Below are 164940 nucleotides of genomic sequence, written 5' to 3' on the forward strand. Positions count from 1 at the left end.
GCTGGTTATGGACTTACAATCACGACCGGCCCAACACGGGCATCGGCGGCATCACCCCGAAACAGAAACTCGCACTTGCCGCATAGCCTCTACTCATAGCTCGCGCTAAAAATGGGGGGATTACCGGGTTATCCTGTATTGCGTCAGAAAATTCCAAAGATCCAGGTGCATTCAACCGGTGTGTTGACGATCAGTTGCGCGATGCCAGTGTAGACAAATCGGCGGTAGATTTAGCGTTTTTGACTGAATCACAAAAGCATAAAGTAGAAAACGACTGCGTCAAAGATGCTGCCAGAGCGGGCCTTGTTGCTTACCGATCCTGCCTGCAACAAGCGGTTAATAAAATGGTGGTAGAGCTACAAAAATTTAGCCTTGTGAATAGTATTTCCAAAAGCTGAGATCGAAGAAGTTACGGTTTACGAGTTGTAGTAAATACGACCGATGCGCTCTGATTTGATGTCGTCTTAAGGTATTCGCAGCAAATCGCAGTCATCTACTATTTACCATCTATCACCTGCCTCGCGCCAGAGGCAAGCTATCAAATGATGGTTTTAAAGACGCACTGACTGTTGACGGTATCACTAATCTTCTTTAGTTTGCCCGTTCTTCATTCTTCTTATCTCGTCCTCGTTCTGGTGACTCAGGTCTATTCTCTTTGCCATGCTCGGTTGAGGGCGCTCTGACATCGCGTTCTGCAGCGCGCTGTTCGAGTTGCGGGTGTTGAGCCTGCGTGTTTTGTGGCGTTTGTCCGGGACCTGGTTGAGGCATTGCTCTTGGCTGCCCGGGAACTTGTCTTGGCATTTCCGGCAGTGCCGTATTCGGACTAGGTCTTTGTTGTTCAGGAATGTGAATTTGCTGGCCAGGCATGGCTTTGGGTTGACCAGGAATTTGTTTAGGTAATTCGGGATGCGAATTATTATTGTCTATTCTTTGCTGATTCTGGTGCTGTCCCTGCGTATTACGGGCAGGCATCACTGGTTCCTGATAGCGATTTTTATCGCTATTTTTATCATCATTATTATTTGTACGAATGATTTGTTTACTGATGGTTTCCGTTGGGCGGTGTCGATAATTTTCTGACTGAATCTGTTTTTGCTGATCGATCGTGCCCGGATAGCGATTTCCAGAATATTGTTGCTGATAACTTGGCAATGGAGCCGCTTTAGGATGGGATTGATGATTCCATTTATCCCATCCTCTGCGTTGTGTAAGCCAATTATTTCCCCAATGCTCTCCCCAACGTGGTGGTGCCTCGGGTTGCCAACCCAGAAAATAGCGTGGTGGCTGACGGTAATAACGAACTGGTACGCGTAGCATATAGAGTGGGACGTTGCCTGGAGAGACCAATTGCCATGGGCCGTCGTACCAGCTACTTGTGTACCAGTCGTTACCTTGAAGTACCCAATACAGCCCGTCATAAAAGAAGTAATTTGCATTGGCCTGCGGTGCGTAATAGACAGGATACCCGGGTATCTGCACCAGATCTGGGTAAGACTGCATATTGATGCCGATAGAGATACCAGGCATGCCAAGGCCTATATTGATCTGCGCTTGTGGGCTGGCTATGGCTGCGAGCAATAGCACCGTTGCCGCGATTGGATAGCGTAGTTTCATTTTTCATCTTTCATCATGAGATGAACTCAAGTGTGCGCGCAGTTCACCGTGCTTACGGTACGGTAGCGCACGCTATAAAGACAAATACGGATTGCTTATTGAATCTGCTTACTGAACCTGCTTATTGAACTTGTTTATGGAATCTGTTTCTTGAGTTGATTGCTGGCATGACGTCAGCACGATCCCGTTGTGACAGAGGGATCGTGATCAGTGATAATGCTGATCTCGCTACAAAAGGCTTTTTACCGGTATGTTTTTATGAACGATCCTATCCATTTACTCGGCTTCAGTACGACGCTCCTGGAGCTGATTTCTTTTATCCTCGCAGTACTGACCGTTGCACTAAATATCCGGCAAATCCACTGGGCATGGCTCTTTTCCATTGTCTCCTCAGCTTTGTACGGCATTATATTTTTTGATGCCAAGCTGTATGGCGATATGAGCTTGCAACTGGTATTTGTTCTGGTGTCGGTCTGGGGATGGGCGCAATGGTTGCAGAAAGGCGATGCAGACAGCAGCGTGCTGCAGGTTTCGCGATTGACAACAGCACAGCGAACTGTATCTGTCACCGGCTGGCTGGCAGGATTTGTCGTGTTGTCGGTATTTTTAAAAAATTATACGGACACGGATGTAGCGTATGCCGATGGTTTTTTGACGGCGGGTAGTTTGCTGGGACAGCTTTTACTCTCTCGTAAAAAATGGGAGAACTGGCATGTTTGGATTATTGTTGATGTTTTATACGTCGGCCTGTATGTCTATAAAGGATTGATGCTGACGGCTATTTTGTATGTCATTTTTGTTCTGATGGCGATCATAGGCCTGCGTGCCTGGAGTAAAAGCGATGTCTGAATCAACTGGAACCGTGCACCGTATGGCGATTCTTGGAGCAGAGTCTTCAGGTAAATCTTTGTTGGCAGACGCGCTAGCAAGACGCTATCAAAGTGTTTGGGTACCCGAATACCTGCGTGAGTTTGTCGATACCCATCAGCGCGTGCCGACAGAGGCAGAGCAAATCCTGATTGCGCGTACTCAGGTTGAGCGTGAGCTGGCGTTATTCGCAGAGGCAAAAGACTGGTTGTTTTGCGATACGTCTCCGCTCATGACGGCGCTGTATAGTCGTCATTATTTCGGCAGGGTAGATGCAGAATTGGATATCCTCGAAAAGCAGCATGATTATGATTTTATCGTGGTCACGGCGCCTGATTTTCCATGGACACCAGATGGCTTGCAACGCGAGTCACCTGCTGTGCGTCAGCAGATACACGAGCAATTGCTGGATTTGCTGGATGAGCGGGAAATTCCCTTTTTGATGGTCACCGGTAGCTTGCCGGATAGAGTAGAGCAGGTAGATTTTGCCCTGTCTTTTTTATTGAGCTAGTCGGTTGAGATGGATGGTCTCATACAGCAGCGATCAACTCAGCAAGTTTGGTCAGGTCTTTAGTAGAGAAGGACAGTAATCTTCTGATCATCAGGGAGTACATATTGATGAACGTGATGAACAGAGCTGCTAACACAAAATACTTATCGCGATTTCGTCAGGTGTTTGATTACATTGATCAGCATCTGGATGAAGATTTGTCCGTCGAAATATTGAGTGCGGTTGCTGTATTTTCTCAATATCATTTTCACAGACAATTTTCAGAAATATTTGGCATCAGCGTACATAAATATGTGCAGCTGGTTCGTCTGAAACGCGCTACTCATACGCTGGCTTTCCGGGATCACGGACGTATTATCGATCTGGCTCTGGCGTGTGGATATGAGGGGCCGGAGGCTTTTTCTCGCGCTTTTAGAAAGATGCTGGGGCAATCGCCCTCTGCATTTAAAAACGATCCGCTGTGGACTTCCTGGTACTTAAGCTATCAAGCAGTTCACACTATAAGGATCAAGCATATGCAACCCGAACATATTATAGAGCGCGTCCAGATTCTCGATGTAGCGCCAATCAAAATCGCGGTACTGGAACATCATGGCGCACCAGATCGTATTAGCCATTCTATACGGCAGTTTATAGACTGGCGCAGGCTGCATCGCTTACCACCTGGCGTGAGTGCGACATTCAATATTTTTTATTCAGATCCACACCAGACGCATCCCGCCGATTACCGACTCGATCTGTGTGCCGCAGTGAAATATGAGATTGCCGAAGATAATGAGTTTGGTATTGTGAACAAGACGATACCGGGCGGTCGCTGCGCTGTATTACGGCATGTTGGTTCTGATGATAATCTTGAGCAGACGATCCGGTTCATTTATGCAGAATGGCTACCTCAGAGCGGAGAGGAGTTAAGAGATTTTCCCCTTTATGTTCAACGCGTCAAATTTTTCCCTGATGTGCCCGAACATGAAGCGATCATTGATGTTTTCCTCCCCATTCAATAGAGCATGAGCGCATTGAACGGGGAGGTGACATTGATCAGAAATCAAATTGAGCAGATACTTTGACTACTCTAGGCGCACCCGGGAACAGATAGCCACCCAATGATTGGGTGACATCGCGCCAGTAGAATTTATCAGTCACGTTATCAACGTTAAAGCGTAAGGTCGTGATAACACCGGCTACTCGGGTGTTGTAGCGTACCCCCAGATTGAATACGCTATATCCTGGCACCATCACGCTGTTATCCGGCTGAAATGCTTTATTTCCTGCGTAATTCCAGCTTCCGTTCACACTCAGTCCGGGTAAATCAGCGACCATATAATCGAGGTATACAACAGACTTTAGTGCGGGGACATTGGTGACACGTTGATCGTCAAGACCGCTGATGCCAGTACCGGATTGACGCGCATCGAGCGCCGTGAGGCTGACGCCGGATGATAATGCCGGTATCAGACGAGCCTGGAGAGTTAATTCCAGTCCCTTGTGTAAGGCGGTGCCATTGCTCACATAAACATTGCCGGTGTTAGTGTATTCGAGTGGTTTCTTGATGCGGAAGGCTGCTGCGCTGATGCTGAAATCACGGGTCAGATCGGCTTTGATACCGACTTCGACTTGTTTAGATGTAGCCGGATTCAACATCTGGTTTTCATTGACTGTGCCAAATGGAGCGATGCCGCCATGTTCCAAACCCTCGCTAAAGGATCCGTAGATACTAATCGTGGATTGCGGTTTAAATACCAATGCCAGACTCGGTAACTCATAGCTGCGATCATAGCCGGGATTGTCAGCCTGGTGACGCTGGATTGCGACGTGACGCAGGCCTGCATGGAGCTTCCACGCATCGTTGATATCAATAATGTCTTGCGCAAATAAGGACCATTCTTTATCCGTTCTGCGCACCGATACCGGCCCGGTCACATGGCTAGACGGCGGTACGACGACGGAATGAAATACATTGCTGGCACCTGCATAGTCATAGACGTAATCACCAAAGCGATCGCGTCTCTGGAAGCTTGAAAAACCCAGGGCAAGATGATGCAGTACAGCGCCGGTCGTCAATTTACCGTTCAGTATCGCTTGTGTGGCAACCGGTGATTTTGATTCATTCACGCTCTGGTAGTCGTACACATCATAGTCACCGTTTGCGCAATAGCCAGGGTAGAGGTTGGCAGCCGAGCAGCCATACGGAAATGCGGTGTAGTCATCACGTTTGAAATCATGACGGTTCGCAGAAAAGCTCGCACGCCAGTCGTCATTGAACTGATACTCAAAACGCAAGCCGATATTGCTGCTCCGTGAAAATACGGGTTTTGCCCAGGGCTGGTCGTTGAGCATCGTATCGGGATTAATCCCGCGCGGTAGGTCGGTGCCGTTAAACAGCTGATAGCCAGGAACTGTGAGTTGCGATTTGCGCTGGTAGTCGAGATCGAGTTGAAGCAGCGCTTTAGATGTGATGTGCCAGTCAAATGCACCTGAGATGAATTGACGATCACCATCTGCACCTTTGACGTAAGAGCGGATTTTTTCTGCAGCGGCATTGATGCGGTAACCAAATTGTCCGTCGTCCGACTGACCACCCAGATCCACTGTGCCATATAAGGTACCGCGTTCACTAGCCTCGACGGTGACTGAATGTAATGGCGTCATAGTAGGGCGCTTTATGACGTAATTAATAATGCCACCTGGCGTAGCGAAGCCTGCCTGGAAACCCGCTAAACCTTTAAGAATTTCGATGCGCTCTTTATTTTCTAGCGGAATCGAGGCATCACCCGGGATCGCCAGCCCGTCTTTACGGTAGCTGCTGGTGTTATCAAGAGCAAAGCCTCGGATCGAAAATTGCTCTGCATAACCAACAGCGTTATACGCATCATTGACACTCGCATCAAACTTCATTGCATCTGTGCTGCTGCGGATGCGTAAGTCTTGGATTTGCTGCTGAGAGAATACGGTAACGGAGACTGGTGTGTCCTGCAGCGGTGCATCGACAAATCCTGCAACCGTGTTGGTAAGCGGTTTTTCTTTCAACTGTTTATTGGCGCTGATAACGACCTCAGGCAGTACTTTGTCGTTGCTTTGCGCATAGGCTGAGGGTATAGCGATACAGGTCTGCGCTATTGCTGATGCAATTAGTGTCAGGCGCAGGGAAGGTGATGTTAATTTTTGCATAGTTTGCTCTTTTTTGCGAAGTCAGCGCAGGAGCAAACAAAGAGACGGAAGGAGACTTTGCGCTTCCCTACGCTGGCATTATCCAGATCAGGTTCAAGGGTATTTCTCACCTGCAAGAGACGATCTGAGCATGTCATTGTCGTCAAGCAGGACCCCTAGCGAGGTCACCATTTTACTACGAATCCAGATAGTCGCCGGATTCAGGCACCGGCCAGTATGCTGATTCCAGTTTTTTGCGCACTTTGAGACGTGCAATCCAGATAGCAGGCGGCTGTCAGGCGGGTTGTCGTTTGAAGGTATGACGTAATCCTTCGATGGAATACACGACCAAGGCAGTCCAGATCGCAATAAAGCCAATTAATCTGTCGCCGCTGAACGGTTCATGATAAAGATAGACGCCGAGCACCAATTGAATTGACGGCGCGATGTACTGTAATAAACCCAGAGTTGCCATCGGTATGCGGCGTGCACCAGCAGCAAACATCAGGAGAGGAATCGCCGTAATTGGTCCTGCGGCTAGTAATAAGGATTGAGTGCTTGTTGTACCACTGATAAAAGCGTTATGCCCTTGCAGGGTCAGGTAGCTAAGGTAAGCAAATGCAAACGGAAATAGAATAAAAGTTTCCAGAGATAATCCCTCTAGCGCACCTAGCGCAGCGGTCTTGCGCAATAAGCCATAAATACCAAAACTGATTGCCAGAGACAAACCGATAACCGGTGGATGTCCTGCCTGCACCGTCAGCCAGATGACGCCGCAGGCAGCGAGTGCAACGGCGGCCCATTGACCTATACGAAGCCGCTCACGCAGCAGTACAAAGCCGAGTAAGACATTCACTAAAGGTGTCATGAAATACCCGAGGCTGGCATCGACGACTCTGTCGTTATTGATTGCCCATATGTAGATAAGCCAGTTCACGGAGAGCAGCAATGCACTTGCCGCAAATCCTGCAATCAGTTTTGGCTGGCTCAATAAATTGTTGAGCCATGACCATTGTTTGCGAATTGCCAGTACCGTGACGAGAAATACTAAAGACCATAGCATCCGGTGCAACAGGATTTCCATTGCTGGAACGCCATGTAACGATTTGAAATAAACCGGAAATAAGCCCCAGACGATATAAGCGGATGCTGCTAAGAGTATGCCTTTGCGCATGAATGTACGATCAAAAGAAGAGATTGCAGTGTCGAAAACCAGAAGGCAGAGCGCTGCAGTATCCAATTCTTTGGACAATTGCGATGACGCCGAAGAGTTGACATTATCGCAGCAATTCGGGGAGTGTGTCCTGAACTCAGCCAATTCAGCGGTCTACCCTTGCGTTTACTCGCTTTGTCCCAAATTGGAAGGTAGTTAGAAATCACTATGTTGGTGAATCGCTGCTGCCGCATCCTTTATGGCACTGCGCTATCAGGAGTCCCGTTATGAATGCCTTACCTTTAATCCTTTTCCTGGCGTTGTTGGCTATTGCCATATTAGCCGCAGTATATTTGCCTGCGTATTTGTTAAAGCGTGCAATACAGCAGCCATTTCCATCCCATTACGCGAAGATTTTACGTAAAAATATCCCGGTGTATTCGCGCATGCCGGCTGATATCCAATTGCAATTGAAGCGACTGATTAAGCAATTTTTGTATCAGAAAAAATTTATTGCCTGTGATGGCTTGCAAATATCGGACGAGATTAAAGTTACGATAGCGGGCAGGGCGTGCATGCTGCTTCTTAATCGCACTACCGCAGTCTATCCGGCGTTAAAAACAGTGCTGGTCTACCCGAGTCCGTTTGTAGTCCCCCGACTCGAGACGGGTATGGGTGGAGTAGTCACCCATGCTCACCAAAGCTTATCGGGAGAGTCGTGGAGCGACGGACGCGTGATTGTGGCGTGGGATCATGTGCAGCGTCGCGGAGGTGAGCAGGCCGAAGGTCACGATGTCGTACTGCATGAATTTGCACATCAGCTCGATAGCGAGACAGGGGTAACGAATGGGGCTCCTGCTCTGGGCAGCAAGGCTAAATATCAGCGATGGTCAAGAATTTTGTCTGAAGAATTTGCTGCTTTACAGCAGGCTCTTGCGTTGGGTGAGGATACGGTGATAGATCCCTATGGTGCAACTAATCCAGCCGAATTTTTTGCGGTCGTTACGGAAACATTTTTTGAAAAGCCTTGGGCCATGGCACGTCGGCATACGGCTTTATTTGAACAGTTCAGGGCGTATTATCAGGTTGATCCGCGGGACTGGAGTTAAGTAATTGTGATGGAGATAGTGTGGCTGCATATCTCCGCTTTGCACGCTGTTCACTTAAAAGGAGTGCTGGTGAGCAGAGAGCTTGCAGCAGAAATTTATTTTGCTCGGGCCGTCGCCAGATGTTTGCAGAGCATTTCGGTGCCATCCAGAATGCGCGGACCTGAGCGATTCAGCCAGTCGCCTTCGACTGTAAATAAATGATCCTTCTTGATGGCGGTCATATTGCTAAATTGACGCCAGTCTGCAAACACATCCTGCTTGTCGCCACTGCCGGTAATGATGACATCTGGATTCGCAACCAGTACAGCCTCAGCGGTAACGGTGGGACTGATTTCTTTGAGTGAGCCAAAAATATTTTGTCCGCCGCATAAGCGAATTGCTGCCGATACCATGTGCTGATCATTGAGTGTCATTAGTGGCTTTCGGGCGATCTGGTAAAACACACTGACGGGTTTTTGTTTGTCCGTGAGCAGATAAGTTTGACGTAGTTTTTCCAGCCTATTCCTAAATTTTTCTGCTGCGATTTTTCCGGTTTCTGCATTACCTGTCAGGATTGCCAGGCGTTCTATCGAGCTGGCGATATCTTCATATTGGTGTGGTTCGCTTTCAAATACCGGTATGGCAGTGTCACGTAGTTTATTTGCTAGCGTCTTTGCGTTGCCAGTGCCCCATATCACGATCAGGTCAGGCTTTAAGGCAATGATACGTTCCAGATCGAGTGCAAATACATTGCCGATAGGCGCGATTTTTTTTGCTGCCTCCGGATAGTCGCTGTAGTCACTGACGCCGACTATTAATGCGCCTGCACCTGCCTCAAATAGTAATTCTGTTGTGTGTGGTGCCAGACTGATGATGCGCTGAGCTGGTTTGTTCAGCGTAACTTTGCGTTGAGCATCATCCGTTACACTTACTGCGGCATGGCTGAGCTGTGCGGTCAGCAATACTGTAAATGCAGCGATTTTGCAGAGGCTCCAGTTTGCTCCGGACATCAGACTTCCAGATTATCAATTAAGCGCGTGTTGCCCAGTTTAGCGGCGGCTACGACGACTAATTCGACTTTTTGTGCAATGTCACCTGCAGATGGGGGTTGTAAGTCGGCACGTTTACGCACAGAGATGTAATCAGGTTTCCAGTGGCGATTCGCCAGTTTTGCCATCGCTTGTTTTTCTAGTTCAAAAATATCCAGGTGACCCGCGCGGATTTCCTGAGCAACCTCGTTTAGCGTTTGATACAAAATCGGTGCTTCGGCACGTTCTGATTCTGATAGGTAACCATTGCGTGAAGATAGTGCGAGGCCATCTTCGGCACGCCAGGTTTCGGCGGCGATGATTTCTGTCGGCAATGCAAATTGCTTCGCCATATTGCGGATGATCATCAATTGCTGATAATCTTTTTTACCGAAAACGGCAACACGCGGCTGTACACAAGAAAATAGTTTCAGAACGACCGTGGTGACACCGGTAAAAAAGCCCGGACGGAATTCGCCCTCAAGAATATTGCCCAAGTCGTCTGGCGGACGCACGCGATATTCTTGCGGCTCTGGATACAAATCTCTTTCAGTAGGCGCGAATAAAACATAGGCACCTTCTTTTTCCAGCTTTTCTACGTCAGCTTGAAATGTTCTAGGATATTTATCAAAATCTTCGTTTGGACCAAATTGCAAACGATTTACAAAAATGGATGCAACAACCGGATCACCATGTTTCTTCGCCAGGCGCATCAGTGACAAATGACCTTCGTGCAAATTGCCCATCGTAGGAACGAAAGCAGTACGTAATTGGCCGCGCAACTGGTCGCGCAATTCTTCAATGGAGGAGATAATTTTCATTGGATGAAGATGTGTATGAGGTGTGAGATGTCTGGATTCTTACCCGTGCTGATTAGGCGGGAGAATACGATAGACGGACATAAATTGGCGCAAATGCTTCAGCTTGCGTGATTTCGATCAGGGTTTCTTTCGCCAATTCGAGAAGCGCAACAAAGTTGACAACCAATACCGGTGCACCTTTTGCAGGATCAAATAATTCTGAAAACTCAACAAATTTGGCTGACTGGAGTTTACGTAAAATTCCCGTCATGTGCTCGCGCACGGATAGTTCTTCACGGCTGATTTTATGATGGGCAACCAGCGTCGCCCGTTTGAGTACGTCAGCCCAGGCAGCTTGCAGATCGGCGACTTCCACATGCGGCCAGTGCAGCACGGTATTTTGCTCAATAAATACTTGCGCATGCAAAAAGTCACGACCTAGCTGAGGCACCGCATTCAGATCATAGGCGGCTAGTTTCATTTGTTCGTATTCAAGCAGGCGCCTTACCAACTCTGCACGCGGATCTTCGGCCTCTTCACCTTGCTGACTCTTGGTACTTGGCAGCAGCATGCGGGATTTGATCTCGATCAGCATTGCCGCCATCAACAGATATTCTGCTGCCAGTTCCAGATTATGTTTGCGGATTTGTTCTACGTATTCCAGATATTGCAGTGTGACTTGCGCCATCGGAATATCGAGAATGTTGAAATTTTGTTTGCGTATTAAATACAGCAATAAATCCAGCGGCCCTTCGAAGGCCTCTAAAAAAATCTCAAGCGCATCGGGCGGGATATACAGATCGTTGGGCAGCTTAAACAGTGGTTCGCCATACAATTTAGCAAACGCGAGGCCGTCAACGACATTGGGCGTGCTGTCATTGTTGCCTACGAGAGGTAAATCGGTTGCAGGTAATGTGGCGCTTGCTGTCACAGCATGTCGGGCTTTTTAGCCCTTGTTTTGGTAGACGTAAGCTTGTTGCTCTACGCGCGATTCTTTGCTGCGTTGCTGCGTATCCAGGTCTGTCGGTGCTTTATCCCATAGCAGGGCGCGGCCATCACGCTGGCTCTGCTCTAAAGCAGGATTCGCTTGCTTCAAGCTTTTGATGAATTGCGTAGCTTCGGATTCGTAGAGCGAAAATTGTTTGGAAAACTTCATGATGTCGCGATCAGCAGGTAAATGAATAATCAAAACCGCATTTTACCCTGTAATCAGGGCGAATTTTGTTTGTGGCGTTGGAATAAGCGGTGATTCTTACTGATGCATTAAAGATCGTCTTGTTTGATCCATTTTGTTAAATGCGGAGGGCGTGCTTGCTGGAGTGCGTCCAGCAATGTCAACGGATCAGCCTCATTGTGCAGCAGAGCGAGATGTTCTTGCTTTAAAAAGCCGGCATGTACGGTGTGCTGCAAAAAATCGACTAAGCTGTCGTAGAACCCATGGATATTTAGCAGGCCTAGCGGTTTTTCATGGAAGCCCAACTGTGACCAGGTGAACATTTCAAAAAGCTCTTCGAGAGTTCCGATGCCACCGGGCATGGCGATAAAACCATCGGACAGTTCCGCCATCATCGCTTTGCGCTCATGCATATTTCTGACAATATGCAATTGGCTCAACCCGGTATGCCCGACTTCCTTGTCCATCAGGGCTTGCGGAATCACTCCAGTAACGATGCCGCCCAGACGTAGCACTTCATCTGCAATGATACCCATTAAACCGACATTGCCGCCACCATAGACCAGTGCAATGTTACGAGCCACCATCGCCGCGGCTAATTGCTTTGCCCCTTTTGCATACTCATCCGCCATCCCGGCAGATGAGCCGCAATAAATGCATAAAGACTGGATCGATCTAGGCATTAATTTTTTTCAGATATTCTTGCGAAAGTTTTTCAAAAACGCTTTTGGTTTCACCGCGCAGATAGGGGCTGATCAGTACGATGACTTGATAGCATCCACGTGCCAGTGACTCAGACATGGTCTGTAATTCCGTATATTTGCGGGGATTGCGTACGTATTCGTAAGATAGCCAATAGGTCGCAACTACCACCATATTCGTAGCGAGAGCATCAATTTCTATGTCGCCAGCTTCAAACTCACCGTCCGCACGTAAACCGTAACAAAGTTCAGTCGCCACCTTGATTTTATGCGTCAGAATTTGTTTGAAATTTAACTCTAATTTTCGATTTCTTGATAGCAGATCATTCAGATCACGATAGAAAAAACGGTAGCGCCAGACGAGTTCAAACGTCAGGTGCAAATAGGTCCAGATATCCTGAATATTGGCTTTGCGTCCTTCGGGGAAGGCGAGTTTCTTATTAATTTCTTCTTCAAACTGGACGAAAATCGAGTTGACAATGTCGTCTTTATTGCGGAAGTGATAATATAAATTTCCCGGAGAGATATTCATCTCTTCAGCAATGACTGTCGTGGTGATATTGGGCTCGCCAAATTCATTGAATAAGCGCAGCGATAAATCCAGGATGCGTTCCCGGGTGCGACGAGGAGCTTTGTGTTGCATGCCGACTCTCTAAAATTATTTTTTAATAGAATAACATTGAACCAGCAAAGCACAAAAAAATGCGTCAGATTTCTCTATGGGGAATTAATTAGCCTGTCGGGTGTCGGTGCTCAATTTGACTTCTACATGAACCAGGCGTGTTTTTGCAAGCTTGTCATGCAGAAATTGCCCGTCTTTATCGAGTCTGGTTGTTAGCGACCATAGAATCACGTTGATTGTGACTGCAGTAACAGCGTACCAGGCTTTCAGTTCAAGTTGATAGGCAATAGCTAAACCAGGTAAAAACCACATCCATGCCAAGCAATAGCGCACGATTGCTTTTGTCACCGGTAACTTAGGCCTTGTATCGTCAATGACTTTGATGCTCCAGGTTTTCATGGCCAGAGTCTGGCCGCTTCTTGACCAGAAAAACACAAAATACACACCCAGAACAAAAAACAGCCAAGTTTCCCGAGCATGTCGCAGTGTCAGTGCATGTCTGCTTTGAGTCCAGACGTCAAAGATCATCCCCGCTACAAACACTACGCCAAACAGCAGCATCGCCTCATATACCATGCAGATGAGGCGACGACGCAGTGCTGGGGCTGCGGTGGCAGCGGTAAAATTTTGCTGAACCACTTTTATTTAATCGCAGCTTGAGATGCAGGAGCGCTTGTTACCGGAGCTGGCGCAGCCTGACTGATGGCTTGTGCGGCCGGCGGCGCTATGACTGCTGGCTGTGGCAATACCATTGGTGCTTGCTTCTGAGCAGCCTTGATCGGTGCCAGGGTAGGTGCTTTTCTTTGTGCTTCAGGAGGCAGATTGGTGACACTCTTTTTCTTGTTTGCTTCGGCAGCCAATTGTTTTTTCTGATCTTCGCTGAGTTGCTGATATTGCTGCCATTGAGCGGATTTTTGCTCTGGCTTCAATTGTGTTGTACGGGCAAAGTTCTCCCGCGCTTCCATCCGCTGTTCAGGGGATAATTTAACCCAGGCGCGCATGCGTTCTTGTACGCGAACCTGTTCATCCGGCTTCATGAGGGCATACTTATTCGCGATTTCCAGCCATTTCTTTTTGCCTGCTTCGCTCATCTTCGCCCACTCAGGTGATAGTGGCGCCAGAGCTGTTTTTTGTGCCGCAGTGAGTTCTTGCCATACGGGTTTGCTACTCGCTACCGCTGTCGGTGCTGTAACTTTATTCGCGGTGGAGGGTGGGGTACTTGTAATGGAAGCACCGCCAGCCACGGCCAGCGGTGAAAATATTGCTAATACAAAGGTAACTAGCGACAATTTTTTTGAAACAACTACAGGGGAAAAAGACACTACTACTCCTCTGCTTTGTTTAAATAGGCGCTGAAGCCGGTGTCTAGGTAGGCATCGGGAGGCAGCTCATCTGCCAGAACGGCAACATCGATGTCGGCGAGATCGCTGATGCGACGTTGTTGCTCATATTCATAGATGCCCATTAAACCTGCAATCAGTACCAGCATCGGTAAAGCAACACCGAGTTTGCCTAGCCAGGAGCTAGGACCGCCGAATGAAAATCCGTGAGCGCCTGATAAAACGCCGCCAAACGCCAATACGGCACTTGGAGAAGATTGCTTTTTACGTGACATAGCAATTTTTCGCGCATTAGCCAGCCGGTCTAAGGTCGGTGCCGGGAGTCGTTCCGCGGATTCGTTTAATACATGCCTTACTTTGTAGGCAAAATCCAGATCCTGGGCTTCTCTAGAGTAGTTCATAGTGTTATTCCTTTTGCCTTGAGCGATGCTGCCAGTGCGTGTGTTGCACGCGAACAGTGCGTTTTTACACTGCCTTCCGAGCAACCCATTGCGGCGGCTGTTTCTGCTACATCCATATCTTCCCAATAACGCATGAGGAAGGCTTCTCGTTGACGTGCTGGAAGTTTTTGTATTTCACCATCGATTAAGTTGAGAACTTGCTCACGTTCTATTTTATCAGCACTTGACTCAGATGCCTCTGTTCCTTCTTCGGACGCGTAGCTTTCTAGCAAGTCAAAATTATCATCATCCTGATTATTATTTGGTGTAATGCTCGAAAACAGGCTGACCCAAGTGTTTCGTACTTTTTCTCTGCGGAAAAAATCGAGTATGGTATTTTGCAAAATACGCTGGAATAAAAGGGGAAGTTCGGCGGCAGGTTTGTCGCCGTATTTTTCGGCAAGCTTGATCATCGACTCTTGTACGATGTCTAGTGCAGATTCTTCGTTACGCACTGTATACACTGCGTGTTTGTAAGCGCGACGTTCTACGCCTTCAAGAAAACTCGATAATTCTTTGTCTGTGGCCATTTCTTGGCAGTAATGATAGGTAACTTTGATAAGGTGATGCTATGACAAAGGAAATTCCTGTGGCAATCTGTTCTTAATTTGGGAAAATGCCGTGAAATAGTGCGGTTTTTCTCTTTAAAAGTGCGCCCATGCTAGCAAAAAACCTTTTCCATGTCCTGCTATTTTATAGGGAGCCTCTGATTTGCAAGCATTTTATGCTCAAAAACATGGAATTTGTCTTGACCAAAATGGTGCGACGCAGTACCGTATCAGTCCGCCTCACGATCTCGAGGCAATCAATACCTGTTCGAACCGGCTCACAATGCCGTCCTCAACAGGTGCTCTAATGAAGCTGTTTGTTCTGACCCATGCCACAAGCGTGAGAAGTTGTCGTAGTAAAGCCTAAACACTGACTGAACGAGTGCCATAAGCCTCATCTGGAAATATGTCCAACGGATGTACCAAGGATGGTGTGACAGCACAAAAAGGAATGCCAGCTTAAAGCCTAGCCTCGCAAGTTCGACAGGAAAGAACATCCGATCAATCTCCTATGGACCTTGAAAGGAAACGAAAATGAGTTCAGAAACAAATGCAGAAATAACTGGTGCAGAGATATTAGTTAAATGTCTGGCCGAAGAGGGTGTTGAGCATGTGTTCGGATACCCGGGCGGTGCCGTACTCTATATTTACGACGCAATTTTTAATCAGGACAAGTTTCAACACATTCTTGTTCGCCATGAGCAGGCCGCGATACACGCAGCTGATGCTTATTCCAGATCCTCACAAAAAGTCGGTGTCGCGCTAGTGACATCCGGCCCTGGCGTTACCAATGCGGTAACTGGCCTGGCGACGGCTTACATGGATTCGATCCCGATGGTGATTATTTCCGGCCAAGTCCCAAGTCACGCAATTGGTCAGGATGCTTTCCAGGAATGCGATACCGTTGGTATTACACGTCCTTGCGTCAAGCACAATTTTTTGGTGAAAGATGTCAGAGATTTAGCGACGACTATTAAAAAGGCGTTTTTTATCGCCACAACGGGTCGTCCCGGTCCTGTGTTGGTCGATATCCCTAAAGACATCAGCATGCACAAGACCACCTACTTCTATCCAAAAGAAGTTGAAATGCGCTCCTACAAGCCTGTAGACAAAGGCCACTCTGGCCAGATCCGTAAGGCGGTACAGCTATTGCTGCAAGCAGAGCGGCCGATGATTTATACCGGCGGTGGCGTAATTCTGGCCAACGCTGCGCCAGAACTAAACAAACTGGTGAATCATCTCGGCTTCCCTTGCACGAATACGCTGATGGGCTTGGGCGCTTTCCCTGCTTCGGATGAAAAATTTGTCGGTATGCCGGGTATGCACGGCACTTACGAAGCTAATATGGCCATGCAGCACTGCGACGTGCTGATTGCGATCGGCGCACGCTTTGATGATCGTGTGATCGGTAACCCAAAGCATTTTGCGTCAAATCCACGCAAGATCATCCATATAGATATTGACCCCTCGTCGATTTCCAAGCGTGTCAAAGTTGATATTCCCATCGTCGGTAATGTCAAAGACGTATTGCAAGAGTTTTTGTCGCAACTTAGCACGGTTGAAACCAAGTCGAACCCGAAAGCGCTGGCAGACTGGTGGAGGCAAGTTAATGAGTGGCGCAAACGTGATTGTCTGAAGTTCCCGACATCAACTGAAGTGATTAAACCTCAATCAGTTGTGCAAAAAGTTTGGGAAATCACTAAGGGCGATGCGTTCATTACGTCAGATGTTGGTCAGCATCAAATGTGGGCTGCACAGTATTACGGATTTGATAAACCGCGTCGCTGGATCAATTCTGGTGGTCTGGGCACTATGGGTGTTGGTTTGCCTTATGCAATGGGGGTGCAAATGGCGAACCCTGATGCGACTGTTGCCTGTATTACCGGTGAGGCGTCGATACAAATGTGTATCCAGGAGCTCGCAACTTGTAAGCAATATCATTTGACACCAAAAATTATTTTGCTGAATAACCGCTTCCTTGGCATGGTCAGGCAGTGGCAGCAAATTGATTATGGTTCACGTTACTCCGAGTCTTACATGGATTCCTTACCTGATTTTACCAAGCTGGTTGAATCGTATGGCCATGTCGGCATGAAGATAGAAAATCCGGCAGATATCGATGGCGCATTGAAAGACGCGTTCGCCATGAAAGATCGCTTGGTGTTTATGAACTTCATTACGGATCAGACCGAAAACGTCTGGCCTATGGTCAAGGCGGGCGCTGGTCTGACTGAAATGTTGCTCGGTTCGGAGGACCTCTAACATGAGACATATCATTTCTGTTTTGCTGGAAAATGAGGCCGGTGCTTTGTCACGTGTCGTTGGTTTATTTTCTGCCCGTGGTTACAACATCGAAACCTTAACGGTAGCACCGACCGAAGATGCCACCTTATCGCGCATGACAATTGTGACCTCTGGTTCCGATGACATCATCGAGCAAATTACCAAGCATTTGAATCGCTTGATCGAAGTCGTCAAGGTCGTCGATCTGACGGAGGGTGCGCACATCGAACGCGAACTGATGCTGATCAAAGTCAGGGCAGTGGGTAAAGAACGTGAAGAGATGAAGCGCACGGCAGATATTTTCCGTGGACGCATCATTGATGTCACTGAAAAAACCTACACCATCGAACTGACCGGCAACAAAGGCAAGCTGGATGCTTTTATCGACTCCATCGACCGTACGGCAATCTTGGAAACGGTACGTACCGGTGGTTCAGGTATCGGTCGTGGGGAACGAATTTTAAAAGTCTAAAGCATTAAAAAATAAATTAATACGCAATATCCACGGGATTTTCCGGGCGAAAACGTGCCAAAAGGCGCATGAATAGTGCGGATGCTGTTTCAAATAACTGAATTAAATTAAATAATTAAGGATACAAAATGAAAGTTTTCTACGATAAAGACTGTGATCTGTCCCTTATCAAAGGCAAAAACGTAGCAATCATCGGTTACGGTTCACAAGGCCACGCGCATGCGCAAAATTTGAATGATTCAGGCTGTAAAGTAACTGTCGCCCTGCGTAAAGGCGGCGCTTCATGGGATAAGGCAAAAAATGCCGGTCTGAACGTGGCTGAAGTGAATGACGCAGTAAAAGCTGCTGACGTCATTATGATCTTGCTGCCGGATGAAAACATCGCTCAGGTTTACGCTGAAAATGTAGCGCCGCATGCCAAGCAAGGTGCTGTGCTGGCATTCGCACATGGCTTCAACGTTCACTACGGTCAAGTCGTACCACGCGCTGATCTGGACGTCATCATGATCGCTCCGAAAGCGCCAGGTCACACGGTACGCGGCACATATTCTCAAGGTGGTGGCGTTCCTCACCTGATCGCTGTGTATCAAGATAAATCCGGCTCTGCCCGTGACATCGCTTTGTCCTACGCAATGGCAAACGGTGGCGGCCGTGCCGGCATCATTGAAACCAACTTCCGCGAAGAAACTGAAACGGATCTGTTCGGCGAGCAAGCGGTATTGTGTGGCGGTGCAGTTGAGCTGATCAAAGCAGGTTTCGAGACCTTGGTTGAAGCTGGTTATGCACCAGAAATGGCCTACTTTGAATGTCTGCATGAACTGAAACTGATTGTTGATCTGATCTATGAAGGTGGTATCGCCAACATGAATTACTCGATCTCCAACAACGCAGAATACGGCGAATATGTGACTGGTCCTAAGGTCGTAACTTCCGCAACCAAAGATGCAATGCGCCAATGCCTGAAAGATATCCAAACAGGTGAATACGCAAAGAGCTTCATCCTAGAAAACAAAGCGGGTGCACCTACTTTGATTTCCCGTCGTCGTTTGACAGCAGAGCATCAGATCGAAGAAGTCGGCGCTAAATTGCGTGCCATGATGCCTTGGATTGCTAAAAACAAACTGGTTGATCAATCCAAGAACTAATCTTTAGGATTTGCGGGCATCATACTCCGTGCTCTTTCAAGCACACGCAGCTCGAAAGCAAAAAATCGCCCGAATGGGCGATTTTTTTATTTCTTCAAATTTATCTGAATCGAGAAAATTTACGAGAGTGATTTTTTTTGGATCGTGTTGACATCCTGGATGTTACTCAGCAGGCTTGCGTTGGGGTGCAATTTGAGAATTATCCGGTAACTCGATTCGGACGACTTTCTGCTGCCTGACGCCGATGAATTTTTAACCAATAGTGAGATTCTCTTCGTAATGGCTGACCTGAAATTGGGATGGTTTCAGAGGAAGGCCGGATTTTAGCAGTATGAAATGGATTTAATTGAGGTCTAATCGCGGTTATACTTTCAGCTTACTTTCATTTTATCGATTAACGCATGTCCTCTTTTAAACGACGTAAGCCCAAAGGTAGTTTTAAGCTTTTTCCACGTGGCGCACGCAAAAATCAACAAACAGAGTCGGGCGAGGCAGAGCAGTCCTATCCTGTTAAAAGAAGGCGTGGCATCTATCTCCTGCCCAATGCTTTTACGACGGCGGCTTTATTCTGCGGTTTTTATGCCATTGTGATGGCGATGAATTTACGCTTTGATCAATCTGCCTTCGCTATTTTTGCTGCCATGGTGCTGGATAGTCTTGACGGTCGTGTAGCGAGGATGACGAATACACAAAGTGAATTCGGTGCTCAGTACGATAGTTTGTCCGACATGATTTCCTTCGGAGCAGCCCCTGCGCTGGTAGCGTATGAATGGTCACTCAGGGGTATGGGGAAACTTGGCTGGCTTGCCGCTTTTGTTTATTGTGCCGGTGCTGCTTTGCGACTTGCTCGCTTTAACACCAATATAGCCGTTGTGGACAAGCGCTATTTTCAGGGTTTGCCAAGCCCTGCTGCCGCAGCATTGGTAGCAGGATTTGTATTGCTGATGACGGACTTGAATTTCAAAGGAAGTGATTTGAGCTGGAGTGCCTGGTGCATTACTTTGTTTGCCGGATTGACGATGGTGACGAATGTACCTTTTTACAGTTTTAAGGATGTAAATTTACGCCGCTCAGTGCCATTCATTGCGCCATTTCTGATCGTTCTGGCGTATGTTGCTGTTGTCAGTGATCCGCCTAAAGTGTTGTTTGGTTTGTTTGTTCTGTATGGTTTGTCTGGTTATGTGGTCTTGTTATGGCGCTGGCGTAAAGGACGTCCTGTGAGTTTGATGCAGACCACCGTTGAGACTCACGAAGAAAAATAAATCAGTATGTAAATAGGTAAGAAATAGGTGAGCTGCGCAGTAAGAATACTGCGCAGCTTTTTCATTTTTATGGAGAGAAACGCCAGGAATTTTTTAAAGAATAAGAGCCATAAAATCTTGCGCTTTGAGGTAATCGCGCTTATAGTCGTTCGCAGGTATTTACTGCTCAAATTTTTAGCAATGCGGTCTCTTGCGGATCTATCAGATTTGCCAGCTTCATGACTGGTGCGCTAACACCATAGTGCACTCATAACTCAATTTCACAATTTGCGTAGCTCTCACCCATGTGTATGGCAAGGGTGAACGAAAAGCATTGGCAGTATTGAAATCAGATAATCACATTTAAAAATCAGGAGCAGATCATGAGCGATAAGCTGATCATATTTGACACGACTTTGCGTGATGGCGAACAGTCACCTGGCGCGTCAATGACCAAGGATGAAAAAATTCGTATTGCACGGCAATTGGAACGTTTAAGAGTTGATGTGATTGAGGCTGGTTTTGCAGCAGCATCACAGGGTGATTTTGAGGCGATTCAGGCAATTTCTGCCGCGGTCAGGGAGCCGATCATCTGTTCTCTGTCGCGTGCTAATGATAGAGATATTTCTCGTGCAGCAGAGGCGCTAAAAGATGCGCAAAGAAAACGCATTCACACCTTCATTGCGACCTCACCTTTGCACATGGAAAAGAAGCTGCGCATGACCCCGGATCAGGTGTTTGAACAAGCGAAACAGGCCGTGCGTTTTGCGCGTCAATTTACTGATGACGTTGAATTTAGTCCGGAAGATGGTAGTCGTTCGGATATGGATTTTTTGTGTCGCGTGATTGAGGCGGTGATCAATGAGGGGGCGACGACGATTAATTTTGCTGACACGGTTGGCTATGGTGTTCCGGGCTTGTACGGCAATATGCTGAAGTCTCTGCGTGAGCGTATTCCTAATTCCGATAAAGCGATCTGGTCGGTACATTGTCATAACGACCTTGGCATGGCAGTGGCGAATTCGCTGGCCGGCGTGATGATTGGTGGTGCTCGACAGGTGGAATGTACGATCAATGGTCTGGGTGAGCGCGCTGGCAATACGGCGCTTGAAGAAATCGTCATGGCGGTGAAAACTCGTCGTGACCATTTCAATCTGGATTTTGGCATCGATACGACACAGATCGTGGCAACCTCTAAGCTGGTATCGCAAATCACCGGATTTGCTGTGCAGCCGAACAAGGCTGTCGTCGGCGCAAACGCATTTGCGCATGCCTCCGGCATTCATCAGGACGGTATCTTAAAAGCCCGTGATACTTACGAAATCATGCGTGCGGAAGATGTAGGCTGGAGCGCGAATAAGATCGTTCTGGGTAAATTGTCTGGTCGTAATGCATTTAAGCAGCGTCTCGAGGAGCTCGGTATCAAACTCGATTCTGAGGCGGATATTAATGCCGCATTTGCGCGCTTCAAGGAATTGGCTGATCGTAAATCTGAAATTTTTGACGAAGACATCATGTCGCTCGTATCGGACGAAGAGCATTCTCACGATAATGAGTACTATCGTTTCGTTTCTCTGGCGCAGCATTCTGAGACAGGGGAGAGACCAGCGGCAAAAATCGTATTTGCGATTGATTCCAAGGAGGTTACTTGCGACGGACATGGCAATGGCCCGGTTGATGCCATCGTTAATGCAATCGAGTCGAAAACCCAGAGCGGTTCCGAATTGTTACTGTTTTCGGTCAATGCAATTACGACCGGAACGCAGTCGCAAGGCGAGGTCACCATGCGCCTCTCCAAGGCCGGACGTATTGTGAATGGCGTAGGGGCGGACCCGGATATCGTTGTGGCGTCGGCAAAGGCATATTTATCTGCCTTGAATAAACTGCATTCCAAAGTGGAAAAACTGAATCCTCAGATTTAAGTCACGGTTTTGTCTGGTTTTGTCTGGTTTTATCCGGTTTTGCCATTAAGCGCGGCTTTGATTGTCGGATAAATCTGTGCTATAGTCACGCGTCTTACCATTCTGGTGAGGTTATTGTTATCACGATGCTAAGGGTTTGCTCTCTTTGCATCGCATGTTAAGGAAAATCATGTCTTTCGAAAAAAGTACTAAAGCCGCTATCGTTGCGGATAATGCCCGTGGCGCAAATGACACTGGATCCCCTGAAGTGCAAGTCGCTTTGTTGACTGCACGTATCAATGACTTGAACGGTCACTTCAAGGCACACGCTAAAGATCACCACTCACGTCGTGGTTTGATCATGATGGTTAACCGTCGTAAAAGCCTGCTGTCCTATCTGAAGGGTAAAGACTTGAACCGTTATCGTTCACTGATCGAAAAACTCGGCTTGCGTAAGTAATTCATTGCTATATATTTATTACATAGCAAAAGTGTTGTAGCAGAAAGCCTGCCTCAGTTCGCTGTCGCAGGCTTTTTGTTGTTTGTAGCGGTTGTTTTGAAAATTTTTAGTAGTTTTAACTTGTAGTAAAGCGAATGAATTATTCGCTCGCGGTGAGGTGAACGACAGCGCCTGAAAATCTGTCGGCAAAATAGAAAGGACACATTGTGTTTAATAAAGTTACGAAAACCTTCCAGTATGGTCAACATCAAGTGATACTGGAAACAGGCGAGATCGCTCGTCAAGCTTCTGGTGCGGTCATGGTATCGATTGAAGATACTGTCGTGCTGGCAACCGTTGTTGCAAAAAAAGACGCGAAACCCGGTCAGGATTTCTTTCCATTGACTGTTGACTACCTCGAAAAAACCTATGCTGCCGGCCGTATTCCTGGGGGTTTTTTTAAACGTGAAGGTCGTCCATCTGAAAAAGAAACACTGACTTCCCGTTTGATCGACAGGCCTATCCGTCCTTTGTTTCCAGAAGGTTATCTGAACGAAGTGCAGGTCATTGTGCATGTTTTGTCCGTTAATCCTGAAATTGATCCAGATATCGCTGCCATGATCGGTGCATCGGCTGCGATCTGTGTCTCGGGTATTCCATTCAGCGGCCCTGTCGGTGCGGCGCGCGTTGGTTACATCAACGGTCAATACGTACTGAATCCAACGGCAACTCAGTTAAAAACATCGGCAATGGATCTGGTTGTTGCTGGTACTGAGCAAGCTGTTTTGATGGTCGAATCTGAAGCGCAGCAATTGTCTGAAGAAGTCATGTTGGGTGCCGTAGTGTACGGTCACGAGCAAATGAAGGCTGTGATTGACGCAATTCACGAATTGGTTCGTGATGGCGGCAAGCCTGAAGTTGAGTGGGCGCCAGCCGCTAAGAATGAACCTCTGATTGCTGCTGTCAGCGCAGTCGCAGAACCATTATTGCGTGCCGCCTATCAGACAAAAGAAAAACAAGCACGTACCCAATTGCTGAAAGATGCGACAACTGCAGTGAATGCTTCTTTGGCTGAGCAAGCCGCTGCTAAAGGTGAGTCAGCCCCCGATTCATCTGAGGTTGGTAATATTCTGTTCGATCTGGAAGCGAAAATCGTTCGCTCCCAGATCCTCGAAGGCGAACCTCGTATCGACGGACGTGATACGCGCACAGTGCGCCCAATCACGATTCGTACTGGTGTATTGCCACGTACGCATGGTACAGCTTTGTTCACACGCGGTGAAACCCAGGCTTTGGTGATTGCGACTCTGGGTACTTCCCGTGACGAGCAAAAAATTGATGCTTTGATGGGTGAATACTCTGATCGCTTCATGCTGCATTACAACATGCCTCCGTTCGCCACTGGCGAAACAGGCCGCGTTGGCACACCTAAGCGTCGTGAAATTGGTCACGGTCGTTTGGCGAAGCGCGCATTGCAAGCAGCATTGCCCTCACCAGAAGATTTCAGCTACTCAGTGCGTCTGGTTTCTGAGATTACAGAATCCAATGGTTCATCCTCCATGGCATCGGTTTGCGGTGGTTGCCTGGCATTGATGGACGCGGGTGTGCCGATGAAGGCGCATGTAGCCGGTATCGCGATGGGTTTGATTAAAGACGGCAATAAATTTGCAGTGCTGACCGATATTCTGGGTGATGAAGATCACCTCGGCGATATGGACTTCAAAGTGGCTGGTACTGCTGAAGGTATTACTGCCTTGCAAATGGACATCAAAATCCAGGGTATTACAAAAGAAATCATGCAGGTCGCTTTGGCGCAAGCGAAAGAAGGCCGCGATCATATCTTGGGCGAAATGCAAAAAGCAGTTCCAGTCGGTAAAGCAGAGTTGTCCGACTTCGCACCACGTTTGATTACAGTCAAAATCAACCCTGAAAAAATCCGTGATGTCATCGGTAAAGGTGGTGCGGTAATTCGTGCCTTGACTGAAGAGACAGGTACGCAAATCGATATCAGTGATGAAGGCGTTGTTACTATCGCTTCCGTAGATGCAGCAGCTGGCCAAGAGGCCAAGCGTCGCATCGAAGAATTGACTGCAGAAGTTGAAGTTGGCAAGGTCTATGACGGCACAGTGTTGAAACTGTTGGATTTCGGCGCGATCGTTCAGATCATGCCAGGTAAAGACGGTTTGCTGCACATCAGTCAGATCGCCAATGAGCGTGTGAATGCAGTTGCTGATTATCTTAAAGAAGGTCAGCAAGTACGCGTTAAAGTGCTGGAGACGGATGATCGTGGTCGCTTCAAGTTGTCCATGAAAGCTGCTGTTGCTGAGGGTGAGCAGCCGCAACAACAACAGCAATAAACTAGTTAAACTCGGTTGACCTGCAAAAAGCCTGTGTGAAAACGCAGGCTTTTTTTATCGGCTTACAATCATGCATCATGCAATTGCACGAATTTTAGGTCGGTCAAATTTCACGCGAATGGAGTAATTATGCGAGCAATTCAAATTACACAATACGGTAAGCCAGAAGTGTTGCAGTTATGCGAGAGGCCTGTTCCGGAGCCGAAGGCCGGTGAAGTGTTGATCCGCGTAAATGCGGCGGGTATTAACCGTCCTGATGTGTTGCAACGCCTCGGTCACTATCCGGTCCCGGCAGGAGCTTCTGATTTGCCGGGACTGGAAGTTGCCGGTGAGATCATAGGTGGGGATTTGCAGGGCTCAGATTTTGTTATTGGAGATAGCGTGTGTGCGCTGGTGCAGGGCGGCGGTTACGCAGAATACTGCGTTGCGCCAGCCTTGCAGTGTTTGCCCGTGCCGGTCGGGTTAAGTCTGGTTGAGGCCGCATCATTGCCTGAAACTTATTTTACGGTCTGGAGCAATGTATTTGATCGCGCTAGATTAAGTGCGGATGAGAGTTTGTTGGTTCAGGGAGGTACGTCGGGCATCGGTGTGACGGCGATACAGATGGCCGTCGCCCTGGGGCATCGGGTATTCGCTACGGCTGGCTCGGATGATAAATGCAGGGCCACGGAGCAGTTGGGTGCCGAGAGGGGGATTAATTATCGTAGCGAAGACTTTGTAGAGATACTTAAATCTTTGACTGCTGGTCGCGGTGTGGACGTCATCCTAGATATGGTGGCGGGAGATTATGTCCCGCGCGAGATTAATTGCCTTGCTGATGATGGTCGCCTGGCAATCATCGCCTTGCTTGGTGGTGCCAAAGCTGAAGTGGATCTGGCTCAGGTGCTGCGGCGTCGGTTGACTATGACGGGATCTACGCTGCGTCCGCGTTCTGTGGCATTTAAGGGGGCAATTGCTGCTAGTTTGCGGGAAAAAATCTGGCCTTTGCTGGAGTCTGGTCAAATAAAGCCTGTAATTCATCAGATTTTCCCTCTCTCTGATGCTGCTGCGGCACATGCCTTAATGGAGACCAGCTCGCATGTGGGGAAAATTATGCTGCGAGTTTCAGATTCCTAATATTTCTGATATGGAGAAGCAAGATACTCTCGGTATTTTTAATAAAAACCTGGCTGAACACGCTTAAGAGTCGGGTGAGTTGGAAAAATACTGATGGGTAGTATCTATTTAGTGGGTGACTTAAAGGGGTGTTGATGGCGTTACTTTGTGGCTCCTCGAGAAATTTAATGTGGTAGTCCTGATTTGTCTTGGTATGGGTTTGCCCCTTGTGCATAGAAGGGCTACAATAGACGGTTTATTAAATTTTTGGGCTGCTATGCGACGTAAATTGATTGCTGGTAACTGGAAAATGAATGGCAGTTTTGCTTCAAATGAAGCGCTGTTGTCTGAATTGCGTTCTGGTTTAAGTGCTGGCGTGGCTTGCGATGTTTTGGTTTGCGCGCCGTCACCATATTTGATGCAATGTGCGAATTTGTTGTCTGGTAGCGATATTGGCTGGGGTGCGCAGGATGTTTCTGTGCATCTTTCCGGAGCTTATACTGGTGAGGTTTCTGCGTCGATGCTGTCAGACTGCTCTTGTACTTATGCAATCGTTGGTCACTCTGAGCGTCGTGCTTATCATGGCGAAACGGATGAGCTGGTGGCGCAAAAAACCTTGCGGTTGCTTGCGTCCGGCTTGAAGCCGATTGTTTGTGTGGGTGAAACGCTGGAGCAGCGGGAATTGGGACAAACCAATTCCGTCGTTTCTGCACAATTACGGGCGGTGTTGGATGTCATTGATGTGGATGCGCTGACAAATCTGGTGGTTGCCTATGAGCCAGTCTGGGCAATTGGTACCGGTAAGACGGCGACGCCGCAAATGGCGCAGGATGTTCATGCGGTCTTGCGTCAGCAATTGGCGTTGAAAAATCCTACGGCAGCGGAAATAGTGCAGATTCTGTATGGCGGCAGTATGAAGCCCGAAAATGCGCAAGAGTTGCTGGCGATGCCGGATATTGATGGCGGCTTGATTGGTGGTGCTGCTTTAAAGGCGGCAGATTTCCTGGCAATTATTCAAGCAGGTTAATTCTTTTGCGGCTTGTCATGGTAGGTTCGTTGGTTGATGTGATTAATGATGGGCCGGCATTTTTACTGGCTTATATTTAGTTTTAAAATTAATTAATTTAGGTGTTTTGAATGCATACTTTGTTTACGGTAGTTGTGGTTATCCAGGTTTTGTCCGCGCTGGCAATTATTGGTCTGGTGCTTTTGCAGCACGGCAAGGGCGCTGATATGGGCGCTTCATTTGGCTCAGGTGCTTCCGGTAGTTTATTTGGCGCGACGGGCTCGTCTAACTTTTTATCTAAATCGACAGGCATCGCCGCCGCAGTATTTTTTGGCGCGACCCTCGCTCTGGCATTCATAGGTGGCAATCGCACTAGCACTGGTGGTGTGCTGGATAATTTGCCTACGGCGGCAAAAGTAGTACCGGCGCCGACAGCTGCTTCGGCCAGTTCGGTTGCTGCTCCTGCTAGCGCAGCGGGTCAAGCTAATCAAATCCCGAAATAAAACGGTTTTACTCTGCAAAAAACGTTGAATGTCTGCAATTGTGCGTTGAACAATTGCGTCAGACATAGTAGAATGCAGGGCTTAAGCCGACGTGGTGAAATTGGTAGACACGCTATCTTGAGGGGGTAGTGGCGAAAGCTGTACGAGTTCGAGTCTCGTCGTCGGCACCAAAAAATACGACCAGTTTTCTTTGCTGGTCTGGTCGGAGGGGTGGTAGCAATGCTCCTCTTGCTTTTAGAGTGAATCACTTCAATGTGGCGTTCAAATACAGGTAGCCTAACGTGAACCTCGAAAATTATTTCCCTGTTCTTCTCTTCATTCTGGTTGGTATTGCGGTTGGTATAGTTCCGCAAATTCTTGGTCGCATTCTTGCTCCATTTAAACCGGATAGTCAAAAAACATCTCCATACGAATGTGGCTTTGAAGCCTTCGAAGACGCACGTATGAAATTTGATGTGCGTTATTACCTGGTTGCGATTCTGTTTATCCTGTTTGATCTTGAGACGGCTTTCTTTTTTCCTTGGGGCCTAGCAATGCGTGACCTGGGTTGGTCCGGTTTCTTGATTATGCTGGGTTTTGTCCTGGAATTCGCAGTTGGTTTTTGGTATATCTGGAAAAAGGGCGCCCTGGATTGGGAGTGATCGATTATGGCAATTGAAGGTGTATTGAGCGAAGGCTTCGTCACGACGACGGCTGATAAGCTAATTAATTGGACACGCACAGGTTCGATGTGGCCAATGACTTTTGGTCTCGCTTGTTGTGCGGTCGAAATGATGCATGCAGGTGCGTCACGATACGATCTGGATCGTTTTGGCGTGGTGTTTCGTCCATCGCCACGCCAGTCGGATGTGATGATTGTTGCTGGAACGCTGTGTAATAAAATGGCGCCCGCTTTGCGTAAAGTGTACGACCAGATGGCTGAGCCTCGTTGGGTTATTTCCATGGGATCGTGCGCCAATGGTGGTGGTTATTATCACTACTCTTACTCCGTGGTGCGTGGTTGCGATCGTATTGTGCCAGTTGATATTTATGTGCCAGGTTGTCCGCCAACTGCAGAGGCTCTGTTGTACGGCATTATTCAGTTGCAAAACAAGATCAAACGTACCAATACTATTGCGCGCTAATCTGTTCAGTTCAAGCGAATTTAGGGCAGCACTTACACTATGACTACAAAATTAGAAATCCTCGAGGCAGCGGTAAAAGAGGTCTTGGGCGATCGTTTGCTGCAATCTACTCTGGCTCTGGGTGAGCTGACGGTTGTGGTCGCGCCTCAGGTCTACTTGCAGGTCATGCAGGATCTGCGTGATCACACTTCAACTTCTTTCGAAGAATTGATTGATTTGTGTGGCGTTGATTATTCGGCGTACGGCGATGGTGCTTGGACTGGCGCACGTTTTGCTGCTGTGTCTCACTTGCTGTCGATTAAGCACAACTGGCGTTTGCGCGTCCGGGTGTTTGCTGCTGACGATGAGATGCCAGTTTTGCCATCCGTAATCGATGTCTGGAATGCCGCAAATTGGTATGAGCGCGAAGCATTTGATTTCTTTGGTATTTTGTTCGACGGTCATAATGATTTGCGTCGCATTTTGACTGATTATGGTTTTATTGGTCATCCTTTTCGTAAAGATTTTCCTGTATCTGGTTATGTCGAAATGCGTTATGACTCTGAGCAAAAGCGCGTTGTTTATCAGCCCGTTACGATAGATCCGCGTGAAAATGTGCCGCGCATCATTCGCGAAGAGCACTACGGAGTGAAATAATGGCTGAGATTAAAAATTACACACTGAACTTTGGTCCTCAACATCCTGCTGCCCACGGTGTTTTACGTTTGGTGCTGGAGTTGGATGGTGAAGTGATTCAGCGTGCCGATCCGCATATTGGTCTGTTGCATCGTGCAACCGAGAAGTTGGCTGAGCAAAAAACTTTCCTGCAATCGGTTCCGTACATGGATCGTCTCGACTATGTGTCGATGATGGCCAATGAGCACGCCTACGTTATGGCAATCGAAAAAATGCTCGGCTTGGAAGTGCCTTTGCGCGCGCAATACATCCGCGTAATGTTCGACGAAATTACGCGTTTGCTGAATCATTTGCTGTGGATAGGTGCGCATGCATTGGATGTCGGTGCGATGGCAGTATTTTTATACGCATTTCGCGAGCGTGAAGATTTGATGGACTGTTATGAGGCCGTGTCTGGTGCGCGTTTGCATGCTGCTTACTATCGTCCAGGTGGTGTATATCGCGATTTGCCAGAGCAAATGCCGAAGTTCACAACATCGCAATTAAAGAACGACAAAGCAATGCGTGCCCTGAACGAAAATCGTCAGGGTTCTCTGCTTGATTTTATCGAAGATTTTACAAACCGCTTTCCGACCTATGTTGATGAGTACGAGACTTTGCTGACGGATAATCGTATCTGGAAGCAGCGACTGGTTGGTATCGGTGTCGTTTCTCCCGAACGTGCTAAAGCAATGGGCTTTACTGGTCCGATGTTGCGTGGTTCTGGTATTGAGTGGGATCTGCGCAAAAAACAGCCGTATGAAGTTTATGATTTATTGGATTTCGATATTCCTGTTGGTGTTAACGGCGATAGTTATGATCGTTATCTGGTGCGCGTAGAAGAGATGCGTCAGTCAAACCGTATCATAAAACAATGTGTTGAATGGCTACGCAATAATGCTGGTCCGGTGATTACAACAAATCACAAAGTCGCACCGCCTTCACGTGTGAATATGAAGTCCAATATGGAAGAGTTGATCCATCACTTCAAGTTATTTACTGAAGGCTTCCATGTTCCGGCTGGCGAAGCTTATGCTGCGGTAGAGCATCCAAAAGGCGAGTTTGGTATCTACCTCATGTCTGACGGTGCGAACAAGCCGTATCGCCTGAAAATCCGCGCTCCTGGATTCGCACACTTGCAGGGACTGGATGAGATGGCAAAGGGTCATATGATTGCCGATGCGGTAACGATTATCGGTACGCAAGATATTGTGTTTGGTGAGATTGACCGCTAGATTGCTTAATCAAGGCGTGTCAACAATAGAGGCAAAAGCTATGGTGTTATCAGAGCAGGCATTTAAAAAAATTGACCGGGAATTGGCAAAATTTCCAGGTGACCAACGTCAGTCTGCTGTCATGGCGGCTTTGGCGATTGCACAGGATGAAACTGGTTGGATCTCGCCGGAAGTGATGCAAACTTTGGCTGATTACATCGGTATGCCAGCAGTTGCAGTGCAAGAAGTTGCAACCTTTTACAATATGTACAATACCAAGCCAGTTGGTAAATTCAAAATTTCAGTTTGCACGAATTTGCCATGTGCTTTGTCTGGCGGTGAGCGCGCAGCGCATCATCTAAAGGCAAAATTAGGTCTTGATTATAAAGATACCAGTCCTGATGGTTTGTTCACGCTTGTTGAGGGGGAATGCATGGGGGCATGCGGTGATGCTCCTGTCATGCTAGTCAATAACAAGCGTATGTGCAGCTTCATGTCGAATGACAAAATCGACTCGCTGGTAACAGAACTCACAGGGGCGGGCAAATAATGACGAGTCTGCATAATCGCCATATTAATCCTTTAATTCTTGCCGGCTTGGACGGCAAAAACTGGCACCTGCAAGACTATGTGGCACGCGGTGGCTACCAGTCCTTAAAACGCATTCTTGATGAAAAAATTCCGCCAGAGCAGGTAATCGCTGAGCTGAAGGCTTCTTCTTTGCGCGGACGCGGTGGTGCAGGTTTTCCCACGGGTTTGAAGTGGAGCTTCATGCCACGTCAATATCCCGGACAAAAATATTTGGTCTGCAATACCGATGAAGGCGAGCCCGGTACCTTTAAAGATCGCGACATTATCCGCTACAACCCACATGCGTTGATTGAGGGTATGGCAATCGGTGCCTACGCAATGGGTATTACGGTCGGTTATAACTACATCCACGGTGAAATTTTCGCTGACTATGATCGCTTTGAAGAAGCGATTGAAGAGGCACGCGCCGCCGGTATGCTCGGTGACAAGATTCACGGTTCTGAATTTTCTTTCCAGTTGCACGCATTCCATGGTTATGGTGCGTATATCTGTGGCGAAGAGACGGCCTTGCTGGAATCTTTGGAGGGTAAAAAAGGTCAGCCACGCTTTAAGCCGCCTTTTCCAGCGAGCTTTGGCCTGTATGGCAAACCAACCACCATCAATAATACCGAAACGTTTGCAGCAGTCCCGTTTGTCTTTGCCATGGGCGGTGAAAAATACGCAGCTCTAGGTAAACCAAACAATGGCGGCACTAAGATTTTCTCTATGTCTGGCGATGTGGCTAAACCGGGTAACTACGAAGTTCCCCTGGGTACACCGTTTGCGACTTTGCTGGAGCTCGCGGGTGGCATGCGTGATGGCAAGAAAATTAAAGCAGTTATTCCAGGTGGTTCATCAATGCCAGTATTGACCGGCGACGTGATGATGGCAACAGATATGGACTATGACTCGATCGCTAAAGCAGGTTCGATGCTGGGTTCCGGTGCTGTTATCGTGATGGACGAAACCCGTTGCATGGTCAAGTCGTTACTGCGTTTGTCTTACTTCTATTTTGAAGAGTCTTGCGGTCAGTGCACACCTTGTCGTGAGGGTACGGGCTGGCTCTATCGTATGGTGCATCGCATCGAACACGGACAGGGCAGGGCAGATGATCTCGACATGCTGAATTCGATTGCGGACAATATTCAGGGACGTACTATTTGTGCCTTGGGTGATGCTGCTGCGATGCCAGTACGTGCCTTCATCAAGAATTTCCGCGAAGAATTTGAATATCACATCGAGCATAAACATTGCTTGGTTCCCGCTTACATTTAAGCCAGCTCAGGTAGCGTACTTCAGAGTAAACCATGGTTGAAATCGAAATAGACGGCAAAAAAGTTGAAGTGCAAGAAGGCAGTATGGTAATGGATGCTGCCAACAAGCTTGGCACATATATTCCGCATTTTTGCTATCACAAAAAATTATCCATTGCGGCAAACTGCCGTATGTGTCTGGTCGAAGTGGAGAAGGCGCCCAAGCCATTGCCGGCCTGTGCGACTCCTGTGACTGCCGGTATGATCGTGCGCTCTAACAGCGATAAGGCAGTTAAAGCGCAAAAAGGCGTGATGGAATTCCTGTTGATTAATCACCCTCTGGATTGTCCGATTTGCGATCAGGGTGGCGAATGTCAATTGCAGGATCTGGCAGTAGGATATGGTTCCACCAGCTCACGTTACGAAGAGGAAAAACGGGTAGTTTTCCATAAGAATGTCGGCCCATTGATTTCTATGGAAGAAATGAGCCGTTGCATTCACTGCACCCGCTGTGTCCGTTTTGGTCAGGAGATCGCTGGTGTGATGGAGCTGGGAATGTTGGGTCGCGGTGAGCATTCTGAGATCACTTCTTTCGTTGGCAAGACCGTTGATTCCGAGCTGTCCGGCAATATGATTGATCTCTGTCCGGTTGGAGCATTGACATCTAAGCCTTTCCGTTATTCAGCACGCACCTGGGAATTATCCCGTCGTAAGTCGATTAGCGCACATGATGGCCTAGGGGCCAATTTGATTGTTCAGGTGAAGAACAACAAAGTGATGCGTGTCGTACCTTTGGAAAACGAAGCGGTCAATGAATGCTGGATTTCCGATAAGGATCGCTTTGCTTACGAAGGTTTGAATAGCGAAGAACGCCTAACTAAGCCAATGATTAAACAAGGTGGCCAGTGGCAGGAAACTGACTGGCAAACAGCCTTGGAATATGTGGCACATGGCTTGCGTAATATCAAACATGAGCACGGCGCTGCGGCTATTGCGGCGGCAGCCACGCCAAGTTCAACCCTGGAAGAGCTCAGTTTGCTACAAAAGGTCGTTCGTGGTCTGGGTTCTGATAATGTGGACTTCCGCTTGCGCCAATCTGATTTCTCGTTAGAGAGCAAGGTAGTGCCTTGGCTGGGTATGTCAATTGTTGATTTTGCGCAATTGAAGAATATTTTTGTCATTGGTTCCTTCTTGCGTAAGGACCATCCGTTGCTGGCGGCGCGTTTGCGTCAGTCGGTCAAAATGGGCGCTAAGTTGAGTGTCCTGCATGCGACAGACGATGAGTTGCTGATTAAACTGGCAAACAATGCCGTGCTCCCGCCGTCTGCCTGGTTGAATTTCCTCGCTGAGATTGCAGTTGCTGTCGCTGTTAAAAAGGAAATCGCAAAACCGACTGGCTTTGAGCAAGTCCAAGCTTCTGAAAAAGCAGCATTGATTGCTGATGGTATCTTGAAAGCTAATGCGGGCGTATTTTTGGGTAACGCCGCTGCTCAACATCCTGATGCGGCAAAACTACACGCTTTGTCACAATGGATCGCACAGAACGCTGGTGCAAGTTTCGGTTATCTGACGGAAGCCGCGAATACGGTTGGTGGATATCTTGCCGGAGCTGTGCCAAATAATGAGGCGAATGCGCAAAACTTATTTGCACAAGCAAAAAAAGCATATGTACTTTTGCATGCAGAACCTGAATTAGATTGTGCTAATCCTCAGCAAGCAAGGTCTGCCTTGGATCAGGCTGAAATGGTTGTTTCTTTGTCTGCCTACAAACACGGTTTAGATTACGCTGATGTATTGCTGCCAGTATCGCCTTTTACGGAAACTGCCGGTACATTCATTAATTGTGAAGGTCGCGTACAAAGTTTCCATGGCGTTGTGAAGCCGTTGGGTGATACTCGTCCGGCTTGGAAAGTATTGCGCGTTCTCGGTAATCTGCTTGAGTTGCCTGAGTTTGAGTTCGAAACTTCCGAGGCAATTCGCGATGCTTTACTGGGCAAGGATGTCGCGACAGTAGTGACAAGTCTCAATAATATGGGCGCTGCCGGCGTTCCTTTGCTGGCGAGTGCTGCTATCTCTCAGGGCCTGGAACGGATTGCCGACGTGTCGATTTACAGTACGGACGCCATTGTCAGAAGATCTGAGTCCTTGCAAAAAACCAGAGATGCAAAGACGCCTGAAGTTCATCTGAGTGCGGCGCAGTTTGCTAAGTTAAGTTTAAAAGACGGCGATTACGTCAAGATCACTCAAGGTCAGGGGTCAGCAGTATTGCCAGTGGTTCTGGGTAAAAACTTACCTGATAATGTCGTCCGCCTTGCTGCAGGTCATATCTTGACTAAGTCATTAGGTCCAATGTTTGGTGCAGTTACTGTGGAGCGTGCGTAATGAACTTATTACTCACTATTCAGACATACGGACAGCAATATCTGGGTGCCTTATGGCCTCTGGTATGGACTCTCGTGAAGATTGTCTGCATCACTTTACCTGTAATGGGCTGTGTTGCTTATCTGACCCTATGGGAACGTAAGTTGATAGGCTGGATGCATATCCGTCTTGGCCCGAATCGTGTGGGTCCCGCTGGTTTGCTGCAACCGATTGCGGACGCTTTAAAGTTACTGCTTAAAGAAATTATTATCCCTGCAAAAGCTAATAAAGTTTTGTTTGTGATTGCACCAATTATGACGATCATGCCAGCCTTGGCTGCTTGGTCAGTGATTCCTTTTGGACCTGAAGTGGTGCTGGCAAATGTCAATGCTGGTTTGTTGTTGATCATGGCAATTACGTCGATGGAAGTGTACGGCATCATCATCGCGGGTTGGGCATCTAATTCTAAGTACGCATTCTTGGGCGCGATGCGCGCCTCAGCGCAGATGGTTTCTTATGAGATCGCCATGGGTTTTGTGTTGGTGATTGTATTAATGGTCTCGGGTAGTTTGAATTTGTCAGATGTCGTCAATGGTCAGATGAAGGGCTCCTTCGCCGATCATGGCTGGAATTTCTTGTCTTGGAACTGGCTGCCTTTGCTGCCTATGTTCGTGATTTATGTGATTTCCGGTATCGCGGAGACTAACCGTCATCCATTCGACGTGGTTGAAGGTGAATCTGAGATCGTTGCGGGCCATATGGTTGAGTATTCAGGTATGTCCTTCGCGATGTTCTTCTTGGCAGAGTACGCCAATATGATTTTGATTTCTGCATTAGCTTCGTTGATGTTTTTGGGCGGGTGGAATTCACCGATAGGTCACGCAGTTCCAGTGCTGGGTCTGCTGGCTTATTTGCCGGGCTGGATTTGGTTGGGCTTGAAAACTTTTGTAGTGGTGTCGATGTTCATTTGGGCTCGCGCATCTTTCCCACGCTATCGCTATGACCAGATCATGCGTCTGGGCTGGAAAGTATTTATCCCGCTTACCCTGGTGTATCTGGTGATCGTCGCAGCATGGATGCAAACTCCATGGAATATTTGGAAGTAAGAGGCTAAAAAAATGGAAGCAATCAAGGATTTTTTTGGCAGCCTAATGCTGCGCGAACTGATCAAGGGCCTCGCCCTGACAGGTCGCTATATGTTCGCCCGCAAGATCACGGTGCAATTTCCTGAGGAAAAAACACCACAGTCTCCACGTTTCCGTGGCCTGCATGCCTTACGTCGTTATCCGAACGGAGAAGAGCGTTGTATTGCCTGTAAGTTGTGTGAGGCAGTTTGTCCGGCAATGGCAATTACGATTGAATCTGACCAACGGGAAGATGGTTCACGTCGTACGACGCGTTACGATATCGATTTAACTAAATGCATTTTTTGCGGATTTTGCGAAGAATCATGTCCGGTAGATTCGATTGTAGAAACTCACGTATTGGAATATCACGGTGAAAAGCGTGGTGATTTATATTTCACCAAAGAGATGCTGTTGGCTGTAGGTGATCGCTATGAAACAGAAATCGCTGCCGCTCGCGCCGCTGATGCGGCTTACCGTTAATTCGGTATAACTAGGATTTAGCTCGCTATGGAATTTACCACTGCTTTATTTTATGTGTTTGCTGCGATTCTGATTTTCGCATCGATTCAAGTTATTACCGCACGAAGCCCGGTACATGCTGCATTGTTTTTAGTTCTCGCTTTTTTTACTGCTGCAGGTATCTGGTTGTTGTTGAAAGCTGAATTTTTGGCGATTGTCCTGGTGCTGGTATACGTTGGCGCTGTGATGGTTTTGTTCCTGTTTGTCGTGATGATGCTTGACATAAATATGGATAAGTTACGTCAGGGCTTCTGGAGTCATTTTCCTCTTGCTGCCTTTGTCGGTGTGGCCATTGTTCTGGAAATGTCAGCAGTATTATGGCGCGGATTTTTGCGCCCTGATAATCATATTCCTGCTGCATCAGAAAACATTGGCAATACCAAGTCATTAGGTATAGAAATCTTTACTCACTATATGTTCGCTTTTGAGGTTGCCGCTGCGATCCTTTTGCTGGCGATCGTAGCCGCAGTCGCGCTGACTTTGCGTCGTCGTAAAGACAGTAAATATTTCGATCCTGCCGAAGCAGTCAAAGTTAAGCGCAATGACCGTGTTCGCATGGTCAGTATGGTTGCCGATTCTGACCGTGCCCGCGACAGAGCTGGTTTGGGCGGAACAACAGAAAAGACAGAGGCGTAAATGACTTTAACATTGACACATTACCTGATATTAGGTGCGATTTTATTCGCGATCTCTATCGTCGGTATTTTTCTGAATCGCAAAAATATTATCGTTCTATTGATGGCAATCGAGTTGATGCTGCTTGCTGTCAACATGAATTTCATCGCATTTTCGCATTATCTTGGTGATGCAGCAGGACAGATTTTTGTATTCTTTATTCTGACCGTGGCTGCTGCAGAGTCTGCGATTGGTCTGGCTATCCTCGTGGTGATGTTCCGCAATATGGATACCATTGATGTAGAAGATCTGGATGCGCTCAAAGGATAACGAGTTTTGCCGGTTGTCTTGTTGTGATCTTTGGATACAACGACAACCAGATTAAACTCACTGGCGATTTAAAAAAGTAATAAGCTAACAAAGGGTCATCATGGCGGGGCAACTAAACCCACATTTACTACTGGCTGTACCATTGGCACCTCTTGCGGGTTCTGCCATTGCGGGTCTGTTAGGCACTAAATTTTTCGGCAATCTCGTCGGTCGTAAGGTATCTCATACAGCGACTATTCTTGGCGTACTGATTGCATTTATTCTCTCTTGTATGACCTTGTCACAAGTACTCGATGGCGCAAAATACAACGCCACTCTGTACCACTGGATGACGGTTGGCAGCCTGAAGCTGGAAGTCGGTTTTTTGGTCGATAGCTTGACTGCAATGATGATGTGTGTGGTGACCTTCGTGTCATTGATGGTGCATATCTACACCGTTGGCTATATGGCTGAAGACGAAGGCTACAACCGCTTCTTTGCTTATATTTCTTTGTTTACTTTCTCGATGTTGATGCTCGTGATGAGCAATAACTTCTTGCAATTATTCTTTGGCTGGGAAGCAGTGGGTTTGGTCTCTTACTTGTTGATTGGCTTCTGGTACACCAAGCCAACTGCTATTTACGCAAACATGAAAGCCTTCTTGGTGAATCGTGTTGGTGACTTTGGTTTTATCTTGGGCATTGGTTTGTTAGTGGCCTACACAGGCTCTATGGACTATGCAGAAGTCTTTGCGAAAAAAGCAGAGTTAGCTCCGTTGATGTTGCCTGGTACTGACTGGATGCTGATCACGGTTGCCTGTATCTGTTTGTTTATCGGTGCTATGGGTAAGTCGGCGCAATTCCCATTGCACGTGTGGTTGCCTGATTCTATGGAAGGTCCAACCCCGATTTCTGCTTTGATTCACGCTGCGACGATGGTTACCGCGGGTATTTTCATGGTGGCACGTATGTCACCATTGTTTGAGATGTCTGATACAGCGTTGAATTTCATTATGGTCATAGGCTCCATAACAGCCTTGTTCATGGGTTTTCTTGGCATCATCCAAAACGATATTAAACGCGTGGTCGCATACTCAACCTTGTCTCAATTAGGCTATATGACTGTGGCTTTAGGTGCATCTGCTTATTCAGTCGCTGTATTCCATTTGATGACGCATGCCTTCTTTAAAGCTTTGCTGTTCTTAGCGGCTGGTTCAGTGATTATTGGTATGCATCATGATCAAGACATTCGCAACATGGGTGGCCTGCGTAAGTACATGAAAGTAACTTGGATCACTTCATTATTAGGTTCTCTGGCATTGATCGGTACGCCATTCTTTTCAGGCTTCTACTCAAAAGATTCTATTATCGAAGCTGTTATGTTGTCGCATTTGCCAGCCGCTGGGTTCGCTAAATTTGCGGTATTGGCGGGTGTCTTCGTGACCGCTTTCTATTCCTTCCGTATGTATTTCTTGGTCTTCCACGGTAAAGAAAACTTTGGGCATGCCCACGATGCGCACGGTCACGACGATCATCATGATGATCACCATCACGGTCTCGCACCAGGACAAAAACCGCATGAATCTCCAGCGGTGGTTTGGGTTCCCTTGGCTTTGTTGGCAATTCCATCGGTCTTCATCGGTTTGTATGCGATCGAACCTATGTTATATGGTGACTTCTTCAAAGATGTGATTTTCATTGATCACCATGCCCACCATGCGATGAGTGAGTTGAAGGAAGAATTCCATAGCTGGCAAGCGATGGGCGTCCATGCGCTGATGACGCCACCATTCTGGTTAGCCTTGGCTGGCGTGGCATTGTCTTACTTCTTCTACATGGTCAAGCCTGCAATCCCAACAATGATCAAGCAGAAGTTCAGTGCCGTCTACACGTTGCTCGACAACAAATACTACATGGATAAATTCAATGAAATCGTGTTTGCCGGTGGTGCACGTTTGTTGGGTGGCGGGTTGTGGAATGTCGGCGATAAAAGCTTGATTGATGGTCTCATCGTTAACGGCAGTGCCAAACTGGTTGGATGGTTGTCTAAGGGAGTGCGTTTGTTGCAGACTGGTTATCTGTATCATTATGCGTTTGTGATGATTCTTGGAGTGTTAGGCTTTTTGTCTTACTTCATGTTTCCCTTCATGTTCCCGTTAGCTAAATAAGTAATTCATAAAAAAGAACTCATGATGCAGTCAACTTCTTACCTACTCAGCCTCGCAATCTGGTGTCCCATTATTTTTGGACTCTTTGTGCTGGCATTTGGTCGCGATAGCAATCCTGGCCTGACGCGGAGTGTCTCGTTAATCGGCTCGCTAGCCAGTTTGCTGGTGACGATTCCTCTAATTGAACGCTTTGATAACGCAGCGCATGGTATGCAGTTTGTGGAAAAGAGTGCCTGGATAGAGCGCTTGAACGTCTTTTATGCGTTAGGCATCGACGGTATTTCATTATGGCTGGTGCCATTGACTGCCTTCATTACGGTAATTGTTGTGATTGCTGCCTGGGAAGTTATTGAAAAACAAGTTGCGCAATATATGGGGGCTTTCCTGATATTGTCGGGCTTGATGATTGGTGTTTTCTGCGCCACTGACGGGTTGCTGTTTTATGTATTCTTTGAGGCGACTCTGATACCGATGTTCATTATCGTTGGTGTCTGGGGTGGTCCAAATCGCGTGTATGCCGCATTCAAGTTTTTCCTCTATACATTGATGGGTTCTCTGCTGACTTTGGTCGCGATTATTTACCTCTACTTTAAGGCAGGAAATAGCTTTGATATCTTGGCCTGGCACCAATTGCCATTGCCATTGTCAACACAGATTATGATTTTTCTGGCTTTCCTGATGGCGTTTGCGGTCAAAGTGCCAATGTGGCCAGTGCATACGTGGTTGCCTGATGCTCACGTAGAAGCACCAACTGGTGGTTCAGTTGTTCTGGCCGCTATCATGTTGAAATTGGGCGCCTACGGTTTCTTACGTTTTTCTCTGCCGATTGCACCGGATGCGAGTCATTATTTATCTGGCTTTATTATTACCTTGTCTCTGATCGCAGTTATCTACATTGGTCTGGTAGCACTGGTGCAGGCAGATATGAAAAAACTGGTTGCGTATTCTTCCATCGCTCATATGGGTTTTGTCACACTAGGATTCTTCATGTTTAACGACATGTCGGTACAAGGTGCGATTGTTCAGATGATTTCACACGGCTTTATTTCCGGCGCAATGTTCTTGTGTATCGGTGTCTTGTACGATCGCGTGCATTCTCGTCAGATTGTTGATTACGGTGGCGTTGTGAATACGATGCCGAAGTTTGCTGCTTTATTCGTTCTTTTCTCAATGGCAAACTGCGGCTTGCCTGCGACATCGGGATTTGTTGGCGAATTCATGGTGATCCTTGGTGCGGTCCAGTTCAATTTTTGGATTGGAATGCTAGCGGCGACCGCGCTGATCTTCGGCGCTGCTTACTCTCTCTGGATGGTGAAGCGTGTTGTGTTCGGTGCGATTGTGCATGAGCATGTCGCACAGTTGACAGATCTTAATAAACGCGAATTTTTCATGTTGGGTGTTTTAGCGATCGCGGTCATTGCAATGGGTTTGTACCCAGCGCCATTCACTGATGCAATGCAGGTTTCTGTTGCAGACTTATTAAAGCATGTCGCAGCGACAAAGATCACACCCTGAGTACGTTGAATAATTGGGTGGACAATTAATTGAGCGGCGAAATGAGCAGTAAACCGGACGATACGCTTAGAAATAATAAAAGACTGAATTGTGAACGAGCATACAAAATGCTCGCGCAACTACAGATCGATGCTAGCACTTAGTACAAACGAAACTATATGAACCTGATACCACTTTATCCTGAAATTTTTTTGCTCCTTGCGATCTGCGTAATTTTGTTGATCGACATGTTTTTAGCAGATGATAAACGTAACGTGACATATGCACTGAGTATCCTTACTCTGGCGATATGTGGCGTGTTGACGGTGACGAATCCTAGCGGAGAGATTTCGGTTTACCTAAGTAATAAAATGTTCGTGTCTGACCCGATGTCGAATTTGCTTAAACTATTTTCCTACATCGCAGTCGGTTTGACATTGATTTATGGTCGCCAATATGCGACTGATCGTGGCATGACAAATGACAAACTAGGTGGCGAGTTCTATGTACTTGCCCTGTTTTCTTTGCTTGGTCAGATGGTAATGATTTCGGGGAACAATTTCCTGGTAATTTATCTTGGTCTGGAATTGATGTCTCTGTCTCTTTATGCACTGGTTGCATTGCGCAGAGATCATACTGTTTCAACAGAAGCGGCGATGAAGTATTTCATTCTTGGCGCTCTGGCATCCGGTTTCTTGTTATATGGTATATCCATGTTGTACGGTGCAACTGGATCGCTGGATCTGGCGGAAGTAGCTAAGGCCGCTGCTTCGCCTGCTGCAAACAAGCAGATTTTAGTATTTGGTATTGTCTTCTTGGTCGCTGGTCTAGCATTTAAACTCGGTGTTGTACCGTTCCATATGTGGGTGCCTGACGTTTATCAGGGTTCTCCTACCGCAGTAACGCTTCTGCTAGGTGGTGCGCCGAAGCTCGCTGCTTTTGCTATTTGTTTCCGCTTGCTTGTTGAGGGACTTTTTCCACAAGCGATAGACTGGCAGCAAATGTTGGTCGTATTAGCTGTGATGTCCATGGCCATTGGTAATATTACAGCGATCGCTCAGACAAATCTGAAGCGCATGCTTGCTTACTCAACGATCTCCCAGATGGGATTTATGCTATTGGGCTTGTTGTCAGGCGTTGTGGGTCACAATACAAGTTTTGCTGCCGAAGCTTACAGTGCCTCTATGTTCTACAGCATCACTTACGTGCTGACGACGCTGGGTACTTTTGGCGTGATCATGTTGTTGGCACGTTCAGGTTTTGAAGCTGAAAATCTCGATGATTTGAAAGGCCTCAATAAACGTAGCCCATGGTTTGCGCTGGTGATGTTGTTATTGATGTTCTCGCTGGCTGGCATCCCGCCAATGATGGGTTTTTACGCAAAATTGTCTGTATTGAAAGCTGTGTTGTCAACTGGTCAGGTATGGCTCGCTGTTGCAGCGGTTCTGTTCTCATTGATCGGTGCTTTTTACTATATTCGCGTAGTGAAATTGATGTACTTTGATCAGCCGGCAGATCAGCATGCGATCGTCGCTAGTACAGATATGCGTATTGTCCTTAGTATCAACGGTATTGCTGTTCTGGTGATGGGCTTGATGCCGGGTTCTTTGATGTCAGCTTGCACTAATGCAATCATCAAGACCTTAGCGTCCTGATGTATTTTCCGGATACTCTTTAGTGGAAGTTTCTGCATCTGCCTGGCTGGTTATTATCCTGGCGATAATCGCGGCCAATTTGCCGTTTTTCAATGATCGCCTGTTCGCAATCATTCCAGTGTCAAGCTGGCTCGCAAAGCCCTTTTGGTTCTGTTTGCTTGAGCTAACTGTCTTTTATTTCTCGCTTGGGTTCATCGCCAGCCTGCTCGAATCTAAAGCAGGTAACCGCTTTACCCAGACATGGGAATTTTATGCGATTACTTCATGCCTGTTCATCGTTCTTGCGTTTCCAGGTTTTGTATACCGTTACCTGAGAAAACAGCATGGATAAGCTGATATTGAGCCCGGATGCGAATCCTCATCTTGCTGAGATAAAAGTGAGTGGAGAGCTTGCTTACTCAGGTAGTTTTCTCAAAGTCGAAAAAGATATAGTTCGTTTGCCTGATGCTAATCAAGTTACCCGTGAATATATAAAACATCCTGGTGCGGTCGTCATTTTGCCATTGCTTGATGACGGTACTGTGCTGATGGAACGTCAGTTTCGCTATCCACTCAATCAGGTGTTTATCGAATTCCCGGCCGGTAAAATTGATCCTGACGAAGATGCCTTAGTTTGCGCTAAACGCGAATTGCTCGAAGAGACTGGATACACCGCAACCGATTGGCGTTATCTTTGTACGATTCATAACGCAATTGCGTACTCAGATGAGCATCTGGATATTTTTCTCGCCAAAGGACTGGTTGCCGGAAAAGCGCAGTTAGATGAAGAAGAATTTCTCGAAACGTTTACTGCGACTATTCCTGAACTTTTAGACTGGGTGAGGACGGGAAAAATCACGGACGTAAAAACTGTTATCGGCAGTTTTTGGCTAGAGAGAGTGATTGTTGAAAAATGGTGAACAGTCATTCCAAGCTTGATGCAGTTTAAAAAAATGCCGCGATTAACGCGGCATTTTTTATAGTGTTACATACTTGGATAGTTAGGTCCACCGCCACCTTCGGGAGTAACCCATACAATATTTTGTGTCGGATCTTTGATGTCGCAAGTTTTACAATGGACACAGTTTTGCGCATTGATTTGCAGGCGGTCTGCGCCTTCTTCCGTCTTCACAAACTCATACACGCCAGCAGGGCAATAACGGGATTCTGGCCCGGCATAGGTCGCCAGATTGATGCCGACCGGGACGCTTGCATCTTTTAAGGTTAAATGAATCGGCTGATCTTCGGCGTGGTTCGTATTGGAAATAAATACCGACGACAGGCGGTCAAACGTCAGTTTGCCATCCGGTTTCGGATACACAATCGGCTGGAATTCGGACGCAGGGCGCAAACATTCATGATCGGCTTTTGAGTGATGCAAGGTCCATGGAGCCTTGCCTCGCAAGACAACCTGATCCAGCCAGACTAGTGGAGAACCATAGGTTCCCTTTTTCAGTAAAGGCTTTACATTGCGCGCGGTATGCAATTCCTCATGTAGCCAAGACTGTTCAAATGCTGTTGAGTAGGCTGTCAGTTCATCGTGCTGACGTTGTGCACCCAATGCATCAAAAGCGGCGGTCGCCGCCAGCATGCCTGTTTTAATCGCTGCATGGCTACCCTTGATACGGCTCATATTCAAGAAGCCAGCATCACAACCAATCAAAGCGCCACCTGGGAATGTCAGTTTAGGCAGCGATTGCAAGCCGCCAGCAGTAATCGCACGTGCGCCATAAGAAATACGCTTGCCACCTTCAAAGAAGCTGCAAATTGCCGGATGCGTTTTAAAGCGCTGAAACTCCTCATACGGTGACAGGTAAGGGTTTTCATAGGCTAGACCAACGACATAGCCGACTGCAACCTGATTGTTTTCCAGGTGATACAGGAAAGATCCGCTGTATTGATCCATTAACGGCCATCCTGTTGTGTGAACCACCAGACCTGGCTTATGTTGTGTGGGATCGATTTCCCATAATTCTTTGATGCCGATACCGTATGACTGTGGATCTTTACCTTTGCTCAGATCGTATTTTGAGATCACTTGTTTGCCCAGGTGACCACGCGCACCTTCGGCGAATAAAGTGTATTTTGCATGCAGTTCCATACCCAGCTGAAAGGCCGGAGAGGCCGCGCCATGACGGTCTACGCCCATATTGCCTGTCGCTACGCCCTTAACCGATCCATCGCCGTTGTACAGCACTTCAGCGGCGGCAAAGCCAGGAAATACCTCGACACCCAGCGCCTCGGCTTGCTGGCCTAGCCAGCGAGTGACATTTGCCAGTGAGACGATATAGTTGCCATGATTCTCAAAGCAGGCTGGCAACATCCAGTTTGGTGTTTTGTATGCTTTTTTTTCGGTCAGAACGAGGACACGATCTTCGGTGACTGCGGTATTTAACGGCGCGCCCATTTCCTTCCAGTTCGGAAATAACTCGCTCAGCGCTTTGGGATCCATGACGGCACCGGACAGTATGTGCGCGCCAGGTTCGCCGCCTTTTTCCAGAACGCAGACCGACACTTCATTGCCTTTTTCGGCAGCGAGTTGTTTGAGCTTGATCGCAGCGGACAGGCCGGCAGGGCCGCCACCGACGATGACGACGTCATATTCCATCGCATCGCGCGGACCGTATTGCTCTACTAGGCTTTGTGTCATGGTGATTATCGCTTTCAGAAAATTTACGAACGAACGTGCTTATTTGTTGTCGGTATGTTATATGCTGTGACTTTATTCTGCAAGCTGAGCATCTGTTCTAAAAATTGTGTGATGCCTGCTTTTATTGTGGGTGAATTATCGCAGAGCACTTGGCAAGATGCAGCATTTTCATGCTTTTTCTCTCTTCAGTCTGAGAAAAATAGTCGTGAAACCGGGAATTTATAAAACACAAACATGGTGGCTATGTCATCATAGCGGCACATTTAGAGTGGTACGCTTACTCAAGCTTTTTGCAGGATTTCGATTACAGTTTTTAGCCGATATTTTGTCAGCATTTTCATCCGGAGAATCAAATGGGTATTGAAGTTAATTTTGAGGGAAAAATTGCATTAGTCACAGGAGCATCCAGCGGCCTAGGTGCCCGGTTTGCCAAAATTCTTGCGCAGGCTGGTGCTCAGGTGGTGCTGGCATCGCGTCGTATCGACCGCTTAAAAGAATTGCGTGCAGAGATTGAGGCAGAGGGCGGTGCTGCCCATGTTGTTGCGCTTGATGTGACAGATTACGCGAGCATCAAATCGGCGATTGCTCATGCAGAAACCGAAGCGGGCCCGATTGATATTCTCATTAATAACTCCGGCGTTTCAACGACACAGCGTCTGATTGACGTGACGCCGGAAGACTATGCCTATGTGATGGATACCAATCAACGCGGTGCTTTTTTCGTTGCCCAGGAAGCAGCTAAGCGGATGATTGCACGCTATAAGGGTGATCCCAAAAAACAACATCGCATCATTAATATTGCCTCGGTTGCTGGCTTACGTGTCTTGCCGCAAATTGGCATTTACTGCGTCAGTAAAGCCGCAGTCGTGCATATGACGAAATCAATGGCCGTCGAATGGGGCAAGTTTGGTATCAACGTCAATGCAATTTGCCCGGGCTATATTTCTACGGAAATCAATCAAGATCATTTCAGCAGCGAGCAAGGCCAGAAACTGATCGACATGTTGCCGAGAAAACGCGTTGGCGTGCCGGAAGATCTTGATGGTCTATTGTTGCTGCTGGCGGCAGAAGAGTCACGTTTCCTGAACGGAGCGATAGTGACGGCAGACGATGGAATGAGTGCGCAATGATAGATCAGAAAGTGCCTGATAAAAAATTGGTTTATACCGTGACCATTCCTATTCGCTGGGGCGATATGGATGCGATGGGACATGTCAATAATACGGTGTACTTTCGCTACATGGAGCAGGCGCGCATCGAGTGGCTGACGATGCTAGGCTGTTTGCCTGACGACAAAGGTAATGGGCCAGTGATTGTGAATGCGCATTGCACGTTCAAGCGTCCGCTGAAATATCCTGACCAGGTCGAGGTCTGTACTTATATCGGCGATGCAGGTCGTAGCAGCTTTGAAACAATTCAAGAAATGCGCAGTGTCGGTGATGGTTATGCTTTGTACGCCGAGGGCGGCGCCAAAGTTGTCTGGGTGGACGCGCAAACGCAAAAATCGACGGCATTACCTGAGGCGATCAAGCAAAAACTGACGGAGTTAAAATCGGCTGCCAAGCCACAGCGTCGCGCGAGAACTGCGTAACTGTGTTGAGGTAGTAATGGCTGTCTTATTTGCTGCGGTATTAGCTGACGATACGTAATAATTTGTGTACCAGCTCACTCGAGGTAGATGCTGTAAATTTGCGCATCAGCTTAGCCCGGTGCATTTCCACGGTTCTGGGACTGAGTCCGATTTGACGAGCGATTAACTTACTGGTTTTACCCTCAACCAGTAAGGCGGCAATCTCTCTTTCGCGTGGTGTCAGTTCGGCGGTCACAGAACGTTTTGAGCTCAGATCTTCAAAGGTCCATATGCCAGCGGCATGTGCGTCTTCTTTGTGTAGTCCACGTCCTGATACGTGGCACCAGAAGAGTTCTTGATTGGCGCGCTTCATGATGCGTTCGTCGGAATAGTAGCCTTTGCTGCTCATGATCGGTGTGATGCGGGCACCTGTCCGTTCGAACTCATCTGGAGTCGGGTAAAGTACAAGAAATGATTGGCCGAGCAACTCTTCTTTTTGATAACCAAACATGTTGGCTAGATCATCGTTGCAGGCGCGGATGATGCGGTTTTGAGAGACGCACATACCGACGGGAGCCTGCTGAAAAATAGTTTCAAAATTGATGGCCTGCGCTACATTCATAGTGAGTAATCTGGTCTCGAATGGGGTTGGGAATTTCGTTTTCACATCATGAACGCTGTCATAGCCTTCGTCTGCACAGCCATGATTGATCAATGAAATAAAGGTCGAAAAAATTAAATAAAAATCAGGTATTTTTACGGTATTGCGCGGCATAGAGTAGCATCTTATGCTGTGTGTATCATAAGAGATGCGCGTTAAAAAATGCATAAAAAATTTCCGTCTGGACGGAATGCGTGTGACGAGACGTTTTCATCATTAAAAAGGGAAAAAATGAATAAGGTTTATCCTGACGCTGCCTCGGCTCTGGCAGATATCGTCAAAGATGGTCAAACCATTGCGGTCGGCGGTTTTGGACTCTGCGGTATTCCCGAGGCGCTGATTGCTGCCTTGCGCGATTCTGGCGTTCAGAACCTGACAGCGATTTCGAATAATGCTGGTGTGGATGGCTTTGGTCTGGGGCAGTTGTTGACTACCCGCCAGATCAAAAAAATGATCGCTTCTTACGTTGGCGAAAATAAAGAGTTTGAACGTCAGTATCTGGCTGGCGAACTGGCACTTGAATTTACACCACAGGGCACTCTCGCTGAAAAATTACGTGCCGGCGGCGCGGGTATTCCCGCATTTTTCACGAAAACCGGCGTCGGCACGATTGTGGCGGACGGTAAAGAGATCCGCGAATTTGACGGACAGCGTTATGTGATGGAGCGTTCTCTGGTTGCCGATGTCTCGCTGGTCAAAGCCTATAAGGCCGATAAGTCAGGCAATCTGGTCTATCGCAAAACAGCACGCAACTTCAATCCGAATGTCGCTATGGCAGGTAAAATCACCGTGGTTGAAGTAGAGCAACTTGTAGAAACAGGTGAGATTGATCCTGATGATGTTCATACGCCAGGCATTTTTGTTCACCGCATCGTTGTGAATGCAACGCCTGAAAAACGCATAGAACAGCGCACTGTTCGCCCAGCAGAATAAGGAGAACAAGATGGCTTGGAATCGTGATGAAATGGCTGCACGTGCGGCAAAGGAATTGCAGGACGGATATTATGTCAATTTGGGCATTGGCTTGCCAACCCTGGTTGCGAATCATGTGCCGCAAGGAATGGAAGTCTGGTTGCAATCTGAAAATGGTTTATTGGGAATAGGCCCGTTTCCGACAGAAGCAGAAGTAGATCCCGACATGATTAATGCCGGTAAGCAGACCGTGACGACATTACCCGGATCATCGATATTCAGCTCGGCAGATTCTTTTGCGATGATACGCGGTGGCAAGATCAATCTTGCTATTTTGGGTGCAATGCAGGTCAGCGAGCATGGTGATCTGGCGAACTGGATGATCCCCGGCAAGATGGTCAAAGGCATGGGCGGTGCGATGGATCTGGTTGCTGGCGTCGGTCATGTTGTGGTCTTGATGGAGCACGTCGCAAAAGGTGATACGCACAAAATCCTGAAATCCTGCAATCTGCCTTTAACCGGTGTAGGTGTTGTGAATCGCATCATCACCGATCTTGGCGTGATCGACGTGACACCGGCAGGATTGAGATTGATCGAACTCGCGCCCGGTGTCAGCATCGAAGAAATCACTGCGAAAACAGAAGCCGCATTGGATATTAGCGCATTTGCCTGATGAGATTTCGCTAATCCGGTCGTGTCAATGTAAAACGCCAGCACATATTGCTGGCTTTTTTTTGCAGAAGTAATCTCGGTCTAATAGAAAACTCGTATTGAATATACTGGGTGCTGTATAGGGATTAATTCCTCATTTCCCTATGATTGACGAGCGGACTTGGACGTCTGAGAGTGATACTCCCTGTTTTTTAAAAAATTGAAGCATCTTACTGTTTTTTCTTTGCCATCTCGCCGGCTGGTTTGACATCGCCACAATCAGCTGACAACCACTTGCCCTTGGTTTCCACATGTTGACTGATGGGTTTTCCATGAGCAACCCCTTTAAAGTCATAGGTCGATTGCATTGCGCTATCTCCGCTATACATGCCTTTGACCGTTCCTGTGCCCTTCATGTCGGGACTGTCGCAGATCAGATCCATCGACCATGTACCTCCGCTGTTTTGGATGTTTTTGGGCTTGCAGGCAGCGTCTTCTTTTTGCCCCGTGGCGGGGTGATCACGCTCCGCCATTTCCTTCGTAATACAGACCTGATGTGTCATGCCACCATTTTGCATCATGGGTATTTTGATGCCCATCTGCTTCATTTTCTCTAGCTGTTCTGGAGGAATCGCCGGCATATTTTTCATCGCATCCGACTGCATGGTCATCTCCCACAAGCCAGGCTTCATTTTGCCTGCGGCAAAAACAGCAGGAGTTGTTGTAGCGATGAATAAGCCTAGTAAAGAGGTCAGGATGACAGATGTCGGTTGCGTGTGCATAGCTAGCCTCATAGACAGAAAGTAGAGTAAAGGAGCATCAATAGGACTAACGAAAAAACCAAGACCTCTTACCAAAGTGACACAGAGGCGCTGTGACACAGAGACACAAATACAAGGCAGGGGTAAGCAGTTCCATAGGATGTCGGTTGAAGATTTTTGAAGTTCCTCAAATGAATCCGTAAGCCTGATGCGCCTGTTGGCGCAAAATGTCTCTGGAAGCCTCACCCAGCCTGCGGATTCAATATGACTAGTGGTAAGCAAATGTCGTTTTGCGAAAGTCCCGATCAGCTAAATAGATGATGAATTACTAATATAGTTCGCTAAGGGCGAAATTCAAAGTTATTTCACCCCAGATCCGTTCAAACTCCCGCCTTTTTTGCTATAAGCCGTTATTGGGCGACCCAGCCACCATCCATATTCCACGCTACGCCGCGTACCTGATTGGCAGCGTCGCTACAGAAAAATACAGCGAGAGCACCTAATTGTTCGGGCGTAACGAATTCACCTGAGGGTTGTTTTTCAGCGAGCAGGGCTTTCTTGGCGTCATCATTACTCAGGTTGTCAGCGGCTGCGCGCGCATCGACTTGCTTCTGGACCAGCGGTGTCAATACCCAGCCCGGGCAAATTGCGTTACAGGTGATACCTGTATGGGCAGTTTCTAATGCCGTGGTTTTTGTGAAGCCAATCAGGCCATGTTTGGCGGCGACGTAGGCAGATTTTTGCGCTGACGCGACCAGACCATGGACTGAGGCGATATTAATGATGCGACCCCAGTTTTTGGTTTTCATGCCAGGCAAGGCCAGGCGTGTCGTATGGAACGCTGAACTCAGATTAATCGCAATGATGGCATCCCATTTTTCGACCGGAAAATCCTCAATGTTCGCCACATGCTGGATGCCAGCGTTATTCACCAGGATATCGACGCCGCCAAATTGACTCGTCGCATAATCCATCATTGCCGTGATCTCGGCGGCTTTACTCATATCGGCATTGTGATAGGCCGTTTTTACCGAAAATTCTTGAGCCACAGCAGCCTGCATGGCCGCGATTTCCTGCGCATCTCCGAAACCATTAAAAATAATATTGGCACCGGCTCCGGCAAACGATCTGGCAATACCCAAGCCAATACCGGAGGTTGAGCCGGTAACCAGTGCTGTTTTACCTTTGAGTGAATGATTTTGCATCGCGACCCCTTGTATATGTTTAAAATGATGGTTGTAGAACTTACCTATGCTATCCGGCATGCCCCCGCTATGAGGCCGGTAGATGACGTGAACCCTAAGCATTCAAATGACGTCAATGATTTTAAGCGCTAGCCTAGTGAAATAGTGCGACGACTTGATGACATAGTAATACTACTAGAACTCTGCTATTGATATTCTTCGTATCCTCTTCGCTGCGCTCATTCTTGAAAGGTGTTCCTCATGTCAGTCCAACGCAAGTCAGTTCAATGTTTGTCTCCTGCTGGATTGCATCGGGTCTCGTATAAGGAGTGGGGCGATCCCCGTAATTCTCGCGTGCTGTTATGTGTGCATGGTGTAACGCGGGTAGCAGACGATTTCGATGCGCTGGCCGAGGCAATGTCTGACACTTACCGCGTGGTCTGTCCTGACATTGTCGGGCGCGGGCAATCAGACTGGTTGCGTAATCCACAGTTTTATCAGATACCGCAATATGTCAGCGATATGGTGACACTGCTGGCGCGGCTGGATGCGGATGTGATTGACTGGTTTGGTACTTCAATGGGCGGTTTGATCGGCATGGGGATGGCGGCGCTGCCAGATAATCCAATCCGGAAATTGCTGCTCAATGATGTCGGCCCCGTACTCAATCCCGCAGCGATTGCACGGATTGCTGATTACATCGGACAAGATATGCGTTTTGCCAGCTTTGATGAAGGCGCTGCTTATATTCGCCTGGTATCTGCGTCATTTGGTCCGCATACGGAAGCACAGTGGCATAAGTTGGCCACTGATGTTTTACGCCAGAATAAAGAAGGGCAGTGGATACGCCATTATGATTTAAATTTATCCATACCGATTAAGGCGACCACACCGGAAATGGCACTGGCCGGTCAGGCCATGTTGTGGGTGACCTATGATGCGATTCAGTGCCAGACACTGGTCGTCAGGGGCGCTGAGTCCGATTTGCTGAGCGCAGAAACAGCGGCAGAAATGCAGCAACGTGGACCACGAGCAAAGGTGGTTGAACTGGCAGGAGTAGGGCATGCACCGACCTTTGTCCAGCCGGAGCAAATCGCTATCGCCAGAGAATTTTTATTAACGTAAACTGTTTGGGCGAGTGCCCACAGTCATGTTGTTATCAACTAGTTTTGCTGTCATCAGGAATGCAATGAGCTTACAACGTTTTCATGTCGGACAGCGTCTGTCCGAGATCGCTATTTTTAATAAAGTGATTTATCTTGCCGGACAAATTCCTGAAGATACGAGCAAGGATATTATCTGCCAGACCGCTGAAGTATTAGGGCATGTTGATCGCTTATTGGCCGAAGCCGGCAGCGATAAATCGCGCATTTTAATGTGTCATATTTTCTTATCCGATATCCAGCAAATTGGCGGTATGAATCAGGCATGGGATGCCTGGGTTGCGTCAGGTAATGCGCCGCCGCGTGCGACAGTTCAGGCTGCGCTGGCAAATCCTGTATGGTTAATTGAGGTTGTCGTCACAGCCGCACAGAATTAAGTATATGGTTTCCATTTCGGCGACAGGGTCGCAATCTCAACTACTTGAGGGTTTGTCTGAAAACGAGTGTGATCGCGTCATGGCGGCACTGGAATTCATCACACCTTTGTATGCACATCGTCAGGTTGTTACTGAACAAAATGCATTGCAGTTTGTTCAGGGTGTCGTCGCTACTCTGGCGATGTTGCGTACGGATGTCGATACCCGGATCGCAGGTCTGTTATTTGAATTGCCTGAGCTGAGTCCCGTCGCCGCCGAACAGATTGAATCAAGGTTTGGTAAGGAAATTGCTGATCTGGTCAGCGGTATCCGTCGCCTGATGCGTCTGCGCGAAGCCGCATTGACGCAGCATGATGTCGGACGCGGTAAAGATGCCGCTGAAAAAGCAGCAACGCAAATGGAGACGCTGCGCAAGATGGTTCTGGCGATGGCGACCGATATGCGCGTAGTGCTGGTAAGGCTGGCTTCGCGTGTCACGACCTTGCGTTATTTTGCTGATTGCAAGCGTGACGACGGGGCTGCGCAGCAATACGCGAGTGAGACCATGGATTTGTACGCACCTCTGGCGAACAGGCTAGGGGTGTGGCAATTAAAATGGGAGCTGGAGGATTTGTCATTCCGTTTTCTGGAACCGGAGCAATACAAGCGTATTGCAAAAATGCTCGAAGAGAAGCGACTCGAGCGCGAAAGTTTTGTGGTCTCCGCTATCGCTCGCCTGAACACGGAATTGAAGGCGGCTGGTGTCAAGGCAGAAGTGTCTGGTCGCCCTAAACACATTTACAGCATTTGGAAAAAAATGCGTGGCAAGGATGTCGATTTTGACGAGTTGTATGACGTGCGTGCTTTCCGCGTCGTCGTTGATGATATTCGCGACTGCTATACCGTATTGGGAATCGTCCATAACGCTTGGACGCCGATTCCCAAAGAGTTTGATGATTATATTTCCCGGCCTAAGCCGAATGGTTATAAGTCACTGCATACAGTGGTGATCGTCGAAGATGGTCGTCCGCTTGAAGTGCAGATCCGCACACGCGAAATGCATCAGTTCGCCGAATACGGTGTCGCGGCGCACTGGCGTTATAAGGAGTCTGGCGGATCGAATTTTTCTGCGCAGGAATATGACGAAAAAATCGCCTGGTTGCGGCAACTGCTGGCATGGAAAACCGAGGTCGCCGACGTCGTTGTCGGGCAAGAAGAATTGCAGCGTGAATGGGTTGAAAAAATCAAGGCAGCAAGCCTGGACGACCGAATTTATGTGCTGACACCGCAGGCGCGCGTGATTGAATTACCGAGTAATTCAACCCCGGTCGATTTTGCATATCACTTACATACGGATGTCGGACATCGTTGTCGTGGTGCGCGTGTCGATAACGTGATGGTGCCTCTGAATACGCCGCTGAAAAACGGCCAGACGATAGAGATCATTACACTCAAGGTCGGCTCTCCGCAAGCCGGACCGTCACGTGACTGGCTCAATGCAGAATACTCGGCAAGTACCAGAACGCGCAGCAAGATCCGCGCGTGGTTCAATGCCATTGATCAGCAAGAAACCTTATCAAACGGTCGTGCCTTGGTTGAAAAAACCTTGCAGCGAGAAGGAAAGACCGCAGTTAATCTGGAAGACCTCGCACACAAGTTGGGCTTTGCCAGTGTCGATGAATTATTTTTATCCGTTGGTAAAGACGAATTCAGCTTGCGCCAGATTGAAAATGTCTTGCGCGAGAACGTAGAGGTTGTCGATCCGGACGAAGTCAATATCACCAATAAAAGCCGGGCATCGAGTGTGACGCAAGGTGCTAAGTCAGGTGTGCTGGTAGTGGGCACCGAGGGGCTGATGACGCAACTTGCGCGCTGTTGCAAGCCCGCGCCGCCTGATGAAATCGTCGGTTTTGTGACGCGAGGCAAAGGCGTTTCCATTCATCGGCTGAACTGCAAAAATTTTGCAGAGATGCGTCATAAAGCACCGGAGCGCGTCATTCAGACGACATGGGGCGAGCACGGCAAAGAAACGGTTTATCCGGTCGATATTTTCGTCTTGGCGCAAGACAGGCAAGGCCTGCTGCGGGATATTTCTGAAGTATTTTCTCGTGAAAAAATCAATGTGATTGGCGTGAATACCCAAAGTGCAAAATCGCAGGCAAGGATGTCATTTACTGCCGAGATCGGTGGCACAGCACAATTGCAAAAAGCATTGGCCGTGATTCGCGAAGTCAGTGGCGTACTTGAGGTTCGCAGGCAGTGAATTTTGTTTGCAAGCGGATTTACTCTCTTATTGATTCCGCAATGTGAACGCGCCTTCTGGCAGTATTTGGTGCTAGGAGGCGCATGAATGCTAGGGAATGTCTGTTGCGCTTTGAAACAAACCTTGAGCGTATTGCGTCAAGGCAGAGCAACTCTTTTTGGCCCGATATCTCAATTTACTTTTTCCAGACTCTGTCTGGCGACAGTTCAACTGTAATCGCCCACACCTTCATCTTCTGCCATGCCTGGCGCTTCTGCCTGTAAGGTGATGTGATCAATTTTATGTTTTTCCAAGAGCATATTTTTGACGCTTTCAAGGATGCGCGGCCATGCACTCAGATCGTCAATTTCTAAATGTCCGATCAGTGCGGGGTAGCCAGGCGACATTTCCCAGACATGTAAATCATGTACGGAAAGCACGCCGGAGATAGATTCCAGGTCATCGCCAATCTGCACATAGTCGATATGGTGCGGCACGCCTTCCATCAAAAAATGATATGACTCACCCAAGACACCAAAGGTCGATTTCAAGATCAGAAGAGAAACAAAGATCGATAAAATAGGATCGATCTGCATCCAGCCAACATAGTAAATAACGGCGCCGGAGACAATCGCTGCAACAGAACCAAGCAAATCCCCCATGACATGCACCAGTGCAGCTTTCGTATTCACGCTTTCTTTGTCGTGGGACAGTACCCATGCCACTACGATATTGATTGCAAGTCCAATACTGGCCACCAGCATGACCGCGCCACCTTGAACCGATTCCGGATGTGACAGCCTTTGTACTGCCTCAAATACGATCCACCCCACGACGGCAAGCATCACCAGGCCATTAACGAACGCTGCCAGCGCTTCAGCCCGGCCGAAACCGAAGGAGTTTTTAGCGGTAGGTGGACGTTTGGCAATCATTTGGGCGAGTAGCGCCAAGCCCAATGCAGAGGCATCCGTTACCATATGTCCTGCATCTGAGATCAGCGCCAGAGAATTTGACCAAAAGCCAAAGCCGACTTCAACACCCGCAAAACTTAAAGTGAGACCAAGCGCCCAGGCGAGGATTTTTTGACTGCGGTTTTCAAAAAAGTGCTGATGCTCTGCATCGCCGCGGCGATGGGCATGAAGATGTTCGCTTTTCTGTGTAGATGTTTTTTGATGCATGAGTGTAAGAGTGATATATACGATGACTTTGATCAGTGTAACCGTGATACGTGACAATGTGGTGAAAGCCCTTAATAGATTGAGAGAGGCCGATTACCGGCTGATGGTCTTCTCTTGGTGAAATTTCCCTGAGATTTTAGGAAATCAATAAAAACACAGAAAAGGTGTTTACGTTTTCGCCTTGGTTTGCTATAGTCTTGGCTCCTCGGGCGGTTAGTTCAGCTGGTTAGAATACTTGGTCGACATCCAAGGGGTCGCAGATTCGAATTCTGCACCGCCCACCAGAATTTTTATCATGCAACGCATACATTGCTACATAGGTAAGAGCGAGAAAGGCATCATGGTTATGACACCGCGAACTACGATCACAGCAATTTGTGAGCGACGTTAGTCGAGGGTCTTTTTCGTTTGTAATTTTTGAAAAAAACGCGGCTAGCCCGCGTTTTTTTTCGTCCGCGTTTTCTGCTATTTCTTTTTGAACGTTGTAGGTATTCGGCAAATATTGCCGGCATGGAGACTTAAAATGGTTTCAGTTCGACTTCCCGATGGTTCGCAGCGTCAGTTTGATGCCCCAGTCACTGTTGCTCAGGTGGCGGCAAGCATTGGTGTGGGTCTTGCCAAGGCGGCATTGGCTGGCAAGGTTGATGGTAAATTGGTAGATACCTCACATTTGATTTCTTTCGATGTGGATCTGGCGATCGTCACAGACAAAGATGCGGATGGTCTTGAAGTCATTCGTCACTCGACAGCCCATTTGCTGGCATATGCAGTGAAAGAGCTGTTTCCTGAAGCGCAAGTCACTATTGGTCCAGTCATCGAAAACGGTTTTTACTACGACTTTTCATACAAGCGTCCGTTTACTCCGGATGATCTGGCTGCGATTGAAAAGAAAATGCAGGAATTGGCTAAGAAGGATGAGCTGGTTACTCGTAAGGTCTTGCCGCGTGATGAGGCTGTTGCTTACTTTAAATCGATTGGTGAAGCCTACAAGGCGGAAATTATTGAATCGATTCCGGCGGATCAAGATGTGTCGCTGTATTCAGAGGGTAGTTTTACTGATTTGTGTCGTGGCCCGCATGTGCCTTCAACCGGTAAGTTGAAAGTATTTAAGCTGATGAAGCTGGCGGGCGCGTACTGGCGGGGCGACTCTAAGAATGAAATGCTGCAACGGATTTACGGTACAGCATTCGCCAAGAAGGAGGATCAGGAGCAATACCTGCATATGCTGGAAGAAGCTGAAAAGCGCGACCACCGTAAGCTGGGTAAGGCACTTGATTTGTTTCATTTTCAGGATGAGGCACCGGGCCTGGTGTTTTGGCACGCTAAAGGCTGGACGATCTGGCAGCAAGTAGAGCAATACATGCGCAAGGTGTATCAGGAATGCGGTTACCAGGAGGTGAAGGGGCCGCAGATTCTTGATAGTAGCTTGTGGGGTAAGACTGGTCATTGGGATAATTACAAAGACAATATGTTTATCACTGAGTCGGAAAACCGCTCGTATGCGTTAAAGCCGATGAATTGTCCTGGTCATGTGCAGATTTTTAATTCTGGCATGAAGAGTTACCGCGACCTGCCGTTGCGTTTTGGCGAATTTGGACAGTGTCATCGTAATGAACCTTCCGGTGCTTTGCACGGCATCATGCGTGTACGAGGCTTCACTCAGGATGATGGGCATATCTTCTGCAGTGAAGAACAGATTCAATCGGAAGTGATCGCATTTCATCCGCAAGCAATGAAAGTGTATAAAGACTTCGGTTTCGAGCACATTCAAGTCAAGCTCGCTTTGCGTCCTGATAATCGTATTGGTAGTGATGAAGTCTGGGATACTGCGGAAGAAACGCTGCGTGCTGGCTTGCGTGCCTGTGGTCTGACCGAGTGGGAGGAGTTGCCAGGTGAGGGCGCATTCTACGGACCGAAAATCGAATATCACCTGAAGGATAGCCTCGGACGTCCTTGGCAGGTAGGTACTATGCAGGTTGATTTCTTTATGCCCGGTCGCCTCGGAGCTGAATATGTGGCGGATGATAATAGCCGTAAAGTGCCGGTAATGTTGCATCGTGCTATTGTCGGTTCGCTCGAGCGTTTTATCGGAATGTTGATAGAAAACCACGCTGGTGCGATGCCGGTATGGCTGGCACCAGTACAAATTGCGGTCTTGAATATCTCTGAATCACAGGCCGAATACGCTAAATCAGTTGCGGAAAACCTGAAGAAACAAGGGTTTAGAGTGCACACAGATTTGCGTAATGAGAAAATAACCTATAAAATACGCGAGCATTCGATGCAGAAATTACCTTACATCATCGTGATCGGTGATAAGGAGCGGGATGCAAACACAGTGGCTGTGCGTACACGTGGCAATCTGGATCTGGGTGTAATGACCCAAGATGCCTTCTTGGAGCGTCTGAAAAATGACATCGACACCAAGGCTTAACCGGAACTGTTGCGTAAAGAAGCACAGCCAAATTATTTAATTTTTGAAGGAAACTGCAATAGCTACTGACAAGTCACATCGCATCAACGGTGAAATTACAGCGCCAGAAGTGCGCTTATCCGGCGTTGAAAACGAGCCGTTAGGCATCGTTAAACTAGTTGAGGCCTTTCGCTTAGCGGAAGAGGCCAATGTTGATTTGGTGGAGATTGCGCCTACTGCGCAACCCCCGGTTTGCCGCTTGATGGATTACGGCAAATTCAAGTACCAGGAACAGAAGAAGGCGCACGAAGCCAAGCTGAAACAAAAAGTCATTTTGGTTAAGGAAGTTAAATTCCGTCCTGGTACAGATGATGGTGACTACAACATTAAGTTGCGTAACCTGACCAAGTTCCTGGATGATGGTGATAAAACCAAAATTACTCTGCGTTTCCGTGGTCGTGAAATGGCGCATCAGGAAATTGGTATGCGTATGCTGGAGCGTCTGAAGCTGGATCTGGAGCCGTATGGCCAGGTTGAACAGTTTCCTAAGATGGAAGGTCGTCAGATGATCATGATTCTGGCACCGAAGAAAAAGAAATAAGATTTGCGAGAACCATTGATGCAAGTCAGTGGTTGTTGCGATGAGTATGGACTCGATTTCATGCTCCAACAAGTGAGAGTAGGCATCCAAGTGCATCGTAATCGTTGCCACCTACAATCATGTTAAAAAGGAACTGTCCTAAACAGACAGGTGTTTTATGCCTAAAATGAAAACAAAAAGCTCTGCCAAGAAGCGCTTTCGCGTTCGCCCAGGTGGAACTGTTAAATGTGGTCACGCTTTCAAACGTCATATCTTGACTAAGAAAACAACCAAGAACAAACGCCAATTGCGCGGTATCACGAACGTTAATGCAGCAGACGTAACATCAGTCATGCGCATGATGCCAACAGCTTAACCTCTACTCACTATTTAAGGAGTTACTATGCCTAGAGTAAAACGTGGGGTTACAGCTCGTGCCCGTCATAAGAAAGTTCTCGATTTAGCCAAAGGCTATCGTGGTCGCCGCAGCAAGGTATACCGTATTGCCAAGCAAGCAGTTATGCGCGCTGGCCAATATGCCTACCGTGATCGTCGTAACAAAAAACGTGTATTCCGCGCTTTGTGGATCACGCGTATCAATGCAGCTAGTCGTCAACACGGCCTGACATACAGCGTGTTCATGAATGGCCTGAAAAAAGCCTCTATCGAACTGGATCGTAAAGTCCTGGCCGATATGGCAGTGACTGACAAACCAGCGTTTGCTGCGATTGTTAATCAAGTTAAGGCTAACCTGGCAGCATAATTGTTAAGTGCGGTTTGCCTGGCAGATATAGGTCGGGCAATATCGCAAGATGAGCGGGGCAGAGGTTGAATCCTGTGCCCCGTTTTATTTTTAGTAATCAAATTCAGCTTCCCTGTCGGGAATAATCGCATGAACCCCTTAAATCATCTTGTAATTCAAGCGCGTGCAGACTTCTCTGCCGCACAAGACGCTGCTGCACTGGAAAACGCCAAGGCACTATATCTTGGAAAAACTGGACAGATAACAGAGCAAATGAAAAGTCTTGGCAAGTTGGCGCCAGACGAGCGCAAAGCGCAAGGCGCGATTATCAATGCTGTAAAAGAACAGATAGAAAACTTATTGATAGAGCGTCGTGACGCTTTGTCGAATGCACAAATGCAATCCCGCTTAAATGCTGAGGCGATTGATGTGAGCTTGCCTGGGCGCGGTCGTGGCATGGGGGGTATTCATCCAGTCATGCGCACCTGGCATAGAGTCGAGGAGATTTTTCGCTCAATTGGTTTTGATGTGGCCGATGGTCCTGAAATCGAAAATGACTGGACTAATTTCACTGCATTGAACAGTCCTGAGAATCATCCTGCGCGCTCAATGCAGGACACTTTTTATGTCGAAGGTAACGATAGCGCCGGTAAGCCACTACTGCTGCGCACACATACCAGCCCTATGCAAGTACGCTACGCACGCATGAATCAGCCGCCGATCAAGGTGATAGCGCCCGGTCGTACTTATCGCGTAGATAGCGATGCAACACATTCTCCTATGTTTCATCAGGTCGAAGGTTTATGGATTGATGAGAACATCAGTTTTGCCGACTTAAAAGGTGTGTATCTGAATTTCGTCAAAGCTTTTTTTGAGACTGATGATTTGCAAGTGCGCTTCCGTCCTTCTTATTTCCCGTTTACAGAACCTTCTGCAGAGATCGATATTGCTTTTGGCAGCGGTCCGTTGAAAGGGCGCTGGTTGGAAGTGTCCGGCTCTGGTCAAGTGCATCCAGCGGTGATCCGGAATATGGGATTGGATCCCGAAAAATACATAGGTTTCGCCTTCGGTTCAGGCCTGGAGCGCCTGGCGATGCTGCGTTATGGAATTAACGATCTGCGTTTGTTTTACGAAGGTGATCTGCGATTCCTGAAGCAATTTAACTAATCCCGGTTGACTGTGGTGCCGCACGCGCTGCACCTGAATGATCAAATTTATTGTACGTAAATCGTACTCATCGTCGAATTTCTACACGGCTAAATTATGCAATTTTCTGAAAACTGGCTACGCACTATGGTTGATCCGAAGATGTCTTCGGATGAATTGTCTCACCTACTGACGATGTCAGGATTGGAAGTTGAGGAAGTGGAGGCGGTTGCGCCACCTTTTAGTCATGTGGTTGTCGCCGAAGTTCGCGAGATTGCCAAGCATCCGGATGCTGATCGCCTTAATGTGTGCCAGGTCGATGTCGGTACCGGGACTTTGCTCAATATTGTATGTGGGGCGCCAAACGTTCGCGTTGGCATGAAGGTGCCTTGTGCGATGGCAGGTGCTATTTTGCCACCGGGTGCAGATGGCAAACCTTTTGAAATCAAAGTTGGTAAATTGCGTGGTGTGGAATCGCAAGGCATGCTGTGCTCTGCACGTGAATTGAAATTATCTGAGGATCATGGTGGTCTGCTTGATTTGCCTGCCGATGCGCCGGTCGGTCAGAATTTCCGTGATTATTACCAGCTGAATGATCTGAAATTCACCATTAAACTGACACCTAACAAAGCAGATTGTTTATCTGTTCTGGGTGTAGCACGCGAAGTGTCCGCACTGACCGGCACTACTTTAGTGACGCCGGAAATTAATCCTGTCGCTGTAACTTTGCAAGAAACGCTTAAGGTAAAAATCTCAGCACCTGATTTATGTGGTCGGTTCAGTGGTCGCGTTATCCGTGGTGTGAATGCAAAAGCGTCGACGCCTGATTGGATGAAACAACGTCTGGAGCGAAGCGGTCAGCGCCCGATTTCGGCATTGGTCGATATTTCTAATTATGTGATGCTGGAGCTAGGGCGTCCAACCCATGTGTTTGACCTTGATAAGATTCATGGTGACCTGGACGTTCGGTGGGGCAAAGCCGGTGAATCTCTTAAACTATTGAATGGTAATACCGTCAGTGTTGATGAGTGGGTTGGCGTCATTTCTGACGATAAAGAGATCGAATCGTTGGCCGGTATCATGGGTGGCGACTTAACCGCTGTGAGTCTGGATACGCAAAATATTTATCTCGAAGCGGCGTTCTGGTGGCCTCAGTCAATACAAGGCCGGGCCCGTAAATATAATTTCTCTACCGATGCGGCACATCGCTTTGAGCGAGGTGTCGATTATGCGACGACCGTCGAGCATATCGAACGCATTACCGCTTTGATCGTCGAAATCTGCGGTGGATCTTCCCAGGTGAAAGTGGGGCCAGTGGATGACCAGATCGTCAATTTACCTCAGCGTCCTGCTGTGCGTTTACGTACTGCGCGTGCCGTAAAGATCATTGGCGTAGCACTGGATGACGCACAAATTGCCGATATTTTTACTCGCCTTGGATTAGTCTTTACCCAGACATCGGGAGAGTTTTTGGTGACGCCACCTAGCTATCGTTTCGATATCGAGATTGAAGAAGATCTGATTGAAGAGGTCGCGCGCGTTTATGGCTTTGAGAATATTCCGACCCGGCCACCAGTTGCCGCTAATGCGATGTTGATTGCGCCGGAAAATCATCGTTCCTTATTTACTTTACGCCGTCAAATTGCGGATCTCGATTATCAGGAAGTAGTCAATTACAGTTTTGTTGAGGCCGCATGGGAAAAGGATTTTGCCGGCAACGATGCTCCGGTTAAATTACTGAATCCAATTGCAAGTCAGATGAGCGTCATGCGATCGAGCTTGATCGGTAGTCTGGTTGCGAACGCTCGTTACAATCTGAATCGCAAACTCAACCGTATTCGTATTTTTGAAATTGGTGCGGTGTATCTGCGCGATGCGTCGATCCCTGATGGTCCCTTGACCGTTGCTGGTTATGATCAGCCTAAGCGTATCGCTGCCTTAGCATATGGCCCTGTCGCAGATGAGCAATGGGGGCAGGCAACTCGTAATGTTGATTTCTTTGATGTTAAGGCTGATTTGGAAGCGCTGTTTGCGCCTAAAGTTTTGCGTTTTTCTAAAACCGAACATGTCGCTTTGCATCCCGGACGCTCAGCGAGTATTGAATGTGAAGGCCAATTCGTCGGCATGATCGGTGAGTTGCATCCGCGTCTGCAGCAGAAATACGACTTGCCTCTAGCACCTGTCGTTTTTGAAATCAGTACCAACGCTTTGCAAACGATTCAGTTACCTGTTTATAAGGAAATTTCAAAATTCCAGATGGTGACACGCGATATGGCATTGCAGGTAAAACATTCAGTATCAGTGCAAGATTTGATGGATGTATTTCATCATGAGGCGGCAAATAACGAAACATGTAAAATCTTGCAAGCCGTTGTTTTATTTGATGAATATCGTGGTAAGGGATTGGAGTCTGACGAAAAAAGTCTTGCTTTCCGCTTTAGCTTGCAAGATACTCAAAGTACGTTACAAGACGATAAAGTTGAGGCAGCAATGGCCGCTTTGCTTGCTGTTGTAGCTGCTAAATTCTTCGCTAAATTACGTTAACAATTTGGTGTAGTTCAGTTAAATAAATAAAAATTATCATGATCATATTTTGCATAGAAGCTTAAAATGATTGGGTATGTTTTCAGTAAGTAGGATACAAATATAATGAATGACCTGACTTCCGCAGAACTGCAATCGGTTCTTGATGCAGATTTGAATCGGGCGATGCGAGAAGCCAAAGCGCGCTCACAAGCGGAAAAAGAGCTGCCAACTCTGACTAAGGCTGAGCTGGCAGAGCTTTTGTTTGAACAAGTCGGCTTGAACAAGCGCGAAGCCAAAGATATGGTGGAAACCTTCTTTGACGAAATTCGTGATGCGCTGGAGCGAGGTGAGGCGGTCAAGTTATCTGGCTTTGGTAATTTTCAGTTGCGTGATAAGCCTCAGCGCCCCGGTCGTAATCCTAAAACTGGCGAAGAAATTCCTATTACCGCACGTCGTGTAGTGACTTTCCATGCGAGCCAAAAACTCAAAGGTATGGTCGATTCTGTTGGTAATCAACCTCTTGCACATGCAGCCTGAATTCCCTTATGAGTGAAATCAAGTTAGACGCGTTTGTGTTGCCTCCCATCCCTGCGAAACGTTACTTCACGATTGGTGAGGTGAGTGAGTTGTGTGGCGTCAAGCCGCACGTACTGCGCTATTGGGAGCAAGAATTCACTCAACTAAAACCTGTGAAGCGACGTGGTAACCGTCGTTATTATCAACATCACGAAGTGTTATTGATACGTCGCATTCGGGAGCTTTTATATGAGCAAGGTTTTACGATTAATGGCGCACGTAATAAGTTAAATATGCATGCAGCAGTCATCGACGAAGTTTCTGATATCGAAGTAGCGCCGATTAATTTTTTGCGGATTCGTAATGAATTGAACGCTGTATTGAACTTGCTGAAGCGCTAATGTACCCAGCATCTTATTGATATCATGCGGGATAATCTTCAGCGCAAAAAAGCGACGATTGTTGACTCAATCATCGCTTTTTTATTTTTACCCGCTAAGTTCCGTCGATATGCCCATTGAACGATATATTCACGTTAAGGGCATTGGAGGAGCTACTTTGAGAATGACTATTCGCTTGTTGAACTGAACGGCATATAGCCTTTTCCAGTTGCTTGCTGTAATGGCGTTGCCATACATCGTGCTTTTTACCCCACCCATTCAGCCTCATCCGCCTTCATGGTTGCAGGTGCACAGATGTGAATTCCTGATCTGTCGTATGATGTATTTCGTTGCTATTCACTTTCTGGAATTGCAATAATTAATTGAACAAACGCGCATCGACACAGTCTATAAAGATTTGGAGCGAATCAATGAATACAATGAAATCTCAATCAATACAAAAATTACGTCGTTTGATCATTTTGGGTTCGGTCATGTTCGCCACATTCCATCATTCAAGCGTGTTGGCGGCTGAGGCAGATAGTTTAGATAAAGTGATTAACGGCAATTGGCGTTCGGATGAGAATCGTGCCCGCGATCCATTTCGTCATCCAAAACAAACGCTGGAATTTTTCGGTGTTAAAGCAGATGCGCGGGTCATAGAAATCACGCCCGGTGGCGCTGCCTGGTATGGTGAAATTCTTGCGCCATATCTGAAAGATCGAGGCCAGTACATTGCAGCTAACGCGGCTAGTGAAAAAGCGCCGGCTAGTACGATGACGTATTACAACCGTGTTAAAGCGACTCAGGAGAAGAAGTTTTCAGCAGATCCAGAGCGTTATAGCAAAGTTCAAACTATTAGCTTTGATCCATCTGCGCCGCGGTTTGGGGCTGTAAACTCGGCAGACTTTGTATTGACTTTCCGTAACGTACACAATTGGGTCGCTGATCACAATGAGGCGATCATCTTTAAAGCTATGTTCGATGTGTTGAAGCCGGGCGGTGTGCTTGGCGTTGTTGACCATCGTGCTAAAGCCGGTAAAGTACTCGATGCTAAACTCATCGATTCGGGCTATCTGCCTGAGGATTATGTCATTACGCTGGCTCAGCAAGCTGGATTTAAATTGCTGGCAAAAAGTGACATCAATGCGAATCCTAAAGATGGTAGCGATTATCCGAAAGGTGTCTGGACTTTACCTCCAACTTATGCCGAAGGTTTGAAGGATAAAGAGAAATATGCGGCAATAGGGGAGAGTGATCGCTTCACCCTGAGGTTCGTTAAGCCAAATTAATAATGTTTGTATGATTTTGCCTTATCGGTAAAAAGAGTGACGCCCGCAATTGACACTCTTTTTATTTTGAACATGACGCTGGCATTGACTAATGTTGTCGCCGTAAAGAAAAAGGTCTGACTAAGAAATTAGTCAGACCTTTATATTTTGGCTCCCCGACCTGGACTCGAACCAGGGACCTGCGGATTAACAGTCCGTCGCTCTACCAACTGAGCTATCAGGGAATAGAAGAAATGATGATCTTCGTTAAACTATTTTTGCAGCTGATGCTGCGTACTTCAAATTCTGTGGCTCCCCGACCTGGACTCGAACCAGGGACCTGCGGATTAACAGTCCGTCGCTCTACCAACTGAGCTATCAGGGAACAGAGACAAAGATTATATGCGCTTTTGCCCGAGCTGTCAAAATTTTTCTATTGGCAAATGCCTAAGCTCGCGATATCCGGCATGAAAGCGACCTCTTACTTCACTCTCATACCGGTTACTGATGACTACTTAAAGCACTTTGGCAATCGCGCCAATGACCGCGTCAATATTGCGGTTGTTGAGTGCGGCAACACAGATGCGGCCGGTGTCTACAGCGTAGATGGAGTTGTTGTCGCGCAGTTTTTCTACTTGTTCCTTCGTCAGGCCTGAGTAGGAGAACATGCCGCGCTGTTGCGTGACAAAATCAAAATTGTGAGCAGGTGCTTGGGCTTTCAGTTTTGCAACAAATGCCGTTCGCATTTCGCGGATGCGCACGCGCATCCCTGCCAGTTCCTCTTCCCACATCTGACGCAGTTCGGGTGTTGCTAACACCGTTGCGACGACTTGCCCGCCGTGGGTTGGCGGATTCGAGTAGTTGGTGCGAATGACGCGTTTGAGTTGCGACATGATGCGTGCTGCTTCTTCAGCACTGGAGGCGGCGATGCTCAAAGCACCGACGCGCTCGCCATACAGGGAGAAAGATTTAGAGAATGAGTTGGAGACGAATAGCGCACCACCTGCTTCAGCGAAGCGGCGTACGACTTTGCCATCGGACTCGATGCCGTCGCCAAAGCCTTGATAGGCCATATCCAGAAACGGCACCAGCTTGCGCTCAGTGACTACCTGGATCACTTTTGTCCATTGATCGTCGTTCAGGTCGGCACCGGTCGGGTTATGGCAGCAAGCGTGCAATAACACGATAGAGCCTTCCACCATAGTTTTGAGTGCGCCCAGCATGCCGTCAAAATTAACGCCTTTGGTGACTGCATCGTAGTACGGATAAGCATTCACTACGAAACCTGCAGACTCAAACAAAGCGCGATGATTTTCCCAACTTGGGTCGCTGATCCAGACCTGCGCATCAGGTGCGAAGCGTTTTAAAAAATCTGCACCGAGTTTCAATGCGCCTGTGCCGCCAATTGCCTGCGCCGTGATCGCGCGTTTTTCTGTAACAACGGCGCTATCAGCACCGAATACCAGTTCTTGTACGGCTTTATCGTATGCGGCCAGACCTTCGATCGGCAAATAAGTGCGTGGTGCATATTTTTCCATCAGAATAGCTTCTGCTTTTTTGACACATTCCAGCAGTGGTACTTTGCCGTTGTCATCGTAGTAGACGCCGACGCCGAGATTAACTTTTGCAGGATTTTTATCTGCGTTAAAGCCTTCGGTGATGCCTAATATCGGGTCGCGTGGCGCCATTTCGATGGCAGAGAACAGGGAGGAAGAAACAGGAGCGTTCATCGTGATAATATGAAAAATTAGCCGTCAATTTTCTGACAGTGAGGTTGGAATAATGCCAATTGGTAACAATCTGGTAATGCCTTAAATTTCAACTATCCATTCTAACAAAGGTAAGCGCCTCATGGCTGTAGCATCGACAATTTCTGCTGAAAATAATAGCAACGCCACTATGCTGGACGAAGCGAAGTTTGTGAGCTTCCCCGACTCGCCGTTTCAGTTATATCAACCATTCCCGCCTGCGGGGGATCAACCGACTGCTATCGCGAAGCTGGTTGAGGGCGTTAATGACGGTTTGTTTTTTCAGACCTTACTTGGTGTAACCGGGTCTGGGAAGACCTACACGATGGCCAATGTTATTGCGCGCAGCGGTCGTCCGGCGATTATCTTTGCGCCGAACAAAACATTGGCCGCTCAGCTATACAGTGAGTTCCGCGAATTTTTCCCGCGTAATGCGGTGGAATATTTTGTTAGCTACTACGACTATTACCAGCCGGAAGCCTATGTACCGCAGCGCGATTTATTTATCGAAAAAGATTCGGCGATCAATGAACACATTGAGCAGATGCGTTTGTCCTGCACCAAATCGCTGATGGAGCGACGCGACGTGATTATCGTTGCGACTGTTTCAGCCATTTACGGTATCGGTAATCCTAACGAGTACCACAAGATGATCCTGACCTTACGTGCCAAGGACAAGGTCAGTCAACGTGAAGTGATTGCCCGCCTGATCCAGATGCAATACACCCGTAACGAAATCGATTTTGGACGCGGCACGTTCCGGGTTCGTGGCGATACCATCGACATCTTTCCCGCGGAGCATGCCGAGCTTGCCGTGCGCGTTGAGATGTTTGACGATGAGATTGAAAATCTACAATTGTTTGATCCGCTGACAGGCCGCGTGAAACAAAAAATTCCTCGCTTTACCGTCTATCCCGGATCACACTACGTGACGCCGCGTGAGACCGTATTGCGTGCGGTAGAAACGATTAAAGAAGAGCTGCGCGAGCGCCTCGAATTTTTCCGCAAAGAGAATAAACTCATTGAAGAACAACGTATCGAACAACGTACCCGCTTCGATCTGGAGATGATGGCGGAGATTGGTTTCACTAAAGGGATTGAAAATTATTCGCGCCATCTTAGCGGCGCCAAACCCGGTGATCCGCCGCCGACGCTGGTTGATTATTTACCTGCTGACGCACTGATGTTTCTGGACGAATCGCATGTGCTGACAGGACAGCTTAACGGTATGTACAACGGCGACAGAGCGCGTAAAACTAATCTGGTTGATTATGGTTTTCGCCTGCCGTCCGCACTCGACAACCGGCCGCTGAAGTTTGCCGAGTTCGAGAGCAAGATGCGCCAGACTGTGTTCGTCTCGGCGACGCCGGCTGAATATGAAAAGCAACATGCGGATCAGGTGGTTGAACAGGTCGTGCGGCCAACCGGGCTGGTAGATCCACTGATCGAGGTACGTCCCGCCTTGACACAGGTAGATGATCTGATGAACGAGATCACGCTGCGAGTCAGTAAGAATGAACGCGTTCTGGTCACGACATTGACCAAACGTATGTCGGAACAACTTACGGATTTTTTGAGTGATAACGGTGTCAAGGTTCGTTACCTACATAGTGATATCGATACGGTGGAGCGGGTTGAAATTATCCGTGATCTGCGTCTAGGAACATTTGATGTGCTGGTCGGTATTAACTTGCTGCGTGAGGGTTTGGATATTCCTGAAGTTTCGCTGGTCGCTATCCTCGACGCAGATAAGGAAGGTTTTCTGCGTTCAGAGCGCAGCCTGATTCAGACCATCGGTCGCGCTGCGCGTAACCTGAACGGTATGGCAATATTGTATGGCGATAAGATCACCGATTCCATGCGCAGGGCGATGGATGAAACAGAACGTCGCCGCACCAAGCAGGTTGCCTTTAACCTGGCAAATAACATCACTCCAGTCGGTATCAAAAAGCAGATCAAAGAGTTGATTGATGGGGTCTACAATCCGCAAGAAGCCAAGCAGGAACTTGAGGTCGCTCAGGAGCATGCGCGCTACGAAGTTATGAGCGAAAAACAAATCAGCCGTGAAATTAAACGTCTCGAAAAACTTATGCTCGACCACGCCAGAAATCTCGAATTCGAAAAAGCCGCTCAAGTCCGCGATCAGTTATCGCATGTGAAAGAATTGGTATTTGGTGCCGGTGGCAGTGACAATGTGTTGACGCTGAATCCAAAATAATCAATTCAGTCGAACTTGCGCTACATCAGAGAATTGGCTCTCTGCAGACAGGGTTTTTAGAAATTTTTCATAGAGAGCTTCTGAAAACTCTGAGGGCGATACTCGATGGAATGGCATACTCCTGTCTATTCTCTGCGCCTCAGTGCCTCAGTGCTTCAGTGTCTCTTTGGTGAGAGCTCTTTGTTTTTGCGTAGGCCCAATGGGTGTAATTTTTAATGGGAGTTTTTTAGAAATTTCCGAAAAGACTACGCAATATTTATGCGCCTCTTAGGCCAAAAAAGACTCTGAAAGCCGCACAGACATTGCGGGGTGCTGTTTGAATATGTAAATATTTCAATATGTGAAGATACAGAAATTACCTATTTCTTCGACTTTTCAATATCGCAATGCTTGTCTAGAAAGCGCAGCGCACCGCTGAAGGTGTTGTCCCAATCGTCGAGCAGATAAGTGTCGGCTTCTTGTACGAAATCAGCCCATTCTTCTAGCAGACTCTCTTGCTTTTCATGCGGTGCTGCATTGTTGATGAAGTCGATGGCGAGGTCGGGATGGAAGCCATCTTTGCGAACTTTTTTGACCAGCGTTCTGGCGTTGGCTTCCGTGATGACGGTCTTTGGTGTGCCACCTGCAGCGATGCAAAAAAACAGGGTGAGCAGGGCGTAGACATCAGTCTTGCCTTTAGTGAGCTTTGTCCATTCTTTCGACACCAGCGCATCATATTCGGACGTATCTTCCATCTCGTAATCGCGGATGAAATAACGGTCCTTGAGTTCAAACACGACCATATCCAGAGGCAGGGCGGTATTTAGGATTTTGGGTAAGTCGTGAGTTTGAATTTCTTGCGAAATCCGCTCGGCGATGGCTTGATAGTCGTCTGGTATGGTGTCGAGAGAGTCTTTGCTTCGTTTGCTGATTTTTCCTTTTTTACGCACCGCATCAACCAACTTGGCAAACTCGACCTGATTGACTAAGGTTTCGTCAGATTTACCCAGAATGCGTAGCAGCATGGCGGTCCGGATTACCGAGCCGGCATCCGCATCTTGCTCTTGCAATGAGGAGCGTGAGACATCTAACTGATCGCCAAACCAGTACGCCGCAGCGATCTCAACCGCATTCGCCTGACGTTGTGCGAGTACATTCAGGTAGTCGGCATCACCGTCTTTGCGTGACCAGATATCCAGAAAATCTTCAACACGACCTTTTTCTTCTCTGCCGAGCAGCGCATATTCCGGCATTGCGAACAGCGCTTTGAGTAAGCCTGAGCCGCCGCGTGACAGGGTCAAAAAGGTATTGCCAGCGATCATCTTAGCCGCCAGAGCAAGGTCACTTTGCGTGGTTTGCTTCAGGTACAGGCTGACCAGATTGACGATACGTTTTTGCGCCATGTCGATTTCTGGCCGTAGATATTTACTGCCAAAGGCTTCAGCGATTTGTACCATGCCTTTGGGGGCTTCATTTTCGATTGCAGTGATTTTTTCGGTTGTGATGTGGCCTTGCTGCACGCCGTAGCGCAACGCGCTTTCAAAAAAAGGGCGATTGTCTACGGTGGCGACTTGAAATGAATTGTCTGACATAGATTTCGATTAAATTGAGAGAATGAACATGCCTGAATCGTGCGCAGCTACCGGTTAAAGCGCAGACTCTTCGTCATCATCCTTGTCATCGCCGTCATCATTGTTTGGCTTGTCCTGTTCGTCATCTTCATCCTCCTCGGCCAGTTCGGCCGCAGCGAATTGCAGGCTGGCTTTGTAGCGGGCGCGCAGCTTCATCATCACTTCGCGGAAAATTTCTGGCAATTCATAGCGCAGCAGATAGGTGACTTCCATCCAGTCGTGATCGACCAGATTTGCCATGTCTGATGAGGCGCCGCGTGGTTCTTCATCGCGGCTAAGATTCATCAGATCGTCGTCAATCGCCTGGACCTTGGCATCGTCACCGTAATGGAATAGGTCGAATGTCGCATAGCGATAAAAATGCTCGACCATTTCCACCCGATCATAGAGGTAATCAACCAGCGCATCGTAGCCGCCGTCGACTTCGGCAATCTCGTACAAAAATTCTGCCGGATCGCCACCTTCGCGAAAGATCACGGAGTTGACCATGCTGCGCAATTGTTCATGCGTCTGGTCGCCATAACGACGTTCCAGCACGACGGCCTGGGCGAACTGTTCTGGTGTCACCAACAGATTTACCAGCGATTCTTTCGATGCATCGTATTCGCGAATAATCGCCAGCAAATCTTTGGCCGGAAATTCATCCAGTGCAGCAACCAGGGCTTTGTCGCCTTCGGTTTCTGCGAGTGTCGCCAGTGCTGATTCTGCACCGACGATATCGCCGACTTTGACCAGATTTTGTGCTTCTATCAGTGCCGGGTAATGCATTTTTGTATTGTCCATCTTCATTAGTCCTTACGGTCAAAGCCTTGTTCTGCCAAAAAGTCTGCACCTGCTTCTTCTAGGTCGTAGCCGTCTTCGCTGTCGCCGTCATCCATGTCATTGCGTACACCGTGTACGTCATGCACGCCATCGTCTTCATGCTCGGACTCTTCATCCTGATCATCATCTGCTACGGACGGGCTGCTTGCACGTGATAATTTGCTCTTGTTCAGGTACTCAAGCGCGGCAGCAATCACCATAAATTGTTCGCCATCGGCATGTTGCAGTACAGTTTTGCTCAAGCTCTCTGCCCATGCCTCTAAGCGCAAATGCTTGGATAGCTCAGCCCAGGGCATCAGTTGTTGCAGGGGCTTGGAAAGCAATAATTCGATTTTTAAAGGATTGAGATATTTAAATGCATCGTGAAAGGCGACCGCGACCATCTCGGGATTGCTCTTCATCATCGGTAATAAAAACGGTACTTGTTCGCGTTTTTCTTTCAGCCGGTGCCGCAAAATATCCTTACCTTCGGAATCACTGGTTAAATCTTCCAGCTCGGCGTCATACACTGACTGAAGTTCTTGAAAATACTGGGAAAGCTTCACTGCAATACTCCTGATAAATAATTTTTCCAGATTTCGCTGGCAGTTTCCAGCGGATCATCGAGCAAATTACGACGACGGTTTTCATCATAAGCAGTGCGTGCTGCTTCATCGGATAAGACGTCGTAGGCTTCTTTGCATTCGTGGAATTTTTGTGGCGCCAGGGCTGAGCTGTTGCGGTCCGGATGGAACTCAGCGGCCTTTTGACGGAAAGCTTTTTTTACCTCGGCTAGTGTCGCGGTAGTCGCGATCCCAAGAACAAAATAGTAATCTTTCATGCAATCTCGTGTTGGGTGGGGTGGGTGCCAGTATGTCCCGCAGGACACAATGAATCACCTCTGGTAAATAACCCTACATCATACCATTTTTGCCGGGTAACTCTGTTTTAGTGGGTTTTAGCTGCCTCTTGCGGGATTTGTACCTTGACTAGGTTCATTATCCGGCAGTTAGTGGAGCTGGCCACCTGTTTCAACAAGGTCGGTTTTGATGTCGAGTGTGGTCTGGATGGCTGTCTGTATGCCTTTGATCATCGCGTCCAGGGACATGCTGGGCATGCTAGCTATACCCAGTGTAGTCGTGCTGGCCGTAATTTGCGTCGATAAGTAGGGAAGGTGGATGAAGCCACCGCGTACCGGAGCTCGTTTTTTTGCTGCTCTGGATGGGCGGTTTTTCTGCCCAATGATATGCATCAGTCCGAAGAAGACATGGTTGCAGACAAACGTGCCTGCGGTGTTGGAGACCGAGGCGGCAATACCAGCATCATTCATCTGGCGCACGATTGCTTTGATCGGCAGGGTAGAAAAATAGGCATCCGGTGCCCCGGCAATGATGACGTGATCAATCGGTTGTTGGCCTGCATTGTCAGGGATCCGGGCGTCATCAACATTGATTGCGACCCGCTCAGGTGAGATGTCCGGCCTGCCGCCTGCCTGTCCAAGACAGATAACGATTGTGGGGGCAATATCGTCTATCGCCTGTTGCAGATCGCTGATTGCCTCATGAAATACGCAGGGGAGCTGGCGCGCTATGACAGTCAAACCGTTACATTGCCAGCCATCCAAGGCACGTGCAACTTCCCACGAGGGATTAATCGTCTGATGCTCAAAGGGCTCAAACCCGGTCACCAGGATGTGTGCAGGAGATGCTTTGGCTTTGGTCATGATGACTTTCTCAGAATAAATCTGGGACTGATACAAAAACAAAAACGAAAACGAAAACAAAAACGACAACCTCTCACCACGGAGATACTTAGGCACAGAGAAAGACAATCAGAAAAGCAGGAGCACTGTCTTTCAGCGAGTATCGATACAAAATGAATTCGTAAGCAGAATGCACCTGTTGGCACAAAAAGCCTTTGGGGGCCGCATCCAATCTGCGGATCCAATATCTAAGGTGACAAGCAATTTGTATTTTTTGTGTAAGTCCTGATATAGATAAAACCGGAGTCAATAATCCGCCATCAGAAAAAAAGAGCTTAAACGCGGTAGACGTTTAAGCTCTTTTTTAGTTTACGCTTTTTTTATTCCGATCATACAAAGAATCCAGTGAATCTCTGTTTGACGACTGGATCGTGATATCTGTTTTAAGCCGGTTTCTTTTCACGTGCCACGTAGTAGAGCAGCAAGACGATTAAGGCATACGGGATCATCGATAGCGCGTTGGCGTTGATGCCTTCGAAGAATGGATTGTTCACTGTTGCCCAGTCATTCAGTGACTTGTCGAAATTCGTCAGAATACCGGCGCTGAAAGCGATGACAATGCCCGCCAGTGCGCCACCGGCAATATAGCCGGATGACAGCAATACGCCGGAGCTGCTGTCGCCAGCGGCTTGTTTTTCTTCTTCCGTCAGGTTCTTGTTATGTTCGAGTTTGTTATTGCGGCGGTCGACTAGCCAGCGGATCATACCGCCGACAAACAATGGTGCTGAAGAGGACAGCGGCAGATAGACACCGACGGCGAATGCCAGTGAAGGAATGCCGGCCATTTCCAGGATGATGGCAATCATCACGCCGAAGATGACCAGTGTCCAAGGCAATTGCTGATCCAGAATCCCTTTGATGATATAGGACATCAAGACCGCTTTCGGTGCGTCAAATTTTTTGACCTTGGTTCCATCTGGCAAATCTGTGTAAGTGCCGTTGATGCCCGGATCCACCATGTAGACGACTTTGCCAGTCTGATCGACCAGATATTTCCCTGCAGGACCGCCGACGGTATCGCTCTTTTGCCAGACTTTATAGGTGGCTTTGTCGCTATCGGCTTGCGGACCGCTGAGTTGCATGGTGCTGCTGAGTTTGTTGGCGTCTGTGGTCAGGTCAGGTGCAACCTGCGCGGCAGGTACGAACGTCGTTGCGCTCTCGTTCAGCTTCAACAGGATCGGGCCGAGAATCAGGGCCGATGTGAGCGCGCCAGCCAGAATCGCGAACTGTTGCAGACGTGGTGTGGCACCGACCAGATAACCGGTTTTCAAATCTTGGGAGGTAGAGCCAGCGTTACTGGAAGCGATACAGACAATCGCACCGACCGATAAGGCGGTTACGTAGTACTGACCGCCAGTCCAGCCCATGATCAGGAAAATCAGACAGGTGAATAGCAGAGTGGCGACAGTCATGCCAGAAATAGGATTGGAGGATGAGCCGATTTCTCCAGTGAGGCGGGAGGACACAGTCGCGAACAGAAAGCCAAATACCAGAATCAGGATCGCACCGAGGAAATTCATGTGCAATGGCGTTGCTGCCGTGATGATGGCGATAATTGCCAGCGCACCGATAACGACCCACTTCATCGGAATGTCTTTATCTGTACGCAAAGTAGATTGCACTGTATTGGCGGTATTACGCATGCCAGACAAGCCTGCGGTCAGGCTGCGCCAGATCGTTGGCATCGCACGCAATAGGCTGATCAGGCCGCCAGCAGCCACAGCACCAGCGCCGATGTAAAGAATGTAGGCACTGCGGATATTACCAGGGCTCATCTCGCTGATGAGTTTGGTGCCTGGACTGACCGGCACACTCAGCGCATCGCCGAAAAATTTGATCATCGGGATTAGTAACAGATAAGACATCACACCGCCGGCAGCCATCGTGGCCGCGATGCGTGGTCCAATGACGTAGCCTACACCCAGCAACTCAGGAGAGATTTCAGCGCCGATGGAACCGGCTTTGAGAGGTGCACCAAACGTCGCTTCTGGCGTATCTTTCCAGCCGCGCAGGGCGACGTTGGCGATTTTGTAGATCAGGCCAACGGCAAAACCACCGAAAATGATTTTGGCGCGTTTTGCTGCTTCTGCATGGGCGTTAGGGTTATTTGCTTCACCGGCGGCTTCGCGTGAACTCTGGTCTGCGGCGGCTTTTAAGACTTCGGCGCAGGCAGTGCCTTCCGGGTATTTCAATATGCCGTGCTGTTCCACAATCAGGGCGCGACGCATAGGGATCATCAACAAGATGCCGAGTAAACCACCGAGTACACCTACCAGCATGACGCGCCAGATTTCCAAATCAAAACCCAGAATCAGGATCGCTGGCATGGTCACGCCAAGACCAAACGCAATCGACTCACCAGCAGAGCCAGCGGTCTGTGTAATATTGTTTTCAAGAATCGTGGAGTCTTTACCCCCGAGTTTTTGTGTCAGGCGGAACAGCGTAATCGCGATCACCGCAACCGGAATAGATGCACTGACTGTCAAGCCGACTTTCAATACCAGATACAGCGACGATGCACCGAAGATCATGCCGAGTATGACGCCCATTAACAGAGCACGGATGCTCAGTTCCGGGAGATTGGCCGAAGCGGGAATATAGGGCTTGAATGCGGGCTTCGAAGCGGTTGATGACAATTCTTTTGGCATTTGTTGTACCTTGTGTTTAGTCAAAAGTAAGCTGGCAGCATTGTGTGCCGCTGGCCGTGATGAGGTCGTAGTCAGCAATAGTCATTGCTTGTGAGCGTAGATTGTTTGCTAATCGGGCATTATGCGGTGAATTCCTCACGCGGCGCAATGGGCGCAGCGGAGAACGAGGCGCAGACAGGGGTTTAGGCGCCTTGCCTGTTTAAATTTGGCAACACCGTGATGCCACGGATGATGGGATTGCGCCATGCCAGGACTGTCAGGATCAATGCACTGATCCCTGCAAATCCCAGTGAATATCGCAATCCTAGGTGCTCGCCCATCCAGCCGCCGATCAGTGCACCAGGACCAGCAGGCAGTAAAATCAGCCAGCGCATCGTCGATGTCATGCGCCCCAGCATCGGTTCCGGTGTCACCGCCTGACGCAGAGCCAGAAAATTAATAAAAATCAGGACGCCGCCGATCGAGAAACAAATCAGCATAAAACCAAATGCGGCGATGCCCCAATGATTCAGTGGCGCAATGGCGAGCAAAGACCAGCCCACGCCGCAGATCGCGATTCCTATTACCATGCAGGGGCCGGGACCCATGCTGCGGCTAATCCGGTTGCCATAAATACTGGCGATCACTGTGCCTATGCCCATGCCCATATAACTCAGACCCACCGCTTGTTCGGATAATCCCAATAGCCGTGTGGCGAACAGAATTTGCACCACCAGCGCTGCGTTGTAGCAAAGCTGCCAGCCGCCAACTGTCAGTGCCAGTGCAATCAGGAGTCGTTTGTTGGAAACAAAACTGACGCCGGCTTTCAGATCGCGCCAAAAATGTGCGTCTGCTCTGACCGGACGGATTTCGTTCACGTTAATGCCACGCAAAATACCGGCTGAACTCAATAATAAAAGGGCGTCAGTTAATAAAGCCAATGGCGCACCCATTAGATTGATCAGTCCGCCAGCGGCGGCAGGGCCCGCGACCTCCGCTCCTGAGGTCGCTAGCGCATTTTTTGCATACGCCTCGATCAGGCGTTCTCTAGGGACGATCTGTGTCAGTACAATCTGCGCCGCTGTGCCCGCAGTCGTATTGACTGCTCCGATGACGAAGCCGACCATATACAACCAGACCATTGTCAGCGAGCCTAGCCACCAGACCAGAGGAACGCTGGCAACGGCAATCGCCAGCAAGGTTTCGCCGACAAAGTACACTGGCAACTTGCGTACCCGATCCAGCCAGACACCCGATGGCAGTGACAGGATGACGAAGGGCAGTGTTTCCATGAAAGTCAGGATGCCCATTTGTGTAGGGCTTGCATGCATCAGCACGGCGGCTGTCAACGGCAGTGCGAGCATGGTGACTTGTGCCCCAAATGAGTTGATCAGAATCGATGTCCAGAGGCGACGATAGACAAGGTCGCGCAGCAGATCTTTAGGGTGTAGCGTGAATTTGTCGAGCAAGTTTTCTATCATTTTTTTCGTTGCATCGCATCTTGTGGACGTACTGCACATGCTGATCAGGCGATTGCCTGACGCCTGATGGATTATTTTTTTAGGTATATTGTGCAGCATGTTTGCACTGGCGATTGAGTGTGATTTGTGGTGTCGCCAACGATTATTCACCGATTGCTTACCGACTGTCCCAGCACAATCAGAATCACGCGAATCATGACGCGGTTTACAATGAGCGAATCAGCTCATGCATCTTACACAGATTTTTATCTTAAAAGATGGAGTCCAGAGCAAAAAATTAGTTCCCGAAAACAGGTAAAAAATGTTTGAAAAACCGATCGTCATGCTGGATTTTGAAACCTCCGGCATGAGTCCCGAACAAGGCGGGCGAGTCACTGAAGTCGCTGCATTACGTATCATGGGCGACCAGATCGTTGACCGTTACGTCTCGCTCGTCAATTGCAATATCCGTATCTCCCCGTTTATTACAGAATTAACCGGCATCACACAATCGATGGTCAACAGAGCGCCGCCTGCATCGGAGGTCATTCCAGAGCTGGTCGAGTTCATCGGATGCGATACCCTGGCAGCGCACAACGCCAGCTTCGATGAAAAATTTTTACAGGCGGAAAGTGATCGTCTGGGATTGTGGCCAAGTTATGACGGCGTTGTTTGCTCGGTTAAATTATCGCGCCGGGTATTTCCTGGATTGAGTAGTTATTCGCTGGGGCGACTGGCATCGGATTTAGGTATCCGCTTCCATGGTGCAGCGCACAGAGCAGAGGCGGACGCCGAAGTATCTGCGTATCTGCTACTGCGTATCGCGGAAAAATTGCGTCAGGAGTATGGCATCCATCACGTTGATCCGCGCTTGCTGCAAGAAATTAACAAACTGACTGCTGCCAAGGTACCGGCATATCTGAAAAAACTCGCGGCAAATCCCGTATTGAAATCTCCCGGAATAACTGAATCTGCCAACCAGTCAAACGCGAATCCTGCTGTCAAGCGCTATCGGCACTACAAGGGCGGTGTGTATGAGTTCATCTGCGAGGCAACTCATGAGGCGGATTTGACACCTGTCGTAGTGTATCGCTCTCAAAATGGCAGTGTCTGGACGCGTAACCGAGAGGTGTTCTTTGAAGAGGTCAATCTGGATGGCGTGATGACGCCGAGATTTGCCCTGATCGACGAGGGTAGTTGCTGACATAGCGGGTGTTACATGCTGGCCAGCATCAGTATTTGTCAGCATTCGTCACATGGCGTTTTTCCGTATGCTTATCAGAACCCGGCATCACAGACAGGCACGCTGTTTTTCCGCAGAATAGATGAAGATTTTTCGCTAGATGAGTTGCTATACTCCTGTCAGACTCTTACATAAATTTACGTTTTTTTTTGCGCACAGTCAGACAAAGGCAAAACGTGCGAGAATAAAAAATCTTACGGGTCTTCTTCTTTACTTTTTATCAGAAAATTCTATGTTGAAAAATGCGTCTTGGGCTGTTCTCATCGGATGCGAAGGCATGTTCTTTCAAGGCAATAGTAACGATGCTGACTGAATAGATAAGGGTAGCTGAAGGGCAAAAGAAATTCGCGGAAACGGAAGTTAGCGGGCCGCTTTATGCTCTCCGGCCTATATGAGATAAGTAGTTTCAGTAAAAATCCAGTTTGCGTTGTAGATAGTTGTAAAAGCGTAAATCAATCGTAGCGGTGCCGTGCTAAAAACGGGTCAAATTGACACAAAATACAATCAGGGAGACAAAGATGAGTATCGGTTTTAATATCAATGGCAAGTCAGTATCGTCAAATTCTGAGGTGGACACGCCGCTGCTCTGGGTGATTCGTGATGAACTTGGTCTGACCGGAACCAAATTCGGTTGCGGTGCCGCATTGTGCGGTGCATGTACTGTACATCTTGACGGAGTACCGATTCGCTCATGCCAGACACCTGTTTCCGCGGTTGCGGGTAAAAAAATCGCTACGGTCGAATCGCTGTCTGCCGACAATTCGCACGTATTGCAAAAAGCCTGGATCGCGCATGATGTGCCGCAATGCGGCTACTGTCAGTCAGGTCAACTGATGAGTGCCGCAGCCTTGCTCGCTGCGAACATAAATCCTAGCGATACTGATATCGATAACGCCATGAGTGGCAATATCTGCCGCTGTGGTACCTACAACCGTATTCGTGCCGCGATTAAGTCTGCCGCTGCCGAAATGCGCAAATCAGCTTAAGGAGCGCGCCATGACAACGACAAGACGCGATTTCCTTAAAACTTCGGTGCTGGCTGGTGGTGGACTGATGATGGGAATCAGCTTACCTGCCGCAGTGGGCGTGAGTGAAGCTCAGGCCGCCGGTACGGTGTACACGCCAAATGCCTGGGTACATATTGCTGACGACAATACGATTACGTTGATCTCTGCGCGATCTGAAATGGGGCAGGGTGTCTATACATCCATGCCAATGCTGATCGCAGAAGAGTTGGACGTTGACCTGAAAAAAATCAAGGTCGATATTGCTCCGCCAGAAGCGGTGTATGTGAATGCATTGCTAGGCGCACAGATCACCGGCGGCTCGACTTCCGTTCGTGATGCTTGGGAAAAACTGCGTATTGGTGGTGCTCAGGTCCGCATGATGCTGGTATCTGCGGCAGCCCAAAAATGGGGTGTCGATGCCAGTAAATTGACGACCGCCAACGGGATCGTCAAGGGGCCGGATGGCAAGCAAGCCAGCTACGGTGAATTAGCCGCTGCCGCCTCTAAATTACCGGTGCCTAAGGATGTCGTTCTGAGAGATCCTAAAGACTTTAAGATCATCGGCAAAGCGACCAAACGTCTTGATACACCGAACAAAGTCAATGGCAAAACCCAATACGGTATTGATGTGACCTTGCCAGGAATGGTGTATGCGTCACTAGAGCAATGTCCGGTGATTGGCGGCACGGTAAAAAGTGTTGATGCGACCAAGGCACGCAGTATGCCTGGCGTGATCGATGTTGTACAAATTCCCGATGGTGTCGCGGTGGTTGCAAACAGCTACTGGCGAGCCAAAAAAGCACGTGAAACTTTAGTCGTGCAATGGGATGAAGGTAGCGTCGCTAAAATCAATAATGCCAATATGATGGACGGCATTCGTGCGGCAGCGGCGACCGGTAAAAAAATCAATATCAAGAAGACCGGTGGTGATGTTGATGCTGCGATCAAAGGTGCGGCAAAAATGGTACAGGCTGAATACGGCTCACCGTTGCTCGCACATGCCACGCTGGAGCCGATGAACTTTACGGCGGATTTTAAAGATGGTAAATGTTTGCTGATCGGGCCGACACAATTCCAGCAAGGTGCGCAAGGCGCCGTGGCTGCTGCACTGGCGATCAAGCCTGAGGACATCACGCTAAAAACTACTTTCCTTGGCGGCGGCTTTGGTCGTCGTCTGGAGCTGGATTTTATCGTGCAGGCAGCGCAAATTTCGAAAGCCGTCGGCAAGCCGGTCAAATTATTGTGGACTCGCGAAGATGATACGACCCATGATTTTTATCGTCCTATGGCTTTAAACCGTTTATCAGCTGGTCTGGACGCGAGTGGTAAGCCGGTTGGACTGAAGTTTGAACTGACGTCGCAATCAGTAACGCAGCGCGCTTTTGGTTTGCCGAAAGATACGCTGGACCCTTTCATGGCGGAAGCCTCTGTCGTACCGTATGACATCCCGAACATGACGCAAGATATGTTTATCCATGATGCGGGTTTGCGTGTTGGCTACTGGCGCTCGGTAAGTCATGCATTGAATGCTTTCCCGAACGAGAGTTTTGTCGATGAGATGGCCAAGGCTGCCGGTAAGGATCCATACAGCTATCGCATGTCCTTGCTCGATAAGCAGCCACGTTTCGCGAATGTGCTGAAGCAGGCTGCTACCAAGGCAGGTTGGGGCAAACCTTTGCCTGCCGGACACAAGCATGGCATCGCGCTGATGGAAGGCTACGATACCTATATGGCACAAATTGCTGAGATCTCAGTCAATAAAGCGAACGAGATCAAAGTGCATAAAGTCACTGTTGTTGCCGATCTTGGCCATATGGTTAATCCGGATACGGTCGAGGCACAGATTCAATCAAGTATTGCGTTTGGTCTCACTGCGGCTTTGTATGGTGATATTACGCTGATTGATGGCCGGGTTCAGCAAACTAATTTTCACAACTATCCGGTCTTGCGCATGAATGAAATGCCAAAGATCAATGTCACGCTGGTTCAGAGTACCGAAAAACCTGGCGGCATCGGTGAGCCGGCAACGGCACTCATCGGACCTGCCGTAGCAAACGCTTTATTCGCCGCGACCGGCAAGCGTTTGCGCAGTTTGCCTCTGACCCCGGAGAAAATCGCTAAGGCATGATGATGTCGTAAAAACGCTCTCTGTAAAACTCCAGGGAGCGTTTTTTCTGACCACTTCGTATTTGGAATTTTTAGAAGTTTCCAACTTTAACCACGTAGTATTGATGCGGCTTACAGCGCCTTTTTGGTCTGAAAGCCGCATCAATACTGCGGTATCTGCTTGAGTAATTATGGATAGCATCGATTTAGAAGTCCTCAAAGCATGCGATCGCTGGACACAAGCAGGGCTGAAATGCCAGCTGGTGACAGTGATTAAAACCTGGGGCTCCAGCCCGCGCCCTGAAGGCGCAATGCTTGCCATCTGCGAAGACGGACAGGTAGTCGGATCAGTCTCGGGCGGTTGTATTGAGGACGATTTGATCGAGCGGGTCAGAAACGAAGGCATACAAAGAACCTTGCCTGACATAGTCACTTATGGCATCACCGCTGATGAGGCACACCGTTTTGGTCTGCCTTGTGGTGGAACCATCCAGCTCGCTTTAGAGCCTTTATCCCCACAAAGCCGGATTACGGAGTTATTGGAGCGCCTGAGTGCGCATCAGCTCGTTGCGCGCCGGCTCGATTTGCAAACAGGAGAAGTCCGGCTTGATCAGGCCAGTTCTGGTATGAGCTTGCAGGTTTCCGCCACTGCACTTACGACCATACATGGTCCGCGCTGGCGCCTGCTCATCATTGGCGCAGGACAATTGTCGCGCTTTCTGGCCAGCATCGCCGTAGGGATGGATTACCACGTGACGGTTTGTGATCCTCGCGAGGAATACCGGACAGGTTGGCAAGTCGATGGCGTGCAAGTTGTTCATGCGATGCCGGATGATCTGGTCATCGAAATGCAATTAGATAGCCGCAGCGCGGTCGTTGCGCTGACCCATGATCCCAAACTGGACGACCTCGCCTTAATGGAAGCACTGAAGTCAGACGCGTTTTATGTCGGTGCCATCGGATCCAGATCCAATAACGCTAAACGCCGCGAACGGCTGAAAGAATTTGACGTAACAGACGCAGAGCTGGCAAAACTACACGGACCGATCGGTCTATATATAGGCAGCAAAACCCCCGCGGAAATAGCAATCTCTATCCTTGCCGAGCTGACTGCGGTAAAAAATAATATTCATCTGCCAGTTGAGGTTCAGGTGGAACATGCGAAAGAAGTTGCATCTCAGATGACAACGGCGCCTGCTTGTGGAGTGTAATTACCTTAGCTTCACGGCTTGTTGACATCCACGGTACTGTTAAAAATCGAATTTTCATAACAAATTCGCGTAAAATCTCACCCAAAATCAAACAAAGGCTCTTCTGCTGATTCAGCAAAGAAGAAACCTTTCACTAAGGTAGAGAATATGAGTATCAAATCAGATAAATGGATACGCCGCATGGCGAAAGAGCACGCCATGATCGAGCCTTTCGAGCCGGGTCAGGTTCGTACTCGAGGTGAAGAGAAAATCGTCAGCTATGGCACCTCTTCATATGGTTACGATATTCGGTGTGCGGATGAGTTTAAGATTTTTACAAATATCAACAGCACAATTGTTGACCCTAAGAATTTTGACGAAAAATCCTTTGTGGATTTTAAAGGGGATGTTTGCATCATTCCGCCAAATTCATTTGCGCTGGCCAGAACCATGGAGTACTTCCGTATTCCTCGCAGTGTGCTGACGATTTGTTTGGGTAAGTCGACTTATGCCCGTTGCGGCATCATTGTGAACGTGACGCCGTTTGAGCCTGAATGGGAAGGCTACGTGACGCTGGAATTCTCTAATACGACGCCCTTGCCAGCAAAGATTTACGCAGGCGAAGGTTGTGCTCAGGTCTTGTTCTTTGAGAGTGATGAGATTTGCGAAACATCCTATAAGGATCGCGGCGGTAAATATCAGGGGCAGCACGGCGTTACCTTGCCTAAGGCCTGATCTAAATAAACATGCCAGTAGTCAGCAATTGTGCTGGCATGTTTTTCGGTTTTTATACTTTGTTTTTCAGTGATAGTGCTGAATTAAATCTGTCAATTTGCCATTCTTGAGAATGGTGTCTATTGCTTTATTTACCTCGTCTGCCTTCACATTGCCATTCTTTGAAATGGCACATTGTGTTTTGAATTCTTTGATGGTTAACGGTGCATGCAATGGCAGCGAAAAATCCTTTTGCATGGTCTGTGAATGCAGACCCGCTGCCGTAGTGGCTACGTGGTCGAAGCGACCTGTCGCTAATTTACGCATAGAGGATTCTATCGATGGTGCATCATCACGTATAAAGTTTTCACCCAAAGCTTTTTCCAGATCAGGATAAACAAAGCCGATTAAGGTGCCAATTCTTTGCCCTTTGAGTTCAAGTATGCTCGCGGGTTTCTTTGCCCGTTTTGCCGTGACCACAATTTCTGTTACTGGCAGGAAGGGTTTGCTCCAGTCAAAGGCGCCTGGCAGCCAATCTGGTAAATAGCCGCATAGAATATCGCCTTCGCCTACCTCTAGCGCCTCAGCAAAACGTTTGCGTGGCAAATCGAGATATCTGACCTTACGATTCATTTGTTCTGCCAGGGCTTGACCTAGCGCGGCTTGAAAGCGCAAAGGCGATGGTGCAGAGGAAGATTTTTGCTGGAGTTCCTCCTTTTGCATGACGATCAGTTCCGCTGCGTCCGCGTTGAGCAAACGTGCAAACAAGATCGTTATGATGAGCATGAATCGCAGACCGGTGAATTGTCGACACTGTCTCATCAGGAACAGACCTACTGAAGCGATCGCTGTGAGGAGTCACAGCCTAATGATTTTAATTCGTTCTCGGTATTGCGACGCTGTTGGCTGAGAGTATCCATGGTGCCAGCGTTACCGCCGGATTTTTGATCGAGTCGGGCAGTTGCTAACTGGTTTTTGAGAAGATCACATTGCATGCGTTTGCGTGCCACAGCATTCGTTGTATTTGTTGTGTCGTTTGCATTGCTAATTGGCTTGTCCTGCTCTGTGTTTGTGGTTGCCCGCTGGGTGGCAGCGCGTGCCTGACCTGGTATATCTTCATCAATTCTGGTGCCAAATTGCTGTGCCCGCACTTTTTCAGCCATGCAGTCATTTTCAATGGCGCTTCTGACGTCGCCGGAATTGCCACGGATGGCATACACATCTGCGATCAGTTTGCGGCGCTCACTGGTACTGGCTTTTGCCATTAATTCATCTTGTAGTGCGCCACCCTCACGCATCCAGATGATTTTTTTTGCCTCTTCACCGCGACGGGTGCAGCTCAGGTCCAATGCCGGTTTGTCTGATGGACCGGACGTTTTAATGGTACCAATGACTTTTTGCTGTCCGCTTTCACAAGGCTTGTCCTGAAAGACGCTGCCGCACCGGTACATTGTCTGCGCCTGCACCGATATCAGTGAGCCTGACGTAAGTGCCGCAAATAAGGCCCATGCTAGTGAGGAACGATGGAGTGACGGACTGTAGTTCATTGGAGGTAAGTCGATACGCTAATGCTTTACTTTACCATTTAGAGAAACGCTTGTGATGCGCATTCTTGCATTGCCCGCCTTCTTTATTTCTTAGGCTGTCAGAACTGTGGCAATTGGTTCACGAACTGAGTGATTCTTAACAGGCTCTTGCTCCTATGCTAATCTGTGTGCCCGTTCCAGATTTGAGAAGCTATGCCCGTCATTCATTCACCTGATTATCAAGATATTCTGAGCACGATTTATCACGAAGTGCAGCCACTGTTATCGCAAGGCAAAGTTGCGAGTTATATTCCGCAATTATCCAAAGTCTCACCTCAGCAGTTCGGAATGGCGGTGTATTGTCTTGACGGGCGTCAGTTTTCGATTGGTACTGCTGGAGTGAAATTTTCATTGCAGAGTGTGACGAAGTTATTTGCGCTGGCGCTGGCTTTCTCTCGAGAGGGCGATACGATCTGGACTCGTGTTGGCCGTGAACCATCCGGTAGTCCGTTTAATTCTCTGGTGCAGCTCGAATACGAGCGTGGCAAGCCGCGCAACCCCTTTATCAACGCTGGTGCGTTGGTGATCAACGATATTTTATCCAGTCGTTTTGTTCAGTCAGATATTGCGATTTTGCAGTTTGCACGTTTGATTGCAGATCAGCTGGAAATCGATTTTGATGTGACGGTCGCTCAGTCAGAGCGCGAGACTGCGCATAGAAATTATGCGATTGCGCATCTGATGAAAGACTTTGGTAATCTGCATAATCCGGTGAAGACGGTGATCGATAGTTATTGCCGTCAATGTTCCATCACGATGACATGTACGGAGTTGGCTAAAGCAGGAAGTTTTTTGGCGCAGCATGGAACGATTCCCTGGAGCGGTCAGCAGATCCTTGATGCGAGTTCGGCGAAACGTCTGAATGCCTTGATGCTGACTTGCGGTACTTATGACGCCGCTGGTGATTTTGCATACCGGGTTGGCTTACCGGCCAAGAGTGGTGTTGGCGGTGGCATTCTGGCGCTGGTACCGGGAGAACTCGCTGTCGCAGTCTGGTCCCCCGGCTTAGATCCGACCGGTAATTCGCTGGCTGGTACCTATGCATTGGAACGTTTTACGACCCTGACAGCACGTTCAATTTTTTAGTAAAAATTCATACCTGTACTTAAGATTTTGCTGACGAATTTTGGCTTATGAATTTCAGGCCATGAATCCTAGATTACGATTGGTGAAGTTTGTAATATTGGGGAATACATCGTTGATTTGTGTTGTGCTAAGACCAAACCAATTTGCCAGCGTCGCACCATATTGATCTACTGAGAATTGGGGTAACAAACTACCGGAACCTACGTCCTGGTCATGTTTGAGGCCGGTGACAGGGAAGGTGCCATAGATGTTTTTACCTTTTACAGCCCCACCGACAATAAAATGGTGAGAGCCCCATCCATGATCGGTACCGTCGCCGTTACTCGTGAAGGTACGACCAAAGTCGGATGCGGTAAACAGGGTGACTGAGTTACGTACGTCAGCACCTTGCAGGTTCCCCATAACACCATCGAAATAGGCAATTGCATGCGACACTTTTGCTAGCAAATCCGCTTGTGAGGTCCGCTGGAAATCGTGTGTATCGAAGCCGCCCATACTGACAAAAAACACTTGGCGTTTCGCGCCTAATGCACTGCGTCCCGCAATAATCCGCGCGACAGTTTGCAATTGAACTGCTAATGAGTTGGTCGCGAGTGCACCAGTGTTGGGGTTCGTGTACTGAGTTGGATTGGGAACGCCGGTACCACCAGCTGCTGCCATCGATGGGCTAAGCAAACTTTGTGCATTAATGGAGCGACTGGTGACAACTGCGTGTTCTTTGTGAAGTAAATGAGGCGCATCTGCGGTGATGATTGCTTTTAAAGGATTGGCACCGGCACTGGACCCGAATAAGGCACCGCTGAGGCCCCCGATTGGCACTGCTCCGGAAGCGTTGACCTGATATTGATTGACGGTTCTGCCTGCCAGAAATACTGCATTACCCGAAGCAGAAATCGATGTAAAAATCGGATTGCTGTTGTTGGCAGCCATCAAATCACCCATGCGGCCACCCCAGCCATAAGCGGCGCCTTCGGGTGCATAGGCTTGCCAGAGTGATTGCTGATCGTTGTGAGAGAATAGTTTAGGTGGAAGCGGCACACTGGCAGCTTTGTATTGGGCGAGTGTCGTTGGGACGACCAGAGGTCCGACGTTACTGATAACCGCCGCACGACCGTTGTCGAACAAGCTTTTTAACTCAGTCATGCTTGGATGCAAAGCAAACGTACGTCCCGCCTGCGTCGAATTTGGCGTAATAGGAAGAACACCGCCAGCTGTACCGACGGCGGGCAAAGCAATTGAACCAGCTTCGTTCGTCGTGCGTACCGACAAATATTGTGACCAGGATGTACTGTCGGTTGCTAACACGGTATTCGCATGATCATTCGCACCAAACATAAACAGGCAGACCAATGCCTTGTAGTCGTTCGGTACAGTTTGTGCGGCTGCTGACGCCATGGTTGCCAGATTCAGCGCAAAAGGCGCACCAGCGGCACCCACGACTGACAGAGCTGAGGACATACGCAGAAACTCGCGGCGTGACGCATTAATTTTAGAAGTCATCTTATTCTCCGGATTATTTTTGCGTCAGGTATTCTGGTGATGCCATCGTCAGGAAGATACTGAGATAGACACGATTTTTTCTGGCTGCATCGGCATTAGTCGTGCTGTTGGTCGGTATTGCAACCGAATTTACTGCAGTCAGTATCTGATTACGTAGCGTAGCGCTCATCTGATTTGCAGTGAGTAGCAGGCTGATTTGATCCAGTAATTTGTCAGGCGTGTCTGCCAGGGCGACCAGGTTTGTGTAATCAGCCTTGACGTCGCGGGAGCTTCCCGTGCCATTTGGGATAACGTCACGCATAAAATTCAGGTAACCGACAACTGATGTTTCACCCGTGATTTGAAACTCTGGTGCGACCAGACTCAACGCGGCGATGCTGGTATTTGGCGGAACGTAGCCTGGACGATAGAAATTAAACACGGAAGGGGAGCGCATCGGAGTTTGCCCTAATGCGCTAAGCGGATCATCGAGGTTGCTCATCAAAAATCTGGTAGATGCTGATTTAGCTCCAAATGAGCGCATCCAATTTGCAAGACGAACGACAGGCTCGCGCAATTTTCCAGCAATAATATTGTTGCCGTCAAGGTCGGTTCGCGCCTCTGTATCTAACAAAACGGCTTTAATGACGGCTTTCATATCGCCACGCACACCTTGTCCATTATTGGCAAAAGCTGCTGCGACACGGCTGACGTAAGCCGGGCTTGGATTACTGGTTACTAGCCGCTGTATTAGTTGTTTTCCGATAAATGGGCCGGTATTTTCGTGGTTATACAGTCTATCCAAAGCGATTTTCAGGCTTGCTTCCGGGTTTGCTGCAGTTTGTGCCGGAATAGTCACACCTAAAAAATTTTTGTCTGATGTTGAGTGAAATTTCGGATAGCTCTGCATTGGCTTCCAATCACGGTCTGGATCAGGAGTGCCGCCGAAGAATCTGGTATCCGTTTTATCGGCACCTGCCCAACTCCAGCCCGTAAATACTTTCGCCATTCCCGTTATGTCGGCGCTGGTATAGGATTCTATCGCTTTGCCATTGCTAATTTTGGGTGAGCCGTCCTGATTAAGTTGTACTAAGCCGATCGTCAGTAATTGCATGACTTCACGTGCATAGTTTTCATCGGGCACTCGTGTACCGGATTCTTTTTGATTTCGCAAAGAAGTCAGGTAGATACCCATCATTGGATGGAGCGAAACAGCTTCAAGCAGGTTGCGGAAGTTTCCAAATGCGTTACTAGCTAAGGTATCGTAGTAGGATGCGACTCCTCGGGGGAAATTACTGACAGTACTATCTTGAAACGATACAACATAAATTTGCGATAAAGCATAGGTGACTCGTTGGCGTAACTGGTCATCACCTGTTACCGCCTGTTGCCAAAAGGATTCGAAAAACTGATTTTGATTGAGTGTCGTATTTGCTGGTAGGGTAGCGCTGATGCTATCCATATAATTACGATGCAGTTTTTGAGGAACTGCGAATTGGGCGTCAATCCAACCACTATAACCATTAGCTACGACATTGTTAATATCCGGCGTGGTCACACCGAATGTTGCCTGTCCAAGGAAGCGCGCTGCCTGCGTTGCCGTAGGCGGTGCTGCTGGAACTGGCGTAGGCGTCGGATTACTCCCTCCCGATGTGCCACTCCCGATACTCCCACTAGAGCTTCCTCCACCACAAGAACACAACATGGCTGTCAAGACGCTAGTTGTAATTAATTTGGTTAAACCTTTTTGCATCTTACTTCTCCGTATTTTATTTTGAGGATGCAACTGCAATAGCAGACAGTTATCGTTCCGGAGAGGAGCCGGAGTGACTATCTTTTTGAATTCGACAAAGTACCACGACACGCTCAGCTAGCTTCTCTAAATGGTGTGAGATTGTGTAATCAAACTTGCGAAATGTAACAAAGGGTAAGCGATGTAGCGTGTAGCTGATAAGGAAACTAGTGCGTGGCTTACTCGGACTCCGCAAGCGTCTGATGAACAAATGCCGACAGGATTAATTTCGCCTGAGTCGGTACGTCAATGAACTCAAATCCATGGCGGTACTCATCGCCTGTTTCAGTTGGGCTGACAGAGCGTAATATGACTTTTAGCACCAAGAACTCGTCGTTGCCGGCTGCGTTAACTTTAAACTTTATTATGCCGAGATCGTTCTTTTTTCCAAGTGGTTTCTTAATAACGCCAGAGGTGCCGCCCATGCTCAGATCACCTAGCGTAGCTGCGGCTGTTTGCTCTGGGTCACCAATGGACACTGCCGCGATGATTTTTACGGTGGCCCTCGAATTCTGGCGAATTGTAGTGGAGCGTACTTGTTTGGGATACGTTAAGTGTAAGTAGGCATGCGGACTAAAAACAGATTTGATAGCCGATGCAGTAAAGGCGTACGCTCTTTTACCGGGGAATGCTCGGACGATAAATGTTTGACCGTCTCTGATGAGAGCGCCTTTTCCGTCGATCATAGGGGCGGTGACCAGAACCGATTTGTTTTTGACGAAGCCAACAAGGCGAACGGTATAGCGTAAATTGGCATTGTCATGCACTTGAAGATAAAAAATTTCGCCTACATGCCAACGTACACTGTCGAGCTCGATCATTGCTTCTTTATTGAGTTCGGATACGGTTTTTTCAGGTGCTGTTCCGGATTTGCTATTTACCGAAGTCGTCACCGAAGCAGCGGTTTTTTTTTCAACGTCAGTCCAAATGGTATCTGAACAATATCCGTTTTCTAACAAATCATTGAGTTGTGCCTCGTTTGATACGGTGGTGCCGGATTCCAGCAATAAGTTTCCCCAGGCATCGTAAACTGTCCACGGGACTGCCTGACCAATTTTGATTTCAGCTTGATTGATGGGAGTTAGCGAGGACAATTCGTTCATGTATCAACTTTGACGCTTATATAGAATCGGATTTCATTGTATCCTGAAATTAGTAGTCTAATGACAGCATAGGCGTGACAGGCATGTATAAAAAAAGCACTTGTACACACAAGTGCTTTCTTGTTTTCATTCTTGCCATGTACTGTCAATCACAGAAATAATCGCACAAGTTTAATCTCCCGTTATATTGCCAGCTCCGCACCGAGTTGCACACAGTCGACAAAGTAACCTCGTTTACCATTTACTTCCGCTTTGACCAGGCCGTGACAGTCCGTCTCGAAGCCAGGGAATTTTTCGTTGAAATCACGTACAAAGCGCAGGTAATCAACGATGGTTTTATTGAAGCGCTCACCTGGAATCAGCAACGGAATACCTGGCGGATAAGGTGTCAGAAGGATTGCTGTTACACGGCCTTCCAACTCTTCAATCGCTACCCGTTCAATCTCTTTATGCGCCATTTTCGCGAATGCATCCGATGGCTTCATTGCGGGTTGCATGTCTGACAGATACATTTCTGTCGTCAATCGCGCTACGTCATGGGATTTGTAGGCCTCATGGATGCTTTGGCATAAATCACGCAGTCCCAGTCCTTCGTAGATCGGATTGGCCGTTGCAAATTCAGGGAGGATGCGCCACATTGGCTGATTCTTGTCGTAGTCGTCCTTGAACTGTTGCAGCGCAGTCAGCAGCGTGTTCCAACGACCTTTAGTAATGCCGATCGTAAACATGATGAAGAAAGAATACAGGCCACATTTCTCAACGATAACTCCGTGTTCTGCCAGATATTTCGTGACGATTGATGCGGGAATCCCGGATTCCCCGAATTTGCCTTCTAGCGAAAGCCCCGGGGTGACAATGGTTGCTTTAATCGGATCCAGCATGTTGAAGCCAGGAGCGAGCTTGCCAAAGCCATGCCAGTCATCTTCTGCATGGATCATCCAGTCGTCACGTGAGCCTATGCCATCTTCTGAAAGCGCGTCTGGCCCCCACACCTGGAACCACCAGTCTTGCCCCCATTCCTGATCGACCTTGCGCATAGCACGGCGGAAATCAAGCGCTTCCAGGATAGATTCTTCAACCAATGCGGTACCGCCCGGTGCTTCCATCATCGCTGCAGCGATATCGCAGGATGCAATAATCGAATATTGCGGGGAAGTCGAGGTATGCATCAGATAAGCCTCATTGAAGCTATCTCTGTCCAGTTTGACGGTCTCTGATTCGCGTACAAGAATTTGTGAGGCTTGTGAAATGCCAGCCAGCAATTTGTGTGTCGATTGAGTGGAAAAAATCATCGACTTTTTGGCACGAGGCCGTTCTTTGCCAATCGCATGCATATCTTTGTAGAAATCATGGAAAGTCGCATGCGGCAGCCACGCTTCATCGAAATGCAGGGTGTCGATTTCACCATCCAGCAGTTCTTTTAGGGTCTCGACGTTATATAGCACGCCGTCATAGGTCGATTGTGTGATCGTCAGAATACGCGGTTTTTTATTCTTGGCTTCACGTGCAAACGGATTAGCTTCGATCTTTTTACGGATACTTTCCATGGAAAATTCTTCCAGCGGAATTGGTCCGATGATGCCCAGATGATTGCGGGTTGGCATCAGGAAAACCGGGATTGCACCGCACATGATGATGGAATGCAAAATCGATTTGTGGCAATTTCGGTCAACTACGACGATGTCGCCTGGCGCCACCGTGGAGTGCCACACCATTTTGTTTGAAGTGGACGTGCCATTTGTCACGAAGTAGCAGTGATCGGCATTAAAAATACGTGCAGCGTTGCGCTCTGAGGCAGCCACCGGCCCGGTGTGGTCAAGTAACTGGCCGAGCTCTTCTACCGCATTGCAAACGTCGGCACGCAACATGTTTTCGCCAAAAAACTGGTGAAACATTTGTCCGATAGGTGACTTCAGGAAGGCGACGCCGCCTGAATGACCCGGGCAATGCCATGAGTAAGAGCCGTCATTGGCATAATGCACCAGCGCGCGGAAAAACGGTGGCGCCAAGCCATCCAGATAAGACTTTGCCTCGCGGATGATGTGGCGGGCGACGAATTCTGGCGTGTCTTCAAACATATGAATGAAGCCATGCAATTCGCGCAGGATGTCATTTGGGATGTGGCGCGAGGTGCGTGTTTCACCGTACAGATAAATAGGGATGTCGGCGTTTTTGTAACGGATTTCTTCGACGAAGGCGCGCAGAGATTTTAGTGCGTAATCGGTTTCTTCTGTCGAGCCGCCACCAAACTCTTCATCGTCGATGGACAAGATAAATGCGGAGGCGCGCGATTGTTGCTGGGCGAACTGTGATAGGTCGCCGTAGCTGGTGACGCCCAGCACTTCCATGCCTTCTTTTTCCATCGCATCAGCAAGTGCGCGGATGCCGAGGCCAGAGGTGTTTTCAGAACGGAAATCTTCGTCAATGATGACGATGGGGAAGCGGAATTTCATGAGGTCTCCAGAGAGCTTGTTACGAGGGAGACGCCTGGGCAAGTGAAGCCGGAGATAAAACAAATTGCCGACTTAGATCAACCGCTTGCGCGCCGAAAAATTCAAAGAGCGAATTTTCTCAGATATGGGGGCGAAGATGTGAAAAAAAATCCCCAATTGTAGACGTTGGAAGAAAAATTCATCCACGCGTCATATTGAGGACTCGTATGGTCAGCTTGGAACCACGTCAGAAGCGGTAACTTGCTGCTGAAAAAATGGTAACGGGTGTTTTTTGAAACACAAATGGGCTCTTGGCAGCATCACCGGTCAGGTATTTAACCGAAGCGCCTGTGGTCAGTGACCAGTTTGAATCGATACTCCAGTTCCAGCTTGCGCCGACCTTGACGTCTGTCAGACCTGCTGTTGGCGTGTATTGATTGTATCCACTCGCCGCCGATTGTGTTGCATTCACGCCAAAATAGGATTGTGCAAAGGAGGTGTTCGCCCAGTTTGCACCAAAGCTCGCAGATAAACGATGTTGCGTATTCAAAGACGTCGTTGCTCTCCCGCCAAGACTAAGTTGTAGCCCGTTGTGGTCGATACCGGAGCCGTAACGGATAGACGAGGTGAGTGAATAGTTCTGATTAACGATGTAGTTCAGGAAGGCACCTGGCTCAATCGCAGTTGCTACATCCCCAAGTCCATGCAGGCGGTCTGAGCGGGATTCATCGCGCGCCGCTTCGACTGTCATTCTGAGGCCGTATTGCAGGCTGGGATCTTTTGAGAAATTGTAGCCAATACCAGAAATCGTACTGGCAAAAGCACCGTTTCTCCATTGTGCATCGAGTAAAGGATAAGCAGCAAGCCGGCGCTCATCCGAGCCGGTATAGCGGGCGGCAGAAAAAGCAGCCGCACCTAGCGAAAAATTCACATCTTTCGGCAAATAAGGACTAGGAACCAGTTGTGCGTACTCTGAGGTCTGTGCATGAGCCGCAAAGCTGGCACAGATGAGTAGCAAGGGTAGGAGTTTTTTCATGTTATGCCCTGAATCAATCGCTTAGATATGTAACCAGGCCAGCACTGCCAATACTACACCTACTCCAGCAACGCCATATGAGGCAAATTGTAACCATTTCTTTTTGGTCAGCAAGGTAATTGCTGCCAGTGAAATGGCAATTTGTACGCCGGTCATTGCTTGCGCCCAACGATGATGCTGATGCAAGGCACCCTCAGATTTGTGATCCCATTCCTGAGATTCTGCCTCTAATTTTTCTGCATTGACCTTGATGGTTTCTTTTTCGGTCTCGTATCTCGCGACCTTTGCCTTGTATTTTTCTACATCAGCACCGGGCAAGATCATCGCTAATTCGGCTAAGTTTTGCTTACTCGATTTAGCCTGGTAAAAATTCCATTGATTAGCTGCCTCAGTCTTCTTGATGGCCGCTTCGTTTTTGAACATCGCCGCATCGTTTTGCGTGGCGCCGCCTTGGTAGCCAAACAAGGCACCGACAGTTGCCATAATGGCGGTCATAACCGCGATTTTGCTGGCGAAATCATCGTTACCGTGGGCTGCATGCTCAAGCTCATGATCATGGGGGCCGTGTACGTGAAAACCTTCACTAGACATAATGGTGATTCCTGTTTGTAATTGTTATTGACGTTGTTTATTGCTGTTGCTTATGGATATGAATTGCTTAAGTTAATTAACAGGACGAACTACTGGCGCTGATAAGTAACAAAAGCATAAGCTAACTGATTCTTTTCTGACACGAATTCTTCTCTCGCCACTTCTTTCCATTCTGCGCGATTGATTGCCGGAAAAAAAGCATCGCAATCAAAAATTTGTTGTATTTCCGTCACGATCAGGCAACTTGCCAGGGGGAGCGCCTGTTGGTAAATTTCCGCTCCACCGATAATAAATGCAGATTGTCCCGCCACCAATGCCTGTGCCGCTGCCAATGATGCTACGGATTCGACGCCGTCATGCTGCCAGTCAGGATTGCGGGTAATCACAATATTGCGCCGGTTTGGTAAAGGTCTGCCGATCGATTCAAAGGTCTTGCGCCCCATTACGATAGGGTGACCACTGGTGGTACGTTTGAAATGGGCAAGATCTTCAGGCAAATGCCAGGGTAGGGCGTTATTGATGCCGATGCCATTCTGGCGATCCGTCGCTACGATAATGGTGAACGATGACATAGTGATGAAATGAACTGAGTTTGACTGCAGGCGGCGCGAATCTAGACTGCAACCGGCGCTTTGATATGCGGATGAAACTGATAATCGATGAACTCAAAATCATCAAACTGGTAGTCAAAAATAGACTCTGGCTGACGTTTGATCTTGAGTTTTGGCAATGGCAAGGTGTTGCGTGACAATTGCTCGGCTACCTGATCCATATGATTCGAATACAGATGGCAATCACCCCCTGTCCAGATAAAATCTCCCACATCCAGCCCTGTTTGTTGAGCAACCATGTGCGTCAGCAGCGCATACGAGGCAATATTAAACGGTACACCAAGGAAAATATCGGCACTGCGCTGATACAGCTGGCAGGATAATTTGCCATCAGCAACATAAAACTGAAACAAGGCGTGGCAAGGTGGTAACTTCATCTGAGGGATGTCCGCGACATTCCACGCAGAGACTATCAGACGGCGAGAGTCGGGATTGCTTTTGATCTGAGCGATTAAGTGACTGATTTGATCGATATGCTGACCATCCGGCGCAGGCCAGTTGCGCCATTGCGAGCCATAGACCGGACCCAGATTGCCGTTCTCATCTGCCCATTCGTCCCAGATTGAGACACCGTTTTCTTTCAAATATTTTGTATTTGTCGAGCCTGCCAGAAACCAGATCAGCTCGTGAATGATAGACTTCAGATGAAGTTTTTTTGTCGTTAGCAGGGGAAATCCTTCCTGCAGGTTAAAACGCATTTGATAGCCAAAAACGGAGACGGTACCAGTGCCGGTGCGGTCTGTTTTGGTGGCGCCATGTTGTTGTACATGGCGCATAAAGTCGAGATATTGGCGCATGATCAGTTTTGAAAAATTTGTGAGATTGTAACGGGTATTCGTGTGCTTGGTGCTGTGCCGAGGGTGGCTGGCCATTAGTCGGCGATGAATTTACAGTGAATTTGCGATCAATTAGAGATGAGTTGGTTGTGACCAAGCCGTGACTAAGCGGTGATTAAGCGATGGATTTCAAATACTCCCCTGAATATTAAGAGAAATACCCATTTATCCGCCTATTTTATATAGGGATTGAAAATATACTCGGTGGGAGTATGTTTAGTTGTTGAGTAAAGGATCTTGCGACTCTATCTGCCCCGGAGCTGTCAGCGGAATGCTGATTTCAAAGCGTGCACCCTGACCAGCGGTGCTGGTCACACGGATTTCTCCGCCCAGTACATTGGTGATGATGTTAAAGGTGATGGAGAGACCGAGACCGCTACCGCCTTGGCCGAATTTTGTCGTGAAGAACGGTTCAAAAATACGTTTGATAATCTCTGGCGGAATACCTTTGCCGTTATCTTCAAACACGATCAGTACATGATCGCCCTGGCGCTGTGCCATACAGCGCATGTGACCTTCTGTACATCCATCCAGGCCGTGTGATACGGCGTTATTGACCAGGTTTGTAAATACCTGACCGAGCGGGCCGGGGTAGCTGTCGAGTTCAATATCCGCTGGGATATCCAGCTCCAGTGTAAATGGTGTTTTACGTAAGCTCGAGTTCAGCAGCGCGGCAAGCTCTTGCAGCATGATCAGTAGGCCAAACTGGCGCCGTTGGGCACTCGACTGATCAACCGCGACCTGTTTAAAATCACCAACCAGACGCGCTGCATGTTGCAGACCGCGTAACAGTAACTTAGTCGATTCACTCGCCATCGCCGCATAGCGGGTCAAATCTGATTTGCGCATGCCGCCTTCGTCCATCATGCGGTTAAGATGCCGGGTTTCTTCTTCCAGTGTACTAGCGACCAGCAGGCAATTGCCCAGCGGTGTATTCAGTTCATGCGCAACACCCGCCACCATCGATCCCAGTGCCGCCATGCGCTCAATGCGTGCCAGTTCGTTTTGGGCGCTGTTGACGTTGGTCAAAGCTGTTTCCAGTGTCATATTCACGGTTTCAAGCTCTTGCGTGCGCTGTCTGACCTTAGATTCCAGCGTGCCGGAATACTCAAGCAACTGCTGATTCTTCACTTCTAGCTCGGAGAAAGAGCGTTGCAAGGCCTGCCTGGTTGCTTCCAGGCTCAAGGCTAGGTGACCTAATTCATCTTCCCGTTTGAGCGAGATTGGCTCATTGAGCTGACCGTTGGCGAGCCGGTCCGACTCGCCCATCAAGAGTTTGATCGGTTCAACCAGGCGCCACTGCAATACCATCAAAATAAACACGACCGCAACGACCAGAGACACCAACGCGGAACTGGCATAGCGCTTAAATTCCGAGGCAAGATTCTCACGCAGAATATCCTCTGCGAGGGTCAGCTCGACTTCGCCGATGACCTGTTCGCCATGCTTGATCTCGCGTTTTTCGACTTTGAACGGACCTTCCTGCGTCTTTCTGCGAATATTGTTTTGGATAAATTCTTTATGATCGGGCAGGGTAACAACGCGAATTTCTGCGACCCGTGGATCTGAATACACCACTTCGCTGGAGACATTTGCAATTTCTGGTGTGATTTGCCACAGCGGCTCGCTTAAGATGACGGCAAGAATATCAGCCAGCCGCTTGTGATCTGCATCGGTACGTTCGCGTGCGACGTGTTCAATACTGGTTTGGTAATACGGAATCAGTACGACAAAGGGGGCAAGAAGGCCGAAGACGACAGCAAGGATGATGGCGAGCCTGAGCGTGAGCTGGCTGCGGATTGCAGATAGTAGATGTCGAAACTGCATTGCAAGATCCTTGTACATCACTTCTTGTTAGCGAGTGCTGGAGGCGTTTCTCGTAGCGCGGATGACGTGTCAGCATCAACCAGGGGCGCGCGTGACTGGCGTGCGTCTACCCCCATACCAAGCAATGCAAATGCCGCTTTGCAGCAGATATACCGAAGGCTTACTGATATTAAAATATTTTTTGCGCTTAGGCAAGACGCGAGTTCTATCTCCGCGGTGTTTTGCGGCTTTTCACAACTGACAGAGAATTATCTGGCCTCTTCTATCCATGCCATTTGTATGGCTTCCAGGATTTTTTCACCAGAATGATTCGGATCATCGTCAAATTCATCAAGCTCGCAGACCCAGCGATGCAGGTCGGTGAAGCGTATCTTCAGTGGATCGATATCAGGAAACTTGTCGTACAAGGCTTCCGCGATTTGAAAAGTGTCTATCCATTTCATACTCGTCTCCTGATGCTGCTATCTGCGAATCATTGCGTTCTAGTGATTCTCGCGGGCGTGATTGATCGTGTATTTAGGGATTTCGATCGTTATGTCTTCTTTGCCTAATTTTACCTGGCAAGACAGGCGTGAGGTCGCTTCTAAACCCCAGGCGGCATCGAGTAAATCTTCTTCATCATCTGTAGATTCGTTCAGTGATTTGAAACCTTCACGAATGACCACATGGCAGGTAGTGCAGGCGCATGACATTTCGCAGGCATGTTCGATTTCAACATCGCTTTCGACCAGTGCTTCGCACAAGGATTTACCTTCGGCAGCGTCGATCACGGTTCCTTCAGGACATAAAACCGGGTGAGGTAATACAATAATTTGTGGCATGGTTATCTCAATTCTTTCTATATTCAATCTGCATCATCCTCTGATGCGCCATTACTTAATACCTCGACAGAGAGATGATTCGTATCAGACCTCATTCGTTCCTGGCGTTCCTTGCCTCAGGTATGAATCAGCGACACTTAAATATCATCCAGTTTTTTACCTGCCAGAGCAGTACGCACGCTTTGATCCATTCTGCGGGCGGCGAATTCTTCCGTGCCATCAGCCAGCGCACTGATTGCTGCTTTCAAGCGGTTGTGGTCATGGCCTTGAGTCTGCTCGCGCACGGCTTGCATCAGGCTAGTAATACTCGCGTGCTCTGCATTACTGAGTAATACAGAGTCACCATCTAATGCCGATTGTGTTGCTAACAAAATTCGTTCGGCTTCCACTTGTTCTTCTTTTAGGGCGCGTTGTTGCATATCCTCAGACGCTGACGCAAAAGAGTCTTGCAGCATACGTGCAACCTCATCATCACCCAGCCCATACGACGGTTTGACGCTGATTGATGCTTCAACGCCGGAGCGCAATTCACGAGCCGATACCGATAACAGTCCATCCGCGTCAACCTGATAGGTAATTCTGATACGGGCGGCACCTGCTGCCATCGGCGGAATGCCGCGCAGTTCAAATCGCGCAAGTGATCTACAGTCGCTGACCAGTTCGCGCTCACCCTGAACAATATGAATCGCCAGCGCTGTCTGACCGTCTTTGAATGTCGTAAATTCCTGAGCGCGAGCGCAGGGAATAGTCGAATTACGGGGGATAACTTTTTCTGCCAGGCCGCCCATGGTTTCTACGCCCAAAGACAGCGGGATCACGTCTAACAACAGCCAGTCATCGCCAGCGGCACGATTGCCTGCCAGCAGATTCGCTTGTATCGCGGCTCCAAGAGCGACTACCTTATCCGGATCAATATTGGCCAGCGGCGTAGTCTGGAAAAAATCGCCAACCGCCTTGCGCACATGTGGCATGCGGGTTGCGCCGCCGACCAGTACTACACCGTCGATATCATCGGCAGACAATTCCGCATCGCGCAGCGCTTTGCGGCAAGGTGTGATCGTTTTCACGACCAGATTCTGCGTCATCTCAGAGAATGCGGCGGCGCTTATTTGCAGATGAACGCTTTCGCCTGAGCTTAATTTGGCATCGATGAAGGTTGACGGTTTGCTAGATAAAGTCTCTTTGGCTTCACGCGCCTTGACCATCAGCAGGCTGGTATCTTCATCAGATAGCGGCGCTAATCCGGCTTCCTGCAAGATCCAGCAAAACAAGCGATGATCAAAATCGTCACCGCCAAGTGCAGAATCACCACCTGTCGACAAGACTTCAAAAACACCTTTGCTCATTTTCAGGATCGAGATGTCAAAGGTACCGCCGCCGAGATCATAGACTGCATAAGTGCCTTCCGATGCATTATCTAGACCGTATGCAATTGCTGCCGCCGTCGGTTCGTTGAGCAAGCGCAAGACATTGAGTCCTGCCAGTTTGGCAGCATCTTTGGTTGCCTGTCGCTGCGCATCGTCAAAATAGGCGGGGACAGTAATGACAGCGCCAACTAGGTCATCGCCAAGCGCATCTTCCGCTTGCTGGCGCAACGTTGCCAGAATCTGAGCAGAAATTTCGACCGGACTTTTAAGACCCGCAATTGTCTTGATCTGTAGCATGCCAGGTTCATCATGAAAATCGTAAGGCAGATTTTCTGCGTAGGCGATGTCTTTCAAGCCGCGCCCCATAAACCGCTTTACGGAGACGACGGTGTTTTTAGGATCATTGCTTTGTTCCGCCTGCGCCTTGAAGCCGATATGCGCATGACCATTGGGCAGATAGCGCACAATCGATGGCAAAAGCGGACGACCTTCTTCATCGTTCAGGACTTCGGGAATGCTATTGCGGACGGTCGCTACGAGGGAGTTGGTCGTGCCCAGGTCGATGCCTACTGCCAGTCGATGTTGGTGCGGGGCGGTGGACATGCCCGGTTCAGAAATCTGCAGTAATGCCATGATGGTATGGATATGATGGCGAGCCATCGAAATAGGGTAATAAAATTGCCGGGTTATTCGAAATTACTTACTTGGATTATTTGTGTTGATTGCTTTAGGTCGCATTCGACCGCATTAGTTACGTGCAGACACGGCAGAGTTGACAGAGACCAGGCAGCGAATCAGCCAGTTAATTTTCTAAGGCAGCAATATCAGCGATATCGGCGATGAATTTTTCCAGAAACATGCAGGCGCGAATCTGTTGCGCCGCCAGATTAAAATCATGCGCATCCAGTGTGACGCCAACCAGAACAAATTGCTGTTTCAGCGCTGTGCGTAGTTCGTCTTCCAGTTTGTCCATTGCTTGTACATCATTTGCCTGCCTCGCATCATCGAACGCTTCCCGCCATTCCATTTGCTGCATCAGGAAGGCTGCGGGCATGCTGGTATTCGATTCCGTCTGTAAATCAACGCCTTGTAGTTCACACAAATAGGTCGCACGCTTTAACGGTTTTTTTAACGTTTGGTACGCTTCATTTGCGCGTGTTGCCCATTGCATGGCAACACGTTTTTCTGCATCGCTTGCCTGCACGAATTTATCGGGATGTACTTTATTCTGTACCTCGCGGTAAGCGGCATTCAGCTTGTCCTGATCTATGGCAAATTGTTGTGGCAACTGGAACAGCTCGAAATGATTCTGCATCCGCTATGAACTTTCTATTGCATTAGCCTAAAACCAGATTAAATACGGAAGCTCTCGCCGCAACCGCATTCGTCTTTGACATTGGGGTTGTAGAACTTGAAGCCTTCGTTCAAACCCTCGCGTGCAAAATCCAGCTCGGTACCGTCGATGTAAGGCAGACTTTTAGGATCGACAAATACTTTTACGCCATGCGATTCAAATATTTGATCATCGCTGCCGATTTCATCGACGTATTCAAGTTTATACGCCATGCCGGAACAGCCGGTCGTACGCACGCCAAAGCGAAGGCCTATCCCTTTGCCACGTCTTTCCATATAGCGGCTAACGTGTTTAGCCGCTTTTTCTGTCAATGTAATTGCCATGATGGCTCCTGTACTTGATGCAAAAAATCAGGCGCTTTGTTCTGTGCCGTGCTTGGTTTTGTAATCGAGTACAGCGGCTTTGATTGCGTCTTCTGCCAAAATCGAGCAATGAATTTTGACTGGCGGTAATGCCAGTTCTTCAGCGATCTGAGTGTTCTTGATATCCAACGCCTGATCCAGCGTTTTGCCTTTGACCCATTCTGTTACCAGAGAAGAGGAAGCAATGGCGGAGCCGCAACCGTAGGTTTTAAACTTGGCATCTTCGATGATGCCGTTTGCACCGACTTTGATCTGTAATTTCATGACATCGCCGCAGGCTGGCGCACCGACCATGCCAGTACCGATAGTGTCATCACCTTTGTCGAACGCGCCGACATTACGTGGATTTTCGTAGTGATCCAATACTTTTTCTGAGTAAGCCATTTTGATGCTCCTGACAAATCTGTTGATGCAAATATAAATACAAATAAGTGCAAATGAAGCAGACTACATCGCCTGCATGAAATCAATTGCGTAAATTAATGTGCTGCCCACTGGATAGTGCTGATGTCTATCCCGTCTTTGTACATATCCCACAGCGGCGACAGTTCGCGCAATTTTGCGACTTTGGTTTTCAGCAGATTAATCGTGAAATCAATATCTTCTTCTGTCGTGAAGCGACCAATTGTGAAACGGATCGAGCTGTGCGCAAGTTCATCGCTGCGGCCAAGTGCACGCAATACATAGGATGGTTCCAGACTCGCTGATGTACAGGCGGACCCTGAGGACACAGCAATATCTTTAATTGCCATGATCAGGGATTCGCCTTCAACATAATTAAAGCTGACATTCAGGTTGTGTGGGACGCGATGTTCCATGTCGCCATTGACATAGGTTTCTTCAATGTCGCTTAAGCCTTTTGCCAGACGGTCGCGCATGTTTCTGACGTGAGCCAGTTCACTGTCCATCTCTTCTTTCGCGAGGCGGAATGCTTCGCCCATACCGGCGCATTGATGTGGTGCCAATGTGCCGGAGCGGAAGCCGCGTTCGTGTCCGCCGCCATGCATTTGTGCCTCAAGGCGTACCCGTGGTTTGCGGCGGATATACAAGGCGCCGATACCTTTAGGGCCATAAGATTTATGGGCGGAGAAAGATACTAGATCGACTTTGGTATTTTCGAGGTCGATCACCACTTTACCTGTTGCCTGCGCTGCGTCCGAGTGAAACACAATACCTTTTTCGCGGCACAATTCACCGATTTCGGCGATAGGCTGGATGACGCCGATTTCATTATTAACCCACATCACGGAAACCAGAATCGTATCCGGACGGATTGCTGCTTTGAGTTGTTCCAGTGTAATCAGACCATTATCCTGGGGTTGCAGGTAAGTCGCCTCAAAACCTTGGCGCTCCAGCTCACGGACTGTATCCAGCACGGCTTTGTGCTCGGTTTTTACCGTGATGATGTGTTTGCCTTTGGATTTGTAAAACTGAGCGGCACCTTTGAGCGCGAGGTTATTGCTCTCTGTCGCGCCTGAGGTCCAGATGATTTCGCGTGGATCAGCTTTGACGAGCGCTGCGACGTGGGCGCGTGCTTCTTCTACGGCTGCTTCTGCATCCCAGCCGTACATATGGCTGCGAGATGCAGGATTGCCGAATTGCGCACGCAAGAACGGAATCATTTTGTCCGCAACGCGAGGATCTACTGGCGTGGTCGCCGAGTAGTCCATGTAGATAGGGAAGTGCGGTGACCTGATTGTGTCAATCAAGCTTTTTTCCAACGGGGCATTCATGCGTTACTCCAAAATGGCAACATGGTTAAGACGAATAATTTAAGAAGCTATGTGCAGGTTCGGTACAGTTTTATGCTGTACTAGCACGACATTTTTTTCTGCGTTTCTCTGTTGCTGCTGATTCACTAAATCTTGTAAGGACACAGAATCCAGATAGTCGACCATCTTCACATTCAGGGTTGCCCATAATTCATGTGTCATGCAATGAATTCCGTTGCTGTGATCGCTGCCGTGACAAGAGCCTTTGCCGCCGCATTGCGTGGCGTCCAGTGGTTCGTCAACGGCGATAATGATGTCTGCTACGGTAATTTTTTGGGCTTTGCGTGCCAGGGTATAACCGCCGCCAGGGCCGCGCACTGATTCGACGATCTCGTGGCGACGTAATTTGCCAAACAGCTGCTCAAGATACGATAAGGAAATATCCTGCCTCTGGCTGATGCCTGCCAGCGTGACAGGTCCTTTGTCTTGGCGTAATGCCAGATCAATCATTGCTGTTACAGCGAAACGGCCTTTGGTAGTCAGGCGCATGAGTGGTTTGCTCCAAGCGAAAATTCACAATACCCTGAGTGGTTGAGTATTTTATTCAAGTATAGCAAACTTGAGTGATTCTGTCAGGTATAAGCCAAAAGCGAAATTTGCGGTAGCGAGGCTCGGAGGCTTGACGTTGTAAGGAAGGAACTTTTTAGAGGTTTCTGAAGAGTAAGACGCATATTGTATGCGCCTCACGGAGTCATTATAGTCTGAGAGCCTTATGGATGCTGCGGTAAGAGATGTTTGTGAGCAAACTGAGGCGTGCTCAATTTGCCGACATAACTACCTCAGCGCTCGCCCAAGTGCAGATACATCTGCTCCACTTTTTCTCTGGCCCACGGTGTTTTGCGTAAAAATTTCAGGCTGGATTTGATACTGGGATCAGAGGTGAAGCAGCGAATGTTGACCTGCTTGGCCATTTCTTCCCAGCCATATAGTGCGACCAGATGAGTCAGGATCGCTTCGAGGGTGGCGCCTTCAAGTGTCGGCTTTTGTTTAGCTTGGTTCATGATTGCTGATCAAATACCTGCATGCTGAGATAACCGGTTTGCTGTTCTACCCTCTGTAACCAAGCCCTGATTGCCGGATACGCATTCAGATCAAAGCCTCCCTCATGCGCGACGTGCGTGTAGGCATACAGACCGATATCTGCAATGGTGTAGCGCTCTGCGACAAAGAACTGATGTTGTTTCAGATGTTGCTGCATGACGTCCAGAGCGTGATAGCCCGGCGTCATTTTTTGTTGCAGGCGTTCTTCATGTTCTGCAGGACGTCCAAGATAGCGCACGATGTAGCGGGCGGTCGCGATATAGGGTTCATGACTGTATTGTTCGAAGAAAAGCCATTGCAAGACTTGCGCGTGATATAGGCGTTCTTTTGGCAACAAAGATGAGCCTTCGGCCAGATAATGCAAAATCGCGTTCGACTCAGAGAGGCAGGTACCGTCGGTGAGTTCGAGCAAGGGGACTTTGCCATTCGGATTCTTTTGTAAAAAACTGCCTGTATGCGTTTCATTATTCAGAATATTGATGCTGACCCAGTCGTGCAGAATTTGAAGTTGCGTCGCCGCTAGCTTAATTTTGTAGCAATTGCCTGAATAAATGTCGCCGTAAATTTTAATCGTCATGATGAGAGTGTGAGTAAATGAGCTTTGCGCTCATTAGTGTAATCCCACCATGGCAAGGCAGGAGCGCCTTCCATGAATCTGACTGCTGAAATAAAAGTATCGATTACGCAGGGATCGTGTCTGACGTTGGTCAGAATACAGAGATCTTCATACATCGCGTAGGGATCGCGACCTTTGAGTTGCGCTGGCTGATGGATGCCTAGCAAGCGTAAATCTGCTGTGGAGGCTTTACCGATGTTGGGAATCTGCTCGAGCTGATGGGCGTCTTGATGTCTTAGCGCTTTTTTCATTTTGAGGAGTGTATGTAACAATACTGAGGTTTTTACTTGGTGTCAGGGTGATACCAGAGTTCAGGACGGTTGAACGGTGCTTTATCTGTTTTCAGTAAAGGGTTCTGGAGTTCAATGATGGTTCTTTGTTTGATATTTGCAGCTCTAATAGTTGCGCTTAAATGTTTTTGAAAGGTTTTTTCGAATGCACCATTCTTAGTTATTTCTTCAAGCCCTACCTGAATCGCTTCTGCTACTTTAGGTTCTCTCGGAGTAACAAAAAAATACAGCGCAGAGGGGTAATGCAATACTAGATATTTGTCGATGGTGAGGTTTAATTTGGGGTGTGAGTTCAACTCATTGTTAATTTCAAAAACTGAACGTGGGAAGTAATTAAACCGTCCTCCCTTTAGCATTGTGAAAAGTGGCTCATATGACGTCGATATCTGAACGGCTAACCCATTATTTCGCAAAATTGAAACATCTGGCCAATCTAGTTCCTGGCCAGCTGAAAACCGACTTAAATCCTGCAGCGATGTTACCTCGCGAAAAAGTTCCGCATTGTTTGCCGACAATAAAGAAATGCGCCATCCTATCAAACCTTTATCTATCGGAATCCGGATTGGTAAAAGCTGAGTTTCACGTTCATCCGTTGTCATCGTCCATATCACGTCGATAGTTCCAGATTTCGACGACATTTCGTAAATTGCTCGCGCCTGTTGCATAGGGTCAGCATTGGGCACAAGTTGGAAGGTTTGACCGCTATGTTTGATTGCCAGTGTTAATAACTCGATTACATAGTCAACATGCGGATCTGCAGTGGCAGACACACGAGGGTAGCGGATGATTTTTGCCGTTTCAGCAACGGTTTGCATTGGTGCTGCGAGACAAAGTATCAGGCTGACCAATGGCATAAGTTTCTCTAATCGCATGAGAGTCATTATGTTCCCATCTATGACGATCCAGACATTCGGAGTCTTATTTTAATATAAAAAAGTTAAATTTTAATTAACTCAGTATTTATTCTGTCCTTATTTGACCTGAAAAATAAGAAAACCGCCTACAAAGTGGCGGTTTTCTTAGTACTATTTGCTAATAATGCAATTTAAATATCAAAACTAATGCCCTGTGCAAGCGGTAATGCATTGCTGTAGTTGACTGTATTGGTTGATCTGCGCATGTAGGCTTTCCATGAATCGGAACCCGATTCGCGACCGCCGCCGGTCTCTTTTTCGCCGCCGAAAGCGCCACCGATTTCAGCACCGGAAGGACCGATGTTGACATTGGCAATACCGCAATCACTGCCGCTGTCGGACATGAAGCGTTCTGCTTCACGCATGTCGGTGGTGAAGATGGACGATGACAAGCCTTGCGGTACTTCATTGTTCCAGTCGATTGCCTGTTGCAAATCGGTGTAGCGAACAATGTACATGATCGGTGCAAAAGTTTCGTGGTGCATGCTCTGGGTTTGCGTTGGCATTTCTACCAGCGCTGGCTTGACGTAAAAACCGTTTTCACAACCCTCGACGATCACGCGCTCACCGCCAAAGACCTGTCCTTGTTCGCTGCTCGCTGCTGCTAATGCGGTTTGCATTGCGTCAAATGCCGCGCTGTCGATGAGTGGGCCGATCAGGGTGGATTTTCTGCCTGGATTGCCGATAGGCAGACCAGCATAGATTTTTTTCAGACGCGGTACCAGTGTGTCATAAATGCTGTTGTGGACGAACAGACGGCGTAAGGTAGTGCAGCGCTGACCGGCGGTGCCGACGGCGGAGAACGTGATGCCGCGAACTGCCATCTCCAGATCGGCGCTGGCAGTCACGATCATGGCGTTGTTGCCACCCAGTTCAAGAATGGTACGCGTGAGGCGTTTCGCACATGCTTCTGCTACTTGGCGGCCCATGCGGGTGCTGCCTGTTGCGCTGACCAGAGCGACGCGCTTGTCGTTAACCATTTGTGCGCCGATGTTACGCTCACCGATGATCAGTTCTGCCAGGCCTTCCGGTGCATCGCTGCCGAATTTGGCGACGGCTTTCATGAATAAAGCATGAGTTGCTAAGGCGGTCAGTGGCGTTTTTTCCGATGGCTTCCACGTCACGCTATTGCCGCAAACAAAGGCCAATGCTGCGTTCCAGGCCCATACGGCAACCGGGAAGTTAAAGGCAGAGATCACGCCGACGACGCCGAGCGGGTGCCAGACTTCCATCATGCGATGGCCGGGACGTTCGGAGGCAATCGTCAGACCATACAATTGGCGTGATAACCCGACTGCGAAATCACAGATGTCGATCATCTCTTGTACTTCGCCCAAACCTTCCTGAAGAATTTTCCCAGCTTCCATCGTGACCACCAGACCGAGGGCTTCTTTGTACTGACGCAATTCTTCGCCGAAGAGGCGCACTAATTCGCCGCGGCGCGGTGCCGGTACATTGCGCCATTGTAAAAACGCTGCTTGTGCACGGGTAATTTTGGTGTTGACCTGATCGGCATTGTCAGCGCGCAAAGTCGCGAGAGTTGCGCCATTGACTGGTGATACGCTAAGGATGTCCTGGCCTTGGTAATCGGCGAGATTGACGCCAAGCTGGCTCAGGATGGTGGCGATATTCATGTTTTCCATAGTGGTCTCCAAAATGGTCTTTCCGGTTCCGGCAGCATATCTGGATAAGATGTGCTGAGTGGAGTGATTGTTGTGATTGTTAAGGCGCTTGTTAAGCTTCGATATCTTTGATATATCAAAGAGGCGCTAAATAAGCAGGGTGAGCATAGTCAGACAGTGCCCACCCTTAGCGGCAATATTGTAATCGCTAACGACTCGTTGCTCGTTAGCTTGTTCCCTATATCTTGCTGTAAGCTGCCTAAAGGGAACTAACCGCCGTCCTTACTTAAACAGCGTAATACTGTCCGAAACGGTTTGCCAGGAAATCAGTCAGATTGGCTTGTTCCTGACGGACCATTCCATGTTTAGGTAACTGACCGTTGACAACCATATCAACCATGGCGCAAATGCCGGATGCCGTGGTCAGCTGGATAGCGGACAGCAACTGACCGTTAACAACTTGTGCGTAAATTTTCTTCGCATAGGATTCTTGTTCCAGGCGACCATCGCGCATGCCGACGACGCTGACAAAGACCAGTACCACGTCTTGCTTGGTCATCGGGATCGATGTTTCCAGCACGTCTTTCAAGATAGGGCGACGTTCGAGTTTGCCCAGTTCCAGATCGCGAATCAGCATTTTGACGATATCGCGGTGCCCTGGGTAACGCACGGTTTTGTAGTTCAGGTTTTGTACTTTTCCTTGCAGGCTTTCGCACAAAGTTCCTAGGCCGCCGGAGGTATTGAAGGCTTCGTAGTCGATACCGTCGAGAGAGAAATGTTCGATTTCTTCCAGTGCAGCGGTTTCGCGCAATTGACCGTCAACAATCGCTTCGCATGGGTTGCAGTATTCATTGATCAGACCGTCGGTACTCCAGGTCAGATTGTATTTGAGTGCGTTGTTGGGGAAGGTTGGCAGCGCGCCGACGCGCATACTGACATCACGCAGGCTGTCGAAACGTTTTGCGACATCATTTGCAACGATAGAGATGAAGCCAGGTGCCAGACCACATTGCGGAACGAATGCGCAATCAGCGCCTTCTGCAAGTTGCTTGACGATGCGTGTGCTTTCTACGTCCTCGGTCAGATCAAAATAATGGGAATTCGCCGCTTTAGCCGCATTCGCGATGATCGGCGTCAGGAAATAAGGGCAGGCTGACAAAGTGACCTGGTGACCGCGGATTAATTCTGTGACCGCGTTTTTATCGCCAAGATCCAGTTGTACGGTTTTAACATTCGGAAAGCCAGCCTGATCCACGTATTTCAGACGTTCGACATCGCGATCGGCTACGGTAATCAGATAGTCGCCTGTGTGGGACAGAAGGTTCAGGATGGCATCGCCGATTTTGCCTGCGCCGAGCAGAATAAGTTTGGTTGTCATGGTGTCTCCAGAGATTGTTGGGTTTAAGTCAAAACAAATCGATGGAGTGAGTTTAAAAGCAATTTTTGTCAGATAATAGAGTGTAAATTATCGTCATAATGAACTATGTAACTACATTATGACTAAAAAATGATACAAATTGACTAAATGGTGAATGGATGAAGCCGACTCTGGATGAGATTGATAACAAAATTCTTGCGTTGTTGATGGATAACGCGCGATTGCCAGTCAGTACGATTGCCAAGCAGGTTGCGATTGCCAGAACTACCGTGATTGCCCGTATCGGTGCGCTAGAGAAGCGAGGTGTAATTGCGGGTTATGGCTTGAGACTGAGCCAGACTATGTACCAGCCTGCCGTGCGTGCTTATGTGGGCTTGTCAGTGGAGGCGCGCATGGCACCGGGCTTGATGAAGTTTCTGCAGCAATTACCCGAAGTTGAGACGCTCTGTGCGGTGAGCGGTGCGATTGACTATATGCTGACCCTGCGTTGCGCGACGACAGAAGTGCTGGATAAGTTACTTGATCAGATTGGCGCGCAAGACGGCGTCAGACAAACGTCGACATCGATTATTCTAAGTAAGCGCATAGACAGAGCGGCGTTGTAGCAGACAATATTCATACTCGCCCAGAGTATATTTTAAGCGCGTTGATAAACAAGCGTGAATAAGCCTATTTTTAGGAATTTTTAGGGGAGTATCCGTTATGTCTGGCTAGTTCAAGCGGGAAACAAGCCACGAAATAAGTCAAACAAGCGAAACACATCAACCAAGGAAGGCACATCAGAACAGCACTTCAAGAATTGTTTGCTGGTTTAAGCGTTGCTTTTTTGTCTTCGCCAGGCAATTTCTTTGGTGGGTTGCTATCGGCAAAATGCGGTGAGGTTTGCTGCAAAATCTGCAAATGTACTGACGCTCTATCCATGCCGCCACGTTCCAGCAACACCGATGATTGCGCGGACGCACTCGCTGCCGATCCTTCTTGCGCCTGACTGCTGGGTTGCACTGTCGGCGCAGAGATCGCCATCGAGGCAGAATCCTGACTGAACGTGATGCCAGCCAAAAATGCCAGTGTTGCAGCGCCGAAGTAGATAGTGTGTTTTAACATGATTGCCTGCTATTTTAAATGAATTGCGATCAACAAAACGCCTCAATGCAAAACTTTGTTACTAAATTCTTTTTGATCTGGAATCCGCCAGAGATTAAACGGACTGCTGTATCGTTTTTGCGTACTTAGCTGCTGCCTGGCGTTGTGCAAGTGTATCTCTGTCCATCGCGAGCTTTTGCTCGGTATTCATACGTTTGGCAGAGATCATGACTGTCTGGATGCCAGATGCTGATTGCAGATCATACTCGAGTTTTTCATCGGCATTTAGGCGTTTCGCCGCAATCGTCACGGTTGGAATCGCTTTATCGCTGTTGCTGTTGATATCGGCAGATGCCGGTGCTTTGTAAGCGGACGATACGGCCAGAACGTTGGCGATCACTGCGACGGAATAGATGGCTGTGCTGAATTTATTGATTGCGTTCATGTTAGTGCTCCTATGTGTATGTGTGAACTTGAGGTTAATTACTGAAATTGACATCTCGTGTTGCGATGTCAGCACTTTAGGCAAGTGCCCCTGTTCTTGCCAGTTGCATGCGATGAAATGCATAAACTCGGGGATAAAGCAGGGTAAAAGCATGTTGGATTGCGGCAGCTTCGTTGAAAAAATGAATGAAAATAAAGAAAGCTGCAGAAATTAGTGCCAATTTTCCGCATTGATTTCTTTTGCATCAATCTGGTGAAGATCGTAATTAGTCTTCCTGGCAGAGGGGGGAGTGACGCAATCTTCCCGCCAAATCTCTAAAAATCCTTGATGCAGGTCATTTTGTTCTTATTTTTAAATGCAATTGTTAATCGTTCTCATTTATAATTACGTCATTACGCCAGCCAAGAGATTCACTATCTAGCCAACAGACTCTTCTCCCAGCCAGCCATCACCTTGTTTATTGAATTGCTGAAATCGCTGACTATGAGAAAGATGTCCATGAAGTTTTCTGTCGTTACTCCCGTCCCCGCCTTACGTTTTCGTCCCGCACTATTGCCAGCTTTGCTTGCCAGTGTCGTCATTCCTGCTTTTGCACAAACCGCTCCGCCAGCGTCGGATACCGTGTTACCCGAAGTGAAAATTACTGGTGCAGCAGAGCAAAAGTACGGCGTGAAGCGCAGTGTTACTGGCACCAAAACAGATACCTTGCTGCGTGATACACCGCAAGCCATCACGGTTGTGACCAAAGAACTAATGCGTGATCAGGCAATGCAGAGCATGGCCGATGTGATCCGCTATGTGCCTGGTGTGGTCACTGCGCAAGGCGAAGGCAATCGTGATACTGCTGTATTCCGCGGCAATAGTTCGACCGGTGATTTCTACGTGGACGGGATTCGCGATGACGTCCAGTACTATCGCGATTTTTACAATATCGAGAGCGTTGAGGCCTTAAAAGGCTCAAATGCGATGATCTTTGGTCGTGGTGGTTCCGGAGGCATCATCAATCGTGTGACTAAGCAAGCGGAATGGCGCAGTATCGGCGAAGCATCGCTGACGCTGGGATCATGGAATAATCGCCGTGCTACTGCAGACATAGGACAGGCAATCAATGAAACAGCCGCTTTCCGTGTCAATGGACTCATTGAAAATTCGGATAGCTATCGCAATGGATTTAACCTGAAGCGCTCTGGTATCAATCCAACCTTATCGATACGTGCCGGTGCAGATACCAGCGTGGTACTGGGCTATGAGCATTTTAAAGACGAGCGCACAGCTGATCGTGGTGTGCCTTCATTTAACGGTGTACCTCTAAACACAGATCCGTCGACTTTTTTCGGTAACGCTGCTCTGAGCCAGACTTGGTCCAAAGCCGACGCCTTCACCGCGCTGATCGACCATGATTTTGGTAACGGAGTCACCTTACGTAACCGCACCCGTTATGCGGATTACGACAAGTTCTATCAAAACGTATTTCCTGGTGCGGTGAATGCGGCTGGTACCAGCGTGGCGATCTCTGCGTACAACAATGCAACCCAGCGAACGAATATCTTCAACCAGACTGATGTCATGTTCAATCTGAACACAGGTTCGGTACAGCACAAGTTGGTCGCTGGGCTGGAACTGGGGCAGCAGACTACGGATAACTTCCGCAATACCGGTTATTTCCTGTCTGTCGGTACGAACGCGACATCGATCAATGTGCCGGTATCAAATCCTGTGACCAATACCACCATTACATTCAAACAAGCGGCGACTGATGCGAACAATCACGGCACGGTGACGACCAAGTCGGTGTACATCCAGGATCAGATCGAATTTTCGCCGCAATGGCAATTGATTGCGGGTGTGCGTCGCGATAATTTTGACGTCGACTTTACCAATAACCGTACCGTTGAAAATATTAAAACCACTGACACGCCGGTATCACCGCGCGTCGGCCTGGTCTATAAACCGATGACGGATGTTTCTTTGTATGCGAGCTACAGCATTGCGTTTGTACCGCGTGCAGGGGATCAGTTGTCTTCGTTGACGGCGACCAACAAAGCTTTTGATCCGGAAGAATTTAAAAATCTGGAAGTCGGTGCCAAATGGGATATCCGTCCTGATCTGAGCACCAGTGTCGCGATCTATCAGCTTGATCGCAGCAATGTCGCGATTACCGATCCGGCAGATGCCACTAAAACGATTCTGGTCGACGGTCAACGCAGCAAAGGTGTCGAATTCGGCATCAGCGGCAAGCTCACACGCGAGTGGAGTGTCATGGGCGGTTATGCTTACCAGGACGCTAAAATCACCAAGGCACAATCTGCAACAGTGAAGGCCGGTGCGATTCTGGCACAAGTGCCTCAGCATAGCGCCTCACTCTGGAATCGTTATGATTTCAGCTCGGTCTGGGGTGCCGGCTTAGGTATCGTCTACCGCAGTAAAATCTACACCTCTACGGATAATACAGTCGTGCTCCCAGGGTTCACGCGTCTTGATGGTGCTGTGTATTACGTCGTGAATAAAAATATTAATCTGCAAGTGAATATCGAGAATTTGCTGGATAAAAAATATTATGCATCGGCGAACAGCAATAACAACATTACGCCAGGCTCACCGCGTGCTTTGCGTGTTGGCTTAAATATGAAGTTCTGATCGGGCCAGGTAGCTTGGCTCAGTGAGTTAGTTCACTGAGCCAGCTCATTAAGCCAGCTCGCTAAGCTAGGCCACTGGGTTGGCAGAAGTCCGGACTATCCCAACTCCGCTCCTAACTCTCGGCCCTCCCGTGTACGCGCGGGCTGTTTGTCCCATCATCCAAAACACGCCGGATAAAGTACAATCGGATCAACCCTCTTTGATCTCCGTTACTGATCCCATCATGAAGCGTCCTCGTTTTTTACCTGACAACATGACCTTGTTGTTATTGGCTGTAGTTTTGACAGCGAGTATTTTCCCTTGTACTGGCAACGTTGCCATCGGCTTTGACTATCTGACTACTCTCATGATCGGTCTGCTGTTCTTTATGCATGGTGCTAAGTTGTCGCGTGAGGCTGTCGTGGCGGGGATGACACACTGGCGTTTACATCTGACAGTGCTGTTGTTCACCTTCGCTGTTTTTCCTTTGCTGGGGCTGCTGCTGAAACCGCTGATGCTATGGATGATTACGCCCGAGCTATATGTTGGTATTTTATTTTTATGTGTATTGCCGTCGACTGTGCAATCGTCCATTGCCTTTACCTCGGTGGCGCGGGGCAATGTCCCTGCTGCGGTATGCAGCGCCTCAGCATCGAATCTCCTGGGTATTTTTTTGACGCCGATGCTGGTCAGCCTGATTGTGGTGGCGCATGGTGACAGTCATTCTTCGTTCGATGCAGTATTGAAAATCGTTTATCAATTGCTGGTACCGTTTGTGCTCGGCCAAATCGTCCGGCCCTGGATTGCTGCATGGATTACCCGTCACCAGAGTGCGCTGAAAATGGTGGATCAAAGCTCAATTTTGCTGGTGGTCTATGTTGCCTTTAGTGAGGCGGTAGAGCAAGGCTTGTGGAAGCAATTGCCACCGATGATGTTAATAAGCCTGCTCCTGATCAGCGCATTGCTGCTGGCGTTGATTATGCTAATGACGACCTATGCCAGCCGGCGTTTTGGCTTTACTAAAGAAGATGAAATTACCGTGGTATTTTGTGGCTCTAAAAAAAGTCTGGCCAGTGGCGTGCCGATGGCCAAAGTTTTATTTGCCAGCCATGCAGTGGGTATGGTGTTGCTCCCCCTAATGTTATTTCATCAGTTGCAGCTCATGGTCTGTGCCGTTCTCGCGCAGCGTTACGCGCGAAGACCCGTTGATCAGCCCGATCAAAATTTGACTAAGTCGAAGGAGTAAGGATGCCACGTTTTGCCGCCAATCTCAGCATGATGTATAACGAACATGCATTCATTGATCGCTTTGCCGCTGCCGCTAAAGATGGTTTTACAGGTGTCGAATACCTGTTCCCTTATGAGGCTCCTGTCGCGCAATTACGCCAGCAACTCGATGAGCATGGCTTGCAGCAAGTCTTGTTTAATCTGCCACCGGGCGACTGGAGCAAAGGCGAGCGGGGTATTGCATCGCTTCCCGGGCGGGAGGATGAATTTAAACAATCGCTGGATCAGGCATTGGCCTATGCCCGTGTGTTAGGCAATGATAAGCTGCATGTTATGGCGGGTTTGCTGGATGATGAGAATGACAGACAGCGTCATCGTGCCGTGTATTTAAAAAATCTCGCGTATGCCGCTTTACTCGCAGCCAAAGAAAATATCACGGTCTTGATTGAACCGATCAATACACGCGATATCCCAGGCTATTTCCTGAATCGTCAGGATGAGGCGCAAGAGATCTGCGCCGAAATCGGGGTGGAGAATTTGCAAGTGCAATTTGATATCTATCATTGCCAGGTGGTTGAAGGCGATATCGCGGTCAAGCTACAGCGCGACATGCAACGCAAACATGGTGGTATCGGCCATATTCAAATAGCAGGGGTGCCAGATCGTCACGAACCTGACCTTGGTGAAATCAATTATCCCTATTTATTTACACTGATCGACCAGCTCGCTTATCAAGGCTGGATCGGTTGCGAGTATCGGCCGAAAGCCGCGACATCTGCAGGGTTGGATTGGCTGAAACCATGGCTGGCCAAATAAGCTAATCAGCTAACTGCTAATACAAAAAGCCCTTACTCAGACTAGAAAGGGCTTTTTTAATTCAACGTACGATTGATTCAAGGCTTTAATTGAGCTGCAATTTTCGTATTATTCCTCACCGACCTGCAGTATCAGTTTGCCGAAATTTTTACCGTCAAACAGCATCATCAAGGTGTCCGGGAAAGTCTCTATTCCTTTGACGATATCTTCGCGTGTATGGAATTTACCTTGTGCCATCCATGCGCCCATTTCTTTGACTGCATCGCCATAGCGTGCCGCATAATCGAAGACGACGATACCTTCCATGCGGGCACGATTGACCAGCAGAGACAGGTAATTTGCAGGGCCTTTGACCGGTGTCGTATTGTTGTACTGAGAGATTGCGCCGCAAATAATGATGCGGGCTTTCATGTTGATGCGGGTTAACACCGTATCCAGAATCTCGCCGCCAACGTTATCGAAATAAATGTCGACGCCGTTCGGGCAATGTTCTTTTAAGCCGTCTTTGACCGAACCGTTTTTATAGTCGATACAGGCGTCAAACCCTAATTCATTGACGACGAACTCACATTTGTCCTTGCCGCCGGCGATGCCGACCACGCGGCAACCCTTTTGTTTGGCGACCTGACCAACCGTCTGACCTACCGCACCGGCTGCACCTGAGACCACGACGGTTTCTCCAGCTTTTGGCATGCCGACATCGAGTAAGCCAAAGTATGCCGTCATACCTGGCATGCCGAGAGCATTCAGATATTTAGGCAGCGGGGCGAGTTTTGGATCAACCTTGTAGAAACCTGCGTATTTGTCGTCCGCCGCACCTACCCAATAGTTTTGTACGCCGATACTGCCAGAGACATAATCGCCGACCGCAAAGCGCGGTGATTTTGATTCGACTACCTTACCCAGGCCACCTGCACGCATGACTTCGTTGATCGCTACCGGACGGATATACGATTTGCCTTCATTCATCCAGCCGCGCATTGCCGGGTCGAGTGAGAGATAGATGGCTTGCACTGCGATTTCACCGTCGGCGATCTCGCGTACTGGCTCGGAGGTAAATGTCCAGTCGCTGTGCTTTGGCGTGCCTACCGGACGTGCGGCTAATCTATATTGCTGATTGATACGTGTTGTTGTCATGATGTCTCCAGATTGATGGCGCAAATAGAGTGGTCGGTAAAAAACTCAATAAGTTGAGGTGCACTACTATACCTCAATTAGAACGGTCGTGCTTTTTAATTCTATTCTGGTTGGCTCATGCGACAATACGGTATTGGGTATAGCGATATTACGGCATCACCTAATCGCGTGTTTCCTGAAATGCACAAGATCATCAGGATCAATACAAAGCAGACATTGCTGTGATTGTGATTACCGGCAATGTCTGCGAGTGGTCGAACAAGAGGCTTATCAAGCCGCTCGTTGCCATCTCAGCTAACGTCAACAGATCAGGCATCAAGCCACACTCATTTATATTGAATTATTAACTACGCATTATGCACCCAGAATATATCCTCACCATCTCTTGTCCTGATCAACGCGGCATTGTTCATAACGTTTCTGGTTTCTTGGCGAACCACGGTTGCAACATCATCGATTCTGCCCAGTTTGGCGATGCGCAGTCCGCATTGTTTTTTATGCGTGTCCATTTCGCGGCAGAAGATGCCAGCTTTGGTGACGCGGTATTGCGTACGGATTTTGCCGCATTGGGAACGCAGTTCAAGATGGACTGGCAATTGCATGATGCACGCCACAAACCCCGTGTGATGCTGATGGTGTCTAAAATCGGACACTGCCTGAATGATCTTCTGTTCCGTTATAAAAGTGGATTGCTGCCGGTCGAGATCAAGGCGATTGTGTCGAATCATACTGATTTTTATCAGCTCGCTGCCAGCTACAATATTCCATTTCATCATCTGCCACTCGCTACAGGTTCGGGTGCCGACGCCAAACGCGTGCAAGAACAAAAAGTTCTGGATATCGTCGATAGCAACGACATCGAACTGGTCGTGCTGGCGCGCTATATGCAAATCTTATCGCCGGAGTTGTGTAACGCGCTCAAGGGCAAAGCAATCAATATCCATCATTCTTTCCTGCCGAGTTTCAAAGGCGCAAAGCCTTATTATCAGGCGCATGAGCGTGGAGTTAAATTGATCGGCGCAACGGCGCATTTTGTGACGGGTGACCTTGATGAGGGACCGATTATTGAGCAGGATGTCGAGCGCGTTGATCATGCGATGGAGCCGGAAACCCTGACCGCTATCGGGCGCGATGTTGAATGCGTGGTGTTAGCTCGGGCTGTCAAATGCTTTGTAGAACATCGTATTTTATTGAATGGTCATAAGACGGTTGTATTCAAATAAGTTAGGCGTCACTGAGTTATGCGTCACTAAGTAATACCTAACTAAGTAATAAACAAATAAATCAGGGCTTACGCAAAACGGTCGATTGCTTATCTCCATATATATTCAACCCGCAGGCTGGATGCGGCTTCCAGAGGTTTTTCGTGCCAACAGGCGCATTCAGCCTGCGGAGTCGTTTTGATCTTACTGTTCTGCGGAATCGCATACGTCGGCCTTTGCTCTGTATGTCTTTGGTGAGAGGGTTTAGTTTTTGCGTAGTCCGCTCAGTAATGTTTTTTTTTCGATGCGCATACAGTATTGCGCATCACTACCGGGGTGGTCTCCACCCTTTTGTTTTTTCTAATAAAGTAGAAGTTGCATGGCACTCAAATCCACCATTTATAAAGCCGATCTGAACATCTCTGACATGGACCGCGGCTATTACGCGGATCACAGTCTGACGATTGCACGTCATCCCTCCGAGACAGACGAACGCATGATGATACGGGTACTGGCGTTTGCTATCCACGCGAGTGAAAAGCTCAGCTTTGGTAAAGGGATCTCCGATACCGAAGAACCGGATCTGTGGGAAAAAGATTACACCGATGCGATTCAGTTATGGGTCGAAGTCGGTCAGCCTGACGATCGCCGCCTGCTCAAAGCCTGTGGCCGTTCCGAGAAAGTGCTGGCTTACAGCTATGCCAGCACCAGCGACATCTGGTGGAAGCAAATGAACAGTCGTCTTGATCGCGCAAAAAATTTGCGTGTGATGAATGTGCCTGCCGCGGCCAGTCAGGCATTGGCAAAAATGGCACAGCGAAATATGCAGCTTCAATGCACGATCCAGGATGGACAGATCTGGATGACAGCAGGCGAGGACTCGGTACAGATCGATCTGGAAACGTTCAAGGCTGACTAAGTCATGCCGAATCGCATGATGCAATTTCCACCTGTGACCACGTCGGAAGAAGATGGCGTACGCTTTTTGCATCTGGGTACGCCGATGGTGCAGGGCGCAATGCGCCTGCGCAAGCCGGATGCGATTGAGCTGGAATATGTGCAGAACATGATGGTCTGGATGTTGTTTCAACATGCTCCCTCACATGTCGTGCAACTTGGTCTGGGCTCGGCCGCACTGACCAAGTTCTGCTACCGCCAGTTCACGCAAAGCAAGGTCACTGCCGTTGAATTGAATCCTGCTGTCATCGCAATATGCGAAACCATGTTTGCATTGCCGCAAAATGACGGGAGATTGCGCGTATTGAATGCAGACGCGATGGACTTTGTACTGGATCCGGCGCATCACGCTTGCATCGACATTCTGCAGGTCGATTTGTATGACGAAATTGCGAATGGCCCCGTACTCGATAGCCCGGAGTTTTATCAGGCATGCTTCGAATGCCTGACGCCGAATGGCATCATGACGACCAATGTATTCGGCAGTTACGACAGCTTTGAAAAAAACATTCTGGTAATGGAGCAGGTGTTTGATGCGGTTGTCTGGCTGCCCGCGGTGGATGATGAAAATCTGGTCGTGATAGCGTTTAAGAATGCTCCGCAAATGGATTTCAGCGAGCTATATGAACGTGCTGGCATGATTAAGAAAAAATATAATCTGCGTGCCAAGGTCTGGGTAGATGGTCTGAAGCAGTGGATGAAATCACAATTGACTGAATAAACGGCGCGCTGTTTCGCGGGTGCGCTCATGCACTGGTCAGACAGGCCTGGCCGGATGCAAATGCGCAATCAGCGTCTCGCTCACCAGACGATTTGACGGCATCAAGGTATGCATGACGGGTAACAGAATCTCTTTTTCTGCCCACGCTGCATAGGCTTCCGAAATCGAGACCACGCCGTCGTTATCTTCATCACCAAACGGACTATATTTACCCTTAATACCTTTGTTGCCGACGATGGCGATTGTCGGTACGCTGACGGCACCAATCGCAGACATGCGCTCTGGACTCGACAGCAATTGTCCGCAGTCACCACTAATGAGTTGGAACGGCAGTAGATTGCGGATGCGACCGGCGACTCGTGATGCTGTGACTGGCGAGCCCAGTAGAAATAATTGTTGCGGTTGACGAGTGCCCTCAGGTAGGGCATTCAGAGCGGCGCGTAACAGGACGCCGCCGAGCGAGTGTCCAATCACGATGTAGTCACCTTTGGCCGCGATCGCGCTGATCTGCCTGACGAGCCGGTCTTTTATCGTCGCAAAACTTTCCAGAGCAACGAAATAGTGAAAGCCATATGTCTGCAAACCGTGGTCGCGCAATCGCGACAGCAAGGGAAATGCGGACAAGGGCGTGCGTCCCATACCGTGGACAAACAGGGCTTGTAAGGGTTGGCTGACGGGTTTGTTTTCTGATGCGCTCATAGACTCGTATTCCGTACATGTAAAAATGCGGGAGTATATGTAAAAACATACCGATTCCCGCACTGTTTATCTAGGTATTTATAAATACTCTAGAGGAGTATATGTTTCATCTGGAATGCCGGTATCTGCCTTGTATTCAGCTACTCATTCAGCGAATTAATGAATGAATTCATAAGCAAATCATGCGCTTAATACCTTCTTTAACCATGCGCTGATATCGTCGATTTCTTCCTGGCAGACCGAGTGTTGCATCATGTATTCATGCCATTCGACTGGATAGCCCAAAGTCTTGAGTAGATCACGTGATTGTTCGGCGCGGTCAATGTGAATCACCGGATCAGCACGGCCATGTACCAAATAAATCGCTGTGTGCTGGTTGGCGGCATGGCGCTCGCTGGCTACCACATCGCGCAGAGGGACATAGCCAGACAGGCACAGCAGGCCGGCAAGTTTTTCGGGATAACGCAATCCGGTTTGCAGAGTCATCGCGCAGCCTTGCGAGAAGCCTGCGAGGATGATGCGGTTCGCCGGAATACCACGGGTTTTTTCGCGTTCGATCAACTGTTCTACGGCGACTTGAGAACTGCGCAAGCCTTTTTCGTCTTCGCGCCGGGCGATGTCCGTGCCGAGGATGTCGTACCAGGCGCGCATTACATAGCCTCCGTTGATCGTCACTGGCATGGTCGGTGCATTCGGGAATACAAAGCGGATCGCCGGACAGCCTTTGAGATTAAGCTCTTTGACGATAGGCACAAAATCATTGGCATCGGCACCGAGGCCATGCATCCAGATAATAGCAACGGTCGGGTTCGGTGCGCTTTCGAGTTCTATGGTGTCGAGTAGTTGGCTCATGTTGGACTTTGACGTAGTTTTGTTGAGGGGACGTTGTTTGATTTTGCCTGAAGCAGACGTGTTTGTCTGTGCCTCAGCCGTAAAGGCAGTGCTAGCGCCGATACCGGCACCAAGACTGCCCAAGGCCAGAGCGGCAAGCCAGCGTCGTCTAGCTGGATTCAGACTGGTTTTGTTTCTCATGAACGTATCAGGCTTCGTGCTGGTTGCATGGCGTTATCGCGGATCGCGAGAGAATAATCGGAGCGAAAAATCGGAGCGAAAAATCGACGTCAGATTGCCGTATCGGATCCTTGTTTCAGATCGCCGCATCCTGCATCAAGATTTGTTGCGGATCGCCGCCTTTGGGCGAAACGCTTTGCAGATCGCGTCATGTGTTTCGATATACGGGCCGCCGATCAGATCAATGCAGTAAGGAACCGCAGCAAAGATGCCGGACACCAGTTGCTTGCCATCGGCGTCTTTTAAACCTTCCAGCGTTTCTTTGATCGATTTTGGCTGACCTGGCAAATTTAATATCAATGCCGCATGTTTGTCTGTCTCGCGGATCACCGCGACCTGACGTGACAAAATCGCTGTCGGTACAAACTGTAGGCTGATTTGACGCATTTGTTCGCCAAAACCGGGCATCTCTTTGCTTGCTACTGCGAGTGTCGCTTCCGGCGTGACATCGCGACGCGACGGACCGGTGCCGCCAGTGGTGATCACCAGATGGCATTGCGCCTGGTCGACCAGCTCAATCAAGGCTTGCTCTATGGCTGCGCGTTCATCGGGAATCAGGCGGGTTTCCATGCTCCATGAACTGCTTAGCGCATGCCCGAACCAGTCTTGCAGGGCCGGTAAGCCCTGGTCTTGATAAATACCTGCCGAGGCGCGGTCAGAAATCGATACCAGGCCAATTTTCAGATGGTCTGGTCCGTCGCTGTCTGCGCTGCTGCCAGAATCAGTCTTCATGCTGCTCGTGATCGCCGTCAACATCGTCAAACTCTTCTTCGTCATCGGCATCGTCAGTGTCGCCAGCATCACCCGCGGCTTTTTTCTGTGCGGCACGTTGGGCGACCTGAATTTCTTTCAGAATCTGAAAAATCTCACGATAGGCTTTTGGCGGTTTGTTCTCGGCTTGCTCTTTACGTGCATTGCGGATCAGCGTGCGCAGATGCTGTACGTCGAGTTCGGGATTTTGTTCCAGCAGCTCAGTCAGGGCTTTATCGTCTGTCAGCAGCTTCTCGCGCTTGCGCTCCAGCGCGTGCATGGCAGCCGTGTCGGATTTGGACTTGCCTTTCCAGCTATCGATGGTTTTCTGGATTAGCGCAACTTCGGCTTCATCCAGGGTGCGCATTTTTTTACCGACAAACTGCAACTGGCGGCGACGGCCTTCGTGATCCTTGATCGTCTGACATTCGAGAATCGCATCGCGTACATCTTCTGGCATCGGTACGCGTTTAACGCGGTCACGTGGCTGATCAATCAATTCTTGCCCGAGCTTTTGCAAGGCATCGCTCTCGCGTTTGAGCTGGGATTTTGATGGGCGTTCGTATTCTGGCTCGAATTCGCTGGATTGGTAGCCGCACGAGCCTCTATTTGGATTTGGCATAATGTATGCGCCTTTATTCTATAAACTAATGAAACGGCTGCTATGATACCCTTTTTATCTTCGACTCCAAAGAAACCCAGCCTATGAGCAAGCCAGTTTTTACCCATACGCAAGATCAATTAAAGCAAATTGCACAAGATGTTTTGCGCTTTTCCCGCGAAAAAGGGGCTTCTGACGCCGCAGTCGAGATCAGCGAAGGCGGCGGTTTGTCGATCAGTGTACGTAAAGGCAAGGTCGAAACCATCGAACAAAATCGCGATAAAGGCATCGGTGTGACGTTGTACATCGGCCAAAAACGCGGCAACGCGAGCACCTCTGATTTTTCCAGCGCATCGCTGCAAGCCACTGTCGACGCGGCTTATAACATTGCTCGCTTCACCGCTGAAGATGATTGCGCAGGTTTGCCCGAGGCAGACTTGCTAGAAAAGCATCCGCAAGATTTAAAGCTCTGCTACCCCTGGCTGATCAGTGCCGAAGAAGCGATCGACCTCGCTGCCCGCACCGAGGCCGCAGCTTTTGCCGTGGATAAGCGGATTACGAATAGCGAGGGCGCTGGCGTCTATGTACAGCAATCGCATTTCGTCGCCGCGAATTCACGCGGCTTCATGGGTGGTTACCCTTTTTCTCGTCACACAATCTCAGTCGCGCCGATTGCCGGTAAAGGCGCACGGATGCAGCGTGACGACTGGTATTCATCGCAACGCAATGCAAAAAAACTCGCATCGCCAGAAGCGATAGGACAGTATGCAGCGGAGCGTGCTCTGGCACGCCTGAATGCGCGCAAGCTCGATACGCGTAAATGTCCAGTCCTGTTTGAGGCGCCGCTGGCTGCAGGTTTGCTTGGTACCTTTGTGCAGGCGGTTTCCGGCGGTGCTCTGTATCGTAAATCGACATTTTTGCTGGATAGTCTGGGTACACAGGTTTTCCCGTCTCACATTGAAATTACTGAAGACCCGCATGTCATCGGCGCTGTAGGCTCGTCACCGTTTGATGATGAAGGCGTTAAGACGCAACGTCGCGATGTCGTGAAGAACGGTATTGTGCAAGGATATTTTTTATCAACCTATTCAGCTCGCAAGCTGGGAATGAAAACTACTGGCAATGCGGGCGGTTCGCATAACCTGTCGATGACCTCGGCACTCACGCAGCGTAGTGACAACTTTAAAGCCATGTTAAAAAAAATGGGCACGGGCTTGCTAGTCACTGAACTAATGGGCGAAGGCGTGAATTATGTGACAGGCGATTACTCACGTGGTGCCTCCGGTTATTGGGTAGAGAACGGCGTGATTCAGTATCCGGTCGAAGAGATTACGATTGCCGGTAATATGCGCGACATGTTCCAGCAAATTGTCGCGATCGGTGCCGACACGCTGATACGCGGCACCAAACAAACCGGATCGATTTTGATCGAAAGCATGATGGTCGCCGGGAATTAAACTCTTCACCTCGGGTCTGGATACAGTTCACAATGAATCCGCTAATCAAAAAGCCCAAAAGCCCAAAAGCCCAAAAGCCCTCGCGATGAGGGCTTTTTGATTATTTGCTCTGGAAATCTTAGTCTGGCTTTTGTGCGAATCACTTTGATGGCCAATTAAGATCCCGTCCCATATTTCAAAAAAACGGCAATGTCTTCTCTCCTTATGCAGCAGGGACCTATCTTAGCTAGGTTCAGGTAGTGGCTAGCTGCGTATCCATCCACGTGAAATGAGCGGAGCTAAGACAGCGCGATATATCTGCTCGCTCCACTGAGTAAGCGGATCGCCGACTCTGCTCCATATCAGCTTAATGCCTATCCATGCGAGGCCGGAGACGACGACTGCTCCAAGCATATCCAAAGGAAAATGAACGCCCAGAAAGATGCGCGACCAGGCGACCAGTGTTCCCGCTACAGCGACTATCCATCCGGTCAGCGACCAAACAGAGGACAGTAAAAACGTCAATGCAATGGCGGCAAATACAGTTCCATGATCACTCGGGAAAGAGGCATCTGCTGCATGCGGAATAAAGCTGTGTCCCAGACTAATCATGAACGGTCTGGGGTGCGGCCAATACGCAATGATCAGTTGATTCATTCCTAATGCCGTTAGCGTTACCGCCGTCGACTTTAACGCCAGATTACGTGCTGGCGTATCACCTCTGCACCAAAGCATTACGAGCATCAATGGCACAAACAGAATAACGTAATCTGCAATAACACTAGCGATCGTTATTATCCAATGAGGTGTTGTGAGATCTGCGTTGAGATAGAGAAAAAGAGCTTGATTAAAATCTTCCATACGATGTTTGTGATTTTGATAAATGTAAGCTAAGCATTAAAGGGGTAAGGTTTCAAAAAACTGAGTAAATTAAACAGGATGATCAGAAGGAACAGAAGAAACAAAATTAATAGAACCAAATATTTTTTATCTGGCTAACCGGTAGCGGCGGGACCAGTAATCGTCGTAAAACTTGCCGTGATCAGCAAAATGATTCCGGCAACTACCATTTCCATCACAATGGATAATCTCAGTGTCGCAATGGCACTTTGTTCACCATGCCGTAACTGTGGCGTCAGTCGGCATTTATTCAAAGCCGCGAGACCTGATAATAGCGACACAGACACTAATTTTAGTATCATCAATTGACCATATTCAGCTTGCCAGGCTTTTGCAGAAAAACTCTGTAGCAGCCACAACAAGCTTGCACCAGCGAGTAGCAGAATACCGACGATGATAACGGCGAGCTTACTAAACTGATGAGCGATTGCCGCAACTTGTAAAGTGTTACGGTCATACGTGATGTGGAGTAACGGCCACAGTGCGCCAACCCAAAAGCTCACGGCCAGTACATGCAGTACAATGAATAATTGCGCCAGAAGCCGGGTTTCTCCCTCTAATTCATTCACATGCCCAACTGCACTGAATGATGCGGATGTCAGAAGGGCAGCTAGTAATGACAAGGCGGGATGTATGTTTCGCTCTCCGGCATGTGCCCATATGGCCAGCAAAAACAAACAGGGCAAACGCAAGCTCAGTGCGAGTCCTTCTTTGGATCCTAGTACCATGTGTAAAAATTGGATATCCCACATTCCTCTGAGATCATCGCTCAGCATGCCGCTCATCATAAAAATCCGGGCGATTGAGAGTGCCGCGGCGATAAGTGTCATGACGCCAGTAAAGCGTTTTATGGTGTGCACTTCAGCCGCATCCAGGTAAGCCGCAAAAATCATTAAAAAGAATACGCCTCCACTCACCGTCAAACAGGTGGCATAGGTCATGGCTTTGATCAGGATGGCGCATATTTGCCACCCATCGATACTGGCCAATAAATGCAGGAGTGTGGAATCCAATCTTATTTTCCGGTAATAGTAAAGGTGATGCTTCCTTTCATGGCGTGTCCATCACCAGACAAAGTACTCCATGTAGCAAGGTACTTCCCAGAAGTTAAAGCCGGTAGCGCAACAGAAAAGGTTTTTGCGCTTTGTCCATTGTCAGTAAGCAATGGAATGACCTCCTGGCCTTTAAGCAATTTCAACATAACCAACTTGGTTGGATGCCCAAAACTCAGATCGATTGTTCTTGGTGCAGCAGAAAGGACGGCATTATTAGCTGGTGAGCTACGTTCCAGCATCGCATGGGCATGGACTTGCCCTGAATTCATCAGACAAAAAGTGGCGATGACGATCAAGATGCGCTGTATCAATTTTTACTCCATTCAAGTTAATGGGGATTTGTTTTACGGTAAGGCCATATCTTCATATCGACCTTACCATACATGGTTTAAGTGCAAAAATATGATGACATCAAACTCAGCTAAGACGCCGGTTAATGCAATGAAACCGACGTCACTGGCGACTTAAACGTGATGCCTAAGCTGTTACAGCAATCTACAGCAAGCAGATTCCGCCAGCTAAGGCAAACGGTCGTGTGCTCATAAGGTAATTTTAATGACGATGCCCATGATGCAGATCAGGTGTATGAGGGTGCCGGTGCACTAATGATTCGTGTCTGTGTCGATGGCTATGTACCCCTTGTGGCATGACTTCATGCGTGTGCGTATGGTGGCCGTCATCATGAGTATGAGCATGTTCATGGTCTATATTGTCGTGCTCATGGTCATGCTCGTGTTCTTCCGCCAGATGTAAAGCGACACCTGCAATCATCAATAGGACTCCGCCAATCAGTAGCGCACTGGTTTGCCTTTCGCCTAGTCCAAATGCGATGGCTGCGCCAATGAACGGTGCAGCGGCGAACATTGATCCCGTCCGCGCTGATCCGAACTCTCGTTGAGCCAGCAAATAAAAACGCAGACTCAATCCATAACCGATACCGCCGATCAGGAACAGGCCTACTCCGGCGTAAAGTGACACTACCGTTTGCCCCAGAGATAGCGCGATGAGTAGTGAGCAACTGGCACCCAGAACCGCTTTACCAAAAACAACTTGGCCGGGGTTGACATCAGCCAAAGCGCGCGACAGTGTGTTGTCAATTCCCCAGGCAATCGTTGCTGACATCACCGCCAATAATCCGATCACCTGCGATGCGTCCGTATCGGACTGATCAACGACTAACAGGGCGCCGCCAGCAGACAATAAAATAATGGCCAACACGACTCTCTTACCTATCTGCTCACGATAGAGTAAATACGATAGCAAAACGGTAAATACGGCTTCCAGCGTTAACATCAATGATGCCCCAACGCCGCTGGTGTGCTGCAATCCCCATGCAAGCGCCGCTGGTCCTAAGACAGCACCAAACAAAGCCATCAGAAACAATCTGGGCCAATGTTGTTTTTGTAGCGATGCTTCCGTCGTCTGGTCTGAGCGTAATAAAAAACCTGCCGTGGCAGCACCCGCATAGAGCAAGGCCGCCGTCATCCATCCACCAATACCGACGCCAATACCTTGCACGAACGGAGTGCTGGCACCGAACAGGATTGCCGCCAGTAGCGCGAATGTGGCGCCTTTGAGTGCAGGAAATTTTTTAAATCGCATAAGTTAATGTCGGCGGTAGAGAAGGGTACTTATCGTAAGGGCTGATTTTGAGAGGAGACCGGTACTTATTTGGACTTACTTGGACTTACGCGATGACCAATGCAGATGCGTGATCAACCATGTATCACCTGATTTTTGCAGAAGTGCGGTTTCAGTACCCAGTATTTTGACAGCTTTCCCTTTGATCCTTGCCGTCGTTGCAGTCTCTTCCCAGATCATTGCGAGCTTGCCGTCAATTTGCTGACTATGCTGTAACACCGTACGTACCGATGTCTTAGCAAAAGCGATATCTTCCGGCAGATGATGCCCGGCATACTCTGCCCGAGTACGTTCGACGTAACCAGACTCATAAATCGTAACATCAGGGGCAAGCAGTTCCATAGCTTTAGCCTGATCTCCTGTGGTCAATGCAGCGTAGAAAGCCGCGAGTGTTTCTCTCGGCTCGCTGGCATAGCTCAAGTTTGTCAGAAAAACTAAGAAAAGCAGAGGGAGCACTTTAGACATATTATTCATCTCCAGATTTTGGATAAATACCTCAACTGAGTTTGCACTGCCGGTGACTGAGGTGGACAAGAGTCACGGCAAAGAGTATTTCATGATTTATGTAAACGGTGAGTATGTTGCCATCGTAATCGATAGAATTTAATTGATCATCGGTGAAAGCGTAGAGACTTCGGCAGATTCAGCACAGCAAAAGAGAGATTGAATATTTGTCGCTTCTTCCATCATTAGTATGGGTATGTTGAGTGTCGTAGTTTGTGATACGTAGAAATACGCAATGCTAAACACGCGGTAATTTGTTGACGGTGCTCTTTTTTTCTTAAGCTGTTGAATTAATTGAGCTTTGTGTGACTTGTCAGGTACTTATAGGCAGTCAGGCCTTGAATGGAGTCGGTATTTGTTGCGTTGCAATATAAACATTGATTGCGGCTTAACGGTGACGCCCATAGAATGATTTTCGGTTTTTAATTTGCTATTTATCTGCATCTTATGGCCGGAAAATTGTCCGGAGTCCTTCTCACATTGGAGACAGCATGGAACGTCGTTCCTTTCTAAAAAAAGCAGCCGTAGGCGCATCCGTCGGAGCAGCAAGCCTGCCCGCACTCGCAGCAGATACCCCGACACTCAACTGGCGTCTGGCATCCAGCTTCCCTAAAAGCCTGGATACGATTTTTGGCGCAGCAGAAGTGTTTTGTAATCGTGTCAAAGAATTGACCGATGGTAAATTTAATATTCGTCCTTTTGCCGGCGGTGAGATTGTCCCAGGCACACAGGTTTTGGATGCGGTACAAAATGGTACGGTAGAGATCGGCCATACTGCGTCTTACTATTATTTCGGTAAAGACCCCACATTCGCTTTTGATACTGCGGTACCTTTCGGTCTGACTTCACGTCAGCAAACTGCGTGGATGATGCATGGTAACGGTATGAAGCTGATGCGCGAATTCTTTGCCGACTACAACGTAGTGAATTTTTTGGGCGGAAATACCGGTACGCAAATGGGCGGCTGGTTCCGTAAAGAGATCAAAACAGTTGAGGATCTTAAAGGCTTGAAATTCCGTGTCGGTGGATTCGCGGGCAAAGTCATGACCAAGCTGGGAACCGTACCGCAGCAAATCGCCGGCGGTGATATTTATCCAGCCTTGGAAAAAGGCACGATTGATGCTGCCGAATGGGTAGGTCCTTATGACGATGAAAAACTTGGTTTCTACAAAGTCGCCAAGGTTTATCACTATCCTGGCTGGTGGGAAGGCGGTGCCCAGTTGTCTTTCTATGTTGGTAAGAAAGAATGGGAGAAATTACCAAAATTGTTCCAGGCAGCGATTGAGGTAGCGAGCCTGGAAGCGCATCTGGATATGCAAGCTAAGTATGATGCAAAAAATCCGGCCGCTTTGGGACGCTTGTTGCAAAACAAAATTTCACTCAAACCTTTCCCGCAACCGGTAATGGAAGCCTGTTTTAAAGCAGCGCAGGAAACTTTCACAGAAGAAGCAGCCAAGAATCCTAAATTCAAAAAAGTGTACGATGACTGGGTTGCCTTCCGTAATAATCAGGGACAATGGTTTAATGTCGCTGAGCAGTCATTCGCACGTTTTAGCCTGGCACGCGCGATGAAATAATGCTTGGTCTATAGGAATAAAAAAACCGCACCTGGCGTGCGGTTTTTTTATTATCTAAGCGATGACATGGACGGTGATGTGGTGTTTATTCCTGGTCGACCATGATCAGTTTTGATGTGTCGAAACCGAGAGATTTTGCCTTATCGAGTAAGCGTTGTTGGAGTGCCGGATCAAGTCTCGGTGTACGTGATAGCAACCAGAAATAGGACTTGTCCGGGCCGCTGACCATCGAGTATTGATAGTTCGGATCCAGGTCAAATACGATGTAAGAACCATAGAACGGGCCGAAGAAAGAAACTTTTAAAAATCCCTGATCTGCCTGTTGTACAAAGTAGGCTTTGCCTATGGATTCTTTCCAGACATTGTCCGCTGCATTAAAGCCACGGTTGAGTACCTTTAAACCGCCATCGTCACGCAAGCTGTATTCAGCACTGACTTTGCTCAGACCTTTTTCAAACGAATGTTCAAGTCGTGCAATTTCATACCATTTGCCAAGATATTTGGCGGTATCGAAGTGCTCAACCGGCACGATATTGTCTGGCCGCGTGACACAGGCACTAAGTAAGATACAGAGCGAGAGTAAGAGTTTTTTCATGGGCAATAGTAAGCTGGGGATGCAGGTATGGGGTTGCTCAGATTACAGGAAACTCAACATAAAACATAGAGCCGACACCGACTTCTGATTCAAAGCCGATTTTTCCCTGCATTTGTTCCACCATGGTTTTGCAGATGCTGAGTCCTAACCCAGTACCGCCTTTTTTCTTGATATTTGAGCCATCAACTTGTGAGAATTTTTGAAAAATTTTATTATAAAAATTCTTGGGAATACCGCAACCCTGATCACTCACAGCGATTCTGGCAATACCATTCACGCTACTTAATGACACACTGACACTACCGCCTGTGCTTGAAAATTTGATCGCGTTTGAGATCAGATTAATGATGATCTGCGTGAGCCGGTCTTTGTCTACATTGATCATGGAGTTTTGCTGGCTGGACGAATCTGGTTCCAGGTGTAACGTCACGCCGTATTGTTCGGCAAATGAGCTGCTGGCAGCGATACTATCTTGCAGAATCGGTTGTAATTCAGTAGGTCGCAGTTCAAATTCCATACTGCCGGATTCGATTTTTTCAATATCCAGGATGTCGTTGATGAGCCGTAACAAGCGCTCTGAATTGCGAGATGCAATGGCGATCAGGTCCTTGGCTTTTTCAGTCAGCGCACCAGCTAGTCCGGCGCCGATCAGGCGCAGCGCGCCGTTGATTGACGTCAGCGGTGTGCGTAATTCATGACTGACTGTGGCGACGAATTCGCTCTTCATTAATTCAATTTTTTTTCTTTCGGTGATGTCAAATGTCATTGCATAAAAACCTTCAACATCACCTGCCTGATTTTTTGCCGGTATGTAGTTGAACTGGTAAGAGTGCGGGATACCACTCACAATACGATTACTTTCAAAACTCACTGCCTCCCCACCTAGCGCTGCCTTGATGTGAGGTGAAAATTCTGCATAGCGTTCTTCCCCATTGACCTCACGCAGTGTTTTGCCTAGTAACTCTTCTGGCTGTGCATCGTACATCGTACTGATATAAGCGTTGACAAACACATGACGCTCATTCGCATCAATATAGGTGATGATGGAGGGGAGATTGTCTGCGATGGCTTGCAATCTGTTTTGCGCGCTTTGTTGCTTGAGTAAAGACTGTTCTAACTCTTGCGCTTTTCTGGCGATTTCTCTGGTCCGTATTTCTACGGTCGACTCTAGTTTTTCGTTGATATCCAGGAGCGCTAGCCGGCTATTTTCCTGGGCTGTGACCATCTCGGATAAGGTCACGGATAATAAATGCGCCTCATGAAAACCATAGACGATGGGAATGCTTGTGGTCAGTTGATTTGTCGCGCGGGCTTCTATGGCAGAACTCAGCAGATTCAGCGGTTTTGACAAGCGGCGCGACAGGAAAGAGGTGAGTGCTGCCATCATCAGTCCGAGCAGACCACCAAGCAACAAGATATTTTTTTGCAACTGGTATGAATTTGCCAGCGCAAGTGATTCGCTCTGGCGCACTAAGACGGTCCAGTTCAGGCTTGGGTAATTTTTGCTCTGACCTGTTTGTGCATAGCCAATCAGATAGTCTTTGCCATCGGCCCATCGTTCAGACGTGGTACCGGTTACTTTGGATTTGATATGAGCCAGGATGCCGGGACTGAGTTTGGTCTCTTCCATTGATTTTGGACCAAGGATCACAGCGCCATCCTCACGGATAATCAGGATATCTACGGCATATTGACTATCGACTGGTGCGAGCAGCTTGTGGGCAGTCTCTCTCGCCCATGCCCAGCTCAGATGAACGCCCATCACACCGCGATAGGTGCCATTTGAGTTGGTGATGGGAATCGATACATCGACAAATCGCCACGGCTCTACGCTGTAAGGCAACTTCTTTTCCAGTAGCAGCGCCGGGTGATAGTCGCCTGTGTAGAGAGATTTTTGGCCATTTTTAAACCAGGGGCGCTGGCTGACATCTTGATTTTCCAGTAGACCTTGTGTCGCGACCAGTACTGAGCCTTTAGGATCCGCCAGTCCGATCCAGGCATATGAAGGAAAAGTCTTTTGCAGATTATTCAGAAGCTTTCTTGTCTCCGCCGGATCACGGACATCTTTTACCTGGCTGAGATTAGACAGTAATTGCACATCACCGACGGCTTTTTGCATGACCAGGTCAAGAGAGTCCCGCATTTGCCATGCTAATTGCTGTAGTCGTTGTTCCGCTTCTTTTTGTGCGTAATTGAAAGCGAAATGGCTGACCAGAAGCAGCAACGAAAAAACCGTCAGTAATACGGTCGTAAAGATGCTGATCGTCAGCAAGGCTGGTAGGCGTAATAGCGGGAAAGATTTTTTGATCAACATAAAATCAGGTGCTGATGCCTTAGGGTATGTTAAGTAGTTCTTACTTTCCACTATAAAGTGTATGCAAACTGCTTGCTAGAGTTTGGCATGACGTTAGGCATGAGGTCACGCCTATGTGACGCCAATATTCAGATATTCAGATGAACAGCATAGCATGCGATTGAGCACTTGCCACATCGATTGTGTATCCATTCGTTATTCATTATCTACTGTCGTTAAGCGATAAAGAAAAAACCCGCCGTAGCGGGTTTGAATATTCGGTGAGACTGTAGAAGCTTTTATTTATTGCGTGAACTTCGGAGGTGGGGTCTCTTCTTGTTTTTCTTCCTCCTGATTATTGGCTCCCGGTGGCAAGTTAGTTACCTCACCGTTATCAACCGGTGCCTGAATATTCAATTGCACATCTTCTTTCATATTCGATTTTTTATCGACGGAGACAATGCTAGGAAAGGAAATTATCAGCGATACCATGACTATCTGAGCAATCACGAAAGGGACGGCACCCCAGTAGATATGCGAGGTTTTAACTTCTTTCGGAGCGACTGAGCGCAGATAGAATAGGGCGAAGCCGAATGGAGGATGCATGAATGATGTTTGCATATTCACGCCTAGTAAGACGCCGAACCAGATCAGATCGATGCCCATTTTTTCTGCCACCGGACCGACTAGCGGCACTAGGATGAACGCTAGTTCGAAGAAATCAAGGAAGAATGCCAGCACGAAGAACATGATGTTGACCACGATCAGGAAGCCCGTATTGCCGCCCGGCAGGGAGGTCAATAAATGCTCAACCCACAGGTCGCCGTTGACGCCTCGGAATACCAGTGAAAACACGGTAGAGCCAATCAGGATAAACACCACGAAGCAAGACAGGCGTGAAGTCGAATTCATTGCCTGTCTGGTCAGATCCCAGGACAGACGACGGTTCATGATCGCCAGTACCATCGCACCAAACGCGCCCATGCCGCCACCTTCAGTCGGTGTCGCAATGCCGACGAAAATAGTACCGAGTACCAGGAAGATCAATGCGAGCGGCGGGATCAGCACAAAGACAACTTGCTCAGCCATTTTGGATAACAAGCCGATTTTTAATTTGCGATTGATCAGCGCCAGAATAAAGGCACCGGCAATTCCTATTCCTGCGGAATAAATACCGACTTCATCGGCTGCAGCTTCTGGATGTGTCGTTCCATAATATTTGGCAAACGCAAAACTTGCACCGACGCTGACCACAATCAAGGCCAGCAAGGACAAGACGCCGCTGTCCCCGTTTGGCTGGCGCAGATTGCGCGCTTCTGGTGGCAGGGCAGGCACCCATTGCGGCTTGACGATGGAGATGATCAGGATATAAGCGGCATACATTACAGTCAGCAGTAAGCCAGGTACAAAAGCGGCCTGATACATATCGCCAACAGAGCGTCCTAACTGATCAGCCATCACGATCAGGACCAGCGAAGGCGGAATAATCTGCGCCAGTGTTCCTGAGGCTGCAATCACGCCGGAGGCGACTTTTTTATCATAGCCGTAACGCAGCATGACCGGTAAGGAAATCAAACCCATCGAGATCACCGAAGCGGCAACTACACCAGTGGTCGCTGCTAGTAAGGCACCGACGAAAATGACGGCATATGCGACACCACCGCGCAGCGGACCGAATAACTGACCGATGGTATCGAGCAGATCCTCTGCCATGCCAGAACGTTCTAAAATCAATCCCATGAATGTAAAAAAAGGAATCGCCAGTAAGGTGTCGTTCGACATAATACCAAAAATCCGGTTCGGCAAGGCTTGCAGCAACTCAGGCTTGATCAGGCCAAATTCAATTCCCAGAAAACCAAAAAATAAACCGTTCGCCGCTAAAGAAAAAGCGACAGGAAATCCCGATAACAAAAAGATCACCAGAGTGGCGAACATGATCGGTGCCATGTTCGCAATAATAAATGCCGTCATTTTGTATTGTCTCCGCTGTGCTTTTTTATTTGAGATTATTGGCGGCTTTAATCGCCTCAATTTCTTCTGCTGGCGTACTCGCGTGTTTTTCGAATTCCCTGGCGTCGACTAAGCCTTGCAAGAAGCCGATACGCTTGATGAGCTCTGAAATACCTTGCAGCGTCAGCATCAGGAAGCCGGCAGGGATCAATAATTTTGCGGGCCAGACAATCAGGCCACCGGCGTTGCTTGACATCTCTTGATTACGTATTGACTCCATGGCGTAAGGTGCTGCGAAATACAGAATCAGGGTTGCCATCGGTAATAGGAAAAATAAAAAGCCAAAAATATCGATCCAGACCTGTGTGCGCTTGGAAAAGCGACCGGCAACAACGTCAATACGGACGTGCTCATTTCTGCGCAAGGTCGCTGAAGTGCCGAGCAAAAAAATCGCTGAGAATAAATACCACTGAATTTCCAGCCAGCCGTTTGAGCTGATATTGAAGGTGTAACGTATCAGGGCATTGCCCGTACAGATCAGCACAGCGGCCAATAATGCCCAGCTAACTGCCTGACCGATTTTTTCATTGAGCGCGTCAATGAGTCTCGCGAAAGCGATGAATAAGCGCATAAGGTGTCTCCCTTTAGTCTTTAAATTTTTATGGATTGCATGAGTTACTGCATCCTCTTATGGTCGGGGCAAGTATAAGACATTTCTTTTTGCAGACAAGCATCTGGTGCTCAGATGATGCATGTTTTGGGGATGAAAGAGACAAAAGCCGTATTTCTACTTAGAGCCTATTTAGGGTCTATTCAGAGTCTGTTCAGGATCTGTTTGAACGGTGTCCGTAGTTCGGCGTAATTCTTATTTCTGGCGCAAGGAAATTTGACTCTGCTGTGGCTCTGCTGAGACTCTGCTTATAGCGAGTTGATACGGGCGGCGCGGTGTGGAATTTGATGAACAGGTGTGCTTGGACTATTTGTTTCGCACACCTGTTGTGAGTGTGACTGGACGCAGCTGGTGAGGTTTGGGTTTGCGTCAGTGCTTTTGTGTCTGTTTGCTGTTGATTAACTCAATGATGCGAGCAGTTTGCTGCGAGCGCGTTCGATTGCTGCTTTGACCTGATTCGGTGCCGTGCCGCCAATATGGTCGCGTGCGGCGACTGAGCCTTCGAGCGTCAGTACAGCGAACACATCATCATCAATCAGGTTTGAAAAAGCACGTAAGTCCTGCAAACTCATATCGCTCAGATCACAGCCTTTATCGACACAGGTTTTGACTGCATGTGCCACTGCTTCATGCGCATCGCGGAACGGCAGGCCACGCTTTACCAGATAATCCGCCAGATCGGTTGCGGTTGCGTAGCCTTGCAACGCTGCTGCACGCATCGCCTCTGGTTTGACGGTGATGCCGCCTGCCATATCGGCAAAAATCCGCAGTGTGTCCGTGATGGTGTCGACTGTGTCGAATAACGGTTCTTTGTCTTCCTGATTGTCTTTGTTGTAGGCTAGCGGCTGGCCTTTCATCAGAGTTAGCAGGGCGACCAGATGGCCATTTACTCGGCCTGTTTTGCCGCGAGCTAATTCGGGTACATCAGGATTTTTCTTTTGCGGCATGATCGATGAGCCGGTACAAAAGCGATCCGCAATATCGATAAAGCCAACCCGCGGACTCATCCAGATCACCAGTTCTTCTGACATGCGTGAGATATGCGTCATGATCAGAGCGGATGCAGCACAGAATTCAATCGCAAAATCACGGTCGGATACCGCATCCAGTGAGTTATGGCAGACGTCGTCAAACCCCAAGGTCTTTGCTACCCGTTCACGGTCAATCGGAAAAGTCGTGCCGGCTAGGGCCGCGGCACCCAGCGGCAGGCGATTCACCCGTTTGCGGCAATCAATCATACGCTCGGCATCGCGGCTGAACATCTCTACATACGCCAGAATATGGTGGCCGAAGGTAATAGGCTGAGCGACCTGCATATGGGTAAAGCCGGGCAAAATCGTGTCAGCATTTTTCTCTGCCAGATCCAGCAGGGCAGAGCGCAGATCGCCGAGCAGGCCAACGATATTATCAATCGCAGCGCGCACATATAGGCGGATATCGGTCGCAACCTGATCGTTGCGCGAGCGGCCTGTGTGCAGGCGCTTGCCTGCATCGCCAACCAATTCGGTCAGTCGTTTTTCGATATTCAGATGCACGTCTTCCAGATCGAGCAGCCATTCAAACTTGCCGGAATCGATTTCAGTCTGAATCTGCGCCATGCCGCGCTGGATATCGGCATAATCCTGTGCTGTAATAATTTTCTGGGTAGCCAGCATTTCGGCGTGAGCCAGAGAGCCTTGGATGTCGAAGGATGCCATGCGGTTATCAAAGAACACCGACGCTGTGTAACGTTTTACCAGATCAGAGACAGGTTCAGAGAAACGGGCAGACCATGCCTCGCTTTTTTTAGAGAATTGTGATGTCATAGCAGAAAGTTAATGAAAAGCGAGTCGATGTACATTCGACGGATATCCAGATTAAGGGCTTACGCAACACAGTTCCAGCAAGGAGCATCGACGAGGGCTATACGAAATATGTACGGCGAGGAGATGTAACGCGGCTGGGGTTTCGTGCGTGAACCCCGATTATAAAACACCGAGGCGGTTTTCCCTATGCATGAACAAACAAAGTACACGTCGGCAGATGTATTGATCCCTGATTGCTGCAATATCGGTATCGTATTCCGTGTCCTGATTGTCGTGAATGGTGCTGTATTGCTGGGTTTGCTGGCGCGTGGGCAAGGTTGGCTGCTGAATGTGCAGGAATTCATCGAGACCGCCATGCTGGTTGAAATGATCAGTCTGTTATCACTATTTGTACTCTGCGGCATACGTCGCCTTGCCGAACTGGATCCCCAGCGCGATAAGTCGCCGGCATGGCTGCAACGCCTGGCATGTGGCTTGGTACCAGCGCTGGTCGCCGTGTTGCTGTTGCGTGCTCTGGAGCCATTTGAGTGGTTTATTTTTAGTTTTCCGCATCTGAGTGATGTTTTTACGGTCATTCTGTGTTTTATGTTTGGGCTCGCGTTCCAGCATTATTTTGAATTACGCAGCCGCGCCTTCTCTCCTGCGCTAGGGGAGGCGCGGCTGCAAGCTTTGCAAGCGAGGATTCGTCCGCATTTTTTATTTAATAGCCTGAATGCTGTGCTCTCGTTGATCCGTGCGGAGCCGCGTCGCGCCGAAACTGCCCTGGAGGATCTGGCCGATCTGTTTCGCGTCCTGATGCGGGATACCCGCGACATCACTACCTTGAAAGAAGAAATTGATTTATGCCAGCAATATCTCTCGATAGAAAAAATCCGGCTCGGCGACCGTCTGCATGTGGAGTGGGATACCGTGAATCTGGCGCCGGAAGAATTGCGAGAGATTAAGATTGCGGGTCTGTTGCTGCAACCCTTGCTGGAAAATGCCGTGCATTACGGTGTCGAACCATCCCAGACTCCGGCCTTGATCAGTATTACCATACAGCGTAGTTTAGATAAAATAGAAATCCGCATTAGCAATCCTTTTCATGCGGATCAGACAGTGCCCGGCGGCAATCACATGGCACTGGATAATATACGGCAGCGCTTGCTGCTCCTATATGATATCGAGGCGCAAATGACGAATCAAATTATTAATAATCATTTTGTCGTGCAATTGTATTTTCCGTATAAAAAATGACCAAGCCCAGCCTATTTATTGTCGATGATGAAGCGCCTGCGCGACAAAGACTAACGACCTTATTGTCGGATATTCAGGCAGAGTGCCCCTGCGATCTGCTCGGTGAGGCCAGCACAGCGCAAGCTGCGCTGGACAGTATACAGACGCTCCGCCCAGATATCGTATTGCTCGATGTGCAGATGCCCGGTATGACAGGGCTGGAGCTGGCGCAGCACTTGCAACAACGAGCGCTGGAATCAAAAAAATCAGCATCTTCATCAGCGCCAGCCATCGCATCGCCGTCAATTATTTTTGTCACTGCTTACGATGAATATGCACTGAACGCGTTTGAAGTTCACGCCATGGATTATTTGCTCAAGCCCGTGCGCGCGACCCGGCTGGCCGAGGCGATTCGCCGGGTCAGCGAATTACGACGGGTCGTCAACGCCTCCCCTGATGCCGTGTCAATACAGCCTGCACTTGTCTTGCCGACCAGACGGCAGGCATTTTCCGTACTGGAGCGAAATCGCGTTCTGCTGGTGCCGGTTGCAGATATTTTATTTTTAAAGGCAGAGCAAAAATACGTCACCATCCACACTAGGGCGCGCAACTATCTGCTTGAGGAATCGCTGACCTCACTAGAGGAGGAAATGTCAGATCGGCTCGTCCGCGTACATCGTAATGCTCTGGTTGCACGCAATGCGATCATGGGTGTCGAACGAGCGACCACGATTGTCGATGCCGATAGCGAAAACGAAAAAATTTCCGAATCCTGGCAAGTGATCGTGCGCGATTGTGAAGAGCGCTTACCGATCTCCCGCCGGCAATGGCCAGTGATCAAGGCGCTGGTACGGTAATTTTCTTCACTTATTTTCACTTAATCTGTGAAATTGAAAAGCCAATCCGCAATCAGGATGCGCCTTCTGGCGCATTATTGGCTTGTAACCCGCATGAACAGTGCGGGATCATTTTAAACTCTTTTCTAAAAATTCTGACATTTCTTGATAGGCTGCTTCTCTGGCAACGGGGTTGCTGCCAGTTGTTACACCCATGCCGGGATGAGCGCCGTTGGGGACGTCTTTGCGCAAGCGGATCGGCTGATCTGGGGCATCAAAATCATGATAGGAGTTTGGATAAATGCTGACGCTGAGCGGTGCTGGTGATATTTTTCTTTGCAGGCTCTGGCACGCTGCCGGCGGCGTCCAGTCATCGAGCTCGCCGACCAGGATAAGTAGCGGGCTATTGAGCTGATACGATTTTTTGAGGTAAGCATTGCAACCCGGATAAAAAGCGACGCCTGCTCTGAAGGCGGGCAGAGCGATATTCAGTTTATCTTGATGTTTTTGATTCAGGGTATTCAGTGTGCTGGATCCCCCATTGGACCATCCAAGCAGGACGACACGATGTAGATCAACTTCTTTCTGTTGGGTTGCCCACAGCATGGCGCCTAGTGCGTCGAGACGACGATTGTCTGGTGTGATGTCGCGGGTTTTGTAGAGCGTCGTGCAAATCGAGCGTACGCCGCGAGCGGTGAAACTATCGACCAGCAAGACATGATATCCGCGAGCCTGCAATAGCTCGGCCATTGCCTGATGACGGGGATGAACGTCAGCCTCATGTCCTTTTCGTGCGCTGTACAGGCCGCCACAGCCATGCAGGGCAATGATCAGTGGGCGTACGCCGTCACTGCTGGCAGTATAAAAAATGCCGTTTAATTCAATCGCCGTATCGTCTCTGGTATCAAGACTAGGGAACTGCACCGGACGACCAGCGGTCGCAGCCATCAGCGATGTACTGATCAGCAGTAGCGTTGATAGCAGCGTCAGCAGAAGAGAGCGAAGCGGTAACATTGGCTTTCCTTGTGTGACCCATACAGGTCATCAAATTACATCGTCAAAAATGGACTGCCATTGAGGTTTCCGGTAGGGCTCCGGGTAAGGTTCTCAATAAGGCTTCCAACAGGGCTCCCAATTGCTCTGAGTTGCAATAAACGGTCTCAATGGCCTTGCAGGCATGCCAGCTGGCAAACTCTTCGACGACTTTTGCTATATCGTTCGCCAGTGCCTGACTGATGCGGATGCCTGGCTCGAGATGCAGTGCTTTGATCTCGAAGCGGCCCTCTTTGCGATGGGCTTTGGCATCCATTCTGGCAATCAGTGCGCCATTGCGTAAAATTGGTAAGGTGAAGTAGCCGTATTGCCGCTTCGGTACCGGCGTATAACATTCAAGCTTATAGTCAAAGCCGAACAATTCGATTGCGCGCTTTCTGTCCCAGACGACCGGGTCAAACGGCGACAGGATACGTGTGTTGGTTGCTTTGAGCGTGCCTGCCGCCGCACGTTCCAGCAGCCCGGCGTGATCAGGATGAACGTACACCGGTTGCTCCCAGCCGGTGACGCTTGCCCTTAGTAATAGTCCTTGTTCTGCCAGCGTCTCGGGATGGATGCGCTGATCCAGTTTGGCCATGCGGAAATAGTCAGCAACCCAATTAGCTTTTGCAATACCGAGTGCCCGCACGGCGCGTACTACCTGCTGTTGACGGCAGTCCTGTTGTGACAGCAGATGCTGCTTGTCTTTCCAAGTCGGATGAACACGCTCGCGTAAGTCGTAAATGCGCTGGAAATTATGTCGCCTGGCGACCATGACGTCGCCCGTGGTGAACAAGACTTCTAAGGCGCGTTTCTCTGGTTTCCATTCCCACCAGCCGCCCGCCTTGCCATCGGTGCGTTCAAAGTCGGCAGAGCGGGTTGCGCCGTTTTTTTTAATATGCTGCTTGACGCGGGTAACCTGATCCTGATTTTCACTGAGCCAGCGCTGATTGTATTTCCAGCCCATTTTATGCGGCGAAATCATCTGATGCCGGTACCAGCCGTAATCTTCTATCGGTAAAAAACAGGCTTCATGGGACCAGTACTCAAAAATCTTGCCTTCTTCGAGTAATTCCTCCAGCCAAGTGTGCGGGTAGTGACCAAGTCTGCTCCACAGTACCAGGTAGGGGCTGCGGGCGACGACGCTGATGGTATCAATCTGTAGCGCCGACATACTGCGAATCTCTTGCAATACATCTTGCTTTGTTGCCGGTTGACGTCTTGGTGTCAGCAAGCCCTGTGCGGCGAGATGCAGTGCACGTGCGGATGTCAGGCTGAGGTTGGGTAGCAGATCCTGCGGCAGCTCTGGCAGTAGATCTGGCAGTAGATCTGGTATACGGCGGGTGGGCGATTTTGTCATGCAGAAACGTCCATAAAAAAAGCAGGATCGCTGTTCGCGTATCCTGCCCGTGTCATTGCTTAGAAGTGCTTCAGACCGATGGCGGCTTTGACTTCGTCGGTGGTTCTTGCAGCGACTTCCCTTGCTCTTTCTGTTCCTTGTTTCAGGATTTGCAGCACTTGTCCGCGGTCCTTTGCAAACTCTTCGCGGCGGACGCGTATCGGTGCCAGCATATCTTGCAAGATACCTTCGAGCCGAGCTTTGACTTTACTGTCTCCCAAGCCGCCCCGAACATAATGATCTTTCATTTCTTGCAGAGCGATTTTATCGGTATCGAAGGCGTCGAGATAGATAAAGGCGACGTTACCTTCCAGATGTCCCGGATCTTCTACACGCAGATGCAATGGATCGGTATATACGTTTTTGACCGCCGCCTTGATCTCTGCCGCGCTGGCGCCGAGGTTGATGGTATTGCCGAGTGATTTACTCATTTTGGCTTTGCCGTCGATACCTGGTAAACGACCGATTTCTGGCACCAGGGCCTGGCATTCAACCAGAATGTCTTTTTTCGCCAGGCGATTAAAGCGGCGTACGATTTCATTGGTCTGTTCGATCATCGGAATCTGATCATCACCGACCGGCACCAGACTCGCTTTGAATGCAGTGATATCGGCAGCCTGACTGACAGGATAGGTCAGAAATCCGGCGGGAATATCACGCTCAAAATTACGCAAGACGATTTCCTGTTTGATCGTAGGATTGCGTTCCAGACGTGCTACTGTGACCAGATTCAGGTAGTAGAAAGTCAGCTCTGTCAGCTCAGGAATTTGTGACTGAATAAAAATCGTGGATTTAGCCGGATCAATCCCTACCGCCAGATAATCCAGTGCGACTTCAAGTACATTGTTATGCACTTTGGCGGGATCATCCATATTGTCCGTCAAGGCCTGCGCGTCGGCGAGCATGATGTATTGCTGATATTCATGCTGATATTTGACACGGTTACGCAAACTGCCGACGAAATGACCCAGATGCAAAGGACCGGTAGGGCGGTCGCCGGTCAGGATCAGATGCTGCTTGCCTGCTTCGAGTACGGTACTGCTTGAATTTTCTGCTGTTTGATTGATATCGCTCATATTGTGCTCTGTTGATTCTGTACGGTTTCTTGTTTGATTCTTGCTTGATTTTTGTTTGACTATAGCGAACAGTTCGTCCGCTTCGTTTGCGCATAAAAAATGCCGCGAATCGGGGCGACATGGTGATGGACTGTAGGCTGTATGCGCTCGGAGCAGGTTCTCTTTATCCCTGGCTCGCTGCTTTAACAGACTACCTGCTGTTAGATTACTTACTATTCGATTGCCTGCCGCTAGCTTACCATATCGTGGGAGGTATATTTGTCGCATCATCACGCCGCCAGCCTCAATATTTTGTGATGTTACTTGCTTCTTGCGTCTGATCACGTGTAGTGCGCATGATAAAATTCAGCACTATTTTATTGAAGGTTCTTGTCTTGAACGCATCTCACCCTACCAAATTAGTTATTGCTTCCCGCGAAAGTCGTCTCGCCATGTGGCAGGCAGAACATGTCCGTGATCGCCTTGCTGCGTTGTACCCTGATTGCGAGATTGCCATTCTTGGTATGACAACGCGTGGCGATCAGATTCTGGATCGTGCTTTGTCCAAAGTCGGCGGTAAGGGTTTGTTTGTCAAGGAACTTGAAGTCGCGATGGCAGAGGGGCGTGCCGATCTGGCGGTGCATTCGCTGAAAGACGTGCCGATGGATCTGCCTGAAGGTTTCGACCTGGCGGCGGTGCTGGAACGTGAAGACCCGCGTGATGCTTTTGTGTCTAATCAATATGCCGGTCTGGAACAGTTACCGGCAGGGTCGGTAGTCGGCACCAGCAGCCTGCGTCGCCAGGCACTGATTGCTGCTCGGTTTCCACATTTGCTTGTCCGCCCTTTGCGCGGCAACCTAGATACGCGTTTGCGTAAGCTTGATAGCGGTGAATATGCCGCGATTATTCTGGCGGCGGCAGGCTTAAAGCGTCTGGGTTTGCCTGACAGAATTCGTGCTTATCTGGAGCCAGAGCAAAGTTTGCCAGCAGCAGGGCAAGGTGCTATGGCGATTGAAATTCCAGATCATCGTCCGGAATTAAAAACCTGGTTGGCTGCCTTGAATCATGCAGAAACTGAGCAGGCGGTCAGTGCCGAACGTACCGTGTCAAAAGCGTTTGGCGGTAGTTGCCAGATTCCATTGGCGGCATTTGCGACGATAAGCGACGGTGTGATGCAGTTGCGTGCCATGGTCGCATTGCCTGATGGTAGTCGTATTGCGACTGCTGCGGTTAGTGCTCCGGTTCACGATGTAGCTAGCGCGCAAGACCTAGGTACGCAGGTTGCCGAGGCACTGGCTGCACAAGATGCTGCGGCGATTTTAGCTGCCTGCAAAGTGGAACCACTTGACACCGCTGGCTGAACTTTCCTCCTCTATGCCGAATCCTGTCGTTCTTACCCGACCTGTAGAGCAGGCGGCTGATTTTGCTGCGCGTATCGCTGCCGGCGGACGAATCGTGATTCCTTTTCCGTTGCTGGAAATTCATGGCCTGGAGGATTACAACGTACTAGATGGGGTTCTGGCGAACTTATCGGATTTTGGTCTGATTGCGTTTGTCAGTCCGAATGCGATTCGTGCAGTTTTTTCTCGTATCCCTTGCTTACCTGTTCAGCTTCCTGTGGCAGTCATGGGACAGGGGAGTCTGGCGACGCTTGCTGAATTTGGGATACGGCCGAGTGCTGCAATTGATCTAGCCGACGGGAGCAATCATCACGAAAGAGTAATTTTTTATCCGCGTAATCCTGAGCGTACCGATTCAGAAACCTTGCTCGACGAACTGGATATGCCATCGCTGCGTTTAAAAAAGATATTGATTATCCGCGGCGAGACCGGACGTGAATTATTGGCAGATCGTTTGCGCGCACAAGGCGTTGACGTCATGCAGGTAGCTGCTTACCGCCGTGCAGCTCCCGTGTTTACTTTGGAGCTTCAACAACAGTTAGCACGACTACTTGAGTCTAGTAACGACTGGATTGTGACGAGCTCCGAAGCCTTACACACAGCGTTGAGCTGGGCGCAGCAGTCAGGCGGACAGAGTTTCGTGGCAAAATTGCAACGTCAGCATTTGATCGTACCGCACGTCCGCATCGCTGAAACTGCGCAAAAATTGGGATTTCAATCGATAACTCTCTCAGGTTCTGGCGACGAACATCTGCTTGTCGCGTTACAATCTCGTCCATGAACGATACGCACTCATCATCTGAAACTATATCGATGGATAAAACGCCTGAAACACTGACGCCGCAGCCCTTACCTCAGGTTCAACCTGACGGCACAAAGGCGCTTGGCCTGACTCAACCAGCCTACATCGTAGCTGGCGTGCTTGCAGTTTTGCTGGCAGCTAGCTGGTGGTCTTCGCAAAACCAGGTCAGTGCCTTGCGCGAAGAGGTCGCCAAGCGGCTGCAAACAGCTGATACGACCAGCAGCGAGACTAAAGTACTTGCTAAGACAGTACAAGAAAGCAGCAAAGAAATTCAAGCCAAGGTGACTTTGCTCGAAGGTAAGCAAACTGAAGCGCAGGGACAACAACTGGCGCTGGAGCAGCTTTACCAGGATTTGTCCAAAAACCGTGATGAATGGGCGCTGGCTGAAATTGAGCAGGTGCTGGCGACGGCGAGTCAGCAACTTCAGCTTGCGGGTAATGTGCAGGGCGCTTTGATCGCATTGCAAAATGCCGATAGCCGCCTGGCTAAATCTGAAAAACCCCAATTTATTACGATACGCCGTGCTATCGCTAAAGACATTGAGAAACTGAAATCCCTTCCCATCCTTGATTTAACGGGCATTGCCTTGCGCCTTGATAGCGTGATTGCTCAGGTCGATCATATTCCTTTATGGGCAGATGAAAAATCAGTGGTCTCGGCAACGCCACCTAAAGCACCTTTACGGGTTTTGCCAAGATCCGCGAATGTAAATAAAAACGGTAAAAAGACGGTGGAAGAAGAGATGCCTGAAAACACCTGGAGCATGCGTGCTCAGGATGCCTGGCAGAGTTTTTCCAGCGAGATGTGGAGCGAACTCAAACAATTGATACGCGTTCGTAATGTCGAGTCGCCGGATGCGTTATTGCTGAATCCTTCGCAGAGTTATTTTGCGCGTGAGAATCTGAAACTCCGTTTGTTGAATGCGCGCCTGGCACTTTTATCCAGAAATGAAAGTACCTTCCGCAGCGATATGATTGCCGCGCAAGATGCCATTACCAAATATTTTGATACGCGCGCTAAACAGACGCAGACGGTGCAGGCTCTATTGAGACAAGTGCAGGGCAGCAATCTGTCGATCGAAATGCCGACTCTGGCCGATAGCCTGAACGCGGTTCGTAATTACAAAGTGAAGCCTTAGGGATCGTTGAGAATATGCGTCTTTTTATCCGGCTTCTGATTTTATTTGCACTGGCAGTTGGTCTGGCTGTAGGTGCCCGCTTTAATCCAGGCAATGTGGTGTTGTTCTATCCGCCCTACAGGATAGATTTGTCATTGAATTTCTTCCTGTTCCTGATGCTGGTCCTGTTTGTGGTGATTTATCTGGTCATCCGTACCATCGTCGCGACGCAAAAAATGCCACGTAAAGTTGCGGCGTATCGCCAGAGCAAGCGCGAACGCGACGGCAACAAAGCATTGAGAGAGTCGCTGAAAGCCTTATTTGAGGGGCGTTTTGGTCATGCCGAAAAAGCTGCTTTGCGTGCAATCGAATTGCCAGAAAATTCTGGCGTGGCGTCTTTGATCGGCGCGCGTGCAGCCCATCATATGAGCCAGTTTGAGCGTCGCGACTCCTGGTTTGCCAGTATCGAAGATGATATTCCGCACAAGACGGCTCGCTTGGTTAGTATGACAGAACTACTGGTAGACGAGCACAAGGCAGAACAAGCCTTGGAGGCAGTGAAGGAGCTGAATGCAAGCGGGACACGTCATATTCAGGTATTACGCTGGGCATTAAAAGCGAATCAGCAAGCCAAAAAATGGCCTGAGGTATTGAAGCTTGTCCGGACTTTGGACAAACACCGTGCATTGCATCCGGCACTTTCAAATCGTTTGCGTGAACTCGCTTATGAAGATTTGCTAAAAGATCATGGACATGATGTCGAATCTATTCGCCGCGTCTGGTATGAAATTCCTGCCAATGACCGAAAAAATCGCTTCGTCGCCTTCACTGCGGCAAAAACATTTAATGCCAGCGGTTTACACGAAGATGCGAGAGCCATTGTAGAAAAAACCTTGGTAGAGGAATGGGATGATCGCTTGATGCGGGTCTATCGTGATGCGTCTGCTCCAGAGGGTTCCGCTGCCTTGTTGTCCCAGATCGATCATTGCGAACGCTGGACCGAGCAGCGCCCTACCGATCCTGAGCTGGCGCTGACTTTAGGTACCTTGTGCCTGAAGCAAAAATTATGGGGCAAGGCGCAGCGCCACATGGAGCAGGCACTGTCCGATGCGATTGAATCCCGAACGGTACGCGAAGCTAATCTTAAGCTCGCGCAGCTCCATGAGGCTCTGGGACAGACTGAAGAAGCAGCGCAACATTATCGTCAGTGTGCGATTGCGACTTTGTTATAAGACATGTTGGCGAGAGATGTTGTTACGCACAATTTGACACAAAAATCGTGCATGAAAGCAGCTATAATCCAGCTCCATCACATTTTAATTTTTACTTTGAGAGAGCACTATGAGCTTGAATAACGTTCCTGCCGGCCGCGACTTGCCGAAAGATTTCAATGTCATTATTGAAATTCCGATGAATGCTGATCCGATTAAATATGAAGTCGATAAGGACACTGGCGCGATTTTTGTCGATCGTTTTATGGGTACGGCAATGCACTATCCATGCAACTACGGTTATGTGCCGCAAACTATTGCAGGCGATGGCGATCCGGTGGATGTTCTGGTGATTACACCTTTCCCGCTGATTCCGGGTGTTGTTGTACGTTGCCGTGCAATTGGCGTGCTAAAAATGACAGATGAAGCTGGTAACGATGCCAAAGTGCTTGCAGTTCCTGTCGATAAAATTCTGTCAATCTATTCTCACTGGCAAAAACCGGAAGACATGAACGAATTGCGTTTACGTCAGATCCAGCATTTCTTTGAACATTACAAAGATCTGGAAAAAGGTAAATGGGTCAAAGTCGAAGGCTGGGGCGGACCTGATGATGCACATAAAGAAATTATGGATGGCGTCGCTAATTACAAGCCGTAATCTTTAGTAATGTAGAGACTTTCAGCACCAGTAAGCATCAGCATCTGTATTTGACGGATGCTGACGGCAGCAAAAAAGCACAGATTCCTGTGCTTTTTTTATTGGTCGCGCAGCCTATTGCAGTGAGTACGCTGCCACCAAGCCTATTGCTGCTATCAACGCGACCCAACTGATCCAGGAGATACTCGGCTTATCATCATTGCTGAAATCACTACTGTCTTTGCCACCTTGTTTACGTTTGCGTTTTAAGCGTTGATCCCGCTCCAAGACTTTTTGTAATGCATGCGCCATTTCTGCCGCACTTCCATAACGATCCGCAGGATTTTTCTGCATCGCTTTTGAGACAATATTCGACAAACTTACGGATACGTTCGGATTTAGTTCTGACGGCGGCTTGGCCTGTTTATGTGCGATCTGGTTCAGCAGCTTATCCAGGTCGTTTGACTGAAACGGTTTCTGTTGCGTCAGCATTTCGTACATCACCGCACCCAGTGAAAACACGTCGGTCAGATTATTAACCTGTTGCCCCATTGCCTGCTCTGGCGACATGTAATTCGGCGTGCCCAGAATATTATTATTGAATAGTGTTTGCTCAGGATTGTCTGGATTCATCAGGATGCGATTCGGTGCACGGGCAATGCCAAAATCGACTACTTTCGGCTGCTTATTCGGCAAGATGAAAATATTCGCGGGCTTGATGTCGCGATGTATCACGCCATTGTCATGCGCATAGGCTAACGCTTCGGCTATTTTATGGATGATATTTGCTGTCTCTATGCTGTCAAAGCGCTTGCCGCTGGCCAGCAATTCACGCAGATCCTTACCTTGTAAAAATTCCATTGCGATAAACGTCGTGCCGCCCTCGCTGGAGGCATCAAAAATAGTGACAATATTCTGATGAGAGAGGCGACCGGCGGCGCGAGCTTCATTAATAAATTGTTGCTCACGTTGTTTTTTATCTGCAATACCATGGCTGGTGCCGAGAATTTTAATCGCAACAGCACGATCAATTACCGGATCATGACCTAAAAATACGGCGCCATTCGACCCTTTGCCTAACTTGTCTGTCAGATAAAAACGGCCAATTCGGCGAACAGGAAGTCCTTGTGCCGAGCTTTGCGCGCTAGATGGAGTCGTTGATGAAGATGTCATTGATACAGCATGCCTTGGACCGGGAAGAAATTCAAGTGTTTACAGAATTCAGTCTTTTTTTGGCTTTTACCCGTTCAGGCTTTTATCCGCATTTTTAAAGGGTATACGATCATTCAGCTCGTTGTAGTAATGGGCGATGCCCTCGGTTTCTCTCTCCAAGAAATGAGCAACCGCATCAGAGAATTCTGGCCTTGCTAAAAAATGTAGCGAGCAGGTTTTTTGCGGTAAAAAACCTCTCGCCATTTTATGTTCGCCTTGTGCGCCACCCTCAAATATACCGATGTTGTTTGCAATGCAAAACTCAATCGCCTGATAGTAGGCGGTCTCAAAATGTAAACAAGGAACCTCTTCAATGCAGCCCCAATAGCGGCCATATAGGCGCGCGTCATCATATACCAGTAGTGACGACGCAATTCTTTTGCCATGACGTTCAGCGAAGATAAGATGAAGATGTTCAGGCATGCTTACTCCGATCCGCTTGAAAAAATCGAGATTCAGATAGGGTGACGAATGGTGATCAGTATAGGTATGGTCATAGCAGCGCTTAAAGAATTGCCAGTCCTCCACCTGCATATCTTTGCCTGCGATATGTTGGAAGGTCACACCGGCATCCCTAACCTTACGTCGCTCTGCACGAATATTTTTTCGTTTTTTTTGTTCCAATTGGGAAAGAAATTGCTCAAAATTGAGGTAGTCTCTGTTTATCCAGTGAAACTGAATGCCAGTGCGAAGTAAATAACCCTTCGCTTGTAATAATTCCGCCTCTGATTGAGCAGGAAAAAGTATATGAGCTGACGAGTAAGCGCCGCTTGCCATATGCTTTTCAAGCGCATCCAGTAGCGCTAGCCGTGCATTCTGATCTTTAGCAAGCAGGCGATTGCCGGCAACAGGAGTGAATGGAATCGCCGACAGTAATTTAGGATAATAGTGAAAACCGTGTCTTTGATAGGCATCGGCCCAAGCCCAATCAAATACATACTCGCCGTAAGAATGCATTTTTTCATATAACGGCATAGCAGCAAGTAAATGATCTTCATCCCAAATCGTCAGATATTGAGGATGCCAGCCAGTGTTAACTGATGCGGATCCGGATTCATGCAATGCATGCAGGAACGCATGTGACAGAAATGGATTGCCGTCAGCTTGCTGGTAAAGCAAGGCATCCCATTGGTTTGCTGATATCTCTGACAACGAATCGAGCACTCGCGTGCGATAATGTATCTGTTTAGACATGTCGTCCGTGTTATTCATAGTTCAGCATCAATTCAAACTCAGTTTTCATCAATTTTTTTTCAAAAGTCAGATCAGGTACCATGACAGTAAAAGTTGCAATCGCCCAGATGAACAGCGTGGTTGGTGATCTCGCCGGTAACGCTACTCAGATTATCGACTATGTTCAGCGCGCCTATAAACAAGGCGCGGATATTGTCGTCACGCCTGAATTATCGCTGGTCGGTTATCCGCCTGAAGATTTATTGCTGCGCAGTGCATTCTACGCAAAAACTCAGGAAACATTATTGAGTCTTGCGACAAGTCTGGCCAGCATGCCGGATGTGTACGTGCTGATCGGCTATCCAGAAGAGAACAACGGTGCGCGTTACAACGCGGTGGCAGTACTGTGCAACGGTATTGTCACAGGCCGTTACTGGAAACATGACCTGCCAAATGACATGGTCTTTGACGAGAAGCGATATTTCTCGTCCGGTAAAGATGCCTTGGTGTTCGACGTAAAAGGGACTCGTTTCGGCGTCAATATTTGTGAAGATACCTGGTATCCTAACGCGCCTCGTCTGGCGCGCCAGGCGGGTACCGAGGTATTGCTGGTGCCGAATGGTTCGCCATACCATATGAGCAAACAGCATCAGCGCTATGACGTGATGCGTGCCAACGTTACGGATCAGGGAATGTCCCTCGTCTACGCGAATCTGGTGGGCGGGCAAGATGAGTTGATTTTTGACGGCAATTCTTTTGTCATGGATGAGCATGGTGCATTGGTGACCCAGCTAAAACATTGTGAAGAAGATTTGCAGATCATCGAATTTCATGGGGCGACACCTAAGATAATTCATCATGAGCAAGCAGAACAGAGTAGTCCGATCAGTATAGAGGCACAGGTATATCAGGCGCTGGTACTCGGCGTTCGTGATTATGTCAGTAAAAATGGATTTCCTAGTATCGTCCTCGGTTTATCTGGCGGCGTCGACTCCGCGCTGGTACTGGCGATTGCCGTTGATGCTTTAGGTGCCAATAAAGTCAGGGCGGTCATGATGCCATCCCCGTATACCGCAGAAATTTCCTGGCTGGATTCGCGCGAAATGGTCGATGGTCTGGGCGTGCGCTATGACGAAATCTCAATTGCGGACTGTTTCGGCGCATTCCGTACCACATTGAGCCAGGAGTTTGCCGGCTTGGCTGAAGACACCACCGAAGAAAATATTCAGGCACGGATACGTGGCACCATTTTGATGGCCTTGTCGAATAAATATGGATCCATCGTTCTGACGACGGGTAATAAGAGTGAAATGGCGGTAGGTTATTGCACTTTATACGGAGACATGGCGGGCGGTTTTGCAGTGATCAAAGATATTGCTAAAACCTTGGTATATCGTTTATGTGCTTACCGAAACAGCCTTTCACCAGTCATACCTGAGCGCATACTGACCCGTGCACCATCTGCTGAATTACGGCCAGATCAGACGGACCAGGATTCTTTGCCGCCGTACGAGGTGCTGGACGGCATCATGCAGCGTTATATGGAAGAAAATCAAAGTCGCGCGGAGATCGTCGCTGCCGGTTACCGTGAAGAGGACGTTGAAAGAATCACACGGTTGATTAAAATTAACGAGTACAAACGTCGTCAGGCCCCAGTCGGCATCAGGGTCACGCACCGTGCATTCGGCCGTGACTGGCGTTATCCGATTACGTCAAAATTCCGCGATTGAGTCAATGTCTTTTTATCGATCATATTTCAAACTATAAAATTCAAGGATAAAAAAATGAAACAAATTACTGCAGTGATTAAACCTTTTAAACTCGATGAAGTTCGTGAGGCGTTGGCAGAAGTTGGCGTTACCGGTTTGACCGTAACGGAAGTCAAAGGCTTCGGTCGTCAAAAAGGACATACCGAACTTTATCGTGGTGCTGAGTACGTCGTCGACTTTTTACCAAAAGTCAAAGTGGAAGTAGTGGTGGATGATAATGTTTGTGAAAATGTCGTAGATGCAATTATCAAAGCTGCACATACCGGCAAAATCGGAGATGGTAAAATTTTTGTGCAAAATGTAGAGCAGGTCATCCGGATACGTACTGGTGAGACTGGTTCTGACGCTGTTTAACCTTAATCTAATAGGTTGACTATGCAAACTATTCGTCGATGCTTGTCACTTTCTCTGGCGAGCTTTTTACTAATCGGTATAACGTCCTCAGCAGTTGCTGATCAGGGCGTTACAGAGCAAAAAATTATCCTTGGACAATCCGCCGCGTTTTCTGGTCCTGCAGCTCAGTTAGGTATTCAGCTTCATGCCGGTGCAAAAGCTTATTTTGATCAGGTGAACTCAACTGGCGGCGTGCATGGTCGTAAGATTGAGATCATCAAAATGGATGATAAGTACGAGGCTGATCTTGCAGCTGCGAACACCAAGAAATTGATTGAGAACGAAGATGTATTCGCGTTATTCGGTTATGTGGGAACGCCGACTAGTAATGCTTCGTTGCCAATTTTTACTGCCGCAAAGGTCCCATTCTTCGCTCCGTTTACCGGTGCACAATCTTTGCGTGAACCGCTGAATCGTCAGATCTTTAACATACGGGGGTCTTACTTTGACGAGACGGAGCATCTGGTCGAGCGTCTGGTCAGAACCGGGATAAAAAACATTGCCGTGTTTTATCAGAATGATGCCTATGGCAAGGCTGGTCTCGCTGGTGTGGAACGTGCTCTGAAAAAAATGAATGTACAGATGGTTGAGACAGCAACGGTTGAGCGCAACAGTACCGAAGTTGCCAAGGCCGTAGAAAAAATCCTGCCAAAACGCCCTGATGCGATTATCCAAATCAGTGCCTATTCCTCATGTGCTGCCTACATCAAAGAAATGCGTAAAGCGGGTTATACAGGTCAATTTTACAATGTGTCGTTTGTGGGTAGTCAGGCGCTGGCAGATGCTCTCGGTAAGGAGGGGCCGGGTACAGTTATTTCCCAGGTTGTCCCTTTCCCCTGGCGTGCTGCGACACCTGTCGTCGCTGAATACACCAAAGTTATGCAAAAAGCGGGGATTACCGATCTCAATTTTTCTAGCCTAGAAGGCTTTATTGCAGCCAAAGTCTTCGTTGAAGGATTGCGCCGCTCTGGCCGTAATCTGACGCGTGAAAAATTGATTTCATCTTTGGAATCTATTAACAGCTCGAACTATGATGTAGGTGGCTTTGATGTGAATTTTTCACCAACCAGCCATAACGGGTCAAAATATGTCGATATGACCGTGATTTCTAAAGACAGTAAATTCCGTAATTAAATTCAGGCAGGCTACACTGTGTTGGTTCGAATCGGCATAGTGATGGCACTGCGTAGTTCTTAGCTGGATTTAAGCAGCACTATCAAAGCGCCGGAACCACCGTCCGGCGCTGTCGCCTGACTAAATGCCAGCACTTCATCTTTTTGTATCAACCAGTTTTTAACCTTGTTCTTTAAGACAGGTTCTTTATTGACTGATCCCAGACCTTTGCCGTGAATAATCCTGACGCAGCGATGTTCATTGCGCAAACATCGTCGTAAAAACTCACCAAGACTATCTCTGGCCTGATCGCGTCGCATCCCGTGCAGGTCAAGCTGTGCCTGTATCGTCCAGTGACCGGTGCGGAGCTTTTTTGCGACATCGATACCGACACCTGCACGTGTATAGCTCAGGCCGTCATCGGTATCTAGCAGGCTGCTCGCATCGAATTCGTCGGATAACGATTCCTGTAACGCTGCGCGCTCGTCGGCAATGTGCTGAAAGGGAATGGGCTGAGGTCGGACTACGGGAGCAGTGTGCTTGGCTGCCGTCTTAAGCGGCGCTACCTCTCCCACACTATTGCGGAAAATATTTGCTTCCAGCTTCGCCTGATGCTCCCGCTTGGTGCGTTCAGCATCTTCTTTTTGACGAAACTCTTCTTGTTGTTTTAACTGCTGACCCAAGTTCTTCAGGTCAGCAAAGTTTTTTAATGAAGCAGGCATGGATTGATACGATTAACAGGATTACGTTTCCAGATAGCGTTGCGCATCCAGTGCCGCCATACAACCCGTGCCAGCGCTGGTGATAGCCTGGCGATAGATGTGATCCTGCACGTCACCGGCAGCGAATACGCCAGGGATGCTGGTCGCTGTTGCCATGCCTTCGAGGCCGGTTTTGGTTTTGATGTAGCCGTTATGCATATCGAGCTGGCCATCGAAAATACCTGTATTAGGTTTGTGTCCGATCGCAATAAACACGCCATGTAAAGTCACGTCACTGATGTTGCCATCTGCGGATTTGATCTTGATGCCAGTGACGCCAGAATCATCACCGACGACTTCTTCCAGTGTGTGATTCCACTTGATCTCGATTTTGCCTTCTGCGACTTTGGCCATCAATCTGTCGATCAGGATCGCTTCTGCACGGAATTTATCGCGGCGATGTACTACCGTGACTTTGCTCGCGATGTTCGATAAATACAGCGCTTCTTCCACCGCCGTATTGCCGCCGCCAACGACGGCGACTTCTTTAGCACGATAGAAGAACCCGTCACATGTAGCGCAGGCAGAGACGCCTTTACCCATGAATGCCTGTTCAGACGGTAGGCCAAGATACTGGGCTGACGCACCTGTGGCGATAATGAGTGAATCACAGGTGTATTCCGCCTGATCGCCGATCAAGCGAATAGGTTTTTCATTGAGTTTAGCGGTATGGATGTAGTCGAAAATGATTTCGGTGTTAAAGCGCTCTGCGTGTTGCAAAAAACGTTGCATCAATTCAGGTCCTTGCACGCCCATGGGATCCGCTGGCCAGTTCTCTACATCGGTCGTGGTCATTAATTGGCCACCTTGTTCTACGCCAGTGATCAATACAGGTTTCAGGTTCGCGCGTGCTGCATACACTGCCGCTGAGTAGCCTGCAGGGCCAGAGCCAAGGATCAAGACGTGAGCGTGTTTTGGAGTAATGGTAGTTGACATAGGCTAGCCTGAAAATGATGTTGGGATGACGTGCTATCAATAATAGCGTAGTAAAAAGTGCTTAAAAAACGTGCCGGGAATTAATGCAAAATACCGATAACTTATTTCTTAATGCCATGTGGAAATGGCGCTAAACAACATAATTTCAAGAGAAACCAGTGATTTGCATTCATGCGATAAAGCCAGGCAGTGACAAGCCAAGATTATAGTCGATTACGGCGCGACGGACTTTTCACTCGGTTTTTTCGGATGGGTACTCAGATGTTATTTTAATGCTAACTTTGCAGAATTGTGTAATAAGCGCAGTCAGATTTGGCGACACTTATCAAGCATGCTATCTTATGCTGGTTTTCCACTTGATTGCGTCTGGCTGTTTACCCTGAAATATGACTACTAACAATAACGAAGCCTACACACGCAACCGCAATAAAACGCCAGCACCGCCTCTGCCGAACCGTCTGGTGATTTTATTGACCGAGGCGCGCTGGATGGTCTTTGCCGCTTTGTGCGTTTATCTGGTCTTGATTTTGATCACGTATAACAAACTAGATCCGGCCTGGTCACATGCCAGCGTGATACCCAAAATTCATAATCTTGGTGGCAGGGTCGGTGCCTGGTTTGCAGATTTGTTCCTGTTCATTTTTGGCTTGTCTGCCTGGTGGTGGTCTATCGTCCTGATTCGGCTGGTGTGGGAAGATTATCGTCAATTAAGCAAACGCTTTTTAGTAGATGCTGATCAGGAAAAAGCCCATCAGTACGAAAAATTCATTCAGGCTGCGGGATTTACCCTGCTCATGATTGGCAGCATGGGAATTGAATACCTGCGTATGTATTCCCTGAAAACCCCAATGCCGCGAGCGCCGGGCGGAGTACTGGGTGAATTGGTTGGCGGTGCAGCCTTCAACGCTTTCGGCTTTACCGGATCGACCTTGTTATTACTCCTGTTTTTTGCCCTCGGACTGAGCCTGTATTTTCATGTCTCGTGGTTGCAGATCGCCGAAAAAATCGGCACCGGCATTGAGGGTGTGTTTAGTTTTATCCAAAAGAAATACGCCGCACGTGAAGACCGGCGCGTTGGTCAGACTGCGGCTGTCAAGCGTGAAGAAATTGTCGTCACTGAGCGTGCCAAGATCGTTGAGGCGCCGCCGATTCGCATCGAGCCGCAAGTGGTATCGGTACAAAAATCCGAGCGGGTCGAGAAAGAGCGCCAAGTCTCTTTGTTCAACGATATGCCAGATAGTCATTTGCCGCCGCTGTCATTGTTAGACGAAGCCCCGCCAGCGCAAGAAACGGTCAGTATCGAGACACTGGAATTTACCAGCCGTCTGATCGAGAAAAAACTCTCGGATTTTGGAGTCGATGTAAAAGTGGTTGCCGCTTATCCGGGGCCAGTTATTACCCGCTATGAAATTGATCCAGCCACCGGTGTGAAGGGCAGTCAGATTGTCGGCCTGGCACGAGACCTGGCGCGTTCTTTGTCGCTGACTTCTATCCGCGTCGTAGAGACGATTCCCGGAAAGAATTACATGGGATTGGAATTGCCTAATCCTAAGCGTCAGATTGTACGTTTAACAGAAATCCTCGGCTCTAAGGTCTATAACGACAGCGCGTCCAGCCTCACGGTCGCTTTGGGTAAAGACATTGGAGGACACGCAGTGGTGGCTGATCTGGCCCGCATGCCGCATTTGTTGGTTGCCGGTACTACAGGCTCGGGTAAATCCGTCGGTATCAATGCCACGATTTTGTCATTACTATATAAATCCGATCCGAACGATGTGCGCATGATACTGATTGATCCTAAGATGCTGGAAATGTCGGTGTATGAAGGCATCCCGCATTTGCTGGCACCGGTCGTCACTGATATGCGTCAGGCGGGTCATGCCCTGAACTGGGCAGTGGCAGAGATGGAGCGCCGCTACAAGCTGATGTCCAAGTTAGGTGTACGTAATCTGGCAGGTTATAACGCCAAGATTGCGGAAGCGACCAAGCGCGAAGAACATATTCCAAATCCGTTTAGCCTGACCCCGGATGCTCCGGAGCCGCTGGAAAAATTACCGACGATTGTCATCATCATTGACGAGTTGGCCGATCTGATGATGGTGGTCGGTAAAAAAGTTGAGGAATTAATTGCTCGTATCGCACAGAAAGCCCGTGCCGCCGGTTTGCATCTGATTCTGGCAACTCAACGTCCATCGGTTGACGTGATTACTGGTCTGATCAAGGCGAATATTCCTACCCGTATCGCGTTTCAGGTCAGCAGTAAAATTGACTCAAGAACGATTCTCGATCAGATGGGTGCAGAAGCCTTGCTGGGTATGGGCGATATGCTGTACATGCCGCCGGGTACTGGTTTGCCTATTCGTGTACACGGCGCTTTTGTGTCGGACGAAGAAGTGCATAGAGTAGTACAGCATCTGAAGGCGCAAGGAGAGCCAAATTACATTGAGGGTATCCTTGAAGGTGGCGTGCTGGAGGAGGCTGGAGAAGCAGGTGCCGTAGCGGGTGAGGGCGGCGGTGAAGCCGACGCACTGTATGATCAGGCGGTTGCGATCGTTCTCAAAAATCGTCGTGCTTCGATCTCATTAGTACAAAGGCATTTGCGTATAGGCTACAATCGCGCCGCGCGTTTGCTGGAGCAGATGGAGACCAGCGGCGTCGTCTCTACAATGCAATCGAACGGTAATCGTGAGATCCTGGTACCTGCCGGTAATACGGAGTAAGTTTTAGCGGCAAATGTAAAGCAAGTTCAACATACGTTGTTCGCGGCACTGGCAAAACAGTGTCGCATATGAAATGGAATCATCGTGAAAAACCAAGTAACAGGCATTAAAAAGGGCGCTAAATCAGGGCGCTGGCTGGCTGCAATCGTATTCACTTCAATCAGTACCTTAGCATTACCGCTCTTTGCACAAGCGACAGCAATAGAACAATTTAAATCCTTCGCCGCCGGAAGTAAAAGTGCCAAAGGCGAGTTTGTCCAGCAGCAGGTTAAGTTGGTCGACGGGAAGCCTAAAGTGACTAAAACCTCGACCGGCAACTTTGTATTTGCGCGGCCCGGTAAATTTATCTGGACCTACCTCAAGCCATACGAACAAACCTTGCAGACGGACGGTGAGCAGCTCTATATCTACGACAAAGACCTGAATCAGGTGACGATTAAAAAGGTTGGCAATGCTTTGAGCGCGTCTCCTGCAGCGATTTTATTTGGCGGCGGAGAAATAGAAAAAAGCTTCACTCTCAAAGAGATCGGTAACAAGCAAGGACTGGACTGGCTGGAAGCTGTGCCAAAGGAAAAAGATCCCAACTTCGAGCATATCGGCATCGGTATGAAAGATGGTGTACCCGTTGCACTGGAGCTGCGTGACGGCTTCGGTCAGGTGTCATTGCTGACACTAAAAAATATAGAAAAGAATCCGGCGATCAAAACAGATCAATTCAAGTTTATCGTGCCTGCCGGAGCCGATGTTTCTCGTCTATGAGTGCTCCACGTAAAAATCCGGTACCGCTGGCGGAGCGCATGCGACCTGCCAGTCTGGATGACGTCATCGGTCAGCAACATCTGTTAGGCGAAGGCAAACCGCTGCGCATGGCGTTCACCTCCGGTGATCCGCATTCAATGATCCTATGGGGTCCGCCGGGCGTTGGCAAGACCACACTGGCACGCCTGATGGCGAACGCATTCCATTCAGAATTTATCGCATTATCGGCAGTCTTATCGGGTGTCAAAGACATTCGTGAGGCGGTTGAGCGGGCGCAAATTTTGCAGGCCACATCGCAGCGTCGCACGATACTTTTTGTCGATGAAGTGCATCGATTTAATAAAAGTCAGCAAGATGCTTTCTTGCCACATGTAGAGAGCGGTCTTTTCACCTTTATCGGTGCAACGACAGAGAATCCCTCGTTTGAAGTTAATAGCGCTTTGTTGTCCCGTGCTGCCGTCTATGTATTGAAATCCCTGACGGAAGCTGATCTGATGTCGATGGTTGATCGTGCCTGTGAGCGCGAGCTTGGTGGACTGACATTTCACACCGATGCTAAGGCCAGCCTGATCTCCAGCGCCGATGGTGATGGTCGTAAACTGTTGAATAATCTGGATATCGTTGCGCGTGCCGCTGCGGCAAAAGGTTTGCAGGAGGCCGATACGGCGCTGCTGGCAGAATGCCTGGGTGACGCGTTACGTCGTTTCGATAAAGGCGGGGATGCATTTTACGATCAGATTTCTGCTTTGCATAAGTCGGTGCGCGGCTCTAACCCCGATGCGGCCTTGTACTGGATGGTGCGCATGCTGGATGGCGGTGCAGATCCGCGTTATCTCGCACGTCGTATCGTGCGCATGGCGAGCGAAGATATCGGCTTGGCCGATCCACGCGCGTTAAGACTTACTTTAGACGCTGCGGAAACCTATGAGCGCCTGGGTTCTCCCGATGGGGAGCTGGCGCTTGCGCAAGCCGTGGTTTATCTGGCCTGCGCGGCAAAATCGAATGCGGTTTATAAAGCGTATAACGCGGTACGTGCTTTCATCGCGAAAGACAAATCACGCGCAGTCCCGGAGCATCTGCGCAATGCACCGACCAAGCTGATGAAGGAACTGGGCTACGGCAAGCTGTATCGCTATGCACATGATGAGCCTGATGCGTATGCAGCAGGTGAAACCTATTTGCCAGAGGGGCTTGAGGGGGAGTCCTGGTATCAGCCGGTTGCGCGTGGGTTGGAGATTAAAATTGCCGACAAGCTCGCGTACTTGCGTTCGCTTGATGAAGAGGCTGGATCCGGTTCTTGACCGGCGTCAGCTTGAGAATCGGCGCTATCAGTTAGCTTAGCGGCATTAGTTATTTCGGACGGATCAAGCCAGCTTAATTTAACCCTAGATTGAATATACTCCCTCATAGTATTTTTTAATGCACTAATAAGCGTATGCGAATTGGGTCATATTTCTAAAAAATATAGGGGAGTATATTGTTATGGATAGCTTAAAACCTGTTTGCTACTGATGACCTTACGTTGCTCCATGAAGCTGATAATCGAATCCACCGTAATCGTATCAATCTGTCCAGCCATGCGACGATCGAACGGATGATCGTCGAATGCAACGTTTGCCCGGAACATTCGTGCACCTAGGCGTGTCATCGACGGAATATTCAATGTCCCAGCCCGATAATTTGCCATACTCAGCCAGCTTTGTGCCTGCTTGCGATCACCGATGCTGATATCGTTCGAGCTTGCGGCGGCTAACAATTCCAGGATCCATTGATTCGAATTCTGATACATCGTTGAGTAGGGAAACGCCAGCATGTTGTAGTGCGGCTCATGCAGCTTTCTCGGTGTATCAGATTTCAGCAAGACTACTAACTTTTGTTGTAGCGCTGCATCTGGCAATACGATCAGAGTCTCATATGCAAAGGGTGTGTCCATGAAAAAATTACCTAAGCCCTCGTCGTACAATTCCGAATTCGCGGTGCCACATTGATTTAATTCATGGACCACCAGCCACTTGCCATCGGGATGGTCGCGCCAGACGATGCCCATGTGCGAATAGCGCAAATGGTATTTTGATAAATCTTGTCCGACACGCGCAATCATTGCGATTTGCGCGCCGCTGGCATCGAGCGCGTTGCGGGTTTTTAGTGCTAGCTCCATCCCCTTCATCAGAGTGTTGGGATCAAGCGTTTTTTCTTCACAAGAGCGACCGGCGTAACTGCTGGCCGATGTCATTAAAGCGCTTGCCAGCAGAAGGCTAGCTGTCAATTTGGCGAAAATATTCATGAGTGCAATGAATGTGATGGCTGTAGTGAGAGGGTGATTATCGCGTGCCTGCACTGATATTAATGCTGATCGGCTGCCTAAACGCAGTTATCGTGCAACGGAATGGTGTACCAGGCTGCGACCGATTTCATTGGGGATATATGCAATAGCTTGACCCGATACGACCAGCATCGTGCCTGCAGACAAGGCTGTGACCTGCACCACCGTGCCTGCAACGACCGAGACGTTACCCATGGCTTTTCCAGTCAGCTTGACCGAGTACTTGGCGCCATCCGAGACGCCTTTAAAAACGACGATGACACCATCGGCTATTTTTTCAACGGAGACGACCAGTAAAGTCCCCGATGCTTGTATGCCCTCGGCGGATCCTTCAATCAACACTGCGCCTGACAGAGCCGACAACAAAGACAGACCGGATGCGCCGCAGGAAAGGCAGGACGCTGCCAGCGCAGCCTGAGTCGTCAAGCCGACGGCGCTGCAAGCTAGGGTCAACGCTACTGTACTGGTACGTATCATTGATGTGATCTGCGATGTGAGATGTGTCATACGAGTTCCTGTCAGATGAGCGAGGCAAGCGTTTCTATTGACGATTCACTATTCGCGGCTTGCCCGCAGCCTGTTGGCTGTCGTAAAAAATTTACGCATTCAACAACAAGCCAGCGCATTATTGGTTGCGGAACTTGTCGGGTCAATTTTGATTTGAGTAGCGGCGCTTTCATCACCTTGAGGTGTCGCATTTCGATACTTGCTATTTTTCTACGATGATTGGTATTAATTGGGTTTAAGTCGTCGAGTAGTTGTCCGACCGATTTCTTATGCATATAGCCGAGGGCTAAGGAGACTGATGATCCTTGCGTTGGTTGTTGTGATTGTCGATGTTTGGGGAATCAAGCCCGCCTTGGTACAATATGTTCCTAATTATCTTTGCATTATTTTTGCATCTACCTCCTAACCTGGCTTAAGCATTCCATGATCGACATTCAACTCCTACGCAAAGACATCGACACCGTTGCCGCCCGTCTGGCGACGCGCAAGTTTCAACTGGATGTAGCGACTTTTAATGCACTCGAAGGTGAGCGCAAGCAGATACAGATGCGTACCGAAGAATTGCAGGGGAAGCGTAATTCTCTGTCAAAACAGATTGGTATGCTCAAAGGCAAAGGCGAAGATGCCACAGCGCAGATGGCTGAGGTTAACAGTATCGCCGATGAGTTAAAGGCCTCTGAAGTACGTTTGGGTGAAGTGCAAGCGTCCATGAGCGAGTTCATGTTGACGATTCCGAATCTCCCAGATGAGTCCGTGGCTGTCGGCGAGGATGAAACCGGTAACGTCGAAGTCCGTAAAGTCGGAACGCCGCCAGCATTTAATTTCGTCGTCAAGGATCACGTCGATATCGGCGCTGGCCTTGGCCTGGATTTTGAAGTGGCGGTTAAGCTGACGGGCTCTCGCTTCGCCCTGCTCAAAGGCGGTATCGCTCGTCTGCACCGCGCACTGACACAGTTCATGCTAGACACCCAAACACTGGAGCACGGTTATACAGAATGCTATACACCGTATATCGTGAACGCAGACTCCATGCGCGGTACCGGCCAGTTGCCTAAATTCGAAGCAGATTTGTTCGCGGTCAAAAAAGGCGGGCAAGAAGGCGAGGGCGAGACGCTGTATCTGATCCCGACGGCCGAAGTGTCATTGACCAATACCGTGCGTGACGAGATCGTCAGCCTGGAAAGTTTGCCTATCAAAATGACCGCACACACACCATGCTTCCGTTCCGAGGCTGGCAGTGCAGGACGTGATACGCGCGGCATGATTCGTCAGCACCAGTTTGATAAAGTCGAATTAGTACAGATCGCCCATCCGGAAAAATCGGCGGAAGCGCTGGAAGACATGGTGGGTCATGCCGAAGCCATCCTGAAAAAACTTGGCCTGCCTTACCGTGTGATGAGCCTGTGTACTGGCGACATGGGATTCGGTTCGACCAAGACCTATGATCTGGAAGTCTGGTTGCCAGCACAAAATACGTATCGCGAGATTTCATCGATTTCGAATATGGGCGCTTTCCAGGCACGCCGTATGCAAGCGCGCTTCCGCAACGCCCAGGGCAAGCCCGAACTTGTACATACGCTAAACGGTTCAGCCCTGGCGGTTGGTCGCACGCTGGTTGCGGTGCTGGAGAACTATCAGCAAGCGGATGGCAGCGTTGTGATACCGGAGGTATTGCGTCCGTATATGGGCGGCGTAGAAGCCTTATTGCCCGCGGCAAAATAAAAATATATGTTTTTAAGATAGTCGTTAGCGCTATGCAATCGGTGCTCAATTAGCTTCGGTCAGCAGACTTAAAATTCCTGAAAAAAGTGCTTGGACGAGTGATCGTTCAAGCATTTTTTTTCGTCATTCGGGCATATTCCTAAAACTGGTTTAATGTATTTTTATTGAATAGATACCGACCCGTTTGGCGTTATTTGATTGGTGCGATACATCCTCTAAGTTGAGTTATTGGACACGTAGCGGAGCGACTTGTTTTACATGTAACTCTTTCCGCAAGGATGATTTATAAGGATTTTCACAAATTACCACGATTGTAGGCCTTTGTTTTGCAAGGTTTTCCCTACTAAAACCAACGTTTCTTTGCTATAATCGTTGGCTTACTTTTGACCAGCAAAGTAAAACGGAGAGGTGGCAGAGTGGTTGAATGTACCTGACTCGAAATCAGGCGTACGTGCAAACGTATCGGGGGTTCGAATCCCCCTCTCTCCGCCAAAAAATCAAAGACTTACGTAATTTTTGAACCATAAAAATGTGATGATCGTAATTTCTGGTTGTGCATTTTTTTGACATTTAAATTCTGCGTTTGCCAATTTTAGCTACAGCTTCAGCGAGTGTCTTGGTCGCCAAATGACTGTACCGCTTTGTAGACTGTGCGCTTTTGTGACCCAGTACTCCACCTACTGTATGTAAATCAACACCGGCATTAATCATTTCACTTGCAGCGCTATGAGGCATGTCGTGAAAATGCAAATCGTCATGTCCGCATTTCCGCATTGCTATGCGGATCCACTTCTGTATTGTGGAACGAGCGGGTTTGATAGGAATATGTTCAATATATCGCTTCAGTTTAAAGTGAATAGGAATTACTCTTCTTTCTCCATTCTTCGTGTCTTCCAGCAAAAAAGCATCGTTCCAAATTTTGACACGCAAGACTTCTGCCAATCGCATCCCGCTATAAAATGCGATGAGCAAGGTGGCTCGTATTGCAGGTTATTTTATATTCCTAGCAATTTGTAGTACTTCCTTCCGGCTTGCATAAACGTGGCGTTCGTTTTTAACGGTGGGCATGCTAACCCGCTCTGCAGGATTGTGCGTACAAAATTTATGGTGTTTATAGGCATACCGACACTCAGCTCGTACATAAGCCATCCGGTAATCCCCCCATTTTTAGCGCGAGCTATGAGTAGAGGCTATGCGGCAAGTGCGAGTTTCTGTTTCGGGGTGATGCCGCCGATGCCCGTGTTGGGCCGGTCGTGATTGTAAGTCCATAACCAGC

Annotated in this window: 154 protein-coding genes, 5 tRNA genes and 1 riboswitch; of the genes, 79 read left to right on the top strand and 80 right to left on the bottom strand. The window is 48.6% G+C overall.

From position 1 onward, the window contains the following. Positions 1–591 precede the first annotated feature (591 nt). A complete protein-coding gene (locus tag ACO0LE_RS10595; protein WP_422960338.1) occupies positions 592–1614 on the bottom strand; it encodes a hypothetical protein in 1023 nt (340 codons plus the stop codon). Between the two features lie 258 nt (positions 1615–1872). On the opposite strand from ACO0LE_RS10595, the gene pnuC reads away from it, so the two are divergent. From pnuC to ACO0LE_RS10610, 3 genes are all read left to right on the top strand, one after another. Continuing rightward, positions 1873–2463 carry a nicotinamide riboside transporter PnuC gene (pnuC, locus tag ACO0LE_RS10600; protein WP_422960339.1) on the top strand — a complete coding sequence of 197 codons (591 nt, stop codon included), beginning with the start codon at positions 1873–1875 and terminating at the stop codon, positions 2461–2463. Continuing rightward, entirely contained in the window at positions 2456–2992 is a 537-nt protein-coding gene (locus ACO0LE_RS10605) for an AAA family ATPase (protein WP_422960340.1), read from the top strand. The genes pnuC and ACO0LE_RS10605 overlap by 8 nt, the downstream gene beginning before the upstream one ends. A 116-nt stretch (positions 2993–3108) precedes the next feature. Continuing rightward, entirely contained in the window at positions 3109–3996 is an 888-nt protein-coding gene (locus ACO0LE_RS10610) for an AraC family transcriptional regulator (RefSeq protein ID WP_422960341.1), read from the top strand. A 34-nt stretch (positions 3997–4030) separates the two neighbouring features. Here the strand turns inward: ACO0LE_RS10610 and ACO0LE_RS10615 are convergent, their stop codons facing one another. Both ACO0LE_RS10615 and rarD read right to left on the bottom strand, forming a co-directional pair. Further along, a complete protein-coding gene (locus tag ACO0LE_RS10615) occupies positions 4031–6160 on the bottom strand; it encodes a TonB-dependent siderophore receptor (protein ID WP_422960342.1) in 2130 nt (709 codons plus the stop codon). 47 nt (positions 6161–6207) lie between these two features. Continuing rightward, positions 6208–6327: riboswitch (TPP riboswitch) on the bottom strand. A gap of 107 nt (positions 6328–6434) precedes the next feature. Further along, positions 6435–7313, bottom strand: a complete 879-nt coding sequence (gene rarD, locus ACO0LE_RS10620; protein WP_422960343.1) for an EamA family transporter RarD — start codon at positions 7311–7313, stop codon at positions 6435–6437. A 266-nt stretch (positions 7314–7579) separates the two neighbouring features. On the opposite strand from rarD, the gene ACO0LE_RS10625 reads away from it, so the two are divergent. Next, a complete protein-coding gene (locus ACO0LE_RS10625; protein ID WP_422960344.1) occupies positions 7580–8401 on the top strand; it encodes a zinc-dependent peptidase in 822 nt (273 codons plus the stop codon). A 95-nt stretch (positions 8402–8496) separates the two neighbouring features. Here ACO0LE_RS10625 and ACO0LE_RS10630 read toward each other — a convergent pair whose 3' ends face one another. From ACO0LE_RS10630 to ACO0LE_RS10675, 10 genes are all read right to left on the bottom strand, one after another. After that, a complete protein-coding gene (locus ACO0LE_RS10630) occupies positions 8497–9390 on the bottom strand; it encodes a cobalamin-binding protein (protein WP_422960345.1) in 894 nt (297 codons plus the stop codon). After that, positions 9390–10229: a pantoate--beta-alanine ligase gene (panC, locus tag ACO0LE_RS10635; protein WP_422960346.1), complete on the bottom strand. Its 840-nt coding sequence runs from the start codon at positions 10227–10229 to the stop codon at positions 9390–9392. Before panC ends, ACO0LE_RS10630 begins: the two co-directional genes overlap by 1 nt. A 52-nt stretch (positions 10230–10281) precedes the next feature. After that, positions 10282–11139 (bottom strand): segregation and condensation protein A, encoded by an 858-nt coding sequence (locus tag ACO0LE_RS10640; protein ID WP_422960347.1) that lies wholly within the window; start codon positions 11137–11139, stop codon positions 10282–10284. Between the two features lie 15 nt (positions 11140–11154). Further along, positions 11155–11364, bottom strand: a complete 210-nt coding sequence (locus ACO0LE_RS10645) for a DUF3460 family protein (protein ID WP_422960348.1) — start codon at positions 11362–11364, stop codon at positions 11155–11157. Between the two features lie 107 nt (positions 11365–11471). Next, the gene (locus ACO0LE_RS10650; protein WP_422960467.1) at positions 11472–12053 is read right to left on the bottom strand and encodes a TIGR00730 family Rossman fold protein; all 582 of its coding nucleotides are present in this window, start codon (positions 12051–12053) and stop codon (positions 11472–11474) included. Between the two features lie 4 nt (positions 12054–12057). Next, positions 12058–12726: a TetR/AcrR family transcriptional regulator gene (locus ACO0LE_RS10655; protein ID WP_422960349.1), complete on the bottom strand. Its 669-nt coding sequence runs from the start codon at positions 12724–12726 to the stop codon at positions 12058–12060. Between the two features lie 84 nt (positions 12727–12810). After that, positions 12811–13344, bottom strand: coding sequence for an RDD family protein (locus ACO0LE_RS10660; RefSeq protein WP_422960350.1), 534 nt, complete (start codon positions 13342–13344; stop codon positions 12811–12813). A gap of 2 nt (positions 13345–13346) precedes the next feature. Then, positions 13347–14027, bottom strand: coding sequence for a DUF3106 domain-containing protein (locus tag ACO0LE_RS10665; RefSeq protein ID WP_422960352.1), 681 nt, complete (start codon positions 14025–14027; stop codon positions 13347–13349). A gap of 2 nt (positions 14028–14029) precedes the next feature. Then, complete coding sequence (locus ACO0LE_RS10670) at positions 14030–14446, bottom strand: DUF3619 family protein (RefSeq protein ID WP_422960353.1); 417 nt, start codon at positions 14444–14446, stop codon at positions 14030–14032. Further along, positions 14443–15015, bottom strand: a complete 573-nt coding sequence (locus ACO0LE_RS10675; RefSeq protein WP_422956071.1) for an RNA polymerase sigma factor — start codon at positions 15013–15015, stop codon at positions 14443–14445. The genes ACO0LE_RS10670 and ACO0LE_RS10675 overlap by 4 nt, the downstream gene beginning before the upstream one ends. Before the next feature lie 552 nt (positions 15016–15567). Here ACO0LE_RS10675 and ACO0LE_RS10680 point away from each other — a divergent pair. The 27 genes from ACO0LE_RS10680 (at position 15568) to ACO0LE_RS10810 (ending at position 43436) form a co-directional block, all read left to right on the top strand. After that, positions 15568–17295, top strand: a complete 1728-nt coding sequence (locus tag ACO0LE_RS10680; protein ID WP_422960354.1) for an acetolactate synthase 3 catalytic subunit — start codon at positions 15568–15570, stop codon at positions 17293–17295. 1 nt (position 17296) lies between these two features. Further along, positions 17297–17788 (top strand): acetolactate synthase small subunit, encoded by a 492-nt coding sequence (gene ilvN / locus ACO0LE_RS10685; RefSeq protein ID WP_188565843.1) that lies wholly within the window; start codon positions 17297–17299, stop codon positions 17786–17788. Between the two features lie 128 nt (positions 17789–17916). Further along, the gene (gene ilvC, locus ACO0LE_RS10690) at positions 17917–18933 is read left to right on the top strand and encodes a ketol-acid reductoisomerase (protein ID WP_422956068.1); all 1017 of its coding nucleotides are present in this window, start codon (positions 17917–17919) and stop codon (positions 18931–18933) included. A gap of 401 nt (positions 18934–19334) precedes the next feature. Further along, positions 19335–20195, top strand: a complete 861-nt coding sequence (pssA, locus tag ACO0LE_RS10695) for a CDP-diacylglycerol--serine O-phosphatidyltransferase (RefSeq protein ID WP_422960355.1) — start codon at positions 19335–19337, stop codon at positions 20193–20195. 362 nt (positions 20196–20557) lie between these two features. Beyond that, the gene (locus ACO0LE_RS10700) at positions 20558–22096 is read left to right on the top strand and encodes a 2-isopropylmalate synthase (protein WP_422960356.1); all 1539 of its coding nucleotides are present in this window, start codon (positions 20558–20560) and stop codon (positions 22094–22096) included. 169 nt (positions 22097–22265) lie between these two features. Beyond that, on the top strand, positions 22266–22535 hold the full coding sequence (rpsO, locus tag ACO0LE_RS10705; RefSeq protein ID WP_422960357.1) for a 30S ribosomal protein S15: 270 nt from the start codon (positions 22266–22268) through the stop codon (positions 22533–22535). 206 nt (positions 22536–22741) lie between these two features. Further along, positions 22742–24871, top strand: coding sequence for a polyribonucleotide nucleotidyltransferase (pnp, locus tag ACO0LE_RS10710; RefSeq protein ID WP_422960358.1), 2130 nt, complete (start codon positions 22742–22744; stop codon positions 24869–24871). A gap of 129 nt (positions 24872–25000) precedes the next feature. Further along, entirely contained in the window at positions 25001–25987 is a 987-nt protein-coding gene (locus tag ACO0LE_RS10715) for an NAD(P)H-quinone oxidoreductase (RefSeq protein ID WP_422960359.1), read from the top strand. A 256-nt stretch (positions 25988–26243) separates the two neighbouring features. Beyond that, complete coding sequence (gene tpiA / locus ACO0LE_RS10720) at positions 26244–26993, top strand: triose-phosphate isomerase (RefSeq protein ID WP_422960360.1); 750 nt, start codon at positions 26244–26246, stop codon at positions 26991–26993. A gap of 110 nt (positions 26994–27103) precedes the next feature. Further along, positions 27104–27475, top strand: a complete 372-nt coding sequence (secG, locus tag ACO0LE_RS10725; RefSeq protein WP_422960361.1) for a preprotein translocase subunit SecG — start codon at positions 27104–27106, stop codon at positions 27473–27475. Between the two features lie 85 nt (positions 27476–27560). Next, a tRNA-Leu gene (locus ACO0LE_RS10730) sits at positions 27561–27645 on the top strand. Between the two features lie 111 nt (positions 27646–27756). Then, on the top strand, positions 27757–28116 hold the full coding sequence (locus tag ACO0LE_RS10735) for an NADH-quinone oxidoreductase subunit A (RefSeq protein WP_422960362.1): 360 nt from the start codon (positions 27757–27759) through the stop codon (positions 28114–28116). A gap of 6 nt (positions 28117–28122) precedes the next feature. Then, entirely contained in the window at positions 28123–28599 is a 477-nt protein-coding gene (locus tag ACO0LE_RS10740) for a NuoB/complex I 20 kDa subunit family protein (RefSeq protein ID WP_262835880.1), read from the top strand. Between the two features lie 39 nt (positions 28600–28638). Beyond that, positions 28639–29235, top strand: a complete 597-nt coding sequence (locus ACO0LE_RS10745; protein ID WP_422960363.1) for an NADH-quinone oxidoreductase subunit C — start codon at positions 28639–28641, stop codon at positions 29233–29235. Then, positions 29235–30488 carry an NADH-quinone oxidoreductase subunit D gene (locus tag ACO0LE_RS10750; protein WP_422956059.1) on the top strand — a complete coding sequence of 418 codons (1254 nt, stop codon included), beginning with the start codon at positions 29235–29237 and terminating at the stop codon, positions 30486–30488. The genes ACO0LE_RS10745 and ACO0LE_RS10750 overlap by 1 nt, the downstream gene beginning before the upstream one ends. Positions 30489–30528: 40 nt before the next feature. Then, on the top strand, positions 30529–31017 hold the full coding sequence (gene nuoE, locus ACO0LE_RS10755) for an NADH-quinone oxidoreductase subunit NuoE (RefSeq protein ID WP_422960364.1): 489 nt from the start codon (positions 30529–30531) through the stop codon (positions 31015–31017). Then, on the top strand, positions 31017–32312 hold the full coding sequence (gene nuoF, locus ACO0LE_RS10760; protein ID WP_422960365.1) for an NADH-quinone oxidoreductase subunit NuoF: 1296 nt from the start codon (positions 31017–31019) through the stop codon (positions 32310–32312). The genes nuoE and nuoF overlap by 1 nt, the downstream gene beginning before the upstream one ends. A gap of 32 nt (positions 32313–32344) precedes the next feature. After that, complete coding sequence (nuoG, locus tag ACO0LE_RS10765; protein WP_422960366.1) at positions 32345–34672, top strand: NADH-quinone oxidoreductase subunit NuoG; 2328 nt, start codon at positions 32345–32347, stop codon at positions 34670–34672. Continuing rightward, positions 34672–35757 carry an NADH-quinone oxidoreductase subunit NuoH gene (gene nuoH, locus ACO0LE_RS10770; RefSeq protein ID WP_422960367.1) on the top strand — a complete coding sequence of 362 codons (1086 nt, stop codon included), beginning with the start codon at positions 34672–34674 and terminating at the stop codon, positions 35755–35757. Before nuoG ends, nuoH begins: the two co-directional genes overlap by 1 nt. A gap of 12 nt (positions 35758–35769) precedes the next feature. Next, entirely contained in the window at positions 35770–36258 is a 489-nt protein-coding gene (nuoI, locus tag ACO0LE_RS10775; protein ID WP_422960368.1) for an NADH-quinone oxidoreductase subunit NuoI, read from the top strand. 27 nt (positions 36259–36285) lie between these two features. Beyond that, the gene (locus ACO0LE_RS10780) at positions 36286–36933 is read left to right on the top strand and encodes an NADH-quinone oxidoreductase subunit J (protein ID WP_422960369.1); all 648 of its coding nucleotides are present in this window, start codon (positions 36286–36288) and stop codon (positions 36931–36933) included. Next, entirely contained in the window at positions 36934–37242 is a 309-nt protein-coding gene (nuoK, locus tag ACO0LE_RS10785; RefSeq protein ID WP_262835889.1) for an NADH-quinone oxidoreductase subunit NuoK, read from the top strand. 100 nt (positions 37243–37342) lie between these two features. Then, complete coding sequence (gene nuoL / locus ACO0LE_RS10790; protein ID WP_422960370.1) at positions 37343–39388, top strand: NADH-quinone oxidoreductase subunit L; 2046 nt, start codon at positions 37343–37345, stop codon at positions 39386–39388. 21 nt (positions 39389–39409) lie between these two features. Next, the gene (locus tag ACO0LE_RS10795; protein ID WP_422960371.1) at positions 39410–40903 is read left to right on the top strand and encodes an NADH-quinone oxidoreductase subunit M; all 1494 of its coding nucleotides are present in this window, start codon (positions 39410–39412) and stop codon (positions 40901–40903) included. Positions 40904–41061: 158 nt separating this feature from the next. Next, positions 41062–42537 carry an NADH-quinone oxidoreductase subunit NuoN gene (gene nuoN / locus ACO0LE_RS10800; RefSeq protein ID WP_422960372.1) on the top strand — a complete coding sequence of 492 codons (1476 nt, stop codon included), beginning with the start codon at positions 41062–41064 and terminating at the stop codon, positions 42535–42537. 22 nt (positions 42538–42559) lie between these two features. Beyond that, positions 42560–42868, top strand: coding sequence for a DUF2818 family protein (locus ACO0LE_RS10805; protein WP_422960373.1), 309 nt, complete (start codon positions 42560–42562; stop codon positions 42866–42868). Further along, a complete protein-coding gene (locus tag ACO0LE_RS10810) occupies positions 42861–43436 on the top strand; it encodes an NUDIX domain-containing protein (protein WP_422960374.1) in 576 nt (191 codons plus the stop codon). The genes ACO0LE_RS10805 and ACO0LE_RS10810 overlap by 8 nt, the downstream gene beginning before the upstream one ends. A 65-nt stretch (positions 43437–43501) precedes the next feature. On the opposite strand, the gene ACO0LE_RS10815 is transcribed toward ACO0LE_RS10810, so the two are convergent. Further along, the gene (locus ACO0LE_RS10815) at positions 43502–45124 is read right to left on the bottom strand and encodes an electron transfer flavoprotein-ubiquinone oxidoreductase (RefSeq protein ID WP_422960468.1); all 1623 of its coding nucleotides are present in this window, start codon (positions 45122–45124) and stop codon (positions 43502–43504) included. A 395-nt stretch (positions 45125–45519) separates the two neighbouring features. On the opposite strand from ACO0LE_RS10815, the gene ACO0LE_RS10820 reads away from it, so the two are divergent. Both ACO0LE_RS10820 and ACO0LE_RS10825 read left to right on the top strand, forming a co-directional pair. Next, complete coding sequence (locus tag ACO0LE_RS10820) at positions 45520–46296, top strand: SDR family oxidoreductase (protein ID WP_422956042.1); 777 nt, start codon at positions 45520–45522, stop codon at positions 46294–46296. Then, positions 46293–46757 carry an acyl-CoA thioesterase gene (locus tag ACO0LE_RS10825; protein WP_422956041.1) on the top strand — a complete coding sequence of 155 codons (465 nt, stop codon included), beginning with the start codon at positions 46293–46295 and terminating at the stop codon, positions 46755–46757. The genes ACO0LE_RS10820 and ACO0LE_RS10825 overlap by 4 nt, the downstream gene beginning before the upstream one ends. Before the next feature lie 40 nt (positions 46758–46797). Here the strand turns inward: ACO0LE_RS10825 and ACO0LE_RS10830 are convergent, their stop codons facing one another. Further along, on the bottom strand, positions 46798–47358 hold the full coding sequence (locus ACO0LE_RS10830) for a LuxR C-terminal-related transcriptional regulator (protein ID WP_422960469.1): 561 nt from the start codon (positions 47356–47358) through the stop codon (positions 46798–46800). A gap of 270 nt (positions 47359–47628) precedes the next feature. On the opposite strand from ACO0LE_RS10830, the gene ACO0LE_RS10835 reads away from it, so the two are divergent. Together ACO0LE_RS10835 and ACO0LE_RS10840 are read left to right on the top strand one after the other, a co-directional pair. After that, the gene (locus ACO0LE_RS10835) at positions 47629–48330 is read left to right on the top strand and encodes a CoA transferase subunit A (protein WP_422960375.1); all 702 of its coding nucleotides are present in this window, start codon (positions 47629–47631) and stop codon (positions 48328–48330) included. 10 nt (positions 48331–48340) lie between these two features. After that, positions 48341–48982 (top strand): CoA transferase subunit B, encoded by a 642-nt coding sequence (locus tag ACO0LE_RS10840; RefSeq protein ID WP_422960376.1) that lies wholly within the window; start codon positions 48341–48343, stop codon positions 48980–48982. Positions 48983–49190: 208 nt separating this feature from the next. Here ACO0LE_RS10840 and ACO0LE_RS10845 read toward each other — a convergent pair whose 3' ends face one another. Further along, entirely contained in the window at positions 49191–49742 is a 552-nt protein-coding gene (locus ACO0LE_RS10845) for a DUF3617 domain-containing protein (protein WP_422960377.1), read from the bottom strand. A 389-nt stretch (positions 49743–50131) separates the two neighbouring features. Next, positions 50132–50926 carry a 3-hydroxybutyrate dehydrogenase gene (locus tag ACO0LE_RS10850; RefSeq protein ID WP_422960378.1) on the bottom strand — a complete coding sequence of 265 codons (795 nt, stop codon included), beginning with the start codon at positions 50924–50926 and terminating at the stop codon, positions 50132–50134. 240 nt (positions 50927–51166) lie between these two features. Here ACO0LE_RS10850 and ACO0LE_RS10855 point away from each other — a divergent pair, with 240 nt between their 5' ends. The 3 genes from ACO0LE_RS10855 to ACO0LE_RS10865 all read left to right on the top strand — a co-directional run bounded on the left by ACO0LE_RS10855 (position 51167) and on the right by ACO0LE_RS10865 (position 54687). Next, positions 51167–52030, top strand: coding sequence for an alpha/beta fold hydrolase (locus tag ACO0LE_RS10855; RefSeq protein ID WP_422960379.1), 864 nt, complete (start codon positions 51167–51169; stop codon positions 52028–52030). A gap of 64 nt (positions 52031–52094) precedes the next feature. Continuing rightward, positions 52095–52445 carry a RidA family protein gene (locus tag ACO0LE_RS10860; protein ID WP_422960380.1) on the top strand — a complete coding sequence of 117 codons (351 nt, stop codon included), beginning with the start codon at positions 52095–52097 and terminating at the stop codon, positions 52443–52445. 4 nt (positions 52446–52449) lie between these two features. Next, on the top strand, positions 52450–54687 hold the full coding sequence (locus tag ACO0LE_RS10865; RefSeq protein WP_422960381.1) for a RelA/SpoT family protein: 2238 nt from the start codon (positions 52450–52452) through the stop codon (positions 54685–54687). A 206-nt stretch (positions 54688–54893) separates the two neighbouring features. Here the strand turns inward: ACO0LE_RS10865 and ACO0LE_RS10870 are convergent, their stop codons facing one another. Beyond that, on the bottom strand, positions 54894–55844 hold the full coding sequence (locus ACO0LE_RS10870) for a cation diffusion facilitator family transporter (protein WP_422960382.1): 951 nt from the start codon (positions 55842–55844) through the stop codon (positions 54894–54896). A gap of 207 nt (positions 55845–56051) precedes the next feature. On the opposite strand from ACO0LE_RS10870, the gene ACO0LE_RS10875 reads away from it, so the two are divergent. From ACO0LE_RS10875 to ACO0LE_RS10920, 10 genes are all read left to right on the top strand, one after another. Next, positions 56052–56128, top strand: a tRNA-Val gene (locus ACO0LE_RS10875). A gap of 239 nt (positions 56129–56367) precedes the next feature. After that, positions 56368–58278 carry a threonine--tRNA ligase gene (gene thrS, locus ACO0LE_RS10880; RefSeq protein ID WP_422960383.1) on the top strand — a complete coding sequence of 637 codons (1911 nt, stop codon included), beginning with the start codon at positions 56368–56370 and terminating at the stop codon, positions 58276–58278. A 43-nt stretch (positions 58279–58321) separates the two neighbouring features. Continuing rightward, positions 58322–58858 carry a translation initiation factor IF-3 gene (infC, locus tag ACO0LE_RS10885; protein ID WP_262835906.1) on the top strand — a complete coding sequence of 179 codons (537 nt, stop codon included), beginning with the start codon at positions 58322–58324 and terminating at the stop codon, positions 58856–58858. Between the two features lie 157 nt (positions 58859–59015). Then, a complete protein-coding gene (rpmI, locus tag ACO0LE_RS10890) occupies positions 59016–59213 on the top strand; it encodes a 50S ribosomal protein L35 (RefSeq protein ID WP_262835907.1) in 198 nt (65 codons plus the stop codon). 27 nt (positions 59214–59240) lie between these two features. Continuing rightward, entirely contained in the window at positions 59241–59600 is a 360-nt protein-coding gene (gene rplT / locus ACO0LE_RS10895) for a 50S ribosomal protein L20 (protein WP_262835908.1), read from the top strand. A 129-nt stretch (positions 59601–59729) separates the two neighbouring features. Then, positions 59730–60746, top strand: a complete 1017-nt coding sequence (gene pheS, locus ACO0LE_RS10900; protein WP_422960384.1) for a phenylalanine--tRNA ligase subunit alpha — start codon at positions 59730–59732, stop codon at positions 60744–60746. 96 nt (positions 60747–60842) lie between these two features. Next, the gene (gene pheT / locus ACO0LE_RS10905; protein WP_422960385.1) at positions 60843–63269 is read left to right on the top strand and encodes a phenylalanine--tRNA ligase subunit beta; all 2427 of its coding nucleotides are present in this window, start codon (positions 60843–60845) and stop codon (positions 63267–63269) included. 105 nt (positions 63270–63374) lie between these two features. After that, the gene (locus tag ACO0LE_RS10910) at positions 63375–63788 is read left to right on the top strand and encodes an integration host factor subunit alpha (RefSeq protein ID WP_422956028.1); all 414 of its coding nucleotides are present in this window, start codon (positions 63375–63377) and stop codon (positions 63786–63788) included. An 8-nt stretch (positions 63789–63796) separates the two neighbouring features. Continuing rightward, a complete protein-coding gene (locus tag ACO0LE_RS10915; protein WP_422960386.1) occupies positions 63797–64168 on the top strand; it encodes a MerR family transcriptional regulator in 372 nt (123 codons plus the stop codon). Between the two features lie 419 nt (positions 64169–64587). Beyond that, entirely contained in the window at positions 64588–65439 is an 852-nt protein-coding gene (locus ACO0LE_RS10920; RefSeq protein WP_422960387.1) for a class I SAM-dependent methyltransferase, read from the top strand. A 148-nt stretch (positions 65440–65587) separates the two neighbouring features. Here ACO0LE_RS10920 and ACO0LE_RS10925 read toward each other — a convergent pair. From ACO0LE_RS10925 to ACO0LE_RS10935, 3 genes are all read right to left on the bottom strand, one after another. Beyond that, a tRNA-Asn gene (locus ACO0LE_RS10925) sits at positions 65588–65663 on the bottom strand. A gap of 64 nt (positions 65664–65727) precedes the next feature. Then, positions 65728–65803: transfer RNA gene (locus tag ACO0LE_RS10930), tRNA-Asn, on the bottom strand. A gap of 130 nt (positions 65804–65933) precedes the next feature. Further along, positions 65934–67148 (bottom strand): amino acid aminotransferase, encoded by a 1215-nt coding sequence (locus ACO0LE_RS10935; protein WP_422960388.1) that lies wholly within the window; start codon positions 67146–67148, stop codon positions 65934–65936. 121 nt (positions 67149–67269) lie between these two features. On the opposite strand from ACO0LE_RS10935, the gene uvrB reads away from it, so the two are divergent. Further along, positions 67270–69384: an excinuclease ABC subunit UvrB gene (gene uvrB / locus ACO0LE_RS10940; protein WP_422960389.1), complete on the top strand. Its 2115-nt coding sequence runs from the start codon at positions 67270–67272 to the stop codon at positions 69382–69384. Between the two features lie 359 nt (positions 69385–69743). Here uvrB and ACO0LE_RS10945 read toward each other — a convergent pair whose 3' ends face one another. The 7 genes from ACO0LE_RS10945 to ACO0LE_RS10975 all read right to left on the bottom strand — a co-directional run bounded on the left by ACO0LE_RS10945 (position 69744) and on the right by ACO0LE_RS10975 (position 77764). Continuing rightward, entirely contained in the window at positions 69744–70955 is a 1212-nt protein-coding gene (locus ACO0LE_RS10945; protein ID WP_422960390.1) for a hypothetical protein, read from the bottom strand. Positions 70956–71009: 54 nt separating this feature from the next. After that, complete coding sequence (locus tag ACO0LE_RS10950; protein ID WP_422960391.1) at positions 71010–71777, bottom strand: hypothetical protein; 768 nt, start codon at positions 71775–71777, stop codon at positions 71010–71012. 5 nt (positions 71778–71782) lie between these two features. Further along, positions 71783–72361, bottom strand: coding sequence for a hypothetical protein (locus ACO0LE_RS10955; protein ID WP_422960392.1), 579 nt, complete (start codon positions 72359–72361; stop codon positions 71783–71785). Continuing rightward, positions 72358–72636 (bottom strand): DnaJ domain-containing protein, encoded by a 279-nt coding sequence (locus ACO0LE_RS10960; RefSeq protein ID WP_422956020.1) that lies wholly within the window; start codon positions 72634–72636, stop codon positions 72358–72360. Before ACO0LE_RS10960 ends, ACO0LE_RS10955 begins: the two co-directional genes overlap by 4 nt. A 168-nt stretch (positions 72637–72804) precedes the next feature. Next, on the bottom strand, positions 72805–73518 hold the full coding sequence (gene pcp / locus ACO0LE_RS10965; RefSeq protein ID WP_422960393.1) for a pyroglutamyl-peptidase I: 714 nt from the start codon (positions 73516–73518) through the stop codon (positions 72805–72807). Positions 73519–73940: 422 nt separating this feature from the next. After that, positions 73941–76205 (bottom strand): OPT family oligopeptide transporter, encoded by a 2265-nt coding sequence (locus ACO0LE_RS10970; RefSeq protein WP_422960394.1) that lies wholly within the window; start codon positions 76203–76205, stop codon positions 73941–73943. 182 nt (positions 76206–76387) lie between these two features. Beyond that, positions 76388–77764: an MFS transporter gene (locus ACO0LE_RS10975; protein ID WP_422960395.1), complete on the bottom strand. Its 1377-nt coding sequence runs from the start codon at positions 77762–77764 to the stop codon at positions 76388–76390. 202 nt (positions 77765–77966) lie between these two features. Here ACO0LE_RS10975 and ACO0LE_RS10980 point away from each other — a divergent pair, with 202 nt between their 5' ends. From ACO0LE_RS10980 to dcd, 5 genes are all read left to right on the top strand, one after another. After that, positions 77967–78848 (top strand): DUF1653 domain-containing protein, encoded by an 882-nt coding sequence (locus ACO0LE_RS10980; RefSeq protein WP_422960396.1) that lies wholly within the window; start codon positions 77967–77969, stop codon positions 78846–78848. A gap of 557 nt (positions 78849–79405) precedes the next feature. Continuing rightward, positions 79406–79873, top strand: coding sequence for a (2Fe-2S)-binding protein (locus ACO0LE_RS10985; RefSeq protein ID WP_422960397.1), 468 nt, complete (start codon positions 79406–79408; stop codon positions 79871–79873). Positions 79874–79883: 10 nt separating this feature from the next. Then, entirely contained in the window at positions 79884–82022 is a 2139-nt protein-coding gene (locus ACO0LE_RS10990) for a molybdopterin cofactor-binding domain-containing protein (RefSeq protein WP_422960398.1), read from the top strand. A gap of 169 nt (positions 82023–82191) precedes the next feature. Beyond that, a complete protein-coding gene (locus tag ACO0LE_RS10995; protein WP_422960399.1) occupies positions 82192–83211 on the top strand; it encodes an XdhC family protein in 1020 nt (339 codons plus the stop codon). 147 nt (positions 83212–83358) lie between these two features. Then, positions 83359–83925: a dCTP deaminase gene (dcd, locus tag ACO0LE_RS11000; protein ID WP_422960400.1), complete on the top strand. Its 567-nt coding sequence runs from the start codon at positions 83359–83361 to the stop codon at positions 83923–83925. 66 nt (positions 83926–83991) lie between these two features. Here the strand turns inward: dcd and ACO0LE_RS11005 are convergent, their stop codons facing one another. Together ACO0LE_RS11005 and ACO0LE_RS11010 are read right to left on the bottom strand one after the other, a co-directional pair. After that, a complete protein-coding gene (locus tag ACO0LE_RS11005; protein ID WP_422960401.1) occupies positions 83992–84690 on the bottom strand; it encodes a substrate-binding periplasmic protein in 699 nt (232 codons plus the stop codon). A gap of 47 nt (positions 84691–84737) precedes the next feature. Next, positions 84738–85451, bottom strand: coding sequence for a hypothetical protein (locus ACO0LE_RS11010; RefSeq protein WP_422960402.1), 714 nt, complete (start codon positions 85449–85451; stop codon positions 84738–84740). Between the two features lie 192 nt (positions 85452–85643). Here ACO0LE_RS11010 and ACO0LE_RS11015 point away from each other — a divergent pair, with 192 nt between their 5' ends. Beyond that, positions 85644–86576 carry a glutaminase gene (locus ACO0LE_RS11015; protein WP_422960403.1) on the top strand — a complete coding sequence of 311 codons (933 nt, stop codon included), beginning with the start codon at positions 85644–85646 and terminating at the stop codon, positions 86574–86576. Between the two features lie 54 nt (positions 86577–86630). Here the strand turns inward: ACO0LE_RS11015 and ACO0LE_RS11020 are convergent, their stop codons facing one another. The 23 genes from ACO0LE_RS11020 to ACO0LE_RS11130 all read right to left on the bottom strand — a co-directional run bounded on the left by ACO0LE_RS11020 (position 86631) and on the right by ACO0LE_RS11130 (position 109820). Continuing rightward, positions 86631–88076, bottom strand: a complete 1446-nt coding sequence (locus tag ACO0LE_RS11020; RefSeq protein ID WP_422960404.1) for a DUF1501 domain-containing protein — start codon at positions 88074–88076, stop codon at positions 86631–86633. 13 nt (positions 88077–88089) lie between these two features. Beyond that, positions 88090–89808, bottom strand: coding sequence for a DUF1800 domain-containing protein (locus ACO0LE_RS11025; RefSeq protein ID WP_422960405.1), 1719 nt, complete (start codon positions 89806–89808; stop codon positions 88090–88092). 218 nt (positions 89809–90026) lie between these two features. Continuing rightward, positions 90027–90950 (bottom strand): flagellar brake protein, encoded by a 924-nt coding sequence (locus ACO0LE_RS11030; RefSeq protein ID WP_422960406.1) that lies wholly within the window; start codon positions 90948–90950, stop codon positions 90027–90029. Positions 90951–91132: 182 nt separating this feature from the next. Next, a complete protein-coding gene (locus ACO0LE_RS11035; RefSeq protein ID WP_422960407.1) occupies positions 91133–93403 on the bottom strand; it encodes an Orn/Lys/Arg decarboxylase N-terminal domain-containing protein in 2271 nt (756 codons plus the stop codon). Positions 93404–93629: 226 nt separating this feature from the next. Then, entirely contained in the window at positions 93630–94418 is a 789-nt protein-coding gene (locus ACO0LE_RS11040; RefSeq protein WP_422960408.1) for a MipA/OmpV family protein, read from the bottom strand. A 21-nt stretch (positions 94419–94439) separates the two neighbouring features. Then, on the bottom strand, positions 94440–95009 hold the full coding sequence (locus ACO0LE_RS11045) for a DUF4337 domain-containing protein (protein ID WP_422960409.1): 570 nt from the start codon (positions 95007–95009) through the stop codon (positions 94440–94442). A gap of 89 nt (positions 95010–95098) precedes the next feature. Further along, positions 95099–95581 (bottom strand): dihydrofolate reductase, encoded by a 483-nt coding sequence (locus ACO0LE_RS11050; protein WP_422960410.1) that lies wholly within the window; start codon positions 95579–95581, stop codon positions 95099–95101. Between the two features lie 41 nt (positions 95582–95622). After that, positions 95623–96417, bottom strand: coding sequence for a thymidylate synthase (locus ACO0LE_RS11055; RefSeq protein ID WP_422960411.1), 795 nt, complete (start codon positions 96415–96417; stop codon positions 95623–95625). 255 nt (positions 96418–96672) lie between these two features. Continuing rightward, on the bottom strand, positions 96673–98283 hold the full coding sequence (locus ACO0LE_RS11060) for a sensor histidine kinase (protein ID WP_422960412.1): 1611 nt from the start codon (positions 98281–98283) through the stop codon (positions 96673–96675). A 248-nt stretch (positions 98284–98531) separates the two neighbouring features. Next, positions 98532–98726, bottom strand: a complete 195-nt coding sequence (gene iscX / locus ACO0LE_RS11065) for a Fe-S cluster assembly protein IscX (RefSeq protein ID WP_422960413.1) — start codon at positions 98724–98726, stop codon at positions 98532–98534. A gap of 39 nt (positions 98727–98765) precedes the next feature. Then, the gene (gene fdx / locus ACO0LE_RS11070) at positions 98766–99104 is read right to left on the bottom strand and encodes an ISC system 2Fe-2S type ferredoxin (RefSeq protein WP_422960414.1); all 339 of its coding nucleotides are present in this window, start codon (positions 99102–99104) and stop codon (positions 98766–98768) included. A gap of 137 nt (positions 99105–99241) precedes the next feature. Next, a complete protein-coding gene (hscA, locus tag ACO0LE_RS11075; RefSeq protein ID WP_422960415.1) occupies positions 99242–101104 on the bottom strand; it encodes a Fe-S protein assembly chaperone HscA in 1863 nt (620 codons plus the stop codon). Between the two features lie 169 nt (positions 101105–101273). Beyond that, positions 101274–101786 carry a Fe-S protein assembly co-chaperone HscB gene (gene hscB / locus ACO0LE_RS11080; RefSeq protein ID WP_422960416.1) on the bottom strand — a complete coding sequence of 171 codons (513 nt, stop codon included), beginning with the start codon at positions 101784–101786 and terminating at the stop codon, positions 101274–101276. Positions 101787–101824: 38 nt separating this feature from the next. Beyond that, the gene (gene iscA, locus ACO0LE_RS11085) at positions 101825–102148 is read right to left on the bottom strand and encodes an iron-sulfur cluster assembly protein IscA (protein WP_422955995.1); all 324 of its coding nucleotides are present in this window, start codon (positions 102146–102148) and stop codon (positions 101825–101827) included. A 27-nt stretch (positions 102149–102175) separates the two neighbouring features. Further along, complete coding sequence (iscU, locus tag ACO0LE_RS11090) at positions 102176–102571, bottom strand: Fe-S cluster assembly scaffold IscU (RefSeq protein ID WP_262836631.1); 396 nt, start codon at positions 102569–102571, stop codon at positions 102176–102178. A 95-nt stretch (positions 102572–102666) separates the two neighbouring features. After that, complete coding sequence (locus ACO0LE_RS11095) at positions 102667–103920, bottom strand: IscS subfamily cysteine desulfurase (protein WP_422960417.1); 1254 nt, start codon at positions 103918–103920, stop codon at positions 102667–102669. Between the two features lie 39 nt (positions 103921–103959). Continuing rightward, positions 103960–104448 (bottom strand): Fe-S cluster assembly transcriptional regulator IscR, encoded by a 489-nt coding sequence (gene iscR, locus ACO0LE_RS11100; protein ID WP_422955992.1) that lies wholly within the window; start codon positions 104446–104448, stop codon positions 103960–103962. 290 nt (positions 104449–104738) lie between these two features. Then, positions 104739–104960: a VF530 family DNA-binding protein gene (locus ACO0LE_RS11105; protein ID WP_422960418.1), complete on the bottom strand. Its 222-nt coding sequence runs from the start codon at positions 104958–104960 to the stop codon at positions 104739–104741. Then, positions 104957–105577: a glutathione S-transferase family protein gene (locus ACO0LE_RS11110; protein WP_422960419.1), complete on the bottom strand. Its 621-nt coding sequence runs from the start codon at positions 105575–105577 to the stop codon at positions 104957–104959. The genes ACO0LE_RS11105 and ACO0LE_RS11110 overlap by 4 nt, the downstream gene beginning before the upstream one ends. Next, positions 105574–105867, bottom strand: a complete 294-nt coding sequence (locus ACO0LE_RS11115) for a helix-hairpin-helix domain-containing protein (RefSeq protein ID WP_422960420.1) — start codon at positions 105865–105867, stop codon at positions 105574–105576. The genes ACO0LE_RS11110 and ACO0LE_RS11115 overlap by 4 nt, the downstream gene beginning before the upstream one ends. A 32-nt stretch (positions 105868–105899) precedes the next feature. Next, on the bottom strand, positions 105900–106787 hold the full coding sequence (locus tag ACO0LE_RS11120; protein WP_422960421.1) for a substrate-binding periplasmic protein: 888 nt from the start codon (positions 106785–106787) through the stop codon (positions 105900–105902). Positions 106788–106951: 164 nt separating this feature from the next. Next, the gene (locus ACO0LE_RS11125; protein WP_422960470.1) at positions 106952–108454 is read right to left on the bottom strand and encodes an aldehyde dehydrogenase family protein; all 1503 of its coding nucleotides are present in this window, start codon (positions 108452–108454) and stop codon (positions 106952–106954) included. A gap of 274 nt (positions 108455–108728) precedes the next feature. Beyond that, entirely contained in the window at positions 108729–109820 is a 1092-nt protein-coding gene (locus ACO0LE_RS11130; protein ID WP_422960422.1) for a saccharopine dehydrogenase family protein, read from the bottom strand. A gap of 158 nt (positions 109821–109978) precedes the next feature. Between ACO0LE_RS11130 and ACO0LE_RS11135 the strand changes: the two genes are divergently transcribed. After that, positions 109979–110425, top strand: a complete 447-nt coding sequence (locus tag ACO0LE_RS11135; protein ID WP_422960423.1) for an Lrp/AsnC family transcriptional regulator — start codon at positions 109979–109981, stop codon at positions 110423–110425. A 187-nt stretch (positions 110426–110612) separates the two neighbouring features. Here ACO0LE_RS11135 and ACO0LE_RS11140 read toward each other — a convergent pair whose 3' ends face one another. Both ACO0LE_RS11140 and ACO0LE_RS11145 read right to left on the bottom strand, forming a co-directional pair. Next, a complete protein-coding gene (locus ACO0LE_RS11140; RefSeq protein ID WP_422960424.1) occupies positions 110613–110924 on the bottom strand; it encodes a hypothetical protein in 312 nt (103 codons plus the stop codon). 94 nt (positions 110925–111018) lie between these two features. Beyond that, positions 111019–111348 (bottom strand): hypothetical protein, encoded by a 330-nt coding sequence (locus ACO0LE_RS11145; RefSeq protein WP_422960425.1) that lies wholly within the window; start codon positions 111346–111348, stop codon positions 111019–111021. Positions 111349–111846: 498 nt separating this feature from the next. Here ACO0LE_RS11145 and ACO0LE_RS11150 point away from each other — a divergent pair, with 498 nt between their 5' ends. The 3 genes from ACO0LE_RS11150 to otnI all read left to right on the top strand — a co-directional run bounded on the left by ACO0LE_RS11150 (position 111847) and on the right by otnI (position 116007). Continuing rightward, positions 111847–113985: a TonB-dependent receptor gene (locus ACO0LE_RS11150; protein ID WP_422960426.1), complete on the top strand. Its 2139-nt coding sequence runs from the start codon at positions 111847–111849 to the stop codon at positions 113983–113985. A gap of 223 nt (positions 113986–114208) precedes the next feature. After that, positions 114209–115210 (top strand): bile acid:sodium symporter family protein, encoded by a 1002-nt coding sequence (locus tag ACO0LE_RS11155; RefSeq protein WP_422960427.1) that lies wholly within the window; start codon positions 114209–114211, stop codon positions 115208–115210. 2 nt (positions 115211–115212) lie between these two features. After that, a complete protein-coding gene (otnI, locus tag ACO0LE_RS11160; RefSeq protein ID WP_422960428.1) occupies positions 115213–116007 on the top strand; it encodes a 2-oxo-tetronate isomerase in 795 nt (264 codons plus the stop codon). A 108-nt stretch (positions 116008–116115) separates the two neighbouring features. Here otnI and ACO0LE_RS11165 read toward each other — a convergent pair whose 3' ends face one another. After that, positions 116116–117144, bottom strand: coding sequence for an NADP-dependent oxidoreductase (locus tag ACO0LE_RS11165; RefSeq protein ID WP_422960429.1), 1029 nt, complete (start codon positions 117142–117144; stop codon positions 116116–116118). A gap of 353 nt (positions 117145–117497) precedes the next feature. Here ACO0LE_RS11165 and purU point away from each other — a divergent pair, with 353 nt between their 5' ends. The 3 genes from purU (at position 117498) to ACO0LE_RS11180 (ending at position 120024) form a co-directional block, all read left to right on the top strand. Then, positions 117498–118367 (top strand): formyltetrahydrofolate deformylase, encoded by an 870-nt coding sequence (gene purU, locus ACO0LE_RS11170; protein WP_422960471.1) that lies wholly within the window; start codon positions 117498–117500, stop codon positions 118365–118367. A 358-nt stretch (positions 118368–118725) separates the two neighbouring features. Continuing rightward, positions 118726–119265, top strand: a complete 540-nt coding sequence (locus tag ACO0LE_RS11175) for a YaeQ family protein (protein ID WP_422960430.1) — start codon at positions 118726–118728, stop codon at positions 119263–119265. A gap of 3 nt (positions 119266–119268) precedes the next feature. Further along, complete coding sequence (locus ACO0LE_RS11180; RefSeq protein WP_422960431.1) at positions 119269–120024, top strand: spermidine synthase; 756 nt, start codon at positions 119269–119271, stop codon at positions 120022–120024. Positions 120025–120060: 36 nt separating this feature from the next. Here ACO0LE_RS11180 and ACO0LE_RS11185 read toward each other — a convergent pair whose 3' ends face one another. The 4 genes from ACO0LE_RS11185 to yjgA all read right to left on the bottom strand — a co-directional run bounded on the left by ACO0LE_RS11185 (position 120061) and on the right by yjgA (position 123166). Beyond that, complete coding sequence (locus ACO0LE_RS11185) at positions 120061–120723, bottom strand: esterase/lipase family protein (protein WP_422960432.1); 663 nt, start codon at positions 120721–120723, stop codon at positions 120061–120063. Between the two features lie 180 nt (positions 120724–120903). Then, positions 120904–121575, bottom strand: a complete 672-nt coding sequence (locus tag ACO0LE_RS11190) for an alpha/beta hydrolase (RefSeq protein ID WP_422960472.1) — start codon at positions 121573–121575, stop codon at positions 120904–120906. Positions 121576–121890: 315 nt separating this feature from the next. Beyond that, complete coding sequence (gene mog, locus ACO0LE_RS11195) at positions 121891–122526, bottom strand: molybdopterin adenylyltransferase (RefSeq protein ID WP_422960473.1); 636 nt, start codon at positions 122524–122526, stop codon at positions 121891–121893. After that, positions 122516–123166: a ribosome biogenesis factor YjgA gene (yjgA, locus tag ACO0LE_RS11200; RefSeq protein ID WP_422955975.1), complete on the bottom strand. Its 651-nt coding sequence runs from the start codon at positions 123164–123166 to the stop codon at positions 122516–122518. Before yjgA ends, mog begins: the two co-directional genes overlap by 11 nt. An 83-nt stretch (positions 123167–123249) precedes the next feature. On the opposite strand from yjgA, the gene pmbA reads away from it, so the two are divergent. After that, positions 123250–124602, top strand: a complete 1353-nt coding sequence (gene pmbA, locus ACO0LE_RS11205; protein WP_422960433.1) for a metalloprotease PmbA — start codon at positions 123250–123252, stop codon at positions 124600–124602. Between the two features lie 243 nt (positions 124603–124845). Here pmbA and ACO0LE_RS11210 read toward each other — a convergent pair whose 3' ends face one another. The 5 genes from ACO0LE_RS11210 to ACO0LE_RS11230 form a co-directional block, all read right to left on the bottom strand. Next, positions 124846–125316 (bottom strand): undecaprenyl-diphosphatase, encoded by a 471-nt coding sequence (locus ACO0LE_RS11210; protein ID WP_422960434.1) that lies wholly within the window; start codon positions 125314–125316, stop codon positions 124846–124848. A gap of 260 nt (positions 125317–125576) precedes the next feature. Then, on the bottom strand, positions 125577–126494 hold the full coding sequence (locus ACO0LE_RS11215) for a CopD family protein (RefSeq protein ID WP_422960435.1): 918 nt from the start codon (positions 126492–126494) through the stop codon (positions 125577–125579). Positions 126495–126496: 2 nt separating this feature from the next. Continuing rightward, entirely contained in the window at positions 126497–126847 is a 351-nt protein-coding gene (locus ACO0LE_RS11220) for a copper resistance CopC family protein (RefSeq protein ID WP_422960436.1), read from the bottom strand. A gap of 241 nt (positions 126848–127088) precedes the next feature. Beyond that, positions 127089–128138: a DMT family transporter gene (locus ACO0LE_RS11225; protein ID WP_422960437.1), complete on the bottom strand. Its 1050-nt coding sequence runs from the start codon at positions 128136–128138 to the stop codon at positions 127089–127091. A 75-nt stretch (positions 128139–128213) separates the two neighbouring features. Then, positions 128214–128642, bottom strand: coding sequence for a YybH family protein (locus tag ACO0LE_RS11230; RefSeq protein ID WP_422960438.1), 429 nt, complete (start codon positions 128640–128642; stop codon positions 128214–128216). A 530-nt stretch (positions 128643–129172) separates the two neighbouring features. Here ACO0LE_RS11230 and ACO0LE_RS11235 point away from each other — a divergent pair. Beyond that, the gene (locus tag ACO0LE_RS11235; RefSeq protein ID WP_422955965.1) at positions 129173–130258 is read left to right on the top strand and encodes a TRAP transporter substrate-binding protein; all 1086 of its coding nucleotides are present in this window, start codon (positions 129173–129175) and stop codon (positions 130256–130258) included. 85 nt (positions 130259–130343) lie between these two features. Here ACO0LE_RS11235 and ACO0LE_RS11240 read toward each other — a convergent pair whose 3' ends face one another. The 5 genes from ACO0LE_RS11240 to argH all read right to left on the bottom strand — a co-directional run bounded on the left by ACO0LE_RS11240 (position 130344) and on the right by argH (position 137571). Continuing rightward, positions 130344–130853 (bottom strand): lipocalin family protein, encoded by a 510-nt coding sequence (locus tag ACO0LE_RS11240; protein WP_422960439.1) that lies wholly within the window; start codon positions 130851–130853, stop codon positions 130344–130346. A gap of 37 nt (positions 130854–130890) precedes the next feature. Further along, positions 130891–133167, bottom strand: coding sequence for an ATP-binding protein (locus ACO0LE_RS11245; RefSeq protein ID WP_422960440.1), 2277 nt, complete (start codon positions 133165–133167; stop codon positions 130891–130893). Positions 133168–133449: 282 nt separating this feature from the next. Continuing rightward, positions 133450–135117 carry a TRAP transporter large permease gene (locus ACO0LE_RS11250; RefSeq protein WP_422960441.1) on the bottom strand — a complete coding sequence of 556 codons (1668 nt, stop codon included), beginning with the start codon at positions 135115–135117 and terminating at the stop codon, positions 133450–133452. Between the two features lie 25 nt (positions 135118–135142). Further along, entirely contained in the window at positions 135143–135727 is a 585-nt protein-coding gene (locus ACO0LE_RS11255) for a TRAP transporter small permease subunit (RefSeq protein WP_422960442.1), read from the bottom strand. A 437-nt stretch (positions 135728–136164) separates the two neighbouring features. Next, positions 136165–137571: an argininosuccinate lyase gene (argH, locus tag ACO0LE_RS11260; RefSeq protein WP_422960443.1), complete on the bottom strand. Its 1407-nt coding sequence runs from the start codon at positions 137569–137571 to the stop codon at positions 136165–136167. 186 nt (positions 137572–137757) lie between these two features. On the opposite strand from argH, the gene ACO0LE_RS11265 reads away from it, so the two are divergent. Both ACO0LE_RS11265 and ACO0LE_RS11270 read left to right on the top strand, forming a co-directional pair. After that, positions 137758–138807, top strand: coding sequence for a sensor histidine kinase (locus tag ACO0LE_RS11265; protein WP_422960444.1), 1050 nt, complete (start codon positions 137758–137760; stop codon positions 138805–138807). Next, positions 138804–139643: a LytR/AlgR family response regulator transcription factor gene (locus tag ACO0LE_RS11270; protein WP_422960445.1), complete on the top strand. Its 840-nt coding sequence runs from the start codon at positions 138804–138806 to the stop codon at positions 139641–139643. The genes ACO0LE_RS11265 and ACO0LE_RS11270 overlap by 4 nt, the downstream gene beginning before the upstream one ends. A 108-nt stretch (positions 139644–139751) precedes the next feature. Here the strand turns inward: ACO0LE_RS11270 and ACO0LE_RS11275 are convergent, their stop codons facing one another. From ACO0LE_RS11275 to trpS, 3 genes are read right to left on the bottom strand one after another with little or no spacing between them, the layout of a single operon-like run. Further along, entirely contained in the window at positions 139752–140636 is an 885-nt protein-coding gene (locus tag ACO0LE_RS11275) for a dienelactone hydrolase family protein (protein WP_422960446.1), read from the bottom strand. 43 nt (positions 140637–140679) lie between these two features. After that, positions 140680–142014, bottom strand: coding sequence for a winged helix-turn-helix domain-containing protein (locus ACO0LE_RS11280; protein WP_422960447.1), 1335 nt, complete (start codon positions 142012–142014; stop codon positions 140680–140682). Between the two features lie 59 nt (positions 142015–142073). Continuing rightward, positions 142074–143129, bottom strand: coding sequence for a tryptophan--tRNA ligase (gene trpS, locus ACO0LE_RS11285; protein WP_422960448.1), 1056 nt, complete (start codon positions 143127–143129; stop codon positions 142074–142076). Between the two features lie 335 nt (positions 143130–143464). On the opposite strand from trpS, the gene hemC reads away from it, so the two are divergent. The 5 genes from hemC to ppa all read left to right on the top strand — a co-directional run bounded on the left by hemC (position 143465) and on the right by ppa (position 148297). Beyond that, positions 143465–144469 carry a hydroxymethylbilane synthase gene (hemC, locus tag ACO0LE_RS11290; RefSeq protein WP_422960449.1) on the top strand — a complete coding sequence of 335 codons (1005 nt, stop codon included), beginning with the start codon at positions 143465–143467 and terminating at the stop codon, positions 144467–144469. A gap of 13 nt (positions 144470–144482) precedes the next feature. Then, positions 144483–145289 carry a uroporphyrinogen-III synthase gene (locus ACO0LE_RS11295; protein WP_422960450.1) on the top strand — a complete coding sequence of 269 codons (807 nt, stop codon included), beginning with the start codon at positions 144483–144485 and terminating at the stop codon, positions 145287–145289. Beyond that, positions 145286–146449: a uroporphyrinogen-III C-methyltransferase gene (locus ACO0LE_RS11300; protein ID WP_422960451.1), complete on the top strand. Its 1164-nt coding sequence runs from the start codon at positions 145286–145288 to the stop codon at positions 146447–146449. Before ACO0LE_RS11295 ends, ACO0LE_RS11300 begins: the two co-directional genes overlap by 4 nt. A 14-nt stretch (positions 146450–146463) precedes the next feature. Next, complete coding sequence (locus ACO0LE_RS11305) at positions 146464–147660, top strand: heme biosynthesis protein HemY (protein WP_422960452.1); 1197 nt, start codon at positions 146464–146466, stop codon at positions 147658–147660. A gap of 109 nt (positions 147661–147769) precedes the next feature. Next, on the top strand, positions 147770–148297 hold the full coding sequence (gene ppa, locus ACO0LE_RS11310) for an inorganic diphosphatase (RefSeq protein WP_422960453.1): 528 nt from the start codon (positions 147770–147772) through the stop codon (positions 148295–148297). 114 nt (positions 148298–148411) lie between these two features. On the opposite strand, the gene ACO0LE_RS11315 is transcribed toward ppa, so the two are convergent. Both ACO0LE_RS11315 and ACO0LE_RS11320 read right to left on the bottom strand, forming a co-directional pair. Further along, a complete protein-coding gene (locus ACO0LE_RS11315) occupies positions 148412–149449 on the bottom strand; it encodes a serine/threonine protein kinase (protein WP_422960454.1) in 1038 nt (345 codons plus the stop codon). Positions 149450–149515: 66 nt separating this feature from the next. Beyond that, positions 149516–150682, bottom strand: coding sequence for a GNAT family N-acetyltransferase (locus tag ACO0LE_RS11320; RefSeq protein ID WP_422960455.1), 1167 nt, complete (start codon positions 150680–150682; stop codon positions 149516–149518). An 80-nt stretch (positions 150683–150762) separates the two neighbouring features. On the opposite strand from ACO0LE_RS11320, the gene ACO0LE_RS11325 reads away from it, so the two are divergent. The 3 genes from ACO0LE_RS11325 to ACO0LE_RS11335 are packed head-to-tail and all read left to right on the top strand — an operon-like array spanning position 150763 to position 153957. After that, complete coding sequence (locus tag ACO0LE_RS11325) at positions 150763–152391, top strand: NAD+ synthase (protein ID WP_422960456.1); 1629 nt, start codon at positions 150763–150765, stop codon at positions 152389–152391. Between the two features lie 54 nt (positions 152392–152445). Next, on the top strand, positions 152446–152784 hold the full coding sequence (locus ACO0LE_RS11330; protein WP_422960457.1) for a P-II family nitrogen regulator: 339 nt from the start codon (positions 152446–152448) through the stop codon (positions 152782–152784). A 21-nt stretch (positions 152785–152805) separates the two neighbouring features. Next, the gene (locus ACO0LE_RS11335; protein ID WP_422960458.1) at positions 152806–153957 is read left to right on the top strand and encodes an ABC transporter substrate-binding protein; all 1152 of its coding nucleotides are present in this window, start codon (positions 152806–152808) and stop codon (positions 153955–153957) included. A 59-nt stretch (positions 153958–154016) separates the two neighbouring features. On the opposite strand, the gene ACO0LE_RS11340 is transcribed toward ACO0LE_RS11335, so the two are convergent. Continuing rightward, a complete protein-coding gene (locus tag ACO0LE_RS11340) occupies positions 154017–154658 on the bottom strand; it encodes a Smr/MutS family protein (protein ID WP_422960459.1) in 642 nt (213 codons plus the stop codon). 21 nt (positions 154659–154679) lie between these two features. Next, positions 154680–155633 carry a thioredoxin-disulfide reductase gene (trxB, locus tag ACO0LE_RS11345; RefSeq protein WP_422960460.1) on the bottom strand — a complete coding sequence of 318 codons (954 nt, stop codon included), beginning with the start codon at positions 155631–155633 and terminating at the stop codon, positions 154680–154682. Positions 155634–156019: 386 nt separating this feature from the next. Here trxB and ACO0LE_RS11350 point away from each other — a divergent pair, with 386 nt between their 5' ends. The 3 genes from ACO0LE_RS11350 (at position 156020) to ACO0LE_RS11360 (ending at position 160413) form a co-directional block, all read left to right on the top strand. Continuing rightward, complete coding sequence (locus tag ACO0LE_RS11350; protein WP_422960461.1) at positions 156020–158353, top strand: DNA translocase FtsK; 2334 nt, start codon at positions 156020–156022, stop codon at positions 158351–158353. Between the two features lie 135 nt (positions 158354–158488). Continuing rightward, entirely contained in the window at positions 158489–159112 is a 624-nt protein-coding gene (gene lolA / locus ACO0LE_RS11355) for an outer membrane lipoprotein chaperone LolA (RefSeq protein WP_422960474.1), read from the top strand. Next, entirely contained in the window at positions 159109–160413 is a 1305-nt protein-coding gene (locus ACO0LE_RS11360) for a replication-associated recombination protein A (protein ID WP_422960462.1), read from the top strand. Before lolA ends, ACO0LE_RS11360 begins: the two co-directional genes overlap by 4 nt. A 179-nt stretch (positions 160414–160592) precedes the next feature. Here ACO0LE_RS11360 and ACO0LE_RS11365 read toward each other — a convergent pair whose 3' ends face one another. Together ACO0LE_RS11365 and ACO0LE_RS11370 are read right to left on the bottom strand one after the other, a co-directional pair. Next, positions 160593–161396, bottom strand: a complete 804-nt coding sequence (locus ACO0LE_RS11365; protein WP_422960463.1) for a DUF2145 domain-containing protein — start codon at positions 161394–161396, stop codon at positions 160593–160595. Positions 161397–161483: 87 nt separating this feature from the next. Further along, the gene (locus ACO0LE_RS11370; RefSeq protein WP_422960464.1) at positions 161484–161942 is read right to left on the bottom strand and encodes a hypothetical protein; all 459 of its coding nucleotides are present in this window, start codon (positions 161940–161942) and stop codon (positions 161484–161486) included. A gap of 423 nt (positions 161943–162365) precedes the next feature. Between ACO0LE_RS11370 and serS the strand changes: the two genes are divergently transcribed. Next, a complete protein-coding gene (serS, locus tag ACO0LE_RS11375) occupies positions 162366–163664 on the top strand; it encodes a serine--tRNA ligase (protein WP_422960465.1) in 1299 nt (432 codons plus the stop codon). Between the two features lie 402 nt (positions 163665–164066). Next, positions 164067–164156 (top strand) — tRNA-Ser (locus tag ACO0LE_RS11380). A gap of 78 nt (positions 164157–164234) precedes the next feature. On the opposite strand, the gene ACO0LE_RS11385 is transcribed toward ACO0LE_RS11380, so the two are convergent. After that, positions 164235–164636: a site-specific integrase gene (locus ACO0LE_RS11385; protein WP_422960466.1), complete on the bottom strand. Its 402-nt coding sequence runs from the start codon at positions 164634–164636 to the stop codon at positions 164235–164237. Positions 164637–164940 lie beyond the last annotated feature (304 nt).

This window comes from Undibacterium sp. Xuan67W, assembly GCF_049340165.1.
Lineage (GTDB): Bacteria > Pseudomonadota > Gammaproteobacteria > Burkholderiales > Burkholderiaceae_D > Undibacterium.

Excerpts from the sequence above, each read along its gene's own strand:
- ACO0LE_RS11250 (WP_422960441.1), bottom strand. The coding sequence starts at position 135,117 with ATGACGGCATTTATTATTGCGAACATGGCACCGATCATGTTCGCCACT.
- serS (WP_422960465.1), top strand. The coding sequence starts at position 162,366 with ATGATCGACATTCAACTCCTACGCAAAGACATCGACACCGTTGCCGCC.
- nuoL (WP_422960370.1), top strand. The coding sequence starts at position 37,343 with ATGGCGGGGCAACTAAACCCACATTTACTACTGGCTGTACCATTGGCA.
- ACO0LE_RS10670 (WP_422960353.1), bottom strand. The coding sequence starts at position 14,446 with ATGAACTACTCTAGAGAAGCCCAGGATCTGGATTTTGCCTACAAAGTA.
- pssA (WP_422960355.1), top strand. The coding sequence starts at position 19,335 with ATGTCCTCTTTTAAACGACGTAAGCCCAAAGGTAGTTTTAAGCTTTTT.
- ilvN (WP_188565843.1), top strand. The coding sequence starts at position 17,297 with ATGAGACATATCATTTCTGTTTTGCTGGAAAATGAGGCCGGTGCTTTG.
- ACO0LE_RS10950 (WP_422960391.1), bottom strand. The coding sequence starts at position 71,777 with ATGGACAATACAAAAATGCATTACCCGGCACTGATAGAAGCACAAAAT.
- ACO0LE_RS11210 (WP_422960434.1), bottom strand. The coding sequence starts at position 125,316 with ATGCTTTGGTGCAGAGGTGATACGCCAGCACGTAATCTGGCGTTAAAG.
- ACO0LE_RS10675 (WP_422956071.1), bottom strand. The coding sequence starts at position 15,015 with ATGGCCACAGACAAAGAATTATCGAGTTTTCTTGAAGGCGTAGAACGT.
- ACO0LE_RS10840 (WP_422960376.1), top strand. The coding sequence starts at position 48,341 with ATGGCTTGGAATCGTGATGAAATGGCTGCACGTGCGGCAAAGGAATTG.
- iscR (WP_422955992.1), bottom strand. The coding sequence starts at position 104,448 with ATGCGCCTGACTACCAAAGGCCGTTTCGCTGTAACAGCAATGATTGAT.
- ACO0LE_RS11265 (WP_422960444.1), top strand. The coding sequence starts at position 137,758 with ATGCATGAACAAACAAAGTACACGTCGGCAGATGTATTGATCCCTGAT.
- fdx (WP_422960414.1), bottom strand. The coding sequence starts at position 99,104 with ATGCCACAAATTATTGTATTACCTCACCCGGTTTTATGTCCTGAAGGA.
- uvrB (WP_422960389.1), top strand. The coding sequence starts at position 67,270 with ATGGCTGTAGCATCGACAATTTCTGCTGAAAATAATAGCAACGCCACT.
- ACO0LE_RS10915 (WP_422960386.1), top strand. The coding sequence starts at position 63,797 with ATGAGTGAAATCAAGTTAGACGCGTTTGTGTTGCCTCCCATCCCTGCG.
- ACO0LE_RS11270 (WP_422960445.1), top strand. The coding sequence starts at position 138,804 with ATGACCAAGCCCAGCCTATTTATTGTCGATGATGAAGCGCCTGCGCGA.
- ACO0LE_RS11120 (WP_422960421.1), bottom strand. The coding sequence starts at position 106,787 with ATGACTCTCATGCGATTAGAGAAACTTATGCCATTGGTCAGCCTGATA.
- ACO0LE_RS10850 (WP_422960378.1), bottom strand. The coding sequence starts at position 50,926 with ATGCAAAATCATTCACTCAAAGGTAAAACAGCACTGGTTACCGGCTCA.
- iscA (WP_422955995.1), bottom strand. The coding sequence starts at position 102,148 with ATGGCAATTACATTGACAGAAAAAGCGGCTAAACACGTTAGCCGCTAT.
- ACO0LE_RS10910 (WP_422956028.1), top strand. The coding sequence starts at position 63,375 with ATGAATGACCTGACTTCCGCAGAACTGCAATCGGTTCTTGATGCAGAT.
- ACO0LE_RS11230 (WP_422960438.1), bottom strand. The coding sequence starts at position 128,642 with ATGTCTAAAGTGCTCCCTCTGCTTTTCTTAGTTTTTCTGACAAACTTG.
- ACO0LE_RS11040 (WP_422960408.1), bottom strand. The coding sequence starts at position 94,418 with ATGAAAAAACTCCTACCCTTGCTACTCATCTGTGCCAGCTTTGCGGCT.
- yjgA (WP_422955975.1), bottom strand. The coding sequence starts at position 123,166 with ATGCCAAATCCAAATAGAGGCTCGTGCGGCTACCAATCCAGCGAATTC.
- ACO0LE_RS11300 (WP_422960451.1), top strand. The coding sequence starts at position 145,286 with ATGAACGATACGCACTCATCATCTGAAACTATATCGATGGATAAAACG.
- ACO0LE_RS11185 (WP_422960432.1), bottom strand. The coding sequence starts at position 120,723 with ATGAGCGCATCAGAAAACAAACCCGTCAGCCAACCCTTACAAGCCCTG.
- hscA (WP_422960415.1), bottom strand. The coding sequence starts at position 101,104 with ATGGCATTACTGCAGATTTCTGAACCGGGCATGTCCACCGCCCCGCAC.
- ACO0LE_RS11015 (WP_422960403.1), top strand. The coding sequence starts at position 85,644 with ATGCCCGTCATTCATTCACCTGATTATCAAGATATTCTGAGCACGATT.
- ACO0LE_RS10655 (WP_422960349.1), bottom strand. The coding sequence starts at position 12,726 with ATGCAACACAAAGCTCCTCGTCGCACCCGGGAACGCATCCTGGATTTA.
- ACO0LE_RS11245 (WP_422960440.1), bottom strand. The coding sequence starts at position 133,167 with ATGTTGATCAAAAAATCTTTCCCGCTATTACGCCTACCAGCCTTGCTG.
- ACO0LE_RS10810 (WP_422960374.1), top strand. The coding sequence starts at position 42,861 with ATGGATAAGCTGATATTGAGCCCGGATGCGAATCCTCATCTTGCTGAG.
- secG (WP_422960361.1), top strand. The coding sequence starts at position 27,104 with ATGCATACTTTGTTTACGGTAGTTGTGGTTATCCAGGTTTTGTCCGCG.
- ACO0LE_RS10820 (WP_422956042.1), top strand. The coding sequence starts at position 45,520 with ATGGGTATTGAAGTTAATTTTGAGGGAAAAATTGCATTAGTCACAGGA.
- ACO0LE_RS11295 (WP_422960450.1), top strand. The coding sequence starts at position 144,483 with ATGCCGAATCCTGTCGTTCTTACCCGACCTGTAGAGCAGGCGGCTGAT.
- pcp (WP_422960393.1), bottom strand. The coding sequence starts at position 73,518 with ATGACCAAAGCCAAAGCATCTCCTGCACACATCCTGGTGACCGGGTTT.
- ACO0LE_RS11155 (WP_422960427.1), top strand. The coding sequence starts at position 114,209 with ATGAAGCGTCCTCGTTTTTTACCTGACAACATGACCTTGTTGTTATTG.
- ACO0LE_RS11035 (WP_422960407.1), bottom strand. The coding sequence starts at position 93,403 with ATGAAATTCCGCTTCCCCATCGTCATCATTGACGAAGATTTCCGTTCT.
- ACO0LE_RS10680 (WP_422960354.1), top strand. The coding sequence starts at position 15,568 with ATGAGTTCAGAAACAAATGCAGAAATAACTGGTGCAGAGATATTAGTT.
- iscX (WP_422960413.1), bottom strand. The coding sequence starts at position 98,726 with ATGAAATGGATAGACACTTTTCAAATCGCGGAAGCCTTGTACGACAAG.
- ACO0LE_RS11330 (WP_422960457.1), top strand. The coding sequence starts at position 152,446 with ATGAAACAAATTACTGCAGTGATTAAACCTTTTAAACTCGATGAAGTT.
- ACO0LE_RS11315 (WP_422960454.1), bottom strand. The coding sequence starts at position 149,449 with ATGACATCTTCATCAACGACTCCATCTAGCGCGCAAAGCTCGGCACAA.
- ACO0LE_RS11335 (WP_422960458.1), top strand. The coding sequence starts at position 152,806 with ATGCAAACTATTCGTCGATGCTTGTCACTTTCTCTGGCGAGCTTTTTA.
- ACO0LE_RS11025 (WP_422960405.1), bottom strand. The coding sequence starts at position 89,808 with ATGCAAAAAGGTTTAACCAAATTAATTACAACTAGCGTCTTGACAGCC.
- ACO0LE_RS10995 (WP_422960399.1), top strand. The coding sequence starts at position 82,192 with ATGGATAGCATCGATTTAGAAGTCCTCAAAGCATGCGATCGCTGGACA.
- ppa (WP_422960453.1), top strand. The coding sequence starts at position 147,770 with ATGAGCTTGAATAACGTTCCTGCCGGCCGCGACTTGCCGAAAGATTTC.
- ACO0LE_RS11275 (WP_422960446.1), bottom strand. The coding sequence starts at position 140,636 with ATGTTACCGCTTCGCTCTCTTCTGCTGACGCTGCTATCAACGCTACTG.
- iscU (WP_262836631.1), bottom strand. The coding sequence starts at position 102,571 with ATGGCTTACTCAGAAAAAGTATTGGATCACTACGAAAATCCACGTAAT.
- panC (WP_422960346.1), bottom strand. The coding sequence starts at position 10,229 with ATGAAAATTATCTCCTCCATTGAAGAATTGCGCGACCAGTTGCGCGGC.
- ACO0LE_RS11010 (WP_422960402.1), bottom strand. The coding sequence starts at position 85,451 with ATGAACTACAGTCCGTCACTCCATCGTTCCTCACTAGCATGGGCCTTA.
- ACO0LE_RS10935 (WP_422960388.1), bottom strand. The coding sequence starts at position 67,148 with ATGAACGCTCCTGTTTCTTCCTCCCTGTTCTCTGCCATCGAAATGGCG.
- ACO0LE_RS10825 (WP_422956041.1), top strand. The coding sequence starts at position 46,293 with ATGATAGATCAGAAAGTGCCTGATAAAAAATTGGTTTATACCGTGACC.
- trpS (WP_422960448.1), bottom strand. The coding sequence starts at position 143,129 with ATGAGCGATATCAATCAAACAGCAGAAAATTCAAGCAGTACCGTACTC.
- rarD (WP_422960343.1), bottom strand. The coding sequence starts at position 7,313 with ATGCGCAAAGGCATACTCTTAGCAGCATCCGCTTATATCGTCTGGGGC.
- nuoH (WP_422960367.1), top strand. The coding sequence starts at position 34,672 with ATGAACTTATTACTCACTATTCAGACATACGGACAGCAATATCTGGGT.
- ACO0LE_RS10740 (WP_262835880.1), top strand. The coding sequence starts at position 28,123 with ATGGCAATTGAAGGTGTATTGAGCGAAGGCTTCGTCACGACGACGGCT.
- pheT (WP_422960385.1), top strand. The coding sequence starts at position 60,843 with ATGCAATTTTCTGAAAACTGGCTACGCACTATGGTTGATCCGAAGATG.
- nuoI (WP_422960368.1), top strand. The coding sequence starts at position 35,770 with ATGGAAGCAATCAAGGATTTTTTTGGCAGCCTAATGCTGCGCGAACTG.
- rplT (WP_262835908.1), top strand. The coding sequence starts at position 59,241 with ATGCCTAGAGTAAAACGTGGGGTTACAGCTCGTGCCCGTCATAAGAAA.
- nuoF (WP_422960365.1), top strand. The coding sequence starts at position 31,017 with ATGACGAGTCTGCATAATCGCCATATTAATCCTTTAATTCTTGCCGGC.
- ACO0LE_RS10595 (WP_422960338.1), bottom strand. The coding sequence starts at position 1,614 with ATGAAACTACGCTATCCAATCGCGGCAACGGTGCTATTGCTCGCAGCC.
- ilvC (WP_422956068.1), top strand. The coding sequence starts at position 17,917 with ATGAAAGTTTTCTACGATAAAGACTGTGATCTGTCCCTTATCAAAGGC.
- ACO0LE_RS10645 (WP_422960348.1), bottom strand. The coding sequence starts at position 11,364 with ATGAAGTTTTCCAAACAATTTTCGCTCTACGAATCCGAAGCTACGCAA.
- ACO0LE_RS10860 (WP_422960380.1), top strand. The coding sequence starts at position 52,095 with ATGAGCTTACAACGTTTTCATGTCGGACAGCGTCTGTCCGAGATCGCT.
- rpmI (WP_262835907.1), top strand. The coding sequence starts at position 59,016 with ATGCCTAAAATGAAAACAAAAAGCTCTGCCAAGAAGCGCTTTCGCGTT.
- ACO0LE_RS11050 (WP_422960410.1), bottom strand. The coding sequence starts at position 95,581 with ATGTCATCGTTCACCATTATCGTAGCGACGGATCGCCAGAATGGCATC.
- ACO0LE_RS11125 (WP_422960470.1), bottom strand. The coding sequence starts at position 108,454 with ATGAATATCGCCACCATCCTGAGCCAGCTTGGCGTCAATCTCGCCGAT.
- ACO0LE_RS11110 (WP_422960419.1), bottom strand. The coding sequence starts at position 105,577 with ATGACGATTAAAATTTACGGCGACATTTATTCAGGCAATTGCTACAAA.
- ACO0LE_RS10870 (WP_422960382.1), bottom strand. The coding sequence starts at position 55,844 with ATGCATCAAAAAACATCTACACAGAAAAGCGAACATCTTCATGCCCAT.
- ACO0LE_RS11370 (WP_422960464.1), bottom strand. The coding sequence starts at position 161,942 with ATGACACATCTCACATCGCAGATCACATCAATGATACGTACCAGTACA.
- ACO0LE_RS11360 (WP_422960462.1), top strand. The coding sequence starts at position 159,109 with ATGAGTGCTCCACGTAAAAATCCGGTACCGCTGGCGGAGCGCATGCGA.
- ACO0LE_RS11240 (WP_422960439.1), bottom strand. The coding sequence starts at position 130,853 with ATGAAAAAACTCTTACTCTCGCTCTGTATCTTACTTAGTGCCTGTGTC.
- ACO0LE_RS11055 (WP_422960411.1), bottom strand. The coding sequence starts at position 96,417 with ATGCGCCAATATCTCGACTTTATGCGCCATGTACAACAACATGGCGCC.
- ACO0LE_RS11255 (WP_422960442.1), bottom strand. The coding sequence starts at position 135,727 with ATGCGCTTATTCATCGCTTTCGCGAGACTCATTGACGCGCTCAATGAA.
- ACO0LE_RS10945 (WP_422960390.1), bottom strand. The coding sequence starts at position 70,955 with ATGTCAGACAATTCATTTCAAGTCGCCACCGTAGACAATCGCCCTTTT.
- ACO0LE_RS10855 (WP_422960379.1), top strand. The coding sequence starts at position 51,167 with ATGTCAGTCCAACGCAAGTCAGTTCAATGTTTGTCTCCTGCTGGATTG.
- ACO0LE_RS10615 (WP_422960342.1), bottom strand. The coding sequence starts at position 6,160 with ATGCAAAAATTAACATCACCTTCCCTGCGCCTGACACTAATTGCATCA.
- nuoK (WP_262835889.1), top strand. The coding sequence starts at position 36,934 with ATGACTTTAACATTGACACATTACCTGATATTAGGTGCGATTTTATTC.
- ACO0LE_RS11150 (WP_422960426.1), top strand. The coding sequence starts at position 111,847 with ATGAAGTTTTCTGTCGTTACTCCCGTCCCCGCCTTACGTTTTCGTCCC.
- ACO0LE_RS10920 (WP_422960387.1), top strand. The coding sequence starts at position 64,588 with ATGAAATCTCAATCAATACAAAAATTACGTCGTTTGATCATTTTGGGT.
- ACO0LE_RS11005 (WP_422960401.1), bottom strand. The coding sequence starts at position 84,690 with ATGCTCATCATAACGATCTTGTTTGCACGTTTGCTCAACGCGGACGCA.
- hemC (WP_422960449.1), top strand. The coding sequence starts at position 143,465 with ATGATAAAATTCAGCACTATTTTATTGAAGGTTCTTGTCTTGAACGCA.
- argH (WP_422960443.1), bottom strand. The coding sequence starts at position 137,571 with ATGACATCACAATTCTCTAAAAAAAGCGAGGCATGGTCTGCCCGTTTC.
- ACO0LE_RS10960 (WP_422956020.1), bottom strand. The coding sequence starts at position 72,636 with ATGAAAGATTACTATTTTGTTCTTGGGATCGCGACTACCGCGACACTA.
- ACO0LE_RS10970 (WP_422960394.1), bottom strand. The coding sequence starts at position 76,205 with ATGCCAAAAGAATTGTCATCAACCGCTTCGAAGCCCGCATTCAAGCCC.
- ACO0LE_RS11235 (WP_422955965.1), top strand. The coding sequence starts at position 129,173 with ATGGAACGTCGTTCCTTTCTAAAAAAAGCAGCCGTAGGCGCATCCGTC.
- dcd (WP_422960400.1), top strand. The coding sequence starts at position 83,359 with ATGAGTATCAAATCAGATAAATGGATACGCCGCATGGCGAAAGAGCAC.
- ACO0LE_RS11320 (WP_422960455.1), bottom strand. The coding sequence starts at position 150,682 with ATGTCTAAACAGATACATTATCGCACGCGAGTGCTCGATTCGTTGTCA.
- ACO0LE_RS11340 (WP_422960459.1), bottom strand. The coding sequence starts at position 154,658 with ATGCCTGCTTCATTAAAAAACTTTGCTGACCTGAAGAACTTGGGTCAG.
- mog (WP_422960473.1), bottom strand. The coding sequence starts at position 122,526 with ATGAAGACTGATTCTGGCAGCAGCGCAGACAGCGACGGACCAGACCAT.
- ACO0LE_RS10780 (WP_422960369.1), top strand. The coding sequence starts at position 36,286 with ATGGAATTTACCACTGCTTTATTTTATGTGTTTGCTGCGATTCTGATT.
- nuoG (WP_422960366.1), top strand. The coding sequence starts at position 32,345 with ATGGTTGAAATCGAAATAGACGGCAAAAAAGTTGAAGTGCAAGAAGGC.
- ACO0LE_RS11095 (WP_422960417.1), bottom strand. The coding sequence starts at position 103,920 with ATGAATGCCCCGTTGGAAAAAAGCTTGATTGACACAATCAGGTCACCG.
- ACO0LE_RS11325 (WP_422960456.1), top strand. The coding sequence starts at position 150,763 with ATGACAGTAAAAGTTGCAATCGCCCAGATGAACAGCGTGGTTGGTGAT.
- ACO0LE_RS11045 (WP_422960409.1), bottom strand. The coding sequence starts at position 95,009 with ATGTCTAGTGAAGGTTTTCACGTACACGGCCCCCATGATCATGAGCTT.
- ACO0LE_RS11145 (WP_422960425.1), bottom strand. The coding sequence starts at position 111,348 with ATGAACGCAATCAATAAATTCAGCACAGCCATCTATTCCGTCGCAGTG.
- ACO0LE_RS11305 (WP_422960452.1), top strand. The coding sequence starts at position 146,464 with ATGCGTCTTTTTATCCGGCTTCTGATTTTATTTGCACTGGCAGTTGGT.
- ACO0LE_RS11180 (WP_422960431.1), top strand. The coding sequence starts at position 119,269 with ATGCCGAATCGCATGATGCAATTTCCACCTGTGACCACGTCGGAAGAA.
- ACO0LE_RS10715 (WP_422960359.1), top strand. The coding sequence starts at position 25,001 with ATGCGAGCAATTCAAATTACACAATACGGTAAGCCAGAAGTGTTGCAG.
- ACO0LE_RS11140 (WP_422960424.1), bottom strand. The coding sequence starts at position 110,924 with ATGTTAAAACACACTATCTACTTCGGCGCTGCAACACTGGCATTTTTG.
- ACO0LE_RS11115 (WP_422960420.1), bottom strand. The coding sequence starts at position 105,867 with ATGAAAAAAGCGCTAAGACATCAAGACGCCCATCAGCTCGAGCAGATT.
- ACO0LE_RS10750 (WP_422956059.1), top strand. The coding sequence starts at position 29,235 with ATGGCTGAGATTAAAAATTACACACTGAACTTTGGTCCTCAACATCCT.
- otnI (WP_422960428.1), top strand. The coding sequence starts at position 115,213 with ATGCCACGTTTTGCCGCCAATCTCAGCATGATGTATAACGAACATGCA.
- hscB (WP_422960416.1), bottom strand. The coding sequence starts at position 101,786 with ATGCAGAATCATTTCGAGCTGTTCCAGTTGCCACAACAATTTGCCATA.
- ACO0LE_RS10605 (WP_422960340.1), top strand. The coding sequence starts at position 2,456 with ATGTCTGAATCAACTGGAACCGTGCACCGTATGGCGATTCTTGGAGCA.
- ACO0LE_RS11175 (WP_422960430.1), top strand. The coding sequence starts at position 118,726 with ATGGCACTCAAATCCACCATTTATAAAGCCGATCTGAACATCTCTGAC.
- ACO0LE_RS11105 (WP_422960418.1), bottom strand. The coding sequence starts at position 104,960 with ATGAACCAAGCTAAACAAAAGCCGACACTTGAAGGCGCCACCCTCGAA.
- ACO0LE_RS10745 (WP_422960363.1), top strand. The coding sequence starts at position 28,639 with ATGACTACAAAATTAGAAATCCTCGAGGCAGCGGTAAAAGAGGTCTTG.
- ACO0LE_RS11020 (WP_422960404.1), bottom strand. The coding sequence starts at position 88,076 with ATGACTTCTAAAATTAATGCGTCACGCCGCGAGTTTCTGCGTATGTCC.
- ACO0LE_RS11030 (WP_422960406.1), bottom strand. The coding sequence starts at position 90,950 with ATGAACGAATTGTCCTCGCTAACTCCCATCAATCAAGCTGAAATCAAA.
- ACO0LE_RS11365 (WP_422960463.1), bottom strand. The coding sequence starts at position 161,396 with ATGAATATTTTCGCCAAATTGACAGCTAGCCTTCTGCTGGCAAGCGCT.
- ACO0LE_RS11130 (WP_422960422.1), bottom strand. The coding sequence starts at position 109,820 with ATGACAACCAAACTTATTCTGCTCGGCGCAGGCAAAATCGGCGATGCC.
- ACO0LE_RS10990 (WP_422960398.1), top strand. The coding sequence starts at position 79,884 with ATGACAACGACAAGACGCGATTTCCTTAAAACTTCGGTGCTGGCTGGT.
- ACO0LE_RS11060 (WP_422960412.1), bottom strand. The coding sequence starts at position 98,283 with ATGCAGTTTCGACATCTACTATCTGCAATCCGCAGCCAGCTCACGCTC.
- ACO0LE_RS10835 (WP_422960375.1), top strand. The coding sequence starts at position 47,629 with ATGAATAAGGTTTATCCTGACGCTGCCTCGGCTCTGGCAGATATCGTC.
- trxB (WP_422960460.1), bottom strand. The coding sequence starts at position 155,633 with ATGTCAACTACCATTACTCCAAAACACGCTCACGTCTTGATCCTTGGC.
- ACO0LE_RS10625 (WP_422960344.1), top strand. The coding sequence starts at position 7,580 with ATGAATGCCTTACCTTTAATCCTTTTCCTGGCGTTGTTGGCTATTGCC.
- rpsO (WP_422960357.1), top strand. The coding sequence starts at position 22,266 with ATGTCTTTCGAAAAAAGTACTAAAGCCGCTATCGTTGCGGATAATGCC.
- thrS (WP_422960383.1), top strand. The coding sequence starts at position 56,368 with ATGGTTTCAGTTCGACTTCCCGATGGTTCGCAGCGTCAGTTTGATGCC.
- ACO0LE_RS10610 (WP_422960341.1), top strand. The coding sequence starts at position 3,109 with ATGAACAGAGCTGCTAACACAAAATACTTATCGCGATTTCGTCAGGTG.
- tpiA (WP_422960360.1), top strand. The coding sequence starts at position 26,244 with ATGCGACGTAAATTGATTGCTGGTAACTGGAAAATGAATGGCAGTTTT.
- ACO0LE_RS10830 (WP_422960469.1), bottom strand. The coding sequence starts at position 47,358 with ATGAATGTAGCGCAGGCCATCAATTTTGAAACTATTTTTCAGCAGGCT.
- nuoE (WP_422960364.1), top strand. The coding sequence starts at position 30,529 with ATGGTGTTATCAGAGCAGGCATTTAAAAAAATTGACCGGGAATTGGCA.
- ACO0LE_RS11190 (WP_422960472.1), bottom strand. The coding sequence starts at position 121,575 with ATGAGCCAACTACTCGACACCATAGAACTCGAAAGCGCACCGAACCCG.
- pnuC (WP_422960339.1), top strand. The coding sequence starts at position 1,873 with ATGAACGATCCTATCCATTTACTCGGCTTCAGTACGACGCTCCTGGAG.
- pheS (WP_422960384.1), top strand. The coding sequence starts at position 59,730 with ATGAACCCCTTAAATCATCTTGTAATTCAAGCGCGTGCAGACTTCTCT.
- ACO0LE_RS10975 (WP_422960395.1), bottom strand. The coding sequence starts at position 77,764 with ATGCTGCACAATATACCTAAAAAAATAATCCATCAGGCGTCAGGCAAT.
- ACO0LE_RS10865 (WP_422960381.1), top strand. The coding sequence starts at position 52,450 with ATGGTTTCCATTTCGGCGACAGGGTCGCAATCTCAACTACTTGAGGGT.
- ACO0LE_RS10795 (WP_422960371.1), top strand. The coding sequence starts at position 39,410 with ATGATGCAGTCAACTTCTTACCTACTCAGCCTCGCAATCTGGTGTCCC.
- ACO0LE_RS11350 (WP_422960461.1), top strand. The coding sequence starts at position 156,020 with ATGACTACTAACAATAACGAAGCCTACACACGCAACCGCAATAAAACG.
- ACO0LE_RS10815 (WP_422960468.1), bottom strand. The coding sequence starts at position 45,124 with ATGGAATATGACGTCGTCATCGTCGGTGGCGGCCCTGCCGGCCTGTCC.
- ACO0LE_RS10845 (WP_422960377.1), bottom strand. The coding sequence starts at position 49,742 with ATGCACACGCAACCGACATCTGTCATCCTGACCTCTTTACTAGGCTTA.
- ACO0LE_RS11135 (WP_422960423.1), top strand. The coding sequence starts at position 109,979 with ATGAAGCCGACTCTGGATGAGATTGATAACAAAATTCTTGCGTTGTTG.
- ACO0LE_RS10700 (WP_422960356.1), top strand. The coding sequence starts at position 20,558 with ATGAGCGATAAGCTGATCATATTTGACACGACTTTGCGTGATGGCGAA.
- ACO0LE_RS11165 (WP_422960429.1), bottom strand. The coding sequence starts at position 117,144 with ATGACAACAACACGTATCAATCAGCAATATAGATTAGCCGCACGTCCG.
- ACO0LE_RS10980 (WP_422960396.1), top strand. The coding sequence starts at position 77,967 with ATGTTTGAAAAACCGATCGTCATGCTGGATTTTGAAACCTCCGGCATG.
- ACO0LE_RS10630 (WP_422960345.1), bottom strand. The coding sequence starts at position 9,390 with ATGTCCGGAGCAAACTGGAGCCTCTGCAAAATCGCTGCATTTACAGTA.
- ACO0LE_RS10985 (WP_422960397.1), top strand. The coding sequence starts at position 79,406 with ATGAGTATCGGTTTTAATATCAATGGCAAGTCAGTATCGTCAAATTCT.
- pmbA (WP_422960433.1), top strand. The coding sequence starts at position 123,250 with ATGAGCAAGCCAGTTTTTACCCATACGCAAGATCAATTAAAGCAAATT.
- nuoN (WP_422960372.1), top strand. The coding sequence starts at position 41,062 with ATGAACCTGATACCACTTTATCCTGAAATTTTTTTGCTCCTTGCGATC.
- ACO0LE_RS11225 (WP_422960437.1), bottom strand. The coding sequence starts at position 128,138 with ATGCGATTTAAAAAATTTCCTGCACTCAAAGGCGCCACATTCGCGCTA.
- ACO0LE_RS11280 (WP_422960447.1), bottom strand. The coding sequence starts at position 142,014 with ATGACAAAATCGCCCACCCGCCGTATACCAGATCTACTGCCAGATCTA.